Source organism: Mycobacterium sp. 48b (assembly GCF_048282725.1).
Taxonomy (GTDB): Bacteria; Actinomycetota; Actinomycetes; order Mycobacteriales; family Mycobacteriaceae; genus Mycobacterium.
The window spans coordinates 4,700,693-4,929,996 of record NZ_JBLVUL010000001.1 but is presented as its reverse complement, the minus strand read 5'-3'; the positions used below and the strand labels follow the sequence as shown (position 1 = coordinate 4,929,996).

Below are 229,304 nucleotides of genomic sequence, written 5' to 3'. Positions count from 1 at the left end.
CAGTGTGACGAGAGTGGCGTCGGCCCCCGCGCCGATCAGTTCGCGTGCGGCCTCGTTGAGTTTCACGGTTGGTTCTACGGATGCGCGGCCGTTTTCATTCCCGGATCATTCCGCTTCGGTGTCCTCGGCCTTGTTGACGAACGGCGCCAGCGCGGCGGCCAGATCGGTCTCGAACCGTTGCGGGTCGGCACCGAGGCGGTGCAGTGGCCCGTCCTCGTCTTCGGCCTCGGCCAGGGCGAGCAGGATGTGCTCGGTGCCGATGTAGTTGTGGCCCAGCCGAAGTGCTTGGCGGAAGGTCAGTTCCAGCGCTTTCTTGGCGCCCCCGTTGAACGGGATCAGTGCCGGGACCTCACCGGCGGGCGGCGGCAGGGTGATGGCGGCACGGGCGGCATCGGCGGTGATGCCTTGATTCTCAAGGAGTTTGGCGGCGAGTCCGTCGGGTTCGGCGAACAGCGCCAGCAACAGGTGCTCGGGGGTGATCTCGGCGTTGCCGGCCGCGTGCGCGGTGTTCTGGGAGGCCACGACCACGTTGCGCGCCCGCGGGGTGAACCGGCCGAATCCGGCGTTCGGGTCGAGGGCGGCCGGATCGAAATCGGGAACCTTTGGCATGAACCGCTTCTGGGCTGCCTGCTTGGTGACGCCCATGGCCTTGCCGATGTCGGTCCAGGAGGCACCCGAGCGCCGCGCCTGGTCGACGAAATGCCCGATGAGATGGTCGGCGATGTCGCCGAGGGCGTCCGCGGCGATCATCGCGTCGATCAACTGCTCGAGAGGTTCGGTGTGCGCCTTCTTGATCGCGCCGATGAGGTCGTCGAGACGGACGGGGTTGGTGAGGGCGACGGGCTTGGTCATGCGTCAACTCTAGGTTGACGACGATGGATCGTCAACCAAAAGTTGACGGCGGGGTCTGTCTGGTGGCGCGGTGCCTGGACGTCGACCCGCGCGGATCGGGCAAGATAGCGCCGGTGAATCTCGAAGAGCGCGTGCTGAACCTGTTGCGGCCCGTGCTGCGGCCGGTGATGCGGGTGCTGTCGCTGCGCACCATCGTCATCGTCGCTGCGCTGTCGGTGGTGGTCACGGTCATCACGCTGGGGACCTGGGTGTGGATCGGCGTGACCAACGACCAGTACAGCCAGCTGGACCGGCGCCTGGATTCGTTGAGCAGCCTCGGTGACGTGAGCACGCTGCTCACTGCCACCAAGCAGGGCTCGGCCGACAAGGCCATGCCCGACGACGGCGGACTGGTCCGCACCGCGCACATCGGCGGCGTCAGTGTCTCGGTCCCCAGTGACATCGTCCTGCCACGACTGGAGAACGGCTACGCCAACACCACCATCGACGGGGTCGAGTACCGCGTGCGCACGTTCACCGCGGGACCGGCCTCCATCGCTTTGGGTGCGCCGCTGGCCGAGACGCAGCGCCGGATCGACGAGCTGCACCTGCGGGTGCTGTTGATCTGTGGCGGCGTCATCGGCAGCACCATCGTGGTGGGCTGGATGATCTCACTGGTGATGATCACCCCGTTCCGCCTGCTGGCCCAGCAGGCCCGCGCCATCAACGCCCAGTCCAAGCCGGACGAGGTGCAGGTGCGTGGTGTGCGTGAGGCCGTGCAGATAGCCGAGGCGGTCGAGGGCATGCTGGCGCGCATCGGCAACGAGCAGGAGCGCACCAAGGCTGCGCTGGAGTCGGCCCGCGATTTCGCCGCGGTGGCCTCCCATGAGCTGCGCACCCCGCTGACGGCGATGCGGACCAACCTGGAAGTGCTGTCCACCCTGGACATGACCGCCGAGCAGCGTGACGAGGTGATCGGGGACGTGCTGCGCACGCAGAGCCGCATCGAGGGCACCCTGACCGCCCTGGAACGGTTGGCGCAGGGGGAGTTGACGACGGTCGAGGACTTTGTGCCGATGGATGTCACCGAGCTGCTCGATCGCGCGGCGCACGACGCGTTGCGAACGTACCCGGGCCTGCGGGCCACCCTGATGCCCTCGCCGACGGTGTTGATGCTTGGCATGCCCGCGGGTCTACGCCTGGTGATCGACAACGCCATCGCCAACGCCGTCAAACACGGCGGCGCCACCGAAATCCGGCTCAGCGCAGTCAGTTCGGCTGACGACGTGCAGATCGTGGTCGACGACAACGGCTCCGGGGTGCCCGAGGCGGAACGGGCCGACGTGTTCGAGCGGTTCGCCCGCGGCTCCACCGCGTCGCGTTCGGGGTCCGGCCTGGGCCTGGCCCTGGTCGCCCAGCAGGCCGAGTTGCACGGTGGCACAGCAGCTTTGCTGGAGAGTCCGCTCGGCGGTGCGCGGTTGTTGCTACGGCTGCCGCTGACCCGGGCGCGCATGGACGACGCGCCGTTCTAGGTTCAGGGATCGCTCAGCAGTCCTGGGCCGGTGCCCGGGCCAGGATTTCGTCGAGGAAGCCCGCGGCCTCGCGGCCGGCGCGCTCCACATCACCCGCGGCGATGGCCTCGACCAACTCGTCATGGGGAAACATGCCGCCCGGGCGGGCGCTGGTGGTCGCGACGCTGGCGGTGATCGCTTCGAGCAGTCCGCGGTAGATCTCGATGAGAACCGGATTGTGGGATGCCCGCACGACGGCCAGATGGAACTCGGTGTCGGAGTGGGTGAACTGCGCGTGGTCGGTGGTGTCGGTATGTGCCAGCAGGGCGCGCAGCTCGGCGATGTCGTCTTCGGTGCGTGCGGTGGCGGCCAGGCGGGCGCCCTCCACCTCGAGACAGCGCCGGACCTGCAGCACGTCGCGCAGTTCGGATCCGCAGAGCCGGCGCAGTGCGGCCGATACCTCGCTGGTGGCGCGCACGTAGGTGCCGTCGCCCTGGCGTACCTCGAAGATGCCGTTGTGTGCCAATGCCCGGACGGCCTCGCGCACCGTGTTGCGCCCGACGCCCAGCGCCTCGACCAGTTCGGGCTCGGTGGGGATCCGGCTGTCGACCGGCCATTCGCCAGAGGTGACCAGGGTGCGCAGTTGCTCGATGACCTGGTCTACCAGGCCCGTGCGTCGCGTTGTGGCGAGCGGCAACTCTTCCGTCCTCTCATTAGTCCTTTCATCCAATCATGGGATGTATGGCATCATAGCCGGGTGAGTAGGACCCTGCGCAATGAATCCCCGAACGGTTACGAGCACGATCTGGAGCTCGAGCTGGACGGTGCCGTAGAGGTCCGTCCCGGCACGATGGCGGCCGGCGGAGCCCTGCTGGTCGTGGCGGTGATCCTGACCGCGCTGAACCTGCGCCCCGCGATCACCAGCATCGGACCGGTCCTCGGGGAGATGCGTGAATCGCTCGGCGCCTCGGCGGTCTGGGCCGGCGTGCTGACCACGCTGCCGGGACTGTGTTTCGCGGCAGCCGGACTGACCGCACCGTGGCTGGCCCGCCGGATCGGGTTGGGGCGGGCGATCTCGGTCGCCCTGGTGATCCTCAGCATCGGCCTGGTCGTCCGGGTGCTGGACGGCCCCTATGTCGTGATCGGCGGCACCCTGGTGGCCACCGGCGGTATCGCGCTGGTCAACGTGCTCATCCCGGTCGTGATCAAGGGATCGTTCCCGGCCCAGATCGGTCTGATGACCGGTATCTACACCGCGGCCCTGCAGGGCGGCGGGGCGCTGGGATCTGCGGTCACCCCGCCGTTGGAACCCCTGCTCGGCGGCTGGCGGGGGGCGCTGGGCTCTTGGGCCTTCGTGGCTGTCGTCGCGCTGCTGTTCTGGTTGGTGGGCGCCCGCGGCATCAGCGGGGCCCGCACCGAGAAGGCTGCCTCGGGTACGTCCACACGGTCTCTGTTGCGCAGCCCGCTGGCCTGGACCATCACCTTGTTCTTCGGCTGCCAGTCGTTCCTGGCCTACGTCGTGATGGGCTGGTTGCCCGAGGTGTTCATCGACAACGGGGTCAGCAAGACCGATGCCGGGCTGCTGCTGGGACTGGTGTCGATCCTGGCCGTCCCGATCAGCCTGATCGTGCCGCCGCTGGCCGCCAAGCAGAAGAACCAGAGCGGGTGGATCGTCGGCCTCGGTGTGATCGGGATGGTCGGCATGATCGGCCTGCTCGTCGATCCGGGCGCGGCACCGCTGCTGTGGAGCTTCTTCGTCGGCATCGGGATGAGCGTGTTCTCGTTGGCGCTCACGGTGATCGCGCTGCGCGCCCGCAATGCCGAGGACACCGCGCGGCTCTCCGGAATGGCACAGGGCTTCGGCTACCTGCTGGCCGGTGTGGGTCCGTTCACGTTCGGGTTGCTCCACGACATGACCGCGGGCTGGACCGCACCGTTTGTCATGGTGCTGGTGGTCTACCTGGTGCAGATGGTGGCCGGTGCGCTGGCCGGCCGTAACCGCTACGTCTGAGTCACAAGCACTGTTTGTGACCCCACAACAACGCGGTGCCTACCGGCGATCGGCGCATCCCACCACCATGGGTGAGGTGACCACCTACGCAGCCGCCTACACGGCGGACAGGCCGTTCCACACCGCACTGCTGGCCGAATTGGACAGTGCGGGTTCGGCGTTCCGCCACATCACACCGAACTGGTTCGCGTCGGTGATGGGCACCGGAATCGTCGCGACGGCCGCCGCCACGCTGCCCCTGCACGTGCCGGGTCTGCACGAATTCGCCACGGCGGTCTGGATTCTCGCCGGCACCGTGTTGGTGGTGCTGACCACGGCCTTCGCCACACACTGGATCCGGCACCGCGAACAGGCGAAGGCCTACGCCGCGCATCACGTGGTCGGTCAGTTCTACGGTGCACCGGCCATGGCGCTGCTCACCGTCGGTGCGGGGGCGCTGTTGCTGGGCCCGCCGATCATCGGGCCGTCGGCGGCGCTGGCGCTGGACGTGGTGCTGTGGACCGCCGGCACAGTACTGGGATTGGTTGTCGCGCTGTGGCTTCCGTTCGCGATGATCACCCGTGAGGACCACACCGATGTGGAGGCGGTCCCGGCCTGGATGATGCCGGTTGTTTCACCCATGGTGTCGGCTTCCACCGGTGCCCTGCTGCTGTCACACCTCGGGCCGGGGCAGGCCGGGATGACCCTGCTGGTGGCCTGCTACGCCATGTTCGGTCTGAGCCTGCTGGCCGGTCTGATCACCACAACCATGGTGTATTCGCGGCTCATGCACGGCGGCTTCAGCCAGCTCCAGGCGATTCCCACGGTGTGGATCGTGCTCGGGGTCGTCGGCCAGTCGATCACCGCGGCCAACCTGCTGGCCGCCCATGCCGGGTCGGTGCTGACCGATGCCGCCACGGTGTCGGCGCTGCACGCCTTCGGCATCGTGTACGGCCTGGTGATGGGCGGTTTCGGCGCGTTCGTGTTCTGCCTGGCCGCCGCGCTGACGGTGCACGGCGCGCGGCGCGGGCTGTCGTTCAGCCTGACGTGGTGGAGCTTCACCTTCCCGGTGGGCACCTGTGTGACGGGTGCATCCGCGCTGGGCGCAGCCACCGGCGCGGTGGCCATTTCCGGGCTTGCGGTCGTGTTGTACGTGCTGTTGCTCGGCGCTTGGGCCACGGTTGCCACCAACACGGTGCGGGGAGTGCGGTCGGGCCGGCTCCTGCGCGGCTGACGTCAACGCGTCGACGCGATGTGACCGAGCAGCTCGCGCACCGCGCCGGCGGGCGGGGTGCGGCCTCCCGACCAGATGGCGCGCAGCTCGCGACGAAGATCCAGCCCTGCGATGGGTACCTCGTGCAGCCGGCCGAGCGTGAGGTCGTCGTCGACGGCCAACCGGCTCATGACCGCCGGCCCGGCACCGGCCAGCACCGCGGCACGCATCGCCGCGGCCGAGGACAATTCGATCGCGGGATCGGCCTGCCGGCTCGACGTGCCCAGCGCCGAGCGCAGCGCCGAACTGAGAGCTTCCCTTGTGCCCGAACCTGTTTCCCGCGACACCAGCGCGGTGTCGTTGAGTTCGGCGGGGCTGACCGGGGCCGATCGGCGGGCCCATCTGTGATCCGGGGGTACCACGGCGACCAGCTCGTCATGGGCGATCACGCGGCTGTGCAAACCGGCCGGTGTACCAGGGGATTCGATGAAGCCGAGGTCGGCCGAGCCGTCGTGGACCGCGGCGATCACCTGGTCGCTGTTGGCCGCGGTGAGGATGACCTGCGGTGCTGTCGCGTGCCGGCGCGAGGCATCGGCCTGCAGCGACACCAGCCACCGCGGCATGAGTTGCTCGGCAATGGTCAGGCTTGCCGCGACGGTGATCCGGCTGTGGCTCTCACTGCGCATGGCGGCCAACCCGGCGTCCACGCGCCCTGCGACGTCGAGCAACTGGTCGGCCCACTCGGCGACCATCGCACCGGCGGCGGTCAGCCGCGACCCACGGGGACTGCGTTGCACCAACCTGACCCCGGTCTGGGCCTCGATGGAGGCCAGCCGGGCGGACACCGCCTGTTGCGTCAGACCCAGTTCGCGTCCGGCGGCTCCGAGGCTGCCGGTGCGCGCGATCGCCAGCAGCACTTCGAACGCTGCCAGCTCGGGCATCCGGGTGCTCAGCGGCATGCTCAGGATCGTAGGTCGTGGTCACAAATCACGGTTGTGAACAGGCGGTTGTGGCCCCGGCCGGGCCGTGGTGTAGCCTGGCCGACGTGACTAACGGTGTGTGTGCCAGCTATTGGCGCTTTATCAAGGCTCCGGGCGGAGCCGATAAAGCGCAGCACTAAGCACGCATCCACCCGGAGCCCAGGCAGTGACCATCGGTCGCTGCCTTTCGTCGTTACAGGGCGCCGGATCCTATGTTCAGGTGCCCACCACCAGGAAGGCACCTGAAGATGAACTTGGCGCAGATCGCCAACGTCCCCGCCACATCGGACCGACGGGTCCGCAGTTTCAGCGCGATTCCCAGCCCGCACGACGTGCTGACCGAGTTCCCGCTGGGGGAGCGCCGCGCCGAGCGGGTGGCCCGCGACCGCGACGAGATCGCCGACATCCTGGCCGGTCGTGACGACCGGCTGCTGGTGGTCGTCGGTCCGTGTTCGGTGCACGATCCCGCGGCCGCGCTCGAATACGCCAGCCGGTTGGTCAAGATCGCCGACGAGCTCAAGGACCAGCTCAAGATCGTGATGCGGGTGTACTTCGAGAAGCCGCGCACCACCATCGGGTGGAAGGGCCTGATCAACGACCCGGGCATGGACGGCACCTACGACGTCGCGCGTGGCCTCCGGGTGGCCCGTCAGCTGCTGCTCGACATCATCGACATCGGCCTGCCCGTCGGATGCGAGTTCCTGGAACCGACCAGCCCGCAGTACATCGCCGACGCCGTCGCCTGGGGCGCGATCGGCGCCAGGACCACCGAGTCGCAGGTGCACCGCCAGCTGGCATCGGGTCTGTCGATGCCGGTCGGGTTCAAGAACGGCACCGACGGCAACATTCAGGTCGCGGTCGACGGCGTGAAAGCCGCTGCCGCCGAGCATGTCTTCTTCGGTATGGACGATATGGGCCGGGGCGCGGTGGTGAGCACCGCAGGCAATGAGGACTGCCACGTGATCCTGCGCGGCGGGACCGACGGACCGAACTACGGGGCCGACGCGGTGACCGATGCCGCCGCCAAGCTGGCCGGTGCCGGGCTGCCCGCTCGTGTCGTGATCGATTGCAGCCACGCCAATTCCGGCAAGGACCACGTCCGCCAGGCGTCGGTGGCCGCGGAGGTGGCCCAGCTGGTCCGTGACGGGTTGCCGATCAGCGGTGTGATGCTGGAGAGCTTCCTGGTCGCCGGTGCGCAGTCGCCCGAGGCGCGGCCGCTGACCTACGGGCAGTCGGTCACCGACAAGTGCATGGATTGGGATGCAACCGATCTGGTGCTGCGGGAGCTGGCCAAGCGCGAGGGCTAACTGCCGCTCGGTTTGCGGTACCGGCCACCGGGATCACGGTCGAAGCTGGGCGGGTTGGCGGGGTCGAGTTCGATCAGGACGTCGCCGCCGGTGTCGTGCGGCGCACTGAAGACGAGGACGCGTGTCCCCGCCAGCGGAACCCGGGCGTGATCGGCGACCATGTTCGCGGTCACCGTCCGGCGTCCGGCCGGACCCTCGAATGCGACGGTGACCGTGAACTGAGGGTCGTCCGCGGTCCAGCGTTTCAGGAATTCCACATTGCGCAGCTCACCCGGCGAACGAACGCCGTGGCTGCGCAGCGCCGCCAGCCGGCCCTGCCGGCGGCGGGTGTACCGGACACCCTGCCACGCCCGGAGGGCGGCGATCGCGGCCCCGGCTGAGCACACCACGCTGGCCAGCGCGAACACTCCACCGGCGGAATCTCTGAACCAGAAGGCGGTACCGAGCAATCCGACCGCGACGCCGGCCGCTGCCGGTATCAGTGCGATCCAATTGCCGGTCCTGCGTTGCCCGAAGGTGTCGCGGGCCTCGTCGGCAACGATGGTCGCGAGGATGGCGGGAAGGAACGAACCGACGATCGTCGCGAGGCCCAGCCATGGCGACGGGTCGTGGGTCTGCATGCTGTGAAGCCAGAATGCCGCCCCGACGGCGACGAGCGTCCACAGCACGAAGGTGAGCCCGGCGAACAACCGCAGCGTCTCAGATGGCCGGCAGATCGGCACGGTGATGCCGCTGTGCTTCTCCACGGTCGAGAAGTGGGGGAGCGTACTTTCCCAGCTTCCCGGCTGCTGCGCGGTATCGCCGGTCATACGGTGCCCCCCTGTCTCGGAGTCACCAGTATTGCCAGGAGATGGCCGCCGCCGGGTGTCACGGATCGCCGATCGCGCCAATTCTCACGAATTGTTCACGGGCTCAACATAGATCGGTTAGGTGTCGGAGGCGTTCTCGGGCTGTTCGTCGGCCCCGGCCTGCCAGCTGCCCGGCATCATCGGGGTGGTGGTACCGCTGCCGAATGTGTCGTCGGCCAGTGTGGTCAGCCCTGCCGGAGCGGCTACGGCGGATTTCGCCGAGGTACCGGTGAATCCGAGATCTCCGGCGCCGCTGCCGGAGGCGCTGGTGCTCGTGGGTCGCTCGGATGCCGTCGCGGCCGCCTCGCCGTCGGCGGTCATGAACTCGTAGCGGTAACCGCGGTCCTTGGCCGTCCCGGCGCGTCGTTTGCGGGCCTGTGCCCGACGCTTGTTGATCGCGGCCGCTGTTGCGGCGGCAGCGGCAGATGCGCCGACGGAGTCCGAGGCCTGGGCGGTCGCGCCGTACTTCGATGTCGAGCCGAAACCGAATCCCGAACCGCCGCCCGGCACCGCGTAGAGGGCGGTCTCGGCCCCGGCGGGCATCGGAGTGGGAGTGGATGGTGCAGGCGCGGCGGGCGAGGAGCTCGGTGCGCTCGTCGGTGTGGCGCCCGCGGTCACCGATGCCGGTGCGGGCGAGCCGGGCAGCGCGGCGGCGGGTTGTTCGGCGCGCGGCGTGATCTCCTCGGCCGGCGGGTCGATCGGCACGTCGTAGGCCTGAGCCAGACCGAGGAGCCCGAGCATGCCGAGCATCGCAGGGGAGGCCGCTGCGACCGCCGCGGCGTACAGCGGGGTTCCCAGCACGGCGAACACCGCCGTGTACGCACCGAGGAAGAACACGTTGATGTAGGTGGTGAACAACAAGGATGGGTCGGCGATGATCTCACCGAGGATCTGCGGAATCCTCCATGGCTCGAGAATGAATTCCCTGAGCTGGTCGTACATCCCATAGAAATGCTCCGACTGCCCGGCCAACCAGTTCCCGATCGGATCGTTTGCCTTGATCCACTCGACGAACTCCTCGTACGAACTGATCAAGTCGCTCACGCCCAGGGAAGAGCCCGATTCGGCGGCCCGGGCCACGGCCGCGGACTGCGCCATGGTGGCCGATCCCGAAACCGCCTCCCCGACACCCGGTGCCAAGAGCACCGGTGCCGCGGTGGACGGCGGTGTGGTCGCCACCGCGACCTCCGTGGCGGCCTGGTAGACGGTCATCGTGGTCGCGGCCTGGATCCACATGCGGACGTAGTCGGCCTCGTTGACGGCGATCGGGACCGTGTTGATCCCGAAGAAGTTGGTCGCCACCAGCACACCGAGAGTCGCGCGGTTGGCGGCCAGCTCGGCAAGCGTCGGCATGGCCGCCAGGGCGGCGGTGTAGGACGCTGCTGCGGTCTCGATCTGGGCGGCCACCCCGGCGGTGCTGGCGCTCGTCGAGCTCAGCCAGGCGAGGTAGGGAACATGTGCCGCGGTGTACCTCTCGGCACTCGGCCCCTCCCAGGCCCCGGCCTGAACGGTGCCCATCAGGGCAGTCAATTCGCTTGCCGCTGAGGAGTATTCGGTGCTCAAGGAGCTCCATGCGCCGGCGGCCGCCAACAGTGGTCCGGCACCGGGGCCGCTGCTGAGCAGGGCCGAGTGCACTTCGGGCGGTACGGCCATCCAGACCGGGGCGGTCATCGCAGACCGCCCGACACGGGATGGAGCGCGCTATTTGCTGCCGGGGGGATGGGGGTGCAGATGGTCATCGGCGTTGTCCGGGGTGCAGCGCGTGCTGGCGGCCCGGCGTCTCCTTTCGATCGCTTTGCTCCCCCACCAGGCAAGTATGGTTAGCATAAGCTAACTTCAACTGATTTGGGGTATGAACTTCCTATGTTTTGGCGGAATCGTCAATTCTGGGTGCGGGCCGAACTCAGCGCCGGTAGGAGGGCAGCTTCTCGGCCAGTTCGTCGAAGACGCGCTGGTTGAGACCGAACGCCAGCTTCACCTCGTCGACGACGCGGTCGATCTGGTCTCCGTCCAGGCCGAGTCCGTCGAGCCGGTCGCGGTAGGCGTCCTTGTACGGCTTGGGGCGCATCGGGAAGTCGTAGAACGCCAGACCTTGCCGTCGAGGTCGAACGTGCGCCCGAGGATGCGGCCGATCGCCTGGCCGCCGGAAAGGTCGCCGAGGTAGCGGGTGTAGTGGTGCGCCACCAGTGCTCCGCCCCAGGGGGCGTCGGCGAACCGGGCACAGTAGGCGCGTACCGCAGGTGAGTCGACATCGCGATCGGCGCCCGGTGCCCAGTGGTCGAGGTCGGCGTCGATGGCGTCCACCCGCTCGAGTGCCGGGTCGTACACGGCGCCGACGAGGGGGTCGTCGCGGTGGTCCTGCACGGCGGCCTCCAACGCGACGTAGACCGCCCGCAACCGCAGCAGATAGTCGACGTAGCCCTGCTCGTTGACCCGGCCGCTCAGAAGTTCGGTGACGAACGGCGACTGCTCGGCGGCGTCGTGCTGCTCGGTCGAGTCCTGGCGCATCGCCGCGGACAGCGAACGGACGGACTCGGTTGCGACGGCGGCGCTTGGCGGCATACTCGGCTCCACTTGGTAGGGCTCAACTTTGACAGGTTGTCAGCATGATGCTGACAATCTGTCGGAAACCTAACACGGCGCCGACGGGTTCGGGGAGCTACGGGTGTTCGGGGGCAGGGTCGGGTCGCAGCTAGCGCGTGGCGCCGAGTGCGCGCAGGACGAATTGCTCGATGACCTCGACCGGAAGGTGACGCGGCCCGAGGCAGGCGTGGATCAACGACATCGTGGCGGGCTCGTCGTCGACGACGAACTGCCCGGTCGCCACACCTTGGGCCAGGATCTCGCGGAGCACGTCTTCCACCGCGACCACGTGGTCGCGGATGGCCAGCATGGTTTCGGTCGACAGTGCGCCGTAGAGCTGCATGCCCATACCCATGTGGAATTCCTGCCCGGCCTCCAACTGGTGCCGGATGTAGACCCCGAGGCGTCCGACCGGATCGTCTATGTCGGACAGCGCGGCGCGCAACCCGTCGAGGTAGCGGGTCGTCTCGTGCGAGGCGAAGGCGATCACCACGGATTCCTTGTCGGGGAAGTGGTGATAGATGGCGGTCCGGCCGATCCCGGCCTCGGCTGCGAGCTTGGCCATCGTGATCGCGTCGAAGCTGTGCTCGGCCATGAGGGTGGCGAACGCCTCGAAGATGCGCTGTTGAACCAGCTCGCGGTGTTCTTCGACCGATGAGGCGCTGATCCTGGGCACGCTCGACTCTAACGCCCGCTGCGAAATCCGAAGCTGTCAGTCCGGCCTTGGCAATCTGCCGGTGATCATGCGGTCCACTACAGTCTCGATACCCAACTGAATGAAGGGCGGTACTCCGTGCTGCGGTCCCTGCAGGGCTTGTCCATCCCTTCGCGTATTGCGTTTGCGGCGCGCACCCTGCATCCGGCCGGATTGGCGGTGGCGCTGCTGTTCTTCGCCTGGTCGATGAGTCCGTCGCTGTTGCCGCGTGCGTGGTATCTGCAAGGGGTCGCTACGGGTATCAGCGTCGGGATCGGTTACGGGCTGGGGCGCGCCGCCGTCTGGGTAGTGCGGCGGTGCGGAATCTGCCCGCAGTGGTCGTCGCGCACCCGCAGGATCGGGTGGTGGACGCTGGCCGGTGCCGCTCTCGTGGCCGTCCCGACGTTTCTGGTCCTCGGGTCATGGTGGCAGCAGATCCTGCGCGACCTGATCGGGATGCCGCGGACCGAGCGGTCCTTCTACATCCTGGTGTTGTTGATCGCCGTGGTGATCGCCTTGGGTCTCGTCGCCATCGGGCGTGGATTGCGTTGGGCCACCAATCGTTTGACTGATCTCGGTGGGCGGGTCGTCCCCGGCCCGGCGGCCCGGCTGGCCGCGGTGGTCATCGTGGTGAGCCTGGTGGCGATGGGCCTCGACGGCGCGCTGCATCGTGGACTGCTGAGCATGGCCGAACGCTCGGCGAAGGTGGCAGACAAGAGCACCGCCGAGGGGGTGACGCAACCGGGTGCGCCGGAGCGTTCCGGTTCGCCGGCCTCGGCGCAGGCGTGGGACACGCTCGGACGGGAAGGCCGCACATTTGTGGCCGGCGGCCCGAGCGCCCAACAGATCTCGAAGGTGACGGGAGCCCCGGCACTCACCCCCATTCGGGTGTACGCCGGCCGCACCTCCGCCGACAGTGTCGAAGGCATCGCCGAACAGGTGATCGCCGAACTGCGCCGCACCCACGCCTTCGAGCGCAAGGTGCTGGCCGTCGTGACCACCACGGGCCGCGGCTGGGTGAACCCGAACGTCTCGGCGGCCCTCGAATACGTCAACGGTGGGAACACCGCGATCGCGTCGATGCAGTATTCGTTCCTGCCCAGCGCGCTGTCCTTCATCGCCGACCGGGAGACCCCTCCGTTGGCGGGACAGGCGTTGTTCGAAGCGGTACACCGGGTTTGGGCCGCCCTGCCGGAATCCAAGCGGCCGAAACTCGTGGTGTTCGGGGAGAGCCTGGGTTCCTTCGGAGGGCAATCGGCGTTTGCCTCCGGTGCCGACATCGTCGCCCGGACCGACGGTGCGCTGCTGGTCGGTACACCCAACTTCGCGCAGCCGTGGGCGAGGATCACCGCCAATCGGGACCCCGGCTCGCTGGAGCGCCTGCCGATGGTCGACGAGGGGCGCCACATCCGCTTCGCCTCCCGGACCTCCGACGTGAATCTGACCGGCCCGTGGGAGTTTCCGCGCGTGGTGTTCTGGCAGCACGCCAGCGACCCGATCACGTGGTGGTCGTTCGACCTGCTGCTGCATCGCCCGGACTGGTTGCGGGAACCGCTCGGTCCCGACGTGGACCCGGGGATGCGCTGGCTGCCGTTCGTGACGTTCTGGCAGGTGACGCTGGACATGATCTTCTCCGCCGACGTGCCCTACGGGTACGGCCACGCCTTCGGTCCCGATGCCGCTGACCTGTGGGTCGACATCCTGGTACCGCGCGGTTGGGATCACGCGCTGACCCAGCGGGTTCAGGACGCCATCGCGGGCAGCGATCTGTCCCGCTGACCTGATCGCCCGGCAGGTTGTTGACGCAGCTGATAATTTGCTGTCGACACATACGACCAGGGGGTACAGATGGCTCGGCATCGTCGTCACCGCACCAGTCCGTTGGTGCACTGGCTTCGCGTCAGCGCGGTGGCCGCGGGCGTCGGCGCGGCAGTGGGAACCGGCACGGCGATAGCCTCGGCGGCGCCCTCGGAGACCGCTGATGCAGGCACCCACGCCGACGCCGGCCAGGCGGCCAAAACACCGCACGGGCCGGCGACACGTCCGGGACCACGACAGCGTCAACGTGAGGCCCGGGCCGCCATCGCCGACATCGTCTCACGCGTGGGCAACCGAGAGGCCCGGGTGCGCCGTTCCCACGAGGATGCCAAGATCCCACGGAACGTCCGCACGAAGCTCACGGTGGTCCGCGCCACCGTGTTGCCCCGCCGGCCGACTTCGCCGGCCATCACCCGGCCCGTCCCGACTGCTGGCGAGGCGTCCGTGCCCGGCGTCCCTTCCGTGCCCGACGTCCCCGCATTCCCGTCGGTGCGACCCTTGGCTGCAGTGGTGGCCGATCTCCCTGCCCCGCAGACGATGACGCGCAGCGTCATCAGCCCGGTGTGGTCACGACTCGGTTCTGCCGGGGCCGGCACACCGAGCCCCGCGGTTCCGGTCGGCGACATCGTCGCGGCGATCCGGGTGGCGGTGCGGGAGGCCGGCGGTCAGCGAGCCAGCGGCCCCGTTACGAATCGGGTGGTTTCCGCCGCATCGCCGAGCGGTTCCGCGCCTTCCCTCGACGACGTGGCGGGGCGCCCGGGTGTCACGGCCAGCGTCAACGACGACGGCACTGTCCACGTCATCAGCGGGACCTTCACAGACACCAAGGTCGAGGATGCCGACGACGCCGCCCAGGTGCTCAACAACATGTCGGGATTGGTGGGCGCCCCAGCGGGATTCGCTGATCCCGAAAACATCACCGTGCAGCAAGTCGATACCGCCGGGGGCTACTCCCGGACCATCTACCGGGTCCATCACAGCGTCGACGGCGTCGACGTGACCGGCAGCGACGTCGTGCTGGTGACCGATTCCGACGGCAACGTCACCGGGCTGTTCAACGATTACGACGCTCGCGCCGATGTCATGGACACCACCCCGGACCGCCGCGTCGACACCGAGACCGAAGCGGCCGCAACGGCACTCGCCGCCTACGCCGGGACGCCGAACACACCGCTGTACCTGTTTGCCGCGGCTCCGCTGGTGGCCGCCGGGGTGGTCAAGCCCGAGCTGATAATCGACGCCACCGACGACACGGCCGGACCGCAACTGGTGTGGAAGGTCTCCGTCGATCCGCCCGACGTCGATCTCACCGGAGCGCGGACGGTGAATCCCGGCGCGACGTACTACATCTCGGCCAGCGGCGCCGAGGCCGGCGCCGTCACCCGCGCCACGTCGAACGCCCAGCCGCTGGCCATCGGATCGCCGACCAGCACCACCGCCGACGACGTGCTCGGCAACAGCCGCGAGTTCGGGATCACCCGGCTCTCGCTGCTGATCTTCGACCTGGACAGCCTCAACGACGTCGAACGCGACATCTCGACCTATGAGACGGTTTACCTGTTGCTGTTCGTCGGGCCGCCACAGACTCCGGGTATCCCGGTGTTCCGCGGCCTCCTCGGATGGGACGCATCGGCGGTGTCGGCACACGCCAACATGGCCACGGTGTACGACTACTACGCCACCCAGCTCGGCGTCACATCCTTCGACGACGACGGTGCCCCGATCGTGGTCAGCACCGACTACAACCCGCACGAGACTTTTGCCGACTACACCGACGGATACCAGAACGCGTTCTGGGATTCGTCCGGCCAGCAGTTCGCGTTCGGCGACTCCGGTGACTTCGAGGCCGCGATCGACATCGTCGGTCACGAGTACACCCATGCCGTGATGGAGCACCAGGGCGGCACGCTGGACTACGGCGAATCCGGCGCCCTCAACGAGGCCTACGCCGACATCATGGGCGTCCTGATCGAGGGCAAGGCCCGCGACGACGAGGGGCGCTGGCTGATCGGCGAGGATTCCAGCGCAGGCGCGATCCGCAGCCTGGCCGACCCGGAGTCGACGCCCGGGTACCTCTCGGACTACGACGACCTCTACACCGGCGAGGCCGACGAGGGCGGCGAGCACTACAACAGCACCATTTTCAGCCACGCTGCCTACCGGATGATGACCGACGAGCGGACCGCGGAGGTCACCGATGAGCAGTGGGCCGAGCTCTACTACGTCTCGATGACGATGCTCGACGACGGCGCGAAATTCTCCGACGGACGCGACGCGATCGTGGCCACAGCCCATGACCAGGTCTTCAGCGACGACGAGATCGCGGCGATCGAGGACGCCTTCGACGACGTGCACATCGATGCGGGCGGCACGGTCGTGTCGGTGTGACCTTCGAGCGGATGACGGGATTCGAACCCGCGACCCTCACCTTGGCAAGGTGATGCGCTACCAACTGCGCTACATCCGCGCGCCACGAGCGAGATCGTCGCCCGTCGCGAAGGCGAACATTAGCCGACCGATGCGCGCAGACACAAATTCCTCGGTCTGACTTGCATTGTGGGGCAACGAAACCAGTGTGCATCAGCAAACTGGGGGATACCGGCTACCGGCGTCACCGGGCAGTTCGTAGGATTCCTGGATGCCGCTCAACGTCGGTGAGACGTTCGCCGTGTTCCGGATCGTTCGACTGCTGGGCTCAAGCGGGACGGGGGAGGTCTACCTCGCTCAGCATCCGAGGCGTCCCGGTCGTGACGCGCTGACGGTGCTTGCCGCGGATTGGGCCGCCGAACCCGAATACCGGGAGCGGTTTTGCCGTGAGGCGGATCTGGCCGCCATGTTGTGGCATCCCGGCATAGCCAGGGTCCATGATCGCGGCGAACACGACGGTCAACTCTGGGTCTCGGCGGACTTCGTCGACGGCACGGATCTCGCGGGTCTCCTCGACCAGCGGTACCCCAACGGCCTGCCGCGCGAACAGGTTTTCCGCATCATCGGGGCCGTGGCCGGTGCACTCGACTACGCACACAAGCACGGTGTGCTGCACCGCGACGTCAGGCCGGCCAACATCATCCTCACCGACGGCGGCGGTGATGCCGAGCCGCGCGCCGTGCTCACCGACCTCGGTATCGCACGCCACGTCGAGGCCGGGGACCGGCCCGGCTACGCCGCACCCGAACAACTGGTCGGAGAGGACGTCGACGGCCGCGCAGACCAGTACGCCCTGGCCTGCACCGCCTACCACCTGTTGACCGGGACGCAGCTGTTCGCGCACTCCACTCCGGCGGTGATGGTCAGCCGACACGTCAACTCGAAGCCGCCGCTGCTGGCTGACACCCGGCCGGAGTTGGCCGACCTCGACCCGGTGCTGGTCAAAGCCCTCGCCAAGAACCCGGCTGACCGATTCGTCAGCTGCGGCGCGTTCGCCCACGCCCTGGCCGATGAAACGCCGATGCCCACACTGACTTTGGCACCGCCACCGGCCGCACCGGTATCCGGTCAACCGGCGGCCGGACATCGGTTGCCTGCGGCGGCGATGGCCGCCGTTGGCCTGGTCGCCGGTGTCGGTCTGTGGCAGCTGTGGCCGTCCGCTGATGCCGCGGCGAGTGAGCAGCCGAGCCGGCCGCCGAGCGTCGTCACTGCGAGCGCCACGAACGCGGCGGTCACGCCGGCGCCCAGCAACCCGGTCTTCGACGGCCTCTACCGCCTCGACTACGACAACGCCCACGCCACCATCAACGGCAACCCCTGGCCGTCGGCGGGCAACCAGATCGCAAGTTACTGGTGGGCATTCCGATCGGCCTGCAAACCCGCGGGATGTGCTGCGACATCGACGCGTATGGATGGCACCAACCACGCGGTCCCGTACCTCGAAGGCGGCGGCATGACAGCCGTGTTCCGCTTCGTCAACAATGCCTGGCAGGGGGAGCCGGGGAGAGGCTCACTGCCGTGCGAGGCGCCGATCGTCGGGCAGGCCCAGGCGATGGACACGGCGTTGGGGTTGACGCCACAGCCCGACGGCGGCCTGGCCGGAGCGCAAACCACCACCATCCAATCCAATGAGTGCGGTCTGCAAGGTGCGGTGATCACCGTGCCCGTACGCGCCACCCGGCTCGAAGACGTTCCGCCGGGCAGCCCCGTCGCCGATCCTGCCGCGGTCGCCGATCCGTTGCCGCCGGTTCCGCAGGCGCCTCCGCCGGCATCGGCCGGCCCTGCGGTGCCTCCTCCTGCGCCGCCCGCGCCTCCGTTGGCTCCACCGCCGGCGATCGGCGCCATCGTGCTGAACCCGGTCCCGCCCGCCCCTCCTGCCCCGCCGCCCGCGCCGCCACCCCCGCCCGCGTAGGCGCCGGTTCCGGGCGGCAACAGGATTTCGGCAGCCTTGCCGAAAAGCGCCGCCCGGCTGCTACTTATGTGCGTGGAGGTTTTCCGGTTTCGGGGATTCGCCGGGCAGCACCGACCAAGATGCCAACCATGCCATTGAAAAATGATTGGACCATGGGCGATTTGGTCACCGCGTCCGATCAGAATGCTGTTGCAGACGCCGTCAATCAGAACACCACCGACATTGCCGCAGCGGTCTCCGCACTGTCAGGGAAGGCTGACAAAGCCACGACGATCACTGCGGGCACGGGCCTGACCGGTGGTGGCGATCTGTCGGCCAACCGGACGCTGGCGGTGTCGTACGGGGCGACAGCGGGAACAGTGTGCCAGGGCAACGACTCCCGCGTCACCGGCGCCGTTCAATCCGGTGCGGCGGGCAGCGTCATCGTCGGCACGCTGCCGGCCTCTGGGGTTGCCGGCGTCCTCTACGTGGTGCCCTGATGCCCGACCTCAAGGTATGGAACGGATCCGCGTTCGTCGACGGCGCCCCGAAGATCTGGAATGGCTCGGCGTTCGTCAACCCGTCATCTGTCTGGATCTGGGACGGGTCCGCATTCCAGCAGGTCTGGTCCGACACCAACGAGTGCGGATCGGCAGCGCTCTGATCAGCTTCGGCGGCGATGCTTCCGAGCACCCTGCGAAGCGCTTTCTCCTAGTCCCTGATGCGGCCTGAGTACCCATGCGGGGACCCAGTGGGTCACTGCCTTTTCATTCGCGCCGAAGCGGATGTGGTAGGTGACGAGGCCCCACCAGCGGCCTTGTTCGCAGAGCGCCCAGCAGGTCAGCTTGCCTTCGACGACCTTGTTCATCTGGATGCCCATCGGGTGGTAGCGGCCAGTGAGGTGTGGTTCGCGGGGGAACAGGGCGACCAGATCAACCAGGACGGTCGCGGGTGGCCGTACGACGCGGAACACGTCACGGACGGGTTGCCCGCCGTAGCCGATGGCCTGCATGTCGCCCACGGTTCGATCATATGTTCGAACGATCAGATGATCGAACGAGATGCCGTTACTTGCTCACTACGTCCGACAGCGGTATCTATCGCCTACGTGATCGTGTCGGGACAGAGCTCGAGCTGCGCCGCGTCGACCAGGCCGTTTATCTCCATTAGGGCGGTCGTGGCGATCGCCGCGTATCTGACGGGGGCCACCTGTGAATCATTGCTGAAGCCGTCCGGCGTGTTCGCGAATTATGAAGGGCCGCAAAGAAAGTCGAACATGTGCACAGAAACCAGAAAGGCCCGGTGATGACCGGGCCTGACCTTGGATAACACGTGGTGCGCGATACTGGGATTGAACCAGTGACCTCTTCCGTGTCAGGGAAGCGCTCTCCCGCTGAGCTAATCGCGCGGGTTGAAACTCTTTCTTGGAGGTGGAGACGGGAATCGAACCCGTGTGCACGGCTTTGCAGGCCGTTGCCTCACCACTCGGCCACTCCACCACTGGGGTTGATGCCACAAATCGCACCTTCGAGCGGATGACGGGATTCGAACCCGCGACCCTCACCTTGGCAAGGTGATGCGCTACCAACTGCGCTACATCCGCGCGCCACGAGCGAGATCGTCGCCCGTCGCGATGCAGAACATTAGTCCACCGACGTGGGCAGACACAAATCCCCATTACGCGGGGGCAAAGCGTGGCTGAAAACCGTGTTTCAGAACAGGTGATACGCCTCTTGAGACAGGGTGAATCCGTGCTGGGTCTTCGTGTCGCGACATGTGATCCCCGTCGCAGCGCTCTCGCAGCGCAGCGCCCCGGCGGTGATCGAGTCGCGGTCTCCCAGTTGGGCGCCCGCGTTCGGGGCGGTGCCGCCGGCACAGATGAACTCGGCGGCCCGGCCCTGGCTCAGCGTGATGCCGTGGCCGTAGTCGAATGCGCAACTGGCCGGTCTCAGTGGCGGGGCCCAGCTACGTTCGGCGATGTCGCAGCGCGCCGTCGTGGTGTCGAGCTGGCACCGCACGTTGCCCGACGGTGAGGTGAACGCCGTCGGCTCCTTGACCTGCCGGTTCACCACGTCGGAGATGCTGCGGATGCTGGGCGTTACGGCAGGGGCCCGATCTGTCATCGCGACCGGGGTGCTGTGACAGCCGGAAAATAGCGCACTAGCAGCAAAAACCGCGCCGCCGACCCCTGGCCAACGGACCCGCAGGTGAACCATGACGGGTGACCATACGCCCACGTCGGCGTGCATATTTGGCAAATCAAACAAGTCGATCCGGCGGATACCGATTCGGGTCTGGCCGGGTATGCGTGCTAGTGTTCGACGTCGTTCCCACGGTCTCGTAGCTCAGTGGGAGAGCGTCCGCCTCACACGCGGAAGGTCGCTGGTTCGAACCCAGCCGGGACCACCATCACCACCAACGGCTTCGGAGATATCCGGGGCCGTTTTTTCGTGGCAGGACACACACTTCACGGTGCCCGGGCGTTGTCAGTTCGATTCGGTAGGGTCCTCCGACGTGACTCAGAGCGTGACCGTCGGAACCATCAAGTCCGTAACCGCCCGTCTGGCCGAGGAACTCGGCGTGGCCGAGAGGCAGGTGACCGCAACAGTCCAGCTGCTGGACGAGGGCTCGACGGTTCCGTTCATCGCCCGGTACCGCAAGGAGGTCACCGGCAGCCTCGACGACGGACAGCTGCGCACGCTGGAGGAGCGCCTGGGTTACCTGCGTGAGCTCGACCAGCGCCGTGAGGCCGTGCTGGCATCCATCGAGGAGCAGGGCAAGCTCACCGACGAGCTGCGGGCAGCCTTGATGACCGCCGAGACCAAGGCCCGGGTCGAGGACATCTACCTGCCGTACAAGCCCAAGCGGCGCACCAAGGCTCAGATCGCCAAGGAGGCCGGCCTGGAACCGCTCGCGGTCCGGCTGCTGGCCGATCCGACGCTGGTGCCCGACGAGGTCGCCGGTGAATTCCTCAACGACGACGTCGCCGATGCCGCCGCCGCGCTCGAAGGTGCTCGCCACATCATCATCGAGCGGGCCTCCGAGGACGCCGAGCTGGTCGGCGCGACCCGCGAGAAGTTCTGGGCCGACGGTTCGCTGCGTACCGGTCCGTGGTCGGAGGAGGCCGCGAAAAGTCCTGCCGCGCAGAAGTTCCGCGATTACTTCGAGTTCAGCGAGCCGTTGGAGAACATGCCCTCGCACCGGGTGCTCGCGGTGCTGCGCGGCGAGAAGGAACAGGCGCTGTCGCTGAACTTCGACGGCGGCGAGGATGAGCTCTACCAGGCGATGATCGCCCAGTCGCTCGGCATCGACATGGCTGCCAAGACGCCTGCCACCCCCTGGCTGACCACCACCGTGCGGCTGGCCTGGCGCGCCAAGCTGATGATCTCGGCCGCCGTCGACGCGCGAATCCGGCTGCGTCAGCGCGCCGAGGAAGAGGCGGTCGCGGTGTTCGCCCGCAACCTCAAGGACCTGCTGCTGGCCGCCCCGGCCGGCACCCGCGCGACCCTCGGACTGGACCCGGGCTTCCGCACCGGGGTCAAGGTCGCCGTCGTCGACGCCACCGGCAAGGTCGTCGACACCTGCGCGATCTTCCCGCACCAGCCGCAGAAGCAGTGGGACCAGGCCAAGGCCACGCTGGCGGCCCTGGTCGCCCGGCACAACGTCGAGTTGATCGCCGTCGGCAACGGCACCGCCTCACGCGAGACCGACGCGTTGGCCGCCGAACTGATCGCCGATATCCGGACGGCAGGGGCCAATGCGCCGGCCAAGGCCATGGTCAGCGAGGCCGGCGCGTCGGTGTACTCGGCCTCCGAATACGCCGCCCGGGAGATGCCGAACCTCGACGTGACGCTGCGCGGTGCGGTCTCGATCGCCCGCCGGCTGCAGGATCCGCTGGCCGAGCTGGTCAAGATCGATCCCAAGTCGATCGGCGTCGGGCAGTACCAGCACGACGTGACGCCCGGGTCGCTGGCGCGCAGCCTCGACGCGGTGGTCGAAGACGCGGTGAACGCCGTGGGTGTGGATCTCAACACCGCCTCGGTGCCGTTGCTGGCCCGGGTGTCGGGCGTGACCGAATCGCTGGCCGAAGCCATCGTGGCGCACCGCGAGAACGCGGGCGCCTTCCGCAGCCGCAAGGCACTGCTGGATGTTCCGCGCCTGGGCCCCAAGGCCTTCGAACAGTGCGCGGGGTTCCTGCGGATCCGTGACGGGGAGGACCCGCTCGACGCTTCCGGGGTGCACCCCGAGTCCTACCCGGTGGTGCGGCGCATCCTCGACCGCTCCGGAGTGACGCTGGCCGAGCTGATCGGTGACGAGCGCACCCTGCGGGGACTCAAGCCCGCCGACTTCGCCGATGAACGGTTCGGTGTCCCGACCGTGACGGACATCCTGGCCGAGCTGGAGAAGCCGGGACGCGACCCGCGGCCGGCGTTCTCGACCGCCACATTCGCCGCGGGCGTCGAGAAGGTCGCCGACCTCAAGCCCGGCATGGTGCTGGAGGGGGTGGTGACCAATGTGGCCGCGTTCGGCGCTTTCGTCGACGTGGGTGTGCACCAGGACGGCCTCGTGCACGTCTCGGCGATGGCCGACCGCTTCATCTCCGACCCGCACGAGGTGGTGAAGTCCGGGCAGGTCGTCAAGGTCAAGGTCGTCGACGTCGATGTGGAACGGCAGCGGATCGGTCTGAGCCTGCGGCTCAACGACACCCCGCAGCGCGAGCAGGGCAAGCGGCCCGAGCGGGGCGGACAGGGTGGCCAGAACCGTCGGGACGGCGTCGGCAACCAAGGGCGTGGTGGCGGTAACCAGGGTCGTGGCGGAGACCGGCGAAACCAGAACCGCGGCAACAACTCCGGTCGCCGGGATTCCAACCAGCCGATGGGTTCGATGGCCGAGGCCCTGCGAAACGCAGGCTTCGGAAAGTAGCGGTTACGGCGCTTGCTCCGGGGCCTGGTCGGCCCCGGAGTGGTGGCGGCGCCAGGACCGGTAGCCGCGATGGGCGGCGAACGCCCCGATGACCGCGGTGACGCACCACACCCCGATGGCCGTATAGGCCAGCGGGGCCGACAGATCACCGATCGAGGCACCCAGCGCGGTGTAGACGAACGCGCGCGGCACCGAGCCGATGAACGCCCCGACTGCCATCTGCCACCACGGCACACCGAACGCGCCGAAGGCATAGGACGCCAGTGCGTCGGACAGTCCGGGGACGAAACGCTGCCCGACCACCGCCCACAGGCCGCCCCGTTCGATCTGGTGGTCCAACCGGTCGGCCCGTTGTGCCCCGAGCAGGGCCCGGGCGCTCTCGCGGCCGGCGCGCCGGCCGATCAGGCTGGCCACCACCGCCGTGCCCACCGTCGCGCCCAAGGTCACGAAGGTGCCCAACACCGGACCGAACAACACACCACTGCCCGCGGCCAGGATCGGCCCCGGCACGAACAGCGCCCCGAGGCAGGCCGACACCACGACGTACGCCAGCGGCGCGGCCGGCCCGGTCGAGGCGACCAGGCTGCGGATGTCGTCGACATCGACGACGCGGGCGACGGCCACCAGATAGAACAGACCGAACAGAAACGCCGCGAAGGCCACGAGCCGCAGGATGTGCGGTCGCCGGTTGATGGCGGGGAGATCGTCGTCGTCAGTCATCGCGCCCACGATTGTTCCGTACCGCGCGTCACCGCGGCGCGTAGCGTGAGGTCATCCCGGTTGCGACGGCAGAACGAAAGGAATCAGGAGATGGACATCGCGTTGGTGGCCACCACGAGAGGACCGTTCGACGAGGCTGTCGCCCGCACGCGAGACGCGCTGGCCGACCAGGGGTTCGGTGTGCTGACCGAGATCGACATCAGGGCCACGCTCAACGCCAAACTGGGCGATGGTGCCGGCGACGAGGTGGGGGACTACCTGATCCTGGGCGCCTGCAATCCCCAGTTCGCCCAGAAGGCGCTCAGCGCATTCCCACCGATCGGCGTGCTGTTGCCGTGCAACGTGGTGTTGCGCACCGGCCGCGGTGGTGACGACGTGGTCGTCGTCGAGGCGATGAACCCCAAGCTGATGGCCGACGTGACCGACGAGCCGGCGCTGGCCGATATCGCCGCTGAGGTCGGCCGGCGCCTACAGGCCGCAATCGACAGTCTGTAGGAGCTGCGTCAGCCCGATGCCGCGTCGATGACGCCGTCGAGGATCTCTCGTGAGGTCGACAGGTCGCGGATGGCCTGTTCGAGCCGGTCGCGTTCGGCCGAAAGCTCGGTGAGCAGGCGGGGCGTGGCCTGCGGGGCAGGTCCGCCGTCGGTGTCGCGCATACAGGGAAGCAGCGTCGAAATGGTGCGGCTGTGCAAGCCGGCCGCGTAGAGCTCCTGGATGCGGATCACCCGGTCGACGGCCTTCTCCGCATATTCGCGTTGCCCACCGGGCGTACGGTCGGACACCAGCAGGCCCTGCTGCTCGTAGTAGCGCAGCGACCGCTGGCTGACCCCGGTGCGGCGTGCGAGTTCGCCTATACGCATATGCCAGTTATACCCACGCGACTTGACCCTGACATTGGTGTCACCTCGTACCGTTCGTCATGACCACGTCGCAACCGCCTTTCACCTACAGCCCGATCACCGAACGCGCGCCGATCCACTGGCCCGGCGGCGCGCGCGTCGCGGTGTACATCGGGCTCAACGTCGAGCACTTCCTGCCCGATCGTGCATCGACGAGTATCTGGCCGGGTACCGCGGAGCTGACTCCCGATGCGCTCAACTACGGCTGGCGGGATTACGGCGCCCGGGTGGGGATCTGGCGCACGATCGAGGCACTCGACCGGCACGGTATCCGTCCCAGTGTGCTGCTGAATTCGGCTGTCATCGAGCACCATCCGCAGATCGTCGCCGCCGGTGTGGAACGGGACTGGACGTGGTTGGCGCACGGGCAGACCAACTCGATCCTGCACACCGGGTTCGACGTCGACGAGGAGCGCCGGATTCTCGCCAAGATCGCCGACGACATCGCCGATGCGACGGGCCGGCGCCCGCGCGGCTGGATGGGCCCCGGCCTGACCGAAACTGCGCACACCCCGGAACTGTTGGCCGAGCTCGGTTTTCACTATGTCCTCGACTGGACCAACGACGACCAGCCCTACCCGCTGACCGTTCCCGGCATGTTCAGTGTGCCGTACTCGGTGGAACTCAACGACCTGCTGATCTTCGGAAAGGGTTTCACCGGAAGCGAGTTCGTGCAGATGGTGATCGACCAGTACGAGCAGCTGCGTGCGGATTCGGGCGAGAGCGGGCGGGTGATGGCGTTGGCCTTGCACCCGTTCGTGATCGGGCAACCGTTCCGGCACAAGTACCTCGACCAGGTTCTGGAGTATCTTGCCGCGCAACCTGATGCGTGGCTGACGACCAGCGACGAGATCGCGGCGGACCGGCGAACTGATTGCGAACGCCAATAGCTGCAGCACTATTGGGCCCACAATGCTGGACCGCTGCTGCGAGGGGTGTCACACTGCGGGTAGGACGTCGGGGAGGACCACGATGACAGCAATCACCGGCATCGCCCACCGCAACAATGGCGCAGCGCCACCGTCGGTGCCCCTTGCCGACATCGACCTGGGGACGCTCGACTTCTGGGGGCGTGACGACGACGCGCGTGACGGGGCCTTCGCCACACTCCGTCACGACGCTCCCGTCTCATTTTTCGGGGTGGCCGACTTCGCCGGATTCCCCGCCGGCGCCGGGCACTGGGCGCTGACCCGCTACGACGACGTGCACTTCGCCAGCCGGCACCCCGAGCTGTTCAGCTCGAGTCCGACCAGCACATCGCTCAACGAGGTCCCCGCCGATATCGCCGAGTTCTTCGGGTCGATGATCACGCTGGACGACCCTCGCCACACTCGGCTGCGGTGCATCGTCAACCGGGCGTTCACACCCAAGGTGATCGCGCGGATCGAGCAGAGCGTGCGCGACCGTGCGCATCGCCTGGTGGCGGAGATGGTCGACGCACATCCGGATGGCACCGCGGACTTCGTCGACGAGGTGGCTTCGCCACTGCCACTACAGATCATCTGCGACATGATGGGCGTTCCGGAAGAAGATCGGGCCAAGCTCTTCCACTGGACCTCGGTGCTGATGGGAGCCGGCGACGACGAGGTGTCCACTGCCGAGTACGGCGAGTATCTGCAGGTGGCCACTGAACTCGCCGCTTACGGCGTCGCCCTGGCAGAACAGCGCCGCGAGCATCCCGCCAACGACCTGACGACCAGCCTGATCGAGGCCGAAGTCGACGGAGAAAGACTGTCGTCCAATGAGATCGCGTCGTTCTTCATCCTGCTGACGGCAGCGGGCAACGACACGACCCGCAATGCGATCAGCCACGGGATGGTGGCGCTGAGCCGCTATCCCGACGAACGCGCCACGTGGTGGAACGACTTCGACCGGGTGACGCCGACTGCCGTCGAGGAGATCGTGCGGTGGGCGTCACCGATCATCTTCATGCGGCGCACGCTCACCCAGGACGTGGAGCGCGGCGGCGTTCAGATGAAGGCGGGGGACAAGGTCTCGATGTGGTACAACTCGGCCAATCGTGACGAGCAGACCTTCGTCGACCCATGGCGGTTCGACGTGATGCGCGACCCCAATCCGCATGTCGGATACGGCGGCGGCGGAGTGCACTTCTGCCTGGGAGTCAACCTCGCCCGGCGAGAGATCCGGGTGGCCTTCGACGAACTGCGTCGCCAGGTTCCCGACATCGTGGCGATCGGTGAACCGGCAATCCTGCGTTCGGCGTTCGTGCACGGTGTCAAACATCTGCCGGTCGGTTGGTCGACGGCTACGCGCTGACCGTTGTCGACGAAGTCCCCGCCTGGGCCGAGCCGAACTTGCCCCGCCAATGCCGGGCCGGATGCCGCTCAGGAAGGACGGGGCCCTGACCGAAGAGCTTGTCGCGCAGGGTCCCTGGGGCGTATTCGGTCTGGGCCAGGCCGCGGGCCTGCAGTTCGGGCACCACGTGGTCGATGAAATCCTCGAAGGTGCCCGGTGTGGTGATGTAGCGGATGTTCACCCCGTCGACCCCGGCGTCCTGCCAGTCTTGGAGCGCATCGGCGATCTGCTCGGGAGTGCCGACGATCCGGGTGGACTCCTGTTGCTGGCGGACCAGGTCGGCGATGGTCGGATTGGTGCCCGGGGGCGCCGCGGCGATGAGCGCCTCGATGGTGCTGCGGGTGCCCTGAATGGTGGGGGCCAGGTCACCGATGGGGGTGTGGTGGTCCAACCCGCCCAGATCCACGCCGATGCCGCCACTGCGGTGCGCGATCAGCCCGTCGACGCTCAGATACTCGTCGAGTTCGGCGGCCCGGGCCCGCGCCTCGGCCTCGGTGGATCCGACCACGAACGACAGGCCCTGGAAGAACTTGATGTCCTCGCGCCGGCGCCCGGCCGCCACGGCGCGGTCACGGGTGTCGTCGATGACCACGGCGGCGCCCTTGGGTGAGGCCGCGTTGATGAACACGCCCTCGGCGTGGCGCGCGGCGAATGTCCTTCCGGCGGTGGAGGTGCCGGCCTGGAAGATCACCGGCGTGCGTTGCGGCGACGGGAAACTCAGGTGCGGGCCCTCGACCCGGTAGCGCTTGCCGGCGTGATGAATCTTGTGCACCTTGTCGGGGTCGGCGTGGATGCCGCGCTGCCGGTCGCGCACCAGCGCTCCGTCCTCCCACGATCCTTCCCACAGCTTGTAGACGACCTCGGTGTACTCCTCGGCCCACTGGTAGCGCTCGTCGTGTTCCTCGCGTTCGGTCAGCCCGAAATTGCGCGCCGAATTCTGCAGCGCGCTGGTGACGACGTTCCAGCCGATGCGTCCCTTCGATGCGTGATCGAGGGTGGAGATCTTGCGGGCGAACGAGAACGGATGGTCCTGCAGTACCGAACTCGTGATCACCAGGCCGAGGTGTTCGGTGGACAGGGCCAGCGCCGAGACGATCGCGGACGGATCGTGATTGGGGATCTGCAGGCCTTCGCGCAGATAGGTGTCCCACCCACCGCGGTAGTCGTCATAGAGGCCGACGACGTCGGCGAAGAACACCGAGTCGAACTTGCCGCGTTCGAGCAACTTGACCAGATCGACCCAGACGTCGAGCTGGTCGAATTCCAGGCTGCGGGTCTGTGGGTTTCGCCACGACCCGTAGGAGACGTGGGTGGCGGTGTTCATGGTGAACGCGTTGAGGATCAGCCGCGGGCGGGTCATGGTACCGACCCTAGAAACGACCGTCGACGGGAACAACCGTTTACCTCACTCAGCGTGAAACAACACGGTGACGCAGTGTCTTTGAGTTCACCCGGCCAGGTGATCACGCAACATCGATCCGGTGTACTCGCGGCGAAAAATGCCGCGCTGCTGAAGGATCGGCACCACGTGGTCGACGAACGCCGTCAGTCCGTCCGGTAGCCGGTCGATGTTCAGGTTGAATCCGTCGGCGGCGCGTTCACGGAACCACAGTTCGAGGTTGTCTGCGATGGATTCGGGTGAACCCACCAGATAGCGGTGCCCTCCTGGATTGCGGGTCAACAGGTCGCGTACCGTCAGTTGCTCGTTCTGCGATTGTGCGACAAGGGCTTTGGCGAATGCGGGACTGACTGATCTGGCGGCGCGCGGAGCGTCGAGGACCGCGGCAGGAACCAGCTTGTCGAGGACCAGCATCTCGGGGTCTGCGCCGATACGTTGAGCCAGTAGCTCACGTTCGGACACCACGTCGACATGGGCATCGATCTCGGCTTTGCGGGCCAGCGCTTCGGTTTCCGTGCCGGCCGCCACCACATACAAGCCGGGCAGAATCTTCAGGTCATCCGGGGATCGGCCGTTCTTGCGGGCGCGCCGTTTGGCGTCCCGGGTGAACTGGCGTGCCGACCGGATATCTTGCTGGACCGTGAAAATCGCATCAGCCCATCGACCGGCCATGGCGCGTAACTGCTCGGAGTCTCCGGCCTGAACGATGACCGGACGTCCCTGGGGCGTCGGCGGAAGCACGAACGGGCCGGTGACCGAGAAGAATTCTCCGGTGTGGTCGATCGGATGCACCTTGTCGGCATCCAGGTAGATGCCTGCCAGCGGATCGCGACGCAGGGCGCCGGGTTCGAAGCTGTCCCACAAGGCGTGTACCACCCGTACGGCTTCCTGCGCCTTGCGGTAGCGGTCGTGGTGGCCGATCGCGGCCACCTGTGAATAGTTCGCCTGTGCGGCGGGATTCAGGCTTGTGACGATGTTCCAGCCGGCGCGTCCGCCACTGACGTGGTCGAGGCTCGCCACTTGACGCGCGATCGTGAACGGCTCGGTGAACAACGCGTTCACCGTGGCGATCAACCCGATGTGCTCAGTCGCCTGTGACAGCGCGGTGAACAACACGATCGGGTCGAACGCACGCCACGGCCGGCGGTAGGCCTCGCCCTCCAGGGCCAGGCTGTCGGCGAGGAACAGCGAGTCGAACAGGCCGCGCTCGGCGATGCCGGCGATCTCGCGGTAGTGCGAGATGTCGACGGGGTCGATGACGTCGGTCTGCGAACGCCAGGCGTGGTCGTGGCGACCGGTGGCCAGCAGGTTGAGATTGAGATGGAGATGTCCGGGTTCGGTCATCGGGTGAGGTGGTCTGCCACGGGGCCGCACAGCTTCATGAGGCCAGAGCCAACTGGGCGAGACGACGGCCGGGCACCGCGTCGATGAGGGCCTGGGTGTAGGGCGAGGCGGGCGACGAGAAGACGGTCGCGGTATCGCCGCTTTCCACCACCTGGCCGGACTTCAACACGACGACGCGATGCGACAATCGCTGCACCACCGACAGGTCGTGTGAGATGAACAGGTAGGTGAGCCCGAGCCCGTCCTGCAGTTCGAGCAACAGACTCAGGATCTGGTCCTGCGTCACGACATCGAGTGCCGACAGTGGTTCGTCGAGCAGGATGATCTCCGGCTGCACCACCAGCGCTCGCGCGATCGCCACCCGTTGACGTTCGCCACCGGAGAGTTCGGCGGTGCGCCGGTCGAGTTTCTCGCGGGTGAGGTTGACGTTGTCGAGCGCCTCGGCGACCCGCTGCCCGCGGCTGCTGCCGTCGCCCAGACGGTAGGACTGCAAGGGACTTTCGAGGATCTGGCGCACCGACCAGCGCGGGTCCAGTGCGGAATCGGGGTTCTGGTAGACGAATTGGATGTTCTTCCAATGTGCCCGCCGTGCCCGATGATCGAGTCTGGTCACGTCGTGACCGAGCACCTCGATCGATCCGCGGGTGGGCCGGGTCAGGCCGATGATCAACTTGGCGGTCGTAGACTTGCCCGATCCTGATTCGCCGACCAGTGCCACGGTCTCGCCACGCCGGACCACCAGGCTCACGTCGTCGACCGCGGTGTGCCGATTACGGCGGCTGATCCGGAAATCCTTGGATACGTCGGTGACGCGGATGACCTCCTCGGTCTCCGGCCGGGCGGGTGCCACGGGTGGGCGTGACACGGCCGAGATACGGCGCATCAGGGCCGCCGTGTAGTCCGACTCGGGCCGGCTGATGATGTCGTCGACGGGGGCGTCCTCGACGATTGTGCCGTTGCGCATCACCACCACGCGCGACGCGTGGTCGGTGGCGACACCGATGTCGTGGGTGACGAACAGGACAGTGGTGCGGTGTTCGGCCACCAGGCGGTCGAACACCCGCAGGATCTGACTCTGCACCGTCACGTCGAGGGCCGAGGTCGGCTCGTCGGCGACGAGCAGTTCGGGGTTGAGCCCGAACGCGATCGCGATGAGCACCCGTTGGCGCATACCACCCGAGAGTTCTCCTGGGTACTGGTTCAGACGGCGCTCGGGATGGTCGATCTCCACCTGCTCGAGCAGTTCGATGCAGCGCTGCCTGCGCTCGCGTCGGCTGAGTTTCTCGCCCTTGAGGTCGAAGATCTCACCGATCTGGGATCCGATGGTGCGCACCGGGTTCAGTGAGGCACCAGGGTCTTGGGGGACCAACCCCACGGCGGTGCCCCTGATGCGACTCCACTCACGTTCGGTCAGTCCGAGGGTGCTGCTGCCGCGGAGAGCGAGCTTTGCGGCGCTCACCGTCGCTGTGGCGGGCAGCAATCCGATCACGGTGTTGGCCAGTGTTGTCTTGCCTGAGCCCGATTCGCCGACGACGGCGACGAACTCACCCGCGGACAGGCTCAGGTCGACATGGTCGAGGGCGATCTTGGACTCGGCGGCAGCGGTATCGCCCGGATACGTCACGGTGAGGCCGGACAATTCGAGCAGGGGTTCGGACATGTCGGACACTCCTGGTCAGATGTTGTTGGACTTCAGGACGCGTCTGCTGACCACGCCGAGAGCGACGATGACGACGAGGATGACCGCGCCGGGCAGGGAGGTCAGCCACCAGGCGGTGGCCAGATAGCTGCGTCCCTCGGCGACCAGCAGTCCCCACTCCGGTGTGGGCGGCGGGGCGCTGTACCCGAGGTAGCCCAGCGCCGAGATCGCGAGAATCGCGGCACTCAGGTCGATGACGGCCAGAGCCACTACCGCACCGACGGCGTTGGGGACGATGTGGCGCCGGATCACCGACCATCGGCTCTCGCCCGACAGGAACGCCGCTTCCACGTAGTCGAGTGCTCGCACCCGTATCACCTCGGCGCGAAATACCCTGGCAAATATGGCGATCGATCCGATGCCGACACCGATGCCCACCGATAGAGGGCCCGCGCCGTAGGCGGTCACGATCCATACCGACACCAGGAACCCGGGCAGCGCCAACAGCACGTCGCTGAACCGCATTCCGACCGCGTCGGCGAACGGTCCCGCGACACCCGCGATGATGCCGACAAGGCTGCCGACGACCAGACCGACGGCCACCGCCAGGCCCGCGGTGAGGATCGTGTGCGAGGTGCCATAGATGACGCGGGTCAGCACATCCCGGCCGAGATGGTCGGTGCCGAACCAGTGGGCCCAGCTAGGCGGCTGGAACTTCTCCAGGCGGTTGCCGTTGAGCGGGTCCTGGCTGGTGAACAGTCCAGGGACGATGGCCCATGCGGCGACGAGGACGAGTATCGCGCCCGATACCCGCGCCGACCACGGCGCCGCTGTGATCACCGAGATGGACTTGGCCCATATGGCTTTCGGCTGGAGAACCTGTGGGGGAGATGAGACATCGGCGGTCACGTGAACCTACCCAACCGGGTGTTGAAACCCTGTCGCTGCAATTTGGTGACGCGGGGGTCGAGGACCGGGTATATCAGGTCCACCAGGAGGTTGGCCCCGACGATGACGAAGGTGGTGAGCAGCACGAGGCCCTGAATCAGGGAAATGTCCTGGTTGGACACCGCCTGCAGCAGCACCGTGCCCAGACCGGACCGCGAGAACACGGTCTCGGTGACCACCGAACCGCCCAGTAGTGCGCCGATGGTGGTCGCCGTGACCGTCAGTGCGGGACCGGCCGCGTTCTTCAATACGTGTTTGCGGATCACCCAGGTCGGGGTGCCGCCCTTGGCACGCGCGGTGTTGATGTGTGGAAGGGCAAGCGTCGCTTCGGCATTCTTCAGCAAGACCTGTGCGATCGGTGCTGATATCGGCACCGCGAGGACCACCGCTGGAACCAGCAGCGAGGCCAGGGATCCATCCGGGAACAACGAGAACAAGCCGAGCTGAACCGAGAAGATCTGCAGGATGACGAGCCCCAGCCAGAATGTCGGAACGGCACTGAACAGTGGGGGGATGCTGCGGATGAAGGTCCGCAGCCAATCGAACCGGGTGGTCGAGGACAACAGCAGAATCCCCAGCGCGAAACCGAGCGCCAGCACTGTCGCCGTCGCGGCCAGCTTGAGCGTCTCGCCGATCACGCCGCCGATCCGGTCGGTGACCGACTGCCCGCTGGACAGCGAGAACCCGAACTGGCCGTGCAGCAGCTGAGCGAGTTGCGAGAAGTACTGCACGTAGACCGGCCGGTCGTAGCCGTAGAACTCCTTGACCTGCGCGACGATGTCCGGGTTGAAGTAGCCGTCGCCTTTCGCGACGAAGATGGACACCGGGTCGGTGGGCAAGATGCTGACACCCCAGAAGATCACGGTGAAAGCCAGCAGTAGGACCAGGAGCGACTGGCCGATGCGAGCGGCGGCGTATTTGATCACGGCTGGGTATCCCTGTGCGGTCAGTTCTTCCAGGCGCTCTGGAACAGCGGCTCGGTGTAGTTGGTGAACTCGACGTGCACGTTCGGCGCGGCCGCGTGCACCTGCACCTCGTCCCAAAGGATCAATGCCAGCTGGTCGTCGATGATCTTCTTCTGGATCCGCGCGACGGCATCTTTGACCTGGGCCGGATCGGTCGCCCGCAGTTCCTCCTTGGACAGGGAGATCAGTTCGTCGTTCTTGGCGAACGTCAAATTGCCGTTGTCGCGTCCGAACAACAGGCCCAGGCCGTTGTTGTACCCGGTGCGGGTGCCCAGCAGGGGAGTCGATCCGTCGGCGTTGGCGGCGTTGAACAACGTGGTGTCACCGGCCCGGTTTTGCAGTGCGACACCGAGTTTCCGCCAACCCGCTTCGATGAACTCGAACGCAGGCCGGAACACCACACTCTGGTTGGATGCGGCGAGTGTGAGGTTGAGCTTCTTACCGTCCTTTTCGCGGATGCCGTCGTTGCCGACCTTCCAGCCGGCTTCGTCGAGCAGGCTCTCCGCCTTCTCAGGGTCGTAGCCGAGATCGGCGCTTTCGTTCGAGAACAACGGGTCATCGTGTCCGAGAACGGAATCGGCGGCCTGGTAGCTGGGCGACAGCACGGTGTCGACCACGGCTTGGCGGTCGATGCCCAACTGCAGGGCACGTCGCACCCGCTGGTCACTGACCAGATCGTTGTTGATCCTGAAGCCGACGATATTGGCGGTCAGCACCGGTGCTGCGACGGGAATCACCTGGAAGCCGCCCTGATTCAGGGCCGGTTCGTCGGTCGGCTGGATACCGCGGGCCAGGTCGACCTGTTTGGACTGCACAGCTCCGGCCCGCAGACCGGGCTCGCCGATGACCCGTACGACGAGCTTGTCGAGGTAGGCCGCGCCCTGGTTGGGTGAGGAAGTCGGCGGCCAGGCGTAGTCCGGGCGCTTCTTGAGGACCACTTCCTGGTCGGGGATCTGCGACTCGTAGGTGAATGGCCCCGAGCCGACGACATTCTCGATCTTGGCCTGACCGTCGTAGTCGAGACCCAACGTCTTCAATCCGCGGATCGCGGCCCGGCCGTTGGCCGCGACCCGGTAGAAGTTGCTGTTGGGTTCGTTGAGGAAAACCGTGATGGTGTTGCCGTTCACCGCGCTGTGGTCGTAGCCGACGAAATCGCTGAACGGCGGGATCTTCTTGCTCGGATCCCCCTTGCCGAGCTGGTCGAAGTTTGCCTTCACCACTTCTGCGGTCAGCGGTGTGCCGTCACTGAAGGTGACTCCGTCGCGGATTGTGAAGGTGTACTGCGTCGCGTCCTCGTTGCGGGAGAACTCACTCGCCAGCCAACCTTGCACCTCGCCGGTCTTGGGATCGAGATAGACGAGCCGGTCGACCACCTGGAACAGCAGGTTGGCCGTCGTGTAGTTGGTGCTCAGCGCATCTGTGACGAACTGGACGTCGGAGAAGGTGAGCGTTCCGCCGGGAGTGGGGTCACCGGTGGGGCCTGAACTCGCCGCGTGTTGCTGGTTTGGGGAGCAGCCGGCCAGCAGGGCCATCAGCGCGGCACCGGCGATCAGTGTGAATCTTCGGCGCATGGGCATCCTTCGCTGTGTGGACCGCGGTGACGATCGGTTGGATTGCGGCGAAACGGAATTCGCGGAAATGCGGACCGGGTATCGGCTGCTCATCCGGGCACGTTCGTGGTCGTCGCAGTACGTCCACGGTCATAGTTCGACTTCGGGATGGCCCCGTTCACAATGAAGTCCCCGATGATTCTCGGTTTGTAGACGACCGGATTGTGGGAGGCCAGCGTTCGCGCATTCCGCCAATGCCGGTCCAGTCTCGTTCCCTCGCGGATGGTCGATGCTCCGCCGGCGTTGAAGATCCGGGCGCCTGCGTCGAGCACCGCCTCGATGATCGAGACCTGTGCGGCCGACACGTCGATGAAGTTCCGCACATAGTCCTCTTCGGCATCCAGACCGGCGGCGGCAACCTGATTGGCGCGTTCCAGGCTCGCGGAGACCGAAGCCAGTAGCGCATCGGCGGTCTGCGCGTGCCGGTAGAGGTGGCCGAGGACGGCAAGCACCTCGGGGTCGTCGATGGCGCGTTCCGACAGCGCATGCAGGTTGGTGCGGACGCGTGACCTGACCAACGCTGCCGCGTCGTCGACGACATTGCGTGCGATGCCGGCGAGGTTGGCCAGATGCACGAGCTGCACGAACGCCTGAATGGAACGCAGATTCTCCTTGGACCGGCCCAGATCACCGTTGTCCTGAACCGGCACCGCGTCGAAATGCGTCGTTCCACTGCCGGTGAGGCGTTGTCCGATCCCGTCCCAGTCGTCGTCGTGGGTGACGCCGGTGTCGCGAGCCGCCACGATCGCGAAGGTGACCTTGCCGTCGTTGGCGGTGTCGCCGGCGTCGTCCACGGTCGCCGCGACGCGGATGTAGTCGGCGTAGAGGGCTCCGGTCGAGTAGTACTTCACCCCGGAGATCACCGGGCGGCCGCCGACCCGGTGCAGCCGGGTCGTGGGCAGGAAGTCTGGGCTGTCGGCCGCGGGTTCGGATTGCGCATTGCCGAAGATCGCGCCGTTGGCGATGCGGCGTAGCCAGTGGGTGCGGAGTTCGGCTGACGGGGACTGCCGGAGAATCTCGACCGTGGTGAAATGCCCGCGCAGAATCTGCGGGACGTTGGAATCAGCCCGGCCCGCCTCGGCGAGCAGCTCCAACAGCGTCGGTAGGTCGACGCCGAACCCGCCGTGCTCGACCGGTACCCGCAACCGCCCGAAGCCCGCCGCGGCGAGCGCCTGAATCTCTTCGTGGACCGGTTCATGGGTCTGATGGCGCTCGCCGGCCTTGAGCGCCAATTGATCGAAGGTCCGGCGGAACTGGGCCAGGCTGGACTGAAATGCTGCGGACACAAGTCCCTTTCGATGGTCTGCTGGTGGCGGGTTCAGGCGACGACGGACGCGCCTGTGGCGGGCCGGGGATCGCGCAATCCGAGTCGTTCGCGGATAGTCGAGCCGTCGTAGGCGGTGGGAAAGGCGCCCGATGCCTGCAGGAGCGGGATGACGTCGCGGTTGAACTCGGCGATGCCCTCCGGCAGCACCGGGATATGGATGTTGAAGCCGTCGACGGCGCCCTCGCTCCACCACTGGAGAATGGTGGCGGCCACCTCTTCGGGAGTACCGATCGCCAGCCGGTGCCCGCCCTCGACCCGCCGCACCAGTTGTCGTGGGGTGACCTCTTCGGCGGCGGTCAGCTCTGCGAATGACCGCACGAAGCCCACGGGTCGGTCCTGATCTTCGTTGTAGGAGAACAGATTCGGATCCAGCGGTCGGTCCGGATCGAGTCGGTCCGGGATGTCGAACAGCGCCGCGCGTTTGAAGAAGTCCGCGATCAGTCCGTCCTCGCCGTTGAATCCGTGAAGGGCTTCGTGCTTGCGGTAGGCCTCCTCGCGGGTGTCGCCGACGATCACGGTCAGGCCGGGCATCAGGCGGATCTCGTCGGGACCCCGACCATGGAGGGCGGCCCGGGCGCGCAACTGAGCCTGGTAGTCGAACGCCGCTTGTTTGTGCAGCAGCGACGCGTAGACGATGTCGGCGTGCTTGGCGGCGAGGTCGACTCCGGCGTGTGATGCCCCGGCCTGCGAGATCACCGGGTGGCCCTGCGGCCCGATCGGCACATTCAACGGGCCCGTCACGTCGAAGAACTCGCCGTGATGGTCGATGCGGCGGGCCGTCGTCTCATTCCACACCGAATCGGCCGGTGCCGGGTCCTGCGGGGTATCCCAACTGAGCCAGAGCTCTTTGACCACCTCAAGGAATTCGTCGGCCCGGCGGTAGCGCTCGGCCCGTGGCGGCAGTGGGTCTGCCGAGAAGTTCGCCGCGATGTCCGGGTTGAAACTGGACACCACATTCCAGATCACCCGCCCGCCGGAGATGTGGTCCAGGGTCGCGAGGCGGCGTGCGAGGTTGTAGGGGGAGTTGTAGGACGAGGAGGCGGTGAGCAGGAACCCGATGTCGGGCACCGCCGCGGCGATCGCCGAGAACAACACCGTCGGGTCGAAGCTGTGCAGCGGACGCGCGGAATTGTCCCTCTGTAACGCGGGATGGTCGGAGACGAAGACGATGTCGAAGACACCGTCGTGGGCCAACTGGGCCGAGCGCAGATAGTGGTCCCAATCGCTGAACCGATTCCACTTCGTCCCGGGCCAGCTCCAGGACCGGGCGGCGGATCCGGTGCTGTTGACGGCGACGCTCAAGAACAATCGCCGGTGCTCGGACGTGGTCACGATCCGAGTGTCTCGGCCTGCCCGACACCGAACAACGAGGTGGGGCTACGCGAACCGTTGACAACAACTTAAGAGTGGGTGAGGCGCCGGCTTTTCCCGGAATGATTGTCGTGATCGGGTGGTTGACACACGGGGACTCATCAGGACAAGCAAGGAATTGTTGCAATGGCAGATGCTATCGACTTCGACGAGATGAACCGCACCGTGATCCGTGAGTTCCACGAATCGGGCGGTAAGGCAAGCGGCGTGTTCGAGGGCAAGCCTCTCGTGCTGGTCCACCACACCGGCGCCAAGTCCGGAACTGCACGGATCGCGCCTCTCGTGCCGTTGTTGGATGGCGACCGGATCTTCATTTTTGCCAGCAAGGGCGGTGCCGACACGAACCCGGACTGGTATCACAACCTGGTGGCCCATCCCGATACCGTCGTCGAACTCGGCACCGAGAGCTTCCCCGTGACCGCTCGGGTGCTCGCCGGGGCAGAGCGCGACGATGTCTATGCCAAGCAGTCGGCGGTGCAACCCCAGTTCGGTGAGTATCAACGCAAGACGGAACGCCTGATCCCGGTCATCGAGTTGCAGCGCCGGCCCTTCCTATGACGTCATCTGCGCGAGTTGGCTGCGCAGCCTGTGTCCGGGGGCGGCGTCGAGCAGTGCGCGGGTGTACTCCGAACCCGGCTCGGCGAAGATTCTTTCAGTAGGCCCTGTTTCGACGACCCTGCCGCGTCGCATCACCGCGACATGGTCGGAGATCGAGCGCACCAGATCGAGGTCGTGTGAGATGAACAGGTACGTCAGTTCGAGCTCGCGCTGGACCTCGTGCAGCAGGTCGAGAATGCGGCGCTGGGTTACGACATCGAGTGCGGACAGCGCTTCGTCGAGCACCACGATGGGAGATCGAGGTGCCAGTGCCCGGGCGATCGCCACCCGTTGCTGCTGGCCGCCGGACAGCTCGCGGGGTTTGCGGGTGGCGAAGGAGCCGGGCAGCCCCACCTGATCGAGAAGCTCGGTGACCCGACGCCGGCGGTCGGCGCGATCGCCGAGTCCGAACGATCGCAGTGGCTCGTCGACGATCTGTTCGACGGTGAGCCGCGGATCCAGCGCGACCTGTGGGTTCTGTTGTACCAACTGGATTTTCCGCCATACGTCACGTTTGGCCTGCCGCCGCAGTCCGGTGACCTCCGTGCCTTCGATGGCCACCTCACCCGCGTCTGGGCGGGTGAGGCCCAGGATCAGCCGGGCTGTCGTGGATTTTCCCGATCCGGACTCGCCGACCAGCGCGAAGGTGCTGTTGCGGGTGAGGGTGAAGGTGACGTCGTCGACGGCCTTGAAGTGCCCGTTGGGCCCGTGGGTGAAGACCTTGGTCAGGCCCACCACTTCGACAACGGGCTCCGCAGGCGCGGCAGGAGCGCGGGATACCGGTGCACTGCGATCGCCGAGACCGAAGGCACTGCTGATGAGTTGGCGGGTGTAACCGTGTTCCGGCCGCAACACCAGGTCATCGATCGGCCCGTTGTCGAGTACCTCACCGTTGCGCATCACGATCGCTCTGGTGGCGTGATCAGAGGCCACCGCCAGGTTGTGTGTCACGAACAGGACGGCCACTCCCGTCTGCCCGGTGAGCCGGTCGAAGACCTCGAGCACCTGCTTCTGCACGGTGACGTCGAGAGCGGAGGTGGGTTCGTCGGCGATCAGCAGCGTCGGGTGCAGCCCGAATGCGATGGCGATGAGTACCCGTTGCTTCATGCCCCCCGACAGTTCATGGGGGTACTGGCGCAGGCGCTGCTCGGGGTGGTCGATGCCGACCACGTCGAGCAGCTCGACAGCTTTGGCCCGTAATTCAGCCCGCGACAACCGCTTTGCACCGGGATGAAGCCGGAATACCTCCGTGAGCTGGCGGCCGATCGGCTGCACGGGATCCAGCGATGTCGCCGGATCCTGAGGGACCAGCGCCACCACCTTGCCCCGGAGCTTGACCACCTCCCGTTCGCTCAGTCCGGTGAGCTCATGTCCGGCGACCCGGATGGATCCGCTGTCGATCCGCGCACTGTCCGGCAGCAGGCCGATCGCCGCCTTGCTCAAAGTTGATTTGCCCGAACCGGATTCACCGATCACCGCGACGACTTCGCCGGGCCGGATGGTGAGGTTGACGCCGCGCACCGCGGCCTGGGCGCCCCCGCGGTACGAGATTGTCAGGTTCTGGATCTCGAGCACCGGCAGGGTGGCGGAGTGGGCGGTGTCCTCGGCGGCAGTCGGCAGGGTGGTGGTCATCGAATACTCCTCGTCAGATCCTGAAGCGGCGCTGTAGCAGTCGGCCGGCGCGGGACACCGCCAGCACCGCGATCAAGACGACGATCCCGGGCAGGGTCGTCAGCCACCAGGCGTTGGCGAGGTAGTCCCGGCCCTCTGAGAGCAGGGTGCCCCACTCCGGTGTGGGCGGCGGCGCGCCATAACCCAGGAACCCCAGGCCGGCGATGTTGAGAATCGTCGCCCCGAGTTCGGTCGGGATCAGGGCCACGATGGGTCCGGCCGAGTTCGGCAGGACATGGCGGAACAGCACGGCTGCCGGACTTGCCCCGGAAACGCGCGCGGCGTCGATGTATTCGAGTTGGACCACGCGCAGTGCCTCCCCGCGGGCCACCCGCGCGAAAGGGGCCACGGCGGCGATACCGACGCCGATGGCGACGTGGGTGGTCCCGGGGCCGAATGCCGCGACGATGCACAGCGCCAGCAGGAATCCCGGCAGCGCCAGCAGGACGTCGACCAGTCGCATGATGACCGCGTCGACGGCTCCACGGAGCACGCCGGCGGTCACGCCGAGGAGCGTGCCGACGACGAGCCCGATCGAGGTCCCGATCACGGCGCCATACACCGTGTTGCGGGTGCCGTGCACAACGCGGGTGAACGTGTCCCTGCCGGCCCGGTCGGTGCCGAACCAGTGGTCGAGGCTCGGCGGCAGGAACCTCTGGGCGCCCTCGCCGATGAGCGGGTCGTGGCTGGTGAACCACGATGGGAAGATCGTCCAGAGCGCAACGGACACGAGGACCAAGACGGCCAGGGCGGTGGCAACAGCACTGGGACTGAACCGGATCCGATCGCGGGTCGCCTGCTGCGGTACCGGTGGGGTGAGAGTCGTCGTCATGATCGTGCCCCGCCGGTGCTCAGCAGAATCCGCCGGTCCAGCGCGGGGTAGAGCAGGTCGATCAGCAGGTTCACCACGACGTAGACCCCGGCGATGATCAGGATGAAGCCCTGAACCAGCGATACATCCTGTTGGGAGACCGCTGTCTGCAGTACGCGCCCGATTCCGGCCCGGGCGAACACGGTTTCGGTGACCACCGTGCCGCCAACCAGGGTGCCCAGCACTGTGCCCGCCACCGTCAACCCGGGACCCGCGGCGTTACGGACCACATGTCGCCAGAACACCCAGTGCTTGCCTGCGCCCTTGGCGCGCACCACGTCGATGAAGTCGCTTTCCAGCACGGTGTCCACGCTTTTGAGCAACACCTGTGCCATCGCGGCCGACAGCGGCAGCCCCAGCACCAGTGAGGGCACCAGAATCGACCAGAATGTGCCGTCCGGGAATGCCGAGATCCAGCCGAGCCGGAACGACAGGACATTCAGCACCACGATGCCCACCCAGAACACCGGCGCGGCGGCGAACAACGGCGGCAGAACCACGACAGATGAACGCAACCAGCGCCGGTTCGCCAGCGTCGCGGTCGACACGATCGTCCCGGCGATGAGCACGGCGACGACGAACGCGGTGAACGCGAGTCGCAACGTGGGCAGTGCGGCGTCGCCGATCGCTTGTGTCACTGTCTGGCCGGTACTCATCGAGTAACCGAGGCCTCCGCGTACAAATTGGCTCAATTCGATGAAATACCGTTGCAGGACGCCGTGGTCGTACCCGTAGTACAGCTTCATCTGCGCCACGGTCTGCGGGTCGATCACCCCGGTGTCGTCCGCGGCGAACATCTCGATCGGGTTGGACGGCAACAGGGTGATCGCAATGAATGTCAGGGTGTAGGCCAACCACAGCACCACCACGGCCTGCGTGACGCGGCCGGCGAGGTACCGGACGAGCCGGCGCGACCCGGGAGTGCCCCAGCCGACCGGCGTGAATGCCGTCCGAACGTCCGGAATCGCCGTCATCGGGCTTTCCAGGCGTTGTAGAAGTCCGGATATGTCTGTGTCTGGAACGTCACGTGCACCTTGGGTGAGGCCCCGAATGTCTGCGCCTCTTCGAAGTACGCGATGACGTAGGACCCCTTGATCAGGGCCTTCTGTTGTTCGGCCTGAACAGCTTTGAACTCGGCATCGTCGCGAGCCTCGAGCTCACGGGTGTAGAGCGCGGTGAGCTCCGGCGCAGATCCGAGCAATGCGACGTTGCCTTCACCGCCGAAACTCTGTCCGAGCGAGATGATCGATGTTCGGCTGACCATGATCGGGACATTGACGTCGTTGTTCGCCGCGGCGGCGAACGACGGATCGTTGCGCACGTCCAGCACGATGCCGAGTTCCTTGCGCCACTGCTGCGCGATGTACTCCCATGCGGGCCCCAGCGCCACCTGCTGCGCGCTCTGCGGAACCGTCAGATGAAGCTGCTTGCCGCCCTTCTCGCGGATGCCGTCGGAACCCTGCTGCCAGCCCGCCTGCTCCAACAGGCCGCGCGCCTTGTCCGGGTTGTAGGAGAATTCTCCGGCCACATCGATCACGTTGGCGTTGTTGACATTCAGGATCGAGATCGGTGGGGGATAGCTCGGAGTGAGCACATCGCGGGTCAGGCCCTCCCGGTCGACGCCGAGCACCAGCGCCCGGCGCACCAGGGGATCCTTGGTGAACTCGTTGTCCACCCGCAGGCCTGCGTAGTTCGACGTGCCCAGCGGCGGACGGTAGAGCAGCAGCTGATAACCCGCTGCCTGGATCGTCGCCTCGTCGGACGGCTGTATTCCACGGGCGACGTCCACCTGGTCGGAGGTCAAAGCGCCGGTACGCAAACCGCTTTCGGGGAGGACCTTCCAGACGATCTCATCGAGATAGGCCTCGCCCTGATTCGGGGAACTGGCCGGTGCCCACCGATAGCCCGTCCGCCGCGTCAGGACGGCGGACTGGTTGGGCACCTGGGACTTGAACACGAACGGGCCCGCACCAACGTGGTTTTCGGGTCGGCCGGCCTCTTCGAGCTCCAATCCGATGGTCTTCGCGCCGAGAATGGGGGAGTTCAGCCGGGTGGTGTCGATGAGGAATTGCTGGTTGGGTTTGGACAACACCACGGTCACGGTGTCGCCGTCGACTTCGACGTGGTCGTATCCGCGGGAAATCTGCGGGTGCACCGGGATCCGCAGCTTCTCGTTACCGCGGCCGAAGAGCTCGTAATTCTGGGCCACGATCTGCGGGGTCAGGTGGGTGCCGTCGCTGAACGTGATGCCCTTGCGGATCTTGAAACTGAACCGGGTGTTCTCGTCGTTCTTGGTCCACGATTCCGCGACCCACGGCTGCAGCTTCTTCTGGTACGGGTCGAAATAGAGCAGGAACACGTTGGTGTGGAAGGTCAGGTTCCCCGCGCTGTAGGTACCGAGCTTCTGCGCCTGCCAGCTGGTCACCGATTCGGTGTCCGAAAAGGTCAGTGTCCCACCGTGAACCGGGTCGCCGACTGGTCCCGCGGGTCCGGACGCCACCTGATTCGGTCCTGCTCCAGGACTGCACGCGGCAAGCAGGCCGGATCCGAGCATGACGGCGCCGAACCCCAGGAATGCGCGGCGATCGAGGAAGTTGGTCATATTTGGGCTTTCTCGGTGTGACGACGACGACGGACGGCTCCGGTGGTCACCGGAAGCGGGCACCACAACATCGACTCGTCACGCTGGACAGTTTCGCGGCCGGTCGTCGGGTAACCAACGCATTGGGGCTACGGGATTGGTTAAGGAGCGCTGAAGCGTTCCCGTAGCGGTCCGGTGTTGTTCCGCAGCGCATGGGCGGACAGCCTGAATGGGCGAACCGGTCGGCGGAGGGACATGGCGAATGGCGGAACTGGTGCTGAACTCGGTGATTCGGCCGATCGGGTTCACGCAGGGCGGATGGCGTCATCCCGAGGCGACGCCGCAACGGGCGCTGGACCTGAGCTATTACCAGGAGTACGCCCGCACCTCCGAGCGGGGCCTGTTCGACGGTCTGTTCGTGGCGAACACCCCGGCCGCCAGGAGCAATGACTGGACGACGTTGTTCTCGCCGCTCGAACCCGTCGCGCTGTTGTCGGCGCTGGCGCCGACCACGAACCACATCGGTTTGATCGCGACCCTCTCGTCGACGTTCAACCACCCTTACAACGTGGCCCGGCAGATCGCTACCCTGGACCACCTCAGCGGCGGGCGCGCCGGCGTCAACATCGTCACCTCCGGATCATCGGACGCGGCACGCAATTTCGGCTACGACGAGCTTCCCGAACATGGTGAGCGATACGAGCGGGCTCACGAGTTCCTCGACGTGCTTCATCAGCTCTGGGACAGCTGGGATGCCGATGCGTTGATCGTCGACAAGGTCGCAGGTGTGCAGTCGAAACCTGGCAGTGTCCGCCCGATCGGATACCGGGGCAGGCACTTCGCGGTTCACGGCGCGTTGGATGTCCCCCGGGCGCCGCAGGACCGGCCCCTGGTATTCCAGTCCGGTTCCTCGGCGCCGGGGCGGCGCCTGGCAGCGGCCTACGCCGACGCCGTCTATACCGCACAACGAACGATTCCGGAGTCCAAAGCGTTCCGCGACGATCTGCATCGCACCCAGAAGCAGTTGGGCCGCAGCGGACCGCTCGTGAAGGTGCTGCCCGGACTCATCCCCATCGTGGCGGGTACCGATGCCGAGGCACACGCGCTGCACGACGAGATCAGCGCATTGAATCCGCCGGAGCGTTCCGTCGCGATCCTCGAGGAGCGGTTGAAGGTCGATCTGACCGGAGTCGAACTCGACGAGCCGTTCCCGGTGGTGCGGCTTCCACCGGTTCAGAGCCTGGCCGGCGAGCGCAGCTTCCACGAGATCGTGCGCAGCCACGCAGACGCCGGAGCAACCCTGCGGGATATCCTGCGGATCACCGACTCTGGCAACGGCCATCTACGCTTCGTCGGTTCGGCCGAGCGCGTCGCCGACGAGATCGAACAATGGTTCACCGCAGGTGCGGTCGACGGATTCAACATCAACCCCGCGATCACGCCGACCGGTCTCACCGACTTCATCGATCAGGTGATCCCGCTGCTGCAGGCCAGAGGGATCTACAAACGCGAATATGCCGGTGCCGGGTCCCGGGCACCGTTCTCGTGAGGCGTTACGGCTTGAGCCGGGCCCCGGTCCGGAACTTGTATGCGAGGAACACCCCGACGGCGACGGCGGCGACGATGACGGCGAGCAGGGCCGTCGACGCCGGGATGTCGGCCGTACCCAACATGCCGTGACGCATCGCCTGCACCGCGTAGAACACCGGATTGAGGTACGTCAGCGCCCGCCAGGCCGGTGCCAGGTCGTGAACGGAGTAGAACACCCCACCCAGGAAGCACAGCGGCTGCACGATCAGCACCTGGATCGCCGCGACATGTTCCTGGGTCTGGTTGTACATCCCGGCGATCATCCCGGCCTGCGCGGCGAAGATCAGCACGGCGGCGAAGGCGATGATCGCGTAACCGGGCCTGGCGATGTGCGAACCGGTCAACGGCATGGCGATGAGCAGGATGGCCGACGAGATCAGAATCCCGCGCACGATCGACCCGAGCACCAGGGCGAGGTTGACCTCCCACCAGCGCAGTGGACTGGCGAGGACGGCGTTGATGAATCGGTCTTTGCGGGCCTCGAACAGCGACGCGGACCCTTGGATGTAGCCGGCCGTGACCACCGCGAGTACCACGAGCCCGGGAAGGATGAACTGGTCGTAGGGAACCCCACTCACCGGCGAGACCCGGCTGCCCAACGCCAGCCCGAACACGAAGACGAAGAGCAGCGCCGCAAGGACCTGACCGGCGACCGTGTAGTACCAGACTTTCAGGTAGCGGACGATCTCACGCTGCAGCAGCCACGTGAACGCCGGTCGCTGGGGCCGATAAGGACGGTCGTAGGGCGTCAGTGGTGCTGAGGACAGCCAGCTTTCACTCACTGAGCACCTCCGCCAGTGGCGCCGCCATCGCCCGGTTGTACACCTCGGTCAGGTCGGTGGCACCGAATTCGGCGCGCAGACCCGCGGCGGTGTCGCGCGATATCAGGCGGCCCGCCCTGATCAGTGCCACCTCGTCGCACAGCGCCTCGGCCTCCTCCAGGTAGTGGGTGGTGAGCAGGATCGTGTGCCCGATCCGGTGCAGATCGCGCATGTAGCTCCACAGGTCCGAACGCAGTTCGACGTCGACGCCTGCGGTCGGCTCGTCGAGAATCAGCAGTCGCGGGCGGTGGATCAGCGCGCGCGCCACGAGCAGTCGGCGCTGCATGCCCCCGGACAGCAAGAGCGGACGCCCGTGCGCCTTGTCCGCCAGGCCGAGCAGCTCGAGCAGATCGTGTGCGCGCCGGGTGGCTTCGCGCCGGCCGAGACCGTAATAGCCGGCGTGATAGATGAGCACCTCGATGTTGGTCAGGAAGCGATCCAGGTTCACCTCCTGCTCGGCCAGGCCCACCAGTGCGCGTGCGGTACGAGAGTGGTTCGGGTGTCCAAAGATCCGGATCTCACCCGATGTCGGTCGCAGCAGGTTGCAGGTCGCCGAGATGAGAGTGGATTTGCCTGCGCCGTTGGGCCCCAACAATCCGAAGAACGCGCCGTCGGGGATTTCCAGATCCAGGGCATGCAAGGCGGTGAACCCCGAACGGTATGTCTTGCGCAGGTTTCGGACTTCGAGAGCAGGTGGCACACGAGCAAACTACCTCCATCGGCGTGCTGAATAGTTAAGTCAGGACGTCGCATTCCCGTAGCCAAAGCTGCTTGTTCACGGCCTGGACCGGGTCGATAGTCGGCCAATGACGACAGTCGCGACCGCCACGATCACCGCGGGGAAGCTCCACGAATTACTCACCGCCGGAGCTGAATACGCGCTCATCGATGTGCGCGAGGCCGGTGTGACCGCTGCGCAGGGTTCGATCCTGCTGGCGGTCTCGATTCCCCTCAGTGTGCTGGAGCTGCGGGTGCAGACGAGAATTCCGCGGGTTTCCACGCCGGTGGTCGTCTACGACGGAGGTGAGGGGCAGCTCGCCGAGCGAGCGGCCGCGCAGCTGGCGGCGCTGGGGTACACCGACGTTCGCGTCCTCGACGGTGGTCTGCGTGCGTGGGCAGATGCCGGGTACAAGGTGCAGTCCGGCGGTGACCACGTCATCGGACAGGCCTTCGGGGAGTGGATCGAGGAGGTCTACGAAACCCCGCACATCACGGTCGGTGAGTTCCGCGACCGGGTGGCGGCCGGGGAGGACATCGTTCTGCTCGACAGCAGACCGATCGGCGAGTTCGAGAATCACAGCCTGCCGGGCGGAACCTCCATCCCCGGAGCCGAACTCGTTTACCGGGCCGCCGAGGCGGTCAAGTCTCCCGATTCCCTGGTGGTGGTGAACTGCGCGGGGCGCACCCGCAGCATTCTCGGCGCACAGGTGCTGATCAACGCCGGGTTGCCCAACAGGGTGGTCTCGCTCGAAGGCGGCACTCAATCCTGGGTGCTGGAGGGCCACGACCTCGACCACGGCAAGGCCGTCGCGGTTCCCCTGCCCAGCGGCGACGCCCTCGCCTCGGCCAAGGCGGCGTCGGCCCGGTTCGCCGACCGCTTCGCGATCGTCCGCATAGACAAGGCCACCCTGCAGCGGTTCCGCGACGAGACCGATGTCAGGTCGTTGTACGTGCTGGACGTGCGCACACCGCAGGAGTTCGAGGCAGGGCATCTGGCGGGTTCACGCTCGGCTCCCAGCTGGGACGTCGCACCGTGGACATTCCGGCATGTCGGCACCCACAACGCCCGCATCGTGCTCGTCGACAACGACACCGTCCGCGCGACTGTCGCCGCGTCGTGGATCACCCAGATCGGCTGGGGTGAGGTATTCGTGCTGGACGATGCGTTCGATGGCGAGGAACTCGAAACCGGTCCCGCTCCAGTGCCTTTCGATGTCCCCGCCGAGGGGTACCGCGTGATCGGCGCTGACGACCTGAACTCCGCCTTCGATGACGTCGTGGTGCTCGACCTGGCGGCCAGTCCCGCCTACCGCGCCGGCCACATTCCCGGTGCGCAGTTCGTGATCCGGTCCCGCCTGGCTGCCACGGACATCCCCGGCACCGGACCGATCGTGCTGACGTCTGAGGATTCGGCGCTGGCCCGGTTCGCCGCAGCCGAGCTGGCCGGCGCCACGGACCGCCCGGTTCAGGTTCTCGACGGCGGCACGAAGTCCTGGACAGACTCGGGCCACGTGTTGGAAGCCGGGATCGAACACTGGCTGCACGAGCCAGACGACGTGGTGCCGTCGGGCTGGCGCGAATCAGATCCGGAGCGGCGCAAGGCCGGTTTCCGTCGCTACCTGGCATGGGAGTTGGGACTGGTGGCCGAACTGGCGCAAGACGACACCGTGCCGTTCAAGAAGTACGACCAGGGCGGGCGCAGCGAATGACCATCGATACCCGGATTGATTCCGCACCCCTTACTTTCGGCTCGCCGGAACTAGGTGACCTGATCGAGCAGATCGGTGACGGCGTCATCGACCGCGATGACCGTGGCGAGCCGCCCTTCGCCAAGTTCGACCTGATTCGCCGCGCCCGGCTCGGGGCACTGCGCCTTCCCGTCGCCTCCGGGGGTGGCGGTGCCACCCTGCGCGAATTGTTCGAGGTGATCATCGCCCTCGGTGAGGCCGATCCGAATGTCGCACACAGCGTGCGCAACCACCTGGGGACCGTCGAGAATCTCATCCGGCGCCCGCGCGCCGAGGACGCTCGCTGGTTCGACCGCATCCGCAGCGGCGACCTGTTCGGAATATCAGCCACCGAGCTGGGCACTGCCCATGCCGGAAGTCCCGATTACCGGTACGCCACCGCGATCACCGAGACGCCGAACGGGTTGCGTTTGTCAGGGGAGAAGTTCTACAGCACCGGCAACCTGTATGTGGACTGGCTCGTAGTCGTGGCGACTGACCAGCACGGTGACACCGTCCGGCTCATCATCCCGGCCGGCAGGCCCGGCGTCGTCATTGAGGATGACTGGGACGGCATCGGTCAACGGTTCACCGGCAGCGGGACAACACGTTTCGTAGACGTCGCGGTGTCGGATGACGACTTCTTCGCGCCCGGCGGGTTCGGGGGCGACGTGCCCTACAAGGGCACCTTCCCGCAGTTGTATCTCACCGCTGTCATCGCCGGAATCCTCCGCCGCGTCGTTCGTGACGCCGCCGAACTGGTACGGGCCAAGCGGCGGACCTTCTATCACGCGGCGGCCGACAACCCGGTCGACGATCCCATCCTGCAGCAGAGCGTCGGCGTGCTCTCCAGTCAGGCGTTCGCCGCCGAAGCGCTCGTGCTCTCGGCGGCGGAGGCGCTCGGGGCAGCCACCGAGGCACACGGTCGGCCCGACGAGGAAGAGGCGCTGGCGCTGGAGGCGACCCTGCGGGCGGCCAAGGCAAAGGTCGTGATCGACGAACTGGCGAGCCGGGCGGCCTCGGAGTTGTTCGACGTCGGCGGCGGATCCACCGTCCGGCGCAGCGCCCACCTGGATCGCCACTGGCGCAACATTCGGACCCTCGCCGCGCACAATCCCAAGACATACAAGGCGAAAGCCATCGGAGCCCACGAGATCACGGGTGAGCCGCTCCCACGCGGTGGATTCTTCTGATGGCGCCGCGGCGGGAATACCTGAACCTGGTCCTGTTCGACCGGCCGAGCGGCTGGTCGGACAAGCAGCAGGCCCACGGCTCGTCGCCCGGTGCGGCTTTCCGACGGATCGTCGACTTCGCGCAGCAGGCCGAGCGCGCCAAGATCGATGCGTTCTTCAAGGCCGATTTCCTGGGGTTCGACAAGGACAACATCATCAACGATCCGAGCCTGCTCGGCGAACCGCTGGCGGTGACGGCGGCACTGGCCTCGGTGACCGAGCGGATCGGGCTGGTGGTCACGGCCTCGACCTCGTTCTTCGAGCCGTACAACGTGGCCCGCCAGATTGCCACGCTGCACAACGTCAGCGGGGGCCGGGCCGGGTGGAACGCCGTCACCTCGTTCAACGGTGAAGTGAACTTCGGGCCGACGCCTTTGCTTCCCCCTGCCGAACGTTACGCACGGGCAGCCGAGTTCATCGAAGTCGTCGTGAAGCTGTGGGACAGCTGGGATCCCGATGCGCTGTCGTTCACGGATGGTCGTACACCGACCGTGGATGCCGCCAGAATTCGCAACATTGACCACGTGGGACCGTACTACTCGGTCGAGCAGGCGCTCGACGTGTCTCGTCTCGTCGAGGACCTGCCTGTCGTGTTCCAGGCCGGAGCCTCGGAGGAGGGCATCCGATTCGCGGCACGATTCGGTGAAGCGGTGTTCGTCGCCACCCCGGACCTGGCCCACGCCCGGTCCTACTACGACACCATCAAGGGTTTGGTGGAGGCAGGTGGCCGGCATCCCGACGCGCTCCGCGTGCTGCCCGGGATCCGTACCTACATCGCCGACACCGAGAAGGCCGCGCGCGACGAGTACCGGCAGGTGTTCGCCGAGCCCAATTTCTACGCCGACCGGCTCAAGTTCCTCGCACGTGAGGCGCCGTTCTTCGATTTCGCCGATCTGGACCTCGACGATGTCATTCCGGCTGAACGGATTCCGTCCCGGGAGACGTTCGCCACCAGCCAGCGCCGGGTCAGCCGTGGGCTGCTGTTGCGCGATCTGGTCACTGAGGTGGACAACATCACGTTGCGTCAGTTCCTCCAACGGATCCGGGGCAGTGGGCATCTGGATGTCATCGGTACACCCGAACAGGTGGCCGACGTGTTCGCCGAATGGTTCACGGTGCGTGCCAGCGACGGATTCACGCTGCACGGGGGCAACTCGTTCGACCGGTTCACCGACCAGGTCATCCCGCTGCTGCGTGACAAGGGCCTGGTCCGTCAGGAGTACGAGGCCGAGACCTTGCGGGAGAACCTCGGTCTTCCTCCCTACCATGTGACAGCCAGCCGCACGGGCTGAGGCCCGCGGGGTCACCGCCGACCGGTACCCGGCACACGGTTGGGCGGCAGGGCGCCGCCGGCGTAGACGTCGATCTGGTGGTGCGCGATCTCCCACGCCCGCTCCCAGGCGCCGGTTGTGCTCCCGGCGACATGCGGGGTGAGCAATACGCCAGGTGCCGACCACAGTGGATGACCCTGCGGTAGTGGCTCGGGGTCGGTGACATCGAGTGCCGCGCGCAGCCGGCCGGAACTCAGTTCCACCAGTAGGGCATCGGTGTCGACGGCGCTGCCCCGGCCCACGTTGACGACCAACGCTCCGTCGCGCAGGTTGGCCAGGAACGTGGAATCGATGACGTGGCGCGTGGAGTCGTCCGCGGGCAGCATCGCGACCACCACGTCCGCACCGGGCAGCAGCCGGTCGATGTCGTCAAACCCGTGGACGCCTGGCCTGGGACGCCGGCCGACGAGTGTCACCTCGGCCTCGAACGGCGCGAGCCGCGACGCGAGGTTGACCGCCAGGTCGCCGGCTCCCAGCACGACGATCCGCTTGCCGATCAAGGTCTCGGTGTTTCTGGCCAGCCATACACCCCTGGATTGCTGTTCGGTGAACAGGTTGAGGTTCCGGTAGACGACGAGGAGCACAGCCACCACCCATTCCGCCGACGAGCCTCCATGCGCTCCTCGCGCGTTGGACAGGATGACCCCGTCAGGTAGATACGGCAGCCACTGTTCGTATCCGGCGTTGAGGGTCTGCACGAGGCGCAGATCCGGCAATTCGACAAACCGTGAGCCCACGGCCGCCGCGGATTCGTAGCCGACCACCACCACGGTGGCGTCCAGATGCCCGGCCGGCCATGGTTGGCCGGGCTCGTAGCGGACCGCCTCGAGGTTCGTGGAGGTCTCCAACGTCTTGACGCCGAGATCATCTGGGACAAGGACTTTCACCGGATCATCGCGGATTCTTCTCGCCGGCCTCGACGGCGACGGGCAACCTGTTCTCGGCCGGTGCCACCGGGCATGTGGCGTAGTCGGTGAGCGAGCACGGCAGATTCGACGCCCGGTTGAAGTCGAGTGTCACCGTCCCGCCGCCATCGGGCGCGGCGATTGACAAGGACCTGGCGGCGGGATAGGTCGTCACTCCGCTGGTCGCGTCGGTGAACAGCACCTGTAATTCGCCGTCGGGACGGCCGAAGGCGACGAGTTGCAGTGCGGTTCCGTCCAGTTCGAAGTCGATGGTGCCGACGGCGTTGTGGTGGTGCTCCAGCCCCTCCACGACCGCGCCGGTCGTGACCTTCTGTGGCTGCTCGTAGGGGGTGAACGTGCCGGTAACGCGCCAGTGCTCGCTGGCCGGATAGGTCGGAATTCCCTTGTACGCCTGAAGGTGTGGTGACTTTGGGTCATGTACTCGCAGGGCCACGGAGCCGGTACGCCGAATGACCTCGATCCGCCGGTCCCCATCCGCTACGAGGAGTCCCGGCGCGCCCTCCACTGGTTCCAGGCGTTCAGCCGTCCCCGACACTTCGAAGTATGCCGCGTCGGCATCCGCTCGCCAACGCCCTGGTAGGTCGGCTATTGTCTCGAATTCGTCTGTCAGCCAATACAATCCGGTCAGGCTGACCCAGCCCAGTGGGTCCCCGTAATAGCGTTCGCGGCCCTCGTGCCATTCATTCCAGGCTTGGCTGAACGCCGCGGCGTTCTCAATCGTGGTCATGGTGCGACTACTCCTTCCAACAGACTCTGTGCGGCCAGTGGCCGACTCGGAAACTCCTCGCGCAGGACCGGCGCGACGTCGGACTGAAACAGTTCAAGACTGCGTCGTTTCTGGCCCACTGTCACACCGTCGGTGTCGGCGCTCAGATGGATCACCTCGTGGCCGAGTTGCTGGTGGTAACCCCCCACCTTGTCGATCACCTGTTCTGGGCTGCCCACCAGTGCGGAGCTGCGGTCGACGAAGTCCTCGATCGACTCGAACACCACCGGAAGCCCGACCCGCCGGGCAAAAGCGAGGCGGGTGTCGAACGACGACCGGTACTCCTCGATCGCCTGCTGCGACGTCGGTGCGATGTGGAAACCGGCAGTCCCAGCCCCCACCAACGCGTCCTCGGGCCGGTGGCCGTAGTACTCCCACCGCTGCCGATAGTGCCGCACGAGGTCGGCATAGGGTTCGATCGGATACGTCACGTTGGCGGAGAAGATGGGATCTCCGTGGCGCGCGGCGAGGTCGACAGAGTCCTCGTTGGTGGCGCTGCCATGCCAGATCCGGATCCGCTTCTGCAGAGGTCTGGGGAGTGCCTTGGCGTCGAGGAGGGACGGTCGGAACCGCCCGGACCAGGTCACGTGGTCGTGGTCCCACAGCGCGCGGAACAACTCGTAGCCCTCGCGGTTGCGGTCCCACTGGTCGGCGGTGGTGACGTGGAACAGCTCGGCCTGCGCCGCGCCGTTGCCCTTTCCGATGATCAACTCGAGCCGCCCGCCGGACAGGTTGTCCAATGTCGAATAGTCCTCGAACGCGCGCACCGGGTCGAGCAGGCTCAACGTGGTCACCGCGGTGAACAACCCGATTCGCGAGGTGCGCGCCGCGATGTTGCTCAGCACGACGGGCGGGGAGGACGAGATGAACGGGTCCTCGTGACGCTCACCGACCGCGAACCCGTCGAAGCCCAGCTGCTCGGCGAGCTCGGCAGCTTCGACGACCTCACGCAGCCGGTCCGCGGGGCTCTTCTTCTCGCCCGTCGCAGGGTCGGGATGGTGCGCGATGAGGGTCAGCAGCAGGAACTTCACGATGCCTTCAACGCTCGTCGGCAGCGTCTTAGTTCGCACCGGTCAAGCCGGGTGCCGGAAGGATGGTCAAACCCATGGACGTCACCAGCCGGAATGGAGCGCCGGCAGGGTATCGCCTGTTCGAATCGGGCTGATGAAAACCGCTGATGCTGCGGGGGTCACTTGTTCGTCAAACCCCGCTGCCAGCGGGTGACACGCCATTCGATGCCGGTCATCATCGCGTTGACGACGACACCGATCAGGCCGAGTGCGAGTATCCCGGCGTACATCTGCGGGGTCTGGTATCGCAGGGCGGCGTTGTTGATGTAGATGCCGATGCCCTGTGCCCCGCCGACGAGTTCGGCGGCCACCAGTGCGGTGAACGCGTTGGCCGAGGCCAGCCGGATACCCGGGAAGATCGCGGGGATCGCGGCAGGCAGGATCACATGCGCGAAGGTGTACCAACGGCCCGCGCCGAGCGCCCGGGCCGAGTTCAGCAGTTGGCGTTCCACACCGCCGACCGCGCCGACCGCGTTGACGAAGATCGGCCAGAAGCACGCCCAGACGACGATCGCGATCTTGGACTCCTCGCCGATGCCCAAGAACACGACGAACACCGGCAGCAGCGCCAGCAGCGAGAGGTTCCGGAAGAACACCAGGACCGGTTCGGCGAGGGTCTGAAAGATCGTGAAGGATCCCACGACGATTCCGAGCGAGATCCCGGCCACGAGTGCGATCAGGAAGCCGATCAGGGCGCGCTGCACGCTGGGCCAGATCTCCGAGCTCAAGGTGCCGTCCAGCAGTCCGTCGACGAACGCCTTGACCGTGTCCTGTGGCGTGGCCAGGTACATGTCGCTGACGTAGCCGGTCGCCACGACCAGCCACCAGATCACCAGGAACCCGGTCAGACCGAGCGCTCCGCCGAGGAACCTGCCGTACCTGGCGAGCCACGGACTGGGTGTGTCGAGGTCGTCGTCGCGGTCCTCCACAGCCGTGGGGTCATCCAGCGTGATGGCCAATTCGGACCTCCTCCTGAAGGATTCGTGCCACGTGCGCCCGGATGTGGGCGAAGTCCTCCGAGTTCCGGACATCGCTGTCGCGGGGGTGCGGCAGATCGACATCGACGAGTGTCTTGACCGTGCCGGGGGCCTGGGTCATGACCGCGATCCGGTCGGACAGGAAGATGGCCTCATCGATCGAGTGGGTGACGAACAGGATCGTCTTCTTCGTCTCACCGGCCTCCCATATCCGGAGCAGCTCGCCCTGCAGGAATTCACGGGTCTGCGCGTCCAGGGCCGCGAACGGCTCGTCGAACACCAGGACCTCGGGTTCGTAGGCGAGCACACGTGCGATCGCGACCCGTTGCCGCATGCCACCGGAGAGTTGATGGGGTAGCCGGTTCGCGGCAGCCTCGAGCCCCACGGTGCGCAGAACCGCCGCAGCGCGGTCGCGCCGCTGTGCTTTGGGCACCCCGCGGATCTTGAGGCCGGCCTCGACGTTCTTCTGTGCGGTCAGCCACGGGAATAGCCCGTAGCCTTGGAATACGACCCCGACGTTCTTGCTGACGCCGTCGACGGGCTCGCCGTCGATCGAAACGGTGCCCCTGTCGTAGGTGTCCAGGCCCGCAAGGATGTTGAGGAACGTGGATTTGCCACAACCGCTCGGACCGAGCAGCGAGACGAACTCGCCGCCCTTGATCTTGAGATCGAATCCCGACAGCACCGTGGTGGCCCCTTGGGTCGATCGGGACCGAGGTTTGGGGTACCGCTTGGTGATTCGACTCGCTTCGATCTTCCAGGCCGGCTCTGTGAGCACGTTTTGGGTCATGTCAGCCGACTTTCATGCGAACGGATCACTTCTGGTCTTCGAGCCCGGCGATGTCGACCAGATGGGTCTTGAAGATGCCGGTGTTCTGCTCCCGGTCGAGGATCGTGGTGTTGTGATCCTGGGACTCCAGCAGATCGGCGGACTTCGCAAAGGGATTGAAAGCGTTGGTGGCGATGTCTTCGGGCTTGAGGTCATCCGAGCCCGGCAGCGGATTGCCCACGTCCTTCACCAGGTCCCACCATAGCCGCAGACTTGCCTTGTCCAGCAGTGCGTTTGGCGCGTAGTGCCAGTTGGTGGTCTGCTCGACCGGATAGCCGGTGGTCTTGCCCGCGATCTCCGCGGATTCCCTGGGGTGCGCGTTGGCCCAGTTCGCGGTCTTGGCGATGATGCCGACGAACTCCCGTGCGGCCTTCGGGTGCTTCTGGAGCCAGGCATTGCTCGCGACAAACGGTGCCTGCCCGCCGAGTGGGCCCCATTCGTCATAGGAGGTGAAGGCCTGGGTGAACTTGTCGCGCTGACTCAGCAGCACACCTACGAGAGGAGGATGGAACACACCGAGATCGACTTCGCCGCGTTCGATCGCGGGCGCGATGAGCTCGGGCTTGAGCTGCAGGAACTTGACCCGGTCCAGGTCCACGCCGTTCTTCTTCAGATAGCGTTTGATCACGAGGTCGGTGCAACTGTTGAAATCGGAAAGGCCAATTGTCTTGCCCTCGATCGCTTTCAGATTGTCCTTGGTGATATCGGACCCGGCCTTGGTGAAATAGGCCATATGGGGTTCGTTGGGCAGGTCGAGCATGCTCGACGCGATGGCCGTGAACTTGAAGCCTTTGACCTTTCCGTCGATGTCGTTGTTGAACATGCCGGTTGCGATATCGATGGCCCCTTGGTCGAGTAACTGCACCGCCGGCACGGCGGTGGCGGGCCCGACATACTCGGGACGGACTGAAGCGTTCTTCCAGTAACCCAGTTCGTCGGCGATGCGCACCAGCGACAGGGCGGTCGGCGAATTGGCGAAGCGGAACGTGACGACGCCGTCGTCGGCCTTGCCGCTGCACCCGGACAGCAATACCGGCGTGACCAGAGCGGCCAACCCGAGCGCAATCGACGATTTCCGGAAATGCCGCATACGGCTGGATGTCACCCTGTCCACCTTCTCCACGGATCGAGAATTCTGCCGATTCAATTGCGACGCTAAACTTCCCGCGAATTGCCGACCACCGATTAATTCAGCGTGAGCACAGCTGTGCCGGGATGTCCGGTCGTCACAGTGAATTGACGTGACGAGTGGAAAGGGTCCGCATGATCATCAGTGCACAGCGATTCAGCTTCAAACCCGGCGTCGGCGAGGAAGACAAGGACCGGGCGATCGCGGCGGTGGCCGCACTGGCGGGCGCAGAACCGGTGGCGTTCGCGTTCGTCGGTCAGGATCTGGGTGATCCTGCCGACGGTTTCACCCATGGGTTCAGCATCGGGCTGGCCGATCTCGACGCGCTCGAACGCTATTTCGACGATCCACTTCACGCTGCTGCCGACCGGGTCCTGCTGCCGCTGCTTCAGAAGACCGTCGGCAGCGGAGTATCCGACGACGATGATCCTGAGTTGCGGAAGAAGATCGTCGAACTGCATCAGCGCAGAGTTCAACGAGACCCTGAGTATCTTGCGCTCCTGAATGCGATCCCCGAGACCGCACTGCTCGACGAAACGCGATGAGGGCGGCCAACTAGTAGTTGACCGTGCCGAGCAGTCCGCCGCCGGCGGCGACGGCGTCGCCGGTGATGCTGACGCTGCGGGGTGAGGCCAGGAATGCGACCACGTCGGCCACTTCAGCGGCCTCGACGACCCGGCCGATCGCGTTGTTGGCGATCTGCTTCTCGTACTCGGCGACGTCGAGTCCAGCGGCGTTTGCGGCGGCCTGGTATTGGGGTGTCTTGGTCTCGGTGCGGGTCTGGCCGGGGTGCACCACCGTGACATTGATCCCGTGCGGTCCGAGTTCGTCGGCGAGATTCTTCGTCAGCGCGGCCACACTGACGTTGCGGATACTGCGCACGATCGAATGTGTCTGGCGGTACCCGAGGCCACTGATGTTGATGATCCGGCCCCAGCCCTGTGTCGCCAGATGCGGTGCGACGGCGCGTGCGGTGCGCAGGTAGCCGACCACCTTGATGTTGACATCGGCCCAGAAATCTTTGTCACTGGTGCCGGCCAGGCCGGGAAAGCCCGACCCCACAGCCTGATTCGACGCGTTGTTCACCAGGATGTCGACGCCGCCGAGTTCCTCGACGGCGCGGGCCACCAGCGCCTTGACCGATTCGTCATCGCCGGTGTCGGTGACCACCGGGATCGCCCGCCTGCCGCTGCGTTCGGCAACCTCGGCGGCGGCCTTCTCCAGCGTGTCCTGGGTGCGTGCGGCGAGTATCACGTCGACGCCTTCGGAGGCCAGGGCGTGTGCGATCGCCAGCCCGATGCCCTTACTGCCACCGGTGATGATCGCGCGTTTGCCCGTCAGTTGTAGATCCACGTCCATTCTCCTTGTGTTGTCGGGGTTCGGGTGTTTCACCACCGGGGCCGGGGGAGGCCCAGATGGTCGCGCAGCGTGGTGCCCTCGTACTTGCGACGGAGCAGTCCGCGATCCTGCAGTAGCGGAACCACCTCGTCGACGAACAACGGCAGGCTTTCCTCGATGACGTCGAACATCAGGTTGAAACCATCGACCGCCGAAGTGGCGAACCATGTTTCAAATGTGTCGGCCACTGTGCCGGGCGACCCGACGACGGTGAGGTGGCCGGTGCCGTCGCGCAGCAGCTCACGCAACGGCTTGCCGGATTCGGCGAGGCCGATGATCGACCGCAGGAAGCCTTCGGAGTTGACTTCTTTGCGCTCCTCGAGGTCAACCTTGTGCAGAGGAAGTGGTGCGTCGAGATCGAGCTCGTCGGGGGACAGGCCGAGCCGGCCTGCCAGGTACTGGCGTCCCGAGAGTGACCCGTCGATTCCGTCGAGCTCCTCCCGGCGCCGTGCGGCCTCCTCGTCGGTCGAGGCGAGAGTCAAGGCGGCCCCGGGCAGTATGAGTACCGGTGCCCGGCTTGAGGCCCGCACGGATGCGGCGGCGTCGAGCCTGCGCCGAAAGTCGAGCGCCACATCCAATGTCATCGCCGAGGCGAACACCGCGTCGGCGTAGCGGCTGGCCAGGTCGAGCCCGGCGTCCGAACCACCGGCCTGAAAGATCACCGGCAGGCCCTGCTCTGACGGCGGCACCGTGGATCCGCCGTCGACCGAGAAGAACTCTCCTGTATGGGTGATCGGGTTGACCGCATCCGACCGCGCGAAGACCCCGGAGTCCTTGTCGGCCACGATCGCGCCGGGTGACCAGGTGCGCCACAGTGATTCGACGATTCCGGTGAACTCGCGGGCCCGTGCGTAGCGTTCGGCTTTCGGCGGTGGCAAGTCCAGACCGTAGCTCCCCGCAATGCGGCGGCTGTAGCTCGTGACGACGTTCCAGCCGGCCCGCCCGTGTGACACCCGGTCGAGGCTCTGGATCGATCGGGCCAGATTGTAGGGGTGGTGCCAGGTGCTGGACACGGTGGCGACGAGCCCGACGTACTCGGTGTGTGCCGCGGCGGTCGTCAGGGCGATGACCGGATCGAGCCTGGCCGCCGATGCATTGCGGTCCCAGCCACCGTCCAGCGCGGGCTGGTCGGCGAGGAAGAACGCGTCGAACAGCCCGCGCTCGGCGAGTTGCGCCAGGCGGATGTAGAACTCGCCGGTCGCGGTCGACTCGGGGTCGATGCCGTTGCGTCGCCAGGCCGACTTATAGGTGCCGAGCCCGGGAGCGTTGAGCCCGAGATGCAGTTCGCGCGTGTTCAGAAGAACGCTCCGTTCGGAAGTGGCGCCCCGGTCAGTTCGTGCGCGCCGATGGCCCGGGCTTTGTAGGTCCTCGGGTTGTGCGCGGCCAGCGTGCGGATGTTGCGCCAATGCCGGTCCAGGTGCGAACTGCGCCGTGCCGCAGTGCCACCGCCGACATCGAACAGGTCACCCGCGGCGCGCAAGGCGAGTTCGTCGACGACGACCTTGGCCTTGGCGGCGGCCAGCGCCGCCCGCAGTGACAGGTCGGGCTCATCGGAGGTGCCGTGTGCCGCATAGGCATCCGAGAGCGCGTCGGCGGCCGAGCCCACCAACGCTTCCGCCGCGAAAGCCTGGCTGGACAGCAGTCCCACCGTTTGTTGCAGGATCGGATCGTCGACCGGGCGCTCGGTGGAGGCGTGATAGAACGTGCGCTGCTTGCCCTGTACGAGTGCCGCCGCATCCCGGGTCACCCGGCGCAGGATCCCTGCGATCACCGCGGTGAGGTACAGCTGCGGGAACGTCGCCGAGTAGGGCAGCTCGCCGTAGAGGGTTCCGCGGCTCAGGAGGTTCTCGCGTTCGACGGCGACGTTGTCGTAGCTGGTCGTCCCACTCCCGGTGAAGCGCTGGCCGATTCCGTCCCAGTCCCGCGCTACGTGCACCCCCGGGCGGTCAGCCGGCACCACGACCCGGACCGGATCGCCGTCGGTACCGGTCGCGCTCACGACGAGGTAGTCGGCGTACAGGTTGCCGGTGCTGTAGAACTTGGTCCCCGTCAAACGCAGACCGTCGGGACCGTCGGTGATTGTGGTCTCGAACTCCCGGTTACGCCTGCCCGCCTGCTTGTCGCTCAACTCGGTGGTCGAGGTCCCGAACAGCTTGCCCGCCTTGACCTCGTCGAGCCACCGACCGTCAGCGTTGTCTCGCCGGCGCAAGAGGCTTTCGGTGAAGTTGAAATGATTGCGGACGCTGTGCGCGATGTTGGGATCGACCTCACCGAGGGCGATGACCGTTCGGAACAGCTCGGTCAGGGTCGCGCCGCCGCCACCCTCGGTGACCGGAAGCCGCAGTGCGCCGAGGCGGGCGGCCCGGATCACCTCGAACTCCTCGAACGGGTGGCGGTCCGCGTCGTCACGTTCGACGACGCCGGCGTCGATGTAGGCGAGCAGCGCGTCGAGGTCGGCGGGTGCGGTAATCGTCATGTGTGGTCTCCTCGTTCGGTTCGGGTCGGTGTCACGGTTCGAATGGCACCTGCGCCGAGATGAACTTCCCGCGGTAGGTGGTGCTGAGGTACTGCGCTGTCTCCTTGCCTTCCAGTGCGTGTGCGAGTGCGGACACCCGCGCATCGCCCGCCAGCCTGGCCGGCGCCACCAGGACACGGGAGTACGGATTGCCGGGTCCGGGCTCGATGGCCAAAGCGTCTGTGGCGGCGACGAGTCCGATGGACGACGCGGTGGTCGGGTCCAGGACCACCGCGTCGTAGTTGTGATAGATGTCCTCGGCGTATTCGGTGAAGTCGATCCCACGGATGGCCAGATGTCGTTGCGAATCCAGCACATTGGCGTCGGAAACGGACAGATCGGCCACTGACAGCCCGCCGAACGGGCGGTCGAGTTTCACCAGGTCGACGGTCTGCAACAGGTACAGGCTGCGCGCGAACCCGGCCTTGGTCTCCGGTACGGCCACCTCGGCACCGTGCGGCAGACTCGTGCCGGTGATCGTGTCCGCCACCAGGTTCGAGTTGACCCAGTCCTCGGTGGGCTTGAGATCCTTCCACTTCGACGAGTACAGGGCGTATGGGGCTACGTCGACCTTGGACACGATGCTCAGGGTGCTGTGGTCGTCGGCCTGCTGATTGCCGAGGAAAGCGGGTTGCGTCTGATAGAAGGCGAGGTCGGCCTTGCCTTCTGCCACCTGGGCATTGGCGTCGGCGGCCGCATCCACCAATTCCAGTCTCAGGTCACCGGCGAGATGGTTCTTCGTCACGTACTCCAACACATCGCGGTAGCCTTCGCCGCCCACCTGGATTCGCAGAACTTCGCTTGAGGCATTCTCGGGGTACGCGACCGGCACATCGTCCGAGCAGCCTGACATCGCCGCGGCGATCGATACCGCGGCGAACACAGTTGAAACTTTGCGTACCAATGTCATTGAACCTCCTACAGCACCTGGTAGAAGAACGACGCCAGCTTCGGTCCGTTGCCGTTGTCGAATCGGACGGTGACCTTCCATCGTCCCGGCGCGGGCACGATGAGTCCGGCGCTCCGCCACGTCACTGCGTCGCCGGTGGTCCGGTGCTGCGAGAGCTCCACCGGCAGCCGTGCGACATTGGCCTGGGCTGAGGACAATTCGAGACCCACCTGGGCGTCGGGCGAACCGTCGGGGTCGCGGACCGTGACGACCTGGCTGCCGCGCCGGACCGTGTCGATATCGACGTCGAGCACGTCGGGCCCGCCGAAATCCAGTCGAATGGCCACGTTCGTGGTGTAACTGGCGCGAGCCGGCGTCAGTGACGACAGCGACGATGTCACCCCGACGATCAACAGGGCCAGCAGGGTCTCGACGAGCACGGCCCGGCTCGGAATATGCGTGCGCGCAGCGCGGTAGACGATGTACCCGGCGACGGCCGTCGCCGCCACCAGGCTGATCTTGACCAGGAGCGTGACCCCGTATGACGTGGTGGTCAATGCGGCGAGCGGGCGGATCTGCAGCACGGCCAGGACCACGCCCGCGGCGCCCGCCAACCCCACATGCGCGACGGCGACCCGGTGCCAGCGCTGCGGAACAGATCTGCGCACCAGGGCGATCATGGTCATCCCGCCCAACCACACGGCGACCGCGTAGATGTGGACGAAGGTGAACACGGACGACCAGACGGATGAGCCGCCGTGCCCTCCCAAGGTGACCGCGGAGATCGCGACTGCGGCCTGTACGAGCCCGAGGACCGCCGGACGGAACAACGCCGCCAGGCTGAGGACTACCGCGATCAGCAGGACGGTCCCGAACGGCGTGCGAGCGACCGTTGTCGCCGCCTCCCCTGAGATGTCGGCGACGGACCCGGACTGCTCGACGGCCAGTATGAAGAGCCTGCCGAGCAAGCCCAGAATCAGCAGGGCCGCCCCGATCCGGTAGACGGTCCGGAACCGTTGTGTTCCCAGGGTGTCCGGCCACGCCCAGCGGGCAGCCAACAGCACGCCCGCCGATCCGATCGTGCCCAGGTACACCACGGCCTTGACCGGCAGAAGCACTGCCCGGTCCACTGCCGAAGCACTACCGACCTGCGACCACTGCCCCTGTTCGGTGACCGAGCCGACCGTGAATCGTATCGAGAGCGACACGACATGGGTGTCGGCGGAGACCACCCTGGCGGTCGCCAGATAAGCACCGTCGGGCAGCTTCTCGTTCAGCGGCAACACGATCCGTTGTCGTCCGGCCTCCAGGTGTTGACCCGCCAGTGGGTACCGCGTGCCGTCGACGTCGATCAACTGGGCCGACCCGTCGACAAGCGTGACGGGCTCGTCGAGATCGAAGGTCAACACGGCCGGGGAGGTCTCCAGGCGTGTGCCGTCGGCCGGCGCGCTGGATACGACGGTGGCGTGAGCGGCGGCCGGGGCCGCCGTCCACAGCAGGCCTGCGGCTGCGGCGGCGATCATCATGAGCCCCCACAGCGCGGCGCGTGTCCGCGGCACACCCCTAGGACCTGCGCCGCAGCGCGACGGCCAGGGCAGCGGAACTCCCGAGCGCGAGTACGAGAGCGACGACCGAGGTCGCGCGCCACAGCCACGAGTCGCCGTCCGCCGATTCGGCTGCTACCAGCGCGGGTGCGCCGTGGCCGTCATGCGCGTGGCCCGCTTCCGCCGCTCCCAAGGTCACGACCGGTGCCGGATGTTCGGGTTCACTGTCCTTGTCGACGGCGATCTCGTTCCACGACACCACCGAACCGTCGCTGTAGGACTGATCCGAAAGGAGCGAGACGGTTTCCGCGTTCTCGGGCCACGGACCCGCGGAGAACGCGAACTCACCGTACTCCGTGGGTTTGATTCCGCCGGCCTTGTCGATCGCGCGCCAGGTGATCCGGGACACCCGTTGGCCGTCGCCGGTTGGCTCGGTCTCCACATCCGCCGTCCACCCGGGAATCGGCAACGTGCGGGCCGAGGTCAGCTCGATGTTGTCGGGCACGGTCACGGTCACGCCGATCGTGGATGCCCGCTCGGATTCGGTCGGCACGATGAGCCGCACGATTCCGTAGCCGCCCCGCGGAGGTTGCTGTCCTTCGTCCACCCGGACATGGGCGGCCGCTGGTGCCGCCGTGACGATGATGCCCGTCACCGCGGCAGCGGTAACACCAAACATGCGAAGGAATTTCGAGGTCATGGTCATTGCGATCTAGTCCCAGTTCTCGGCGATAAGGCGATAGGACGCGCTGCGGTCCTCAGGGGCGTAGACGATGGTGCTCACCAGAAGCTCGTCGGCGGACACGCTGTCGGTCAGGGCGCGCAGCTTGTCGACCACGAATCCCGGGGAACCGGCGAAACTCAACGCACGGGAGTCGGCGAACTTCTGGCTGTCCGGCTCGATGAACCCGCCGCCGGTGACCGGTTCGGACGGCAGATAGGTTCCACGGGCCCGCAGACTGGCCAGTGTCCGCAGATACGTTTCCTCCAAACGCGCTCCCAACTCATCGGTTTCAGCCGCTATGGCGTGTGCGGATACGCCGACGTAGGGGGAGTCCAGCCGCTTGGACGGCTGGAAATCGTCCCGGTATCGCTGCACCGTGCCGACGATGTCGTTCTTGACGCTGTGCGCATTGACGAAGAGCGGAAGACCGTACTTGGCGGCAATGGTCGCACTCCAGCCTGATTCACCGCCGAACACGGCGAGCCCGAGATCCTCCTGATAGCCGGGGGAGACCCGGTACTCCTCGCCACCGACCACTGCGACCGGGCGCTCAAGGTAGTTGAGGATCTCGCGGATGCGCGACTCGTCGTCAGGCACCGTGAGTGGAGCGTTGGACAGATATCCGAGCAACTCGAACAGGAAGTCACTGCCGTTGGCCGCCACGGCGATATCGCCGTCCTGACTCCCCGGGTGCGCCGTGACCGCCGTCAGGATCTCGCTGATCTCCCGGTAGGGTGCCGACTTGCCGTAGCCCTGCTTGGAACGGCCGAGTCCGAGCACCACCCGGCCCGGTGCCACCGCAGCCAGCGAACCGAACTCCTCGGCAACTTCCAGGCTGGTGTGAAACGGCAGCACTGTCGCTGCCGAACCCAGCTTGATCCGGTTGGTGGCCTGGATGACGAGGGCGATCAGGATCGCCGGCGCCGACGAGGCTCGGCCCTGGTCCAGGTGATGTTCGGCGAACCAGTACGAGGCATACCCGAGATCTTCCACCTCGCGGGCGAGTTGGACGCTGCTGCGGATCGCGGCGCCGCTGCTCGTCCCCCTCGGGACAGGCACCTGATCGAGTACCGATAGTTGTGTCATATGCCGCCCGTCTACTTGTTGGTAAGACCGAGTTGCCAGGCAGTCAAGCGCTTTTCGACCCCGGCGAGCAGGAGGTTGAGGGTGACACCGATGATGCCGAGCACCACGATTCCCGAATACATCGCCGCGATTTGATAACTCTCCTGGCTGGATCGGATGTAGATGCCGATTCCTTCTGTAGCACCGAGGTATTCGGCTGCCACCAAGGCGGTGAAGGCGTAGGACGCCGCGAGCCGCACTCCTGGGAAGATGTTCGGGACGGAGGCCGGTAGTACCACCCGGGTGAAGATGTAGACGCGTCCGGCCCCGAGCGTGCGCGCCGCGTTGAGCAGAATCTTCTCGACTCCCTTGACGGCATTCACGGTGCTGATGAAGACCGGCCAGAACGCCGCCCACGTGACGATTGCCACCTTGGACTGTTCGCCGATGCCGAAGAACAGCAGGAACACCGGGAACAACGCCAGGATCGACAGGCTGCGAAAGAACAGCAGGACCGGGTCGAATGCCTTCTCCAGCACTCGGACCGAGCCCACCAGGATGCCGAGAACCACGCCGAGTCCGGTCCCGATCAGGAAGCCTGACAGACCGCGGCGCAAGCTGGGCCATACCTGTTGGCGCAGATCACCCCCGGCGGCCAGTCCGTCGGCGAGCTTGCTCAGCACGGTGTGCGGCGGTGTCAGGAACTTCGGGTCGAGCACCCCGGTGGCGGTTGCCGACCACCAGGCGAACACCACCAGCGTGATGCCGACAGCCCCGTAGAGATACTTGTCGTACTTGGCCAGCCGTGCACGCCACAGGGGAGTTCGCGGGGACGCGCCGGGGGCAGGCTCGACGGTCGGTCTCGGCTGTCCGGCTGTGGGAGTAGCCGCTTCAGTTGTTACCAACTTCGACCTCCTCCTTGAGGATCTGCGCCACCTGACCACGGACACGGCCGAATTCCGCGCTGGCGCGGGAATCGTCGTCGCGTGGCCTCGGCAGGCTCACGTCGATGAGGTCTTTGACCGAACCCGGCCGTTTCGTCATCACCGCGATCCGGTCCGACAGAAAGATCGCCTCATCGATGGAGTGGGTGACGAACAGGATCGTCTTCTTGCGCGCACCCGACTCCCAGATCCGCAACAGTTCGTTCTGAAGGAACTCTCTGGTCTGGGCGTCCAACGCGGCAAACGGTTCGTCGAGGACGAGAACCTCGGGGTCGTAGGCCAACGATCGCGCGATCGCGACCCGTTGGCGCATACCACCGGAGAGACGATGGGGAAGGTGGTGCGCGAAGTTCTCCAGGCCAACGGTTTTGAGGATCCGCTGCGATGTCTTGTGGCGTTCGTCCGATGGAATGGACCGCACCTTCAGCCCGACTTCGACGTTCTTCTGTACCGACAACCACGGGAACAGGGCGTAGCTCTGAAAGACCACCCCGACGTTCTTGCTCACCCCGCGTACGGGTGAGCCGTCCAGCAGTAGCTCACCGCCGTCGTAGCTCTCCAGGCCCGCCAGGATGTTGAGGAAAGTGGACTTGCCACACCCGCTGGGGCCGAGCAATGCCAGGAATTCACCCTCACGGATGTCGAGGTCGAAGGTTCGCAGTACCTCGGTCACGGTCGGCGCGCCTTTGACGCCTTTGCCGATATGGGGGAACTCCTTGTGCAGGCCTCGGGCGCGGATCTTGACACCGGCGGTATCGGCGGGAGATTCGGCGATGCTTGCCTGGGGCATGTCAGATCTCCCCGTCGGTCAAGATCTCGGTGTTGTCGGCCTGGGAATCGATCAGGGCGGGAGATTTTGCGTACGGGTTGAATTCGTTGGTGGCGATGTCTTCCGGCTTGAGCTTGGATTCTTCGGGTGTGAGGGTTCCGACGCGTTCGGCCAGGCCCCACCAGAAACCGGTCTGTTCCTTGTCGAGGATCAGATTGTTCGCGTAGTAGTACTTGGTGATCTGCTCCTTGGGCAGACCGGTGAGCTTGGCGACGATGTCGCGGTACTCCTCGGGATGGGCGTTGCCCCAGTTGGCTACCTTGGCGAGAATCCCGATGAACTCCCGGGTCTGCTCGGGATATTTCCGGATGAACTTGCCGCTGGCACTGATCGGAGCGAGCCCACCGTCGTTTCCGGAATTGTTGAAGTCGGAGAATGCGACCTTGACGTCGGGATCGGTGCGCAGCACGCCGTTGAGCGGCGGATGGATCACCGCCAGATCCACACCGCCCTGCTGAAGTGACTGCGGCAGAAGGCTTTCGGACTGGGTCAGAAATTTGACCTTGCCGATGTCGACACCGTTCTTGACGAGGTAGTCCTTGAGGATGAACTCGGCGCAGCCCTTGAGCGAGGCCAGCCCGACCGTCTTTCCTTCCAACTGCTTGAGGTTGGTCTCGTCGAGATCGGAGTCCTTGCGTACGAAGTACTCCATGTGCGGCTCGTCCTTGGTCGTGTAGGTGCGCGAGGCGATGACCTTCAGGTCGACCCCGGCCGCCACGGCCGACAACGAGCGGTTGAACATGAACGACGCGAACGTGATGTCACCCGTCCCGAGCAGCGCGGGCAGCTGGCCGGAATCGACCGCACCCACATACTCGGGACGGATGCTGGCTTTGTCCCACAGGCCGAATTCGTCGGCGATCTTCACCAGCGACGGCGCCTTGGGATCTTCGGACCACTTGAAGTGGACCGGGTTGTTCGGGTCGGCGGGAACAACCTTGTCATCTTGCGCCAGGTCGGAGGAACCGCCCGATGAACACCCGGCGAACGTGGTCGCCGCGAAGGCCACCGCGATGAGGGTGACGGCACCGCGGCGGAATCGACTGGGTATCTTGCTCCGCGAATCGAGCATGAGGTACCTTCCCTCGGCTGACGGATTGCGTTGGTTCATGGTCAAGCGGATAGCGCTGCGCGACAAGGAATATCGGCTACCAGAACGGTTAAGCTCAGCTACATCGGGGATGGGACGCGGCGGGGCCGCGCGCAGGCCTGTTCGGTCAGACCGAAGCGGCGGCGGGAGTGCCGGAATCAGCCCCGAGCTTGGCGAGTGCGGCCGCGGCGTCCAGTGAACGCACTGGGCGGCCGACCCTGGCGTGTTCGGCGGTGACGCGTTGGATCAGCTCGTTGACAGGTGCCTGCTGACCGTGAAGGCGGGCCTGCAAGACGATTTCGCCGTTGAACCAGTCCGTTTCGACCTGGCTGTGCCCGCGGGCCACGCTCTGCCAGGTGGAGCTGAAGTAGTCGTCGTGCACCCGGCCCTGAAGCAGATCGCCACGACGTTGCGCGTCCTGTTCGGCGGTCACGAAAGGGATCCGGGCCGCTGTGAGGACCAGTTCGGCTTCGGTACGTGCGCGCGCGACCAGTTCGTCGGCCTGGGGGCCGGGACAGTACACGGCAGCCACACCGTTGCCGAGATTCGCGATCAGCTTGCGGTGCTTCCACGCCATCACATCGTCGCGGACCTGGGAATGGAAGCCGGCGGCACGCAGGGTCGCCGCAACGAGGTCCGCCTGCTGGTCGTGCCCGCTCGGGTAGGCGCCCAGGTCGAGAATTCCCGCAACCGGATAGCTTTGTTGTACAACGACTCCCGATTCCAGATGGGCGGCAGGGAGCATCACGGTGATGCCGTACACGTGAGCGAACCTCCGCAGCGCCGCAGCCTCGTTGGCCACTCCGTTCTGGGCGACGAACACCCGCGTCGCCGCGGGAGCGTGGGCGCTGAGATCATCCAGGGCCCTAGCGGTCTGGTGGCTCTTGACTGCCAGAATCACCACCGGGTCGTCGGACCAGTCGACCTGGCCGGCGTGGGCAGCGACTGACAGGTTCACGGTATCTGCGCCGGCCTGCGTGACCAGCGTGAGACCGCCGGCGCGGATCGCTTCGAGGTGCGCGCCGCGGGCCACTGCGGTCACCTCGAATCCGGCCAGTCGTAGCCGCGCGGCGATCACCCCGCCGATGGCCCCCACGCCGTACACCACCACCGGGCGGGTCAGAGTTGTCGCCATTGGGGAGCCTCGATTCTGGTTTGCTCAGTAGGCCAATGGCGCCGGATTGCGCAACAACGGCAGCAGTTGATCGCCAACCCGGGCGACCTCAGACTGGTAGGGAGTGTCGGACAGGACGAAATGCCGGATACCGAGGTCGGCATAGCGCGCGAGGGCGGCGGCGACCTCGGCGGCCGAACCGACCAGCCAAGTAGTGCCCGCGCCACCACCGCCGTAGCGGCCGGGGGTGGTGTACAGACATGAGTCGAGCACTTCACCACGATTCGTGAGGTCGAGCAGGCGCTGTTGCCCGACCGCGGGGCCCTGCCCGTACCCGTGTAGGTCCGGTTTGCCTGCGATGGACGCGATCTTGGCCTCGGCGGCGCGCCATGCCTCCGCGGAACTGTCCCGGATCAGGGTGGTCACCCGCAGTCCGAATTCCAGCGGGGGATGTGTCCGGCCGAGCTTGTCGGACAACGTTGTGAGCCGGTCGATCCGCTCTGCGATCCCGTCCAGGGGTTCACCCCAGAACAGTTGCACGTCGGCTTCGGCCGCGGCGACCTCCTCGGCCGCCGCAGAAGCTCCGCCGAAGTACAGCCTGGGGTGGCGTCCACGCTCGGCGCCGAATGTTCGCGGAGCCACGGTCGAATGCTCGACATGGAAGTGTTCACCGGAATAGGTGACGTCTTCGTCGCGCCAGAGTCGGCGCACCACCTGCAGGAATTCTCGGGTTCGGTCGTAGCGCCGGGACTTGTCGAACTCGCCGTCCCCGTAGGCCGCAAGATTGTCGGTGCCGCTGACGATGTTGATGAACAGACGACCGCCACTGAGCTGGTCGAGGGTGGCTGCCGCACTGGCGAAGTGGGCGGGGTGCCAATAGCCGGGTCGAACCGCGACCAGTGGGGTGAATGCCGTGGTCCGCGCGGCGACTGCGGTCGCCACGGTGAACGTGTCCGGTCGGCCCCACCCGGTGCCGATGAGTGCACCGCCCCAACCGTGTCGTTCGGCCCGCAGGGCCAGATCTACGGAATAGTCCAGGGTGCCCCAGCCCTCGATGGTGTCGTCTCCGCGGTGGCCGGGGTCGACGGTGTTCGGTATGTACCAGAGGAATTCGCGATCGGTCGCACTGAGTGGTTCCGCGGGGAGTGTCATCGGGGATCCCCGGCGGCGCTAAGGTCGGCCAGCACCAGATCGCGGGTGATCGCCTCGGCTAGGCGTGGAACCCCGATCCGCAGGCTCGGGATGTCGCCGACCGGTCGACCGAAACTGACGTTGGCGCCGATGCTGAACACGTGGATGTCGGCCAACCACGGTGCCGATCCCAGCTCCTTCTCGGCGAGCTGGTAGCCCGGGCCCAGATAGGGTGCCACGCCGAGGATCTCGTTCCCCAGCCCGGGCGGGGCGGGGTATACGTCCTGCCAGCGCGCGATGTAGGGCGCGATGGTGGCCAGTTCGGGACGGGTGGCCGGATCTTGCTGGTAGCCGGTGCCTGCGATGACGAAGTCGAATGTCCGCGCCCCGTCGCCCGCCTCGACCAGGACCCTGCCGTCCCGCTCGGACGCCGACGACCAGGGCGCCGAAACATGCAGGTGGTAGTTGGGAAAAGCGGCGGCGCGGGCAACAGAGTCTTCGGGCACGTTGGCCCCCTGCCGGGCCGCCCTGACCCGTTGCTCCCACCGTTCGGCATCGCTGAGCAGGTGAAACACGTCCTGAACCAGTGGATTGGGACGGTTGGCGAGATTGGCGACCACGACGGCAGGTCGGCGCGTGTACACATGCACCTCGGTCGCGCCGGCCTCCAGGGCGGTGGCGGCCGCATCGTAGGCCGACGCCGCCGCTCCGAGGACGGCAACGGTCTTCCCGCGCAGAGCATCGAAGTCGATCAGGTCCGCGGTGTGCGCCCACAGCCGGTTGGAGAGTCCCCGTAGCTCGGCGGGGATGTGCGGCCCTCCGGTGCCCGAGACGCCACCGGCCAGAACCAGCTTGCGAGTGTGCTCGGCCCAGCGGCGTCCGTCCTGCTCCAGGGTCAGCCGAAGGCCGGTGGTGCCGGGTGCGATGTCGGTGACCCGGATTCCCCGGCGTACCGCTATCCCGGTCTGCTCCCGAAACCAGCTCAGGTAGTCGGCCCAATCGGATGTCGGGATCCGATCGATGTCATCGAAAGCACTTGCGCCGCGGTTGCTTTCGTACCAGGCCCGGAAGCTGAGCGCAGGATTGCCGAGCTCGGGTCCCGAGATCGATTTGGCGGTCCGCAGGGTGCGCATCCTGGCCCGGGACTGCCAGGCCAGATCGGCATCCTGCTGACCGGAATCGATCACCGTCACATTGGCCACTCCCGCCCGCAACAGCGCATGCGCGGTGGTGATACCGCTCTGGCCGGCACCGATGATCGCCACATCGTGGTCCACGTCGTCGCGCGGTGCGATCCAGTTGTTGCCGTCGAGCCCGAGCAGGCGAAGAGACTCCCGGGCGGCGAGATCGGCCGTGGTGATGTCGAGGTCCTGAGTGGTCATCGAAGTGTCGCCTCCGTGAGCAGGTGAGAGTTGGCCGGCCGGGCCAACCCGTAGTGGCCGCGCAGCGTGGATGCGGTGTATTCGGTCCGGAACAGCCCGCGGGCCCGCAGGATCGGCACCACATGGTCGACGAACAGCTCAAGGCTGGACGGCAGTGTCGGCGGCATGATGTTGAAACCGTCGGCGACGCCACCGCGGAACCACGTCTCGATGGTGTCGGCCACCTGCTCAGGGGTGCCGGTGAACGTCCGGTGCCCGCGGCCCCCGCCGAGGCGGCCGATCAACTGGCGCACGGTGAGACGGTCGCGCCGGGCCAGTTCGACGATGAGCGTGTAGCGGCTCTTGGCACCCTCAATGGCGTCTTCGGACAGCAGTTCGTCGGGCAACTCGCGATCCAGATCCAGTTGTTCCAGCGGTATCCGCAGGGTCGAGGCGAGCTGTCGGTGCGCGTACTCCGGGACGATGGCCTCGTCGAGTTCACGGTCTTTGGCGGCGGCCTCGGCTTCGGTGCTGCCGATGACCGGGACGATGCCCGGCAGGATTTTGATCGTGTCCGGGTCGCGGCCGCCGGCGATGGTGCGAGCCTTGAGCTCGGTGTAGAACGCTCGCGCCTCCTCGAAGGTCTGTTGCGCGGTGAACACCGCCTCGGCGTAGCGGGCTGCCAGTGCCTTGCCGTCCTCGGACGAGCCGGCCTGAACCAGCAGGGGATAGCCCTGCGGGGACCGTGGGATGTTCAGCGGGCCCTCCACAGAGAAGTGCTCACCGCGGTGAGCGGGTGGGTGGATCTTTGATCGATCACCCCACACTCCGGCGGCCTTGTCCGCGATCACTGCGTCGTCTTGCCAACTGTCCCAGAGCTTCTGGGCGACCTCGACGAACTCGTCGGCGCGCGCATAGCGTGACGTGTGGTCAGGTAGCTCGTCGAGGCCGAAATTGCGGGCCGCGTCCACGGTGGCGGTGGTGACGATGTTCCAGCCCGCGCGCCCGCCGCTGACGTGATCCAGCGAAGCGAAGCGGCGGGCCAGGTTATAGGGCGAGTTGTACGAAGTTGACGCCGTGGCGATGAGTCCTATCCGTTCGGTGACCGCGACCAGCGCCGTCAACAACGTCAACGGCTCGAGCACCCCGAGCGGACGGCGGCCCACGTCGCCGTTGAGCTGCGGGCTGTCGGCCAGGAACAGTGAGTCGAAGGTGCCGCGTTCGGCGATCCTGGCCAGTTCGGCGTAGTGGTTGACGTCCGTCGCTGCGAACGGATTGCTTTCGGGCAGGCGCCACGACGCCTCATGGTGCCCCGTGCTCATGAGGAACGCGTTCAGGTGCAATTGACGAGCGCTCACCTACCTGGCCTCCTGGGTGTGTGCGAAACCTGTTGATGTATCAGGTCGCAACGTATCCGCACCGCCCGGATTAATCTGCAAACCCCCGCTACGGGAATGCTGAAGCCGAACTGCGACGTCCGGGCGTCACGATGCGACACCGAGCGATTCGGAGGGCTGTCCAGGTAGGGCCTCGTCTGCGATCGCCCGCAATATCCGCAGGATCAGCGCGATGTTCGGATCGCGCTGGCGCCCGGCGCGGACGACGGCGCTGATGGCCCGCCCGCCGAGCTCGATGCCTCCGACGAGCAGACTCTCCAGGTTGGCAGGAACCGACAGCCGGGGCACGATCGCCGACGCGATCTCGGTTGCCGCCAGCTCGCAGATGTTCTGGGCCCCGATCAGCCGGTGCTTGACCTGTGGCGTGAAACCGGCGCTCTCGCAGGCATGTATGGCGGCGATCCCCAGCCCCGAATTCTGCGGACCGGTAACCCAGAACCCATCGGCGAGCGCTGACAGGCCCTGCTTGCGGATTCTCAGATGAGAATGGGTGGGGGCCAACAGCACGAGCGGCTCGAACAACAGCGGCACGGTGGTCAGTCCGCCGGTCGATTCCGCGCCGAGGAAGTCGTACTGGCAGGTGATCGCGACGTCGACCTCGCCCTGGCGAAGTAACCGCAGCGCTGCTGCGCTCGTGTCCTGTTGGACCTGCACACGCAGGTTCGGCTCCTCGGTGCTGAGGCGCTGCATCAGGGGCACGGCCAGGGTCGGAATTCCCATGTTGAATGTGGCGATGGCGACCTGCCCGGACACCCGGTCCCGGGTTTCGGCCACCGCGCTCATGGCCTCGTCGACGGCGACGAGAACGCGGCGGACATGCTCGGCGAGGACCTGGCCGCTGCGGGTCAAACCGAGAGTCCGGCCGTCCCGTCGGAAGAGCACGGCTCCTGCTTCTTCTTCGAGCACACGAAGCTGTTGGGATACAGCAGAACTGGTGATGCTGCGCCGCTCGGCCACGGCGGTCACCGAGCCCAGGTCGGCCAGATCGGACAAGAGCATCATCCGGCGGAGGTCCAGCATCAGACACCCCCGGTACTGCGATGGGCGGCGGTAGGCAGGAGAGACATGGTGGACCTCATCAGCTCGGTACGAATATGCGGCTGACACCCCACGGACGGCAGCGGCGTCGATCGGTGATTGTCGATGGTGGCTGTAGGACAGCGCGACGAGCAGCGGCCCGAAGCTGCTTCAGCGACAACAGATCGCGCTACAGTCGCGCATGAGATCGACGTGTAGCGAAGTGGTGAGGTCCGTCGAATTCACAGAGTCGATGATGGCAGAAGGACCCGGGTGGACGCATCGGCGTTGCGCCCACCACGGGTCCTGACAATGGCCCTGAGCAGGGCTTTACACGGGACTGTCGGCAGGAATCACCGCGGTTGTAATTCCCGCGTCATCAAGGCGACGCTGGGCCTCGGCATACACATCGGCCGGCAGCGGACCACGGCGCGCGGCAACCGCGTTCTGTCGCACATGGTCCGGGTCGGCCGTCCCGGCGATGATTGTCGTAACCCCCGGAGTCGTGATCGCATACCGCAGCAGGAATCCCTGCTGGCTGTCCTGGTCGCGAAGCTCGTCGAGGCCGGTGTCGGCCCAGGTGACCGGACGTCCGTCGACAGTGGTCTTCTCGCGCTTGCCCGCCTGGGCCACACCGCCTCGCACGATGATGCCGAAGCCGCGCTCACCGGCGATCTGGATACGTGTCTCCAGATCGCGTTCGAGGGCCGAGAACGGCACCTGGAACGCCGAGAACTCTTCGATCTGCAGGTGATCGTCGATCTCGGGGAGCGTGGAGGACACTCCGAATGCCAGGATCTTGCCTTCCGCACGCAGCTCGGTCAGGGTCTCGACCGCACCGTCACGCCGTAGCACCTGCAGAGACGGGCTGATGTGCAGTTGCACCAGGTCTAGGCGGTCGGTGCGAAGCCGTCGCAGACTCTGCTCGACGCCGGCGCGGATGTTGGCCGGGGAGTAATCGTGTGGAAGCGGTCCAGGCGGGGCATCAGGGTGGAAGTCCAGCGGGCATCCCGCTTTGGAAGCCAGGAAGTACTCATCGCGCCGGGCACCGATATGCCGGCCGATGCGCTCCTCGCTGAGGGCGTAGTCCACCGAGGTATCGATGAAGTTGATGCCTTCGTCGAGCACGGTGTTGAGCACCTCTGCGGCCACCGACTCGTCCAGCGGCCTCGGATTACGGTGTGGTTCTCCGCGTAGTTCCATGGCTCCGAAACCGAGGACGGTCACCTGCGGTCCGCTGTCACCGAGCCGGCGCCGTTCCAGATCACTCACGTGTGTATGCCTCCCATGCGTTGTAGTCGTAAGCGATGGTGATTGCCCCCAAGGACCTCATCAAGGGCCGCACGCTACGCGATCCGTTAATCAGATCTGTCCGGTCGTGCCAGACATTAAGCGGCTCTGAACGGTTCCGGTAGCCAAAGACTGTTGTTCAAGCCAACCCGGACGCTGACGCTAACCATTGCGAGATCCGGCCCGCCGGCTCGCCAGCCCAACGCCGAGTCAAGACAAGGGAGTCAGCACATGACCGACCTCACCGAAAAAGTAAGGGAAAGTAGCCCTCTCGCCGACACCGGTCTGGACATCGTGCCGGTCGCCGGATACATCGGCGCCGAGGTCCGCGGTGTCGACCTGCGCGGCGAGCTGGAGGCCGGCGTCGTGGACGAGATCCGCAGTGCGCTGCACACCTACAAGGTGATCTTCTTCCGCGATCAGGAGATCGGCCATGCCGAACAGATCGCGTTCGCACGGAACTTCGGGAAGGTGACCCCGGCCCATCCGCACGAGGAGGAGCCGCCGGAGGGGTTCCCCGAGATCCTGCCGATCGACAGCCGTCGCTATGAGCGCCATCTGGGCCGCAAGCGCACCTCGTACGACAACAGCTGGCACACCGATGTCACGGCATTGGTGAACCCGCCCGCGGCGTCGATCCTGCGCGCGCACATTCTGCCGCCGTACGGCGGTGACACGGCGTGGACCAATCTCGTCGCGGCGTATGAGAACCTGCCCAAGGAACTGCGCGACTTCGCCGACAAGCTCGACATCAAGCACCAGTTCAACGCCCGTGCGGTGGCAGGCAGCCAGCGGGACCGCAAGGTGCGGGAGGCGAACCTGGTGACCTATCACCCCGCGGTCCGGGTACATCCGGTCACGGGGGAGCGTGCCCTGTTCGTCAGTCCCGGCTTCACCCGTGGTGCCCGCGAGATCCGGGGTTACTCGCCGACCCAGAGCGAGGCCATCCTCAAGCTGCTGTGGGACGAGGCGACCCGCACCGAGTACACGGTCCGGTTCCGTTGGGCTCCGGGCAGCATCGCGTTCTGGGACAACCGCGCCACCGCGCACCTGGCGATCGCCGACGCCGGCCACCTCGACTACGACCGGGTGCTCTACCGCGTCACCCTCGAGGGAGATGTCCCCGCCGGCGTCGACGGACGAGTCTCCGAGTCCGTTTCCGGTGAACCGTTTTTCGGATCCTGAAGAAAGAAGACAACTTATGACAGAGGCATCGACCGCGATCGAGCATCGCCGGCTGGGCACCGGCGGGCCGGAAGTGTCGGCAATCGGGCTGGGGTTCATGAGCTTTCGGACGTCCGCCGGCGCCGAGGATGAGAAGCAGGCGACCGAGTTGGTCGCCGAGGCGATCGATCTGGGCGTCACGTTGTTCGACACCGCCGACGTATACGGCCCCGAGTTCAGCGAGATCCTGCTCGGTAAGGCGATTCGGGGCCGGCGTGATGCGCTGACCATCGCCACGAAGTTCGGCAATGCGCTGGATCGTGACACCAACCCCGACGCGCGCGCCCTGGACGGTCGGCCCGAATACGTCCGCACCGCGATCGAGGGGTCGTTGCGCCGCCTCGGGGTGGAGCACATCGATCTGTACTACCAGCACCGCGTCGATCCCGAGGTGCCCATCGAAGACACCGTCGGGGCATTGGCGGAACTGGTCGCGGCGGGCAAGGTCCGCCATATCGGCCTTTCCGAACCCGGTCCGCAGACCCTGCGCCGCGCCCACGCGGTCCACCCGATCGCCGCGATCCAGAACGAATGGTCGTTGTTCACCAGGGATATCGAGGCCGATACCGTGCCGGTCGCCCGCGAACTCGGTATCGGCATCGTGCCCTACTCGCCGTTGGGCCGCGGTTGGCTGACCGGGCGGGTGCGCAGCGCCGAGGACGTCAAGGGGGTGCAGAGCCGTCATCCGCGTTTCGGCGCCGACGTGTTCGACCACAACCGCGCGCTGGCGGACACCGTGACCGAGATCGCGGCACAGATCGGTGTCCGGCCCAGCCAGGTCGCGCTGGCCTGGGTGCTCTCGCGGGGCCAGGACGTGGTGCCGATCCCGGGAACGCGCCATCGGGAGTTCCTGCGGGAGAACCTCGGCGCGCTGACGGTGGAGCTCGGCGCGGAACACCTGGGTCGACTGGAATCCATTGCCGATCAGGTCGGGGGCCACCGGTCGATCCGGCCGGAGCACCTGGGTGTCGAAGCTCCAGTGGCGGCGGCTTCGTGACCGTCATCGCCCGTTACGGCGACATCGACGCGGTGCTGGGGGTGCACAGCGAGACGCTGGCACTGCAGCTCGCGCATCGGTCGGTGCGCAAGTTCACCGCGGAACCGGTGACCGATGAGCAACTTTCGGCGCTGGTCGCCGCCGCCCAGTCGGCGGCGACCAGCTCGAATCTGCAGCCGTGGAGCGTGATCGCCATCCGTGATCCGCAGCGCAAGGCCCGGCTGGCGACGCTGGCCAACAACCAGCAGTTCATCAACGAGGCCCCGCTGTTCCTGGTCTGGGTGGCCGATCTGGGACGGGCCCGCCGGCTGGCGCAGCGGTCGGGGGCCGCGCTGGATGGCGCGGACTACCTGGAGACCACGATCATCGGTTTCGTCGACACCGCACTGGCCGCCCAGAACGCGGTGGTGGCCGCCGAATCATTGGAGCTGGGTGCGGTTTTCGTCGGCGCGATCCGCAACCACCCCGAAGAGGTGGCGGCCGAGCTGGGACTGCCGCCACACGCCGTGGCCACGTTCGGCCTCGCGGTCGGTACCCCGGACCCTACGGAGAACGCGGGAATCAAGCCGCGGTTGCCCCAGGACGCGGTGCTGCACCGGGAGCGGTACGACGCCGAGGCAGCGGATTCGCATCTGCCCGCCTACGACGAGCGGCTGGCGGTCTACAACAACCGCTACGGCCTGTCGGGCAGCTGGAGTGAGCGGGTGCTGAGCCGGCTGGCCGGCCCGCATTCGCTGTCCGGGCGGCACCGGCTGCGCGAGCAGCTGGAACGCCTCGGCTTGCCCTCGCGCTGACCGGGCGACACGCAACGAGCCGCTGAGCAGAAATGCTCAGCGGCTCGTTTCGCGTAGGACCGGTGATCAGAAGAAGCCGGTGTCGGGCAGTCCCGCCCCGTTGACCGCGACATCGCCGAGCACCCGTGCCTTGTAGACAGTCGGGTTGTGGGAGAAGAGGGTTCGAAGATTGCGCGAATGCCGGTCCAGGTGCGACGTCGACCGCACCGACGAGGCGCCACCGGCGTCGAAGATGCGCGAGGCGGCCCGTAGTGCGGGCTGTTCGATCGCCACCTTGACCCGGGCGGCGGCCACTGCGCCCTGATCCTCCAGGCGGGCGTCGATCCCGCTGACCCGGGCGGTGTCGAGGGCCGGGGCCAACTCGGTCGCCGCCCGCAGCACCAACGCCTCGGCGGTGTAGGCCACCGCGTCGATCTCGCCGACGATCTCCAGCAGCTGTGGGTCGGCCGAGGGGGTGTCGGTGGTGGCGAACGTGTAGGTGCGGTGGCGATCACGGACCAGCGTCGCGGCCTCGGCGGTCAGGGTCTTCAGGATTCCGGCCGCGATCGCGTGCAGGTACAGCTGCACCAACGCGCCGCGCGCCCGGTCCACTCCGACATTCGTACCGATCGGCAACACCTCGTCGTCGTGCACCGCGACATCCTCGAATACGGTTGTCCCGCTACCGGTGTGGCGTTGGCCGATGCCATCCCAGTCGTCCGCGTGGACGATGCCGGCCCGGTCGGCCGGAATCACCGCGGCGACCGGGGCCCCGTTCTCGTTCTCGGCGGTGGCGCGCACGTAGTCGGAGAACTGGGCGCCTGTGCTGTAGAACTTGCGGCCGGTCAGTCGCAGCCCGTCGGCGGTGCGCACCAGCTTCGTGTCATAGGCCTGGCCACCCACTCGGGCAGTGGTCAGCTCAGAGCTCACCCCTCCGATCAGATGGCCTTCGGCCACCACCGACAGCCAGCGCTCCTTGGCCGCGCTGCCCGGGACACGCTGAAGTTCTTCGACCGTCGCGTAGTGCACCCGCAGGATGTGGGTCAGGTCGGGGTCGGCCTGGGCCAGCCTGATCGCCAGTTCGAAGAACTCGGGCACGGTGAAGTCACCGCCGCCGAGGTCGCCCGCCAGCCGTGCCGCGCCCAGGCGGTGCTCACGCACCAGGCTCAGGCCGTGCCCGGGTGGCTCGTGCCCGCCCTCGTCCAGGCGGCGGCGGTAGTCGGCCGCGATCTCGTCGAGCACCTCCTGAAGTTGTTGTCCCCGTGGAACGGCGCGTGCCGTCAATACTGAATCGGTGGTCATCGGTGTCAATCCTTTCCGGTGATTGCGGCCGGGCTGTCGTCGATCCAGGCGTCGTAGAACCAGGGCACCGAGTTGGCCGCGTTTGCGAATCCCCGCACCCGTGGGGCGACGGCGAATATCTGGGTGTCTTCGAGCAGCGGAATGGAGTACGCGTTGTCGATGACGTAGTTGTTGTATTTCTCAAGTACTTTCAGTCGCTGGCCCGGATCGGTGGCTTCGATCTGGGCATGCAGCATGCGGTCGATCGCCGGGTCCGCGCCGTCGAGGGCGTACAGATCACCGCCCTTGCTGTCGTAGTTCTGCCACAACCGCACCGGGTCGGCGGTGGGCCAGCCGTTGCGCCGCAGGCCCACCGAATCCTCGATGCTGGCGGTGGGGTAGTTGGCGAAGTCGGTCTGACGGATGACCAACCGGATGCCGATGCGCCGCAATTGGCGCTGGATGAGTTCGTACATCGGCTTGGCAGTGTGGTCGTAGACATCCACATAGATCTTCACCGCCAACTCACGGCCGTCCTTGACCCGGTAGCCGTCGGTGTTGACGTGGGTCCAGCCGGAGGCTTCCAGCCGCCGGATCGCCTCGTTCGGGTCGTAGCGGACCGCATCGCTGCGATCGGTGTAACCGGGGAAGTTCTTCGTGACGATGTTCTGGGCGGGTTTCCAGTTGTCGGTGTAGAGGGTGTGCAGGATCTCCGTGCGGTCGATTCCGAAACCGATCGCCTTGCGCACGTTGATGTCCCGCATGAAGGGAGCGGTCTGGCGGACGTCGAGCGTGTTGGCCAGACCGGGAGTGCGCAGCCCGCGCACATCGAAGCCCTCCCGGGTCAGCAGGCGCTCATCCGGGGGCTGGGAGTAGCGGACGGCGTCGGCCTGCCCGGCCCGTAGCGCCCCCACCCGGACACTGTCCTCGGTCACCGGGATGACGGTGACGGTGTCCAGATACGCCTCACCCTGGTGCGGCGCGGTCGCCGGTGCCCAGTTGTAGCCCCGGCGTTTGGACAGCACGATCTGCTTGTCCGGGATCTCCGAGGTCGCGACGAACGGCCCGGACCCGATCAGGTTGGTGACGACGGACTGCTGTTCCTTGGTGGCGTCGATCGTGGCGTCGGCGACCAGGCCTGAGGTGTTCAACGACAGCACCGCGATGAACGGCGCGTACGGTTTGCGCAACGTGACGCGGACCGTACGGCGCGCGGGATCGGCCGTGATCGCGTCGACCTCCGGGAAGTAGGTGTTGCGCGTGATGCCTTTGTCTTTGTCTCCTTTGGCTTCCCATTCCAGGTTGCGGCGCACCGACTCGGCGTCGACCGGTTGGCCGTTGCTGTAGCTGGCTCCGTCGCGGATGGTGAATTCGTAGATGCGCTTGGACGGGTCGACGGTCCACTTCTGTGCGATCCACGGCACGAAGTCGAAGGTCTTGGGGTCCTGGTAGACCAGGCGGTCCAGCATCTGGTCCTTGAGGAGGCTGTTCTGCCAGTAGCTGACCTGGATCTGCAGGGAGGCGGGCGCCTCGGCGTCCAGATACGTCAGGTCCCCGCCCCGGGCGCCGGGTGTCCGGGTGGGGGACGGGGGATCGGAGCAGGCGCTCACCGAGCCTGCGGCGATCAGGATCGCGGCCACCGCACGCCGGATCGTCACGCCGCACGCGCCGGGACGCCGGGGACCGCGTCGAGCAGACGGCGGGTGTAGGCCGCCGAAGGGGCGGTGAAAACATCTGCTGCGGAGCCGGTTTCGACCAGCCTGCCGTGTTCGAGCACGCTCACGTGGTCGGCGATCTGGCGGACCAGGCTGAGATCGTGAGAGATGAACAGGTAGGTCAGTGCCAGTTCCTGTTGCAGATCGATCAGCAGGTCCACCACCTGTGCCTGCACGTGGACGTCCAGCGCCGAGGTCGGTTCGTCGAGCACCAGGACCGCCGGGTGCAGCACCAGGGCTCGGGCCAGACCCACCCGCTGGCGCTGGCCACCGGAGATCTCGCGCGGCTTGCGGTCGGCCAGGTCGGCGGGCAACCCGACGCGGTCCAGTGCCTCGGCGACCTCTAGTCGGCGCTGAGCAGGGGATCCGATGCGGTTGATCCGCAACGGCTCGGCGATCGCCTCGCCGATGGTGAACCGGGGATCGAGGGCGGCGAGGGGATTCTGGTGTACCAACTGCAAAATCCGGGCCTGCGCGCGCTGCTGCGCGGCACGCAGCGGTGTCTGTGCGGCCCGGAGGGATCCGTTCACCCGAACCTCGCCCGAGTCGAAGTCGGTGAGCCCGGCCAGCACCCGGGCCGCGGTGGTCTTGCCCGAGCCGGATTCACCTACCAGGGCATGGATCGACCCGGTCCGGACCTCGAACGATACGGCGTCCAGGGCGCGGGTCTCGCCATAGCGTTTCACCAGCCGGTCCACCCGCAGGATCGGCTCGGCGGTCGCGGCCGCTGTCGGCCGGTGTGCGTACTTGTCCGGCGACAGCGCGGGCGCCGCGGCGATCAACTGCCTGGTGTAGTCGTCCTGTGGCGCGGTGAGCACGTTTGCGGTGGGGCCGGTCTCACGCACATCGCCGTCGCGCAACACCACTACGGTGTCACTGTGCTGCTCGGCCAGCGCGAGGTCGTGGGTGATGAACAGGACGCCGAGACCATGCTCGACGCGCAACTCGTCGAGTAGCTGCAGGATGCGCCGCTGGACGGTGATATCGAGTGCGGAGGTGGGCTCGTCGGCGATCAGCAGCCGGGGTTCGCCGGCGATGGCGATCGCGATCAGCACACGCTGCAGCTGCCCGCCGGAGAGCTGGTGCGGGTAGTCACCGGCCCGGCGGCTCGCGTCGGCGATCCCGACGTGCTCGAGCAGCTCGACGGCCCGCCGGCGGGCACCGGCCCGATCGGCGATCCGGTGCACCCGCAGCACTTCGGCGATCTGGTCGCCGACCGGTTTGAGGGGATCCAGTGAACCCAGCGGGTCCTGTGGAACGAAACCGATGGTGCTGCCGCGAAGTTCGCGCCATCGGCGCTGCGGCAGCTGCGTGACCACGCGATCCTCGACGAGGATGTCTCCGGCGGTGACCCGGCCGTTGGCGGGCAGCAGGCCCTGCACCGCGCGCGCGATGGTCGACTTGCCGGAACCGGACTGGCCGACCAGGGCCACCACCTCACCGGCGCCGACGTCGAACGAGACATTGCGAACCACGTCACCGCGGCCCGCGTATTCGACGGTCAGGCCGAAAAGCGACAGCAGGGCAGGGGAGTTCATCTTCAGCCGACCTTCTCTCGAATGATGTGGGCGAGCCGTGACAGGCTCATCACGGTCAACACGATCGCCAATGCCGGGAAGAACACGAGGCCCGGTGCGGAGTTGATGTAGTTGCGGCCCTCCGAGATGAGCAGTCCCCATTCGGGTTCGGGCGGCTGAGCGCCGTAACCCAGGAAACTCAGCGACGCGATCGCCAGGATCGCCGCGCCGAATTGCAGCGCCGCCAGGGCCAGCACGGAGGAGTAGGAGTTGGGCAGGATGTGCCGGAACAGCAGGGTGAGATGGCCCGCGCCGAGGTGTGCACTGGCCTCCACGAAAGGCAGGTTTCGCACCGCCAGCACCTCCGATCGGGCCAGGCGGGCGAATACGGCGATGGACGAGATGCCCACGGCGATGGCGGCATTCACCGTGCCGAAGCCGAGAGCCACGATGATGGTTATCGACAGCAGCAGCGTCGGGATGGATAGCAGCACATCGATGATCCGGCCGATGATGCTGTCGGTGATACGGCCGAAGTAGGCCGCCAGCAACCCGAGAACCGTCCCCACGAGCAATCCGATCACCACGGCGATGAACGACCCGGCAATGGTGGCACCGGTGCCGGCGATCACCCGGCTGAGCAGATCGCGGCCGATGTAGTCGGTGCCGAACGGGTGCGAGAAACTCGGACCGGCCAGCGGCAGATCCGGATTCTCCTGGAGCGGATCGTGGGGGGCGATCGCCGAAGGCGCGACGATCATCGCGACAACCAGTAGTAGCAACAAAACCGGCGGGACGTCCCACGGATTGATGCTCACCCGGCGGGCCGGCCGGGGAAGGGGCACCGCGGACGGTGCGTCGGTCAGGATCATGCGGGCACCAGCGCGCCTCTCGTCGTGGTCGATCTGTCGATGCGCGGGTCGATCAGCGGGTAGATGACATCCACCACGAGATTGACCAGGACGAACGTGACCGACACCGTGATGACCACCGCCTGGATGATCGGTGTGTCCTGGTTGCGAACCGCCGTTTCGGTGAGATAGCCGATCCCGGTGCGGTTGAAGATTGTTTCGGTGATGACCGATCCGGCCAGCAGCTCACCGACCGTGATGGCCACGATCGTGACAGTGGGAATCGAGCCGTTCTTGACCAGATGGCCGAAGATGATGCGCCCGTCGTCGAGCCCTTTGGCGCGCAGCACTTCCACATACGGCTGGGCGGCGGCGTTACTCAGGCCCTGGATCAGCACCTGGGCGATCGGCGCGGCGACCGGAAGCGCCAGTGGCAGGGCGGCCAGGACCGTCGACCGCATTCCCTCGTCGCGGACGGCCGATACCCACCCGAGGCTGAACGACAGCCATTGCAGCGCGACGAGTCCGGTGACGAACACCGGAATGGACAGGAAAGCGGGCGGCAGAACCCGCGCGAACTCGCGCACCGGTGACCAGGGCGCGAACACCGCGGCCAAGGCGATGGCGAAGCCCAGCAGTGCGGCCAGCACGAACGCCACACCGGCCAGGGCCAACGTCGAGGGCAGTGCGTGCGCCATCAGTCGCGCTACGGATTGGCCGCTGTTGAGCGAGTATCCGAGGTCTCCGGTGAACAAGCGTTCCACCGATACGCCGAACTGCACGATGACCGGCTCACTGAGCCGGTAATAGTCGCGCAGGACCTGCGCATCCTGATCGGAGATCGGGTTCTCAGGATTGGAGATCTGCTGCTCGATGGGGTCTCCCGGCAGCACATTGAGTACGAAAAACACTGCGGTGTAGGCCAATACGATCACGATGATCGACTGACCGACCCGCCGCAGGGTGAAGTTCAACACCGGTCGAACGCTATGGTGGCGCTGTGGGTGCAGCAATCATTCACACCTTTAAGAACTTTAAGCCGACCGTTCAGTTCGGCTTAACTGTTGCCTCCGTGAGTAATTGGAGTATCCGTGATCCCAACCGTTGTGCTGCGCGGGTCGATGGATCACCGTGTTGCTTATGGGGGCATCACTCACAGTTGGGGTTGAGGTGGCCGGCGACGGTCTCGGCCGGCTCGATGTCGGGGTTGCCGGGATCGCCGGACTGGCCGGACAGCTGGAGACGGCCGGGGTGACGTACTGGGTGATCGGTGCCGACCGCGGTGAGGCCAACGACGTCACGGTGGAAGGCCTCGACCCGTCCCTGCTGGCCACGATCGCGGCGCGGCATACCAGCCAACTGGGGCTGGTCGTGGCTGCCGCCGCACACCGGGACCACCCGTACAACCTGGCCCGGAGGCTGGTTTCGGTGGATCACGCCGCACACGGACGGGTCGGCTGGCTGGCGCTGGACTTCGACCACAGCATCGCGCTCAACGCCACCACCGACACCTGGACCGGTGCCGAACTCGACGCGGAACACACCGACGATGCCGTCGTCGCGGTGCGGGCGCTATGGCGAACCTGGCCGCTGGACTCGGTGGTGGGGGACCTCGATACCGGGGTGTTCTCCGATGTGTCGAGAATCCGGCGGGCCGACGTGCACAACGAATATGACATCGCCGGTCCGCTCAATGTGCCCGGATCGGTGCAGGGTGATCTACCGGTGTGGCGGCAGACCGGATCCGCTCGGGACAGCGCGGCAGGTGCCGCCGACCACGTCATCGTCGAGGACGGTGACCCAATCCCGGTGACCGGCAAGGTGGTGGTGCGGCTGAGGTCGGCCGGCTCGATCGACGCCACGCTCGAGCGAATCGCCCGCCACCCCAAGGTATCCGGGGTACTGCTGAGGCTGGACCCGACCGAGTTGGACCATGTGTTGCACGAGGTTGTGCCCGCGGCCCGCAAACGGGGCCTGCTGGGTGACCGGGGGAACGGCACGTTGCGTGAGCAACTCGGTGTGCCCGCACCCGGGGCGCCCGACCTGACCCGCAACCCGGCGGCGTTCGAGACCGTACCCAACCCGGGAGGACGACTGTGACCCAGGCAGGTCAACTGATCCTGAACGTGAACGTGCTCAACCTCGGTATCCACACCGGCGCATGGCGGCGCACCAGCGAGCCGCCCACCGCGTTCACCGACCCGGGTTACTACGTGCGGATGGCGAAGCTCGCCGAGCGGGGAAAACTGGACGCGTTGTTCCTGGCCGACGGACCGGCGTTGCGTGAGCATCCCGCACTGCGTCCGTCGCAGGCACTGGAGCCCAGCGTCATCCTGGCATCGGTGGCCGCCGAGACCGAGCATCTTGGCCTGATCGGGACGCTGTCCTCCACCTTCAACGACCCGGTCGAGCTGGCCCATCGTCTGCTCACCCTCGACCGGCTCTCCGGGGGCCGCCTGGCCTGGAACATCGTCACGACGTACTCGGTTCCGGCCGGTGCGAACTTCGGTCTCGCCGACTATCCGGATCGCCATGTCAGGTACCGGCGGGCCGCCGAGTTCGTCGACGTCGTCCGTGCGCTGTGGCGCGACGCCGCCGACCCCAGCGGCCGCGGAATCGATCACCACGGCGAGTTCTTCACCGTGGTCGGCGGACTTCCGCAGGGGCCGTCGCCACAGGGCTATCCGCTGCTGGTGCAGGCCGGTGGATCACCTCAGGGGCGCGAGCTCGCCGGTCGTGTCGGCGACGCGGTGTTCAGCGCCGAACTCGATCTGGGCGCCGGAATCGACCACTACCGGTATGTGAAGGACGTCGCGGTGGCTTACGGCCGACGACGTCGGGACGTCAAGATCCTGCCCGGCCTGATCACCACGATCGGCAGCACCAAGGCCGAGGCCGAGCGCCGGTTCTCCGACCAGAACGCCCTGCTGCCGCCGGGTCACGACCTGGAGCGGCTGTCGCAGGTACTCGGCGAGGACTTGTCCGACTACCCGTTGGACGAACCGGTTCCGGCGCATCTCCTGGGAGAGGTCGCCGATCCGGCGAAATTCGGTGCATCGCTGGGATTCCGGGAATCGGTCGTGCGATTGATCGAGAGCCGCGACCTGACGCTGCGGCAGGCCGTACGTGAATTCAGCGGGGCAGGCCACCGCGTCGTCGTCGGGTCACCGGTCGATGTCGCCGACACCATCGAGCGGTGGTTCCTGGCCGGCGCGGCCGACGGATTCAACCTGATGCCCGATGTGTTCCCCGACGGTCTGGAGATCTTCGTCGACGAGGTGGTGCCGCTGCTGCAGGAGCGTGGCTTGTTCCGTACCGAGTACGCCGAGTCGACGTTGCGCGAGAGATTCACCGGCCGTGCTCATTCCGGTGGGGTCCCGACCTTGGTGAGGGCCCGGCTCGCCTAAGGTTGATACCCGTGGATACCCCGATCGCTGTTGTCACCGGGGCGAGCCGCGGCGCGGGCCGCGGGATCGCCGCGGCCCTGCTCGCCTCGGGTTGGCGGGTGTATGTCACCGGACGAACGGTGACCGATCCGGCCGACGGCGGCATCGCCGTTCCACTCGACCATTCCGACGACGCGGCCGTGGGTGCGCTGTTCGAGCGCATCGGCGAGCAGGAGGGCCGGCTCGACCTTCTGGTCAACAACGCCGCGGCGGTCCACGATGAGCTGGTCAACCCGAAACCCTTCTGGGAGAAGCCGATCGAGCTGGCCGACGTGCTGGATGTGGGACTGCGCTCGGCCTACGTGGCCTCCTGGTACGCGGCGCCGCTGCTGCTGGCCGGTGACCGTGGACTGATCGCGTTCACCTCTTCGCCCGGGTCGGTCTGCTACATGCACGGCCCGGCCTACGGGGCGCAGAAGGCCGGGGTGGACAAACTGGCCGCAGACATGGCGGTCGACTTTGCCGACACCTCGGTGTCGACGGTGTCGATCTGGATGGGCATCCTGCTGACCGAGAAGCTCAAGGCCGCGTTCGCCGGGCACCCCGACGCACTCGCCAAGACCGCGGAGCACGCCGAAACCCCGGAGTTCACCGGGTATCTGATCGACGCGTTGTACCGGGATCCCGAGCTGGCCCAGCTGTCCGGGCACACCGTGATCGGTGCCGAGCTCGCGACCCGCTACGGCATCACCGACGAAGGCGGACGGGTGCCGCCGTCGCACCGGGACATGCTGGGCTCGCCGCGGGAGCCCAGCTCGGCCATCGTCAGGTAGTCACGACCGGCGAAAACCGGTGTGGCTGCGGATCAGTGGCAGCGTCGCGAGTGTCGCGAACCCGGGTTCGGCGTCACACACCTCCGGTACCGCGTTGAGGACCTGCATCGCCGTGGCGACGTTGGCCGCCCGTACGTGCTCGGCCATCGTGGCCTCGCGGGTGAAGCTGGCCAGGCTGAAGAAGTGGGTCTGCATGGACGGATCGCCCTCGATGGTCAGCGTCCAGCCGTGCTTGGGCCTCGGCCAATGATCGGGGTATTCATTGCCCACCGTCCACAGGGTCTCGATCTCGATGAGCGGTTCGCCGTCACGCACTCCCACCCAGTTCCACCGCTGCCCGGCCGTGGTGCCGGCGGCCAGCAGGTGGTCGAAGATCTGGTGGTCGTGACGGGCGGCGACGGCCTCCACCGTCGAGGTCACCTCGTCGATGCCTGCGCCCAGCGCATCAGCCAGCAGCCACACCTGCTCGGTGAACAGCTCGTTGTTGAACGCCAGGAACTCGGTTGCGTCGACCCGGATCTCGTCCACCGGCCGGCCGAACGACATGTTGTCGAAGGTGATGTGCGAGCTGTCGTAGTCCGACCAGTCGGCGCGCTCCTGCAGGGTGATCTTGTCGATCCGCCGACTCATCCCCGACAGCACCAGGGGCAGGGCGCCCGACAGGTTGCCGGGGTTCAGTCCGCTGCCGTGCACCGTCGTCCCGCCCGCGGCGCAGGCGGCCAGCAGCCTGTCGCGGTCGGCCTCGGGCATCCGCTGCGGATGGAACAAGAACGCCGTCGTCACCACGTTCTTGCCACCGGCAAGCAGTGCGCACACGTCATCCAGATTCGTGATCCGCGGGGTGTAGACGACGCAGTCTGCCTCCAGGTCGAGGATGGCCTGCACATCGGTGGTGGCCCGCACGCCGATCGGCGCCCGGCCCAGCAATTCACCGACGTCGACGCCGTCCTTGGCGTCCGAGTACACCCGCACCCCGACCACGTCGAGGTCGGGACGGTCGTCGAGGGCGGCCGCCAACGTCTCGACGCCGACCGCACCGGTACCCCACTGAATCACCCGATATGCCATAGGGCGCTATTGAAGCGGATCGGCGGCGGTTATGAGGCGAGAAGCAGAATCAGCTGCGACTGAATCTCACCGCAGAGGAATCCGAGCGCGGCACCGAGCACGACGATGATCCACTCGTCGTCCTTGAACGCCGGCCGCAGCAGGTTCTCGTAGGACTTCGAGTCCAGCACCATCATCTTCTCGATCATCACGTTCTCCAGATCGAGGCGTTCGGCGGCGTACTGCTCGATGTAGGAAGACGTTTCCGGCAGCTTGTCGATGATGGAGTTGGCGATCTGCTGCTTCATGTCCTGGTACTGGCGCCCACCGACGGCGTTGATCACGCGGCCGGCGAAACCCATCTGGCTGTCGATGGTCTTGCTGATCTCGGTCTGCACGATGTCGAAGAACTTGTCCGACATCGGGCCGGTCAGCAGGCTCTCCATTATGGCCTTCGGGGTGAAGATCTCGCGGGCCATCAGCGCGGCGTACCCGCGGATCACCTGCTCGCGCTCGGCCTGGAACACGCCCTGCCACTTGATACCGGGGAACACGGTGCGCCGTTCCAGCGGCCGGAAGATCATCTGCAGTGCAACGTAATCGGTGAGACCGCCGGTCAGCAGGCCGAACAGCGGAAGGGCCAGGTGCCATCCGGTGACACCGAACACGAGCATCTGCACCAGGCCGATCAGGAAACCGAAGTACAGCCCGGACTTGATCAGGAACTTGAACGCCGGGCGCCCGATGTCCTGGAAGACGTTGTTGAGCGTGACCTTGTCGCGTACCAGGTTTGTGACGACCATGTGCTTGATGTCGAAGATCTGGTCGACCTGGCCGCGGAACTCGGTGAACATGCCGCGCGCCGCGCTGGGGATGCGTCCCTCGACGTTCTTGACGATGAGGTCCTTGACCTGATCGGGCGTGGCCCGCCAGATCTGGGGCTGAAACGACATCATCATGGTGTCGACGAGTTCCTGGGACGCCGCGCGCAGTGGCTCGCCGAGTTCCTTGACGAGTTCGTCGGGGTCGATCTTGTCGAACAGCTCCTCGGGTTTGAGGATCTCCGAGGTCAGCGAATCCACCGCGACGGCAGCCATTTTCGGTGCGCGCTTGGGAATCTGGCCCTGCCAGCCGAGGTACGGTTTGATCCCTTTGAACTCGACCGGATAGAACATCATCTTCAGGGCCAGGATCTTGGTGACCCAGCCGACGAACGCGGCGCCGAGCGGGATGGTGATGTACACCCACAGCGGGTATGAGAATGCGTGCTCGGCCCAGCTCATTTGGCCGCCTCCCACAGATCCTGCCCGAGTTCGCTGATCCGGACGGTGCGGCGGATGACCCGTGCCGAGCGCATACCGCGCCGGGCCCGGGCCAAGGCCAGGTTGACGGCGGAGTCGGTGAGCAGGATTTCGTACTCGTCGTACATGCTCGTGCCTTCCGGCCCAATCGTCACCAGCCCCGATTGCAGCATCCGGGTGAGGTACAGCGGTGTGTGCTGCGGCAGGGACACCCCGGACGCGCGTCCCACGGTCGAGGCGTTGGTCAGGACCATCGTCGAACCGCCGCCGGCCCCGGGCTCGGCGATGTGGATGACCGGGTACGCCGAACCGTCGGAGAGGGCTGCCAGGATCCGCGCTTCATCGGGCACCAGGTCTTCGAGCAGGTCGAGGTAGAGCGTCGTGCGGCTGTCGTCCGGGCTGGTATACATCGACCGGTCGAGCAGGGCCCGCAGGAGCTCGGTCGGCGTTTCGGGCCGGTGATCGTCGGCCGCCTCCTGGGTCTCGACGACCGGGAGCGGTGGCGGATCGAGATTGATCAGGTGCTGACGGATCGCCCGGACTGCCAGGCGTTCGGCTTCGGCGAGTTGGCCCAGTATCTCGTCGGCGAAGGGGGCCCGTTTAACCGCGGCCCCGGCCACCCGGAACCACAAACCGGCCAATTTCATTGTGTCCATGGAAATTGCGGCTTCAGCAGCTCGCCACGAAGGGGATCCGTGGCTTCACCCTGGAATCGACAGCAACCATTCACCAGACCCTAGTTGTCGAAGTGCGAGTCAACGCACACTTTGCGCAAGCGGGCCCGTCAGGTCACGAACACCACCGCATTGTGCTGTGCCGCACAATGCGGCCCCGAGGCACTCTAGATGCCGGTGAGATACCGCCGCGTCACCACCCGCTGGAGCAGCCCCGTGACCGGCCCGCCCAGCCGGCTCCACCAGGTGGCCGGCCGGGAGAACGCGACCACCTCGGCGTGCACCGCGTCCGTCGCCGGGTCGTAGCGGACCGAGAACAGCTCTTCGCCCGATTCCGGATGCCCGGCCAGCGTGCCGTAGGCGAACCCCCGGCGGTCGGGCTCGTCGACCAGATAGACCACCCGGCACGGCGCCGGAACGGGACCGATCCGGACCAGCAGCTCGGCACCCACCGCCGCGACCTCGGTGGTGGCCTGCACCCGCAGGCCCGCGCCGCGCTGCATGCCCCACCGCAGCACCTCGGCACCGGCCCGCTCGAAGCGGTCACGGCCGGTGCCGATGGCCTCCGAGGCCCGGATGTGGTGGTAACCCGCGGGCAGGTCGCCGGCCGTGGCGCCCACCTCCGGGTAGGTCAACGAGCGCTGCGCCAGGTCGTGCAGTTTCACGTCACCACCATGGCACTAATACGGTGGTTTCGTGGCCCCAGAAATCGACACCGCCGGCACGCACCCCGGCGGCGGGTTCAACCCGCCCGAGCCCACCGATCGCGGCGGCCCCGATTACGGCCGTTTCATCGAAGCGGTGCGCACCCTGCAGGACCACGCACGCAGTGCCGACGCCCCCGATGAGGTGATCACCGAGGCCGCCGACCTGATCGAGAAGGTGTCGGCGCTGCTGGCTCCGTACGAAGCCGACGAGTGGAATTCACCGTCCGGTCGGCGAATGGACCTGCCCAACCGTGGCAACGTCAACAACGTGCCGGTGCATCTGGAACGGACCGCGGACGACCGGATCGCCGGGACCGCCCACTTCCGGCGGTTTCATCTCGGTCGCAACGGTGCGGTACACGGCGGCTCGCTGGCGCTGCTGTTCGATTCGCTGCTCGGCTACACGGCGGCCAAACTGACCGGCAGCATGTATCAGCGCACCGCGTATCTGCACGTGAACTACCGCAAGATCGCCCCGATCGACCGGGATTTGCAGGTGCGGGCGGGCATCGACCGCATCGAGGGACGCAAGATCTTCGTCGAGGGGCGCCTGCTCGACGGTGACGACGTGCTCGCCGACGCCGAGGCGTTGTTCGTCCGGCTCAAGCCGGGGCAGCCATGAGTCTGGCGGCCAACCTTGCCGAGGTGAAGCGGCGCTGGACGAGCTGGCGGGAGCGGTTGCGCTCGCGTCCGGCCGCGGAGTTCACCTACCGCATCGTCGTCGGTGTCGTCGGGACGATCGTGCTGGCGGTCGGCATCGTGGCCATCCCGTACCCCGGTCCCGGCTGGGCGATCGTCTTCCTCGGGTTGGCGATCCTGGCCAGCGAGTTCGCCTTCGCCAAGCGCGCGCTGCGCTACGTCCGGGCCCGCTATGACGCGGTGATGGCCTGGTTCGACCGCCAGCACATCGCGGTCAAAGGGATCAGCGCGGCGTTCACCGGACTGGTGGTGATCGGCACGCTGTGGCTGTTCGGCGTGATCGGGTGGAGCGCCGGACTGGTCGGGCTGGAGCAACAGTGGCTCAAGAGCCCTATCGGGCTGGGGTCCTGATCAGGCCCACCGATAGCATGACAGCGTTCGCATTAGCCCTCGCATGGTAGGAGACTCCCCGATGAGCGCCGCCCCCAGCCCAGCCCCCGCTGCCCCGATCCGGGTCGCGGCCGGGACTACCGCCGGCGCGGCGGTGCGCGAGGCGGATCTGCCCAGTCGCGGAACCCCCGACGCGATCGTCGTGGTGCGCGACGCCGAAGGGCGCCTTCGCGATCTGTCCTGGACCCCGGACACCGATGTCGAGGTGACGCCGGTGGCCGCCAACACCGACGACGGCCGCAGCGTGATCCGGCACTCGTGCGCCCACGTGCTGGCCCAAGCTGTACAGGACATGTTCCCGCAGGCCAAGCTGGGTATCGGGCCGCCGATCACCGACGGCTTCTATTACGACTTCGACGTTGCCGAGCCGTTCACCCCCGAGGACCTGCAGAAGCTCGAGAAGCGGATGCAGAAGATCGTCAAGGACGGTCAGCTGTTCTCTCGGCGCGTCTACGAGTCCAAGGACCAGGCGCGCGAGGAACTGGCCGGTGAGCCGTACAAGCTCGAGCTGGTGGACGACAAGTCCGGCGACCCGGACGTGATGGAGGTCGGTGGCGACGAGCTCACCGCCTACGACAACCTCAACGCCCGCACCAAGGAACGGGTCTGGGGCGACCTGTGCCGCGGCCCGCACATCCCGACCACCAAGTACATCCCGGCGTTCAAGCTGACCCGCAGCAGCGCGGCGTACTGGCGCGGAGACCAGAACAACGCCAGCCTGCAGCGCGTCTACGGCACGGCCTGGGAGTCGCAGGAGGCACTCGACCGCCACCTTGAGCTCATCGAGGAGGCCCAGCGCCGCGACCACCGCAAGCTCGGCGTCGAGCTGGACCTGTTCAGCTTCCCCGACGAGCTCGGCTCGGGCCTGCCGGTGTTCCACCCCAAGGGTGGCGTGATCCGCAAGGAACTCGAGGACTACTCGCGGCGCAAGCACTCCGAGGCCGGCTACGAGTTCGTCAACACCCCGCACATCACCAAGGAACACCTCTACATCACCTCGGGCCACCTGGAGTGGTACGCCGACGGCATGTACCCGCCGATGCACATCGACGCCGAGTACAACGATGACGGCACGGTGCGCAAGCCCGGGCAGGACTACTACCTCAAGCCGATGAACTGCCCCATGCACCACCTGATCTACCGGGCGCGGGGCCGCTCGTACCGCGAACTTCCGTTGCGGCTCTTCGAATTCGGCTCGGTGTACCGCTACGAGAAGTCGGGTGTGGTGCACGGGTTGACCCGCGTGCGCGGCATGACCCAGGACGACGCGCACATCTACACCACTCGTGAGCAGATGCGCGACGAACTGACCTCGCTGCTGCAGTTCGTGCTCGACCTGCTCTCGGACTACGGCCTGGACGACTACTACCTGGAGCTGTCCACCAAGGATCCCGACAAGTACGTGGGCTCGGACGAGATGTGGGACGAGGCCACCGAGACCTTGCGTTCGGTCGCCGAGGCCTCTGGTCTGGACCTGGTGCCGGACCCGGGCGGCGCGGCGTTCTACGGGCCCAAGATCTCCGTCCAGGTCAAGGACGCGCTGGGCCGCAACTGGCAGATGTCGACGATCCAGCTCGACTTCAACATGCCCGACCGGTTCGAGCTGGAGTACACCGCCGCGGACGGCAGCCGGCAGCGTCCGGTGCTGATCCACCGCGCCCTGTTCGGCTCCATCGAGCGGTTCTTCGGGGTGCTCACCGAGCACTACGCCGGCGCGTTCCCGGCCTGGCTGGCGCCGGTGCAGGTGGTCGGCATCCCGGTGGCCGATGCCCACCTGGACTACCTGTACGACGTTGCCGCCCAGCTGAAGTCGCGCGGTGTGCGGGTCGAGGTCGACGGCAGCGACGACCGGATGGCGAAGAAGATCGTCAACCACACCAACCAGAAGGTGCCGTTCATGCTGCTGGCCGGTGACAAGGACCTGGAAGCCGGAGCCGTCTCGTTCCGGTTCGGCGACCGCACCCAGATCAACGGCGTGCCCCTCGACGAGGCCGTGGACGCGATCGTGAAGTGGATCGCCGACCGCAACAACGTGGTGCCGACGGCGGACCTGGTAAAGGTAGGCACCACCGGATGACGGGGGACGAGCGGTCCATCATCGACCATGGCGTGGGTGAACCCGACCATCTGCAGCGGCTGTGGACACCGCACCGGATGAGTTACATCGTCGATGCGGTCAAGGGCGACAACAAGATCGGCTCGGCCGGTTCATCCCAGCCGTTCACCGACATCCCCGAGATGTCCGACGAGGACGGGCTCATGGTGGCCCGCGGCGAACTCGTGTACGCCGTGCTCAACCTCTACCCGTACAACCCGGGCCATCTCATGGTGGTGCCCTACCGCCGGGTGTCCGAGCTGGAGGACCTGACCGAAGCCGAGAGCGCCGAGCTGATGGCGTTCACGCAGAAGGCGATCCGCGTCATCAAGGCCGTCTCGCGTCCGCACGGGTTCAACGTCGGCCTCAACCTCGGCACCTCGGCCGGCGGGTCGCTGGCTGAGCACCTGCACATGCACGTGGTGCCGCGCTGGGGCGGCGACGCGAACTTCATCACGATCATCGGTGGCGCCAAGGTCATTCCGCAGCTGCTGAGCGAGACCCGGGAGCTGCTTGCCACGGAATGGGCCCGTCAGCCGTGAGCAACCTCTTCCTGATGAGCAGGGCGGCCTACGCCAAGCTGTCACGGCCGGTGGCGAAGGCGGCGCTGCGCGCGGGCCTGACCCCCGACATCGTCACCATCGTCGGCACCGCCGGGACGGTCACCGCCGCGTTGACCCTCTTCCCGATCGGTCAGTTGTGGTGGGGCGCGTTCGCCGTGTTCGTCTTCGTACTCGCCGACATGCTCGACGGGGCGATGGCCCGAGAACGCGGCGGCGGCACCCGGTTCGGCGCCGTGCTGGATGCGGCCTGTGACCGCATAGCCGACGGTGCCATCTTCGCCGGCCTGCTGTGGTGGGCGGCGTTCGGCCTGCACAACCCGACGCTCGTGGTCGCGATCCTCATCTGCCTGGTCACCTCACAGGTCATCTCGTACATCAAGGCCCGCGCCGAGGCCAGCGGGCTGCGCGGCGACGGCGGCATCATCGAGCGCCCGGAACGACTGGTGATCGTGCTGGTCGGCGCGGGGCTCTCGGGTGTGCCGTTCTTGCACATCCCATGGTTGCTGCACGTCGCGGCATGGCTGCTGGCGGTGGCCAGCGTCATCACGGTGGCACAGCGGATACACGCGGTGCGCACGTCGCCCGGCGCCATGGACCCGATCCAACCCCCGGGAGCCTCGTGAACATTCCGCTGTCCGGGCAGGTGACCGATCTGGGTTATGCCGCAGGCTGGCAGCTGGTCCGCGCGATGCCGGAGCTGGTGGCGCGCAACCTGTTCGACGCGGGCGCCTTCTACGCCTCCCGCGGTGGTGGGCCTGCGCAGTTGCGCAAGAACCTGGCCCGGGTGACCGGTGTGGCCCCGGCCGAGGTGCCGGACGACCTGATGCGTGCTTCACTGGCCTCGTACGCCCGGTACTGGCGGGAGGCGTTCCGGTTGCCGTCGATGGATCTGACCGCTGTGGCCAAGCGTCTGGACGAGGTGTTCGTCGGCGCGGACAAGCTGCGGGCCGCTCGTGAGGCGGGCCGCGGCGCGGTGCTGGCGCTGCCGCACAGCGGTAACTGGGACATGGCCGGGGTGTGGCTGGCGCAGCAGTTCGGCACCTTCGCGACCGTCGCTGAACGGCTCAAACCCGAATCCCTGTACCGGCGTTTCATCGACTACCGGGAGAGCCTGGGATTCGAAGTGTTCCCGCTGTCCGGTGGCGAGCGTCCGCCGTTCGAAGTGCTCTCGGAACGGTTGCGCGACAACAAGTTCGTCTGCCTGATGGCCGACCGGGACCTCACCCGCAACGGCGTCGAGGTCGAGTTCTTCTGTGAGGCCACCCGGATGCCCGCGGGTCCGGCCAAGCTGGCGATCGAAACCGGCGCCCCCCTGCATCCGACGCACGTCCACTACGACGGGGAGGACTGCGTCGTCGAGATCTTCGACGCACTCGACACCTCGTCGGGGGACGTGTCCGTGGTGATCCAGCAGTTGGCCGACCGGTTCGCCGCGAACATCGCCGCGCATCCGGCGGACTGGCACATGCTGCAGCCGCAGTGGCTGGCCGACCTGTCCGATGAACGCCGTGCCCGACTGGGTACCACCTGATGAGCGCTTGCGCGAAGAGGCGACGGAGCTAGCCATGCGTATCGGGATGGTCTGCCCATATTCGTTCGATGTCCCGGGCGGTGTGCAATCCCATGTGCTGCAACTGGCCGAGGTGATGCGTGCGGGCGGGCACTATGTCAGCGTCCTGGCGCCGTCGTCGCCGCACGTGAAGCTGCCGGAATACGTGGTGTCCGGCGGCAAGGCCGTCCCGATTCCGTACAACGGCTCGGTGGCCCGCCTGCGGTTCGGGCCGGCCACCCACCGCAAGGTCAAGAAGTGGATCGCCGAGGGGGAGTTCGACGTGCTGCACCTGCACGAGCCGAATGCGCCCAGCCTGTCCATGCTGGCACTGCAGGCCGCCGAGGGACCCATCGTGGCGACCTTTCACACCTCGACGACAAAGTCGTTGACGCTCAGCGTGTTTCAGGGAATCTTGCGCCCGTACCACGAGAAGATCGTCGGTCGCATCGCGGTGTCGGACCTGGCCCGGCGCTGGCAGATGGAGGCACTGGGCTCGGATGCGGTCGAGATTCCCAACGGTGTCGACGTGCCGTCGTTCGCGAACGCGCCGCGGCTGGAAGGGTATCCGCGGGCCGGCCGCACCGTGCTGTTCCTGGGCCGGTTCGACGAGCCCCGCAAGGGCATGGCGGTGCTGCTGGGTGCGCTCCCGAAGCTGGCGCGGCGGTTCGGTGACATCGAGATCCTGATCGTGGGCCGCGGGGACGAGGACGCGCTGCGGGAGGAGGCCGGCGAGCTGGCCGGACACCTGCGTTTCCTGGGGCAGGTCGACGACGACGCCAAGGCTGCCGCCATGCGCAGCGCCGACGTCTACTGCGCGCCCAACCTCGGCGGCGAGAGCTTCGGCATCGTGCTGGTCGAGGCGATGGCGGCCCGCACGGCCGTGGTGGCCAGCGAGTTGGATGCCTTCAATCGGGTGCTCGACGGGGGTCAGGCCGGCCGGCTGGTTCCGGTCGGCGATGCCGACGCCCTGGCCGACGCACTGATCGAGGTGCTCGACGACGACGCCGTGCGCGAGCAGTACATCGACCGGGCCACCGAACGGGTCACCCGCTACGACTGGTCGGTGGTGGCCGGGCAGATCATGCGGGTGTACGAGACCGTGGCCAGCACCGGGGTAAAAGTTCAGGTGGGTGACTAGCCGTGCCGACCTGGTTGGTGATCGCGGCGCTGGCCGTCCTGGTGGTCCTGCTGCTCGTCGGAGGATGGGCCTATCAGACCGCCAACCGGCTCGACCGGCTGCACGTGCGCTATGACCTGTCCTGGCAGGCGCTCGACGGCGCGCTGGCCCGTCGGGCGGTCGTGGCGCGTGCCGTCGCGGTCGACGCGTATGCGGGCGCTCCGGCGGGCAAACGGCTCGCGGCGCTGGCGGATGCCGCCGAGCGGGCCCCGCGTCCGGCCCGGGAAGCTGCCGAGAACGACCTGTCGGCGGCTTTGGCGGCCGTCGACCCGGCCGAGCTGCCCGTACCGCTGGTCGCCGAACTCGCCGACGCCGAGGCCCGGGTGCTGCTGGCCCGGCGCTTCCACAACGACGCGGTCCGCGACACCCTGGCCCTGCGGGAACGCCGAGCGGTGCGGGTGCTGCGACTGGGCGGAACGGCAGCACTGCCAACCTATTTCGAGATCGTGGAGCGCCCGGATTCGCAGGCCGAGGTGAACCCGGTGAGCCGTCGGACCTCGGCACGTGTGGTGCTGCTCGACGAGACCGGAGCGGTGTTGCTGCTGCACGGCAGCGACCCCGCGATCGATGAGCCGGGCAAGCCCGCGCCGCGGTGGTGGTTCACCGTCGGTGGCGCGGTCCAGTCCGACGAGGATCTGGCGGCCGCCGCGGCCCGTGAGCTCGCCGAGGAGACCGGGTTGCAGGCGGCCCCGGCCGACCTTGTCGGGCCGGTGTGGCGGCGCGACGCCATCATCGATTTCAACGCATCGGTGATCCGCAGCGAGGAGTTCTTCTTCATCCACCGCACCGCGCGGTTCGAGCCGTCGGCGACGGGGCGCACGACCCTGGAACGGCACTACATTCACGGGCACCGTTGGTGCGATGCGACAATGATCGCCGAGTTGGTTGCCGGCGGGGAGGCCGTGTATCCGCTTCAACTGGGTGAGCTGCTGGCTCAGGCCAACGAACTGGCCGAACAGCCGGCTGCGACGCTGGCGAATACGCGTGGATCTGCGTATCGCGAGCTGCAAGCCATCCGTTGATTGCGGATTTAATGGATTTGGCGGCTCCACTAGACTGAATCAGTAGGACTTTGGAGGAGATTGCAGTGGATACCGTGGCGCAGAACGGCCTCAGCAACCAGACCGGCACCGCGCGCGTGAAGCGCGGGATGGCCGAGATGCTCAAGGGCGGCGTCATCATGGACGTCGTCACCCCCGAGCAGGCGAAGATTGCCGAAGGCGCGGGTGCCGTCGCCGTCATGGCCCTGGAGCGGGTCCCCGCCGACATCCGGGCCCAGGGCGGGGTGTCGCGGATGAGTGACCCCGACATGATCGAGGGCATCATCTCCGCGGTTACCATCCCGGTCATGGCCAAGGCGCGCATCGGCCATTTCGTCGAGGCGCAGATCCTGCAGAGCCTGGGTGTGGATTACATCGACGAGTCCGAGGTGCTCACGCCGGCCGACTACACCAACCACATCGACAAGTGGAAGTTCACCGTGCCGTTCGTGTGCGGTGCCACCAACCTCGGCGAGGCCCTGCGCCGGATCACCGAGGGCGCGGCGATGATCCGCTCCAAGGGTGAGGCCGGCACCGGGGATGTCTCCAACGCCACCACCCACATGCGCAAGATCGGCGGCGAGATCCGCCGGCTCACCTCGATGAGCGAGGACGAGCTGTACGTCGCGGCCAAGGAACTGCAGGCCCCGTACGACCTGGTGGCCGAGGTGGCCCGAGCCGGCAAGCTGCCCGTCACGCTGTTCACCGCGGGCGGCATCGCCACCCCGGCCGATGCGGCGATGATGATGCAGCTCGGTGCCGAGGGCGTGTTCGTGGGCTCGGGCATCTTCAAGTCGGGCAACCCGGCGCAGCGGGCCGCGGCCATCGTGAAGGCCACCACGTTCTACGACGATCCCGACGTGCTGGCCAAGGTGTCGCGGGGTCTGGGTGAGGCCATGGTCGGTATCAATGTCGAGGAGATCGCCCAGCCACATCGGCTCGCTGAGCGCGGCTGGTAAACATCTCGAATGGCGATTGAAGAGATCCTCGATCTGGAGCAGCTCGAGGTCAACATCTATCGCGGTGGGGTGTTCAGCCCGGAGTCGGGTTTCCTGCAGCGGACCTTCGGCGGCCACGTGGCCGGTCAGTCCCTCGTGTCGGCGGTGCGCACGGTCGAACCGGCGTTCCAGGTGCACTCGTTGCACGGCTACTTCCTACGCCCGGGCGATGCCCGGGCACCGTCGGTGTACACCGTCGAGCGCATCCGCGACGGCGGCTCGTTCTGCACCCGCCGGGTGAGTGCGATCCAGCACGGCGAGACGATCTTCACGATGTCGGCCTCCTTCCAGACCGACCAGACCGGCATCGAACATCAGGACGTGATGCCCGAGGCGCCTGGGCCCGACGACCTGCCCGGGTTCCGGTCCGGGGGAGCGTTCGACGACGCCGGGTTCGCCCAGTTCGCCGAATGGGACGTCCGGATCGTGCCGCGGGACCTGGTGGCACGGATTCCCGGCAAGGCCTCGCAGCAGCAGGTGTGGTTCCGGCACCGCGACCCGCTGCCCGACGATCACGTGCTGCACATCTGCGCGCTGGCCTACATGAGCGATCTGACCCTGCTCGGCTCGGCCCAGGTCAACCACCTCGACGTGCGCAAGCAGCTGATGGTGGCCTCGCTGGACCACGCCATGTGGTTCATGCGGCCCTTCCGGGCCGACGAGTGGCTGCTCTACGACCAGTCCTCGCCCTCGGCGTGCGGCGGGCGTTCGCTGACCCAGGGCAAGATCTTCAACCGCTACGGCGAGATGGTGGCCGCGGTGATGCAAGAGGGGTTGACCCGCTTCAAGCGCAGCCCCACACCGGCGGAGGACTCGTGACCCTCTGGACCGGGGTGGGCTCGTGAGCCCCCGCGTCGGGGTGCTCGCGTTGCAGGGTGACACTCGCGAACATCTGGCTGCACTGCGCGAGGCGGGCGCCGAGGCGGGCACGGTGCGGCGGCTCTCCGAACTCGACGCGATCGACGCCCTGGTGATCCCCGGTGGGGAATCCACCGCGATGAGCCACCTGCTGCGCGAGTTCGAACTGCTCGAACCGTTGCGCGCGCGCATCGCCGCGGGACTGCCCTGCTACGGCTCCTGTGCCGGAATGATCCTGCTGGCCAGTGAGATCAAGGACGCCGGTACGGCCGGGCGGGAGGCAGTTCCGCTGTCTGGAATCGACATGACGGTGCGGCGCAACGCCTTTGGTCGCCAGGTCGATTCCTTCGAGGGCGACATCGACTTCGAGGGTCTCGACACCCCGGTGCACGCGGTGTTCATCCGGGCGCCGTGGGTCGAACGGGTCGGCGCCGACGTCAAGGTGCTGGCGCGCGCCGCCGACCATATCGTCGCGGTACGTCAGGGGTCGATGCTGGCTACGTCGTTTCACCCGGAGATGACCGGGGACCGGCGTATTCACAAGCTGTTCGTCGATTCGCTGTAGGTCGATAGGATCCGGCCGTGAACTGGCTGGGCGTCTGGTGGCAACACGACGTGGTGGACGGCTACAAAGGGCCGCTGCTACTGAGTTTCGTGGCCTTCGTGGTGACATTCCTGACCACCCGCACCATCACGCGGCTGATCCGTGACGGCAGGGGGCCGTTCCACAACGTCAGTGCGGGCGGTGTGCACATGCACCACTCGACACCCGGCATCATCCTGCTGATCGGAGGTGCGTTCACCGCCGTGGGTTGCCCGCCGTTGTCGGGTTGGGCCTATCTGGCGGCACTCCTCGTCGGGGTCGGAGCCTCACTGGTGCTCGACGAGTTCGCGATGATCTTCCGGCTGCAGGACGTGTACTGGAGCCAGGAGGGTCAGCTGTCGGTCAACATCGTCACGCTGGCCGGGGCGTGCGTGGGTCTGGCCGCCGCGGGGGTGTCTCCCATCCATACCGATGATCTGCCCGCCGGGGTGGCCGCTTTGCGCTACACGGCCGTGGTGGCCCTGCTGCTGCATTTTCTGGTGGTCGCGGTGGTCGCGCTCAAGGGCAAGTATCCGACCGCGTTGATCAGCCTGTTCGTGTCGCCCGTGGCATGGGTCGCCGCGGTGCGGCTGGCCAGGCCGACTTCGCCGTGGGCGCGCCGTCGGTATGGCCCGAAGCGGCTCGACCGGGCCCGCCTGCGTGCCGCCGAGTTCGACGAGCGCTGGGCGCCGGTGCGGCGGCACTGGGACGACCTGATCGGCGGAACCCCGACGGCGCCCGACCCGAGTCAGTAGTCGTCGAACGCTCGTTATGCAGGAACTACCCGGCTGGCACTCAGCTCGGTCAAATCTGGGCACGCCTTAATTGGGTGGTGACATCGACTCTTGACCAGCCGTCGGCGGCGGAACCGGACCTCGCACCGATCGAGGGCGCTGCGCGGGCGCGATGGGATTCCTCCAGGGCCGAACGCCTCGCGCTGCCGGCGCTGCTGACGGCAACCGCCCTGGCCTACCTGTGGAACATCACCGTCAACGCCATGGGCAATCAGTTCTACGCGGCCTCGGCCTGGGCCGGTTCGCTCAACTGGAAGGCGCTGCTGTTCGGATCGTTGGATCCGGCCAATTTCATCACCGTGGACAAGCCTCCGGTGTCGCAGTGGGTGATGGGCCTGTCAGGTCAGCTGTTCGGGTTCAGCAGCGCCAGCATGCTCGTCCCCGAAGCGCTGATGGCCGTCGGTTCGGTCGCGCTGCTCTACGGGTCGGTCCGCCGCATCAGCGGGCCCCGCACCGCATTGCTGGCGGGCGTCGCGCTGGCCCTCATGCCGGTGGCCGCGCTGATGTTCCGGTTCAACAATCCCGACGCGGTCATGGTCCTGTTGATGACCGCCGCCGCCTACTGCACGGTGCGCGCGCTGGAGCGCAACGGCGCCCGTTGGATGGCGCTGGCCGGCGTCGCGCTCGGGTTCGCCTTCCTGGCCAAGATGCTCGAGGGACTGATGGTGATGCCGGCCATCGGGCTGGTCTACCTGATCGCTGCGCCCGTCCCGGTGCGCCGGCGCCTGCTGCACCTGGCCGGCTCGCTCGGAGCGTTCCTCGTCTCGGCCGGATGGTTCGTGGTGCTCACCCTGGTGTGGCCCGCATCGTCGCGGCCGTACCTCGCCGGGTCCACCGACAACAACTTCATGAACCTGGTGCTGGGCTACAACGGATTCGGTCGGGTGCTCGGCCACAACCACTACGGCACGCACGTCGACGTCGATCCGGTGGCCCCCGCCGTGCAGCACCACGGTGGCTGGGGCGATCAGGTCCAGGGCCTGCCGCGGTTGTTCACCGGCGAGTTCGGTTTCGAGATCGGTTGGCTGGTGCCCGCCGCACTGCTGGCGGTGGTCCTGGTATTGATCTCGCGTGGCCGGGCGCCGCGCACCGACATCGTGCGCGCCGGGACCATCCTGTTCGGCACCTGGCTCGTGATCGACGGTCTGGTGCTGAGTTTCATGAAGACCAACGTGCATCCGTACTACTGCATGTCGCTGGCACCGGCAGTGGCGGCGATGTTCGCCATCGGGCTCCACGAGATGTGGCGTCGCCGCGACGATCGGCTGGGGCAGATCGGTTTGACGACAATGCTTCTGGCTACGGCTGCGTGGAGTTTCTGGATCCTGGCTCGCAATGCGTCATGGCTGCCGCCGTTGCGGTGGTCGATCCTGGCGGTGACGGTCGCGGCCATCGTGGCCCTGCTCTGGGCTCTGCGGGCGGGCACACCCGGGATGGCGTCCGCCGCACTGGTGGTGGCGATCATCGGCGGGCTGGCCGGATCCACCGCCTACACCGTGGCCACCCTGGGACAGTCGCACACCGGAGGCGGTCCGAGTGTGGGACCGGCCGATCCCGACGACGATCATGGCGGGCACGGATGGAACTCCGACAATCCAGAGGTCAACGCGATGCTGCGGGGAACCGACACCGAGTGGTCGGCAGCCATCAACCGGTCAGGGGCCGCGTCCGGACTCGAATTGGCCACCGACACCTCGGTAATGGCGATCGGCGGTTTCACCGGAAGCGATCCGGCGCCGACACTGGAGCAGTTCCGGACCTACGTCGCCGACCGTCGGATCACTTACTACGTCCTTCCCGAGCCCAAGGGCGACCACGGCGGCTTCTTCGGCAACAACTCGCACACCGACATCTCCGACTGGGTGAAGGCGAACTTCGCCTCGACCAAGGTGGGCTCGGACACGGTCTACGACCTGCGCGCCCCGCTCAGGAGATGACGGCAGCGCACAGGGATTGCGACACCTCCCAAAGCCTCTCGGCCCGGTCCGGGTCCGTCGCGTAGGGCTCGGCGTCGGTGCGCACCGCGCAGTCGGAGAGGTACAGCCCACCGCGGCCGTCGAGGTCGCTACTGACCGCCGCCCACACCTGGGTGGCCGCACCCTGCTCGGGTGTCAGCACCTCGATGGCACGCGAGCGGGCCTGACCGCTGACCGCCGCCACATCCTCGCGGGACATGTGCCGGGCCAGGTTGGTGGCCACCATGCCGGGATGCACTGCGAACGCGCGGATGCCCCGGTCGCGCAGCCGCCGGTCGAGCGCGACGGCGTGCAGGATGTTGGCGGTCTTGGCCGCGCCGTATGCGGCGAACTTGTCGTAGTCGCGGTGCTGCCAGTTGGGGTCGTCCAGATCGACGTCGCCGAGACGGTGCCCCTCCGAGGACAGGTTCACGATGCGGGTGCCCTCGGCGAACTGCGGCTGCAGCAGCTCGGTCAGCGCGAAATGGCCCAGATGGTTTGTCCCGAACTGTGTTTCGAAGCCGTCCCGAGTGTGGCCGAACGGGGTGAACATCACCCCGGCGTTGTTCATCAGCACGTCGACGCCCGGGGCCAGGGCGCCGATCTGCGCGGCGGCAGTCCGAACGCTCGCCAGCGAGGCGAGGTCGACGACCACGGTCCACACCTGCGCCCCCGGCTGATCCGCCCGAATCGAGTCGCGGGTCTGCTCCAGCGCGTCGGCGTTGCGCGCCGCCAGCACCACATGAGCTCCGGCTGCCGCCAGGGCGAGAGCGGACTGCCGGCCCAGACCCGAAGTGGCGCCGGTGATCACACACGTCTTGCCGTGCATGTTCATCGATGTCCTCCTTCGACGATCACGCCCGCGGCCTTCTCCATCGGCTTGATCACGGAGGTGAAGTCGGATTCGGGGCCCTCGACCTGCAGCGTCTGTTCCCAGATGTGCTGCACGGTCTCGGCCATCTCGACCGGCAGGCCCAGGGTGGTGGCCTCGTCGAGATAGAGCCGGACGTCCTTGGCCATCAGGCCGGTGGCGAATCCGTAGTCGAACGTGCGGGGGAGTACCGCCCGCGGGAACTTGTCCCGGCTGGCGTGGGTCCCGCCGGATCCGGCATTGAGCACGTCGACCATCACGTCGGCGCTCAGGCCTGCCTTGACCCCCATGACCATCACCTCGGCCGTCGCGGCCAGGGTGGTGGCGGCCATCAGGTTGTTGATCAGCTTCATGGTCTGCGCGGCGCCGGGTTGTTCGGAGACGAAGATGGCCCGGCCCAGTACCTCGAAAATCGATGTCAGCGAATCGAACTCGCCGCGAGGCCCGGACACCATGATGGCCAGGGTCCCGGCCTGCGCGCCGTGCATCCCGCCGCTGACCGGACTGTCCAGCGCGGCGATACCGTGTGCGGCCAGCACGGCGTGATTGCGTTGCGCGGCTTGGCCACCGACTGTCGACAGGTCGACGAAGCGCTGCACCTTCGAACCGGCGGCAAGCTCGGCCACCACGGACTCGGAGATCTGCGGGGTGGGCAGGCTGGCCAGTACGGTCTCGCAGCGGTCGGCCACCTCGCGCACCGAGTCGGTCCGTACGGCGCCCAGCGCGGCCGCCTTGGCCAGGACATCCTCGCGCACATCGAAGGCCACCAACGGAATTCCCGCCGTCAGCAGCCGGTCCATCATGGGCCATCCCATGTTGCCCAGTCCGATGAAGCCGATCTCGGGGTTCACGAACGGTCCTCGTCGAGGTCGGCGAACACGGCGCGGGCCAGCCGGAAGCTGTCGACGGCAGCGGGGATGCCCGCGTAGATGCCCACCTGCAGGAAGATCTCGCAGATCTCCTCGCGGGTGACGCCATTGGTGAGGGCGCCGCGGATGTGTGTGCTCAGTTCGTTCGGCCGGTTCAGCACCGCGATCATCGCCAGGTTCAGCATGCTGCGGGTCTTCAGTTCCAGGCCTTCACGACCCCACACCGCACCCCAGCAGTATTCGGTGACCAGGTCCTGCAGCGGCTTGGAGAAGGCGTCGGCGCTTCCGGCCGCCTTGCGGACGTAGTCCTCACCAAGGACGGCAGTACGGATCGCCATTCCCTTGTCGTATGTCTCCTGATCCATGCGTACCCTTCCGTAGTTCGTGGATTACAGGGCCACCACGACGGTCTTGGTGGCCGTCACGGCATCGAGTGCCTCATAACCCTTTTCGCGGCCATATCCAGACTTCTTGAATCCGCCGAACGGCAGCTCGACGCCGCCCCCGGCACCATAGGTGTTGACGTACACCTGGCCGGCGAGGACGTCGGCGGCCAGTCGGTGCGCCCGGGACAGGTCCCGCGTCCACAGTGCCGCCAGCAACGCGTATTCGGTTCCGTTGGCCAGCGTGACCGCCTCCTGCTCGTCCTGGAAGCTGTTGACGGTCAGTACCGGACCGAAGATCTCCTGCTGGGCGATCGTCGAGGCCGGGTCGACGGCGTCGATCACGGTGGGCCTGAAGTAAGCACCCCCGCCCAGCTCGTCGTCGTCGGGTGGGGTTCCACCGCAAAGGATCTCACCGGTGGTGTTGCCCGACACCAGATCCGTCACCCGTTGCTGCTGCTTGCGGGAGATCAGCGGACCCAGGTCGCGATCGGCGATCCCAGGTCCGATGCTGACCTGGCTGAACCGGTCGAGAACGAGGTCCAGCAGTTCGTCGTGGACGGCCGCGTCGACGAGCAGTCGTGATCCGGCCGAGCAGGTCTGGCCGGCGTTCTGCAGGATCGCCTTGGTAACGAAGTCGGCCGCGCGGGGCAGGTCGGCGTCGGCGAAGACGATCTGCGGGGACTTGCCGCCCAGCTCCAGCACGACCGGAACCACGCGGTCGGCGGCCGCATGGGCGATCTCCGAGCCGATCCGGGTGGATCCCACGAACCCGATGGCGTCCACCCCCGGATGCGCGGCCAGCGCGGCACCGGCCTCGGCGCCGATGCCGGTCACCACGTTGACGACGCCGGCCGGCAAGCCCGCTTCGGTTGCGAGGCGGGCGAACTCCACTGCGGTGCGCGGTGTTTCGTCGGCTGGTTTGACCACTACGGTGTTGCCCGCGGCGATCGCCGGCGCTACCGCCCTGGAGAGCAGCTGCATGGGGTAGTTCCAGGCGATGATGTGCCCTGTGACGCCCAGCGGCTCGCGCCGGGTGTAGACGTGCAGGTCCTCGCTCAGCGGAATGGTCTGGCCGTAGTAGCTGTCGATGGCATGGGCGTAGAACCGGAAATACCGTGCGGCCACGATGATGTCGGTGCGGGCCTGGCTCAACGGCTTGCCGGTGTCCTCACACTCCAGCAGCGCCAGTCTTTCCCGATGACCGTCGATCACGTCGGCGATCGCGCTGAGTGCGTCGGATCGCTGAGCGGGAGCCGTTCTCCGCCATCCCGGGTATGCCCGTCGCGCTGCGGTGACTGCCTGGTCGATCTCGTCGGCGCCACCGCGTGCCACCGCGCCGATGGTCCGGGACGTGGCGGGGTCGATGTTGTCGTACTGCTGGGTCGACTGCACCGACGCGCCGTCGATGAATGATTCGGTCATCGCGGCCGTACCCCGTCGAGGAACAGCCGCACCAAGATCCGCATGCGTTTGTCCAGGTCGTCAGGATCCCAGGTCACGCCCCAGAGAGCGCCGGTGGCGGGCCCGCCGACGACCATGCTCAGGAACGCACCTCCCACCACGGCGGGGTCGTCGATCTCGATGATTCCGGCCTCGGCGTGGCGGGCGAGGACCTCGGCGATGAAGGTCAGAGCCGGCATGGTGCCCTGGTCGTATACGAGCCGGAACAGGCGCGGGAAGCGGTTGCCTTCCGCGTTGAGGATGCGCTGCAACGCGACGCCGGCCGGGCTGGTGATGCCCGCCAATCGGATCCGGCCGATGGCGAGCAGGGTTTCCTCCAGGTCATCGGTCTCGGCGGCACGTAGCGTCTCGATCGGGACCAGCCACCGGTCCACCGCACGTTGCACCGAGGCCTCGAACAGGGCGGCCTTGTCGGGGTAGAGGCCGTAGATGGTGCGCTTGGCCATGCCGGCGGCGGTCGCGATGCCGTCGATGGTGGCGCGCTCGAATCCATTCTCCAGAAACACTTCCAGCGCGCAGTCGAGCAACTCGACGTGGCGCTGTGCGGCCTGCTCCCGGGTGGGGCGGCCCACTTGACGAATTCGGTCCACGGCGTCACAGTAGCAGTAATGAAACGCACTAGGTGCTATTAATCGGGAGTTCTCCCAATTCCGTCAGGAGTCGCCATGACTGCAGTCGACCAACTCCTCGCCCTGCAGACCGCGCCGGATCGCTACGACATCGCACCCGCGGACGTGCGGCAGCTGCAGATCGACGCGGTCAACGAGCGGTTCGCCGTGCAGATCGATCAGATTCCGTTGCTGCGCAACCGATCGCAGTCTGCGGACATCACCAAGGTGGTCGAGATCCAGGACCTGGTGCCGCTGCTGTTCGCCCACGGCGCCTACAAGAGCTACGCCCAGAACTGGCTGACCGACGGTCGATGGGACCGCATGGCCAAATGGGTGGGCACGGTCTCCACATGTGATCCGGCGGGAGTCGACGTCGGCGGCGTCGCCGGTCTCGACGACTTCGTGACCCGGATGGAGTCTGCCGGCTGCTATCTGACCTGCTCCAGCGGCACCACCGGAAAGCCGGCCATGATCGCCTGCTCGGAGTCCGACCTCGACGTCGCCTCACGGGCCAATGTCACCGGATTGACCTGGGCCACCGGCATCCCGGCCGACGGCACCCGCAAGCTGTTCGGCCTGGGACCGCGCACCAGTGTTGAGCGAAACGAACGCACCCGGATCGCGCTCGTCGAGGCGTTCTCGACCGAGGTCGACACCTATCAGCTGCCCGTCGATCCCATCTCGGTCGGTTCCATCATGGGCATGATCGACCTACGCCGCCGCATTGCCGACGGCACGGCAGGCCCTTCGGAGGTCGCCGCGTTCGAAACCACCAGCGCCGGCCGGCAGAGCGCGATGGACGCCGCCACCGCCGGTGCGGTCGATGAGCTGATCGCCAGTCGGGAACGGCAATTGTTGCTGACCGGAATGTTCGCCTCCCTGTACCAGGTGGCTCAGGGGGTCCGGGCAAAAGGTTACTCCGGCAACGACTTCCGTGACGACACCGGGCTTCTGGTGGCCGGCGGTCTCAAAGGTGCCGCGCTGCCGCCGGACTACCGGGAGTTCATCTTCGACACGTTCAACATCGCAGACGAGCGGGTGTACCACTTCTACACGATGCAGGAACTGAACACCCCGTTCCCGAAGTGCCCGGCCGGCCGCTACCACGTGCCGCCATGGGTGCTGCTGCTGCCACTCGACGAGCCCGGCGAGAACCTCGTCGACACCTCATCCGGATTGGTGCAGGCGCGCGGCGCATTCTTCGACCTGTCGCTGGACGGCCGCTGGGGCGGGGTCATCTCCGGGGACCGCATCGACACCGATTTCGGCGTCTGCGAGTGCGGTCATCAAGGTCCGACCGTCGGGCCGGACATCACCCGCTACGCCGATCTGGGCGGGGACAAGATCACCTGCTCGGGCACCATCGACGCCTACGTGCGGGGAGAGGCATGAGCCCGCTGAACGCCCCGTTCATGATTCGCGGTGAGCTGGTCGAGGGTGACGCGGTCCAGCACACCTCCCGCGATCTTGGCATCGACTTCATCACGCCGGCAATCGATCTGGACGGGCTGATCACGCCTCGCACCCAACTGCCGCCACTGCTGGACGTGCCACTGGCCGAGATCGTCGACTTCCTCGTCGAGACCGGCGAGCGACTGGCGCTCGACGACAACCCGCACCTGCAGCGCTGCCTGGATCTGGTGGCCGAGACCAACCCGCTGCCACGCCGGGTGGTGGAGAACCTGTACCGCACCGCTCCGGAGTTGCTGCGCCGCGAAAGTCTGTGGGCGCAGGTCGAATCGAACTTCGCCGACCCGGCGGTGCTCGACGGCTGGGTGAGCCGGACGGATGCGGCCGGCAACACCGGTGCGATCCGGGCCTTCCCGCCCCGCATGGTGCACATGCTGGCCGGCAATGCCCCGGCGGGCTGTATCGCCTCGATCGCCCAGGGTGCTCTGGTCAAGGCCGTCAACCTGTTCAAGATGCCGTCCTCAGACCCGTTCACCACCGTTGCGGTATTACGGACCATGGCCGAGATCGACGCCGACCATCCTGTGGTGCAGTCGATGTCGGCGGTGTACTGGGCCGGCGGTGACGAGGCGATCGAGCGCACCATCTACCGCCCGCAGTACTTCGACAAGATCGTGGCGTGGGGCGGTGGACCGGCCATCAACAACGTCATCCGCTACCTGGGGCCAGGAATTCAGCTGGTGTCGTTCGACCCCAAGAGCTCGATCTCGATGGTCGGCCGTGAGGTGTTCGCCTCCGATGAGGTGCTGGCCGAGGTGGCCGAGCGGGTCGCCGCCGACACCTGCGTGTTCAACCAGGAGGCGTGTCTAGCGAGTCGATTCGTCTTCCTGGAGACCACCGATCCGGCCGAGGCCAGGCGGTTCTGCGCCGCGCTCTGGCCGCGACTGGGCGCCGACCGGTTGTTCGGGTCGGCCGTGGCGCCGTTGCCGCCCACCGACATCCGCGACGAGATCGAGGTGATGGGCGCGATGGATGATGAACTCGAGGTGTTCGGCCGCTTCGACGGGCGCGGCATGGTGCTGCTGTCCGACGCGCCGGTGGACTTCCATCCGTCGAACAAGGTCTCCAACGTGGTCATGGTGGCCTCGCTCGACGACGCGATCCGCCACGTCAACGTCGCGACCCAGACCATCGGCGTCTACCCCTATGGACGCAAGGCCCAGCTGCGCGATGCGCTTGCCGGCGCGGGTGGCCAGCGGGTGTGCCGGGTGGGCACCGCCAACGGCCATGTCGCCGGTGGTCCGCACGATGCGATGTACCCGCTGGCCCGGTTCGTGCACTGGATGGGTGATGACGACATCCTGACCGCCGATGCCAACGCGGCGCTGCCGGTGGCTACCGGGTAACAGCGGCGGACCGGCGTACGCTCCGTGCATGTCCGTGTCGTCGCGAACCTCGGTTCGGCGGCCAGGCGTCGTCGAGTCGGTGATCAGTTGGGCCGTATGGGCCTTCGTCGGCATGATTGCCGTGTTGCTGGCGTTCGCCGCGATCTTTCCGGTGGGCTTCAGCGGCGCGTTTCCCGACCAGGCCGATGACGCGGCGACCATGGCGGGATGGGCGGTGCTCACCGTGGCGCTGGTCGTCCTGGCCCCGATCGGCATGGCGATCGGGCATTGGCGGCACTGGCACATCTGGTACTGGCCGGTGCTGTGCGCCGCCTCGGCGGGGACCACGCTGGTCTTGCTGCAGGCGTTGTAGACGTCGTATCGAGCGCGGTAGGACCGGCCACGTAAACTGGAGGGCCGGAGTTTTAACCGGAAAAGGGGCGTACCTGCATGAGCGGCCATTCCAAGTGGGCCACCACCAAGCACAAGAAGGCCGTCATCGACGCCAAGCGCGGCAAGATGTTCGCCAAGTTGATCAAGAACATCGAGGTCGCGGCACGTGTCGGCGGGGGAGACCCGGCCGGTAACCCCACCCTCTACGACGCCATCCAGAAGGCGAAGAAGAGCTCGGTGCCCAACGACAACATCGAGCGCGCCCGCAAGCGCGGCGGTGGTGAAGAGGCCGGTGGCGCCGACTGGCAGAACATCACCTACGAGGGCTACGGCCCCAACGGGGTGGCGGTGCTCATCGAGTGCCTCACCGACAACCGCAACCGCGCCGCAGGTGAAGTCCGCGTCGCGATGACCCGCAACGGCGGCAACATGGCCGACCCGGGCTCGGTGGCCTACCTGTTCTCCCGCAAGGGTGTGGTGACGCTGGAGAAGAACGGCCTGACCGAGGACGACGTGTTGATGGCCGTCCTGGAGGCCGGTGCCGAGGAGGTCAACGACCTCGGCGACTCCTTCGAGATCATCTCCGAGCCCACCGACCTGGTCGCGGTCCGCACCGCGCTGCAGGACGCGGGCATCGACTACGACTCCGCCGAGGCCAGCTTCCAGCCCTCGGTGAGCGTGCCGGTCGACCTGGAGGGCGCCCGCAAGGTGTTCAAGCTCGTCGACGCGCTGGAGGACAGCGACGACGTGCAAGAGGTCTACACCAACATCGACATCCCCGACGATGTCGCCGCGCAGCTCGACGAGGAGTAGTCACTGCCCGAGCCGCCCCCCTTCAGCCCCACCGTCGGGCTGCTCACCGTCAGCCGAGTCTGGGAGTCCGCGTTCACCGACGCGCTGAAACCGCTCGGGCTGACCACCCGCAAGTACGGGCTGCTGGGGCATGTTCGGGGGAATCCGGGCATCTCGTTCAGTGAACTCGCGCGACGTTCGCGCATCACCGTGCAGAGTGCGCACGCCGCCGTGGCGTCGTTCGTCGATGCGGGCCTGGTCGACGATGCGACGGCGCATGCCGGCGCCGCGTCGACACTGCAGGTCACGGCAAAAGGTGCGGCACTGTTGGACCGGGCCGCCGAGGTGGTGACCACACTCGATGCGCAGTTCGCCGCCGAACACCCCGAACTCACCGAAGCGCTCCGCGCGTATATGACCCGGATCATGTCGGGTTCCGCATAACCTTCAGCTAGGCTGAAGGTTATGGAAGGCGTGGGCGCATGAGTTTTCGGCACTACCTGCGCCGGCCGCCGGCTGTCAGCGCCGCCGAGGCGGTCCGGCTCGTCGACGAGGGCGCACTGGTCGTCGACGTGCGCCGCACGTTCGAGTGGAACCGGGTCCACATCCCAACCGCGGTGCACACGCCGCTCGAGGAATTGCCCGGGCGCTGCCTGGACCTTCCCGACGACCGCCTGATCATCACCTTCTGTACCGGCGGAATCCGGTCGGCTGGTGCGGCGAACCTGTTGGTGGAGAACGGTTTCGAGGCCGTCAACATGAGCGGCGGCCTGATCCACTGGCGCGCGGCGGGTGGGCCGCTGACCGGATGAGCGGATCAGCGTAGCGCTTCCTCGATGGGCGTCGGCCCGGAAATCACTTCGAAGGTCCGTCCGGCGGTCTCCGGCTCGTGCAGTACGGCGAGGAGTACCCGCGCGACGTCCTCGCGGGGGATGCTGCCGCGTCCGGTGGATTCGGCGACCGTGACATTGCCGGTGCCGGCATCGTCGGTGAGCCCGCCCGGCCGCACGATCGTCGCGCGCAGGCCGGTGCGGGCCCGCACGTCGGCATCGGCTTCGGACTTGGCCCGCATGTAGGCGCGGAACACCTCGTCATAGTTCTCGTCGAGCGAGCGATCATCGGCCGACAGCGCCGACACCATCACGTATCGGTCCACGCCCGCAGCCTCGGCGGCGTCGGCCAGCAGGATCGCGGCATCGCGATCCACGGTCTGCTTGCGGGCCGCCCCGCTACCCGGACCTGCGCCGGCCGCGAACACCACGGCGTCCGCGCCGCGCACCGCGTCGGCCACCTCGGCGACCGACGCGCTCTCCAGGTCCAGCACGACAGCGGTCGCGCCGGCCGCCTCCAGGTCAGCCGACTGGGCCGGGTTGCGGATCAGCCCGACCGCCTCGTCGCCTCGGGACGACAGCAACCGTTCGAGGATCAAGGCGATCTTTCCGTGTCCGCCGGCAATGACCACGCGCATATCCGTACCTCCCACGGACACGGTAGCCCCGGGTCACTGGGTCAGGAAGCGGCCGATCTCCTCGGCGGTCCGTTCGGGTTCATCGAGCATGATCAGCACGCGCGCGTCCTCGATCTGGCGCAGGTGTCCGTTGGGCAGCAGGTCGGCCAGTCGTCGTCCGTGTGCGGGCGGCATCACGGTGTTGTCGCTCCACAACACCAGCGCCGGGCCGGTGAAATCGGCGAGGGCGTTGGTGGCCCGGATCAACTCGGTCTTGTCGAATCGGCTGCGGCAGTAGTTGATCAGGTCACGGCGGATCCGCCGATCGGCCAATGCGGATTCGGTCCAACCCTCGAAAATATGTTGGGGGATTGGCTTTTTCGACATCTCGCCCCACAGCATCGGTTGCCGGCGCAACCACGCGATGCGCATCTGGCGCAGCGCGAAGGAGACGGTGCCGGTGGTGCGGCTGGCCAGCCACAGGACCTTGGCGTAGGGCGCCGGCGGGAAGTTGTCGAACGCCTCCGACGGGCAGATGACCAGCCGCGCAATACGTTTGTCGCGACCGGTGTCGGTCAGGAACAGCGGGCCGCCCCAGTCGCTGATGATCAGCGTGACGTCCGCCAGGTCCAGGGCGTCGAGGAAGTCGGCGACGACACCGAGCATCCCGTCCATCCTGAGATCGGCGTCCTCCCGCATCGGGACGCGGTGTCCGCCCATGGGGAGTACCGGCAGCAGATAGCGGAACCCGGCGGGCAGCAGTGGCAGCGTCGTAGACCACTGCGTGTCGTTCATCAAGAGTCCGTGCAGCAGCACCACAGGCGGACCGGCCGGATCGCCCTCTTCGCGATATTCGATGGTGCCCGCGGGCAGTTCGACTGATTTCATGACGGCCTTCCTGGCATTAGAACGATGATTCTAGAATTTATGCTCTAGTGTGTCGGGAGGAGGTTCAGATGGCAAGGTCCACGCGGGAGACGATCCTGACCGCCACCGCCGAACTGATGCGGCACAAGGGCTACGCGGCGGTCGGAATGAAGGACATCGTGGCGGCTTCCGGCGCCCCGATCGGTTCGCTCTACCACCACTTCCGCGGTGGCAAGCTGCAGATCGCCCGCGAGGCGCTGATCGACGCGGGTGTCGCCTACGGGATGCTGATTCCGACCATCGTCGACGACTACGACGACCTGGGGCATGCCGTCGAGGGTGTGTTCAACCAAGCCGCGGAAGACATGGCAGCCAGCGGGTTTGCGAACATGTGCCCCGTCGGCACCGTGGCGGCCGAAACCTCCGACACCGTCGAGGATCTGCGGGTCGTGGCAGCCGGGGTGTTCACCGCATGGTTCGACGGCGGCGCGGCCTATTTCGCCCAGCGCGGCGTGGACCCGGCAATGGCGCGTGAGGTGACGGTGGCACTCGTCGCCGCACTCGAAGGGGCGTTCATCCTGGCTCGCACGCTGCGTGACGTCGAGCCGCTGCTGGCTGCCGGCCGCGCACTGGCCCCGCAGTATCGGGGGATCGAACTGGGGGCGCGAGTGTTGACCGATACGCCGAATTGAGCGCACTGCGCCCCTCGTTCGCACCGTTACGGTGATCTCGGATGTCGTGCTGGGTCGCACGAGGGGAAGCGGGGGCGCATGGAGATCACGAACGAGGCGGTGACCGATCCGCACGGTGTCGGTTGGACGGTGCGGCGCAAGTGGATGTACGCCCCGGATACGTGGGGGGACTCCGACGGTGTGGTCGGTGCGATCTTCGCCGTCATCGTGCTGCTGGTTCTCCTGGCCTGGCCGTTCTGGTTCGTGGCGAAATTTCTGGGCGTGCCCTGGAAGATCGTGATCGAGCGGGCGGGCCGGGAAGTCGGCACCGAACGTGTCAGGGGCTGGCGGGCATCGGGGCGACGAATGGACGAGATCCGCCGGAGCGTCCTGGCGGCCGGTGTGTCGGACTACCGCTGATTGGCGTGTCCCTGCTGCCCCCTGTCGCCGTGGCCCGCTAGGCTATCGAACAGATGTTCTGACGAAGGGGTTCGTGTGCGGGTGATGGGAGTGGATCCCGGGTTGACGCGCTGCGGCCTGTCGGTGGTCGAGAGTGGCAAGGGCCGGCAGGTCACCGCACTCGATGTGGATGTGGTCCGCACCCCGGCTGACGCACCGCTGCAGAAGCGGCTGCTCGAGATCAGCAACGTGGCCGAGTACTGGATGGACACTCATCGGCCCGACGTGATCGCGATCGAGCGCGTCTTCGCCCAGCAGAATGTGTCAACGGTGATGGGTACTGCCCAGGCCGGCGGGGTGATCGCCCTGGCCGCCGCTCGGCGCGACATCGAGGTGCATTTCCACACTCCGTCGGAGGTGAAGGCCGCGGTCACCGGTAACGGGCGTGCCGACAAGGCCCAGGTCACCGAGATGATCACCAGAATTCTTGCGCTGCAGGCCAAGCCGACCCCGGCGGACGCCGCCGACGCGCTGGCCCTGGCCATCTGCCACTGCTGGCGCGCGCCGATGATCGCGCGGATGGCCGCTGCCGAGGCGATGGCCGCCGAGCAACGCCGCAAGTACCAGGCCCGGCTGAAAGCCACCGCGAAGGCAGGCCGGGCATGATCGCCTCGGTGCGCGGCGAGGTCATCGACATCGCCCTCGACCATGCCGTGATCGAGGCCGCCGGCGTCGGTTACAAGGTGATGGCGACACCTTCGACACTGGCCACACTGCGCCGTGGCACCGAGTCGCGGCTGATCACCGCGATGATCGTGCGCGAGGATTCGATGACCCTCTACGGGTTCGCCGACGGGGATGCCCGAGACCTTTTCCTGACGCTGCTGGGAGTGTCCGGCGTCGGGCCGAAGATCGCGTTGGCGACGCTGGCGGTCTACGACCCACAGGCCCTGCGCCAGGCTCTGGCCGACGGGGATGTGACGGCGCTGACCCGGGTCCCGGGAATCGGTAAGCGCGGTGCCGAACGCATGGTGCTGGAGCTGCGGGACAAGATCGGTCCGGTCACCCCCGGGGCGATCGGCGGGGCGATGGGTCACGCGGTCCGTGCCCCGGTGGTGGAAGCCCTTGTCGGGCTTGGTTTTGCGGCCAAACAGGCCGAGGAGGCCACCGACAAGGTCCTGGCCAACGACCCCGAGGCGACGACGGCCTCCGCACTGCGATCAGCGCTCTCCATGTTGGGTAAGAAGTAATGGGCCGTTTCGACGACGCCGACGAACCCGATGACCGGGAGGTCTCACCGGCGCTGACAGTCGGTGAAGGTGACATCGACGCCAGCCTGCGTCCGCGTTCGCTGGGGGAGTTCATCGGTCAGCCCCGCGTGCGCGAGCAGCTGCAGCTGGTCATCGAGGGTGCCAAGAACCGTGGTGGCACACCGGATCACATCCTGCTGTCCGGGCCTCCCGGGTTGGGCAAGACCTCGCTGGCGATGATCATCGCGGCCGAGCTGGGCTCCTCGCTGCGGCTCACCTCCGGCCCCGCGCTGGAGCGGGCCGGTGACCTGGCCGCGATGCTGTCCAACCTCGTCGAACACGATGTGCTGTTCATCGACGAGATCCACCGCATCGCCCGGCCCGCCGAGGAAATGCTGTATCTGGCAATGGAGGACTTCCGCGTCGACGTGGTGGTCGGCAAAGGCCCTGGCGCCACGTCGATCCCGCTCGAGGTCGCGCCTTTCACCCTGGTGGGGGCCACTACCCGGTCCGGAGCGCTGACCGGCCCGCTGCGCGACCGGTTCGGCTTCACCGCGCACATGGACTTCTACGAGCCGGTCGAGCTCGAGCGGGTGCTGGCCCGCTCGGCCGGCATCCTCGGCATCGAGTTGGGCTCCGAGGCCGGCACGGAGATCGCCCGACGTTCCCGTGGCACGCCTCGCATCGCCAACCGACTGCTGCGCCGGGTCCGGGACTACGCCGAGGTCCGCGCCGACGGTGTGATCACCCGCGATATCGCCAAGGCCGCGTTGGAGGTCTACGACGTCGACGAGCTCGGCCTCGACCGGCTCGACCGCGCCGTGCTCTCGGCGCTCACCCGCAGCTTCGGCGGCGGCCCGGTCGGGGTGTCGACCCTGGCGGTGGCGGTGGGCGAAGAAGCGACCACGGTCGAGGAAGTTTGCGAGCCCTTCCTGGTGCGCGCCGGCATGGTTGCCCGCACCCCGCGGGGCCGGGTGGCCACGCCGCTGGCATGGACGCATCTGGGCATGCAACCGCCAGTTACCGGACTGGGACAGCCCGGCCTGTTTGAATAGACGGCATGGTCATCGCCGGTCTGGTGTTCGCCGCGCTCGCCGCGGCCTTGCATGTCTACATCTTCGTGATGGAGTCGCTGACCTGGACTTCGCCGCGTACCCGCGCCACCTTCGGCATCAGCGAGGAAGAGGCGCAGGCCACCAAGGAATTGGCGTTCAACCAGGGCTTCTACAACTTGTTCCTGGCGATCGTCACCGTGGTCGGCATTGTCGCGGTTGGCCTGGGACACAACGGGGTTGGGCTTGCTCTGGTGTTCGCCGGGGTGGGGTCGATGCTGGCCGCCGCCGCGGTGCTGCTGACGAGCTCGCCGGACAAGGCGCGCGCGGCGATCACCCAGGGCATCTTCCCGCTGATCGCGGTCGTGCTCCTGGTCGTGGCGTTGCTGGTCTAGGCCGCGCGCTTGTTGATCACGAGGTGGATTTCTCGGGTCAACACCCGCAGGCCCCCGGCCAACGGTGGCGCGGTCGACCGATAGGTGGCACCGGTAGGGGTGATGAATTCTGTCGTGTGCCGGCCTGATTCGTCGACACCGGCCACCACCTGCCAGCCGGGGCTCTCTTTGACGTAATTGCAGCGCTCACACTGCCCCTGACCGTTGGCCGCGGAGGTCGGCCCGTTCCGGTGATGCGGCGTCACATGGTCGATGTGTCGGATCGGGGCGTTGCAGTAGGGCGTGCGGCAGGTTTGATCTCGGGTGGCGATGAACCGGGCCAGGCCTTTCGGGAACCGCCGGGACCGGGACTCCATCGCGACCAGTGCTCCGGTGTCCGGTGCGGCGTAGAGGCGACGCAGCGTCGCCCAGGAGTTCTCGTCCACGAGGGCGTTGCCGATCATGCGCCGGGCCGCCGCTGCGGGAATGGGCCCATGGCCCTGGAGGTATGCGGCCCGTGATGCGGGCGGTCAGGGTGTCGGCCATGACCTGACCGCGGTTGCGGCCGTCGGTGCAGCGGTCGGCGGCGTCGATGAGTGCGTAGCGTACGGATGCCGCGTCGGTCGCGGGCAGCACGGCCGTGACGATGGCCATGGCGTCCGGCGCCGGCCGGAAGGTGACGTTGCGATCCTCGGGTGCCCTGGTGGCCCGTTCGATGACGGCTATCGGATCGAGTTGGTAGGCAATGGTCTTGGCGTCCGCTGTCAGCCGCGCATCACCCAGGCCGATCAGCGTGGTGTGGTCGGCGCACAGTTGTTCGTCGAGGCGGCGCCGGTCGACGGGGGACAGGCAGGCCGCCTCCCGCACGATCAACCGGGCGCGGGATTCGGTGAGCACCCCGGATTCCAGGGCGGCCAATGTGCACGGCATGTCGCGCACGAGGATGCGGGCATCGGCGAGGTGATGGCTGCCGCGGGTGGGTGAATCCATGCGGGCCAATCCGATTTCCGAACCCAGTCCGCGGCCGCGCCGCGAGGCGGGTATCCCGGCGGCGGCTTCCGCTGTACGGCGGGCGGCCTCCAAGGCGGCGGTGGCGCGGGCCTGCCCGGCTGCGGCGGCAGACTTGAGCCGTTCGAGCTCGGCGATGCGATCCCGCAGTGCCGCCTCACCGGCACTGGGATCGATCCGCGCGAATTCTTCGAACATGTGTTCGACACTACCCCGACGGTCCGACAACCCGCGTCGCACGCCGTCTAAGTGTGGGTTTCCACCCATGCGGCCAGCGCGGCCAATGCCATTCGCGTACCGGTCTCGTTGTCGGCCGCGTTCACCGCGTCGGGAATCCCGTCGTGCTGGATCACGACTTCGGTGCCGCCTCCGGACTCGCGCAACGTCGTCGTCATCGTCATCACGCCGCCCAAGGCGGGATCGTCGCTCTCGAACTCGATGGTTTCGACGACTCGCTTATTCGGCACCAGCTCGACGAAACGGCCGTGATAGGTGTCGGTGTGGGCGCTGGTCTTTCCGATGGCGTCCGGTGAGTCGTAGTGCAGAGAGATGCGAAAGGTACCGCCGGAGCGGGCGTCGAATTCGTGCACCTCGCTGCGCATTCCGGACGGAACCCGCCACACCGCGATCGCGTCGGCGTCGATGAGCGCCCGATACACCGCGTCACGGGGTGCCCTGACGTCTCCGGAGACCCGGGTGCTGCCCATCTCACCACGCTACATACTGATCGGCCGCGGTCCTGGATAAGGACCGCGGCCGCTCAGGGGATTCTTCCCTTGTGGGGAAGTCTTTTTACAGCAATCCGAGCAGTTTCAGATCGCTGATGTACTTCACGATGACCTCGCGGGTGACATGCGGAATGTCCTTGTCCGGGCCGATCTTCGCGTCCTGCACTGCGGCACGGAACACGTCGGTCGGTGCCATCGCGCCGTTTACCGGCAGGCCGGGCTGCTGGTAGTTGTGCAGCAGCGGCAGCAGCGAGGCCTGACGCTGCTTGTCGGGCAACGCCCGCAACGTGGTCTCGAAGCGGGACAACCACTCCTGGTAGTCCTCGACGCGCTGGATCGGGTAGCCGGCCTCGACGAGCCAGTCGACGAACTCGTCCATGCCGAGGCCGTCATCGTGCGGGTTCATCACGTGGTAGGTCTCGAAGCCGTCCTGGACATGGGCGCCCAGGGTGGAGATGGCCTCGGCGATGAACTCGACGGGCAGGCCGTCGTAGTGCGAGCGCTGACGGTTGCCGTCCGCGTCCAGCTGGTTGAAGGACTTCGGCGCGACACCGGTGGCGACGAGGCTGAACATCATGCGGGTGAACATGTCCGGCAGGTTCAACTGCCCGGCATAGGTGGTGTCGGCCAGGATCATGTCGCAGCGGAACACCGTCACCGGCAGGCCGGCCAGATCGTGGGCTTCACGCAGCAGGACCTCGCCGGCCCACTTGCTGTTGCCGTACCCGTTGGCGTAGCCGTCATCGACGCGTCGAACCGGACTAATGGCTCGAATATCCCCGGACTCCACGAACTTTCCTGGCTCGATACCGCCGCCCACGCCGATGGTCGACACGTAAGCGAACGGCTTGATCCGCGTGGTGAGCGCGATACGGATGAGCTCGGCAGTGCCAAGTGCGTTGGGGCCGAACAGTTCGCTGTAGGGCAGCACGTGGTTGACCAACGCGGCCGGGTCGACGATGAAGTCGACGGTGTCGGCCAGGCGCTGCCAGGTCGCCTGGTCGAGGCCCAGGTCGGCTTCGCCCTTGTCGCCGGCGATCACTTCGAGGTGGTCGGCGGCCAGTTTCTGGTAGTGCGCCAACAGCTTCGGGTCGCCGCCGCTGTTAGGTCCAGCACTGTCGAAGGTCTTGTCGAGCCGTGCGCGGGCTTCCTCGTCGGACTTTGCCCGCACGAGGCAGATGACCTTGCCGTCAACCAGATCCATGCGCTCCAGCCATTCCAGGGCCAGATAACGACCCAGGAAACCGGTTGCGCCGGTGAGTAGTACGGTGCGGATCTCGCTGACCGGACCGGGCAGGCCCGGTGCGGCGGCCAACGTCGCGGCGTCGATGAACTTGTCCAGCGTCAGATCGGACGCATGGACCTCGGTCGCGTCGCGACCGTGCACCGAGGTGAAGGTCGGCCGCAGGTTGGTACCGGAGCGCTGAGCCTCGATGTACTCGGCGATGGTCCGAAGATCCGATGCCGGGCTGACGATGGCCGACACGGGCACCTCGACGTCGAAGATCTCCTGCAGCAGGTTTCCGAAGGTCAACGCGGACAGCGAATCCCCGCCCAGATCGGTGAAGTGGGCTTCGGGCGCGAGATCGGATGCCGCGGCACCCAGCAGGGCCCCGGCGGCACGGCTCACGGTGTCGAGGACGGGTGCGTCGGCACCACTGCGCCGCAGTTCACTGAGCTCGTTGGCCTGTCCTTCGGCCAGTTCCGTGTACAGCTGCTCCAACCGCTCGCCGTAATGGCTCTTCAGGTTGGGGCGGGCCAGCTTACGGATGCCGGTCAGCAGCCCATTCTCCAGGCTGAAAGGTGTTGTCTCCACGATGAAATCGCGGGGAATCTCGTAGGACTGCAGGCCCGCGACCCGGGCGGCGTCCTGGAGTGAGTCGTTGATCGCCTGCTTCGGCACGGTCGGGTCCGTCGGCACCACGACCGCCAGCAGATACGAGCGGGCGCTGTTGCCGTAGATGAAGATCTGGCGCACCAGCGGGCTGTCCCCGAAGACCGCCTCGAGCTTGGAGACGGTGACGAACTCGCCCTGCGACAACTTCAGCACGTTGTTGCGCCGGTCGAGGTACTCGACGTGGTCGGGGCCGAGCTCGGCGACGATGTCGCCGGTGCGGTAGTAGCCGTCCTCGTCGAACATCTCCGCGGTGATCTCGGGGCGCTTGTAGTAGCCGGGGAACATCTGCTCGGACTTCACCAGCAGCTCACCGCGCGGGTGGGGCTGGTCGGTGCGGAAGTAGCCCAGATCGGGCACGTCGACGAGCTTGTAGTCGATCACCGGCGGGCGCTGGATCTGGCCGTCGACGAAGACCGATCCTGCCTCGGTCGAGCCGTAGCCCTCAAGCAGGTGCATGTCGAGCAGGCGCTCGACCCAGGCCTTCATCTCCGCCGAGATCGGCGCCGAACCCGTCATCGCGGAGACGAACCGCCCGCCCAGCAGGTTCTCACGGACCTCGGCGAGCACCGCGTCCTCACTTCCGCCGGAGCGGTCGAGACGGCTCTGATACTCCTGGAACAGCATGTCCCAGATCCGCGGCACGAAGCTGAGCTGCGTGGGCCGGACCAGGGCGAGATCGTCCAGGAAGGTGGACAGGTCGCTGCGTGCGGCGAAGTAGGCGGTACCTCCCGAGCTCAGCGTCCCGATCAGGATGCCGCGGCCCATGACGTGGCTCATCGGCATGAAGTTGAGGGTGATCGCGGGCAGCACCGCCTGGTTCTCGTCCCAGGTGGCCTTCGACGCGAGCTGCCACATGTTGGCGACCTTGCTCTCCGGGTACATGGCGCCCTTGGGGGTGCCGGTGCTGCCGGAGGTGTAGATCAGCATGGTCAGCGGGTCGGCCTGACCCGGGGTGTACAGCGGTGCGTCAGCCAACGAGCGACCGCGGTCGAGGACGTCGGCCAACGGTTCGACGACGACGTCGGTGTCGGCCAGCGCAGCCTTGGCGGCCTCGAAGGTCTCACGTTGAACGTCGACCTGCGGGCGGTAGTCGAAGACCACCAGGCGACGGGGCGCGGGTCCGGAACGGACCAATTCGACTGCGTCGTCGAGGAAGTCGATGCTCGCCGCGATCACGGTCGGCTCGGTCTCGGCGACGATGGGCCGCAGTGTGGCGACCGGGGCGCTGGTCTGCAGCGGCACCGAGACGGCGCCGAGTTCGATGAGGGCGGTGTCGACGGTGGTGTAGTCGACGCTGGTGAACCCGAGGATGGCGACGCGGTCGCCGGGCTTCACCGGATGGTTGTGCCAGGCGTTGGTCACGGCCTGGATGCGGTCGCCGAGCTGGCGGTAGGTGATGGTGTCGAAACGGGGGAGCAGCTGGGCCGACGTGCGGCCGTCGGCGTCGGTGACGAGTTCCACGGCGCGCTGTCCGAGCGCGGGGCGGTCGGCGTACCCGGTGAGCACACCTTTGACGACGGCCGGCAGCCGCAGGTCAGGCTGGGCGACGGCGGCGTTGACGGCGTCGCTGGGGCGGGCGTCGGCGAACTGTGAATCGGTTTCGTAGAGCGTTGTGATCCGGCGTTGGAGCCGGTCCTCGCGTGTTTCGGTGGTCATATCGGTCCCCTGAGCAAATCAAAACAAATATCGTCGGCACGTTTTCCGCGCCTACTGATTACTACGTTAGTAAAACTAATTATATTTCGAGATGCCAGCTCCGGCGGTGCGAGATGCGTCACCCCCCGAACGAACGTGCGCTCGCCCCACGCCGGTGTGGGACGAGCGCACGGGGTTCTTACAGGAGGCCCAGCTGCTGCAGGTCGGTGATGTACTTGACGATCACCGCCGGGCTGACGTGGGGGATGTCCTTGTCGGGCCCGATCTTGGCTTCCTGCACGGCGGCCCGGAAGTGGTCGGTCGGCGCCAGCGCACCCAGCATCGGCCGCTCCGGCTGCTGGTAGTTGTGCAGCAGCGGCAGCAGTGAGGCCTGGCGCTGCCTGTCCGGCAGGGCGCGCAGGGTGCTCTCGAAACGCTGGATCCACTGCCCGTAGTCGGCGATGCGCTCGATCGGGTAGCCGGCCTCGATCAGCCAGTCGGTGAACTCGTCCATGCCGAGGCCGTCGTCGTAGGGGTTCATCACGTGGTAGGTCTCGAAGCTCTCCACGGATTGCCCGCCCAGCGTCGAGATCGACTCGGCGATGAACTCCACCGGCAGGCCGTCGTAGTGCGAGCGCTGGCGCTTGCCGTCGGCGTCGAGCTCGTAGAACGAGCCCGGTGCGATACCGCTGGCGACGAGGCTGAACATCATGCGGGTGAACATGTCGGGCAGGTTCAGCTGACCCGAGTACGTCGTGTCGGCCAGGATCATGTCGCAGCGGAACACCGCCACGGGCAGCCCACACAGATCGTTGGCCTCACGCAGCAGGACCTCGCCGGCCCACTTGCTGTTGCCGTAGCCGTTGGCGTAGCCGTCGTTGATCTTGCGGACCGCGCTCATCTCCCGGACGTCGACGTTCTCGACGAACTTCCCTGGCTCGATCTGGTCGCCCACGCCGATGGTCGACACGTAGGTGTACGGCTTGATCTTCGTGGTGAGCGCGATCTTGATCAGCTCGGCGGTACCGAGGGCGTTGGGCCCGAACAACTCGCTGTAGGGCAGCACGTGGTTGACCAGTGCGGCCGGGTCGACGATCAGGTCGACGTCGTCGGCCAGTCGCTGCCAGGTCTGCTGGTCCAGGCCGAGGTTCTCCTCGCCCTTGTCGCCGGCGATGACTTCGAGGTGGTCGGCGGCCAGATCCTGGTAGTGCGCAAGGAGTTTCGCGTCGCCGCTGTCGAAGGTGGCGTCCAACCGGGCGCGGGCCTCGGCGTCGCTCTTCGCGCGAACCAGGGCGATGACCTTGCCGTCGACCAGGTCCATCCGCTCGAGCCATTCCAGGGCCAGGTAGCGGCCGAGGAAGCCGGTGGCGCCGGTGAGCAGCACGGTGCGCACCTCGCTGTTCGCCTTGGGCAGGTTGGGTGCGTCGGCCAGGGTGTCCGCGTCGAGGAACTTGTCCAGCGTCAGGTCGGCGGCACTGACCTCGGCGGCATGCCGTCCGTGCACCGACGCGTAGGTCGGGCGCTTGGAGCCGCTGCGCTGCGTCTCGATGTAGCCGGCGATGGCGGCCAGGTCGTTGGCCGGGCTGACGATCACGCCGACCGGCACGTCCACATCGAAGATCTCCCGCAGCAGATTGCCGAAGGTCAACGCCGACAACGAATCTCCGCCGAGATCGGTGAAGTGGGCATCGGGCCCCAGGTCCGATGCCGCAGCGCCGAGCAGCGCACCGGCGGCCCGGCTCACGGTATCGAGCACCGGAGCGTCGGCACTCAGGGAGCGCAACGCCCGAAGCTCGCCGGCCTGCGTCTCGGCCAGATCGGTGTAGAGCTGTTCCAGCCGCTCGCCGTAGTGCGCCTTCAGCTTCGGCCATGCCAGCTTGCGGATGCCGGTCAGCAGGCTGTTCTCCAGCGTGAAAGGTGTTGTCTCCACGATGAAATCGCGGGGGATCTCGTAGGACTGCAGGTCGGCTTCCCTGGCGACCTCCTGCAGGGATTCGCTGATCGCCTCTTTGGAGACACTGGCGTCGGTGGGCACCACGACGGCCAGCAGGTAAGGCTGCGCGCTGTTGCCGTAGACGTAGATCTGTTGCACCAGTGGGCTGTTGCCGAACACTGCCTCCAGTTTGGCCAACGTGACGAACTCGCCCTGGGCGAGCTTGAGCACATTGTTGCGCCGGTCGACATAGCGGAGCTGGTCCGGGCCGATCTCCGCGACGACGTCGCCGGTCCGGTAGAAGCCGTCCTCGTCGAACACCGAAGCCGTGACCTCGGGACGCTTGTAGTAGCCGGGGAACAGGTTCTCGGTCTTGAGCAACAACTCGCCGCGCGGATACGGCTGATCGGTGCTGAAGTAACCCAGATCCGGGACGTCGACCAGCTTGTAGTCGATCACCGGCGGGCGCTGGGCCACACCGTCGAACAGCGCCATACCGGCCTCGGTCGAGCCGTAACCCTCAAGCAGGTGAATTCCGAGCATGTCTTCGGTCCAGGCCTTGAGCTCGGCCGAGATGGGTGCCGAGCCGGTCATCGCCGCGACGAACCGGCCGCCGAGGACCTTGTCCCGCACCTCGGCGAGCACCTCGGCCTCGACCGCATCCCGGTCCTGTTCGCCGTCGGCCAGGCGGTGATCGACCCGGCTCTGGAACTCGCTGTGGATCATCTCCCACACGCGCGGAACGAAATTCAGTTCGGTGGGCCGCGTCAGGGCGAGGTCCTCCAACAGCGTGGACAGGTCGCTGCGGGCCGCGAAGTAGCAGGTGCCACCGGCCGCGAGTGACGCGTACAGGATGCCGCGGCCCATCACGTGGCTCATCGGCATGAAGCTCAGGTTGATGGCTGAGCTGACCGGCCCGAGCCAGGCCTTGCTGTTGCGCCGCCAGAACTTGGCGACCGAACCCTGCAGGTACATCGCACCCTTGGGGGCGCCGGTGCTGCCGGAGGTGTAGATCAGCAACGCCAGCGGGTCGGTGCCGTCGGTCTCGGGTGCCGGGGGTGTCGGCAGCTCGCCGCCGCGGGCCAGCAGGTCGGCCAGGGTGTGCACCTCGGCGTTGGTCCCTGCGGCGAGACGCTCGGTGGCCGATGCCACCGCGTCGCGGTGGTCATCGATCTCGGCGTGGTGATCGAAGACGAGCACCTGGGCCGGAGCGTGGGCGGTGAGCGCCAGCTCGACGGCATCGGCGAGGTGGTCGACACTCGCCGCGATCACCCGCGGCTCGGTCTCGGTCACGATCGGTGCCAGCGACTCGGCCGAGGAGCTGGTCTGCAGGGGGACAGAGACCGCGCCGATCTGGCCCAGTGCGGTGTCGATCACGGTGTAGTCGGCGCTGGTGAATCCGAGGATGGCGACCCGGTCGCCGGCTGCGACGCCGGAGGCGTGCAATGCCGCGGCGAGGGCGCGGACCCGGTCGGCGAGCTGGCCGTAGCTGATGGTGTCGAAGCGGGGCAGCAGGCGCGCGGTGGTCCGCCCGGTGGCCGGGTCGGCGACGAATTCGAGGGCGCGCTCTCCGAGCGCGGGCCGCTCGGAATAGCCCTGCAGGACGGTCTCGACAATTTCGGGAAGGAGGAGGCCGGGGACGTCGACGGCGGCGGTGACGGTGTCGCTGGGGATCGCGGCGGCGAACTGTGGATCGGTGGCAGTCAGATCGGCGATACGGCTCGCCAGTTGCTCATCACGAGTATCAAACGACATCAAAAACCCTCTTTACAGATAGCTGAAATAATCACCTGCGCGACGTTGCGCTATCGAACTACTACGTTAGTGAAACTAAACTTATTTCCGGAAAACCAGCTTCTCGGCTGTCAATGTGCTGTGAGTCTGACCGATCGGGCGTCCAACCCGGATAAAGCCTGCTAACCGGCGTCAGCGGATTGCCGGAATCACCGATTGCGGGGGAGTTCGCCCGGCGAGGACCTCCACCACCGCCGTGGGATCGGGTACCGCGACGAGCAGGTCGCGTGCGGCGGCCAGGGCGCGATCCGATGGCGCGACGCCGCCCACGGCATCGGCCAGATCGAGCAGATGCACGGTTGCCTCCAGCAACGCGACCTCGGCGACCACGCCGAGCGTGGCGCTGCCGATCACCGGGTAGCTGATCACCGTCTCGCCGGCACGGTCCATCTCCGGCATGCGGCGCAGCCGGTCCGCCGCATCGACGAAGCGTGCCGCGGCCGCCGCAGGTCGCAACGCCGAAGCCTCGTGCACGGCGTGTTCGGCGATCCGGTCCGCCGTGGTGCGGGCGACGCCGCCTGGCTGGTTGAAGATGCGCAGCATCTCGGCGGCGTCCGTCACCGCGGGTGGGCCGTCCGCCCGGGCCTTGGCCAGCTCCTCGAACGTCGTGGCCTCCGGGCACACGTGGGCAACCAGCGATTGCACGTCCCAGGCCCCACATCGGGTGGGGGTCCGCCACTGCGCCTCGGTGAGGCCGGCGCACCGGTGCCCCCATCGTTCCCAGGCGGCGGCCAACTCATCGCGCAGGACATTCCCGACGAGACGCATCCCCTCAGGGTAGGAGCGTTACTGCCACTGAGTTTGGGGTACCCACCGGGGTGTCAAAGGAGGCATCATGACCGAATTCGATACCCGCGGTGGTCGGCTACGCATGCGGCGCAGCCGCGGTGCGGCCAGCGGCCTTTTGCTGGTTCTACTGGGAATCTGGGGTGCGCTGATCCCGTTCATCGGGCCGTACTTCGACTTCGCCTTCACCCCGGACCAAGCCTGGGTGTGGACGTCGGCGCGCGGCTGGTTGGAGGTGCTTCCGGGGGCTGTCACGGCGCTGGGCGGCCTGCTCCTGCTGGTTTCGGGTAACCGGGCCACGGCCCATTTCGGCGCATGGCTGGCAGTTCTGGGCGGAGCGTGGTTCGTGATCGGCCGCGCGCTCGCCGGGCCGTTGGGCCTCGGCGACGCCGGAATGCCGATCGCGGTGACCGACGCCAAGCGGGTGTCGCTGGAGTTGGCGTACTTCTCCGGGCTCGGCGCGCTGATCGTGTTGCTGGGGGCCATGGCAGTCGGCCGACTGTCGGTCAGCAGTGTGCGTGACGTCGAATACGCGCAACGCCCCGTCGCCACGGCGACGTCGGCCGAACGCGTCGCGGTTGCCGACTCCCGTGCGGCAGACGACGTGCCTGCGCGCGAGCGCCGGCACTGGGGCGGGCTGTTCGGCCGTCGCCACACCCACGCGCATTGACGCGTCAGAGGTCGCGCAGGATCAGCTCCAGCACGTCGAGTCCCTCGACGAGCAGTTCGTCGCTGATCGTCAACGGCGGCAGGAAGCGCAGCACATTTCCGTAGGTGCCGCAGGACAGCACGATCACCCCCGCCGCATGGGCGCCGGCGCACAGCGCCTTGGTGAGTTCCGCGTCGGGGGTGGTGGTGCCGGCCTTGACCAGCTCGACGGCGATCATCGCGCCGCGGCCGCGCACGTCGCCGATGCGGTCGTCCTCGGCCTGCAACCGGCCCAGCCGGTCCTTCATCAGCAGTTCGATGTGCTGGGCACGGGCTACCAGACCGTCGGCCTCGATCGTCTCGATCGTGGCCAGGGCCGCCGCACACGCGATCGGATTGCCGCCGTAGGTACCGCCGAGTCCGGACACGTGCGGCGAGTCCATGATCTCGGCGCGTCCGGTCACCGCGGACAGCGGCAGGCCGTCGGCGATGCCCTTGGCGGTGACGATGAGGTCGGGATCGATGCCCTCGTGCTCACAAGCGAACATCGCGCCCGTCCGGGCGAACCCGGTCTGCACTTCGTCGGCGATGAACACCACATTGTTGTCGCGGCACCACCCCAGCAGCGCAGGCAGGAAGCCGTCGGCCGGGACGATGAACCCGCCCTCACCCTGGATGGGTTCGATGATGACCGCAGCCAGGTTGTCCGCGCCGACCTGCTTCTCCATCACGTCGATGGCCCGCCTGGCCGCGAGCGCGCCGTCGGTGGCCAGCTCCTTGCCGAACTCGGCATCGCGGAAGGGGTAGGACAGCGGCGCCCGGTAGATCTCGGGGGCGAACGGGCCGAACCCGTGCTTGTACGGCATGGACTTCGCGGTCAGCGCCATCGTGAGGTTGGTGCGCCCGTGATAGGCGTGGTCGAAGGCGACGACGGCGGACTTGTGGGTGTGGGAACGCGCGATCTTGACCGCGTTCTCCACCGCCTCGGACCCCGAGTTGAACAGCGCCGAACGCTTCTCACCGCGGACCGGCGTCAGCCGGTTGAGGTGCTCGCAGACCGCGACGTACTGCTCGTACGGCGTCACCATGAAACACGTGTGGGTGAACTCGCCGGCCTGCGCGGCCACCGCCTCGACCACCCGCGGCGACGAGTTGCCGATGGTGGTGACAGCAATGCCCGAGCCCAGGTCGATGAGCCGGTTGCCGTCGACGTCTTCGACGATGCCGCCACCGGCACGCGCGGCGTACACGGGCATCGTGTTGCCCACGCCCCGGGCGACCGCAGCCGTTTTTCGGCCGATCAACGCCTCAGATCTGGGGCCGGGGATGGTGGTGGCCAGATGGCGACTCTGCTCGGGATGACTCAACACTGCCTCCTCGACAGGGAAGGGCGGCATCGGAAAGAACGCGTACTGAGCCTAGTCGCGTGGCCCGCCAGTCGGCGGCGAATGGGGTGGTCCGGGTCGGCGGCGGTATCGTGGCCTCGGTCGCCCTGACATCTGACACAACACGAAAGACATAACTGACATGGATCTCGTCATCTTCCTGCCCCTGCTGATCGTCATGGGCGCGTTTATGTTCTTCGCGTCGCGTCGTCAGCGCAAGGCCATGCAGGCCACCATCGACCTGCACAACTCGCTGCAGATCGGCGATCGCGTGCACACCACCTCGGGCCTGCAGGGCACGATCACCGGTATCACCGACGACAACGTCGACCTGGAGATCGCCCCCGGCGTCGTCACCACCTGGATGAAGCTCGCCGTCCGCGACCGCATCGAGGAAGACACCGACGACGAGGCCGGCACCGACGTCCCGGCGGCGGCGACCGAACTGACCGAGAGCACCGGTGTCACCGACACCGACGGCCTCAAGAAAGACTGACCGCAGAGCACCCAGGACAAGCACGTACCCTTTGCGGTGCTGACGAACTGATCTCGAGGAGACCCTAGAAACGTGGCATCGTCTTCGGCGCCGGTGCATCCTGCGCGCTACCTGACACTTTTCCTGGTCCTTCTGATCGGCGTTTATCTGCTGGTGTTCCTCACCGGCGACAAGCAGGCCAAGCCCAAACTCGGCATTGACCTGCAGGGCGGTACCCGGGTGACGCTGACAGCGCGCACCCCGGACGGCTCGACGCCGACCAGAGAGGCTCTCAACCAGGCCCAACAAATCATCAGTGCCCGCGTCGACGGTCTCGGCGTCTCGGGCTCGGAGGTCGTCATCGACGGCGACAACCTGGTGATCACAGTTCCGGGTAACGACGGCAGCGAGGCCCGCAACCTGGGCCAGACCGCGCGTCTGTACATCCGGCCCGTCGTGCACGCGATGCCCGCCAAGCCGCCGGCCCAGCAGGGCCAGCAGCCGGGCGCAGGCGCTCCGGGGGCCCCTGCGGCGCCCGGAGTACCCGTGGCTCCGGGGGCACCGGGCGCTGTGCCCGGGCTTCCCGGCGCGATTCCGGGTCTGACCCCTGGCGCCCCGGGCGAGGCACCCATGGCACCCCCGGCCGGGGAGCAGCCCGCTCCGCCCGCCGGTGAGCCCGTCCCGGCGCCCCAGCCGCGGCCCTACCCGCTGGATCCCGCGCCGACTCCCGGCGAACCGACTCCGGCCCCCGCCCCGGGTCAGCCCGGCCCGGCACCTGCCCCGGCCCCCGCGCCGGCACCGCCCAAGCCCGGTGACGCCAAGGCCGCACTGGCCCAACGCATCTCCGACGAGAAGGAACTACGGCAGAGCACCAACCCGTCGATCCAGATCCTGGCGCTGCAGTACCAGGCCACCCGTTGCGGTGACGAAGATGTGCTGGCCGGCAACGACGACCCGAACCTGCCGCTGATCACCTGCTCGCAGGACGGCCAGACCGTCTACCTGCTGAGCAAGTCGATCATGAGCGGCGAGGAGATCGCCGACGCCACCTCCGGCCTGAACCAGCAGCAGGGCCAGTACGTCGTCGACGTGACCTTCAAGAGCGGGGGAGCCAAGACCTGGGCCGACTTCACCGCGGCGAACGTCGGCACGCAGACGGCGTTCACCCTCGACTCACAGGTGGTCAGCGCCCCCGAGATCCGGGAGGCCATCCCCGGCGGCAACACCCAGATCACCGGCCAGTTCACTTCGGACTCGGCCAAGGAACTGGCCAACGTGCTCAAGTACGGCTCGCTGCCGCTGTCGTTCGAATCGTCGGAGGCCGAGACGGTTTCGGCGACCCTGGGCCTGTCCTCGATGCGCGCCGGCCTGATCGCGGGTGCGGTCGGCCTGGCCGCGGTGCTGCTGTACTCGCTGCTGTATTACCGCGTGCTCGGCCTGCTGGTGGCGCTGTCGCTGGTCGCTGCCGGCGCGATGGTCTTCGCGATCCTGGTGTTGCTCGGCAGATACATCGGCTACACGCTGGACCTGGCCGGTATCGCCGGTCTGATCATCGGTATCGGCACGACGGCGGACTCCTTCGTGGTGTTCTTCGAACGAATAAAGGACGAGATCCGTGAAGGCCGGTCCTTCCGGTCGGCGGTGCCCCGAGGCTGGGCACGCGCCCGCAAGACGATCGTGTCCGGCAACGCCGTGACCTTCCTGGCCGCCGCGGTGCTCTACTTCCTGGCGATCGGCCAGGTCAAGGGCTTCGCGTTCACCCTGGGATTGACCACCATCCTGGACATCGTGGTGGTGTTCCTGGTGACCTGGCCGCTGGTGTACCTGGCCTCGAAGTCCCCGACGATGGCAAAACCTGCCCTCAACGGTCTCGGCGCGGTGCAACAGATCGCGCGGGAACGCCGGGAGGCTTCGCATGCGACCGCGGGACGGGGATAAGCACATGGCAGCAGCAAAGAACACAGCTGACGACACGACCGCCGAGGACGTCAAGGACACCTCGGTGGAGAAGCCGAGCATCGAATCCAGCGCTGCGGCACTGCCGAAGCACGGATTCTTCGTCCGGCTCTACACCGGTACCGGCGCCTTCGAGGTGATCGGACGCCGCAAGCTCTGGTACGCGGTCAGCGGAATCATCGTCGCGATCTGCGTCGCCAGCATGGTGTTGCGCGGGTTCACCTTCGGAATCGACTTCGAGGGCGGCACGAAGGTGTCCATGCCCTCGGCCGGTTCCGAAGGCATCGTCTCGGTCCAGCAGGTCGAGGACGTCTTCAACAAGACCCTGAACCGGGCGCCCGAGTCGGTCGTGCTGGTCGGCAGCGGCGCCTCGGCGACGGTGCAGATCCGTTCGGAGACGTTGTCCAACGACGAGACCGAGAAGCTGCGCACCGCGCTGTTCGACGCGTTCCACCCCAAGGGCAGCGACGGGCAGCCCAGCAAGCAGGTGATCAGCGACTCGGCGGTGTCCGAGACCTGGGGTGGCCAGATCACCCAGAAGGCGTTGATCGCGCTGGTGGTGTTCGTGGTGCTGGCCTCGATCTACATCGCCTGGCGCTATGAGCGCTACATGGCGATGGCGGCGATGGCCACCCTGGTCTTCGACCTCGTCGTGACGGCAGGCGTCTACTCGCTGGTCGGGTTCGAGGTCACCCCGGCCACCGTCATCGGTTTGCTGACGATCCTGGGCTTCTCGCTGTATGACACGGTGATCGTGTTCGACAAGGTCGAGGAGAACACCCACGGGTTCGAGCACACCACTCGCCGAACGTTCGCCGAGCAGGCCAACCTCGCCGTGAACCAGACCTTCATGCGTTCGATCAACACCAGCCTCATCTCGGTGTTGCCGATCGTGGCGCTGATGGTGATCGCGGTGTGGCTGCTGGGCGTCGGGACCCTGATGGACCTGGCACTGGTCCAGCTGGTCGGCGTCATCGTCGGTACCTACTCGTCGATCTATTTCGCGACGCCGCTGCTGGTGACGCTGCGCGAGCGCACAGAACTGGTGCGCAAACACACCAAGCGGGTGCTCAATCGGCGGGAGAAGGGCGGCAAGGCCTCGGCGGCCACCAAGGACACAGCCGACGCCTCTGACGCCGAAGTCACCGAGTCCGCTGCCGAGACGGTGTCGGCAGCGGTTGCCGCCGAGCCCGCACCGGCCAAGCCGGCGCCGGGGGCGCGTCCGCGGACCGGACGTCCGTCGGGCAAGCGGAACACCCGGCGGTAAACCGCATGGTTCAGTGGCGGACCATCGCCCGCGCACGGACAGCGGTGACAGCGGCCACGCTGTCCGTGGTCACCGCGATGGGCCTGGCGGCGTGTGCGGGCAGTTCGGCCGACGAGATCGCCTACGCCGTCGACGGCACGCTGACCACCTACAACACCAATACGGTGGCCGGGGCGGCGTCGGCCGGGCCGCAGGCGTTCGCCCGGGCGCTGACCGGATTCGCCTATCACGGCCCCGAAGGCCAGGTGGTCGCCGACAACGACTTCGGCTCGGTGTCGGTCGTGGGTCGCGCCCCGCTGGTGCTCGACTACGTGATCAGCGACAAGGCGGTCTACTCCGACGGCAAGCCGATCACCTGTGACGACCTGGTGCTGGCGTGGGGCGCACAGTCCGGCCGGTTCCCCGGGTTCGACGCCGCCAGCCGCGCGGGTTACCGCGACATCGGCTCGGTGGACTGCGCACCCGGCCAGAAGCGGGCCCGGGTGTCGTTCGCCCAGGACCGCGGGTTCCTCGACTACGGGCACCTGTTCGCGGCCACCTCGCTGATGCCCGCGCACGTCATCGCCGACGAGCTCGGCCTCGACGACGGCGGGGTGGCGACTGCGCTGCAGAACGGCGACCAGCCGACCATCGACCGCATCGCCAAGGCGTGGAACACCGTCTGGGATCTCAAACCCGACCTCGACCTCAAGAAGTTCCCGTCCTCGGGCCCGTACCGGATCGACTCGGTGTCCAAGGACGGGGTGGTGGTCCTGGTCGCCAACGACAAGTGGTGGGGCACCCCGGCGATCACCAACCGGATCGAGGTGTGGCCCCGCGGGGCCGACATCCAGGAGCGGGTCAACGAGGGGTCCTTCGACGTGGTGGACATCGAGTCCGGATCCTCGGGCCTGCTCAACCTGCCCGACGACTACGTCAGCACGGAGACCCCGTCGGCAGGCATCGAGCAGCTGATCTTCGCGCCGGGCGGTCCGCTGGCCGCCACACCGGCGCGGCGGGCAGTCGCGCTGTGCACCCCGCGGGACGTGATCGCCCGGAACGCCGCGACGCCGATCATCAACTCCCGGCTCAGCCCGGTCGCCGACGACGCCTTCAGTGCGGCCGAAAACGTCGGGGAGGCAGCGCAGTTCGGGGTGGCCAACCCTGACGCGGCCCGTGCCGCCCTCAACAACAAGCCCCTGACCGTGCGCATCGGCTATCAGACGCCGAACGCGCGGCTGGCGGCCACGGTCGGCGCGATCGCGAAATCGTGCGCCGCGGCGGGCATCACCGTCCAGGACGCCGGATCGGCCACGGCCGGGCCGGTGGCATTGCGGAACAACGAGTTCGATGGATTGCTGGCAGGCACGGGCGGGGCCGCGGGCAGCGGCTCCTCGGGTTCGTCGGCCATCGACGCCTACGCATTCCACTCCGGCAACGGCAACAACGTGCCCGGCTACGCCAACGAGCGGGTGGACGGCATCATCGATGCCCAGGCCGTCACGTCCGATCCGAAGGAACTCGCCCGGCTGGCAGGGGAGGGCGCGCCGATCCTGTGGAACGACATGCCGACCCTGCCGCTGTACCGCCAGCAGCGGACCGTCCTGACTTCGACCAAGATGTACGCCGTGAGCAGCAATCCGACCCGATGGGGCGCAGGCTGGAACATGGACCGTTGGAAGCTGTCCACGTGAGCGGCGACGTCGCCGGGATCTCGGAGCTGGTCAGGAAACTGATCCGGGAGGTTCCCGACTTTCCCGAGCCCGGAGTGCAGTTCAAGGACCTGACCCCGTTGCTGGCCGATGCCGAGGGCCTCGGCGCGGTGACCGATGCACTGGCCGCCACCGCGGCTGGTGCCGACCTGGTCGCCGGCCTGGACGCGCGGGGATTCCTGCTGGGCGCCGCGGTCGCGACCCGGCTCGGCACCGGCGTACTGGCGGTACGCAAGGGCGGAAAACTGCCGCCGCCGGTGCACAGCGTCACCTATCAGCTCGAATACGGCAGCGCGACGCTGGAGATCCCGGCCGACGGGATTGATATCGCCGGGCTCAACGTTGTGATCATCGACGATGTCCTGGCCACCGGCGGGACCCTGGCCGCGGCGACACAGCTGCTGGAGGCCGGCGGTGCCAACGTGCTGAGCGCGGCCGTGGTGCTGGAACTGACCGCCCTGGGCGGCCGCGATGTGGTGGCACCGCTGAGGGTCAGCAGCCTGCACACGGTGTGAGGGATATCCTCGAAATCTGGATGAAGAGCGGGAGGTGACGATGGCCAGCGAACCGGTTACGGACGCGGGTACGGGCCAGACGGTGAAGTCGCCCCCGACGCTGCCGGGCGCCACGGGACCCGACGCCACCAAGACCAGCGCCTCGCGCCGCGTCCGGGCCCGGTTGGCCCGCCGGATGACCGCGCAGCGCAGTGCGGTCAACCCGGTGCTGGAGCCGCTGGTCGCGGTACACCGGGAGATCTATCCGAAGGCCGACCTGCAGTTGCTGCAGCGCGCCTACGACGTCGCCGAGCAGCGGCACGCCGACCAGCTCCGCAAGTCCGGCGATCCGTACATCACCCATCCGCTGGCGGTGGCCAACATCCTGGCCGAGCTCGGGATGGACACCACCACGCTGGTGGCCGCGCTGCTGCACGACACCGTCGAGGACACCGGGTACACCCTGGAGGCGTTGACCGCCGAATTCGGGGCCGAGGTGGGTCACCTGGTCGACGGGGTGACCAAGCTGGACAAGGTCGTCCTGGGCTCGGCCGCCGAGGGCGAGACGATCCGCAAGATGATCATCGCCATGGCCCGCGACCCGCGGGTATTGGTCATCAAGGTGGCCGACCGGCTGCACAATATGCGCACCATGCGGTTCCTGCCGCCCGAGAAGCAGGCCCGCAAGGCCCGCGAGACGCTGGAAGTGATTGCGCCGCTGGCGCACCGGCTCGGTATGGCGACGGTCAAGTGGGAGCTGGAAGATCTTTCGTTCGCGATCCTGCACCCGAAGAAGTACGAGGAGATCGTGCGACTGGTCGCCGACCGGGCGCCGTCACGCGACACCTACCTGGCCAAGGTGCGGGCCGAGATCGGCGTGGCGCTGAGTGCGATGAAGATCAACGCGGTCGTCGAGGGTAGACCCAAGCATTACTGGTCGATCTACCAGAAGATGATCGTCAAGGGGCGCGACTTCGACGACATCCACGACCTGGTCGGGGTGCGGATTCTGTGCGACGAGATCCGCGACTGCTACGCGGCCGTCGGCGTCGTGCACTCGCTGTGGCAACCGATGGCGGGCCGGTTCAAGGACTACATCGCCCAGCCGCGCTACGGCGTCTACCAGTCGCTGCACACCACGGTCGTCGGCCCGGAGGGCAAGCCCCTGGAGGTGCAGATCCGCACCCGCGACATGCACCGCACCGCCGAATACGGCATCGCGGCGCACTGGCGCTACAAGGAGGCCAAGGGCCGCAACGGGGTTCCGCAGAGCCACGCCGCCACCGAGATCGACGACATGGCCTGGATGCGCCAGCTGCTGGACTGGCAGCGGGAGGCCGCCGACCCCGGCGAGTTCCTCGAGTCGTTGCGTTATGACCTTGCGGTACAAGAGATTTTCGTGTTCACGCCGAAGGGTGACGTGATCAACCTGCCGACCGGCTCGACCCCGGTCGACTTCGCCTACGCGGTGCACACCGAGGTGGGGCACCGCTGTATCGGCGCCCGGGTCAACGGCAGGCTGGTCGCTCTGGAGCGCAAGCTGGAGAACGGTGAGGTCGTCGAGGTGTTCACCTCGAAGGCTCCCAACGCCGGGCCGTCGCGTGACTGGCAGACCTTCGTGGTGTCGCCGCGGGCCAAGGCCAAGATCCGGCAGTGGTTCGCCAAGGAGCGCCGCGAAGAGGCCCTGGAATCGGGCAAGGACGCGATCGCACGGGAGGTCCGTCGTGGTGGACTTCCGTTGCAGCGCTTGATCAACGCCGATTCGATGGGCGCGCTGGCGCGCGAGTTGCGCTACACCGACGTCTCGGCGCTCTACACCGCGGTCGGTGAGGGCCACGTGTCGGCACGCCATGTCGTGCAGCGTCTGCTCGCCCAGTTCGGCGGCGACGATGCGGCCGAGGACGAACTCGCCGAGCGGTCCACCCCGCTGACCATGCCGGTGCGTCAGCGCAGCACCGACGACACCGGGGTCGCGGTACCGGGAGCGCCCGGAACCCTGACCAAGCTGGCCAAGTGCTGCACCCCGGTGCCCGGCGACACCATCATGGGCTTCGTGACCCGCGGTGGTGGGGTCAGCGTGCACCGCACCGACTGCACGAATGCGGCTTCCCTGCAACAACAGTCGGAACGCATCATCGAGGTGAACTGGGCGCCGTCACCGTCGTCGGTGTTCCTGGTGGCCATCCAGGTCGAGGCACTGGACCGGCATCGGCTGCTCTCGGACGTGACGCGGGTGCTGGCCGATGAGAAGGTCAACATCCTCTCGGCGTCGGTGACGACCTCCAATGACAGGGTGGCCATCAGCCGGTTCACCTTCGAGATGGGCGATCCGAAGCATCTCGGCCATCTGCTGAGCGTGGTGCGCAACGTGGAAGGCGTGTACGACGTCTACCGCGTCACGTCGGCGGCCTGACGCCCAACCGATCCGGCACCGCGACCTGCCACATCGCCTGCCCGATGGCCAGCACACCGCGCGCGGGCAGGGGCACGCCACCGATCACCGGGTTGGTGCCCAGCCGAGCCGGCCGGCCAGATCGACCCCGCCCAGGGTGGCCGACGCCTCCTCGATGAAGTACATCTGCTGGGGCATAAGGGTTCCCACGTGGCCGCTCGGCATGACGCCCGTCATCCGCACCTGGCCCATGCCCAGCCCGGCGGCCAGCATCTCGCGTGCACGCACCAGCGGCCGCGGCCGCCAGGTGCTCAGCGGCAGGCGCCGGCTGACCGCGTTCAGGGCGCGCAGCACCGGGCCCGCCGTGGCGGTCAGTGTCCAGTCCAGCGCGGCGTCGGCCACCGTCACGCGCAGCGACGCGGGCCCGGTCCAGTCGAGGGTGATCTCGTCGAAGCCGGTGTAGGTACACGCCGGTCCGTAATAGCGCGGGCACGCCGTGTCGAGGCGGTCGCCGTGCACGAAGATCGACCAGCGGCCGGCCGGATCACGGTGCCACACCGTGCGATACGGCCCGAAGTCGTTCTCCGGGAACACCCTGAGGGCCAGCACGTGCCCGCTGTCGAAAGGCAGGCCGAAAACACCCCAGCCTTTGACGTATTCATGCCCGGGCCACGGTGCCTGCCCACACCGTTCGGGCAGATTCGACAGGGGAGAAGCGAGATTCAGCATGATCGTCAGTAGCTGAACGTGGTGGCGGGGTCGTCGCCGATCCACTGCCACATCGGGATGGTGCCCTGCAGCTCGGCCCCGGCGACCAGATAGGCGACGGTGACCTTCTCGGGGTCTTCCAGGCCCGTAGACGGGCTGATCACGGCTTTCGACATCACGGATCCTCACTTTGCGTTCTGGTTCTTCTCGTGAGGTGAACGCTAGGAGCCCGCAAGCCCGGTGTCGTCGGGCATTCGCCCTACTTTTCGGCCTCGACCAGTGTGTCGAGCAGGCCGTGCGTGATGGCGTAGAGCGTTGCGGTGCTGCGCGTCGACGACCCGGTCTTGGTGTAGATGCGCTCGATGTGGGTGCCTGCCGTCTTCGGGCTGATCCCGAGCCTGCTCGCGACCTGCCGGGTCGACGCACCACGGGCGATCAGCCCGAGCACTTCGATTTCCCTCGGCGTCAACCCGTCTGGGCCCACGCGTCGTCGATGCCGGGGCCCGCCCGCGGCTTCGAGGACGGCGTCCACAGCCGCCGCGTCCAGCCGTCCTCGCCGGACCTCGGCCCGCAGTTCAGCGACGGCGGCCTTGGCGGACAACGCTTCTCGATATGGCCGCGGCTCAGTCATGGCGCGGTAGCAATCCGCTGCGGCCAGGATGCGTCCGGTCACCGGGATCGACGATCCTGACAGCCCGCGGTGCGCCCCCGAGCCGTCCATGCGTTCATAGGCCAGCGCTGCCACCGCCCCGATGCGCGCCACCGGGGCGGGTCGTGCCAAAACCCGCTCGGTGTAGTACGAACTCAGCCGCAGCCGCTCATGGTCGGCGGCACTGAGCTTCCCGGGCTTGTCCATGACGGAGGCGGGGACGCCGTGCAGGCCGATGTCGTGTAACAAGGCGGCGCGGCGCACCAGGACGGCGTCGCTGCCCGTCAGCCCGGCGACCTTCGCGGCCTGCGCGGCGAGTTCGGCCACGCCTCGAGAATGCCCGGCGCGGTGCGGCGATCGCAGGTCGGTGAAATCGGCGAACGCCTCCAGGGCCGAGTCGAGTTGATCCTCGGTGAGTCGCCGCTGCAGCGCGGGCTCGGCCGCGATCAGTGCGTGACAGTCCGATTCGTCATCGTCGCCGGACAGCAGATCGGGCGCCGCGGCGCAGAACGCGTCGACCACGGCCGGGTCGAACTGGGTGCCGCGACGCGACGTGGCGACATGGACCGCGGCGTCCACCCCGGCGTCGCGGTGCACCACCTCGGCGACGTCGGCGAGGTGAAAGAGCCTCATCGGCAGGGCGATCGCCTCACCGCCGAGGCCTGCGGGCACCCCGTTGCCGTCCCACCGGGCGAAGAACTGACGCAGTGCGTCACCGACTGCGGGGTCGAGACCGAGTCTCTCGGCCATCGTCGAGGTGTTCAGGCAGTGCGACATCAGTCCCTGCTCGATGTCGCGGCCGCCGGTGGCGATGAGCGTCGCGGTCTTGCGTACCCGGTTTCGCAGCGGACCGGCCGAACCGGCATGCGACAGCATGAATGTCGCGCCGCCCAGTCCACGCAGGTCGACGCGGTAGCTGTCGGCCCGAAATGCGATGTCGTCGCCGAACCAGGCCGATACCTCGGGTGCGTCGGCGATGCAGCCCACCCAGGCCAGCACCGCCGTGTAGTACAGGTCGGCCCGCTGCTCGGCGACCAGCCCGACGCGCTCACCCAGGCGGGACGCGAGCCGCCAGGACCGCAATACGTGCTCCATCGGCTGGCCCAGGCCCAGATCCATCGCGAACGAGAACGCGGCCAGCAGCTCGGCCAGAGAGATGCCCGAGTCCCGGTGACCGTCGTCCATGCCGGCGCGCACGGGATCCTGCCTCACACCGGTCTGCCGCGCCGAGCCCGCAGCAGATACACCACGGTGCCGATCACCACGAGCGCCACACCGATGCCCGCGACGATCACCGCCACCCGGATCAGCATGGAAAGCATTGTCACCGGCAGCTTTTCGTCACTGGCAGACACGTAGGTCAGGGCCACCGGCGACGCGCCGCGATTGATCGCGTCGGACAGGGCGCGCGCTGAACTCTCGTCGAAGTCCCCACTGATCTGGGTGCCGCCGTTGGGAATCCGTTCGCGAATCGAGGGCGCGCTCAGCACCCGGGTGTCGACGGTGAACGCCGCCTGAGTGCCGATGTTGGCCTCGGTGAAGTCCGCCCAGGCCAGCGCGGCGTCGTTGTCGAACTGCAGATCGATGACGTGCCGGCCCGCCGAGTCGGTGCCTGGTTCGGCGCTCTCGATCTGATCGCCGCCGAGAATCGACTTCGCGAGCAGATAGACCGTCTGGCCGTCGGCGGAGCAGGTGACCAGCGGCAGCTTGGGATCGTCGTGCCCGGCGAGCACGTCGTCGTCGCCGCAGCGGGTGGCCTGGAACTGGAGCGCCAGGATCTGGATCGAGGGATTGGTGCCCTGCCGCAGCTCCTTCTCGTCGGCGATGCGTTGTGCCGGTTCGACCGCCGGGGTCGGACTCGTGCCTGACGGCGGCGACTTCTTGGCCGGTATCGCGTGGATCACCGGCCGCACATACAAGGTCTTCGCCTCGCCCGGGCCGAACATCACCTTGAGTGCCGCCGCGTCGAGCCCACGACGGGGAAAGGTGGCGACGACGTTGTTGCCGTCGGCCACGATCTCGGCGTCGGCGACCCCGTGATCGTCCAACCGGGAATCGGTGGCGGTGATCGCTTGCTGGACGGTGTCGGCGGACAGCGCCCAGCCGTCCTTGGCCTGGACGCTGAGCGTCAACCGGATGCCGTCCCGGTCCGACCAGACCTGCCTGGTGAGGAACACCGCCAGCGCATAGCCCGCGATCAGCACCGCCAGTGCCAGTATCGCCAGGAATCTGGCCACGGGGGTCAGGCCACCGCGTGGCGGGGAATTGGACGGGAACGCGGGCGGGACTGCGGGCACAGGCTGTGCGAACGACACCGGCATCTCCTCACCGCCGCAGACACTGTGCTGCGATGGGCCAACCCTATGTCGCCAGGACCGGGCTCAGCCCACGCTCGCCGATTTGATCGTCACCGGTGTGGCGGGCTCGCCGTCGTCGCTGCCGTCGGCAACCCCGCCGTCGGCGATCGCGTCGAGGGTGGCCAGCCCGGTCGTGTCGACCGTGCCGAACACGGCGTACGTCGGCGGCAGCAGGGAATCCTCGTACACCAGGAAGAACTGGCTGCCGTTGGTACCGGGACCGGAGTTTGCCATCGCCACGGTGCCGCGCGGGTAGACGACCGGCTGCCGCAGCGCGGGGTCGGAGAGCCGGTACTGGTTGGTCGGGTACTCGTTGGGGAAGCGATACCCGGGCCCGCCGGTGCCGCTGCCCGACGGGTCACCGCACTGCAGTGCCGCGAGGTCTCCGGTGGTCAGCCGGTGGCACCGGGTGCCGTCGAAGAATCCCTGTGCCGCCAGGCTGGCGAAGTTGTTCACCGTGCACGGCGCCTTGCCGTTGGCCAGCTTGAGGCCGATGCTGCCGCGATCGGTGACGAGCCCGGCTTCCACCGTGGCCGGTTCCGTCGGCACGGCGCCGGTGCGCGGTGGTTTGGCCGACCTGGCGGCCGGCTCCGTGGTCGCCGGGTACTGGCAGTTGGCGCCGAGGTTGGCCGGCGGCGCGAACGCGGGCAGTTCCCGCTCCGAACCCGGCGCGGCCGTGTACCGGTCGTGCCGGGGCATGTCCTCCGCGGCCTTGACCACGAGGATGGCGAACACCACGGTCAGCACCACGGCCACGATCGCCAGCGCCGTCATCACGTACCCGATGACCAGGCCCGCGATCGCGATGCCACGGCCCTGCTCACCGCTGCGTTTGATCTGCGACAGCGAGAGGTGTCCGAAGACGATGCCCAGCGGCGCGAACAGGACCGCGCACACCAGCGACGCGACCGCCATGCCGTTGGTCTGGGCGGACGGGGGAGGACCAGCCGGATATCCCTGGTAACCGCCGTAAGGGGGCGGGGCAGTCAAATTGCTCCCGTACCTAGTCCAGGGCCACGGACTTCAGCTGGACGTCCAGTGCCGGCTTGCCGTCCGGTCCGCCGCCGGCGACACCGGCTGCGGCGATCTTGTCCAGGGTGGCCAGGCCGGTGTCGTCGATCTTGCCGAACACGGTGTAGCCGGGGGGCAGCTGCGAGTCCTGGTACACCAGGAAGAACTGGCTGCCATTGGTGTTCGGCCCGGCGTTGGCCATGGCCAGCGTGCCGCGGGGGTAGAGCACCGGCTGCTGCAGTGCCGGGTTGTCCGGCTGGTACTGGTTGGTCGGGTACTCGTTGGCGAACTGGTAGCCGGGGCCGCCGGTGCCCTGACCGGTCGGGTCACCGCACTGCAGGACCGACAGGCCGCCGGTGGTCAGCCGGTGGCACGGGGTGTCGTTGAAGTAGTTCTGCCCTGCCAGGCTGGCGAAGCTGTTGACCGTGCACGGTGCCTTGCCGTTGTCGAGCTGCAGCCCGATGTTGCCCTGGGTGGTGACCATGCTGACGCTGACCGTGGCCGGATCGGTGGGAACCTTGCCGGTGCGCGGGGGCGTGTTCTGCTTGCTGGCCGCGCTGGCGGCCGGGTACTGGCAGTTGGCGCCGAGGTCGGCGGGTGCGACGAAGGCAGGGAGCTGACCGTTGGCGGCAGGCTGGGCCGGCGCTCCGGAGGTTGCGGTGGTGGTCTCCGCCGAGGCGGTGGTGCTTCCCGAGTCCTTGCTGGTGAACACGAACGTGGCCACGACGGCCCCGATGATCACGACGGCCGCGACGGCGGAGCCCGCGATGGTCACGATGCGTCGTTTGCGTTCCTGGGCGGCGCGGCGCTCCAGCTGTTCCTCCAGCTTGCGCTTGGCGGTCTCACGCCGTTCTTGGTTGGTCGGCACCGCAGCAGTCCTCCTTGTGGGCGGTCGGGATCGGTGACGAGTCTGCCAGGCGAACCTGGGCGCCGGGCCTGCGACCCGCGGGAACCGCAGGTGGCGGTGCGGCCGTGGGAAACTGGGGCCGTGTTCATCACCGGATTTCCGGCCGGGATGCTGGCGTGCAACTGCTATGTCCTGGCCGAGGGGCCAGGGGCCGACGCGATCGTCGTCGATCCTGGCCAGCGGGCCATGGACCGGCTGCGCCTGATTCTCGACGAGAACCGCCTGACGCCGGCAGCCGTCCTGCTGACCCACGGTCACGTCGATCACATCTGGTCGGCTCAGAAGGTGGCCGACACCTATGGCTGCCCCGTCTACATCCACCCCGAGGACCGGTTCATGCTGACCGATCCGATCAGGGGATTCGGTCCCCGGCTGGCCCAGCTCGCGTTCGGCGTGCTGTTCTCCGAGCCCAAACAGGTGGTCGAGCTGGACAAAGACGGTCAGACACTCGACTTCGGCGGCGTCTCGGTCACCGTCCGTCACGCTCCGGGACACACCAGGGGATCGGTGGTGTTCCACGCCGACGACCTGGTTTTCACGGGCGATACGCTGTTCCGGTCCTCGGTGGGCCGTACCGACCTGCCCGGTGGCAGCGGACGCGACCTGCTCGAGTCGATCGTGACAAAGCTGTTGGTACTCGACGACGACACCGTGGTATTACCAGGACACGGCCCGCGCACGACCATCGGGCACGAACGCCGCACCAACCCGTTTCTCGAAGGTTTGACTCTGTGACATCTGCATTCCAGGCGCCCAAGGGCGTGCCCGATTACCTACCGCCGGAATCGGCGCAGTTCGTGGCGGTCCGGGACGGACTGCTGGCGTCGGCGCGCCGCGCCGGCTACGGCGATATCGAGCTGCCGATCTTCGAGGACACCGCGCTGTTCGCCCGCGGTGTGGGCGAGTCCACCGATGTGGTGTCCAAGGAGATGTACACGTTCGCCGACCGGGGTGACCGGTCGGTGACCCTGCGTCCGGAGGGCACCGCCGGCGTGATCCGCGCGGTGATCCAGCACCGCCTCGACCGCGGGGCGCTGCCGGTCAAGCTGTGCTATTCGGGGCCGTTCTTCCGGTACGAACGTCCGCAGGCGGGCCGGTACCGGCAGCTGCAGCAGGTCGGGGTGGAGGCGATCGGGGTCGACGACCCGGCGCTGGACGCCGAGGTGATCGCGGTGGCCGACGCCGGATTCCGGTCCCTGGGCCTGGACGGCTTCCGCCTCGAGCTCACCTCGCTGGGCGATGACACCTGCCGGCCCGCGTACCGCGAGCTGCTGCAGGAGTTCCTGTTCAAGCTCGATCTCGACGAGGAGACCCGGCGACGCGCCGAGATCAACCCGCTGCGCGTGCTCGACGACAAGCGGCCCCAGGTGCGGGAGATGACGGCGGACGCGCCCCTGATGCTCGACCACCTCTCGGACAGCGCCAAGGCCCACTTCGAGGTGGTGCAGGCGCACCTCGACGCTCTGGGCGTGCCGTATGTGATCAACCCGCGGATGGTGCGCGGCCTGGACTACTACACCAAGACCACGTTCGAGTTCGTGCACGACGGCCTGGGCGCGCAGTCCGGTATCGGCGGCGGTGGCCGTTACGACGGCCTCATGAGCCGGCTCGGCGGGCAGGACGTGTCCGGGATCGGATTCGGGCTCGGCGTCGACCGGACGCTGCTGGCCCTGCAGGCCGAGGGCAAGACGGTGACCGGTGCAGGCGGTGTCGAGGTGTTCGGCGTGCCGCTGGGTGAGGCCGCCAAGCTGGAACTGGCCAAACTGGCCGCGCGGCTGCGGGCCGGCGGGGTGCGGGTGGATCTGGCCTACGGCGACCGCGGGCTCAAGGGCGCGATGAAGGCGGCCGACCGCTCGGGCGCCAGGTACGCGCTCGTCGCAGGTGACCGTGACATCGAGGCCGGCACAATCGGGCTGAAGGATCTCTCGACCGGAGAGCAGGTCGATGTGGCGGCGGATTCCGTTGTCGCCGAGGTACTTTCCCGCCTGGCCCGGTAGCGGGTAGCAGCTCGTTCAGTGGCCGTGCACCACGACGGTGAGCACTTCGTCGAGGTTACCGATACCGCCGTTGAAAGGATTGCCCCGCTTCAGGATCCGATCGCCGCTCGGCGTGGTGGCGACCAGCTTGGGCGAGCTGGAGCCCAGCTGCATCCGGTTGTGGAACCGCACGTGTGACAGCGGGGCCAGCACCGTGCCGTCGGCGTCGGCGAGCACGCCGCGCGCCCGGTCGAGTACGGCCACCGGCCGGTAGCCGGTCAGCGGTCGCCTGTTGTTCGCCTTGATCCGGCGCACCACGGCGGCGGTCGCGAAGCCGAAAGCCAGACCGACGGCGAGGAACACCGCGCTCACCCCCGGAGGAACACCGGAACCGCCCCCGGCGGCGAGTGCGAGGGTGACCGCACCGAACCCGCCGAACACGACTGCGAACACTCCGAGGACGAAGGCCGTTGTCGCCAGCGGACCTGTGCCCCGGTCGATGACGACCACCAGCGGGCCCTGTTCGGCCACGACCGTTCCGCCGGTTTCGGCAAGGACCCGGTACTGCACGGGTGGGGTCATGGTCGAAGTGTGCACGTACGACACTGCGAGCGTGCGGGAAATGCCGACGTTGGGGTCAGATGGCCATGGCGGCGCGGACGTCGGCCTCCGAGGTCGAGCCTCCTGTGCCGCTTGAGGTGATGCGGCCGGACTCCAGGATGTAGTAGCGCTGAGCGGATTCCAGCGCGAACCCGATGTGCTGTTCGACCAGCAGCACACCCAGATCGCCGCGCGCGGTCAGCGAGGTGATCGCGGCTTCGATCTCGGCCACCACCGACGGCTGGATACCCTCGGTCGGCTCGTCGAGGATCAGGCACTTGGGGCTGGTGATCAATGCCCGGGCGATCGCGAGCTGTTGTCGCTGCCCGCCCGACAGGAGGCCGGCCCGTCGGTTGAGCAACTCCTTGAGGGCCGGGAACAGGTCCAGCTGCTCGTCGATCAGCGCCTTGCCGTTACGCCGGCCGTCGGCGACCACCTGAAGATTCTCCGCGGTGGTCAGCTGGCCGAAGGACTGCTGCCCCTGGGGCACGTACGCCAGGCCGCGGGCCACCCGGGCGCTCGGGCGCAGCCTGGTGATGTCGTCACCGTCGAAAAGTACCTTGCCCGCAGTGCATTTGAGCAGCCCCACAGCCGCCCTCAACAGGGTCGTCTTACCCGCGCCGTTGTGACCCATCACCGCGGCGACACCGTCGGACGGCACCGCGATGCTCGCACCGTGGATCACCTCGGATCGGCCGTAACCGGTTCGGACATCGAGCAGTTCGAGCATCAGGAGATTCCTTCCACGCCGGCCGCGGCGGTGCCGAGGTAGACCTCTTGAACCTTCGGGTTGGCCTGCACCTCGGCCACCGAACCCTCGGCGATCACCTGGCCGCGGGCCAGCACCGTCACCGAGGTGGCGAACGCGCGCATGAAGTCCATGTCGTGCTCGACGACCACCACGGTGCGGGTTCCGCCGATGCGGCGCAACAGGTTTCCGGTCTCCTCACGTTCCTCGTGGCTCATGCCGGCCACCGGTTCGTCGAGCAGCAGGACATCGGCGTTCTGCACCAGCAGCATGCCGATCTCCAGCCACTGCTTCTGCCCGTGAGCCAGCACGCCCGCCGGCTGATCCGCCAGATCCGTCAGCCCGGTGGTTTCCAGGGCTTCCTCGATCGCGGGGAGGATCCCGCGTCGGCGGCGCAGCAGGGTCCAGGGTGAACGGCTCGCGCCCGCGGCGATGTCGAGGTTCTGCAGCACCGTGAGTTGTTCGAACACGCTCGCGGTCTGAAATGTGCGGCCCACGCCCAGCCGGGCGATCTGGTGCACTTTCTTGCCCAGCAGTTCCACACCCGACTTGTTCACCGAACCGGTGGCACCCACCAGCCCGGTGATGGCGTCGATGACGGTCGTCTTGCCGGCACCGTTGGGTCCGATCAGAAATCGCAGATCTCCCTGGAACAGGGTGAGGTCGACGTCACTGACCGCCTTGAACCCGTCGAAATCGACTGTGAGACCGCGGACTTCCAGATACTCGGCACCCATGCCGGCGTTGCCGCCCGCCACCGGCTCGGGCGCCTCGGTGGCCTGCTCGGTTCCGGTCACGATGCGGCACCTACTTTCTCGGTATCGGGATCGGTGTCCGATGCCGTCTCGGGCCGGGACCCCTCGGCATCCGGTTTGGCCGACCGGCTGTGCCGCCATCGCGAGAACAGCACACCGAGCCCGGCCAGGCCTGCGGGGAAGAACCCGACCACGACGATGAACAACAGGCCCTGGGCGTAGATCCACCCTGACGGAAACCGTTCGGAGAACAGGGTTTGGGCCCAGGCCACGCCGACAGCGCCGAGGACCGGGCCGAGCAGCGTGGTGCGCCCGCCGATCGCGACTCCGATCAGGAATGCGATGGAGGGCACGACACCGACCTGGGACGGCGCGATGAATCCGACGATCGGCACGAACAGCGCACCGGCGATGCTGGCGAACAAGGCGGCCAGGGTGTAGGCCACCACCTTGATGTTGGCCGGGTCGTAGCCCAGGAACCGCACGCGTTCCTCACCGTCGCGCACCGCGACCAGCAATTCGCCGTAGCGGCTGTACATCAGTTGACGCACCACGGCGACCACGATCAGCAGGGTGGCTGCCGCGATGAAATACACCATCCGCTTGTTGGTCGGGTCATTGAGGTTGAACCCGAAGAAGGTTCGGAAATTGGTCAACCCGTTGCTGCCGCCGAGGCTGGTCTGGCCGACCAGCAGGATCGCCAGCGCCGCGGCCAGTGCCTGCGACAGGATCGCGAAATAGGCGCCCTTGACCCGGCGCTTGAACACGCCGAAGCCGAGCAGGGCCGCGACTCCTGTTGGCAGCAACAGGATTGCCAGCAACGTGAACGCGGGTGAGGCGAACGGCTCCCAGTAACCGGGCAGGTGCCGTACCCCGGCGATCTGCATGAAGTCGGGCACGTCGTGGCCGCGGATCTCGGCGTCGGCGATCTTGAGGTGCATGCCCATCATGTAGCCGCCCAGGCCGAAGAACACGCCCTGCCCGAGTACCAGCATTCCGCCACGGCCCCAGGCCAATCCGATGCCCACCGCGACGATCGCGAAGCACAGGAACTTACCCAGCAGGCTGAGCCGGAAGTCCGACAGAACCGCTGGTGCCACGCCGAACAGCACCACCGCGGCGGCGCCGAACCCGGCCCACGTCTGCCAGCGGCCCAGGTTGGTCCGTACTCCTTGTGTCAGTGCGCTCATACCAGACTCCTGGTCCGAACTGTGAACAATCCCTGCGGGCGCACCTGCAGGAAGATCACGATGATGGCGAACACGATCACCTTGGCCAGCGACGCGGTGGTGCTGTATTCGATGAACGAGTTCAAGAAGCCCAACGCCAACGCAGCGATCACCGTGCCCTTGATCTGGCCGAGGCCGCCGACCACCACCACCAGGAACGCATCGATCAGGAAGCTCTGGCCGATGGTCGGGCTGGTGGAGCCGATGAGCGTCAGCGCCACACCGGCCACGGCGGCCAGCCCCGAGCCGATGAAGAAGGTGGTGATGTCGGTTCTGCGTGACGAGATACCACTGGTCTCGGCCAGATCGCGGTTCTGGACCACCGCCCGGATCCGCCGCCCCATCGGGCTCGTCTTGAGCACGGTGGCGAGCACCGCAACGCACACGACGGCCAGCACCAGGATGAAGATGCGGGTCTTGGGCACCACGGCGCCGAGAATCTCGACGCCACCCGAGAGCCATTCCGGAGCAACCACATTGACCGCGGGCGCACCGAAGATGTCGCGCGCGACCTGTTGCAGGATCAGGCCGACGCCGAAGGTGACGAGCAGCGTGTCCAGCGGACGGTGGTACATCCGCCGGATCAGCGTCACCTCCAGCAGAGCGCCCATGGCGCCACCGATGAGGAACCCGACCAGCAGCGAGATCAACAGTGAGGCGCCGGCATTGGTGATCACCTGCTGCACCACATAGGCGGTGTAGCAGCCCGCCATGATGAATTCGCCGTGCGCCATGTTGATGACGCCCATCTGGCCGAAGGTCAGGGACAGGCCGAGTGCGGCCAGCAACAGGATCGAGCCGAGGCTCAATCCTGTTGCCAGCTGGCCGATGAGGATGTCCATGCTGTGTTCAGTTCCCCGTCGCTTCGCTCGTCTCTAGCCGGACAGCCCCGCGGCCCAGGGGTAGGACTTCAGGTACGGGTCCGGATCGATCGGCCCCTTGGACTCCCAGATCGTGTAGATCAGCCCGTCGGGCCGGATCTCGCCGATCCGTGCGGTCTTGGTGATGTGGTGGTTCTCGCCGTCGATCGTGACCTTGCCTTCCGGGGCGTCGAAGCTGACGCCGTCGGCGTTCTCCTGAATCGCCGCGACGTCGAACGACTTGGCCTTCTCGACGGTGTTCTTCCACAGGTAGACCGACACATAGGCGGCTTCCATGGGGTCCGAGGTCGGCTTCTTGGGATCCTTGACGAAGTCCTTGTAGGCCTTGACGAAGGCGTTGTTCACCGGTGTGTCGATCGTCTGGTAGTAGTTCCACGCGGTCAGCTGGCCGATGACGTTCTGCACGCCGATCCCGCCGACCTCTTCCTCGGCGATCGAGACCGAGACCACGGGCATCTGCTGCGGGGTCAGGCCGACGTTGCGGTACTCGCGGAAGAACGCCACGTTCGAGTCACCGTTGAGGGTGTTGAACACGGCGTCGGCGTCGGCACTGCGGACCTTGTTGACGATGGTGGAGAAGTCGGTCGAACCCAGCGGCGTGTAGTCCTCGCCCCTGATCTCGATGCCGTTCTCCTTGGCGTAGGCCTTGATGATCCGGTTGGCGGTCTGCGGGAACACATAGTCGCTGCCCACGAGGTAGAGCGACTTGACGCCCTTCTCCTTGAGGTAGTCCAGCGCCGGGACGATCTGCTGGTTGGTGGTCGCGCCGGTGTAGAAGATGTTCTTGCTCGACTCAAGGCCCTCGTACTGCACCGGGTAGTACAGCAGGGCGTTGGCGCTCTCGAACACCGGGAGCATGGCCTTGCGGCTCGACGACGTCCAGCCACCGAACACCGCCGCGACACAGTCGCTGCTGATCAACTTCTCGGCCTTCTCGGCGAACACCGTGGGCTCCGAGGCCCCGTCCTCACCGATCAGCTCGATCTGTTTGCCCAGAACGCCGCCCTTGGTGTTGATCTCCTCGACCGCGAGCTTGATCGCGTCGCGCACCGTCACCTCGGAAATGGCCATAGTGCCCGACAGCGAGTTCAACGATCCGACCTTGATCTTCGGGCCGGATGTGTCCACGCAGGATGCCGCGTTTGCTGTGTCGGTGTCGCTCGCCCGGCTGCCGCAGCCCGCCAACAGCAAGCCGGCGACTGCGATCAAACTCCCTGCGGCTAGCGTCGACCGGCGCAACGGGGCACGTCCTGGATCTCGCATGGGCGACCTTTCCCTTTGAATGCAGCGCTTCTCGGCCGATCACGATCGGCGGCGTGCAAGAGGTTGAACACACTGTGCGCGTGTCGAATCGGGACGTTAGAGCGCCGCTGTTACTGGGAAATGTCTGTGTGTGACAAACAAATTAACCTCAAGCTAGGGCGAGTTGGTCTGCCGTTGGCGCGGTGTCACCAGACCCGTTGGTCGCACCTGTAACAAGGCGGTAGCCTGCTGGGATATGACGGGTATGACGAACATGCGAAAAGCGACAACCACGGTCGGTGCGGCGCTGGTACTGGCGGCCGCGGGTATGGCGGTCTCGAGCGCAACGTCGTATGCGGAACCGGACGCCCAGGGCCACAAGGTCAAGTACACGCTGACCTCCGGCGCACCTTACGAGTTCGACCTCTACTACCTGACCACGCAGCCCGCGAGCAAGGACGCCTACAACGCCGACGCGTACAAGTACCTGCAGAAGGCGACGGTGAACGTCGGTCCTGACGCACCGTGGGTGTTCGAAACCACCCTTGCCGATCCGCAGTGGGCGATCTTCACCGTCGCGAGCACCACGCACGGTGGCCGGGCCGAGCCCAACGCGCACTGCGAGATCGCCATCGACGGTCAGATCGCCGTCCAGAACGACCATCCCTACAGCCCGCGCTGCCAGCTCGGGCAGTGGTAGTCGACCCGACTGCAGCTCAGCGCCGACATTCCCACCAACTGAGATCCGCCTTGACGGCGCACTCGAACTGTTGTTCGATAATCAAGTGCGCGTCGGGCGGTTCCGCTTCCGGCCCGATGTGCGATTGACTGGGCAAGCGCCCACGGCGCGCGCCGATGTCGTACCCGAAACCGCGGCATCGGCGCACCCAGTCCTATCTGTTGCGTTCCTCGTCCGGGCCAGGGCCTCGACACGGCTGGAATTACCTTGACATCGCCATCGAACACATGTTCGATGACTGTGTGCGGTGGGATGGGCAAGCGGTCGGAGTCGACGACGGGGCATTGCCCGGCCTGCAACGGGTCGGTTTCGTCCGAAGCGTCCGCTCCCCGCAGTTCGAGGGCATGACCTTCCACGAGGTGCTGTGCAAATCGGCCCTCAACAAGGTGCCGGCCGCGTCCGCGCTGCCGTTCCACTTCACCGTCAACGGCTATCGCGGCTGTAGCCATGCCTGCCGCTACTGTTTCGCTCGACCCACCCACGAATACCTGGACCTCGATTGCGGCTCGGATTTCGACACGCAGGTGGTGGTCAAGACCAATGTCGCCGAGGTACTCCGCCGCGAACTGCGCCGCCCGTCCTGGAACCGGGAGACGGTTGCGCTGGGCACCAACACCGACCCGTATCAGCGGGCCGAGGGCCGCTACGCGCTGATGCCCGGAATCATCGCGGCGCTGGCGGATTCCGGTACTCCGTTCTCGATCCTGACCAAGGGCACACTGCTGCGCCGGGACCTGGGTTTGATCGCCGAGGCCGCCGACCGGGTGCCGGTCAGCGTGGCGGTGTCGCTCGCGATCGGCGACGACGATCTGCACCGCGATGTCGAGCCGGGGACACCCTCACCGCAGGCGCGCCTCGGCTTGATCTCCGCGATCCGTGAGGCGGGCCTGGAGTGCCATGTCATGGTCGCGCCGGTGTTGCCCCACCTGACCGATTCGGTCGGACATCTGGACGCGCTGCTCGGCCGGATCGCGGCGGCCGGCGCGAGCGGGGTGACCGTTTTCGGTCTGCATCTGCGTGGGTCGACACGGGGTTGGTTCATGGATTGGCTGGGACGCTCACGTCCTGATCTCGTCGGCGAGTATCAGCGGCTGTACCGGCGCGGGGCATATCTGCCCGCGGATTACCGGGACATGCTGAGGGCGCGGGTCGCGCCGCTGGTCGCCCGCCACGGCCTGGCCCGGCCGGCGCGGATGGTGCCGGCACCGCCGATGGTGGGGGAGCCGGTGCCGGCGCAGCCGACACTGTTCTGAACGGTCGGTCGCTACGTTCCGTTGCTGAGCGTGCGAACGAAATCCGCTACGGCTGCACCGATCTCGTCGGGGCTGTCTTCCTGGATGAAATGCGAACCGGCAACTGTCACCTCGGTCTGGTTCGGCCAGCTCCGCACGAATTCACGGATGCGCCCGCGCATGATCGCGCCGGGTTCGGCGTTGACGAAGAGTTTGGGGACGTCGCTGGTCTTGAGCCAGTTGCCGTAGTCCTCGACGATGGCGACGACGTCGGCGGGCTCACCGTCGACCGGGATGTTCCGGGGCCACGACAGCGTGGGCCTGCGGTCTTCACCCGGTTCGCGGAACGGAGCGCGGTAGTGGTCCATCTCCTCGTCGGTCAGGGTGCGTCGGATCGCCCCTGGTAGTACGCCTTCGACAAACATGTTGTGTTCCAAGACCATCGACTCGCCGCCGGGGGAGCGGAAACCCTGGAAGACCTCCCGCACCGGGTCGGGCCAATCCGCCCACGTCATCGGAGACGCGATGGCCTCCATGTAGGCGATCCCGGCCACGCGGTCGCGATGCTGGTTGGCCCAGTCGAAGCCCAGTGCCGATCCCCAGTCGTGCAGGACGAGCACCACCCGGTCTCCCAGATCCAGTGAGTCCCAGAGCTTGAACAGGTAGTCGCGCTGCTCCGCATAGTGGTAACGGTCCGGGCCGGAACCATCGAGCTTGTCCGAGCCGCCCATGCCGATCAGATCGCATGCCACCAGCCGGCCGAGGCCTTCCAGGTGCGGCATCACGTTGCGCCACAGGTACGACGAGGTGGGATTGCCGTGCTGGAACACGATGGCCGAAACGGCCGCGGCTTCACCCTCGTCGATGTAAGCCATCTGCTTGCCGTTGACCTCGGTGTACTGCAGCTTTCCGTACGGTTCAGCGCTGACCATGGCGTGCTCCTCAATGTGATCGGTCGTCGGCAACTGTGGCGGCGGCGGCCCGCGCGCAGTGCAGGATGCGCGCGGAGAACTCGGGATCGGCGACTGCCCTGGCCAGGGTCATGCCCCCGACGCAGAGCGCCATCAGTGCGATGGCCTCGTCGAACCGTTCGGGATCGGTGTCGTCGCCGCAGATCGCAGACAGGGATGTCCGCAGCTCGCGTTCGTACGCGGCACGAAATTCGTCGGATCCGCGGGCTGCCTCGGAGCCCAGGGCGGCGAAGGCGCAGCTGGTCGCGAGGTCGTCGCGGTGCGCCGGGGTGAGGTAGCGCTTTGCCAGGCCGGTCAGGCGGGCCCGCCAGGATTCACCGTGTGCGGGTTTGATCCAGCGTGGGCGACCGGTGCCGATGGCATGGGCGAAGGCCGCACCGGCGAGCTCGTCCTTGGTGTCGAAGTGGGAGTAGAAGGCGCCGTGGGTCAGTCCGGCGTCGCGCATGACCGCGGCGATGCCTGCACCGGTCAGTCCTTCTTGGCGGAGCCTGCGGGCCGCGGCATCGAGGATCCGGTCCTGAGATTCCTGCTTGCCGTCGGCACGCTTCGTCGCTGGATTTCGCATGATGCCCATCATGCTAATCACATGACGGGCATCATGTGAAGGCCTCTTCCGGTGAGGCCGGCCAGGTCAGCTCTTGTTGCGCTTGACCTGATTGAACGGCACGCCGCGGTCGGCCGCGTGTTCGCGTGGGAAGCCGAGAATCCGCTCGCCGATGACATTGCGCGCCATCTCCGAGCTGCCGCCGCCCAACGACCCGGTCTGGCGGGACAGATAACGGATCCCGATGTCGAGGAGGCCGGGAACCTCGTCGATGCCCTCGTCGACCACACCGGCGGTTTCTGCGATGGCCAACGCGGTATCGACCTCGAGTTCGGTGGTCTCGGCGTGGAACAGTCGGATCAAGGTGCCGGCGTTCGGTGGCAGGGAACCGTTGCCGATGGCGTTGCCGACGTGATCGATCAGCTGTTTCTTGACGATGCGCCGCACCAGGGCGCGCCCGGCCAGATCCTGGACCCGGGCGTCGTCACCCTGTCCGGTGAGCTCGGCGAGGCCGATGTGGTCCGGCGGCATCTCGTTCGCGTTCTCGGCCCCGGTCCCGCTCGCGAACTCGGAACCGCCTCCGACCGCCCGACGTTCGTGATGCAGCTGGCGGGAGGCGACGGTCCAGCCGTCGTTGACCTCGCCCACCACGGCGTCCGCGGGAAGCTCCAGGTTGTCGAAGAACTCCTCGCAGAACTCCTCGTTCCCGTTCACCTCCGTGATCCGGCGCATCGTGATGCCGGGCGCATTCAGCGGCACCAGGAACATGGTCAGGCCCTCGTGTTTGGGCACGGTCCAATCAGTGCGGGCCAGCATCAGTCCGTAGTCGGCGGCAAAAGCACTGGTGCTCCAGGTCTTGGCGCCGTTGATGATCCACGTGTCGCCCTTGAGCTCTGCGCGGGTGATCACCCCGGCCAGGTCCGACCCGCCACTGGGTTCGGACAGCAACTGGCAGAGCACCTCGTCGCCCCGGATCGCAGCCGAAATGCGTTCGCGCTTCTGATCTTCGCTGCCCATGTCGAGAATCGTCGCGCCACAGATGGTGAACGACGGCGTGTTGAGGATCAACGGCATCTCGTAGGCGACGCACTCGTCGTTGAACGCTTTCTGATACGCGTAGTCGAGTCCCAGGCCGCCGTACTCGCGGGGGAAGCAGATGCCTGCGAATCCACCTTCGTGGAGTCGCTTCTGCAGTTCCTTTGCCCGATCCCAGGATTCGGCTTCGGCGCGCACCGCGAACGGGGGGTTTTCCGGATCGATGGACGGCATGTTCTCGGCCAGCCAGGTCCGGGCGCGCAGGGCGAACTCTTCGACAGACTCTGTGGTCGCGGGGGTGCTCACGGTGTCGGTCATGCCCCGATCTCCTCGGCTGCGTCGGTCTTGCGGCTCAATGCGTACACCGCGCGATGGTGGTCTTCGGGTGAGCCGTACATGGCCCGGTACAGGGCGACCCTACGCAGGTACAGATGCAGGTCGTGTTCCCACGTCACGCCGATGCCGCCGTGCAACTGCACGCAGTCCTGCAGCATCACGGGAGCACGTTCGGCCACATAGGCTTTCGCGACGCTGACGAGCTTCGGGGCTTCCGGTGAGCGTCCGGACACCGCGGCGACGGCCCCGGCGGTGGTGGCTCGCGCAGCCTCAAACCACATCTTCATATCGGCGGCGCGATGCTTGAGGGCCTGGTACGAGGCCAACGGGCGGCCGAAGCTATGGCGGTCCGTGAGCCACTGATTGGTCATCGTGAGCACCGTGTCGAGAATTCCGACGATCTCGGCGCATTGCAGCAGCAGGGCCACCTGGCGCTGGCGTTCGATGATGGCCGGTGTCTGCTCGGCGGACCCCACCGCAGCGGATTCGCCGACCTCGACTCCGTCGAGTCGTACTCGGGCGTAACGCTTGACCAGGTCCACCGACTTCTGCGCGGTGACGGTGACCCCGGCCGCGTCGGTGGGCACCGCGAACTGCCGGATCTGGCCGTCGCACACCGCCACCACGACAACGGTGCCGCTCTGCTCGCCGGCCTCGACGCGGTCCTTCACGCCGTCGATCCGGTACCCCGATTCGGTGCGGGTGGCCGTGGTGCCGATGCCGGTGGCGGACTGCAGGGCCCCGAACGGCCGGTTGGGCTCGTAGGCCGCCCAGGACGCCACGGTCTCGCCGGAGACCAGAGCTTCGATCAATTCCTCATGACCGCTGGGTGCCTCGACCAGGCCGGCCAGCACGATGCTGACCGGGTGCAACGGGCCAGGCGCCACCGTGCGGCCGGCCTGCTCGGCGAGCAGGGCCAGGTCGGTGACGCCGTCTCCGGACGGGCTGCCGCCGCCCAGCTCCTCGGGCACCAGGAGGCTGGCCCACCCCAATTCCGCTGCACGGCCCCACCATTGGGAATCGAACGCGATGCCGTCGGCATGCAGTTGACGCACCCGGGTCAGCGGCACCTCCTTTTCCAGGAAGGCCTGTGCGGTGGAGGTGAACAGCATCTGTTCGGGATTTGCCACATCGGTCATGGAGTCGGCCCAGCTTCTTGTGTGTGAGGGGGACTAGATCAGTTCAGGACGAGTGCCGGGACATCGGGCCGGTACACCTTCTTGTTCGCGACCTTGAACAGGTCGACAAGGTTGCCGCCCATCACCTTTCGGACACCCTCGTCGTCGAGGCCGTGCGCCTGGAGGTCGTCGACCAGGTTGATCGGATCCGCGAGGCCCTCGGGGTGCGGCCAGTCGGATCCGAAGATGATGCGGTCGATGCCGCACAGGTCGGCCATCTTCTTGAAGTCGTCTTCCCAGAACGGGGCGACGTACACGCACCGCTTGAACGCCTCGACCGGATCCTCCGGGAACTCCTGCGGCATCTTCGAGTAGACGTCCTGGAACTGGTAGAACAGGTACGGCACCCAGGAGGCGCCGTTTTCCACCGACAGGATCCGCAGATCAGGGTTGCGGGTCAGCGCGCCGTGGCAGACCAGCGCGGCCATGGTGTCTTCGATCGGCCGCTTGCCCATCGCGACCATCCGGAACGAGGTCGGCTTGAACGGTGTGAACTCCTCGGCCGGCTCCCAGTCGTTGAGGTACTGGGAATAGCCGCTGTCCGAGGCGTGCATGCAGACCGGGATACTGGCTTTGACGCAGGCGTCCCAGAACGGGTCGAATTCGGGCAGACCCAGCGAACGCGTGCCGCGGTAGCCGGGCACCGGCGCCGGGCGGACCAGCACGGTCTTCGCCCCGCGTTCCAGGCACCACTCAAGTTCTTCGAGGGCGCGGTCGACGACGCCGAGATTGATGACCGGGGTGGAGAAGATGCGGTCGGAGTAGTTGAACTGCCAGGTCTCGTACATCCACTCGTTGAGCGCGTGAATGATGTCGAGGATCAGGTCCGGGTCGTCCTTCAGGCGTTCCTCGACCAGGCTGGCCAACGTCGGGAACATGATCGTGTAATCCAGGCCGAGGCTGTCGAGAACCTCAAGGCGCGCTTCGGGATTGCGGAAGGCGGGGATGGCCTTCATGGGCTTGCCCATCACCTCGCGGTAGCTCTTGCCGCCGCTGCCGTGACGGAAGTACTCCTCCTGGGCGCCGGGGCGGGCGACGACCTCGAACGTGGGGTTCGGGATGTAGTCGCTGATGTGGTTGCGCACCACGATCTTCGTGCGGCCGTGCACATCGATGTAGTCGATGACGCCCTTGCGGTGCTCGGGCAGGAATTTGGTCAGCGCTTCCTTGGGCTCATAGAAGTGGTTGTCGGCGTCGAACACCGGGTAGGGAAGCTCGCGTGAGGGCATGTTCGCCTCCTGGAAGAGTGTGGTTTTCGAAACTGGTAATGACGTTACCACGTGATGAGCAGCGCGGACGAGCTCATTCGGGCGATCGCTCAAAAAGGTCGGAAAGCGCTGGTCAAGCGGGAGATTCGGGTGTCGACAGGCCGCGTACGCAGAACTGGTAGATGTGCTCGCCCTCGATCGGTGTGCCATTGAGCTCCACGCCCAGTGAGCGCAGGCGCATCGCGCCCAGCACCGACTGCATGATCAGGGCCGCGGTGCTCTGGACATCGATGTCGGGCCGGAAGGCGCCCGAGCTCATTCCGCGTCGCAGGATGTCGCCGATGAGCTCGTGTAATGGCGTCAGCACCCGGGCGTACTCACGGGGCAGCGACTCGGCGAGATGATCGTTGTAGAAGGTCAGACCGCGGTTGATGCTGTCCTGGGTGCTCGACGACGCGGGCGTGGTGATGCGCTCGATGAGCGACCGCAGCGCCTCGGGGCCGGGCAGTCCGTCGGTGTCGGAGCGCCAGCGCTGCGTGGATTCGGCCATGATCTTGTCGATGAGGGCCAGCAGCAGCTCGTCCTTGGTGGAAAAGTGCTGGTAGAACGACCTCAGTGAGGTCTTGGAGCGCTCCACCACCTCGAGCACGGTGAAGTCTGTACGTCCCGTCTCGCCCAGGATGGCCAGCGCCGATTTCATGAAGCGGCGGGCCCGGTCGGCCTGCGCCTCGGCGCGTGCGCCGTCGGTCGTTCGTTCGGCCGGCCTAGCCATTGCGCCATCACCTCCGTCATGCTGCACTTGCGAGAATGACGTTACCGTTTCTGTAGAAGCAATAGGCGGCTTGTGATTATGTGTTGCATCGATGAGTGAGTGGTTCCTGTTCCTACCCCAGGTGCGGCTGGACGTCGACGGCATCGTCGAGCGCGCGCAGGTGGCCGAGGCCGCCGGCTTCGACGGCATCGCGTTCATCGACCATCTGGAGGCTCCCGGCGCCACCCACCAAAGCATCTGGGAGGCAATGACTGTCGCCACCTGGGTGGCGGCCAGGACCGAGCGGCTGCGGATCGGCCACCTGGTGCTGTGCGACGCGTTCCGGCATCCGGCAGTGCTGGCCAAGCAGGCCGTCACGTTGTCGGCGGCCAGCGGTGGACGGTTCGAGCTCGGGCTGGGGTCGGGTTCCTGGCCGCAGGAGTTCGAGCGATTCGGCATCGAGACCGGTGACGCCGCGGCGCGGGTACGCAGGCTCGGTGAGAATCTGGCTCTGCTGCAGCAGTATTGGTCCGGCGACGACGAACGAGCGCAGACGCCGCCGCCCGCTCATCCGATTCCGTTGGTACTGGGCGGAACCGGCAAGCACATGATGGAACTGGTGCGCACGCACGCCGACTGGTGGAACATTCCGTCGCATCAGCTGGATCGACTGCCCGCATTGCTGCCGACGGTGGGTTCGGCGCGGGTCTCCCTGCAGCAGATGGTCGGTTTCGTGGGGCAGGGCGCCGATCGTGCGGCGGTGACCGAACGCAGCACCCGGTTGTTCGGGCACCTGGGCGACGGATTGGTGTGCGGCAACGCCGCCGAGATGAAGGACCATTTCGCGGGTCTGTCGGCCCAGGGCGTCGAACGCTTCTACGTGTGGTTCGCCGATTTCGCCGCGCCCCCAACTATTTCGGAATTCGCCGAGACAGTCATCAATTCGTGACCGAGAGGAAGAACATGACAACCGAACCCGCCGAGACCGCGGTGGAGCCGACGCAGTGGACGTTGCAGATGCTGCTCGACCTTTTCGACGCAGAACCCGCGGGGGAGAACCGTTTCACCGTGCAGACCGGCATCGCCGGCGTCGACGAGCGCCAGGTGGTGGAAGGAACCCAGATCGTGGGTGCGGCCATCGTCGCAGCGGCCAAACGGTTTCCGGACAAGTCGGTTCGCTCCGCGCACGCGGTGTTCGCCCGTGCGGTCATGGTCGGACCGCCGGTGGAGCTCGACATCGACGTGATCAGTGAAGGCCGGTCCACCGCCACCGCGGTGGTCGCCGCGTCGCAGAACGGAAAACGTTGCATCACCATCACGGTGTTCACCGACGTGCCCTCCGGTGACGTGATCCGGCATCACCTGCCGCGGCCCGAGGTCGCGGGTCCGGCAGACTCGAACGTCTCGCCCATGCCGATGATCGGCCGCGAGCTGCGGCTTGTCGACGTGGTGGACGTCAACAGCCCCGACGAGGTCGGCCCGCCCGAGCTCTACGCGTGGCTGCACTACGACCCCGTCCCGGCCCGTGACGACCTGGCCAAGGCGCTGATCGCGTACTTCACCGGGCACCTGGGTATTTCGACCACCATGCGGGCCCACGAAGGCATCGGTACCTCCCAGGCCCACCTCACCGTGTCGACCGCGCCGATGACCGTCACCGTGAGTTTCCACGAGCCGGTCCGCTGGGACGGCTGGCTGCTCTACAGCCACGAGAGCACCCAGGTCGGCTCGGGGATGTCCTATGTGCGCGGCGCCGTGCACACCGAAGAGGGCGAACTCATCGCGTCGTTCAGCCAGGACGCGCTGATCCGGCCGCTGCGCACCACCGACACCAGCATCTCGGCCCACTCGCGGCTGTAGGCAGGCGCCGCCGCTCAGATCTTCAGATACCCCTTGTCTGCCGGGATCTGGGCGGCGGTGACCAACGACGACGCGTCGCCGGCCAGCCACACCACGATGTCGGAGATGGTGTCGGGCGGGGCCAGCGAATCGGTCGGCAGGGCACCAGGGGAGAAGCTGTGGATGTAGGTCGGATGGTCGGCGAACATCTGATACATCGACAGGTCGTTGCCCATCGGGGTGTCGGTGCCGTACGGGTGGATCGAGTTCACCCGGATTCCGAACTCGCCCAGTTCGACCGCCAGCGAATTGGTGAGCCCGACGACGCCGAACTTGCTGGCACAGTAGTGACCGCACCCGGGCACGGCCTTGATGCCTGCGGCCGAGCTGACGGTGATGATCGAACCGCCGTTGCCCGCAGCGATCATCGGCGGCACCACCGCCTGCACGGTGTGGAAGAGCCCGGTGAGATTGACATCGATGATGTCCTGCCACTGCTGTGCCGGGATCTCCCACAGCCGGCCCCAATTGAGCACGCCGGCGTTGGCGACGACGATGTCGAGCCGGCCGAACTGCTCGACCGCGTCGGCGACCAGCCTGCGCTGCCCTTCGGCGTCGCGCACGTCGACCTCGCGGGCCAGGATCTTGCGGCCCTCGCCCTCGACCAATGCCACGGTCTCGGCGAGATCCTCCGGTGTGGCAGACGCATATCCGTTGTGCTCGGCGACGGGTGCGCAGGCGTCGAGCGCGACGATGTCGGCTCCCGCGCGGGCCAACCGCACACAATGCGAGCGGCCCTGCCCACGCGCGGCTCCGGTGACGTAGGCGACCCGCCCGGCAAGTGGGGCATCGGGATGGCTCATGCGGGTTGCTCCTCGGGTAGCGCGGGGACACGGACATCGGTGAACTCGTAGTCGGACAGCGGGGAACGGCGCGCGAACTGCCGGGAGCCGGTGATGGTCTGCGGTCGGTAGTACGGGGTTTCGTGCCGGGAGTTGACGAAATAGGTGTTCAGTCCCGACGTCGCGGTGTAGTACAGGTGCGCGACCCGGCCGTCGCGGCGCATCCGCTCGTTCCACAGGTTGAACGCGTCCTGACTGACGGTGGCGACCTGCGCGCCACGGTGGCGGGTCTCGTCGATGATCCGCACGGCGTGTGCGGCCACGGTCTCCACATAGTCCAGCCAGGCGAATCCGACGAAGCCGAGCGGGCCGACGATCTCCCAGCGGTTGGGTAGGCGTGGGTGGGCTGTGCCCGCATAACTGTGCAGGCCGTGTGCCCGGTAGTACCGGGCGAGGTCGAAACCGTTGGGCCCCAGGATGGTGTCCGGACGGTAGGTCTCCGGGTCGATCCACAGTTCGTAGCCGGTGGCCAGCACCAGCAGGTCGGCCGGGTGATCGACACCGTCGGTGGTGCGGATCCCGGTCGCGGTGATCCGCTCGATCGGCGTGGTGATCAGGTTGGTGTTCGGGTTGTTCAGTGCCGGCAGGAACGTGCTGGAGATCACCGGTCGCTTCGCCAGGATGCCATAGCGCGGCACCAACTTTCGCCGGGTCGCCGGGTCGTCGACGACCGCGCGCAACAACAGCCGGTACAGCAGCCGGGACCAACCGTCGTAGAGCGGCAGCAAGCGGCGCAACCATTTGTCCGGCAGCCGGGAGAACACGTGGACGATGGGCGCCACCATGAAGATGTCCATCGCCAGCCGGCCGGCCACGTTGACGACCGGGACGAATCCGGGCAGCCGGAACAGCCGCCGCAACCGCGGTGAGATGTCGAAGTCGACCTTCGGCAGCACCCACGCCGGAGTGCGTTGATAGACATCGAGATTGGCCGCTTCCGCCGACAGCGCGGCGGTGATCTGCACGCCCGACGATCCGGTCCCGATCACCGCGATGCGCTTGCCCACGGTGTCGTAGCTGTCGTCCCAGGCGTTGGGGCGCAGGATGGTTCCGGTGAAATCCTCGACCCCGTCGATGTCGACGGTGTTCTTGGCGTTGACGTACCCGCCGACCGAACTGACCACGAAACGCGCGGTCACGGGCGCGCCGTCGCGGATCTCCAGTCTCCACAAACCGTGTTCGTCGTCCCACTGCTGGCGGATGACCTCGGAGTTCGGCCGAAGGTGTTCGTAGAGTCCGAGATCCGTGGCCGTGTCGCGCAGGTAGCGATGGATCTCCGGCCCGGGAGCGAAGAATCTGCTCCAGTTCGGGTTGGGGGCGAACGACAGCTGGTACCACAGGGTGGGGATGTCGACGGCAAGGCCGGGGTAGTGGTTGTCGCGCCAGGTGCCACCGAAGTCGTTTCCGCGTTCGATGATGACGAAGTCGCGGATGCCCTTCTTGCGCAACAGGTGTGCTGTGGCGATGCCGCCGGGACCGGCGCCGATGATCGCCACCTCGTAGTCTGGCGTGCGCACGCGAGGAGCAATCGAAGATTCTGTCATTGCTGCCTTCCGGTGAGGCCGACGACGATGTGGTCGGACACGAATCGTTTCACCGCGCGTGGACTGTCGAGGTTCACGCCGATCGGGGGAGAAGTTCGAAGCTCAGCAGCAGGCGCACGATCCACTCGCTGGCCCGCGCCGGTGCGACGCCGGAGCCGACCTCGCCGCGTTCCTGGGCTGCCCGCACGATCGGCTTCCACAGCTCGATCGAGCGCCGCATCAGATCGTCACCCGTGTTGCGCAGCAGCAGCACCAGGATGCTCTCGTTGATGCCGCGCGGCGCCACGGAGTCCGACTGCTGCCGGTGCGCGCAGATGACCACGGCCGCCGCGGCGACCTGATCGGCCAGGGTGTCGTGACGGCCCACCTCTGCCGCGACGGTCTCGATGAACGCGTCGGCCAGATGGTCCAGCCCGATCCTGATGGCGTTGTCGCGACTGCCCAGTGCGTTGTGGGCGGTGCCGCGGGATACGCCCGCGTGTTCGGCGACTGCGGTGAGGCTGAATTGCCTTGGGCCCAAAAGCCTGAGCGTCGCCGCGGTGGCGCCGAGCAGCGCGGGTGGCACCGCCCGGTCCGTGTCGCGCATTTGAACACATTAACGAAATGTGTTCAATGCGGTCAGTGTTTTGGCAGATCTGCCGCCGCGGCGTCCAGCACGTCGTTGAACACCCTGGTCAGCATCGGCCGGCCCACCCAGCGGGTCAGCGCCCCGCCGATGAGTGGAAACTTCACCCGGAATGTCGTGGTCCATACGACGTGGGTGCCCCCGTCCACCGCGGCGAAGCCGACGCTGCCGTGCCGGTGTTCCGAGGGCGGGAAACTGCGTTCGACCGCGTAGTCGAACGAGTGCGGCGCGTCGTAGGCGGTGACGCGTTCCCGGAACCAGCCGATGGTCCAGAGCAGGATGCGCACCGCCCCCTGCCCGTAGGGCGCCTGCAGGCCGGGCTCGGCCAGCCGCTGCCGAAGCACCAGCGGCGAGCGCGTGAAATTGGCTGCGTTGCTCATGAATTCGAACACCTGATCCTGCGGTGCCGCGATGGTCCGTTCGACGGTGATGGTCTGCATCAGTCCTCCTGCTGTCTGGTCAGGGTGCGCGTTGCATCGGCGTCGCGCAGTTTGTCGGGGTTGCGCATCGCGTAGAGCGCGGTGATGAGTCCGTCGGTCACCTCGATGAGCAGGACCGAGTCCAGCGCGCCGTCCCGGCGGAACAGGACGGCCGGCATCGAGTTGTACCTGCCGAAGGTGACGTCGAACCCGGCCATATCGCCCTGGGCGAGTCCCGCCATGAACTGCGCGACGCGCTGCGGCCCGACGACCGGGCGACGCGCCGCCGACACCTGGCCGCCGCCGTCGGACAGCGCCACGACCTCGGGCGCCATCACTGCGACGAGTCCCTCGATGTCCCCGGTGTGAGCGGCCCGCAGGAACTTCGTGACGGTGGCGCGCGCCAGTTCCGGATCCGGCGCGAAGCGCCGGCGTCGGGCGCGAACGTGTTCGCGTGCGCGATGGGCGATCTGGCGCACCGTGGTGTCGGACTTGCCCACCACGCGGGCGATCTCGGGATGGCTGTAACCGAATACTTCGTTGAGGACGAACACCACGCGCTCGTCGGGGCTGAGCGTCTCCAGGATCAGCAGCATCGCCATCGAAACGGATTCGGCGAGAACGGCGTCCTCGCTCACGTCCGTCGCGGTCTGGATCGGCTCGGGAAGCCAGTTCCCGACATAGTCCTCGCGTCGGCGCCTGCTCGTGCGTAGCGCGTTGAGGGCCTGCCGCGTGACGATCTGAACCAGATACGCGTGCGGATAGGTGACCTCCCCCGCGGTGATCCACCGCAGATAGCTCTCCTGCACCACATCTTCGGCGTCAGCGGCACTTCCCAGGATCTCGTACGCCAGTGTGAAGAGCAGCGGACGCTGCCCGGCGAATATCTCGGTCGCGTTCAGATGATCCCCCTATGCCCGTGGTTGTCACACTCTCAGACACCGCTCGGCGGCCGAACCGTGACAGCCTTCGGCTGTGAGTTGGGTCACATGGAGGCGACGTCGTGCGCGTGGTGCACGATGTCGTGCAGGTGATAGACCGCGATCGTCGCGACGGTGAACTCGCTGCCGTTGCTGCGCAGGCCGCGCCGCGACCAGGCGTCGGCCGGCACGCGGTCGTAGGTGTCGGCGACGGCGCCTGCGGCCTCGAACAGTTCGGTGGCGACGGTGACCGGGTCCTGCGCTCCGTAGTCGTCGGCGATCGCGGTGGCGTCCTGATCCCAGTTCGGGAACTGCGGATCGTCCTCGGTCAGCATCAACTCCACGCGGTGCTCGAAGATCCGGTGAACGTCACGGATGTGGCAGCCGTACTCGAGGATCGACCACCGGTCCGTTCGGGTCCTGGCGGCCACCCCGGGACGGTGCAGGCGGGGCACCCACTGCGCGGCGTCGTCGCGGATCAGGCCGGCGACCTCGCCCCGGTGCACCACCGTCGGGTCGAACCCGCACTCGGGGCACACGCGGGACAGCACCCAGGTCCAGTCCTTGGTATCGGGCTCCAGCTCTTCCATGTCACCAGTGTCGACCCGCGGTCAGCCGGACGACAACGCCGATCTGAGCACATCGAGGGGCAGCCCACCCAGATCCAGTGCACGGCTGTGGAATTCCCGCAACGACGATCCCTTGCGCAGGCTCTCGTCGCGCAGTTCGTGCCAGATCCGCTGACCGATGGCGTACGAGGGTGCCTGCCCCGGCCAGCCCAGATAGCGATCCAGCTCGAAGCGCAGGTTCTCCTCGGCCATGGCCGAATGTGAGGTCAGGAAGTTCCACGCTCGCTCTGCGTCCCAGACCTCGCCGTCGGGTGCCGTCAGGCCGCAGTGCACGCCGATGTCGATGACCACCCGGGCCGCGCGGAACCGTTGCGCGTCAAGCATTCCCATCCGGTCCCCGGCATCGTCGAGCCAGCCCAGCTCGGCCATCAACCGCTCGGCGTACAGCGCCCAGCCCTCGCCGTGGCCCGACACCCAGCATCCCAGCCGCCGCCACCGGTTGAGCTGATCGGCCAAGGCCACCGCGCGGCCGATCTGCAGGTGATGGCCGGGCACACCTTCGTGGAAGACCGTGGTGGTTTCCTGCCAGGTGTGGAACTGCTCGACCCCGGGCGGTACCGACCACCACATGCGTCCGGGGCGCGACCAGTCCTCCGACGGCCCGGTGTAGTAGATGCCGCCGGTCTGGGTCGGCGCGATCCGGCACTCAAGGGTGCGAAGTGGCCCGTCGATGTCGAAGTGGGTGCCGGCCAGTGATTCCACCGCGCGGTCGGAGAGCTGCTGCATCCAGGCCTGCAGGGCGTCCGTGCCGCTGATGACGTATCGGGGCTCCTCGTCGAGCCGGCGCAGCGTCTCGGCTACCGTGGCACCTGGATAGAGCTGCTGGGCTATCGATTCCTGTTCGGCCACAACGGCATCGAGCAGTCCCAAACCCCACTCGTAGGCCTCGTCGAGATCGACGGCGGTGCCCAAAAACATCCGTGACATGAGGCGGTACGTGTCACGTCCACACGCATCGGATTGCCGGGCGAGCGGCGCGACCTCCTCGCGCAGCACATCGCCCAATTGCCGGTAGGCGTCGGCCGCGGCTTCACCCCGCTGCCGCAACTCGGCATGAAGGCGTGGGTTTCCCGGTGCCGCACCGGTGCACATCTGGGCGAACAGCTGCCCGATCTGACGGGCCTGGGCGACCCCGCGGGTGATCTGGCGCAGGGCGGGGGCGTGCCCGCTGCCGGCGGACTTCCGCAGCGCGTCCGCGTAACCTGCGGCCCGCTCGGGCACTTTCGCCAACCTCGCGGCGATCAGCGCCCAGTCATCCTCAGTGTCGGTGGGCATCAGGTCGAATACGTCGCGCATGGTCTGCAGCGGTGACGCGATGACGTTCAGCTCGCCCAGGTCCAGGCCGGCATCGTTGACGTCGACGATCGCGCCGAGGCGCTCGCGCAGTGCGGCCACGGTCACCACGTCGACGTCGTCGACGGGCTCGATCCCGTCGAGCTCCCGCAAGGTGGAACGGGCCGCCTCGGCCCGCGCCGTCACTCCCTGCGGGGAGTAGTCGGTGACGTCGTCGTCGTGACCTGTGATACCGAGTTCGGTTGCGGCGCACGGGTCGAGGCGCGCGTAGGTGTCCAGGTAGCGCTCGGCTACCTTGTCGACGGCGGTGGCGGCCCTAGCCAAGGTTGTTCGCGGCGAAGGTGTCGCACTTGTTCGGGTCACCGGTCTGGTATCCGATGGTGAACCACTTCTGGCGCTGTTCGGAGGAACCGTGGGTCCAGGCCTCGGGATTGACCCGGCCGGTGGCCTGCTTCTGGATCCGGTCGTCACCCACCGAGGAGGCCGCCGACAGCGCGTCGGCGATGTCCTTGTCGCTCAGCGGTTCCAGGAACGGCACGTCGGTGCCCTCCTGCCGGGTGATCGACGCGTAGTGCGCCCACACCCCGGCGTAGCAGTCGGCCTGTAGCTCGGTGCGCACACCGGCGCCGGTGGCGCCCTCGGGATCGCGCTGGGCCCGGCCCAGGTTGCCGAGCAGGTCCTGCACGTGATGACCGAATTCGTGGGCCACCACGTATTCCTGCGCGAGCGGGCCTCCGCTGGAACCGAACTGGTCGACGAGCACCTGGAAGAAGTCGGTGTCGAAGTAGGCCGTCTTGTCCACCGGGCAGTAGAACGGCCCGACGTCACTGGTGGCCGGACCGCAGCCGGTCTGGACCTGGCCCTTGAACAGTCGCACGTGCGGACGGGTGTAGCCCTTGAGCAGTTGCTGCCACACGCCGTCCACCGAGTTTCCGGTCGCGACCACGCGGCATTCGACCTTGGAGTTGGCATCCGCACCGGTCTTGCACTGGCTCAGGTCGAAACCTTCGGCCTCGACACCGTTGGTGGAGATCTCCTGCTGCTGGGGGAGCACCGTGCCGGGGTCGACACCGAGGAACAACGCGAGCACCACGATCAACAGGCCGCCCATTCCTCCGCCGATCGCGATGCCACGGCCGGGGCCGCGGCCACCGCCGGAACTGGAAGTGGTGCTCGTGTCGATCTGCATACCCTCGTTGAAGGTCATCGCGTGACTCCATCGCATTCGCCGGTAGGTGCGTGCTCAACAGCCCGTTCAGCTTGCCACACTAAGATTCAGGCGTGTCCGTCGTTGCGGAACATTCGACCATCGCCCACACCTCGCTGGGGCGGCTACGCGGCACCCGCGAAGGCGGGGTCAGCGTATGGCGGGGTGTCGAGTACGCCCAGCAGCCCATCGGCGCGCTGCGCTTCCTGGCGCCGCGGCCCGTGGTGCCCTGGACCGGGGTGCGCGACGCCGTCGAGCACGGCCCTTTGCCGCCACAGGGCCGGTCGTTCGTCGGGGGAGGCCGTGACGACCCCAAGGTCCGCGACGAGGCTTGCCTGACCGTCACGGTGTGGTCGCCCGACACGGGTGGATCGCTGCCGGTGATGGTGTGGATCCCCGGCGGAGCCTTCGTCTACGGCGCCGGGCAGTTGCAGCTGTACAACGGCTCGCGGCTGGCCGCGAACGGCAACGTGGTGGTCGTCAACGTCACCTACCGGCTCGGCGTGTTCGGCGGATTCGAACTCGGTGACCTGGGTGAGGGATTCGACGACAACCTGTGCCTGCGCGACCAAATTGCGGCGCTGCAGTGGGTGCGCGACAACATCGCCGCATTCGGCGGCGATCCCGAACAGGTGACGGTGTTCGGTGAATCGGCCGGTGCCACATCGGTGTTGGCCCTTCTGGCCAGCCCGGCCGCCGGCGGGTTGTTTGCCCGGGCCATCGCCCAGAGCCCGGCGCTGCCGCTGATCGCCGACCGCGAGGACCGGGCCCGGCAGTCGCGACGGTTCATGCAACTGCTGGGGGTCGGTGCCGAGCAGCTCAAGGTGCTGCCGCAGCGACAGTTGCGCCGCGCCGCCGGTCAGTTGCAGCTCGAGAGCGCGCAGCAGACACCGACATTGGCCTATGGGCTGACCCACGGTGTCGACCTGCTGCCGCTGCACCCGACCGAAGCCGCACGCGCGGGCGAGGTGTCCGCGGTGCCGCTGATCATCGGCACCAACAGCCACGAGGCGTCGATGTTCGCGTGGGGTAAGCCGCCGATGCTTCCGACCACGCCGGCCGGCGCCGAGGACTATCTGCGCCGTCACACGCCGCACGACCGCGACCGGGTGTTGGCCGCCTATCCGGATTTCCCGCGCCGCCGGGCACTGATCGCGTTCGGCTCCGACGTCATGTTCGGCGCGCCGACCTGGGCGTTCGCCGATGCCTACAGCGCGCACGCGCCCACCCACGTGTACCGGTTCGATCACACCACGTGGACGTTGAAGGTGTTGGGCCTCGGCGCGACGCACGGCAGCGAGATCGTGCACATCCAGCACAGCTACGGGTCATATCTCGGGCGCAAGCTGCACCCGCTGGGCCGGCGGGTACAGCCGTCGGTCGGCCGGCGGATGCAACGAACCTGGCTGGATTTCGCCCGGGCCGAGATCGCCGACTGGCCGGAGTACGACGTCGAGCGGCGGCTGACCCGGGTGATCCGGTCGACGCGCGACGAGACCGTCGCCGACCCCGACGCGGTGCGCCGGGTGGCGTGGGAAGGGCTGGGCTGACGCCCTACTTGCCGTAGCGCTCGTTGCTGTATCGGCGCAGGTTGTACAGGAACCGCTGGAACAGCCACGCCATCACCGGCCGGCCCATGGTCATCCCGAGCCGCCCGGCCAGCCCCCTCGGCTTCATGGCCATCACCCAGGTCAGGTGGCAGCCGTCGGCGGTCTCCACCACGCGGTAATCCTCGGCGAAGGCAGAGATCGCGTTCGAGGTGCTGGTGTTGAAACGGAATGCCATGTGGGAGAACGGTTCCCATGCCAGGAATTCCTCGTCGCCGACGATGTGGCCGCGCATCGTGACCGTGCGCGTGGTGCCGATGCCCCGGGGTTCGGGGCTGGTCCACTCCACGTTGGTGATGACGGTGGCCCAGTGTGGCCAGGAGGTCGCGTCGCTGAGCACCTCGAACAGCTGCTCGGGGGTGATGGCGAGGTCGACGGTGCTGACGAAGCGGAACGGCGCGCGGTCGATGAAGTCCAACTCGACGCGTTCGCACTGGTAGGTCCGGGCCATGGGTAGACACCCTAGGGGAGAGTGTCTAGTGGTGGGTCAGCCCGGGCCGTCGCCGGCGGCCGCCAGCAAGGGGACGACGACGTCACTGATCGGGGTGGGCAGGCCATACGCGGCGGCCTTGCGGATGATGACGCCGTTGCGGGTGTCCCATTCCAGCGGCCGGCCTGCCTGGTGGTCGGTCAGCATCGAGGTGGTCAGATCCTCTGGCGCGGCGGCCAGCATCGTGACGATCTCATCGACCACCGCATCGGCCAGCTCGGCGCCGTCGGCCCGGGCCACCGCCAGGCATTCGGTCAGGTAGCCCCGCGCCAGCGTGGCCACGTCGTCGCGGCGGAACATCCCCGCGCGTCGGTCGGCCAGCACCATGAACCCGACCACGGCGTTGACCAGTAGCTTGCGCCAGGCGGCGCTGCGGAAATCGGGGTCGCGTTCGACGGTGATCGCGGTGCCGTGCAGCACGTCGGCCACGGTCGCGGTCGCCGGGGTGTCGGGCAGCACCAGCCGGGCCTCACTGCGCAGCCGGACCCAGCCGCCGGGCTGCATCTCCGATGAGATCCACACCGCTGCGGGCACGACGTGGGCCTCATCGGTGTACCGGCTGACCGCACTGACCCGCTCGACCTGCTCGACGCCGTTCTGCAGCGCGCACACCACGGTGTTCTCGTCGCACAGCCGGTCCAGCCAGGCCGCGGCGTGGGCGTTCTGGGTGTCCTTGACGGCGAGAAACACCACGTCGAGCGGGCCGTCGACGATGGCAGGATCGGTGCGCACCGGGCCCGGCACCCGGATGGGCTCGCCGTCGTCGGGCCGGACCTCGACACCGTCGCGTGGGGTCCGTCCACACAGCACCACGGACTTGCCGGCCGCATGCAGCAGTGCGGCGACAGTGGAGCCGATGGCGCCCGGACCGATGACCGCGATGGGGGAGTTCACCATCGCCAAGCTACCGCCGCAGATCGACTCTCTAGACTGGTCAGTCGTCACCACCCGTCTGATCTCAACATTCAGGAGTTTTTGTGCTGCGCAGTCATGCCGCCGGTTCATTGCGGGCCGCGGATGCCGGTCAAACGGTCACCTTGGCGGGATGGGTGGCGCGTCGCCGTGATCACGGCGGCGTCATCTTCATCGACCTGCGTGACGCGTCGGGTGTGTCACAGGTGGTGTTCCGCGAAGGCGACGTGCTCGCCGCCGCGCACCGGCTGCGCGCCGAGTTCTGCATCGCCGTCACCGGCACGGTCGAGGTCCGGCCCGAGGGCAACGAGAACCCCGACATCCCCACCGGCAAGATCGAGGTGAACGCCACCTCGCTGACCGTGCTGTCCGAGAGCGCCCCGCTGCCGTTCCAGCTCGACGAGACCGCAGGCGAGGAAGCCCGGCTCAAGTACCGCTACCTGGATCTGCGCCGGGAGGGCCCGGGCCACGCAATCCGGTTGCGTTCCAAGGTGAATGCGGCCGCCCGCAACGTGCTGTCCGAGCACGACTTCGTCGAGATCGAAACCCCGACGTTGACGCGTTCGACCCCGGAAGGCGCCCGCGACTTCCTGGTGCCCGCGCGCCTGCAGCCCGGCTCGTTCTACGCGCTGCCTCAGAGCCCGCAGTTGTTCAAGCAGCTGCTCATGGTCGCCGGCATGGAGCGCTACTACCAGATTGCGCGCTGCTACCGCGACGAGGACTTCCGCGCCGACCGCCAGCCGGAGTTCACCCAGCTCGACATGGAGCTCAGCTTCGTCGACGCCGACGATGTCATCGCGATCTCCGAGCAGATCCTGAAGGCGTTGTGGGCCCTCGTCGGCTACGACCTGCCGCTGCCGCTGCCGCGGATCAGCTACGCCGAGGCGATGCGCCGGTTCGGTTCCGACAAGCCCGACCTGCGGTTCGGCGTCGAACTCATCGAGTGCACCGACTACTTCAAGGACACCCCGTTCCGGGTGTTCCAGGCGCCGTACGTCGGCGCTGTCGTCATGACCGGCGGTGCGTCGCAGCCGCGCCGCACCCTCGACGGCTGGCAGGAATTCGCCAAGCAGCGTGGCCACAAGGGTCTGGCCTACGTGCTCATCGCCGAGGACGGCACGCTGGGTGGCCCGGTGGCCAAGAACCTCACCGACGCCGAGCGCGACGGACTGGCCGCCCACGTCGGTGCCCAGCCCGGTGACTGCGTGTTCTTCGCCGCGGGCCCGGCCAGGACGGCGCGTGCGCTGCTGGGCGCGACCCGCATCGAGATCGCCAAGCGCCTGAACCTGATCGACCCGGCCGCCTGGGCGTTCACCTGGGTGGTGGACTTCCCGATGTTCGAGCCCGCCGACGTGGCGACCGCCTCGGGCGACGTGGCCGTGGGTTCGGGTGCCTGGACGGCCGTTCACCACGCCTTCACCGCGCCCAAGGTCGAGTCGGAGGACACCTTCGACACCGATCCGGGCAGCGCGTTGTCCGACGCCTACGACATCGTCTGCAACGGCAACGAGATCGGCGGCGGCTCGATCCGTATCCATCGGCGCGACATCCAGGAACGGGTGTTCGCCATGATGGGCATCGACCACGATGAGGCCCAGGACAAGTTCGGATTCCTGTTGGACGCCTTCGCCTTCGGGGCGCCGCCGCACGGCGGCATCGCGTTCGGCTGGGACCGCATCACTGCGCTGCTGGCCGGGGTGGACTCGATCCGCGAGGTCATCGCGTTCCCCAAGTCGGGCGGCGGCGTCGACCCGCTGACCGATGCGCCCGCGCCGATCACCCCGCAACAGCGCAAGGAATCGGGAATAGACGCCAAGCCCGAGGAGCTCAAGAAGTCATGAGCGATATCGATCCCGACTTCGACAAGGGCGAGCTGGTCGCCGACGCGGCGGCCCTCGATGACTTCAACCGCAACGTGGTCGAGGAATTCCGGGCCAACGGCGGCAAGGTGGGCGGTCCGTTCGAGGGGGCCGACTTGCTGTTGCTGCACACCACCGGCGCCAAGTCGGGCCGGCCGCGGCTGTCCCCACTGGCCTATCTGACCGTCGACGGCAAGATGTTGATCGTGGGCTCGTACGCGGGCGCGCCGAAGGATCCGGCGTGGGTGCACAACCTGCGGGCCAATCCGAAGGTCCGCATCGAGCTGGGCGGCGGCGCGTATGACGCGACGGCTCGGGAACTGCCCGACGCCGAGCGCGATGCGGCCTACCCGAAGATCACCGAGGCCGCACCCGTGTTCGCCGAGTATCAGTCCAAGACCACCCGGGCCATCCCGCTGTTCGAGTTGGTCCGCGCTTAACCTGTACGTCAACTGTCACGCTGGAGTGGCAGTGGAAGTCGAGTGCCACTCCAGCCTGACAAACCGGTTACAGCCGCTCGATGATGGTCGCGTTGGCCATGCCCCCGCCCTCACACATCGTCTGCAGGCCGTAGCGCCCGCCACGCTGCTGCAGGGCATTGACCAGCGTGGTCATGATGCGTGCCCCGCTGGCGCCCAGCGGGTGCCCGATCGCGATCGCCCCGCCGTTGACGTTCGTCTTGCCCAGATCGGCACCGGTGTCGGCCGCCCAGGCCAGCACCACCGGGGCGAAGGCCTCGTTGACCTCGAACAGGTCGATGTCCGCCAGCGTCAGACCGGAACGCGCGAGCACCTTCTCGGTGGCCGGGATGACGCCGGTCAGCATGTAGAGCGGATCGGAGCCCACGACCGTCGTGGTGTGGATGCGCGCCAGCGGCTTCAGGCCGAGCCTGCGTGCCGTCGCACCGCTGGTGATCATCACCGCGGCGCTGCCGTCGGACAACGGTGACGAGTTTCCGGGGGTGATCTCCCAGTTGATCTGCGGGAATCGGGCGGCATAGGCCTCGTTGTAGAACGCAGGCCTCAGTCCGGACAGGGTGTCGACCGTCGTCCCCGGCCGGATGATCTCGTCGATGCTCAGTCCGGCGACCGGCGCGAGTTCGGCGTCGAACAGCCCGTCTTTGGTGGCCCGGGCGGCCTTCTCGTGGCTGCTCGCCGAGAACTCGTCGAGCTGGGCCCGGGAGAATCCCCACTTCGCCGCGATCAGTTCAGCGCTGATCCCTTGCGGGACAAGCCCTTCGGAGTACCGCTCGGCAAAGGCCAGGCCGAACGGGTCGCTGCCCGGCAGTACCGAGCTGCCCATCGGGACCCGCGACATGGACTCCACGCCCGCCGCGATCACGACGTCGTAGGCACCGGCCAGCACACCTTGGGCGGCGAAGCTGATCGCCTGCTGGCTACTGCCGCACTGGCGGTCGACGGTGGTCCCGGGTACCGATTCGGGGAATCCGGCGCCCAGCAGCGCGTTGCGGGCGATGTTGACGGCTTGATCGCCGACCTGGGTCACGGCGCCGGCGATGACGTCGTCGACGAGTACCGGGTCGACACCCGTCCGGGTGATCAGCTCCCGAAGGCTGTGGGCCAGAAGATCCGCGGGCAGGACGCCGTGCAGTGCGCCGTTGGCCTTGCCTTTGCCGATCGGGGTTCGGACCGCTCCGACGATGACTGCGTCCCGGTCTGCATATCCGGTCATTCCGTGCCTCCTGATGCTCGACGCTGAGTATTGTTATGGCTACCCAGATATAGCACCTGGGTATAGTTAGAACAACTCAGGGATGGGGTTTGATTCCGTGGGAATGCTGCAGGGCAGGCTCGCCGACCGCGACAGTTGGTCGGCGGTGGGCCATTGCCCGATCGAGAGGACCATGGCGTTCGCAGGCACCAAGTCGGCGATGCTGATCATGCGCGAGGCCTTCTACGGCACCACCAGATTCGACGACTTCGCGCGCCGGGTCGGAATCACCAAGGCGGCAACCTCGGCGCGGCTCTCCGACCTGGTGGCCGCCGGTCTGCTGGCAAAGCGGCCCTACCGCGAGCCAGGTCAGCGCGAGCGCGACGAATACGTGCTCACCGAATCGGGGACCGACTTCATGCCGGTGGTGTGGGCCATGTTCGAGTGGGGTCGCAAACATCTCGGCGACACCGGGCTGCGACTCGCGCACGACGGCTGTGGTGCCCTGGCCGGCGTCGAAATCCGTTGTGATGAAGGACACTACGTGCCGCCAGAGGACCTGGTGGTCCGCTACGAGCGTCGCAGTTCGTGATCACCGCTACTCTCGGCCCGTGCTGCACTTACGCGTCATAGCGCCTGCCGATCTGCGTGAACCCATCCTCCGGGTCCTGCACGAGCAGCCCGGCGTCGCCCACATCGTGTTGTTGCCCGATGCCGCCCTCGATCCCGTCGGCGACCAGTTCACCGCTGATGTCGCCCGCGAAGCCGCTGACGACGTCGTCCAGCGCCTGAAATCCCTTGATGTGCAGCATTTCGGCGCCATCACCCTCGAGCCGCTCGACACCGTCCTGTCCAGCGCGGCCTATCACGCCGAGGACGTCGCGGGAGGCGACGGGGCCGATGCGGTGATCTGGGACGAGCTGGTGTCGCGCACCCGCGAGGAGTCCAGCCTCAGCGTGACCTACCTGATGTTCCTGTGCATCGCGTGCCTGCTCGCCGCGATCGGCGTGGTGACCGATTCGGCCATCACCGTGGTCGGGGCAATGGTCGTGGGCCCGGAGTTCGGCCCGCTCGCGGCACTCGCGGTCGCGCTGGTCCAACGCCGGATGTCGCTGGCGCGCCGCGCCGGCGCGGCTCTGTTGGTGGGCTTCCCGCTGGCCATGGTCGTCACCGGGGTCGCGACGCTCGGTTTCGAGGCGCTGGGCTGGGTGCAACTGACCGCCTTCAGTGAACTCACCGAGGTCGATTTCATCTTCCGGGTGGGACCGTTCTCATTCGTCGTCGCACTTCTGGCCGGCGCCGCCGGAATGCTGTCGCTCGTGTCGTCGAAATCCGAGGCGCTGGTGGGAGTCTTCATCTCGGTGACGACCGTGCCCGCCGCCGGTTTCGCCGTGGTGGCCGCTACCGTGGGCGATTGGGGCGTCGCCGCCGACTCCGTATTGCAGTTGCTGGTGAACCTGCTGGGCATCACGTCGGCCGGAGTCCTGACGCTCGCGGTCTACCGTCGCGCGAAGGTCGGTCGCGCCGTCACAAGTGGCTGATGCCCGAGGCGAGGAAGAACACTCCGACCGCGCCGGCGATCACCGCCACCACCAGTCGATGATGGCGCCCCATCCAGGCATACAACCGCTCGACGCCTGACCGGGTGGCCTCCGGCGCGACCCAGAAGCTGACGATCGGGATCAGCGCCGCCAGAAAACCGACCAGGTTGAACACGACCAACGCGGCCATCTGCTCGGCCAACGCTGCACCCGAGGTGAGGGCCGCGGCCATCGCCGCCAGGTAGTAGGGCGTGGGGAAACCGTTGATGAGGCCGAGCAGGGCCGCGGCCCACGGAGCCTCACCGCGCAGCGCGGACTGCATGCCCGCAGGCAGTTTCGACAGAGCAGGCACGGCGTCCACCGTGGGCGGTTCGGTGCCGTCGCCCACCGCAGCCGGTACCGCCCGGCGCGCGCGTACCCGGTTGAACAGGCGTTCGAGCTGTCCGGTGAGCGAAAGGACCGCGATCACCAGTGCCACGGCGCCGATACCGATCTCCAGTCCCGGCGACATCGAGCTGCCTCCGTCGCCGGTGGCGTTCTTGAACACGAACACCACGGCGGCGCCCACCGCGACATTGGCGGTGAAGGCGAACAGGAAGAACGGGAGCAGCAACCGCACCGGCCGTGACCGCGACAGCATGAAGGCAACGACCCCGATTCGCAGGGGATCGATTGCCGCCACGGCGGCCATCACCAGCACGGTGCTCCACATCGCGGGCGGCCACATCCCTTCAGCTCAGTCACTCCACCGCTGAATTCAACCAGCGCCGACCGAATCCGGCCGAATCCGGGCGTGTCGACGGCGGCCGTCTGTTGCCCGCAGTGCGGGGGAGTGCGCCTTGTGGTGGGATTTGCAGATGGGGATCAAAGTGGCGCTGGAGCACCGCACCAGCTACACCTTCGACCGGTTGGTGGAGCTGCATCCACACGTCATCCGGTTGCGCCCGGCGCCGCACTCACGCACCCCCATCGAGGCGTATTCGCTGACCGTCGAGCCGGCCGGCCATTTCATCAACTGGCAGCAGGACGCATTCGGGAACTTCCTGGCCCGCTTGGTGTTTCCGGACCGGGCCCGCACACTGACCATCACCGTGGCGCTCATCGCCGACCTGAAGGTGATCAACCCGTTCGACTTCTTCATCGAGGATTACGCCGAGAGCTTCGGCTTCGAGTACCCCAAGGCGCTGCTGGAGGATCTCAAGCCGTACCTGCGCCCGGTCGACGAGGCGGGTGAGGGGTCGGGACCGGGTGAACTCCTCAAGGCGTGGGTGAGCAATTTCACCGTGCCGCCCGGCACCCGCACGATCGACTATCTGGTGGCGCTCAACCGCGCGGTCAACGCCGATGTCGGCTACTCCGTGCGGATGGAACCCGGTGTGCAGACCCCCGACGTCACGCTGCGCACCGGAATCGGGTCGTGCCGTGACTCGGCTTGGTTGTTGGTGTCCGTCCTGCGTCAGCTGGGGCTGGCGGCGCGGTTCGTCTCGGGCTACCTGGTCCAGCTGACCTCCGATGTGCAGGCGCTGGACGGACCGTCCGGCCCCACTGCGGATTTCACCGACCTGCACGCGTGGGCCGAGGCGTACATCCCGGGCGCGGGCTGGATCGGCCTGGACCCGACGTCGGGACTGTTCGCCGGGGAGGGTCACATCCCGCTCTCGGCGACCCCGCACCCGGAGTCGGCGGCGCCGATCACCGGTGCCACCGGACCGTGTGAATCCACGCTGGAGTTCTCCAACCTGGTCACCCGGATCCACGAGGACCCGAGGGTGACGCTGCCGTACACCGACGCCGCCTGGACCGCGATCACCAAGCTGGGCGCCGAGGTCGATCAGCGCCTGGCCGACGGCGACGTGCGGCTCACGGTCGGGGGCGAGCCGACGTTTGTCTCGATCGACAACCAGGTGGATCCGGAATGGACCACGGACGCCGACGGCGCGCACAAGCGCGAGCGAGCCTCGGTGCTCGCGGCCCGTCTCAAGGCGGTGTGGGCGCCGGCCGGGCTGATCCAGCGCAGCCAGGGCAAGTGGTATCCGGGAGAGCCGTTGCCGCGCTGGCAGATCGGCCTGTTCTGGCGTACCGACGGCGAGCCGCTGTGGAACGATGCGGCGCTGCTGGCCGATCCGTGGGGTGGGGAGGTGCCCGCCCTGGCCGACGACGCCGGTCAGCGCCTGCTCGCGACGGTCGCCGCCGAATTCGGGCTTCCCGCCGGTCAGGTTCGCCCGGCGTATGAGGATGCGCTGAGCCGTTTGGCGGCCGCCGCGCGTCAGCCGGCGGGCGAGCCGGTGGCCGCGGCCGACGATCTGGCCGATGACACCCCGGACGCCCGGGCCGAGCTGCTGGCCCGGCTCGACACCCCGGTCGATCGGCCTGCCGCCTACGTCCTTCCCCTGCACCGCCGCGCCGACGGCTCCGGCTGGGCCAGTGCGGACTGGCAGCTGCGGCGCGGGCGGATCGTGCTCACCGAGGGTGATTCACCGGCCGGGTTGCGGCTGCCGCTGGATGCGATCAGCTGGCGTCCACCGCCCCCGGCCTATGACGCCGACCCGCTGTCACGGCGCACCGACGTGCGCGCCGAACCCGACGAGGCCGCGCTCGAGCCCGCCGACGACGCACCCACCACGGCGCTGGTCGCCGAGATCCGGTCCGGGTTCCTCTACGTCTACCTGCCCCCGACCGAGGCGCTCGACGACTTCGTCGACCTGGTGGCCCGCGTCGAGTCTGCGGCCGCCAAGCTGGACACGCCGGTGGTGATCGAAGGGTACGGACCGCCACCGGACCCCCGCCTCACGTCCATGTCGGTGACCCCGGATCCGGGCGTCATCGAGGTCAACGTCGCCCCGACCGCCGGCTTCGCCGAGCAGAAGGCCCAACTGGAGACCCTCTACGAGCAGGCCCGGCAGGCCCGGCTGTCGACCGAATCGTTCGACGTGGACGGAACGCACGGCGGTACCGGCGGCGGCAACCACATCACCCTCGGTGGCATCACGCCGGCCGACTCGCCACTGCTGCGCCGGCCCGATCTGCTGGTCTCGCTGCTCACCTACTGGCAGCGCCACCCCGCCCTGTCCTACCTGTTCGCCGGCCGGTTCATCGGCACCACCTCCCAGGCGCCGCGGGTCGACGAGGGCCGGTCCGAAGCGCTCTACGAGCTGGAGATCGCCTTCGCCGAGATCGCGCGGCTTTCCGCCGCAGGCGGGTCTTCACAAGCTTGGGTCACCGACAGGGCACTCCGCCACCTGCTCACCGACATCACCGGCAACACCCACCGCGCCGAATTCTGCATCGACAAGCTCTACAGCCCCGACAGTGCACGAGGACGACTGGGGCTGCTGGAGTTGCGTGGCTTCGAGATGCCGCCCCACTTCCAGATGGCGATGGTGCAGTCGCTGTTGGTGCGCGCGCTGGTGGCCCGGTTCTGGGAGGAGCCGCTGCGGGCTCCACTGATCCGCCACGGTGCCAACCTGCACGGCCGATACCTGTTGCCGCACTTCCTGATCCAGGACATCGCCCAGGTCGCGGCCGACCTGCGGGCGCACGGCATCAACTTCGACACCAGCTGGCTGGATCCCTTCACCGAGTTCCGGTTCCCGCGGGTGGGGACCACGGTGTGCGACGGCGTGGAGATCGAGCTGCGCGGCGCGATCGAACCGTGGAACGTGTTGGGGGAGGAGTCGACTGCCGGGGGCACCGCCCGCTACGTGGACTCGTCGGTGGAACGGGTCCAGGTGCGGCTGGTCGGGGCCGACCGGCACCGCTACATCGTGACCGCCAACGGTTACCCGATTCCGTTGCTGGCCACCGACAATCCCGACATCCAGGTGGGCGGTGTGCGGTTCCGCGCCTGGCAGCCACCCAGCGCACTGCACCCGACGATCACCGTGGACTCCCCGCTGCGGTTCGAACTCGTGGACGCCACCACAGGACAGTCCAAGGGCGGCTGCACCTACCACGTCGCTCACCCGGGTGGACGGTCCTACGACACCCCGCCCGTCAACGCCGTCGAGGCCGAATCGCGGCGCGGCCGCCGGTTCGAAGCGACGGGGTTCACCCCGGGCACCATCGACCTGTCGGATCTCAAGGAGAAGCAGGCGCGCCAATCCACTGATGTCGGCGCGCCCGGAATTCTGGATCTCCGCCGGGTGCGTACCGTTCTTCACTGATGGTTCTACGTGCGAATGGCTCACCGGAGCCCGCTCTGGCCACCGGTGTAGCCACGGACACCGGTGTGGATGTCGACGGCGTGCTGGCTGCCTATCGCAGCTCCCGGGCCCAGCAGGCGCTCTTCGACGTGCGCGACGACGGTGGCGGTGCCGGCTACGACGAGCTGGTCGATGCATCCGGCGATGTCCGCCCGGCCTGGCGGGAGCTGGCCGAGGGTGTCGGCGAGCGCGGCCGCGACGGACTGGACCGGTTGCGGGCGGTGGTGCGCGGCCTCGTCGACAACGACGGCATCACCTACATCCAGGTGGACCGCCACGGGGAGGTGGTCACCGACGGCGACGGAACCGCGGTGCCCGGCCCCTGGCGTCTCGATGCCCTGCCGCTGGTCGTCTCGGCAGAGGACTGGGACGGCCTGGAATCGGGCCTGGTGCAGCGCTCCCGGCTGCTGGATGCCGTTCTGGGCGATCTCTACGGGGCCCGGCGCTCGATCACCAGCGGGGTGCTGCCCGCCCAGTTGCTGTTCGCCCACCCCGGGTACGTGCGCGCCGCCCGCGGGATCATGGTGCCCGGACGCCATCAACTGTTTCTGCACGGCTGCGACATCAGCCGCGGCGACGACGGTGCATTCGTCGTCAACGCGGACTGGACGCAGGCACCCTCGGGTGCCGGCTACGCGCTGGCCGACCGCCGCGTCATCGCCCACGCGGCCCCCGACCTCTACGAGCGGATCGGCCCGCGGCCGGCCTCGCCCTGGGCCCAGGCGCTACGCCTGGCGCTTCTGGACGCGGCACCCGAGGCTGCCGAGGAGCCCGTGGTGGTGGTGCTCAGTCCCGGCATCCATTCCGAGACCGCCTTCGACCAGGCCTATCTGGCCGGAGTGCTCGGCTTCCCGCTCGTGGAGAGTGCCGATCTGGTGGTCCGCGACGGCACGCTGTGGATGCGGTCGCTGGGCACCCTCAAACGCGTCGACGTGGTGTTGCGCCGCGTCGACGCCGATTACGTTGACCCGCTCGATCTGCGCCCCGATTCCCGGCTCGGGGTGGTCGGCCTGGTCGAGGTGTTGCGGCGAGGCGCGGTGACGGTGGTGAACACGCTCGGTAGCGGAGTTCTGGAAAGTCCGGGCCTGGCCCGGTTTCTGCCGCAGCTGGCCGAGCTGCTGCTCGACGAGACGCCGCAGCTGACGACCGCTCCGATGTACTGGGGCGGCATAGACATCGAGCGCTCCCACCTTCTCACCAAACTGTCCTCGCTGTTGATCCGGCCGGTGACCGGCGGTGAGACCATCGTCGGGCCGATGCTCTCGACGGCCGCCCGCGAGAACCTGGCGGCCCGAATCGAGGCCGATCCGACCGGGTGGGTGGGGCAGGAACTTCCTCAGTTCTCCACCGCGCCAACCGATTACCGGGCCAAGGGATTGGCGGCCGGAAACGTCGGCATGCGGCTGTTCACGGTCGCGCAACGCGGCGGGTACGCCCCGATGATCGGTGGTCTGGGCTACGTGGTCGCCCCAGGGCATGCCGCCTACCGGATGAACACCCTTGCCGCCAAGGATGTCTGGGTGCGCACACCGCACCGCGTCACCGCCGGGCGCGCCCCGGTGGTGTCGGTGGAGCTGGTCGCCCCCGGTGCGATCCCCAGTCCGACCCGGGCGGTCAGCTCGCCCCGTGTGCTCTCGGACCTGTTCTGGATGGGACGCTACGCCGAGCGCGCCGAGGGTATGGCCCGGTTGCTCACCGTCACCCGGGAGCGCTACCACGAGTTCCGCTATCGCCCGGATCTCGAAGAAAGCCAATGTGTTCCGGTGCTGTTGGCGGCAGTCGGATCGATCACGGGCACCGATACCGGCGACACCGGCGACGACCACGAGATGGTCGCGATCGCCCCGGCCACGCTGTGGTCGGCCACCGCCGACCGGCACCGGCCGGGCTCGCTGGCCCAATCGGTCGAGCGCCTCGCGTTGGCGGCACGGTCGGTGCGTGACCAGATGTCCAACGACACCTGGATGGTGCTGGCCGGGGTGGAACGCGCGGTGATGCGACCGTCGGCCGCTCCGCCCGAATCACCCACCGCCGCAGACCTCTATCTCGCCAACGCGCACAACCAGACGCTGGCCGGGATGCTGGCGCTGTCCGGGGTGGCCGCGGAGTCGATGGTGCAGGACATCGGCTGGACCATGATGGATCTCGGCAAGCGGATCGAGCGGGGCCTGGCGCTGACCGCGCTGCTGCGTTCCACCCTGACGACGGTGCGCAGCGCCGACGCCGAGCGTGCGGTGACCGAGTCGGCCCTGGTGGCCTGTGAATCATCGGTGATCTACCGACGGCGCAACCCCGGCCAGATCAAGATCGCGGCGATCGCCGAACTGGTGTTGTTCGATGCGGAGAACCCCAGATCGTTGATCTACCAGCTGGAGCGAATCCGGACCGGCCTCAAGACCCTGCCCGGATCGTCGGGCTCGTCGCGTTCGGAACGCCTGGTCGACGAACTGGCCACCCGGTTGCGGCGGCTGGACCCGGCCGATCTCGAGGAGGTCACCGACGAGGGCAGACGCGCCGAGTTGGCTGCTCTGCTCGACGGTATGCACACCGGACTGCGGGACCTGTCCGGCGTCATCACCGCGGCCCACCTGTCCCTGCCCGGCGGCATGCAACCGCTGTGGGGGCCTGACGAACGGCGGGTGGTGCCGTGACCGGACCCAGCACGCGCTGCTACGAGATCACCCATCGCACCGTCTACCGGTACTCCGACGATGTCACCAGCTCCTATGGCCGGGGGTTTCTCACGCCGCGCGACCTGGACTGGCAGCGGTGCCTGTCCCACGAACTGGTGATCGAACCGGACGCGGCGGACCGGTCCACCAGCCGCGACGCGTATGGCAACACCAGCTCGTACTTTCACGTCACCGAGCGTCACCGCACGCTGCAGATCACCAGCCACTCGGTGGTGGAGGTGGATCCGCCTGAACCCGAACGCTATTCAGGAGCGTCGGCGCGGGCGCCGTGGGAGCTGGCCCGCCCGGTCGGCGGGGACGGCGCACTGGCCGCCGAGTTCACCTTGGACCTGTCGCCACCCGAGATCACCGATGCGGTGCGCGAATACGCCGCACCGAGTTTTGTGCCGGGGCGGCCGCTGATCGAGGTGCTGCGCGAACTGACGTCGAGGATCTACGCCGACTTCACCTACCGGTCGGGTTCGACGACGGTGTCGACCCAGGTGGCCGAAGTGCTGGCGGCTCGGGAGGGCGTGTGCCAGGACTTCGCCCGGCTGGCGATCGCCTGCCTGCGGGCCAACGGCCTGGCCGCCAGCTACGTGTCGGGTTACCTCGCCACCGATCCGCCGCCCGGAAAGGAGCGGATGATCGGGGTGGACGCGACGCATGCCTGGGCGTCGGTGTGGACGCCGCAGAACGTCTGGCTGGGAATGGATCCCACCAACGACCAGATGGTGGACGAGCGCTACATCGCGGCCGGATTCGGCCGCGACTATGCCGACGTGCCGCCGTTGCGCGGCATCATCTACACAGATTCGGACAGTAGTGTGATCGAGGTGTCGGTGGACGTGGCACCGTACCCGCCGGATCGAGGAGGGTTGCTGCATGCGTGATTTCAATTGCCCGAACTGTGGTCAGCGCCTGGCGTTCGAGAACTCCCTGTGTCTTTCCTGCGGCAGTGCGCTGGGGTTCTCGGTCGACGACATGGCGCTGCTGGTGATCACCGACACCGACCAGAACGGCCACGCAGGCGCGGTGGACGAGGACAAGTTTCAGCTGTGCGCGAATCTGCATCTGGCCGAGTGCAATTGGCTCGTCCGGATCGGTCAGGGCGATCAGCTGTGCGCCTCGTGCGCACTGACCCGCACCCGGCCGGCCGACACCGATACCGCGGCGCTGGCGGCGTTCGCCGAGGCGGAGCAGGCCAAGCGCCGGTTGATCGCCGAACTCCACGAGCTGAAGCTGCCGATCGTCGGGCGGGATCAGGACCCCGAGTTCGGTCTGGCGTTCGACCTGCTCTCCAGCGCGACGGACAAGGTGTTCACCGGCCATCACAACGGGGTCATCACCCTGGATCTCGCCGAGGGCGACGATGTGCACCGTGAGCAGCTGCGGATCGCGATGGACGAGCCGTATCGGACGCTGCTGGGCCACTTCCGCCACGAGATCGGCCATTACTACTTCTATCGGCTGGTCGACCCGTCGGAGGGCTACTCGGCGCGGTTCCGGGAGTTGTTCGGAGATCCGGACGCCGACTATCAGGCCGCGCTGGATCGGCACTACCAGGAAGGTCCGCCCGCGGGCTGGGAAGACGAGTTCGTCTCGTCGTACGCCACCATGCACGCGGCAGAGGACTGGGCCGAGACCTTTGCGCACTACCTGCACATCCGCGACACGTTGGACACTGCGGCGGCCTTCGGGTTCGCCGCTGCCGGGGCGACTTTCGAGCGGAAAATACTGGGGCCCAGCGGTTTCGACACCATCATCGAGATGTGGCTGCCACTGGCGTGGTCGCTGAACATGGTGAACCGGTCGATGGGCCATGTCGATCTGTACCCGTTCGTGTTGCCTCCGGCGGTGCTGGAGAAGATGCGCTTCGTTCACACCGTCATCGACGAGGTCACCGCCTAGGCCACCGGTGGCCTGACGGGATCGAGTATCCCGTGGGCGAGCCGGGACAGCGCCCCCTTGATCTGCTCGACGCTGATTCCCCGTGCACGCTGGTGGGTGAAGCTCTCCGCTGCCAATGGCGCCAGTAGCACATCCACCAGTGGATCCGGTTCGGCCACACCGGCTTCGGCCAACAGGGCGCGCACATGTGCTGCCCAGAAGCCGTATGCCCCGGTGGCGAACCGGGCGCCCCCGGTCTCGGCGCCGAGTGCCAGATCGGCATGCGTATCCAGGAGTTCGATCATCGCGGCGTAAAACGCCGAGAGTCGTTCGGCCGGTGGCGCGCCCGGTCCCAGCGGCGGCGGGCCGGACAACAACTGCTGCTGCAACGTGCGTTCGTGTTCATCGAGCAGCGCCTCGGCGACGGCGGCGGTGCTCGGGTATCGGCGATACAGCGTGCCCCGCCCGACGTGGGCCGCCGTCGCGATGTGGTCCATCGTGACTGTCCGCGGATCGCGACTGGCGAACACCGTGGCGGCCGCCGCAAGGATTTTCGCGCGGTTGCGCGCCGCATCGGCCCGCTCCGCGCCGATCCGTTCGGAGCCGCCGTCGTCGGCCGCAAGGAGGTCTGCGCCGATTTCCATCAGTGCACTCTAACCGATCCGGGAAATAACTGGACGAAGTGTCCGGTTGTTTGGAAGGCTGAACCGGACGTAGCGTCCACTTACTTGGAGGTTGTCATGACCACGCTTCTTCACATCGACGCGAGCGCCCGCAGTCGTTCCGTCAGTCGGCAGATCGGCGCAGAGTTCGCCCGGTCGTGGCGGGCTGCCTGCCCGAGTGGGCGTTACCTCTACCGGGACGTCGCTGCCGATCCCGTGCCCTTCATCGGTGAGGGCTGGACCGAACTCTGTGACGCGGTACTGGCTGCGGGCGGCACCGATCTGGACCGGCTCGAAGGATTGGCGAGGACGCCCGAGCAGGCCACGGCCTGGGCGATCGTGGCGCCGCTTCTGAGTGAACTGCGCGCGGCTGACGTCGTGCTGATCGCGACGCCGATGTACAACTACTCCATCCCCGCCTCGCTCAAGGCCTGGCTGGACCAGGTGACCTTCCCGCGAATGTCCCTGGCGCCGAGACGGTTTGTGGTGGCTACTGCCCGTGGTGGCGCCTACTCGCCCGGCTCACCCAAAGCCGCATTCGACTACCAGGAGCGGTTCTTGCGGGATTTCGTCGCCGGACACTACGCGGTGGCAGACACCGTGTTCATCAACGCCGAAATGGCCAACGCGCTGGTGGATCCCGCGTTGGCGCAGTTCCGGTCCGTGCACGACGACTCGCTCACGCAGGCCCTCGCAGCGGCACGCGACCTTGGGGCGGAGTATGCGAGATGAGCTGGCTGATACTGGGTTTGGCGGGGCTGGTGGAGGTCGCCTGGTCGCAGAGCATCAAGCCGACCGAAGGTTTCACCCGTCCACTGCCCACGGTCGTGTGCGTTGCGGTCGGGGCGCTGTCGGTGTACCTGCTGTCGTTGGCGATGCGCGGGCTGCCGGTCGGCACCGCATACGCGGTCTTCACCGGTATCGGCGCGGTCGGCGCCATCACGTTGGGGATGCTCATCCACCGCGACCCGTTGAGCGTGGGGCGGGCCCTGGCCCTGTCGATGATCGTGGGCGGGATCGCGCTCGCCCGGTTCACGAATCCGGGTTGACCCCGGTGGCCGCCAGATAGGCGCGCCCCCGCGGGGCGAGCCGATAGCCGACGTCGAGGCTGGCGGTCAGGCCCAGTCCCTTGAGTTGGCGCACCCGTCGTTTGAACCGCGGCACTTCGAGGCCGACGCGCGCCGCCAGGTCCGGCGCGCGGACGGCTTCGTTGGCAGCGATCATCGCCAGGTACCGGCGGGTCCATGCACCGTCACCGCCTGCCGCGTCCCAGCGGTTCAGCCGCTCGTCGATCGCCCGGACGTCGGCGTCGGACAGCGCGTCGTCGGCAGCCAGAACGGGCCGCTCGTCGGGACCCAGATACGAGACTCCGATGAGGTAGGTGTGCGCGGCGGGTCTCCGGTCGAGCTGAGACTGCGCCGTTGCGGCATCCGGATATCCGGCGGCGCGGGCTTGCGCGGCATTGATCCGGTAATCGCCCGGGTGTTCGGTGACCGACTCGATTCGAATCGTGCCGGCCTGGGTGCGTTGGGTTCCGCCGGGTTTGGCCCGGGGCTTGTCCCAGCGCCGTAGCACCAGCGAGATGGTCCCGTCGGCAATGCCGTCGGCAGTCAGCCGATCTAACAGCACGATCACGATCGTATGTCGCAACCATGATTTCGCCGCGGGCGTTCCTAGGATCGCCGCGTGACTGATCGCTACGGTTCCGACATCCTGGCCCGAAATCCGCACACCCCGAAGCTGACTCGATCGAAGGAGCAGCCCGCGGACAAGGGCCTGGTCGTCGAGGATGCCCAGAGCGGTTACGTGGGTGCGGTGGTACGGGTCGAGGGCGGCCGAGTCGAACTCGAGGACCGCCGGGGCAAGGTGCGGGCTTTCCCGATGGGGCCGGGTTTCCTGATCGACGGCAAGCCCGTCAGTCTCGTGGTGCCCAAGCGGACCGCGGCACCGTCGCGCACGGCGTCGGGATCGGTCGCGGTGCCGAATGCCAAGGCGCGGGTCGCGCTGGCCAGCCGGATCTATGTGGAGGGCCGCCACGACGCCGAGCTCGTCGAGCAGGTCTGGGGCGCTGATCTGCGTATCGAAGGTGTCGTCGTCGAATACCTCGGTGGCGTCGATGACCTGGCCGACATCGTGTCCGAGTTCGCGCCCGGCCCAGGGCGCCGGCTGGGCGTGCTGGTCGACCACCTGGTCACCGGCTCCAAGGAGGCACGTATCGCCGAGGCGGTTCGCCGCGGCCCCGGCGGCGGGCACACCCTGGTGGTCGGACATCCGTTCGTTGACATCTGGCAGTCCGTCAAACCGGCCCGGCTCGGGATGAAGGCGTGGCCGACGATTCCACGCAACGTGGAGTGGAAACACGGCATCTGCGAGGCGCTGGGCTGGCCGCACCAGGATCAGGCCGACATCGCGCGCGCATGGCAGCGGATCCGCGGCCGGGTCCGCGACTGGAACGACCTGGAGCCCGCGCTGATCGGCCGGGTCGAGGAACTCATCGACTTCGTCACCGCACCGGCGTAGCCCTGTCGCGTCGGCGTGGTAAGCAGAAGGCGTGTCCGACGGTTTGTTCGACGTGCCAGGCGACCCGGGGCCGGGTGACCCCGGGTCGCTCACCGCACCCGGCACCGCTCCACTGGCGGTGCGGATGCGCCCGGCCGGGCTCGACGAAGTCGTCGGCCAGACCCACCTGCTGCAGGCGGGCTCGCCGTTGCGCCGCCTGGTGGAGGGGTCCGGCGCGGCGTCGGTGATCCTCTACGGCCCGCCCGGCACCGGCAAGACCACCCTGGCCTCGCTGATCTCGCAGGCCACCGGCCGCCGGTTCGAGGCGCTGTCGGCGCTGAGCGCGGGCGTCAAGGAAGTCCGCGCGGTGTTGGAAAAGGCGCGTGTTGCTCTCGTGCATCACGGCGAACAGACCGTGCTGTTCATCGACGAGGTGCACCGCTTCTCCAAGACCCAGCAGGACGCGCTGCTGGCGGCCGTGGAGAACCGGGTCGTGCTGCTGGTGGCCGCCACCACCGAGAACCCGTCGTTCTCGGTGGTCGCACCGCTGCTCTCGCGATCATTGATCCTGCAGTTGCAGCCGCTGACCCCGCAGGACATCGAGACCGTGCTGCGCCGCGCGATCACCGACGCGCGGGGCCTCGGTGGTGCGGTCGAGGTCACCGATGAGGCCGTCGACCTCATGGTGCAGCTCTCCGCCGGCGATGCGCGGAGGGCGCTGACCGCGTTGGAGGTGGCGGCCGAACCCGGTGAGCGGGTCACCGTTGAGATCATCGAGCAGTCGCTGGACAAGGCGGCCGTGCGTTACGACCGCGACGGTGACCAGCACTACGACGTCGTCAGCGCCTTCATCAAGTCGGTACGCGGATCCGACGTCGACGCGGCCCTGCACTACCTGGCCAGGATGCTGGTGGCGGGGGAGGACCCACGCTTCGTGGCGCGCCGGTTGATGATCCTGGCGAGCGAGGACATCGGGATGGCCGACCCGACCGCGCTGCAGACCGCGGTCGCCGCAGCCCAGACCGTGCAACTGATCGGGATGCCCGAAGCGCAGCTGACGCTGGCGCATGCCACGGTGCATCTGGCCACCGCGCCCAAGTCCAATGCGGTGACCGCGGCGTTGGGTGCGGCGATGAGCGACATCCGGGCCGGGAAGGCCGGGCTGGTGCCCCCGCATCTGCGCGACGGCCATTACTCGGGAGCGCAGAAACTCGGCAACGCGGTGGGATACAAGTACGCCCACGATCATCCCGACGGTGTTGTGCCACAACAGTATCCGCCAGACGATCTGGTGGGAACGGACTACTACCAGCCGACCGGGCGCGGTTTCGAACGCGAGCTGGTCTCCCGGGTGGACAAGCTGCGGGCCATCATTCGCCGCAGGCGTTGACGCCGCCGAGGTGAAGCGAAAACCACGGCCCCGGTTGAACATTCAACCGGGGCCGTGGTGCGGGGCAGCTGGTCAGCGCAGCAGGCCGGACCGTCGGGTTCCGAGGATGCCGGTCCTTCTGCGTCCCATGAGAGCGGATATCAGGGCCACCCCGAGCGCGGCCACGATGACCTGGACGAGTAGCTCGAGCCAGTCGACGCCGCTGGTCGCCGTGGGGACGCCCATGGCGCGTGCGAGTGCGGTACCGATGAACGCGGAGACGATGCCGACCAGGATCGTCACCAGAATGCCGATGGGTTGTCTGCCGGGAACGATCAGCCGGCCGATCACGCCGACGACAATGCCGATCAGGATCGCGCTGATGATGCCGGTGATGGTCATTTCTCCTCCAGGGCTGTGTTGGGCTGGAGGGAGATACCCCCGGCGATCACCGTCCAAACGGTGCCGTCAATTCTGGACGCGTTCTCGGTCAGGCCATCTCGGGTACCCGCAGGTGGGCCAGGACGAGTTCGAACTCTCCGACGTCGATCTGATCGGCGCTCAGGTCGCGGAGCCGCGCAGTGCGCAATGCCCGTGCCTGATCGCGGTTGCGGTCCATCGCGTCGGCGCTGTCGAAGGTGGCCGAGGAGACGGCTCTGCCGGACCCGCGGTCGATCATCAGGCTGGCGCTGCAGAACCCCTCGAGGTCTTCCATCGCGGGCAGTACCGAGGTGCGATAGAACTCCACGGCCCGGTCGAACAGTTCGGGGCGCGTTCGCAGCCACGTCGCCCTTACCCAGGCGCCGGGTCCGGAGTACTGCTCGCGGTGGACCACCGCGATCTCCCATTCGTCGACGGTGGCGGTGCCTTCGAATGCCTCCACCACCCGATGGCGCATCGGCGCCACCGCGGCGGCACTGGCAAGCATCGCCTCTTCAGACCGCCAGGCTGTCGTCAGGACACACTCGCCCGATTCCCGGTTCACCATCAGGGACAGGCCCACACAACCGTCGATGGTGTCTATGGCGGGCATCACCTCGTCGCGGACATGGGCGATTCCGGCGTTGACGGCCCGGGTGCGCGCCGCGATCGTGGTTGAACGTGCGAACACGATCCACCCCTTCCTGCCAGGGCGGCGCCCGGTGGCGCCACCGGTTCCACCCCCCAACCTTCCTCCGGTGCGTCGCAGGTGGCAATGGTGTGGCGGGAGGCTCGTAGGCTGGTCGGATGGACACCGACGTGATCGACGTGGACACCTCGCGGCGCCGCATCGTCGATCTGACCGACTCGGTACGCACGTTCTGCGGCGCGCACCGCGATGGCCTGTGCAACGTGTTCGTGCCGCACGCCACGGCCGGGGTGGCCATCATCGAGACTGGTGCGGGGTCCGACGACGACCTGCTCGATACCCTGGAACGGCTGTTGCCGCGCGACGACCGCTACCGGCACAGCCACGGATCGTTCGGTCATGGCGCAGATCACGTGCTGCCTGCGCTGGTGTCACCGTCGGTGACGCTGCCGGTCCAGGCGGGCAGCCCACTGCTGGGAACCTGGCAGAGCGTGGTGCTGGTCGATCTGAACCGCGACAACCCACGGCGGTCGGTGCGGCTGAGCTTCCTGGGGGCGTGAGGCTCGTCGCCTTTTCGGCGTGAACGCGCAGAACGGTAATGTAAAGCGGTCGAACTGGTGGTTGCCTGCGCAACCCCAGCCACCCACGAACACGAGGACACGAGCAACGTGCAGACACACGAGATCAGGAAGCGCTTCCTCGATCATTTCGTGAAGGCAGGCCACACGGAGGTGCCCAGTGCCTCGGTGATCCTCGACGACCCCAACCTGCTGTTCGTCAACGCCGGCATGGTGCAGTTCGTGCCCTACTTCCTCGGTGCCCGGACCCCGCCGTGGGACCGCGCCACCAGCGTGCAGAAGTGCATCCGGACCCCTGACATCGACGAGGTGGGCATCACCACCCGGCACAACACGTTCTTCCAGATGGCAGGCAACTTCTCGTTCGGCGACTACTTCAAGAAGGGCGCCATCGAGCTGGCGTGGACCCTGCTGACCAACCCGGTCAGCGAGGGCGGCTACGGGTTCGACCCGGAAAAGCTCTGGGCAACGGTCTATCTGGACGACGACGAGGCCATCGCCCTGTGGCAGGAAGTCGCCGGGCTGCCGCTGGAGCGCATCCAGCGCCGCGGCATGGCCGACAACTACTGGTCGATGGGCATCCCAGGACCGTGCGGACCGTGCTCGGAGATCTACTACGACCGCGGCCCCGAATACGGCATCGAGGGCGGGCCCGAGGCCAACGAGGACCGCTACATCGAGATCTGGAACCTCGTGTTCATGCAGAACGAGCGCGGCGAGGGCACCTCGAAGGATGACTTCGAGATCCTCGGGCCGCTGCCGCGCAAGAACATCGACACCGGTATGGGGGTCGAGCGCATCGCCTGCCTGTTGCAGGGCGTGGACAACGTCTACGAGACGGACCTGGTGCGGCCGGTGATCGATCTGGTCGCCGGGATCGCCCCGCGCGGTTACGGCGCGGGCAGTCACGAGGACGACGTCCGTTACCGCATCATCGGCGATCACAGCCGCACCGCGGCGATCATCATCGGCGACGGTGTCAGCCCCGGCAACGAGGGTCGTGGCTACGTGCTGCGACGGTTGCTGCGCCGCATCATCCGCGCCGCCAAGCTGCTCGGCGTCGAGGAACCGATCATGGGCCGGCTCATGACCACCGTGCGCGACGAGATGGGCCCGTCCTACCCGGAACTGGTCACCGACTTCGAGCGGATCAACCGCATCGCGGTGGCAGAGGAGACGGCGTTCAACCGCACCCTGGCCGCGGGCTCGCGACTGTTCGACGACGCCGCAGCGGCGACGAAGAAGTCGGGGACGACGGTGCTCTCCGGCTCCGACGCATTCACCTTGCACGACACCTACGGCTTCCCGATCGACCTCACCCTCGAGATGGCCGCCGAGGCGGGCCTTTCCGTCGATGAGCAGGGCTTCCGGTCGCTGATGGCCGAGCAGCGTCAGCGGGCCAAGGCCGACGCCGCCGCCCGCAAGCAGGCCCACGCCGATCTCTCCGCGTACCGCGAGCTGGTCGACACCGGGCCGACCGAGTTCACCGGCTTCGACGAATTGTCCACCGAGGCGCGCATTCTCGGCATTTTCGTGGATGGTAAGCGGGTGCCGGTGGTGACGCACGGGGACGTGGACGCCGAGCGCGTCGAACTGATCCTGGACCGCACCCCGTTCTATGCCGAGGCGGGCGGCCAGATCGCCGACGAGGGAACGATTTCCGGCACGGGCGCCTCGGGCGCTGCGAAGGCCGCCGTCACCGACGTGCAGAAGATCGCCAAAACGCTGTGGGCGCACCGGATCAACGTGGAGTCCGGTGAGTTCGTCGAGGGTGACACCGTCACCGCCGCAGTCGATCCGAAGTGGCGTCATGGTGCCACGCAGGGGCACTCCGGTACCCACATGGTGCACGCCGCGCTGCGGCAGGTGCTGGGCCCCACCGCCGTTCAGGCCGGTTCGCTGAACCGTCCGGGCTACCTGCGGTTCGATTTCAACTGGCAGGGTGCGCTCACCGATGATCAGCGCTCGCAGATAGAAGAAGTCACCAACGAGGCGGTTGAGGCCGACTTCCAGGTGAACACCTTCGTCACCGCCCTGGACAAGGCCAAGGCGATGGGCGCCATGGCGATGTTCGGCGAGAACTACCCGGACCAGGTCCGGGTGGTCGAGATCGGCGGCCCTTTCTCACTGGAACTCTGCGGTGGTACGCACGTGCACAACTCGGCCCAGATCGGCCCGGTGACCATCCTCGGGGAGTCCTCGGTCGGATCCGGCATCCGCCGGGTCGAGGCCTACGTCGGCCTCGAATCCTTCCGCCACCTGGCCAAGGAACGTGCCCTGATGGCCGGACTGGCCTCGTCGCTCAAGGTGCCCTCCGAAGAGGTGCCCGCCCGGGTGGCCAATCTGGTCGAGCGTCTCAAGGCCGCCGAGAAGGAACTGGACAAGGCCCGCCTGGCCAACGCCCGGGCCGCGGCGGCCAACGCGGCGGCAGGCGCCGAGACCATCGGCAAGGTCCGGGTCGTCGCCCAGCGGATGGCCGGTGGCATGTCGGGCGGTGATCTGCGCACCCTGGTCGGCGACATCAAGGGCAAGCTCGGCAGCGACCCGGCGGTGATCGCGCTGATCGCCGAGGGCGAGGACGACGCGGTGCCCTTCGTGGTCGCGGTCAACCCGGCCGCTCAGGATCTGGGGCTGCGCGCCAACGAGCTGGTCAAGCCGTTCAGCGCAGCGGTCAACGGCCGCGGCGGCGGCAAAGTGGACATGGCACAAGGTTCCGGTAAGGGGGCGGCGGGTATCGACGCGGCATTGGCCGCGCTGCGCGCCGAGATCGGCCGGGGCTAGCTTCGTGTCCGACACGGTCGACGACCGGCTACCGGACCGCCCAGGGGACGATGACCCCGGACGTGGACGGCGCATCGGCATCGACGTCGGAACCGTGCGGATCGGCGTGGCAAGTTGCGACCCCGACGGGATCCTGGCCACCCCGGTCGAGACCGTTCAGCGGGACAAACGGGACCGGTCGGGCAGACACCTGCGCAGACTGGTGACCCTGATCGGCGAGTACGAGGCCGTCGAGGTCGTTGTCGGGCTACCGCGAACGCTCGCCGACCGGGCCGGCAGCTCAGCCGTCGACGCCGTCGAACTGGCCGATCTGCTGGCTCGCCGAATCGCCCCGATACCGGTGCGCCTGGCCGACGAGCGGCTCACTACTGTTTCGGCTCAGCGGTCGTTGCGTGAAGCGGGAGTCCGGGCAGAGGGACAGAAGGCGATGATCGACCAGGCCGCTGCGGTTGGCATTCTGCAGAGCTGGCTGGATCAGCGGCGTGCGGCCCTGGCTGCGCGCGGAGAGGGCATGGATGGCTGAGAAGTGGGGTGCCGACAAAGCGAAGCCGGAGGTGGTCGGACCACCGCGGCGCGGGCTGAGCAAGGCCGAGCGCGCTCGCAAAGCCCGCAACGACCGGAAGCGGCGTGTCACCAGAGGTTTCTCCCTGGCAGCACTCATCGTGGTGTTGATCGGGGCGGTGTTCCTCGGTTCCAAACTGTGGCACAGCATGTCGGGCTCCTCCAACGACTACGCCGGCGACGGTGTCGCCGATGTCGTCATCCAGGTCCACGACGGCGACTCCACGACGGCCATCGCCAAGACGCTGCAGGACAAGAAAGTGGTCCTGACGGTCAAGGCGTTCGTCGACGCGGCCCACAAGAACGAGGCGATCTCGGCGATCCAACCCGGGTTCTACAAGGTGCGCACCGAGATCCCGGCGGCCAATGCCGTTGAGCGCCTGGCGGATCCGGATAGCCGGGTGGGCAAACTGACGATCCCGGAAGGTCGTCAGCTCGACGACATCGCCGACGTCAAGACCAAGGCTGTCACCGAAGGCATCTTCACGCTGATCTCTCAGGCCTCGTGCGTCGAACTGGACGGCGAGAAGCGTTGCGTACCGGTCGACGAACTCCGCGCCGCAGCGCAGACGGCACCGGCCGCCGCGTTGGCGGTACCCGACTGGGCCGCGGCCCCGGTCGCGGCCATGCCCAACGACCACCGGCGGCTGGAGGGGCTGATCGCCCCCGGCACCTGGAACGTCGACCCCGCGGGAACGGCACAGGACATCCTGTCCACCCTGATCGCAGGCAGTGCCACCGTCTACACCCAGAGCGGTCTGCTCGACACCGCGGCCGCGATGCAGCTGTCGCCGTATCAGATCCTCACCGTCGGATCCTTGGTCCAGCGCGAAGCCAAACCACAGGACTTCGCGAAGGTCGCGCGGGTGATCTACAACCGGCTCGCCGAAAACCGCAAGCTGGAGTTCGACTCGACCGTGAACTATCCGCTGGACCGCCAGGAAGTGGCGACCACCGACGACGACCGGGCCAAGGTCACCCCGTGGAATACCTATATGAGTCAAGGGCTTCCGCAGACTCCGATCTGTTCGCCCGGCACTGATGCGCTGGCCGCGGCCGAGCGTCCGGCCGAGGGGGACTGGTTGTACTTCGTGACCATCGACCTGCAGGGCACCACGCTGTTCACCCGCGACTACGACCAGCACCTGGCCAACATCGAACTGGCGCAGCACAACGGTGTCCTCGACAGTGCCAGATAGGGGAGTCCGGCGCGCGGCCGTTCTGGGCTCGCCGATCACCCATTCGCGCTCGCCGCAGCTGCACCTGGCCGCCTACCGGGCGCTGGGGCTGCCGGCGTGGACCTACGACCGCATCGAGTGCACCGCAGAACAGCTGCCCGGCCTCGTCGGTTCCCTCGGCCCGGAATGGGTCGGACTGTCGGTCACCATGCCGGGCAAGTTCGCCGCACTGGAGTTCGCCGATCAGCGCACCGAACGCGCCGAACTGGTGGGTTCGGCCAACACCCTGCTCAGGATGCCCACCGGTGGCTGGCGCGCCGACAACACCGACATCGACGGGGTGGTCGGGGCGCTCGGCACCGCCGGTGACTCGGCACTGGTGATCGGATCGGGCGGCACCGCCCCGGCCGCCGTCGTGGCCCTGGCCGAGCTCGGTGTACAGCGGATCACCATCGTGGCGCGCGACGAGGGCAAGGCGTCGCGGCTGGTGGAGTTGGCCGGCCGGTGCGGAGCGCAGGGCAGCTGGTGCGACATCGGCAGCACCGCGCTGACCGACGCGGCAGCCACTGCCGATGCGGCCGTCAGCACCATCCCGGCCGCCGCGGCCGCCACCTACGCGGGCACGCTGGCCAGGGTGCCGCGCGTGCTCGACGCCATCTACGACCCGTGGCCGACCCCGCTGGCCGAGGCTGTCGAGGCGGCGGGCGGTGAGGCGATCAACGGGCTGCAGATGCTGCTGAACCAGGCCTTCGCCCAGGTGGAGCAGTTCACCGGCATGCCGGCTCCCAAAGAGGCGATGAGAGACGCGCTGTCGGCGCCTTAGCCTCGATGGATGGGGGTGGGGGTAACCGTCATCGCGGGCGGCTGGCTGCTGGCGCTCAGTGGTTATGACATCGCCGAACGCAGGCTGCCGAACTGGCTGACCCTGCCCGGCGCCCTGCTCGTTCTGGTGGCGGCGGCCGTGGCGGCTCGCGGTCTTGCCGCACTGGCCGGGGCTGCGACGCTGTCTGCGCTGTACCTGGTGGTGCATCTGTGCTCGCCGCGGGCCTTGGGCGGGGGAGACGTCAAGCTCGCGGTCGGGCTGGGCGCGATGACCGGAGCCTTCGGTGCCGACGTGTGGCTGCTGGCGGCGCTGGCCGCACCAATGCTCACCGCATGCCTTGCGCTCGGTGCCGCGGCGCGCGGCATCCGCACTGTGCCGCACGGACCTTCGATGTGTGCGGCGAGCGCCGCGGCGGTTGCCCTGGTGTTGGTGTAGCCGGCGGATTTCGGGAGGCAAACCCCGACGTGGGAGAATGACAGCCGTGTTGCGTTGGACCACAGCTGGTGAATCCCACGGCCGCGCCCTGGTGGCCATGCTCGAGGGGATGGTTGCCGGCGTACCCATCACCTCCGAGGAGATCGGGGCGCAGCTCAAGCGTCGTCGTCTCGGCTACGGCCGGGGTGCCCGGATGAAGTTCGAACAGGACCAGGTCACCATGCTGGCCGGGGTCCGTCACGGCACCACCCTGGGCGGCCCGATCGCCATCGAGATCGGCAACACCGAATGGCCCAAGTGGGAGACCGTGATGTCTCCGGACCCGGTGGACCCGGCCGAACTCGATGTGGCGCGTAACGCCCCGCTGACCCGTCCCCGCCCGGGCCACGCCGACTACGCCGGCATGCTCAAGTACGGCTTCGACGACGCCCGCCCGGTACTGGAACGTGCCAGCGCACGTGAGACCGCCGCTCGGGTGGCCGCAGGCACCGTGGCCCGCGCCTTCCTGCGTGCTGCGCTCGGTGTCGAGGTGGTCTCGCACGTCATCTCCATCGGCGCGTCCAAGCCCTACGACGGTCCGCCACCGCAGTTCTCCGACCTGGCGGCGATCGACGACAGCCCGGTCCGGGCCTTCGACAAGGACGCCGAGGCGGCCATGATCGCCGAGATCGAGGACGCCAAGAAGGACGGCGACACCCTCGGCGGTGTGGTCGAGGTCGTGGTCGAGGGGCTGCCGATCGGGTTGGGCTCGTTCACCAGTGGCGACAACCGCCTCGACAGCCAGCTCGCCGCCGCGGTGATGGGTATCCAGGCCATCAAGGGCGTCGAGATCGGCGACGGCTTCGAGACCGCGCGCCGTCGCGGCAGCGTCGCCCACGACGAGATGTACCCCGGCCCCGACGGGGTCCTGCGTTCCACCAACCGGGCCGGCGGCCTGGAAGGTGGCATGACCAACGGCCAGGCGCTGCGGGTCCGGGCCGCGATGAAGCCGATCTCGACCGTCCCGCGGGCGCTGGCGACCGTCGACATGGCGACCGGCGAAGAAGCCGTCGCCATCCACCAGCGTTCCGATGTGTGCGCGGTGCCGGCCGCCGGCGTGGTGGTGGAGACCATGGTCGCGCTGGTGGTGGCCCGCGCAGTGCTGGAGAAGTTCGGTGGGGACTCGCTGACCGAGACCCGCGCCAACATCGACGCCTACCTGCGGGCCGTGCGCACGCGAGGAGCGGGTCCGGATGATGCCGAGCGCGAGCCGGCGGCGCAGGCCTTGGGCTGATGGCCCCCAAGGCGGTACTGATCGGCCTGCCGGGCTCGGGCAAGTCGACCATCGGCCGCCGGCTGGCCAAGGCGCTCGACCTCACGATGCTCGACACCGACGCCGCGATCGAGGAGACCACCGGCCGCACCATCGCCGACATCTTCGCGACCGACGGCGAGGCGGAGTTCCGACGTATCGAGGAAGAGGTCATCCGCTCGGCGCTGGCCACCCATGACGGTGTGCTGTCCCTGGGCGGCGGCGCCGTCACCACCCCTGGGGTGCGTGCCGCACTGGCCGGTCACACCGTCGTCTATCTGGAGATCAGCGCGGCCGAGGGGGTGCGCCGCACGGGCGGTTCCACGGTCCGGCCACTGCTGGCCGGGCCCGACCGGGCGGAGAAGTTCCGTGCGCTGATGTCCGAACGGGTGCCGCTCTACCGCCGGGTCGCGACCATGCGGATCAACACCAACCGGCGCAATCCGGGGGCGGTGGTACGCACCATCGTCACGCGGCTGGAAAGCCCCCCGACCCAGAAGCCGCCGCAGAAACAGGCACAACAGCAACGGACGGCCAAGCGCCGCCGGCGCCGCCCACCGTGGCGGCGTGGGGCGGCGTCAGGATCCTCTTCGGGCTCCGAGGCCAAGAGTGGCACGCCCCCGGCGACCCCTTCCAGCACTGAACCTGCAGCCATACCCACCCCCGCGGCCCTGGCCGCTCGCAACGCGGAGCGACATGATGACTGACCCGGTAATCGTCGAGGTACTGGTGGACCGGCCCTACCCGGTCATCATCGGGACCGGCCTGCTCGGGGAGCTGGGAAACACGCTCGAAGGGCGTCACAAGGTGGCGATCCTGCATCAGCCGGTGTTGACCCAGACCGCCGAAGCTGTCCGGCAACACTTGGCCGACAAGGGAATTGAAGCCCACCGCATCGAGATCCCGGATGCGGAGGCGGGCAAGGAACTGCCTGTCGTGGGCTTCATCTGGGAAGTGTTGGGGCGCATCGGCATCGGCCGTAAGGACGCGGTGGTCAGCCTGGGCGGGGGAGCGGCGACCGACGTCGCGGGCTTTGCTGCGGCCACCTGGCTGCGCGGTGTCGACATCGTGCACGTGCCGACCACCCTGCTGGGCATGGTCGATGCGGCGGTGGGCGGCAAGACCGGGATCAACACCGACGCCGGCAAGAACCTCGTCGGTGCGTTCCATCAGCCGGCTGCGGTGCTGGTGGACCTCGCCACCTTGGAAACGTTGCCGCGCAACGAGATCGTCGCCGGAATGGCCGAGATCGTGAAAGCCGGTTTCATCGCCGATCCGGTCATCCTCGACCTGATCGAGGCCGATCCCGAGGCCGCGCTCGATCCCACCGGGACTGTCCTGCCCGAGCTCATCCGCCGGGCCATCGCGGTCAAGGCCGAGGTGGTTGCTGCCGACGAGAAGGAATCGGCACTGCGCGAGATCCTGAACTACGGCCACACCCTCGCGCACGCCATCGAGCGCCGCGAACGCTACAAGTGGCGCCACGGCGCCGCGGTGTCGGTGGGACTGGTGTTCGCCGCCGAACTGGGCCGGCTCGCCGGACGCCTCGACGACGAGACCGCCGACCGGCACCGTTCGGTGCTGACCGCGCTGGGCCTTCCGGTCAGCTACGACGGCGACGCGCTGCCCCAGCTGATGGACTACATGGCAGGCGACAAGAAGAACCGTTCGGGTGTCCTGCGGTTCGTCGTGCTCGACGGGCTGGCCAAGCCGGGCCGCCTGGAAGGCCCGGATCCGTCGCTGTTGGCGGCCGCATACGCAGAAGTGGCGCGGACCTGACGGTCCGCGCCACGTGCCCCTGAATCTTCGATCTGCCCTGGCGGGCAGGAGCTCGCTACTGCTTGGGTTGCTCGGGGTAGTCGACCGGCGAGGTCGCATCGGCGTCGGCACGTTCTGACGCGCCGTTGGCGCTCACCGCGGCGAACACGTCGGTGTCGGCGCGATCGTCGGCTGCCAGGCCATGGTGGCGCTGGCGCGGCCTCGGCGGGGCCTTGCGGTCCACCAACCAGCGGCCCACCGTCACGCCCGCCACGCCGAGCAGGAACACCAGCAGCGCGGTGAACGCCGCGAACGTGGTGACCTCGTTCAGCAGTGCATCGGTGTAGAGGCTCTTGTAGAAGAGCCCGATGAACCAGGCCACCGCGCCGCTGACGATCCCGGCGAACAGACCGGCGATCAGCCAGGTCATCGCCATGTCGGCCCGACGATCCGGATCCGGGTTGGCACGGGCGTCGGCCTGACCGTCGAACAGGCCCCAGATCAGCACCCCGATGCCGAACAACGTGACCAGCCCCAGGCTGAACCAGGTGGCGTTACCCGGCGAGGCGTTGATCAGTGCTCCTTGCAGTAAGCGCACGATGACCATCGCTGTTGCGAACACCACTCCGCGCAGTAACCACTTGCTCATGGGGGCACACTGTAGCGAGTAGCGTCACAGACCGTGACTATTTCCCAGCGCAGGGATCGGCTGCGGCGTCGGCTGACCGAGCGGGGCCTGGACGCGATGTTGGTAACTGACCTGGTCAACGTGCGTTATCTGTCCGGATTCACCGGTTCCAACGCCGCCCTGCTGATCCTCGCCGAGGACACCACGCCGGTGCTGGCCACCGACGGGCGCTACCGCACGCAGGCCGCGCACCAGTCGCCGGACGCCGAGGTGGTCATCGAGCGGGCCTGCGGGTCGCACCTCGCCGGGCGCGCCGCCCGCGCCGGAGCCCTGCGGCTGGGTTTCGAGAGCCATGTGGTGACCGTGGACGCCTATGCGGCGCTGAAGAAGGCGGCCGGCGACACGGTCGAGTGGGTACGCGCCGCGGGCACCGTGGAGGCCCTGCGCGAGATCAAGGACGTCGGGGAGATCGCGATGCTGCGATTGGCCTGCGAGGCCGCCGACGCGGCGCTGATGGACCTGCTGGAGCGGGGTGGTCTGCGTCCCGGCCGCACCGAGCGTGAGGTGCGCAACGAGCTGGAAGCCCTGATGCTCGATCACGGTGCCGACGGGCCGTCCTTCGAGACCATCGTGGCGACGGGCACGAACTCTGCCATCCCGCACCACCGGCCCACGGAGGCGGTGCTCGCCGCGGGGGACTTCGTCAAGATCGATTTCGGCGCCCTGGTGGAGGGTTACCACTCCGACATGACGCGCACGTTCGTGCTGGGCCCCGCGGCCGACTGGCAGCGCGACATCTATGGGCTGGTGGCCACCGCGCAGCAGGCGGGGTGCGACGCGTTGGCTCCCGGAGTGTCGCTGAGCGCGGTGGACGCCGCATCGCGCCAGGTCATCGCCGATGCCGGCTACGGCGACAACTTCGGCCACGGCCTCGGACACGGTGTCGGGCTGCAGATCCACGAAGCGCCGGGAATCAATGCCGCTGCCGCCGGTACACTGCTTGCTGGCTCTGCGGTCACCGTTGAGCCAGGTGTCTACTTGCCCGATCGCGGCGGTGTCCGGATCGAGGACACCCTGGTCGTCGGAGAGTCGGCACCCGACCTGCTTACCCGGTTCCCCAAGGAACTGGCCATTTTGTGACAAAAGCTTAGGAGCTACACCCTCATGGCATCGACTGCCGACTTCAAGAACGGGCTCGTCCTGCAGATCGACGGACAGCTGTGGCAGATCGTCGAATTCCAGCATGTCAAGCCGGGCAAGGGCCCGGCCTTCGTGCGGACGAAGCTGAAGAACGTGGTGTCCGGCAAGGTCGTCGACAAGACCTACAACGCCGGCGTGAAGGTGGAGACCGCCACCGTGGACCGCCGCGACGCCACCTACCTGTACCGCGACGGCAGCGACTTCGTCTTCATGGATTCCGAGGACTTCAACCAGCATCCGCTGTCCGAGGCGCTTGTCGGCCGGCTGGCCGACTTCCTGCTGGAGAGCCTGCCGGTGCAGATCGCCTTCCACGAGTCCGCCCCGCTGTACCTGGAACTGCCGGTGTCCGTCGAGCTCGAGGTGTCCCACACCGAGCCCGGCCTTCAGGGCGACCGTTCCAGCGCAGGCACCAAGCCCGCCACCATGGAGACCGGCGCCGAGATCCAGGTTCCGCTGTTCATCAACACCGGCGACAAGCTCAAGGTCGACACCCGCGACGGTAGCTACCTCGGCCGCGTGAATGGCTGACCATGCCTGACCGCCGTGGCGACCGGGGCCGTCACCAGGCCCGCAAGCGCGCCGTGGATCTGCTGTTCGAGGCCGAGGCGCGCGGTCTGACGCCGGAGGCGGTGGCCGATGGCCGTGCCGCGCTGGCCGAGGATCAGCCCGACGTCACCCCGCTCAATCCCTACACGGTGTCGGTGGCGCGCGGTGTCACCGAGCACGCCGCCCACATCGACGACCTCATCTCGGCGCACCTGCAGGGGTGGACGCTGGAGCGGCTGCCCGCCGTGGACCGCGCCATCCTCCGGGTGGCGGTCTGGGAACTGCTGCATGCCGAGGACGTCCCGGAGCCCGTCGCCGTGGACGAGGCCGTCGAGCTCGCCAAAGAGCTGTCGACCGATGACTCGCCCGGATTCGTCAACGGCGTACTGGGCCAGGTGATGCTGGTGACCCCGCAGATCCGCGCCGCCGCCGCAGCCGTTCAGGGCGCGGTCCAGGACCGACCCGAGCAGTAGGAACCAAAGATGTGTCCCGGACATCGGGACCATCGATGCCGTGCAGTGCCACGATGTTGTTACGTGTGTAGTCACACGTAACAACATCGGAGGCCGCTGATGGGACACGAGCCGGGAAGAATCGCGGACGTCGGCGAGGACGGCCTGCACCTGCACGCCTGCCCGCTCTGTGAGGCCATGTGCGGCTTGGAGATTCAGGTCTCCGGCGGCAAGGTTGCGAGCGTTCGGCCGAACAAGTCCGACCAGTGGAGCGCGGGCCACATCTGCCCGAAAGGTGCGTCGCTGGCCGCGCTGCACGACGACCCCGACCGGATCCGCCGGCCGATGATCAAGGTCGACGGCGAGTGGCACGAGGTCGACTGGGACACCGCGTTCCGTCGCTGCACCGAACTGCTCGCCCCGGTCATCGAGAAGTACGGCATCGGCGCGGTCGCGGCGTATACCGGAAATCCTCTGGCGCACTCGTTTTCGCTGTCGCGCTACTCGGCGATCCTGCTCGGCCTGTCCGGCATGCCGATCACCTACTCGCCGGGCACCATCGACCAGTGGCCCAAGAACCTGTCGTCGCACCTGATGTACGGCAGCTGGTGGGCCTTCCCGACGCCGGACATCCAGCGCACCGATCTGCTGGTGGTCATGGGCGCCAACCCGGCGGCGTCGCAGGGCTCGTTGCTGGCCGCCCCCGACGTGATGGGCATCATCGGCGGTATCCGTAAGCGCGGCAAGGTGATCGTCATCGACCCGGTGCGCACCGCGACCGCCGCCAAGGCCGACGAGTGGTTGCCGATCACGCCCGGCACGGACGCGGCACTGCTGCTCGGCGTCGTCCACACCGTGTTCGACGAGGGGCTGGTCAACCTCGGCGAGTTGGAGCGCCACCTCGACGGAGTGCCGACCCTGCAGCAGGCGGTCGCCGATTGGTCGCCCGAAAAAGTTTCTGCGGCAACGGGTATCGACGCGGAGCGTATTCGTGCACTGGCGCGTGAGCTGGCCGGGACACCGCGCGCGGTCGTCTACGGCCGGATCGGCACCTGCAATCAGGAGTTCGGCAGCCTGGCCAGCTGGCTGGTGGACGTGGTCAACATCGTCACCGGTCACTTCGACACCCCCGGCGGCGCGATGTTCGCCACGCCGACGGCGTGGACGGTCACGAGCCAGCCGATCCCGGGCCTTGAGGACGGGGCGCCGAACTTCGGCCGCTACCGCACCCGGGTTCGTGGCGCCAAAGAGGTGCTCGGACAGGTGCCGGTGTCATGCATGCTCGAGGAGATCACCACGCCAGGGGAGGGGCAGCTCAAGGCCCTGATCACCGTCGCGGGCAACCCGGTGCTGTCCACCCCCGGCGGCGACAAACTCGACGAGGCGCTGCCGAAGCTGGACGCGATGATCTCGGTGGACCTGTGGCTCAACGAGACCACCCGGCACGCCGACGTCATCCTGCCCGGGGCCTCGGCGCTCGAACAGCCGCACTCCGCCGACCTGCTGCTGGGTGCGGCGGTCAACAGCTTCGCCCGGTACTCCCCGCCGGTATTCCACCGCGAGGATCGCGACGCCCCGGAGGAATGGGAGATCCTGATCCGCCTGACCGGGCTGTGCACCGGCACGCCGGCCGAGGATGTCGACATCGCCGCGCTCGATGACGGCTGGTTCGACTACCTGTGTTTCACCCAGGGTCTCGACGGCGCCGAGATCCGCAAGCATTACGACCACGGCGGCCCGGAACGGATGCTCGATCTGACGCTGCGGACCGCCGCGTTCGGCGACCGGTACGGCGAGAACCCCGACGGCCTGACGCTGGACAAGCTCAAGGCCCACCCGGACGGAATCAACTACGGCCCCATGGTGCCGCGGGTGCCGGACGTGCTCGGTACCGCCGACCGGAAGATCCGGCTGGCGCCGCAGTATCTGCTCGACGACCTGCCGCGGCTGGCCGAGCGGCTCGATCGGGCCCCCGATGAACTGGTGTTGGTGAGCCGGCGCCACCTGCGGTCCAACAACTCGTGGCTGCACAACGTCGGCGCGTTGATGAAGGGTCGCGACCGGTGCACTCTGCTGATGCACAGCCGGGATGCGGCCGCCAGGAGGATCTCCGATGGTGACGACGCGGAAGTGGCGTCAGCAGGCGGGAAGGTCGTGGTCCCGGTAGAGGTGACCGACGCGATCAAGCCGGGAGTGGTGTCGATGCCGCACGGCTGGGGCCATGGTCAGCCCGGTACGCGGCTCGGTGTCGCCAACGCGTCGCCGGGGGTCAACACCAACATCCTGTCGCTGCCCGATTTCCTCGACGAGCCGTCGGGGAACGGCGCGCTCAACGGCATCCCGGTGACCGTCAGCCGAACGCTCACCGAGGCTTAGAGCGGAACTCGATCACGTTGCACGCCTGCGTGGCTGCGTGGCCGCGTCAAGAACCTCGTTCCGGTGGAACCAAGAGTTCCTCGGGGTGGAAGTGGTGGTTGAGGGTGTCCTGCCCCGTATCCATCAGGGGCGGCGGGTGCCAGTGGATGCGGCCGGTGTCGGGGTCGACGCTGGTGGTCCAGCCCAGCCCGACGAGGCGGTTGTCGGGTCCGCAACTCAGTGCGAGGTCGGGGGCGTCAGTCTGACCGCCGTGTTGCCAGTCGGCTTTGGCGTGGTGGGCCTGGCAGTGGTCGGCGGGTGCGGTGCATCCGGGTCGGGTGCAGCCGCGATCGCGGTTGTAGAGCAGTAGGCGTTGGGCTTTGGTGGCCAGGCGGGTGGTGCGGGCCATGTAGAGCGGTTGCGCGGTGTGGTGTTGGTACACGATGAGGTAGTGGAAGCTGTGTTCTGCCAGCCGGATCAGGTCGTGCATCGGCATGCGGATGCCTGACCCGGTGACGGCGATGCCGGCGCCGGCTTCGAGTTCGGCCAGGGTGGTGGAGACGACGACGGTGACCGGTAGGCCGCCGTGTTGGCCGAGTCGTTTGGACATCAGCACTTCGCGCAGCGCCATTTTGAGTGCGTCGTGGTTGCGCTGGGCTTGGGTCCGGGTATCCCGGGCTGCGGCGGCCTGCTGCTCTAGTTGAGCCTGCTCGGCGGTGTCGGCGTCAGGGTCTGTGGCGCCGGCAGCGGCAGGAGCCTGCGGGTCGGCCAGGCCGGCCCCCGGTAGGTCGGTGTCTGCCGCATTGCCTTCGGCGTCAGGGGCACCGGGCATGTCGAGTGGGTTGGGTGTGGGGTTGTGGACCGGCTGTTGGTCATCGGGGTTGTTGATGCCGGGTTGACCCCACACGCCGGTGACAGCCGTGAGATACGACGCTGCCTCGGGGTCCAGCCAACCCTGGACGTGCACCAGTCCGTCGGCGTCCTGTTTGCCGATCCGCAGACCGCGCAGGTGGGCGGCGATGTCGGGGCTGTCGCCGTCCTGGTTCAGGAGGTACAGCAGTTTGTCGGCGGCAGCTTTGAGTGTTTCTGGGGTGTCGCGGGTCGCAGCGGCCACCAGGTCCGATTCGATCTGGCCGAGTTCGGCGGTGCTGACGTATTTCTCGGCCTTGGCCACGGTGTCGCGGATGATCGTGATGTGTTCGGGGTTGATCGAGCCTGACAACAGCGCATCGGCACACGCGGGCAGCAGTGGCTCCAGCACCTCACCGCCGATGGCATATCGCGGCCCCAACTCGGCGGCTGCGGCCACGCGGCGGGATGCTTCCTTGCCGCTGATCCGCATCCGGGTGGCCAGCACATCCTTCCAGGACTTGCCGCCGATCTCGTGCGGGGTGGCCTGAGCCATCAGAGCGGCCTGGATCCGGTGATCGATCATCGCCTCGGTGCGGGCGTGGTGCTCCCGCTGGGATTGCAGCGCCAACAATTCCGCGGTGGCGAACCTGGTGAAATCGACATCGACCAGCGACGCCGTCGCGGCGTGGTGACCGGCCAGCGCGGTATGCAGCGCGTCCCGGTCCAGTGCCAACCCGAACTTCATGATTCGAACACTAGTTCGATACCCTGACAACAAACCGTGAATTGGTACTGGCGAGGCAAAAGTGGCCAAAGTTTCTCGGGCTGGTGCGGCGATGTTTCGATCATCGCGATTTGTAAATTCTTGTCGGGGCCGAGGTGGCGTAATGCCGGTCGGCCTCGCGGTTTCGCCAGGTACTTCCGGGTCGGTCGGCGGCGCAATCAGTTAACCTGCGTCGACGGCGTATCCGCCGCACTGCGGGTGCCCTGAAAAGCCCCTTACCTTGAGTGCGTGTCGCAGCCCGAAGCCCGTCCCGTATCGCTGCCGAATCGCCGTGCCCGTGCCGATCGGGCCCGGCAGGTGGCCGACGTGCTGCGCCACCAGATCTACGAGGGGACCTATGCCGACGCCCTGCCTGCCGAGGCGGACCTGGCCGCCGAATTCTTCGTCTCCCGCAACACCGTCCGTGAAGCCCTCGCCGTCCTCAAGACCGAGGGTTTGATCGACCGCGGCACCAAGGTGGGCACGCACGTGGCGGGCCGCAAGTACGACCACGGCCTGGACGCGTTGGTGGGGCTCAAGGAGACCTTCAAGGACTACGGCGACGTCCGCAACGAAGTCCGTGCGGTGCAGCGGCTCTCGGCCCCGCCCGCAGTGGCCCGCAAGCTCGCCGTCGAGCCCGGCGCCCAGGTGGTCTTCATCGAGCGGCTGCGCTATCTCGCCGACCTGCCGCTGTCGCTGGATCTGACCTACCTGGCTCCCGAGATCGGCGAGCAGGTGATCGGTCATGCCCTGGAGAGCAACGACATCTTCGCGCTCATCGAACGGGTCAGCGGGCACCGCCTGGGCGGGGCGAGTCTTGCGCTGGAGGCGGTTTCGGCGGACCCGCATACCGCGGCGACGCTACAGGTGCCCGCCGGATCCGCGCTGCTGATGGCCGAACGGCTCACGAGTCTGGACGACGGCACGCCCGTCGACCTGGAGTACATCAGAATGCGTGGTGATCGAATCACCATGCGCGGCAACCTCGTTAGGAGAGATGCATGACGCTGGTCAATCAACGCGCCGATGTCCCGGTGACCATCGACGAGTCCCTGTGTATCGAGGGCTGCACGCTGTGCGTCGACGTGTGTCCGCTGGATTCGCTGGCGATCAATCCCGAGAACGGCAAGGCCTTCATGCACGTCGACGAGTGCTGGTACTGCGGCCCGTGCGCGGCCCGCTGTCCCACCGGCGCCGTCACCGTCAACATGCCCTATCTCATCCGCTAGAGGACCCGATGTGAAAACAGCCCTGATCGCCCTGACCGCCGGTCTGACCCTCGCGACCGCCGGTTGCTCCCTGGACTCTGCGACGAAGTCTTCCGACACCGTCGACGTCGTCGTCGGCTACCAGTCCAAGACCATCAACACCGTCACCGCAGGCACCCTGTTGCGCGCCCAGGGGTACCTGGAACGCCGCCTTGCCGACATCACCACCCGTACCGGCACCAAGTACAACGTGACGTGGCAGGACTACGACACCGGTGCCCCGATCACCGCGCAGATGGTGGCCGAGAAGATCGACATCGGTTCGATGGGCGATTACCCGATGCTCATCAACGGGTCCAAGACGCAGGCCAACGAACGCGCCAAGACCGAGATCGTCTCGGTCACCGGGTACAACCCGAAAGGCGCGCTGAACATGGTTGTGGTGGCGCCGGATTCGCCGGCCAAGTCGTTGACCGACCTGGCCGGGAAGAAGGTCTCGGCCAGTGTCGGCTCGGCCGGCCACGGCATGCTGGTACAAGCCCTCGGCAAGGCCGGGATCGACGCCAAGACCGGTGTCGAGGTGCTCAACCAGCAGCCCCAGGTCGGCGCGTCGTCGCTGGAATCCGGTCAGGTCCAAGCGCTTTCGCAGTTCGTCGCCTGGCCGGGTCTGCTGGTTCACCAGGGCAAGGCCAAGCTGCTGTACGACGGTGCCGAACTGAATTACCCGACCCTGCACGGCGTGGTGGTACGCCGGGCGTATGCGGCAGAACATCCGGAGGTGCTCGACGCCTTCCTGCAGGCGCAACTCGATGCCACCGACTTCCTCAACACCAAGCCGTTGGAGGCGGCGCGCCTGGTGGCCGAGGGCAGTGGGCTGCCGCAGGAGGTCGTCTATCTGTACAACGGGCCGGGCGGCACCTCTTTCGACACCACGCTCAAGCCGTCGCTGGTGGATGCGCTCAAAGGCGATGTGCCCTATCTGAAGTCGATCGACAACTTCGCCGACCTCGATGTGACCGGTTTCGTACAGGACGGACCGCTGCGGGCCGCGTACTCCGCGCGTGGTCAGGATTACGACAAGGCATTGAACTCCAACGTCAACCCGTCGGCGTTGAGCGGCACAGACCCGGTGTGCAACACCGCCGTCGACAACCCCGCCACGGCCGGTGAACTCTGGCTCGACGGGTCGGACACCACCGCCGCGGCCGCGACGCCGGTCTGCCTGCTCAAGGCGATCCGGCAGGCAGAAGCCGAGGGCAAGAAGGTCCGGGCCGCCTACGTCTCCGACGCCGAGCTGGGCACTCGGTGGTTCGCGGACAAGGCCGTGTGGGTGCGCCTGCCGTCGCCCGGTGCCGAGGGGTACCTGCCCTTCGGTACCCAGGCGGGTGCCGAACGCTATGCGGCCGCGCATCCCGGCGCGGCGATCGTCGACTACCGGCAGGCCCTGGCAGGTGCGGTGTGACCACAACCGATATCCCGCCCGTTGCGGTAGGTGACCCCCCGGCCCCGCCGGAGGCGGAGCATTCCCGGCGCGCATCCTCGGTCTGGCCGCGTCGTCTGGTGCGGTTGGCGTCGGTGGTCGGGGCGGTCGTCCTCTGGCAGCTGCTGACCGCCAACGATGTGCGGCTGGGCCTGCGGTTCGACACTTTGCCGACCGTCACCGAAATCACTGCGGCCCTGGTGAACCGGCTGGGCACGCCGGAGTACTGGCTGGACCTCGGGCAGTCGCTGATCCGGATTCTCACCGGGTTCGGGATCGCCGCGGTGGTCGGTGTGATCACCGGAATCCTGCTGGGGCGCACCGCGTTGTTCGCCGACATCTTCGGACCACTCACCGAATTGGCCCGGCCGATACCGGCCATCGCCATGGTGCCGGTGGCGATCCTGCTGTTCCCCAACGATGAGGCGGGAATCGTGTTCATCACGTTCCTGGCCGCCTACTTCCCGATCATGGTGAGTGTCCGGCATGCGGTGCGTGCCCTGCCGACCATCTGGGAGGACTCGGTGCGCACGCTCGGCGGTGGCCGCCTCGACGTGCTGCGCCAGGTGGTGCTGCCGGGCATCCTGCCGGGGCTGTTCGGCGGACTCTCGGTCGGCATGGGGGTGGCCTGGATCTGCGTGGTCTCGGCCGAGATGATCTCGGGCCGCCTCGGTGTCGGCTACCGCACCTGGCAGGCCTACACGGTGCTGAACTATCCCGACGTGTTCGTCGGCATCATCACGATCGGCGTCCTCGGTTTCCTCACCGCCGCGGCGGTCGAACTGATCGGCCGCCGGGTGACCCGCTGGCTGCCCCGTGGTGAGGAGGCGAACAGATGACCGCTGTCACGACTGCCACTGGCATGCGACTCGAGCTTGACCGAATCCGGCTGTCCTACACCGGTACTCCGGTGATCGACGACCTGAGTCTCACCGTCGAGCCCGGTGAGATCTTGGTGCTCACCGGTCCGTCGGGATGCGGCAAGTCCACGGTGTTGCGCGCGTTGACCGGACTGTTGCGGCCAGACGGCGGCCGGGTGCTGGCCGACGGCGATCCGGTCACCACCACCTCACGGGACCGGGGCATGGTGTTCCAGGACAGCGCGCTGCTGCCGTGGCGGACGGTACGGTCCAATATCGAACTGGCCCTGCAACTCCGCGGTGAACCGAAGGCCGGGCGCAAGGAACGGGCCGACCGCTGGATCGCCGAGGTCGGGCTGTCCGGGTTCGCCGACTTCCTGCCGAAGAACCTGTCCGGTGGTATGCGGCAGCGGGTTCAGCTCGCCCGCGGCCTGGCGGGCGCACCGCGGGCGGTGATGATGGACGAGCCGTTCGCGGCACTGGACACCCAGACCCGGGCAGCCATGCAGCGGTTGCTGATCGACACCTGGCAGGCCCATCCCACCACGATCGTGTTCGTCACCCACGACGTCGACGAAGCGCTCACGCTCGGGGACCGCGTCGCGGTGCTCGGTCGCGCCGGGCACCCGTTGCGGGCCCTCATCGAGGTGGGCCTGCCCCGAACCGATCACCCCGAACGATCCGCGCTGCGCGCCGAGATCATTGCCGCCCTGGAGCAACCGTGACCGAACTGACCGAGATCCCCGACTTCACCGACCCCGTCCGCATCGACTGCGACGTGCTGGTGATCGGTGGCGGCACCGCCGGTACGATGGCCGCGCTCACCGCTGCCGAGAACGGTGCCCAGGTGTTGCTGCTGGAGAAGGCCCATGTCCGGCATTCCGGTGCCCTGGCCATGGGCATGGACGGCGTCAACAACGCCGTCATCCCGGGCAAGGCCGAGCCTGAGGACTACGTCGCCGAGATCACCCGCGCCAACGACGGAATCGTCAACCAACGCACCGTCTATCAGACCGCAACCCGTGGATTCGCCATGGTGCAGCGGCTGGAGCGGTACGGAGTCAAATTCGAGAAGGACGAGCACGGTGAGTACGCCGTGCGGCGCGTCCACCGATCCGGCTCCTACGTGCTGCCGATGCCAGAGGGCAAGGACGTCAAGAAGGCGCTCTACCGGGTGCTGCGCCAACGATCGATGCGCGAGAAGATCCGTATCGAGAACCGGCTCATGCCGGTACGGGTGCTGACCGATCAGGGAAGGGCGGTCGGCGCAGCCGCATTCAACACCCGCACGGGAGAATTCGTCACCGTCGCGGCCAAGGCTGTCATCCTGTCCACCGGGGCGTGCGGCCGTCTCGGTCTGCCCGCGTCGGGGTACCTGTACGGCACCTACGAGAACCCCACCAACGCCGGTGACGGATACGCCATGGCCTACCACGCCGGCGCCGAACTGTCGGGGATCGAGTGCTTCCAGGTCAATCCGCTGATCAAGGACTACAACGGCCCGGCATGTGCCTACGTGGCCAACCCGTTCGGCGGTTATCAGGTCAATGCGCTGGGGGAGCGGTTCGTCGACTCCGACTACTGGTCGGGCCAGATGATGGCCGAGGTCAAGGAAGAGATCGAATCGGCCCGCGGGCCGATCTACCTCAAGGTCAGCCACCTGCCCGACGAGACGCTGACCACGCTGGAGAACATCCTGCACACCACGGAGCGACCCACCCGCGGAACGTTCCACGCCAACCGCGGGCACGATTACCGCACTCACGACATCGAGATGCACATCTCCGAGATCGGCTTGTGCTCAGGGCATTCCGCGTCCGGTGTGTGGGTGGACGAGCATGCCCGCACCACGGTGCCCGGCCTGTACGCGGCCGGCGACCTCGCGTGCGTACCACACAACTACATGATCGGTGCCTTCGTCTACGGCGATCTCGCCGGCGAACATGCGGCCTCGACACTGTCGGAAGTGGCTGCGCCCGGCGAGCTTCCGGCCGGCCAGGTGGCGGAGGCCCACGAGCTCATCTACCGTCCGCTGCGGCACCCCGACGGTCCGCCGCAGCCGCAGGTCGAGTTCAAGCTGCGGCGGTTCGTCAACGACTATGTGGCGCCGCCGAAGACCGCCACCAAGTTGTCGATCGCGGTGCAGACCTTCGAGCGCATGGCGGCCGAGGTCGAGGGCATCGGGGCGCGCACGCCGCACGAACTGATGCGCGCCGCGGAGGTGTCGTTCATCCGCGACTGCGCGGAGATGGCAGCCCGTTCCTCGCTCACCCGGACCGAATCACGCTGGGGTCTGTACCACGAGCGGGCCGACCTGCCCGAGCGTGACGACGCACAGTGGCGCTACCACCTCAACCTCTACAAGGACGCCGACGGCGCGATGAAGTTCGTGAAGCGGCCGGTGGCGCCGTACTTCGTCGCGGTGCCCGAGCTGGACCACCTGACGTCGCACGATCCGGTGACCACCGTCGAGCAACCCGACCTGCATCGCGGCAGGGCGCCCGCGGCCGAACACAGCAGGGTCCGCCCGGCCGGGTCCGCGCAGCCGCCGTCGCCACGTATCGCCGCGGTCCTGGCGTTGGAGGAGCCCTCGCTGGAGGACCTGAGCACCTACCTCGCCGATCCGGACGCCGGGGTGCGCCGAACCGCGGTCGCCACCCTCGTCGAGCATCTGCCCGACGGCTACCAGCCCGCGTTGGTCGCCGCACTGGCCGATGACGACGCCGGGGTGCGGCGGGAAACCGCGGATGCGGTACGTGAACTCGTCGAGGTGCTTCCCGACCCGGGCGCGTTCGCCGACCGGCTGGGGTCCGCGGACCCGGTGGTCCGCGCGGTCACGGTGTACCTGTTGAGTTCCCGGCGCGTGGGCAACGCCCAGGCGTACCGGCTCGCATCGACCGACGCCGATCACCGGGTACGGATCGAGGCCGTGCGGGCCCTGGTGTCGGTCGACGACCATTCCGGGGTGGCGGTGGCCGCCACCGACGAGAACCGGGAAGTGCGGATCGCCGCGGTGGGCGGACTCGCGACCCTGCGCGCCGGTGCCGATGCGGTGCGCGTGGCACTGGGTGATCCCGATCCGCTCGTCCGGGCCGCGGCATTGGCTTCGCTCGGCGCGGTCGGCTGCACCGACGACGACGTCGTCAGTGTCGAGAAGGCGTTCACCGAGTCGGCCTGGCAGATCCGTCAGGGCGCGGCCCGGGCATTGGCCGGGGCCTTGCCGGAGGTGGCGGTGCCCACCCTGTCGCGGGCGCTGGACGACCAGCATCTCGATGTCCGCAAGGCGGCGGTGCTGAGCCTGAGCAGGTGGGCGGGCTCGGAATCGACCGCTCGTGAGGCCCTCACCGTCGCGCTCGACGACAGTGACGCCGACGTGCGTGCATATGCCCGCCAGGCGCTCGCGGGTTGAGCGGCCCTTGCCGGAACGGCAAGATCCGTGCCGCAGCGCGCCGCCGCGCTGATACTGGGCATCGTGCACACCAGCCAGCAGCGCAGGAACGACCAACCGCCGCCGCGGACCGCGAACAGCGAAACCGAGGTCTTGCGGGGGTTTCTCGACTACCTCCGCACCTCGATCGCCGCGAAGGTCGACGGCGCGCCTGAGCCGATGGCACGGACGTTCTCCGTGCCATCGGGCACCACGCTGCTCGGCCTGCTCAATCACCTGACCTATGTCGAACGGTGGATCTTCCTCGGTGAGGACGTCACCGATTGGCAGGCGACGTTCGCTGTCGAAACGTCGCACAGCATCGCCGACGTGGCCGCCCGCTACCGGGATGCCGTCGCGCGCGCCAACGAGGTGCTCGACGGCTGCCACGATCTCGCCGCACCGCTTCCCCGATCGCGGCCGGGGAAGCCCGCGGCCAGCGTCCGTTGGGCGCTGACCCACATGATCGAAGAGACCGGCCGCCATGCGGGTCACGCCGATATTCTGCGAGAACTGATCGACGGCACCACCGGTCGCTGACCGCGCCGGGTCCCGACCCGGTTTTCCCGAACGGAATCAAAGTTCGTCGTTAACGCTGCTAACGACCGGACCTCGGCTTAATCTCGATGCGTGCGACTCGCCTGGCCGCTGACGGGGCGGTTGGAGGAGAGCCGGCTGATCGACGCCGCGCTGGCCTCCGCCGAACTGTCCGGGATCGTGATCTATGGAACCGCCGGAGTTGGCAAGAGCCGTATCGCCCGTGAAGCGCTCTCGACAGCGGGCGGCAACGGCCACGAAACCCGCTGGGCGGTAGGCACATCAGCTGCCCGAGCACTGCCGCTGGGGACGTTCGCACGATGGGTGGGAACCTCGGACGCCGACAGCGTGGCACTGGTCGGCCGGGTGATCGACGGTCTGACCGCCGCGTCGGACGGCCACCAGGTGCTGGTGTGTGTCGACGACGCCCATCTGCTGGACGGGTTGTCCGGCTTCGTATTGCAGCAGATCGTGCAGCGCGGCGCCGCCAAGCTCCTGCTCACCGTGCGTACGGGCTCGCCGGTACCTGCAGAGGTTCAGGTGGCGTGCGACCGCGGGAGGTTCGAGCGGCTGGATCTTCAGCCGTTGTCCCGGGACGAGTCGACCCGTTTGCTGACTGCCGCGCTCGGCGGGCCGCTCGATCACGAAGCGGCGCAGCGGTTGTGGCGGCTGACCCGCGGCAACGTGCTCTATCTTCGCAACATCGTCGAACAGGAGGTCACCCAGGGCCGGCTCGCCTGTCAGGACGGATGCTGGCGGTGGACCGGCGATCCGGTGATGCCGCCCGGGCTGGTCGAACTGATCGAGGCGAGGATCGGCGCGCTGCCGCCCGCGGTGAGCGAGGTGGTCGATGTGCTGGCGGTGGCAGAGCCGATCCAGCTGGACCGGCTGACCGCCATCACCGACGCGGATTCCGTGGCCGCTGCCGAGACACGTGGGCTGATCACGATCGACTCCACCGACCGCGAGGTCCGCGTCGCCCACCCGCTCTACGCCGAGGTGCGACGCAACCGGGTGCCGGGTTCTCGCCTGCGCCGGCTGCGGGGGCTGGTGGCCACCGCGCTCGGTGACCGGGAAGACCGCGACGCCATGCGGGTGGTGGTCCGCCGGGCCACACTGATGCTCGATTCGGATCTGCCGCTCGACCCCGTGTTGTTGACCCGGGCGGCGCAGGGTGCGGTGTGGCTGTCCGATCTGTCGCTGGCCGACCGGCTGGCTGACGGGGCGATCGGGGCCGGCGCCGACGCAGAGGCGAAATTCATTCGCGCGCATGCCTTGTCGTGGCTCAGCCGAGGTGAGGAATCGGACGCGGTGCTCGACGCCATCGAGATCGCCGACCTCACCGACGAAGGACGGGCCCGGCTGGCCTTCCTGCGGGCGTCCAACATGTTGTGGTCACTTGCCGACCCGTCGGGAGCCAAGCGGCATGTCGACGACGCGGCGGTGGACATCCCGACCGCCGCCCGCGCCTGTATCGACGCGTTCTACACGGTGTACTGGGCCGCGATGGGTGATCCGGAACGGGCCAGGGCCGCTTTCAGGGGTCTGGATCTGGACGCTCTGCCCGCCATCGTGGGTGCGGTGACCACGTGGGCGGTGGCGGCGTCGTGCGGCGATGCCGGCCGCGCCGACGAGGCCGTCACCGCCGCCCAGGTTGGTTACCGCATCGCCGACGGTTCGTTCGACGCCGCTCATACGCGGTTCGTCATCGCCGACGCACACATCGGTGCGCTGCTGCTGGCCGGGCGGATCCGTGAGGCGCGCGACGAGGCCGAGCAGTTGAGCCGGCACGCCGCGAACCTGCCCGGCGCGGCACAACTGTTCGGTCTCGCGCTCACGGGCCGGGCAGCTGCCGGAGCCGGGCAGCTCGGTCTCGTGGCCGAACTGCTCGATCAGGTGGTCGAGCTGATGCGGGCCGCGGGGGAGCGCAACGGGTTCGGCTACCGATTTCACCTGCCCCGGGTCACCGCACTGGCCATCCGGGGTCTGGCAGACGAAAGCACCCTGACAGAACTCGACGGATACCGTCATGCCAGCTGGCGCTATCTCGCCTACGAACACACCCTGGTGCGGGCCTGGGTGGCCGCGACCCAGGGTGCGGTCTCGGAGGCCGTTGCCATCGCGCTCGATGCGGCCGATGCCGCCGGGGCGAACGGACAACTGGCGGCCGAGGTGTTGTGCCTGCAGACCGCGGCACAGTTCGGCGACCATTCCCGTCTGGATCGGCTCGACACGTTGACCGGACTGGTCGAGGGGCCGCGAGTTGGTGCTGCCACCGCATTGTGCCGCGCGCTCGCCCACGATGACGGCGACGGGTTGGCAAAGGTATCAAGCGAATTCGAGGGCTTCGGCGATATGGTGGCTGCGGCCGACGCGGCCGGACTCGCGGCGGTGGCGTACCGCCGCAGGGACATGCGCGGCTCGGCGATGGCGTCGGCAGCCCGGGCCACGGCCCTGGCCGAGGCGTGCGGCGGTGCGGCCACCCCGGCATTGCTCGCCGCCGTCGAGCGGCTGCCACTGACCGACCGGGAACGCGAGATCGCCATGCTGATCGGTGCGGGGCTGTCCAGCCGGGCGATCGCCGACCGGTTGCGGCTGTCTGTGCGCACCGTCGAGGGGCACATCTACCGTGCGATGGCGAAAACCGGTGTGTCCACCCGGGCCGGACTGATCGCGCTGCTGCCCCGGCGGCACCGCTGATTCGAGTATGGGGTTACTCGCTTCGGTCCGGCGGAACCGTCGCATCCTGGATCGCATGGCCGACGAAGGCGAGACCCGCGAACAGGCGCTACGGCAGCTGCCTCTGCCGTACTCGCTGGCATTGCGGCTGCGCGACGCCGGGGTCGCCCGCGACGTCGTCTGTGAATACCTCAGCATCGAGGACTCGGCACTCGACGGCCTCTACCGGATCGCGGAGGCCAAACTGGCTGCTGCCGAGTGCCTGTGAGTCAGAGCTCCAGCGCCTGATACGTGCGTCGGACGAATTTGGGTTGTGCGGTCTGCAGTTTCGCCAGCGAGGTGTTGCCGCTGATGGCCGCGGCGTCCACGCCCAGATTCGGATGATTCTGGATCAGATAGATCAGGATCAGGTCTGCGGACGGGTCGGCCTGCCACCAGGTGCCGTAGGCGCCCGGCCAGCTGAAGGTGCCCAACCCGCCCGGGCCGAACAGCTGTCGTGACTTCGCCGGGTCTGTCACCACCGACAGGTTCAGGCCGAAGCCCCGGCCGACCCAGAACGGGGCTCCGAGAAACTGGTGCTGCTTCTGTTCGGGGGTGAGCCGGTCGGCACGCATCAGCCGTACCGACTCTTCGGACAGCACACGGACGCCGTCGACCGTGCCGCCGCCCAGCAACATCCGGGCGAACGTCAAATAGTCGTCGGCGGTGGAGAACAGCCCCGCCCCGCCCGTGCAGAACGGGGGATCGGTGATCGGTGCCGGACCCATCACGTCGTGGGTGAGCTTGTTGTCCGGCGTCAGCTGGTACATCGTCGCCGACCGGCGCCGGCCGGCCGCGTCGACCGAGAACCCGGTGTCGGACATGCCCAGCGGCGTGAAGATCCGCTCGGACAGCACCTGCGACAGCGGCTTGCCCTCGATGCGGGACAGCGCGATCCCCAGCACGTCGGTGGAGTGGCTGTAGGTGAGCCGTTCCCCTGGCTGATGGGCCAACGGCAGTTTGGCCACCTCGGCCAGCCAGCGATCCTGGTCCTGACGCAGCGACAGCTTGCCGTAGGCCGATGCCAGCGGACCCAGCACCGAGAACACGTAGGCCAGGCCGCTGCGATGGGTCATCAGGTCGTCGAAGGTGATGGGGCGCCGTGCGGGCTCGGTGCGGTCCAGTGGTCCGCGCGCCTCGCGCAGCACACGCATGTCGGCCAGCTCCGGCAGCCATCTCGTCACGGGCTCGTTCAGCGCGAGCTTGCCCTCCTCGGCCAGCGTCATCGCCGCGGCCACCGTGACAGGCTTTGTCATGGAGGCGATCCGGAAGATGGTGTCCCGCTGCATCGGCAGCCGGGCGTCGACGTCGCGGTGCCCCAGGGCGTTCACCTGGAGCACGTTGCCCGCCTGCCACACCAGCGTGACCGCGCCGGCCAACAGCCCGGCGTCGATCGCCTCCCGGATGGACGTCTGATTGCCGTCGAGGTTCATCCGCGCCAGCCTATCCAGCGGCGCCGCCGTCATCCGCGCTACCTCCGGGCGTCAGCCTCGACGCCAGCGCCGGCGCGCCCTGACCACGCTCGACCAGTCCTGGTACCCCAGCCGGCGGGCGATCTCGTAATGCGGAATCATGCGGTCGCGCAGGAGATTGTCGGCGACGCCCCGGCGTACCTCGTCCAGGACGGCCCGGTAGGTGGTGCCCTCGCGCTCGAGGTGCCTGCGCAGTGTCCGTGATGCGTAGTGCAGGTGCAGCGCCACGTCTTCCAGCGTGAGGTCGAGCGACGACTGGTCGAGAAGGTGTGCGCGCACCTGCGCGGCGACACCGGTGTGGTGCAACCGCTCGGCGCGGATGCGGTCGCAGTGGCCGACCATCAGCTCGGTCGTGTGCGCGTTCGCCATCGGTGGCGCCAGGTCGAGATATCCCACGTCGTAGACGATCTCGTTGCGGGCGCACCCGAATGACACCGGAACCCGGAAGTAGTCCCGATAGACATCGGGGGAGTCCGTCGCCGGAGCCGCCGGGAAGGCGAACCTGATCTCGCGCAGCGGGACCGCGTCGACGTCGGGGAACGTATCGCGCTGAATCTGCATGACCGCGGTCAGGTCACGTTCGATGACGAACCTCCGGATTCCCTCGGGCATGTCGGCGGCATCGAAGGCCAGGACGTAATGGTCATCGTCGATGCGGGCCGTCATGGTCGAGAAGGCGAAGGTCAGCATCGCGTAGTACAGACCTCGGTGGACCGTGTCCCGCACGCTGGCCGATGCGGCCAGGAGGTAGCCCAGATAGCCGTACGCGGTCAGGTGGTAGCGGCTGCCCAGTTCCACCCCCAGACCGGCACGGTCGGCGGAAACGGCGGCCAGGTTGCGGATCACCGCCAGTTCCTGGCTCGCCTCGACGACGGTGTCCGTGTCGCCCAGGGCGGTGACGTCGAGGTGCGAGCCGGCCAGCAGCGATTCGGCGGGGATCCCGCGCTGGTCCGCCCACTCGCACATGATCGCGACCGAAACCGCTGTGCGCGGGTGGTCCCAGGGGTCGGTCATGGCCGCTATGACCCGGTTGGTCGACTGCAGGACGGGCGAGCCGGGCAGGCGGCTCTGATCTGCGGCTTCGGTGAGGCCCGAGGTCATGCTGGCCAGTTTTGCCGACCCGTGAGGCCCGGTCAACGAGGTCGGAACCTCCGGAAGTGGCCGGAAATGTCGAGTTGTGGCCGGGACGGTCCTGTTGAAGGGGGAGCGGCCGCTCTACGGTTCGGGTGAGTGATTCACATCTCAGTTCGCCCGAAACTGTGTCGGATGACACGCGAGGAGAGGTTCTGGTGAAAGTAAAGGCCGCTGTCGTCGAGGAGATCGGCGCACCATGGACGATCTGCGAGGTTGACCTGGGGGACCCGGTTGCCGGGGAAGTCCAGGTGAAATTGACCGCGTCGGGCCTGTGCCATTCGGACGCGCACGTCGTCGCCGGGAGCAGTCCGGTGCCGTTCATGCCGGTGCTCGGCGGGCATGAGGGCGCCGGCGTGATCACCAAGGTCGGCCCAGGGGTCACCGGGCTGGAGGAGGGCGACCACGTCGTCCTCGCCTTCATACCGGCGTGCGGCACGTGTCCGTCGTGCGCCACCGGTCTGCAGAATCTCTGCGACGAGGGCGCCGGGCTGCTGACCGGGCAGGCTGTCTCCGACAAGACCTACCGGGTGACCCGAGGTGGCCAACCGGTCATCCAGATGTGCCTGCTCGGCACCTTCGCGCCCTACGTCACGGTGAGTCAGGCCTCGGTCGTCAAGATCGAGAAGGATGTGCCGCTGGAGGTGGCCGCGCTGCTGGGCTGTGGTGTCTCCACCGGCTGGGGCTCGGCGACCGAGATCGGCGACACCCATCCGGGCGACACCGTCGTGGTGATGGGCGTCGGCGGCGTCGGGATCAACGCCGTACAGGGTGCTCGGTTCGCGGGTGCCCGGTTCGTCGTCGGGATCGACCCGGTCGACTTCAAGCGGAAGAAGGCGCTCGAATTCGGCGCCACCCACACGTTCGCCTCCGTGGCGGAGGCCGCCGCCGAGTTGCCCGATCTCACGTGGGGAAAGATGGCCGAGGTGTCGATCATCACGGTCGGTGAGATCAAGGGCGAACACATCCAGCAGGCGCTGAGCCTGACCGGCAAGGGTGGACAGGTGATCGTCACCGGCATGGGTGATTTCACCCAGTCGACCGTCGACCTGAACCTGTTCGAGCTGACCCTGCTGCAGAAGCGGGTCCAGGGTGCGGTGTTCGGCGGGGTCGGACCCCGCACCCAGATCCCGAGGCTGCTCGACCTCTACCGCTCCGGAAATCTCAAACTCGACGAGCTCGTCACCACCCGTTACCGCCTCGAGGACATCAACCAGGGATACCGGGACATGTTCGACGGCAAGAACCTTCGCGGCCTCGTCGTCTACTCCGACACCGACTACTGAACCGAACAATGGGGGCATTGATGCAGATCCACGACAGCAACTACATCGACGGAAAGTGGGCGGTTTCGAGCGGAACGACCCGCATACCCGTCATCAACCCGGCCAACGACGAGGTGCTCGCCGAGGTGGTGGCAGGCACCGCCGCCGATGTCGACGCCGCCGTCGCGGCGGCCCGCGCCGCGTTCCCGGCGTGGTCGGCGACACCGGTCGGCGAGCGGGCAGATCACCTCACCGCGATCGCCGGCAAGCTGGCCGAGCGGTCCGAGGATGTGGCCCGCACGATCTCCTCCGAGATGGGTTGTCCCATCACGATTTCCCGGGCGGTCCAGCTGGGGCTGCCGCTCAACAGTTTCGCCGAGGCCGCCAACATCGTGCGGGAGTACGAGTTCGAAAGTGAGTACCGGGGATCGACGATCGTGCGGGAGCCGTTCGGCGTGCTGGGTGCCATCACGCCGTGGAACTACCCCCTGCACCAGATCGCCCTGAAGGTCGCCTACGGACTGGCCGCGGGGAACACCGTGGTCGTCAAACCCAGCGAGGTGACACCACTGTGTGCGCTCGCGCTGACCGAAATCATCGACGAGATCGGCTTGCCCCCAGGCGTGTTCAACCTGGTGTTCGGAACCGGGGCGGATGTCGGCGAGGCGATCGCCGGGCACGACGACGTCGATATCGTCAGCTTCACCGGTTCCACGCGGGCGGGGCGACGGGTGCAGGAAGTCGCGGCCCGCACCGTCAAGCGCGTCTCTCTGGAGCTCGGTGGCAAGAGCCCCAACATCATTCTCGACGACGCAGACCTGGAATCGGTTGTGCCCGCATCGGTCACGACGATGATGCTCAACTCCGGGCAGACCTGCTCGGCGCTGACCCGCATGATCGTCCCGCGCGACAGGCTGGCCGAGGTGGAGGCACTCGCGAAGGCGACCGCCGACGCGCTGCCGGTGGGTGATCCGAGCGACGAAGGGACCGCGCTGGGTCCGCTGTCGTCCCGGGCGCAACAGGAGCGGGTGCTCGGCCACATCCGCACGGCGATGACCGAAGGAGCACGCCTGGTCACCGGCGGCGAGACCGCCACCGACGCTCCCGGTGCCTTCGTACGGCCGACGGTGTTCTCCGATGTCACCGAGGACATGGCGATCCACCGGGAAGAGGTCTTCGGGCCGGTACTCGCGATCGAGGCCTACGACTCGGAGGACGACGCGGTACGGATCGCCAACGCGACGGATTACGGCCTGGCCGGGGCGGTCTGGTCTGCCTCACCGGAGCGTGCAGAGAACATCGCGCGCCGGATCCGCGCGGGCCAGGTGCAGATCAATGCCGGCGCCTTCAATGCCAACGCACCCTTCGGTGGATACAAGCAGTCGGGCAACGGGCGTGAGGCCGGCATCTACGGGCTCGAGGAGTTCCTCGAGATCAAGTCGATTCAGCGGTGACCTGATGCCGCTGGAATTGGTGAGCCAGGCCCTGCTGGCGCAACTGGCCGAGACCCGCGACCCACCGATGCACGAGGGCACGCCTGCGATGGCGCGGATGGCGGGACCGATCTTCGCGGGCATGAGCGGACGCGGACCCGAGGTGGCCGCGGTACGCAACCTCAAGCTCGAGGGCGGCGACGGCGGGAAGTTCCGGGTCCGCGTGCTCGTCCCCGACGGCGAATCCCGTTCGGTGATCGTCTATTTCCACGGTGGCGGTTGGGTGATCGGTGACATCGACCTGCAGTACGACCACGTCGCCCGGCACCTGGCGAATCTCACCAACTCCACGGTGGTCCTGGTGAACTACCGCAAGGCGCCCGAGCACCCGTTTCCGACCGCCATCGAAGACAGCTGGATCGGGTTATGTTGGGCGGCAGAACATTCAGCGGAGTTCGCGTCCTCCGACGTCCCACTGATCGTGGCCGGGGACAGTGCCGGAGGCAACATCGCCGCGGTGTTGGCGCGGTGGGCCCGCGACCGGCAGGGGCCCAGGATCGACTACCAGGCCCTGATCTACCCGGTCACCGACTGCGACTTCGATCGGCCGTCGTACGTGGCGCCCGAAAACCAGCTGATGGTCAGCCGGGACACCATGATCTGGTTCTGGGCGCACTACCTGCCGGACCGGGCCGCCCGTGCGCATCCGGACGCCTCGCCGTTGCGGGCGCCCAGCCTCGCCGGTCTTCCACCGGCCCTCGTCTACGTCGCCGAATACGACCCCCTGCACGACGAAGGCGTTGCCTACGCGACCGCGCTGGCCGACGCCGGCGTGCGCGTGACCCTGGAGGAGGCCGCCGGCCAACTGCACGGGTACTTCCAGATGGCGAACATCCTGCCCGGGTACCAGGCCGGAATCGCGTTGGTCGCCAACCATATCGGCACGTTCATCGAGGCGTACCGGTCCGACCGGAAATCGGAGTGAGCGTGGCCGACCACGACGTGATCATCATCGGCGCCGGATTCGCGGGCCTCTACCAGCTATACAAGTTGCGCGAGCTCGGATTCGATGCGCGCATCCTGGAGGCCGGCCCGGAGGTCGGTGGGACCTGGTACTGGAACCGGTATCCGGGGGCCCGCTGCGACATCGAATCGATCGAATACTCCTACTCGTTCGATCCGGAGTTGCAGCAGTCGTGGAACTGGACCGAGCGGTACGCCGCCCAGCCGGAGCTGCTGGCCTATGCCAGACATGTCGCCGACCGCTACGACCTCCGTCGGGACATCAGTTTTGACACCCGGGTTGTCGCAATGGATTTCGACGACACCAGAAACGAGTGGACCGTCACCACCGAAGCAGGCGACCGTGCGATCGCGAACTTCGTGATCGCGGCGACCGGATGCCTGTCCAAACCGTTGGTGCCGTCGTTCGAGGGGCAGGACGATTTCGCTGGCGACATCCTCTGGACATGGGACTGGCCCGCCGGCGGGGCGGACCTGGACGGCAAGCGGGTGGCTGTCGTGGGCACGGGGTCCTCTGGTGTGCAGACGATCACCGCGATCGCGCCGGTGGTCGCATCGTTGACGGTATTCCAGCGCACACCCTCATATGCCGTCCCGGCGCAGAACCGACCGATCGCCGCCGAGCTCGCCGACGTCAAACAGCGTTATCCACAATTCCGCGAGATCAGCAGGCTGTCGCGCGGCGGCGCGCAATGCGGTGACGGCGCCGGTTTGCCGCCGTTCTTCGGAGATCTCGACAGCGACGGCACCCGAGCCGAGCTCGATCGGCGCTGGGATGACGGCGGTCTGTGTTTCCAGCAGTCCTTCTACGATCTGCTGCTCGATCCGACGGCCAATGAGGCTGCCGCAGAATACGTCCGGGATCGCATCCGGCAGAAGGTCACCGACCCGCGGCTTGCCGAGAAGCTGACGCCGCGCAGCTACCCGATCGCGGCGAAGCGGATGTGCGTCAACACCGGCTACTACGAGGTCTACAACCAGGACAACGTCGTGCTGGTCGACCTCAACGAGGAACCGCTGCACCGGATCACCGCACGCGGCATCCTCGCAGGCGACAGCGAGCACGAGTTCGACGTGATCGTGCTGGCCACCGGATTCGACGCCATGACCGGCGCGCTGAACGCGATCGACATCCGCGCCGCCGACGCGAACGGCGCCACGCGCACCCTGCGGGAGAAGTGGGCCGCGGGTCCGCGGACCTATCTCGGGTTGATGTCGGCGGGGTTCCCGAACCTGTTCACCGTCACCGGTCCGCAGAGTCCCTCGGTGCTGTCCAACATGCTCACCTCGATCGAGTATCACGTCGAGTGGATCACTGCGGCGCTCGTACACCTGCGCGCGCACGGACTGAACCGGATGGACGCCGATCTCGCGGCCGAGGACAACTGGGTGAACATCACCAATGACACCGCGGATCTCACGCTGCTGCCGCAAGCCGCATCCTGGTACATGGGTGCCAACGTGCCCGGCAAGCGACGGGTGTTCCTGCCGTTCGTCGGCGGTGTCGGCATCTACAAGCAGATCGGTGACGGCGTGGCCGTGGCGGGTTATCACGGATTCGAGATGGTCTGACCCGACGGGTGGGTGATACTTCTCGGGCGAAAGATCGTGGCGTGAGAAGAGGCAGATGACCCAGCAGGACCAGATCGACGGCGAACCGAGCTCCGTCGCGACTACCGAGGCCCACCCGATGAAGCGGGTGGCGTTCGCCAGCTTCGTCGGCACGGCGATCGAGTTCTACGACTTCTACATCTACGGCACCGCCGCGGCCCTGATCTTCCCCCACGTGTTCTTCCCGAACATGGGCCCGACGATGGCGACGATTTCCTCGCTGGCGACGTTCGCGGTCGCCTTCCTGTCCCGTCCGATCGGGGCAGCGGTGTTCGGGCATTTCGGAGATCGGCTGGGCCGCAAGAAGACTCTGATCGCGACGCTGCTGATCATGGGATTGTCGACGGTGTGCGTGGGTTTGGTGCCTAGCGCTGCGAGCATCGGCATCGCGGCACCGATCATCCTGCTCGTCCTGCGGCTGCTGCAGGGCTTCGCTGTCGGCGGGGAATGGGCCGGGTCGGCGCTGCTGAGCGCGGAGTACGCCCCCGTCGGGAAGCGCGGCATGTACGGGATGTTCACCCAACTCGGTGCCGGCGCCGGCCTGGCCGTGAGCAATCTCGTGGTCTTCATCGTCAGTCTGACCATCGGCGAGAAGAGCGCGGTCTTCCTGGACTGGGGCTGGCGGTTGCCCTTCCTGTTCAGCGCGGTGCTGCTCATCGTGGCGCTGTACGTGCGGCTGAGCATCGACGAGACGCCCGTCTTCGCCCGGGAGCAGGTGACCGGAGGCGTACCCAAGGCGCCGCTGAGCGAACTGTTCCGCACCCAGACCCGACAGGTGGCGCTCGCGGCGGGCTGCATGGTCGGCATCTTCACCATGAGCTTCCTGGGTGGCACCTACCTGATGAGCTACGCCAGCACCCGCATCGGGCACCCGCGCAGCCTGATCCTCGGCGTCGGCGTGCTCGCCGGTGTCGCGCTGATGGCCTTTTCGGCGATTTCGGCGGTGCTGTGCGACCGGTACGGCCGGCGCCGCGTCATTCTCGCCGGTTTCGCTCTGGCCCTGCCGTGGGCGTTCGTGGTGATGCCGCTGATCGACTCCGGCTCACCGGTGGCCTTCGCGGTGGCGATCGCCGGCATCTTCTGCATCTTCGGTCTGTCGTACGGGCCGATCGGGTCCTTCCTGCCTGAGATCTTCGCCACCCGATACCGCTACACCGGCGCGGGTCTCTCGTTCAACCTGGCCGGCATCGTGGGCGGGGCAATTCCACCGTTGGTCGCCGGAGTCCTGGTGGCCACGCTGGGTAGCTGGGCTGTCGGGGCGATGATGGCGGCTTTCGTCGTCGTCAGCATCGTCTCGACCGTCCTGCTGCCCGAGACAAAGGGAACAGAACTGGACGCCGTATCGAGTCACTCCGCGAGGTGACCGTGGCGGGCCGGACGTTTGCGGCCTGCTAAGCTACCCCGCAGTTCGACGTCCTTTAACGATCCGTCCCGAGAGGCGGAGAAGGAGGTCAGGGTCACCTCATGGGCTCTTCAAGTGCCGACCGGGAATTGTTGTCTGCGGCGGACGTCGGCCGCACCATTTCCCGGATCGCCCATCAGATCATCGAAAAGACCGCACTCGACGATCCCGCCGAACGCGAGCGGGTCGTGCTCCTCGGCATCCCCACGCGTGGCGTGACGCTGGCCACGCGCCTGGCCGCCAAGATCAACGAGTTCGCCGGAATCGACGTCGCCCACGGCGCTCTGGATATCACGCTCTACCGCGATGACCTCAATTTCAAGCCACCGCGGCCGCTGGCCGCTACGTCGATCCCGCCCGGCGGCATCGACGATGCGGTGGTGATCCTGGTCGATGACGTCCTGTTCTCGGGGCGGTCGGTGCGCTCGGCGCTGGATGCGCTGCGCGACATCGGCCGGCCGCGGGCGGTGCAACTGGCAGTGCTGGTCGACCGCGGTCATCGCGAACTGCCGGTCCGGGCCGACTACGTCGGCAAGAACGTGCCGACCTCGCGCACCGAGAGTGTCCATGTGCTGCTGTCCGAGGACGACGACCGTGACGGGGTGGTGATTTCAAAGTGACGACACGTCATCTCTTGTCGGCCGGCGACCTCAGCCGTGATGAGGCCACGGCGATCCTCGACGACGCCGACCGGTTCCGCGAGGCGCTGCTGGGCCGCGAGGTCAAGAAGCTGCCCACATTGCGCGGCCGGACCGTCATCACGATGTTCTACGAGAACTCCACCCGGACCCGGGTGTCGTTCGAGGTCGCGGGCAAGTGGATGAGCGCCGACGTGATCAACGTCAGCTCCTCGGGATCCTCGGTGGCCAAAGGGGAGTCGTTGCGCGACACCGCGCTGACACTGCGTGCCGCCGGGGCCGACGCCCTGATCATCCGCCACCCGGCCTCGGGTGCGGCCCAACAGCTCGCCGAGTGGACCGCCGAGGACGGCGGCGGCGGGCCGAGTGTCATCAACGCCGGCGACGGAACCCACGAACACCCCACCCAGGCGCTGCTCGACGCCTTGACCATCCGCCAACGGCTCGGCTCCATCGAGGGCAAGCGGGTGGTGATCGTCGGCGACGTGCTGCACAGCCGGGTGGCCCGGTCGAACGTGTCGCTGCTGGCGACCCTCGGTGCCGAGGTGGTGCTGGTGGCGCCGCCGACACTGCTGCCGGTCGGGGTCTCCGGGTGGCCGGTGACGGTCTCGCACGACCTCGACGCCGAACTGCCCGCCGCCGATGCGGTGTTGATGCTGCGGGTCCAGGCCGAGCGGATGAACGGTGGGTTCTTCCCGTCCGCCCGCGAATACTCGGTGCGTTACGGCTTGTCGGAGAAGCGCCAGGCCATGCTGCCCGGCAACGCCGTGGTGCTGCACCCGGGACCGATGCTGCGCGGCATGGAGATCGCGTTCCCGGTCGCCGACTCCTCGCAATCAGCTGTTCTGCAACAGGTTTCAAATGGTGTCCACGTACGGATGGCGGTGCTGTTCCATCTGCTGGTGGGCGCGGATCGGGAGGCGATCAGCGTATGACGAAACACATCGCAGGCTCGAATCCGCCGGTCCTCATCCGCGGTGTCCGTCTCTACGGCGAGGGTGACGCGCTCGACGTGCTGATCGCCGATGGGCAGATCGCCGAGATCGGTGCGGGCCTCAAGGCTCCCGAGGACGCCGAGGTGATCGACGCCTCAGGCCAGGTGCTGTTGCCGGGCTTCGTCGATCTGCACACCCATCTGCGCGAGCCGGGCCGTGAATACGCCGAGGACATCGAAACAGGTTCAGCGGCAGCCGCTCTGGGTGGATACACCGCGGTGTTCGCGATGGCCAACACCGATCCGGTCGCGGACTCCGCGGTGGTCACCGACCACGTGTGGAACCGCGGCCAGCAGGTGGGCCTGGTCGACGTGCACCCGGTGGGTGCGGTCACCGTCGGCCTCGAAGGCAAGCAGCTCACCGAGATGGGTCTGATGGCCGCCGGTGTCGGCCAGGTCCGGATGTTCTCCGACGACGGTCTGTGCGTGCACGATCCGCTGGTGATGCGTCGGGCGCTGGAATACGCCACCGGCCTCGGGGTGCTCATCGCCCAGCATGCCGAAGAGCCGCGCCTGACCGTCGGCGCGGTCGCCCACGAGGGACCCAACGCGGCCAAACTCGGGCTGGCGGGCTGGCCGCGCTCGGCCGAGGAATCGATCGTCGCCCGCGACGCGATCCTGGCCCGCGATGCCGGTGCCCGGGTGCACATCTGCCACGCCTCCACGGCGGGCACCGTGGAACTGCTGAAATGGGCCAAGGCGCAAGGCATCTCGATCACGGCCGAGGTCACCCCGCACCACCTGCTGCTCGACGACGGCCGGTTGGCCAGCTACGACGGGCGCAACCGGGTCAACCCGCCGCTGCGGGAATCCAGCGATGCCGAGGCGCTGCGTCAGGCTCTGGCCGACGGAGTCATCGACTGCGTGGCCACCGACCATGCCCCGCACGCCGAGCACGAGAAGTGCTGCGAATTCTCGGTTGCCCGCCCGGGCATGCTCGGCCTGCAGACCGCGTTGTCGGTGGTGGCCGAAACCATGGTGCGCCCCGG

General features: G+C 67.4%; 211 protein-coding genes, 5 tRNA genes and 3 pseudogenes (2 of these 219 running past the window's edge). 107 read left to right on the top strand and 112 right to left on the bottom strand.

Annotated features, from left to right (window positions below; all coding sequences use genetic code 11):
- Both ACNQR1_RS24025 and ACNQR1_RS24020 read right to left on the bottom strand, forming a co-directional pair.
- A protein-coding gene (locus ACNQR1_RS24025; protein ID WP_418048184.1) for a PPOX class F420-dependent oxidoreductase crosses the window boundary here: on the bottom strand, positions 1-66 show its beginning. Its footprint begins 360 nt before the window's first position; the window shows 66 of its 426 coding nt (coding positions 1-66); the start codon lies at positions 64-66; the stop codon falls past the left edge of the window.
- Between the two features lie 39 nt (positions 67-105).
- Positions 106-852: a Clp protease N-terminal domain-containing protein gene (locus ACNQR1_RS24020; protein WP_418048183.1), complete on the bottom strand. Its 747-nt coding sequence runs from the start codon at positions 850-852 to the stop codon at positions 106-108.
- Between the two features lie 167 nt (positions 853-1,019).
- Between ACNQR1_RS24020 and ACNQR1_RS24015 the strand changes: the two genes are divergently transcribed.
- Positions 1,020-2,363, top strand: a complete 1,344-nt coding sequence (locus ACNQR1_RS24015) for a sensor histidine kinase (RefSeq protein WP_418050477.1) — start codon at positions 1,020-1,022, stop codon at positions 2,361-2,363.
- A 13-nt stretch (positions 2,364-2,376) separates the two neighbouring features.
- Here the strand turns inward: ACNQR1_RS24015 and ACNQR1_RS24010 are convergent, their stop codons facing one another.
- Positions 2,377-3,039 (bottom strand): FadR/GntR family transcriptional regulator, encoded by a 663-nt coding sequence (locus ACNQR1_RS24010; protein WP_418048182.1) that lies wholly within the window; start codon positions 3,037-3,039, stop codon positions 2,377-2,379.
- Between the two features lie 153 nt (positions 3,040-3,192).
- On the opposite strand from ACNQR1_RS24010, the gene ACNQR1_RS24005 reads away from it, so the two are divergent.
- Together ACNQR1_RS24005 and ACNQR1_RS24000 are read left to right on the top strand one after the other, a co-directional pair.
- A complete protein-coding gene (locus ACNQR1_RS24005; protein ID WP_418050476.1) occupies positions 3,193-4,353 on the top strand; it encodes a CynX/NimT family MFS transporter in 1,161 nt (386 codons plus the stop codon).
- A gap of 16 nt (positions 4,354-4,369) precedes the next feature.
- Positions 4,370-5,566, top strand: a complete 1,197-nt coding sequence (locus ACNQR1_RS24000; protein ID WP_418048181.1) for a TDT family transporter — start codon at positions 4,370-4,372, stop codon at positions 5,564-5,566.
- Between the two features lie 2 nt (positions 5,567-5,568).
- On the opposite strand, the gene ACNQR1_RS23995 is transcribed toward ACNQR1_RS24000, so the two are convergent.
- Complete coding sequence (locus ACNQR1_RS23995; protein ID WP_418048180.1) at positions 5,569-6,504, bottom strand: LysR family transcriptional regulator; 936 nt, start codon at positions 6,502-6,504, stop codon at positions 5,569-5,571.
- A 269-nt stretch (positions 6,505-6,773) separates the two neighbouring features.
- On the opposite strand from ACNQR1_RS23995, the gene ACNQR1_RS23990 reads away from it, so the two are divergent.
- Positions 6,774-7,832 (top strand): 3-deoxy-7-phosphoheptulonate synthase, encoded by a 1,059-nt coding sequence (locus ACNQR1_RS23990; protein WP_418048179.1) that lies wholly within the window; start codon positions 6,774-6,776, stop codon positions 7,830-7,832.
- Here the strand turns inward: ACNQR1_RS23990 and ACNQR1_RS23985 are convergent.
- The 4 genes and pseudogenes from ACNQR1_RS23985 to ACNQR1_RS23970 form a co-directional block, all read right to left on the bottom strand.
- Positions 7,829-8,641: a hypothetical protein gene (locus ACNQR1_RS23985; RefSeq protein WP_418048178.1), complete on the bottom strand. Its 813-nt coding sequence runs from the start codon at positions 8,639-8,641 to the stop codon at positions 7,829-7,831. The two genes, ACNQR1_RS23990 and ACNQR1_RS23985, sit on opposite strands and share 4 nt — an antisense overlap.
- A 117-nt stretch (positions 8,642-8,758) precedes the next feature.
- On the bottom strand, positions 8,759-10,351 hold the full coding sequence (locus ACNQR1_RS23980; RefSeq protein WP_418048177.1) for a PPE family protein: 1,593 nt from the start codon (positions 10,349-10,351) through the stop codon (positions 8,759-8,761).
- Positions 10,352-10,583: 232 nt separating this feature from the next.
- Positions 10,584-11,242, bottom strand: a pseudogene (locus ACNQR1_RS23975) (heme oxygenase (biliverdin-producing)).
- 130 nt (positions 11,243-11,372) lie between these two features.
- Positions 11,373-11,939 (bottom strand): TetR/AcrR family transcriptional regulator, encoded by a 567-nt coding sequence (locus ACNQR1_RS23970; protein ID WP_418048176.1) that lies wholly within the window; start codon positions 11,937-11,939, stop codon positions 11,373-11,375.
- A gap of 117 nt (positions 11,940-12,056) precedes the next feature.
- Between ACNQR1_RS23970 and ACNQR1_RS23965 the strand changes: the two genes are divergently transcribed.
- Positions 12,057-13,736, top strand: coding sequence for an alpha/beta hydrolase (locus ACNQR1_RS23965; RefSeq protein ID WP_418048175.1), 1,680 nt, complete (start codon positions 12,057-12,059; stop codon positions 13,734-13,736).
- 69 nt (positions 13,737-13,805) lie between these two features.
- Positions 13,806-16,163 (top strand): M4 family metallopeptidase, encoded by a 2,358-nt coding sequence (locus ACNQR1_RS23960; protein WP_418048174.1) that lies wholly within the window; start codon positions 13,806-13,808, stop codon positions 16,161-16,163.
- A 6-nt stretch (positions 16,164-16,169) separates the two neighbouring features.
- On the opposite strand, the gene ACNQR1_RS23955 is transcribed toward ACNQR1_RS23960, so the two are convergent.
- A tRNA-Gly gene (locus tag ACNQR1_RS23955) sits at positions 16,170-16,242 on the bottom strand.
- Positions 16,243-16,413: 171 nt separating this feature from the next.
- On the opposite strand from ACNQR1_RS23955, the gene ACNQR1_RS23950 reads away from it, so the two are divergent.
- The 3 genes from ACNQR1_RS23950 to ACNQR1_RS23940 all read left to right on the top strand — a co-directional run bounded on the left by ACNQR1_RS23950 (position 16,414) and on the right by ACNQR1_RS23940 (position 18,757).
- A complete protein-coding gene (locus ACNQR1_RS23950; RefSeq protein ID WP_418048173.1) occupies positions 16,414-18,114 on the top strand; it encodes a serine/threonine-protein kinase in 1,701 nt (566 codons plus the stop codon).
- Between the two features lie 128 nt (positions 18,115-18,242).
- Complete coding sequence (locus ACNQR1_RS23945; RefSeq protein ID WP_418048172.1) at positions 18,243-18,593, top strand: hypothetical protein; 351 nt, start codon at positions 18,243-18,245, stop codon at positions 18,591-18,593.
- Positions 18,593-18,757 (top strand): hypothetical protein, encoded by a 165-nt coding sequence (locus ACNQR1_RS23940; RefSeq protein WP_418048171.1) that lies wholly within the window; start codon positions 18,593-18,595, stop codon positions 18,755-18,757. The genes ACNQR1_RS23945 and ACNQR1_RS23940 overlap by 1 nt, the downstream gene beginning before the upstream one ends.
- Here the strand turns inward: ACNQR1_RS23940 and ACNQR1_RS23935 are convergent, their stop codons facing one another.
- From ACNQR1_RS23935 to ACNQR1_RS23915, 5 genes are all read right to left on the bottom strand, one after another.
- Positions 18,758-19,105, bottom strand: a complete 348-nt coding sequence (locus ACNQR1_RS23935; protein WP_418050475.1) for a hypothetical protein — start codon at positions 19,103-19,105, stop codon at positions 18,758-18,760.
- A gap of 321 nt (positions 19,106-19,426) precedes the next feature.
- Positions 19,427-19,501 (bottom strand) — tRNA-Val (locus tag ACNQR1_RS23930).
- 17 nt (positions 19,502-19,518) lie between these two features.
- Positions 19,519-19,592 (bottom strand) — tRNA-Cys (locus ACNQR1_RS23925).
- Positions 19,593-19,623: 31 nt separating this feature from the next.
- Positions 19,624-19,696: transfer RNA gene (locus tag ACNQR1_RS23920), tRNA-Gly, on the bottom strand.
- Between the two features lie 109 nt (positions 19,697-19,805).
- Positions 19,806-20,216, bottom strand: a complete 411-nt coding sequence (locus ACNQR1_RS23915; protein ID WP_418048170.1) for a hypothetical protein — start codon at positions 20,214-20,216, stop codon at positions 19,806-19,808.
- Between the two features lie 211 nt (positions 20,217-20,427).
- Here ACNQR1_RS23915 and ACNQR1_RS23910 point away from each other — a divergent pair.
- Both ACNQR1_RS23910 and ACNQR1_RS23905 read left to right on the top strand, forming a co-directional pair.
- Positions 20,428-20,502, top strand: a tRNA-Val gene (locus ACNQR1_RS23910).
- 105 nt (positions 20,503-20,607) lie between these two features.
- Positions 20,608-23,016 carry a Tex family protein gene (locus tag ACNQR1_RS23905; protein ID WP_418048169.1) on the top strand — a complete coding sequence of 803 codons (2,409 nt, stop codon included), beginning with the start codon at positions 20,608-20,610 and terminating at the stop codon, positions 23,014-23,016.
- A gap of 3 nt (positions 23,017-23,019) precedes the next feature.
- Here the strand turns inward: ACNQR1_RS23905 and ACNQR1_RS23900 are convergent, their stop codons facing one another.
- A complete protein-coding gene (locus tag ACNQR1_RS23900) occupies positions 23,020-23,736 on the bottom strand; it encodes a TVP38/TMEM64 family protein (RefSeq protein ID WP_418048168.1) in 717 nt (238 codons plus the stop codon).
- A 90-nt stretch (positions 23,737-23,826) separates the two neighbouring features.
- Between ACNQR1_RS23900 and ACNQR1_RS23895 the strand changes: the two genes are divergently transcribed.
- Positions 23,827-24,231 carry a DUF302 domain-containing protein gene (locus tag ACNQR1_RS23895; RefSeq protein ID WP_418048167.1) on the top strand — a complete coding sequence of 135 codons (405 nt, stop codon included), beginning with the start codon at positions 23,827-23,829 and terminating at the stop codon, positions 24,229-24,231.
- An 8-nt stretch (positions 24,232-24,239) separates the two neighbouring features.
- On the opposite strand, the gene ACNQR1_RS23890 is transcribed toward ACNQR1_RS23895, so the two are convergent.
- Entirely contained in the window at positions 24,240-24,596 is a 357-nt protein-coding gene (locus ACNQR1_RS23890) for a MerR family transcriptional regulator (protein ID WP_418048166.1), read from the bottom strand.
- Between the two features lie 59 nt (positions 24,597-24,655).
- On the opposite strand from ACNQR1_RS23890, the gene ACNQR1_RS23885 reads away from it, so the two are divergent.
- Together ACNQR1_RS23885 and ACNQR1_RS23880 are read left to right on the top strand one after the other, a co-directional pair.
- Positions 24,656-25,525, top strand: coding sequence for a polysaccharide deacetylase family protein (locus ACNQR1_RS23885; RefSeq protein WP_418048165.1), 870 nt, complete (start codon positions 24,656-24,658; stop codon positions 25,523-25,525).
- Between the two features lie 82 nt (positions 25,526-25,607).
- Positions 25,608-26,912, top strand: a complete 1,305-nt coding sequence (locus ACNQR1_RS23880; RefSeq protein WP_418048164.1) for a cytochrome P450 — start codon at positions 25,608-25,610, stop codon at positions 26,910-26,912.
- Here the strand turns inward: ACNQR1_RS23880 and ACNQR1_RS23875 are convergent.
- The 8 genes from ACNQR1_RS23875 to ACNQR1_RS23840 all read right to left on the bottom strand — a co-directional run bounded on the left by ACNQR1_RS23875 (position 26,902) and on the right by ACNQR1_RS23840 (position 37,515).
- A complete protein-coding gene (locus tag ACNQR1_RS23875; RefSeq protein ID WP_418048163.1) occupies positions 26,902-28,311 on the bottom strand; it encodes an LLM class flavin-dependent oxidoreductase in 1,410 nt (469 codons plus the stop codon). The genes ACNQR1_RS23880 and ACNQR1_RS23875 overlap by 11 nt on opposite strands.
- A gap of 87 nt (positions 28,312-28,398) precedes the next feature.
- Entirely contained in the window at positions 28,399-29,694 is a 1,296-nt protein-coding gene (locus ACNQR1_RS23870; RefSeq protein ID WP_418048162.1) for an NtaA/DmoA family FMN-dependent monooxygenase, read from the bottom strand.
- A 34-nt stretch (positions 29,695-29,728) separates the two neighbouring features.
- Positions 29,729-31,354 carry a dipeptide ABC transporter ATP-binding protein gene (locus tag ACNQR1_RS23865; RefSeq protein WP_418048161.1) on the bottom strand — a complete coding sequence of 542 codons (1,626 nt, stop codon included), beginning with the start codon at positions 31,352-31,354 and terminating at the stop codon, positions 29,729-29,731.
- A 15-nt stretch (positions 31,355-31,369) separates the two neighbouring features.
- Positions 31,370-32,179, bottom strand: a complete 810-nt coding sequence (locus tag ACNQR1_RS23860) for an ABC transporter permease (RefSeq protein WP_418050474.1) — start codon at positions 32,177-32,179, stop codon at positions 31,370-31,372.
- 59 nt (positions 32,180-32,238) lie between these two features.
- The gene (locus tag ACNQR1_RS23855) at positions 32,239-33,207 is read right to left on the bottom strand and encodes an ABC transporter permease (protein ID WP_418048160.1); all 969 of its coding nucleotides are present in this window, start codon (positions 33,205-33,207) and stop codon (positions 32,239-32,241) included.
- A 20-nt stretch (positions 33,208-33,227) separates the two neighbouring features.
- On the bottom strand, positions 33,228-34,817 hold the full coding sequence (locus ACNQR1_RS23850; RefSeq protein WP_418048159.1) for an ABC transporter substrate-binding protein: 1,590 nt from the start codon (positions 34,815-34,817) through the stop codon (positions 33,228-33,230).
- Between the two features lie 89 nt (positions 34,818-34,906).
- Positions 34,907-36,142: an acyl-CoA dehydrogenase family protein gene (locus ACNQR1_RS23845; RefSeq protein WP_418048158.1), complete on the bottom strand. Its 1,236-nt coding sequence runs from the start codon at positions 36,140-36,142 to the stop codon at positions 34,907-34,909.
- A 32-nt stretch (positions 36,143-36,174) separates the two neighbouring features.
- Positions 36,175-37,515 (bottom strand): NtaA/DmoA family FMN-dependent monooxygenase, encoded by a 1,341-nt coding sequence (locus tag ACNQR1_RS23840; protein WP_418048157.1) that lies wholly within the window; start codon positions 37,513-37,515, stop codon positions 36,175-36,177.
- 165 nt (positions 37,516-37,680) lie between these two features.
- Between ACNQR1_RS23840 and ACNQR1_RS23835 the strand changes: the two genes are divergently transcribed.
- Entirely contained in the window at positions 37,681-38,112 is a 432-nt protein-coding gene (locus ACNQR1_RS23835; RefSeq protein WP_418048156.1) for a nitroreductase/quinone reductase family protein, read from the top strand.
- On the opposite strand, the gene ACNQR1_RS23830 is transcribed toward ACNQR1_RS23835, so the two are convergent.
- Genes ACNQR1_RS23830 through ACNQR1_RS23815 form a run of 4 tightly spaced genes read right to left on the bottom strand, consistent with a single transcriptional unit; the run spans position 38,107 to position 43,295 of the window.
- Entirely contained in the window at positions 38,107-39,783 is a 1,677-nt protein-coding gene (locus ACNQR1_RS23830; protein WP_418048155.1) for a dipeptide ABC transporter ATP-binding protein, read from the bottom strand. The two genes, ACNQR1_RS23835 and ACNQR1_RS23830, sit on opposite strands and share 6 nt — an antisense overlap.
- Before the next feature lie 13 nt (positions 39,784-39,796).
- The gene (locus ACNQR1_RS23825; protein ID WP_418048154.1) at positions 39,797-40,654 is read right to left on the bottom strand and encodes an ABC transporter permease; all 858 of its coding nucleotides are present in this window, start codon (positions 40,652-40,654) and stop codon (positions 39,797-39,799) included.
- On the bottom strand, positions 40,651-41,667 hold the full coding sequence (locus ACNQR1_RS23820; protein WP_418048153.1) for an ABC transporter permease: 1,017 nt from the start codon (positions 41,665-41,667) through the stop codon (positions 40,651-40,653). Before ACNQR1_RS23820 ends, ACNQR1_RS23825 begins: the two co-directional genes overlap by 4 nt.
- On the bottom strand, positions 41,664-43,295 hold the full coding sequence (locus ACNQR1_RS23815) for an ABC transporter substrate-binding protein (protein ID WP_418048152.1): 1,632 nt from the start codon (positions 43,293-43,295) through the stop codon (positions 41,664-41,666). Before ACNQR1_RS23815 ends, ACNQR1_RS23820 begins: the two co-directional genes overlap by 4 nt.
- Before the next feature lie 241 nt (positions 43,296-43,536).
- Between ACNQR1_RS23815 and ACNQR1_RS23810 the strand changes: the two genes are divergently transcribed.
- A complete protein-coding gene (locus ACNQR1_RS23810; RefSeq protein WP_418048151.1) occupies positions 43,537-44,823 on the top strand; it encodes an NtaA/DmoA family FMN-dependent monooxygenase in 1,287 nt (428 codons plus the stop codon).
- Positions 44,824-44,827: 4 nt separating this feature from the next.
- Here ACNQR1_RS23810 and ACNQR1_RS23805 read toward each other — a convergent pair whose 3' ends face one another.
- Positions 44,828-45,646 (bottom strand): ABC transporter permease, encoded by an 819-nt coding sequence (locus ACNQR1_RS23805; RefSeq protein ID WP_409552156.1) that lies wholly within the window; start codon positions 45,644-45,646, stop codon positions 44,828-44,830.
- Positions 45,639-46,385: an ABC transporter ATP-binding protein gene (locus ACNQR1_RS23800; RefSeq protein ID WP_418048150.1), complete on the bottom strand. Its 747-nt coding sequence runs from the start codon at positions 46,383-46,385 to the stop codon at positions 45,639-45,641. The genes ACNQR1_RS23805 and ACNQR1_RS23800 overlap by 8 nt, the downstream gene beginning before the upstream one ends.
- A gap of 106 nt (positions 46,386-46,491) precedes the next feature.
- On the opposite strand from ACNQR1_RS23800, the gene ACNQR1_RS23795 reads away from it, so the two are divergent.
- The 3 genes from ACNQR1_RS23795 to ACNQR1_RS23785 are packed head-to-tail and all read left to right on the top strand — an operon-like array spanning position 46,492 to position 50,656.
- Positions 46,492-48,114, top strand: a complete 1,623-nt coding sequence (locus ACNQR1_RS23795) for a rhodanese-like domain-containing protein (RefSeq protein WP_418048149.1) — start codon at positions 46,492-46,494, stop codon at positions 48,112-48,114.
- Positions 48,111-49,325 (top strand): acyl-CoA dehydrogenase family protein, encoded by a 1,215-nt coding sequence (locus ACNQR1_RS23790; RefSeq protein ID WP_418048148.1) that lies wholly within the window; start codon positions 48,111-48,113, stop codon positions 49,323-49,325. Before ACNQR1_RS23795 ends, ACNQR1_RS23790 begins: the two co-directional genes overlap by 4 nt.
- The gene (locus ACNQR1_RS23785; RefSeq protein ID WP_418048147.1) at positions 49,325-50,656 is read left to right on the top strand and encodes an NtaA/DmoA family FMN-dependent monooxygenase; all 1,332 of its coding nucleotides are present in this window, start codon (positions 49,325-49,327) and stop codon (positions 50,654-50,656) included. Before ACNQR1_RS23790 ends, ACNQR1_RS23785 begins: the two co-directional genes overlap by 1 nt.
- 11 nt (positions 50,657-50,667) lie before the next feature.
- Here ACNQR1_RS23785 and ACNQR1_RS23780 read toward each other — a convergent pair whose 3' ends face one another.
- The 6 genes from ACNQR1_RS23780 to ACNQR1_RS23755 all read right to left on the bottom strand — a co-directional run bounded on the left by ACNQR1_RS23780 (position 50,668) and on the right by ACNQR1_RS23755 (position 56,368).
- A complete protein-coding gene (locus ACNQR1_RS23780; protein WP_418048146.1) occupies positions 50,668-51,582 on the bottom strand; it encodes a 2-hydroxyacid dehydrogenase in 915 nt (304 codons plus the stop codon).
- Between the two features lie 4 nt (positions 51,583-51,586).
- The gene (locus ACNQR1_RS23775) at positions 51,587-52,348 is read right to left on the bottom strand and encodes a DUF1684 domain-containing protein (protein WP_418048145.1); all 762 of its coding nucleotides are present in this window, start codon (positions 52,346-52,348) and stop codon (positions 51,587-51,589) included.
- The gene (locus tag ACNQR1_RS23770; RefSeq protein WP_418050473.1) at positions 52,345-53,418 is read right to left on the bottom strand and encodes an LLM class flavin-dependent oxidoreductase; all 1,074 of its coding nucleotides are present in this window, start codon (positions 53,416-53,418) and stop codon (positions 52,345-52,347) included. Before ACNQR1_RS23770 ends, ACNQR1_RS23775 begins: the two co-directional genes overlap by 4 nt.
- A 158-nt stretch (positions 53,419-53,576) precedes the next feature.
- Positions 53,577-54,416 (bottom strand): ABC transporter permease, encoded by an 840-nt coding sequence (locus tag ACNQR1_RS23765; protein WP_418048144.1) that lies wholly within the window; start codon positions 54,414-54,416, stop codon positions 53,577-53,579.
- A complete protein-coding gene (locus ACNQR1_RS23760) occupies positions 54,397-55,224 on the bottom strand; it encodes an ABC transporter ATP-binding protein (protein ID WP_418048143.1) in 828 nt (275 codons plus the stop codon). Before ACNQR1_RS23760 ends, ACNQR1_RS23765 begins: the two co-directional genes overlap by 20 nt.
- Positions 55,225-55,249: 25 nt before the next feature.
- Positions 55,250-56,368, bottom strand: a complete 1,119-nt coding sequence (locus ACNQR1_RS23755; protein ID WP_418048142.1) for an ABC transporter substrate-binding protein — start codon at positions 56,366-56,368, stop codon at positions 55,250-55,252.
- Positions 56,369-56,526: 158 nt separating this feature from the next.
- On the opposite strand from ACNQR1_RS23755, the gene ACNQR1_RS23750 reads away from it, so the two are divergent.
- Positions 56,527-56,937, top strand: coding sequence for a Dabb family protein (locus tag ACNQR1_RS23750; protein ID WP_418048141.1), 411 nt, complete (start codon positions 56,527-56,529; stop codon positions 56,935-56,937).
- Between the two features lie 10 nt (positions 56,938-56,947).
- Here ACNQR1_RS23750 and ACNQR1_RS23745 read toward each other — a convergent pair whose 3' ends face one another.
- From ACNQR1_RS23745 to ACNQR1_RS23670, 16 genes are all read right to left on the bottom strand, one after another.
- Positions 56,948-57,745 (bottom strand): SDR family NAD(P)-dependent oxidoreductase, encoded by a 798-nt coding sequence (locus ACNQR1_RS23745; RefSeq protein WP_418048140.1) that lies wholly within the window; start codon positions 57,743-57,745, stop codon positions 56,948-56,950.
- A 35-nt stretch (positions 57,746-57,780) separates the two neighbouring features.
- A complete protein-coding gene (locus ACNQR1_RS23740) occupies positions 57,781-59,196 on the bottom strand; it encodes an NtaA/DmoA family FMN-dependent monooxygenase (protein WP_418048139.1) in 1,416 nt (471 codons plus the stop codon).
- Positions 59,085-60,266: an acyl-CoA dehydrogenase family protein gene (locus ACNQR1_RS23735; RefSeq protein WP_418048138.1), complete on the bottom strand. Its 1,182-nt coding sequence runs from the start codon at positions 60,264-60,266 to the stop codon at positions 59,085-59,087. The genes ACNQR1_RS23740 and ACNQR1_RS23735 overlap by 112 nt, the downstream gene beginning before the upstream one ends.
- A 31-nt stretch (positions 60,267-60,297) precedes the next feature.
- Positions 60,298-61,215, bottom strand: coding sequence for a MetQ/NlpA family ABC transporter substrate-binding protein (locus ACNQR1_RS23730; protein WP_418048137.1), 918 nt, complete (start codon positions 61,213-61,215; stop codon positions 60,298-60,300).
- Between the two features lie 8 nt (positions 61,216-61,223).
- A complete protein-coding gene (locus ACNQR1_RS23725; protein ID WP_418048136.1) occupies positions 61,224-62,753 on the bottom strand; it encodes a copper resistance CopC/CopD family protein in 1,530 nt (509 codons plus the stop codon).
- Between the two features lie 4 nt (positions 62,754-62,757).
- Positions 62,758-63,417: a YcnI family protein gene (locus ACNQR1_RS23720; protein ID WP_418048135.1), complete on the bottom strand. Its 660-nt coding sequence runs from the start codon at positions 63,415-63,417 to the stop codon at positions 62,758-62,760.
- 33 nt (positions 63,418-63,450) lie between these two features.
- Positions 63,451-64,548 carry an LLM class flavin-dependent oxidoreductase gene (locus ACNQR1_RS23715; RefSeq protein WP_418048134.1) on the bottom strand — a complete coding sequence of 366 codons (1,098 nt, stop codon included), beginning with the start codon at positions 64,546-64,548 and terminating at the stop codon, positions 63,451-63,453.
- An 11-nt stretch (positions 64,549-64,559) separates the two neighbouring features.
- Complete coding sequence (locus ACNQR1_RS23710; protein WP_418048133.1) at positions 64,560-65,432, bottom strand: ABC transporter permease; 873 nt, start codon at positions 65,430-65,432, stop codon at positions 64,560-64,562.
- Positions 65,419-66,261, bottom strand: a complete 843-nt coding sequence (locus tag ACNQR1_RS23705) for an ABC transporter ATP-binding protein (RefSeq protein ID WP_418048132.1) — start codon at positions 66,259-66,261, stop codon at positions 65,419-65,421. Before ACNQR1_RS23705 ends, ACNQR1_RS23710 begins: the two co-directional genes overlap by 14 nt.
- A 1-nt stretch (position 66,262) precedes the next feature.
- Entirely contained in the window at positions 66,263-67,372 is a 1,110-nt protein-coding gene (locus ACNQR1_RS23700) for an ABC transporter substrate-binding protein (protein ID WP_418031288.1), read from the bottom strand.
- A gap of 145 nt (positions 67,373-67,517) precedes the next feature.
- The gene (locus ACNQR1_RS23695) at positions 67,518-68,525 is read right to left on the bottom strand and encodes a ketopantoate reductase family protein (protein ID WP_418048131.1); all 1,008 of its coding nucleotides are present in this window, start codon (positions 68,523-68,525) and stop codon (positions 67,518-67,520) included.
- Positions 68,526-68,549: 24 nt separating this feature from the next.
- The gene (locus ACNQR1_RS23690; RefSeq protein WP_418048130.1) at positions 68,550-69,656 is read right to left on the bottom strand and encodes an LLM class flavin-dependent oxidoreductase; all 1,107 of its coding nucleotides are present in this window, start codon (positions 69,654-69,656) and stop codon (positions 68,550-68,552) included.
- The gene (locus ACNQR1_RS23685) at positions 69,653-71,017 is read right to left on the bottom strand and encodes an NAD(P)-binding domain-containing protein (RefSeq protein WP_418048129.1); all 1,365 of its coding nucleotides are present in this window, start codon (positions 71,015-71,017) and stop codon (positions 69,653-69,655) included. The genes ACNQR1_RS23690 and ACNQR1_RS23685 overlap by 4 nt, the downstream gene beginning before the upstream one ends.
- Positions 71,014-72,354 (bottom strand): LLM class flavin-dependent oxidoreductase, encoded by a 1,341-nt coding sequence (locus ACNQR1_RS23680; RefSeq protein ID WP_418048128.1) that lies wholly within the window; start codon positions 72,352-72,354, stop codon positions 71,014-71,016. The genes ACNQR1_RS23685 and ACNQR1_RS23680 overlap by 4 nt, the downstream gene beginning before the upstream one ends.
- Before the next feature lie 126 nt (positions 72,355-72,480).
- Entirely contained in the window at positions 72,481-73,413 is a 933-nt protein-coding gene (locus tag ACNQR1_RS23675; RefSeq protein ID WP_409552120.1) for a LysR family transcriptional regulator, read from the bottom strand.
- A gap of 327 nt (positions 73,414-73,740) precedes the next feature.
- Entirely contained in the window at positions 73,741-74,682 is a 942-nt protein-coding gene (locus ACNQR1_RS23670) for an aldo/keto reductase (RefSeq protein ID WP_418048127.1), read from the bottom strand.
- A gap of 249 nt (positions 74,683-74,931) precedes the next feature.
- Here ACNQR1_RS23670 and ACNQR1_RS23665 point away from each other — a divergent pair, with 249 nt between their 5' ends.
- The 3 genes from ACNQR1_RS23665 to ACNQR1_RS23655 are packed head-to-tail and all read left to right on the top strand — an operon-like array spanning position 74,932 to position 77,715.
- Positions 74,932-75,885 carry a TauD/TfdA dioxygenase family protein gene (locus ACNQR1_RS23665; RefSeq protein WP_418048126.1) on the top strand — a complete coding sequence of 318 codons (954 nt, stop codon included), beginning with the start codon at positions 74,932-74,934 and terminating at the stop codon, positions 75,883-75,885.
- A 16-nt stretch (positions 75,886-75,901) separates the two neighbouring features.
- On the top strand, positions 75,902-76,921 hold the full coding sequence (locus ACNQR1_RS23660; protein ID WP_418048125.1) for an aldo/keto reductase: 1,020 nt from the start codon (positions 75,902-75,904) through the stop codon (positions 76,919-76,921).
- Positions 76,918-77,715 carry an NADPH-dependent oxidoreductase gene (locus tag ACNQR1_RS23655; protein WP_418048124.1) on the top strand — a complete coding sequence of 266 codons (798 nt, stop codon included), beginning with the start codon at positions 76,918-76,920 and terminating at the stop codon, positions 77,713-77,715. Before ACNQR1_RS23660 ends, ACNQR1_RS23655 begins: the two co-directional genes overlap by 4 nt.
- Positions 77,716-77,781: 66 nt before the next feature.
- On the opposite strand, the gene ACNQR1_RS23650 is transcribed toward ACNQR1_RS23655, so the two are convergent.
- Genes ACNQR1_RS23650 through ACNQR1_RS23630 form a run of 5 tightly spaced genes read right to left on the bottom strand, consistent with a single transcriptional unit; the run spans position 77,782 to position 84,035 of the window.
- Positions 77,782-78,996, bottom strand: coding sequence for an acyl-CoA dehydrogenase (locus ACNQR1_RS23650; protein ID WP_418048123.1), 1,215 nt, complete (start codon positions 78,994-78,996; stop codon positions 77,782-77,784).
- Between the two features lie 5 nt (positions 78,997-79,001).
- Entirely contained in the window at positions 79,002-80,633 is a 1,632-nt protein-coding gene (locus ACNQR1_RS23645) for an ABC transporter substrate-binding protein (protein WP_418048122.1), read from the bottom strand.
- Positions 80,630-82,228 (bottom strand): dipeptide ABC transporter ATP-binding protein, encoded by a 1,599-nt coding sequence (locus ACNQR1_RS23640; RefSeq protein WP_418048121.1) that lies wholly within the window; start codon positions 82,226-82,228, stop codon positions 80,630-80,632. Before ACNQR1_RS23640 ends, ACNQR1_RS23645 begins: the two co-directional genes overlap by 4 nt.
- A gap of 2 nt (positions 82,229-82,230) precedes the next feature.
- Positions 82,231-83,079, bottom strand: coding sequence for an ABC transporter permease (locus tag ACNQR1_RS23635; RefSeq protein WP_418048120.1), 849 nt, complete (start codon positions 83,077-83,079; stop codon positions 82,231-82,233).
- Complete coding sequence (locus ACNQR1_RS23630) at positions 83,076-84,035, bottom strand: ABC transporter permease (protein ID WP_418048119.1); 960 nt, start codon at positions 84,033-84,035, stop codon at positions 83,076-83,078. Before ACNQR1_RS23630 ends, ACNQR1_RS23635 begins: the two co-directional genes overlap by 4 nt.
- 163 nt (positions 84,036-84,198) lie before the next feature.
- Here ACNQR1_RS23630 and ACNQR1_RS23625 point away from each other — a divergent pair, with 163 nt between their 5' ends.
- Genes ACNQR1_RS23625 through ACNQR1_RS23615 form a run of 3 tightly spaced genes read left to right on the top strand, consistent with a single transcriptional unit; the run spans position 84,199 to position 87,277 of the window.
- Entirely contained in the window at positions 84,199-85,158 is a 960-nt protein-coding gene (locus ACNQR1_RS23625; protein WP_418048118.1) for an LLM class flavin-dependent oxidoreductase, read from the top strand.
- 32 nt (positions 85,159-85,190) lie between these two features.
- On the top strand, positions 85,191-86,465 hold the full coding sequence (locus ACNQR1_RS23620) for an NtaA/DmoA family FMN-dependent monooxygenase (protein WP_418050472.1): 1,275 nt from the start codon (positions 85,191-85,193) through the stop codon (positions 86,463-86,465).
- A gap of 11 nt (positions 86,466-86,476) precedes the next feature.
- Positions 86,477-87,277, top strand: coding sequence for an SDR family NAD(P)-dependent oxidoreductase (locus ACNQR1_RS23615; protein WP_418048117.1), 801 nt, complete (start codon positions 86,477-86,479; stop codon positions 87,275-87,277).
- Here ACNQR1_RS23615 and ACNQR1_RS23610 read toward each other — a convergent pair whose 3' ends face one another.
- The 4 genes from ACNQR1_RS23610 to ACNQR1_RS23595 form a co-directional block, all read right to left on the bottom strand.
- Positions 87,278-88,345, bottom strand: a complete 1,068-nt coding sequence (locus ACNQR1_RS23610) for a dihydrodipicolinate reductase (RefSeq protein ID WP_418048116.1) — start codon at positions 88,343-88,345, stop codon at positions 87,278-87,280.
- A 29-nt stretch (positions 88,346-88,374) separates the two neighbouring features.
- The gene (locus ACNQR1_RS23605; RefSeq protein ID WP_418048115.1) at positions 88,375-89,607 is read right to left on the bottom strand and encodes a DUF445 domain-containing protein; all 1,233 of its coding nucleotides are present in this window, start codon (positions 89,605-89,607) and stop codon (positions 88,375-88,377) included.
- Positions 89,604-90,272 (bottom strand): Abi-alpha family protein, encoded by a 669-nt coding sequence (locus ACNQR1_RS23600; RefSeq protein ID WP_418048114.1) that lies wholly within the window; start codon positions 90,270-90,272, stop codon positions 89,604-89,606. Before ACNQR1_RS23600 ends, ACNQR1_RS23605 begins: the two co-directional genes overlap by 4 nt.
- A gap of 194 nt (positions 90,273-90,466) precedes the next feature.
- The gene (locus tag ACNQR1_RS23595; protein WP_418048113.1) at positions 90,467-90,964 is read right to left on the bottom strand and encodes a DUF1990 domain-containing protein; all 498 of its coding nucleotides are present in this window, start codon (positions 90,962-90,964) and stop codon (positions 90,467-90,469) included.
- Between the two features lie 31 nt (positions 90,965-90,995).
- Between ACNQR1_RS23595 and ACNQR1_RS23590 the strand changes: the two genes are divergently transcribed.
- From ACNQR1_RS23590 to ACNQR1_RS23530, 13 genes are all read left to right on the top strand, one after another.
- Positions 90,996-91,628: a PaaI family thioesterase gene (locus ACNQR1_RS23590; RefSeq protein WP_418048112.1), complete on the top strand. Its 633-nt coding sequence runs from the start codon at positions 90,996-90,998 to the stop codon at positions 91,626-91,628.
- Positions 91,625-92,056: a TIGR02611 family protein gene (locus tag ACNQR1_RS23585; protein WP_418048111.1), complete on the top strand. Its 432-nt coding sequence runs from the start codon at positions 91,625-91,627 to the stop codon at positions 92,054-92,056. The genes ACNQR1_RS23590 and ACNQR1_RS23585 overlap by 4 nt, the downstream gene beginning before the upstream one ends.
- Before the next feature lie 61 nt (positions 92,057-92,117).
- Positions 92,118-94,172 (top strand): threonine--tRNA ligase, encoded by a 2,055-nt coding sequence (gene thrS / locus ACNQR1_RS23580; protein ID WP_418048110.1) that lies wholly within the window; start codon positions 92,118-92,120, stop codon positions 94,170-94,172.
- Entirely contained in the window at positions 94,169-94,732 is a 564-nt protein-coding gene (locus ACNQR1_RS23575) for an HIT family protein (protein ID WP_418048109.1), read from the top strand. The genes thrS and ACNQR1_RS23575 overlap by 4 nt, the downstream gene beginning before the upstream one ends.
- Complete coding sequence (pgsA, locus tag ACNQR1_RS23570; protein WP_418048108.1) at positions 94,729-95,376, top strand: phosphatidylinositol phosphate synthase; 648 nt, start codon at positions 94,729-94,731, stop codon at positions 95,374-95,376. Before ACNQR1_RS23575 ends, pgsA begins: the two co-directional genes overlap by 4 nt.
- The gene (locus ACNQR1_RS23565) at positions 95,373-96,284 is read left to right on the top strand and encodes a phosphatidylinositol mannoside acyltransferase (RefSeq protein WP_418048107.1); all 912 of its coding nucleotides are present in this window, start codon (positions 95,373-95,375) and stop codon (positions 96,282-96,284) included. The genes pgsA and ACNQR1_RS23565 overlap by 4 nt, the downstream gene beginning before the upstream one ends.
- A 34-nt stretch (positions 96,285-96,318) precedes the next feature.
- Positions 96,319-97,443: a glycosyltransferase family 4 protein gene (locus tag ACNQR1_RS23560; RefSeq protein WP_418048106.1), complete on the top strand. Its 1,125-nt coding sequence runs from the start codon at positions 96,319-96,321 to the stop codon at positions 97,441-97,443.
- Between the two features lie 2 nt (positions 97,444-97,445).
- On the top strand, positions 97,446-98,504 hold the full coding sequence (locus ACNQR1_RS23555) for an NUDIX hydrolase (protein WP_418048105.1): 1,059 nt from the start codon (positions 97,446-97,448) through the stop codon (positions 98,502-98,504).
- Between the two features lie 65 nt (positions 98,505-98,569).
- On the top strand, positions 98,570-99,481 hold the full coding sequence (pdxS, locus tag ACNQR1_RS23550) for a pyridoxal 5'-phosphate synthase lyase subunit PdxS (protein WP_418048104.1): 912 nt from the start codon (positions 98,570-98,572) through the stop codon (positions 99,479-99,481).
- A 9-nt stretch (positions 99,482-99,490) separates the two neighbouring features.
- Positions 99,491-100,339: an acyl-CoA thioesterase II gene (gene tesB / locus ACNQR1_RS23545; protein WP_418048103.1), complete on the top strand. Its 849-nt coding sequence runs from the start codon at positions 99,491-99,493 to the stop codon at positions 100,337-100,339.
- A 22-nt stretch (positions 100,340-100,361) separates the two neighbouring features.
- Positions 100,362-100,943, top strand: a complete 582-nt coding sequence (gene pdxT, locus ACNQR1_RS23540) for a pyridoxal 5'-phosphate synthase glutaminase subunit PdxT (RefSeq protein ID WP_418048102.1) — start codon at positions 100,362-100,364, stop codon at positions 100,941-100,943.
- Positions 100,944-100,960: 17 nt separating this feature from the next.
- Positions 100,961-101,716 carry a hypothetical protein gene (locus ACNQR1_RS23535; protein ID WP_418048101.1) on the top strand — a complete coding sequence of 252 codons (756 nt, stop codon included), beginning with the start codon at positions 100,961-100,963 and terminating at the stop codon, positions 101,714-101,716.
- A gap of 74 nt (positions 101,717-101,790) precedes the next feature.
- On the top strand, positions 101,791-103,692 hold the full coding sequence (locus ACNQR1_RS23530; RefSeq protein WP_418048100.1) for an ArnT family glycosyltransferase: 1,902 nt from the start codon (positions 101,791-101,793) through the stop codon (positions 103,690-103,692).
- On the opposite strand, the gene ACNQR1_RS23525 is transcribed toward ACNQR1_RS23530, so the two are convergent.
- Genes ACNQR1_RS23525 through ACNQR1_RS23505 form a run of 5 tightly spaced genes read right to left on the bottom strand, consistent with a single transcriptional unit; the run spans position 103,682 to position 107,887 of the window.
- On the bottom strand, positions 103,682-104,545 hold the full coding sequence (locus ACNQR1_RS23525; protein ID WP_418048099.1) for an SDR family NAD(P)-dependent oxidoreductase: 864 nt from the start codon (positions 104,543-104,545) through the stop codon (positions 103,682-103,684). The genes ACNQR1_RS23530 and ACNQR1_RS23525 overlap by 11 nt on opposite strands.
- Positions 104,542-105,432, bottom strand: coding sequence for an NAD(P)-dependent oxidoreductase (locus ACNQR1_RS23520; protein ID WP_418048098.1), 891 nt, complete (start codon positions 105,430-105,432; stop codon positions 104,542-104,544). Before ACNQR1_RS23520 ends, ACNQR1_RS23525 begins: the two co-directional genes overlap by 4 nt.
- Entirely contained in the window at positions 105,429-105,815 is a 387-nt protein-coding gene (locus ACNQR1_RS23515; RefSeq protein ID WP_418048097.1) for a carboxymuconolactone decarboxylase family protein, read from the bottom strand. Before ACNQR1_RS23515 ends, ACNQR1_RS23520 begins: the two co-directional genes overlap by 4 nt.
- A gap of 24 nt (positions 105,816-105,839) precedes the next feature.
- Positions 105,840-107,258 carry an aldehyde dehydrogenase family protein gene (locus ACNQR1_RS23510; RefSeq protein ID WP_418048096.1) on the bottom strand — a complete coding sequence of 473 codons (1,419 nt, stop codon included), beginning with the start codon at positions 107,256-107,258 and terminating at the stop codon, positions 105,840-105,842.
- Entirely contained in the window at positions 107,255-107,887 is a 633-nt protein-coding gene (locus ACNQR1_RS23505; protein WP_418048095.1) for a TetR/AcrR family transcriptional regulator, read from the bottom strand. The genes ACNQR1_RS23510 and ACNQR1_RS23505 overlap by 4 nt, the downstream gene beginning before the upstream one ends.
- A gap of 75 nt (positions 107,888-107,962) precedes the next feature.
- Here ACNQR1_RS23505 and ACNQR1_RS23500 point away from each other — a divergent pair, with 75 nt between their 5' ends.
- The 6 genes from ACNQR1_RS23500 to ACNQR1_RS23475 all read left to right on the top strand — a co-directional run bounded on the left by ACNQR1_RS23500 (position 107,963) and on the right by ACNQR1_RS23475 (position 112,700).
- Entirely contained in the window at positions 107,963-109,300 is a 1,338-nt protein-coding gene (locus tag ACNQR1_RS23500) for a hypothetical protein (protein WP_418048094.1), read from the top strand.
- Positions 109,297-110,724 carry an acyl-CoA reductase gene (locus ACNQR1_RS23495; RefSeq protein ID WP_418048093.1) on the top strand — a complete coding sequence of 476 codons (1,428 nt, stop codon included), beginning with the start codon at positions 109,297-109,299 and terminating at the stop codon, positions 110,722-110,724. The genes ACNQR1_RS23500 and ACNQR1_RS23495 overlap by 4 nt, the downstream gene beginning before the upstream one ends.
- Positions 110,725-110,752: 28 nt before the next feature.
- Positions 110,753-111,076, top strand: a complete 324-nt coding sequence (locus ACNQR1_RS23490) for a hypothetical protein (RefSeq protein ID WP_418048092.1) — start codon at positions 110,753-110,755, stop codon at positions 111,074-111,076.
- A gap of 77 nt (positions 111,077-111,153) precedes the next feature.
- Positions 111,154-111,909, top strand: a complete 756-nt coding sequence (locus ACNQR1_RS23485; protein WP_418048091.1) for a YebC/PmpR family DNA-binding transcriptional regulator — start codon at positions 111,154-111,156, stop codon at positions 111,907-111,909.
- A 3-nt stretch (positions 111,910-111,912) separates the two neighbouring features.
- Complete coding sequence (locus ACNQR1_RS23480) at positions 111,913-112,332, top strand: MarR family winged helix-turn-helix transcriptional regulator (RefSeq protein WP_418050471.1); 420 nt, start codon at positions 111,913-111,915, stop codon at positions 112,330-112,332.
- Positions 112,333-112,370: 38 nt separating this feature from the next.
- Entirely contained in the window at positions 112,371-112,700 is a 330-nt protein-coding gene (locus ACNQR1_RS23475; protein WP_418048090.1) for a rhodanese-like domain-containing protein, read from the top strand.
- Between the two features lie 5 nt (positions 112,701-112,705).
- On the opposite strand, the gene ACNQR1_RS23470 is transcribed toward ACNQR1_RS23475, so the two are convergent.
- Together ACNQR1_RS23470 and ACNQR1_RS23465 are read right to left on the bottom strand one after the other, a co-directional pair.
- Positions 112,706-113,356, bottom strand: a complete 651-nt coding sequence (locus ACNQR1_RS23470; RefSeq protein WP_418048089.1) for an NAD(P)H-binding protein — start codon at positions 113,354-113,356, stop codon at positions 112,706-112,708.
- A 33-nt stretch (positions 113,357-113,389) separates the two neighbouring features.
- Entirely contained in the window at positions 113,390-114,223 is an 834-nt protein-coding gene (locus ACNQR1_RS23465; RefSeq protein WP_418048088.1) for an alpha/beta fold hydrolase, read from the bottom strand.
- Between the two features lie 68 nt (positions 114,224-114,291).
- Here ACNQR1_RS23465 and ACNQR1_RS23460 point away from each other — a divergent pair, with 68 nt between their 5' ends.
- From ACNQR1_RS23460 to ACNQR1_RS23435, 6 genes are all read left to right on the top strand, one after another.
- Complete coding sequence (locus ACNQR1_RS23460) at positions 114,292-114,894, top strand: TetR/AcrR family transcriptional regulator (RefSeq protein WP_418048087.1); 603 nt, start codon at positions 114,292-114,294, stop codon at positions 114,892-114,894.
- A gap of 78 nt (positions 114,895-114,972) precedes the next feature.
- Positions 114,973-115,293: a hypothetical protein gene (locus ACNQR1_RS23455; protein WP_418048086.1), complete on the top strand. Its 321-nt coding sequence runs from the start codon at positions 114,973-114,975 to the stop codon at positions 115,291-115,293.
- 75 nt (positions 115,294-115,368) lie between these two features.
- On the top strand, positions 115,369-115,938 hold the full coding sequence (ruvC, locus tag ACNQR1_RS23450) for a crossover junction endodeoxyribonuclease RuvC (RefSeq protein WP_418048085.1): 570 nt from the start codon (positions 115,369-115,371) through the stop codon (positions 115,936-115,938).
- Entirely contained in the window at positions 115,935-116,522 is a 588-nt protein-coding gene (gene ruvA, locus ACNQR1_RS23445) for a Holliday junction branch migration protein RuvA (RefSeq protein ID WP_418048084.1), read from the top strand. Before ruvC ends, ruvA begins: the two co-directional genes overlap by 4 nt.
- Positions 116,522-117,577: a Holliday junction branch migration DNA helicase RuvB gene (gene ruvB / locus ACNQR1_RS23440; RefSeq protein WP_418048083.1), complete on the top strand. Its 1,056-nt coding sequence runs from the start codon at positions 116,522-116,524 to the stop codon at positions 117,575-117,577. Before ruvA ends, ruvB begins: the two co-directional genes overlap by 1 nt.
- Before the next feature lie 5 nt (positions 117,578-117,582).
- Complete coding sequence (locus tag ACNQR1_RS23435) at positions 117,583-117,969, top strand: DUF1304 domain-containing protein (RefSeq protein ID WP_418048082.1); 387 nt, start codon at positions 117,583-117,585, stop codon at positions 117,967-117,969.
- Here the strand turns inward: ACNQR1_RS23435 and ACNQR1_RS23430 are convergent.
- The 5 genes and pseudogenes from ACNQR1_RS23430 to ACNQR1_RS23410 form a co-directional block, all read right to left on the bottom strand.
- Positions 117,966-119,154: pseudogene (locus ACNQR1_RS23430) on the bottom strand (HNH endonuclease). The gene ACNQR1_RS23435 and the pseudogene ACNQR1_RS23430 overlap by 4 nt on opposite strands.
- A 47-nt stretch (positions 119,155-119,201) precedes the next feature.
- Positions 119,202-119,663, bottom strand: a complete 462-nt coding sequence (locus ACNQR1_RS23425) for an SRPBCC family protein (RefSeq protein WP_418048081.1) — start codon at positions 119,661-119,663, stop codon at positions 119,202-119,204.
- Between the two features lie 85 nt (positions 119,664-119,748).
- Positions 119,749-123,237, bottom strand: coding sequence for a carboxylic acid reductase (car, locus tag ACNQR1_RS23420; protein ID WP_418048080.1), 3,489 nt, complete (start codon positions 123,235-123,237; stop codon positions 119,749-119,751).
- A 178-nt stretch (positions 123,238-123,415) separates the two neighbouring features.
- A complete protein-coding gene (gene car, locus ACNQR1_RS23415) occupies positions 123,416-126,904 on the bottom strand; it encodes a carboxylic acid reductase (protein ID WP_418048079.1) in 3,489 nt (1,162 codons plus the stop codon).
- Between the two features lie 171 nt (positions 126,905-127,075).
- Entirely contained in the window at positions 127,076-127,711 is a 636-nt protein-coding gene (locus ACNQR1_RS23410; RefSeq protein ID WP_418048078.1) for a maleylpyruvate isomerase N-terminal domain-containing protein, read from the bottom strand.
- Between the two features lie 67 nt (positions 127,712-127,778).
- On the opposite strand from ACNQR1_RS23410, the gene ACNQR1_RS23405 reads away from it, so the two are divergent.
- On the top strand, positions 127,779-128,399 hold the full coding sequence (locus tag ACNQR1_RS23405; RefSeq protein WP_418048077.1) for a hypothetical protein: 621 nt from the start codon (positions 127,779-127,781) through the stop codon (positions 128,397-128,399).
- A 4-nt stretch (positions 128,400-128,403) separates the two neighbouring features.
- Here the strand turns inward: ACNQR1_RS23405 and gabT are convergent, their stop codons facing one another.
- A complete protein-coding gene (gene gabT, locus ACNQR1_RS23400; RefSeq protein ID WP_418048076.1) occupies positions 128,404-129,744 on the bottom strand; it encodes a 4-aminobutyrate--2-oxoglutarate transaminase in 1,341 nt (446 codons plus the stop codon).
- Positions 129,745-129,904: 160 nt separating this feature from the next.
- Here gabT and yajC point away from each other — a divergent pair, with 160 nt between their 5' ends.
- The 6 genes from yajC to ACNQR1_RS23370 all read left to right on the top strand — a co-directional run bounded on the left by yajC (position 129,905) and on the right by ACNQR1_RS23370 (position 138,058).
- A complete protein-coding gene (gene yajC / locus ACNQR1_RS23395) occupies positions 129,905-130,258 on the top strand; it encodes a preprotein translocase subunit YajC (RefSeq protein ID WP_418048075.1) in 354 nt (117 codons plus the stop codon).
- A gap of 72 nt (positions 130,259-130,330) precedes the next feature.
- Complete coding sequence (gene secD / locus ACNQR1_RS23390) at positions 130,331-132,175, top strand: protein translocase subunit SecD (protein ID WP_418048074.1); 1,845 nt, start codon at positions 130,331-130,333, stop codon at positions 132,173-132,175.
- A 4-nt stretch (positions 132,176-132,179) separates the two neighbouring features.
- On the top strand, positions 132,180-133,460 hold the full coding sequence (gene secF / locus ACNQR1_RS23385; protein WP_418048073.1) for a protein translocase subunit SecF: 1,281 nt from the start codon (positions 132,180-132,182) through the stop codon (positions 133,458-133,460).
- Between the two features lie 5 nt (positions 133,461-133,465).
- Positions 133,466-135,133 carry an ABC transporter substrate-binding protein gene (locus ACNQR1_RS23380; protein WP_418048072.1) on the top strand — a complete coding sequence of 556 codons (1,668 nt, stop codon included), beginning with the start codon at positions 133,466-133,468 and terminating at the stop codon, positions 135,131-135,133.
- The gene (locus ACNQR1_RS23375) at positions 135,088-135,666 is read left to right on the top strand and encodes an adenine phosphoribosyltransferase (protein WP_418048071.1); all 579 of its coding nucleotides are present in this window, start codon (positions 135,088-135,090) and stop codon (positions 135,664-135,666) included. Before ACNQR1_RS23380 ends, ACNQR1_RS23375 begins: the two co-directional genes overlap by 46 nt.
- Positions 135,667-135,706: 40 nt before the next feature.
- Positions 135,707-138,058: a RelA/SpoT family protein gene (locus ACNQR1_RS23370; protein WP_418048070.1), complete on the top strand. Its 2,352-nt coding sequence runs from the start codon at positions 135,707-135,709 to the stop codon at positions 138,056-138,058.
- Positions 138,059-138,142: 84 nt separating this feature from the next.
- Here ACNQR1_RS23370 and ACNQR1_RS23365 read toward each other — a convergent pair whose 3' ends face one another.
- The 6 genes from ACNQR1_RS23365 to ACNQR1_RS23340 all read right to left on the bottom strand — a co-directional run bounded on the left by ACNQR1_RS23365 (position 138,143) and on the right by ACNQR1_RS23340 (position 143,630).
- Positions 138,143-138,766, bottom strand: coding sequence for a hypothetical protein (locus tag ACNQR1_RS23365; protein ID WP_418048069.1), 624 nt, complete (start codon positions 138,764-138,766; stop codon positions 138,143-138,145).
- 5 nt (positions 138,767-138,771) lie between these two features.
- Positions 138,772-138,921 carry a hypothetical protein gene (locus ACNQR1_RS23360; protein ID WP_418048068.1) on the bottom strand — a complete coding sequence of 50 codons (150 nt, stop codon included), beginning with the start codon at positions 138,919-138,921 and terminating at the stop codon, positions 138,772-138,774.
- Positions 138,922-139,004: 83 nt separating this feature from the next.
- A complete protein-coding gene (locus tag ACNQR1_RS23355; protein ID WP_418048067.1) occupies positions 139,005-140,606 on the bottom strand; it encodes an HD domain-containing phosphohydrolase in 1,602 nt (533 codons plus the stop codon).
- Complete coding sequence (locus ACNQR1_RS23350; RefSeq protein WP_418048066.1) at positions 140,603-141,709, bottom strand: SecDF P1 head subdomain-containing protein; 1,107 nt, start codon at positions 141,707-141,709, stop codon at positions 140,603-140,605. Before ACNQR1_RS23350 ends, ACNQR1_RS23355 begins: the two co-directional genes overlap by 4 nt.
- Positions 141,710-141,775: 66 nt before the next feature.
- Positions 141,776-142,666: a peptidylprolyl isomerase gene (locus ACNQR1_RS23345; RefSeq protein ID WP_418048065.1), complete on the bottom strand. Its 891-nt coding sequence runs from the start codon at positions 142,664-142,666 to the stop codon at positions 141,776-141,778.
- 88 nt (positions 142,667-142,754) lie between these two features.
- Entirely contained in the window at positions 142,755-143,630 is an 876-nt protein-coding gene (locus ACNQR1_RS23340) for a peptidylprolyl isomerase (RefSeq protein WP_418048064.1), read from the bottom strand.
- A gap of 120 nt (positions 143,631-143,750) precedes the next feature.
- Between ACNQR1_RS23340 and ACNQR1_RS23335 the strand changes: the two genes are divergently transcribed.
- Positions 143,751-144,404 carry an MBL fold metallo-hydrolase gene (locus ACNQR1_RS23335; protein WP_418050470.1) on the top strand — a complete coding sequence of 218 codons (654 nt, stop codon included), beginning with the start codon at positions 143,751-143,753 and terminating at the stop codon, positions 144,402-144,404.
- Entirely contained in the window at positions 144,401-145,666 is a 1,266-nt protein-coding gene (gene hisS, locus ACNQR1_RS23330) for a histidine--tRNA ligase (RefSeq protein WP_418048063.1), read from the top strand. Before ACNQR1_RS23335 ends, hisS begins: the two co-directional genes overlap by 4 nt.
- A gap of 15 nt (positions 145,667-145,681) precedes the next feature.
- On the opposite strand, the gene ACNQR1_RS23325 is transcribed toward hisS, so the two are convergent.
- Genes ACNQR1_RS23325 through urtA form a run of 6 tightly spaced genes read right to left on the bottom strand, consistent with a single transcriptional unit; the run spans position 145,682 to position 151,121 of the window.
- Positions 145,682-146,227, bottom strand: a complete 546-nt coding sequence (locus ACNQR1_RS23325) for a hypothetical protein (RefSeq protein ID WP_418048062.1) — start codon at positions 146,225-146,227, stop codon at positions 145,682-145,684.
- Positions 146,228-146,282: 55 nt separating this feature from the next.
- Entirely contained in the window at positions 146,283-146,975 is a 693-nt protein-coding gene (gene urtE / locus ACNQR1_RS23320; protein ID WP_418048061.1) for an urea ABC transporter ATP-binding subunit UrtE, read from the bottom strand.
- On the bottom strand, positions 146,975-147,730 hold the full coding sequence (urtD, locus tag ACNQR1_RS23315) for an urea ABC transporter ATP-binding protein UrtD (RefSeq protein WP_418050469.1): 756 nt from the start codon (positions 147,728-147,730) through the stop codon (positions 146,975-146,977). Before urtD ends, urtE begins: the two co-directional genes overlap by 1 nt.
- Before the next feature lie 56 nt (positions 147,731-147,786).
- On the bottom strand, positions 147,787-148,938 hold the full coding sequence (gene urtC, locus ACNQR1_RS23310) for an urea ABC transporter permease subunit UrtC (RefSeq protein WP_418048060.1): 1,152 nt from the start codon (positions 148,936-148,938) through the stop codon (positions 147,787-147,789).
- Positions 148,935-149,819 carry an urea ABC transporter permease subunit UrtB gene (urtB, locus tag ACNQR1_RS23305; RefSeq protein ID WP_418048059.1) on the bottom strand — a complete coding sequence of 295 codons (885 nt, stop codon included), beginning with the start codon at positions 149,817-149,819 and terminating at the stop codon, positions 148,935-148,937. Before urtB ends, urtC begins: the two co-directional genes overlap by 4 nt.
- Positions 149,820-149,852: 33 nt before the next feature.
- Positions 149,853-151,121 carry an urea ABC transporter substrate-binding protein gene (gene urtA, locus ACNQR1_RS23300; protein WP_418048058.1) on the bottom strand — a complete coding sequence of 423 codons (1,269 nt, stop codon included), beginning with the start codon at positions 151,119-151,121 and terminating at the stop codon, positions 149,853-149,855.
- A 244-nt stretch (positions 151,122-151,365) separates the two neighbouring features.
- Here urtA and ACNQR1_RS23295 point away from each other — a divergent pair, with 244 nt between their 5' ends.
- Both ACNQR1_RS23295 and ACNQR1_RS23290 read left to right on the top strand, forming a co-directional pair.
- The gene (locus ACNQR1_RS23295) at positions 151,366-151,800 is read left to right on the top strand and encodes a hypothetical protein (RefSeq protein WP_418050468.1); all 435 of its coding nucleotides are present in this window, start codon (positions 151,366-151,368) and stop codon (positions 151,798-151,800) included.
- A gap of 281 nt (positions 151,801-152,081) precedes the next feature.
- Positions 152,082-153,092 (top strand): Rv2578c family radical SAM protein, encoded by a 1,011-nt coding sequence (locus tag ACNQR1_RS23290; RefSeq protein WP_418050467.1) that lies wholly within the window; start codon positions 152,082-152,084, stop codon positions 153,090-153,092.
- An 11-nt stretch (positions 153,093-153,103) separates the two neighbouring features.
- Here ACNQR1_RS23290 and ACNQR1_RS23285 read toward each other — a convergent pair whose 3' ends face one another.
- The 6 genes from ACNQR1_RS23285 to ACNQR1_RS23260 all read right to left on the bottom strand — a co-directional run bounded on the left by ACNQR1_RS23285 (position 153,104) and on the right by ACNQR1_RS23260 (position 159,115).
- Positions 153,104-154,003: a haloalkane dehalogenase gene (locus ACNQR1_RS23285; protein ID WP_418048057.1), complete on the bottom strand. Its 900-nt coding sequence runs from the start codon at positions 154,001-154,003 to the stop codon at positions 153,104-153,106.
- Between the two features lie 10 nt (positions 154,004-154,013).
- Positions 154,014-154,607, bottom strand: coding sequence for a TetR/AcrR family transcriptional regulator (locus ACNQR1_RS23280; RefSeq protein ID WP_418048056.1), 594 nt, complete (start codon positions 154,605-154,607; stop codon positions 154,014-154,016).
- 66 nt (positions 154,608-154,673) lie between these two features.
- On the bottom strand, positions 154,674-155,939 hold the full coding sequence (locus tag ACNQR1_RS23275) for an acyl-CoA dehydrogenase family protein (RefSeq protein ID WP_418048055.1): 1,266 nt from the start codon (positions 155,937-155,939) through the stop codon (positions 154,674-154,676).
- Positions 155,936-157,096 carry an acyl-CoA dehydrogenase family protein gene (locus ACNQR1_RS23270; protein ID WP_418048054.1) on the bottom strand — a complete coding sequence of 387 codons (1,161 nt, stop codon included), beginning with the start codon at positions 157,094-157,096 and terminating at the stop codon, positions 155,936-155,938. Before ACNQR1_RS23270 ends, ACNQR1_RS23275 begins: the two co-directional genes overlap by 4 nt.
- 38 nt (positions 157,097-157,134) lie before the next feature.
- On the bottom strand, positions 157,135-158,364 hold the full coding sequence (locus ACNQR1_RS23265) for an amidohydrolase family protein (RefSeq protein ID WP_418048053.1): 1,230 nt from the start codon (positions 158,362-158,364) through the stop codon (positions 157,135-157,137).
- Positions 158,365-158,476: 112 nt separating this feature from the next.
- A complete protein-coding gene (locus ACNQR1_RS23260) occupies positions 158,477-159,115 on the bottom strand; it encodes a TetR/AcrR family transcriptional regulator (protein ID WP_418048052.1) in 639 nt (212 codons plus the stop codon).
- 91 nt (positions 159,116-159,206) lie between these two features.
- On the opposite strand from ACNQR1_RS23260, the gene ACNQR1_RS23255 reads away from it, so the two are divergent.
- Both ACNQR1_RS23255 and ACNQR1_RS23250 read left to right on the top strand, forming a co-directional pair.
- Positions 159,207-160,043 (top strand): LLM class flavin-dependent oxidoreductase, encoded by an 837-nt coding sequence (locus tag ACNQR1_RS23255; protein WP_418048051.1) that lies wholly within the window; start codon positions 159,207-159,209, stop codon positions 160,041-160,043.
- A gap of 14 nt (positions 160,044-160,057) precedes the next feature.
- Complete coding sequence (locus ACNQR1_RS23250) at positions 160,058-160,954, top strand: acyl-CoA thioesterase (protein ID WP_418048050.1); 897 nt, start codon at positions 160,058-160,060, stop codon at positions 160,952-160,954.
- Between the two features lie 14 nt (positions 160,955-160,968).
- On the opposite strand, the gene ACNQR1_RS23245 is transcribed toward ACNQR1_RS23250, so the two are convergent.
- The 8 genes from ACNQR1_RS23245 to ACNQR1_RS23210 form a co-directional block, all read right to left on the bottom strand.
- A complete protein-coding gene (locus ACNQR1_RS23245) occupies positions 160,969-161,796 on the bottom strand; it encodes a mycofactocin-coupled SDR family oxidoreductase (protein ID WP_418048049.1) in 828 nt (275 codons plus the stop codon).
- A complete protein-coding gene (locus tag ACNQR1_RS23240; RefSeq protein ID WP_418048048.1) occupies positions 161,793-163,352 on the bottom strand; it encodes a flavin-containing monooxygenase in 1,560 nt (519 codons plus the stop codon). The genes ACNQR1_RS23245 and ACNQR1_RS23240 overlap by 4 nt, the downstream gene beginning before the upstream one ends.
- Positions 163,353-163,452: 100 nt before the next feature.
- Positions 163,453-163,965: a TetR/AcrR family transcriptional regulator gene (locus ACNQR1_RS23235; protein ID WP_418048047.1), complete on the bottom strand. Its 513-nt coding sequence runs from the start codon at positions 163,963-163,965 to the stop codon at positions 163,453-163,455.
- Positions 163,966-163,997: 32 nt separating this feature from the next.
- Positions 163,998-164,444, bottom strand: coding sequence for an SRPBCC family protein (locus tag ACNQR1_RS23230; RefSeq protein WP_418048046.1), 447 nt, complete (start codon positions 164,442-164,444; stop codon positions 163,998-164,000).
- A complete protein-coding gene (locus ACNQR1_RS23225) occupies positions 164,444-165,325 on the bottom strand; it encodes an RNA polymerase sigma-70 factor (protein ID WP_418050466.1) in 882 nt (293 codons plus the stop codon). Before ACNQR1_RS23225 ends, ACNQR1_RS23230 begins: the two co-directional genes overlap by 1 nt.
- Before the next feature lie 83 nt (positions 165,326-165,408).
- Positions 165,409-165,933, bottom strand: a complete 525-nt coding sequence (locus ACNQR1_RS23220; RefSeq protein ID WP_418048045.1) for a DinB family protein — start codon at positions 165,931-165,933, stop codon at positions 165,409-165,411.
- Positions 165,934-165,954: 21 nt separating this feature from the next.
- Positions 165,955-167,589, bottom strand: a complete 1,635-nt coding sequence (locus ACNQR1_RS23215) for a DUF885 domain-containing protein (RefSeq protein WP_418048044.1) — start codon at positions 167,587-167,589, stop codon at positions 165,955-165,957.
- On the bottom strand, positions 167,582-168,472 hold the full coding sequence (locus tag ACNQR1_RS23210) for a neutral zinc metallopeptidase (protein WP_418048043.1): 891 nt from the start codon (positions 168,470-168,472) through the stop codon (positions 167,582-167,584). The genes ACNQR1_RS23215 and ACNQR1_RS23210 overlap by 8 nt, the downstream gene beginning before the upstream one ends.
- A 74-nt stretch (positions 168,473-168,546) precedes the next feature.
- Here ACNQR1_RS23210 and ACNQR1_RS23205 point away from each other — a divergent pair, with 74 nt between their 5' ends.
- On the top strand, positions 168,547-170,022 hold the full coding sequence (locus ACNQR1_RS23205; protein WP_418048042.1) for a carboxylesterase/lipase family protein: 1,476 nt from the start codon (positions 168,547-168,549) through the stop codon (positions 170,020-170,022).
- Positions 170,023-170,026: 4 nt separating this feature from the next.
- On the opposite strand, the gene ACNQR1_RS23200 is transcribed toward ACNQR1_RS23205, so the two are convergent.
- Both ACNQR1_RS23200 and ACNQR1_RS23195 read right to left on the bottom strand, forming a co-directional pair.
- On the bottom strand, positions 170,027-170,530 hold the full coding sequence (locus tag ACNQR1_RS23200) for an SRPBCC family protein (protein ID WP_418048041.1): 504 nt from the start codon (positions 170,528-170,530) through the stop codon (positions 170,027-170,029).
- Positions 170,531-170,566: 36 nt separating this feature from the next.
- Positions 170,567-171,466: an oxidoreductase gene (locus tag ACNQR1_RS23195; RefSeq protein ID WP_418048040.1), complete on the bottom strand. Its 900-nt coding sequence runs from the start codon at positions 171,464-171,466 to the stop codon at positions 170,567-170,569.
- A gap of 80 nt (positions 171,467-171,546) precedes the next feature.
- Here ACNQR1_RS23195 and aspS point away from each other — a divergent pair, with 80 nt between their 5' ends.
- Positions 171,547-173,322 carry an aspartate--tRNA ligase gene (gene aspS, locus ACNQR1_RS23190; RefSeq protein WP_418048039.1) on the top strand — a complete coding sequence of 592 codons (1,776 nt, stop codon included), beginning with the start codon at positions 171,547-171,549 and terminating at the stop codon, positions 173,320-173,322.
- Positions 173,319-173,780 carry a nitroreductase family deazaflavin-dependent oxidoreductase gene (locus tag ACNQR1_RS23185; RefSeq protein WP_418048038.1) on the top strand — a complete coding sequence of 154 codons (462 nt, stop codon included), beginning with the start codon at positions 173,319-173,321 and terminating at the stop codon, positions 173,778-173,780. Before aspS ends, ACNQR1_RS23185 begins: the two co-directional genes overlap by 4 nt.
- 67 nt (positions 173,781-173,847) lie before the next feature.
- On the opposite strand, the gene ACNQR1_RS23180 is transcribed toward ACNQR1_RS23185, so the two are convergent.
- Positions 173,848-175,032 (bottom strand): thiolase family protein, encoded by a 1,185-nt coding sequence (locus ACNQR1_RS23180; protein ID WP_418048037.1) that lies wholly within the window; start codon positions 175,030-175,032, stop codon positions 173,848-173,850.
- A gap of 82 nt (positions 175,033-175,114) precedes the next feature.
- On the opposite strand from ACNQR1_RS23180, the gene ACNQR1_RS23175 reads away from it, so the two are divergent.
- The gene (locus ACNQR1_RS23175) at positions 175,115-175,603 is read left to right on the top strand and encodes a winged helix-turn-helix transcriptional regulator (RefSeq protein WP_418048036.1); all 489 of its coding nucleotides are present in this window, start codon (positions 175,115-175,117) and stop codon (positions 175,601-175,603) included.
- Between the two features lie 19 nt (positions 175,604-175,622).
- Positions 175,623-176,552, top strand: a complete 930-nt coding sequence (locus ACNQR1_RS23170) for a DUF389 domain-containing protein (protein WP_418048035.1) — start codon at positions 175,623-175,625, stop codon at positions 176,550-176,552.
- Here ACNQR1_RS23170 and ACNQR1_RS23165 read toward each other — a convergent pair.
- Entirely contained in the window at positions 176,539-177,279 is a 741-nt protein-coding gene (locus tag ACNQR1_RS23165) for a GAP family protein (protein WP_418048034.1), read from the bottom strand. The two genes, ACNQR1_RS23170 and ACNQR1_RS23165, sit on opposite strands and share 14 nt — an antisense overlap.
- A 130-nt stretch (positions 177,280-177,409) precedes the next feature.
- Between ACNQR1_RS23165 and ACNQR1_RS23160 the strand changes: the two genes are divergently transcribed.
- Genes ACNQR1_RS23160 through ACNQR1_RS23145 form a run of 4 tightly spaced genes read left to right on the top strand, consistent with a single transcriptional unit; the run spans position 177,410 to position 185,337 of the window.
- Positions 177,410-180,715, top strand: coding sequence for a DUF2126 domain-containing protein (locus ACNQR1_RS23160; RefSeq protein WP_418048033.1), 3,306 nt, complete (start codon positions 177,410-177,412; stop codon positions 180,713-180,715).
- Positions 180,715-183,405: a circularly permuted type 2 ATP-grasp protein gene (locus ACNQR1_RS23155; RefSeq protein WP_418048032.1), complete on the top strand. Its 2,691-nt coding sequence runs from the start codon at positions 180,715-180,717 to the stop codon at positions 183,403-183,405. The genes ACNQR1_RS23160 and ACNQR1_RS23155 overlap by 1 nt, the downstream gene beginning before the upstream one ends.
- On the top strand, positions 183,402-184,319 hold the full coding sequence (locus ACNQR1_RS23150; protein WP_418048031.1) for a transglutaminase family protein: 918 nt from the start codon (positions 183,402-183,404) through the stop codon (positions 184,317-184,319). Before ACNQR1_RS23155 ends, ACNQR1_RS23150 begins: the two co-directional genes overlap by 4 nt.
- On the top strand, positions 184,312-185,337 hold the full coding sequence (locus ACNQR1_RS23145) for a zinc-binding metallopeptidase family protein (RefSeq protein WP_418048030.1): 1,026 nt from the start codon (positions 184,312-184,314) through the stop codon (positions 185,335-185,337). Before ACNQR1_RS23150 ends, ACNQR1_RS23145 begins: the two co-directional genes overlap by 8 nt.
- Here ACNQR1_RS23145 and ACNQR1_RS23140 read toward each other — a convergent pair.
- Positions 185,334-185,960 carry a TetR/AcrR family transcriptional regulator gene (locus ACNQR1_RS23140; RefSeq protein WP_418048029.1) on the bottom strand — a complete coding sequence of 209 codons (627 nt, stop codon included), beginning with the start codon at positions 185,958-185,960 and terminating at the stop codon, positions 185,334-185,336. The two genes, ACNQR1_RS23145 and ACNQR1_RS23140, sit on opposite strands and share 4 nt — an antisense overlap.
- Before the next feature lie 96 nt (positions 185,961-186,056).
- Here ACNQR1_RS23140 and ACNQR1_RS23135 point away from each other — a divergent pair, with 96 nt between their 5' ends.
- Together ACNQR1_RS23135 and ACNQR1_RS23130 are read left to right on the top strand one after the other, a co-directional pair.
- Positions 186,057-186,710: an FMN-dependent NADH-azoreductase gene (locus ACNQR1_RS23135; RefSeq protein WP_418048028.1), complete on the top strand. Its 654-nt coding sequence runs from the start codon at positions 186,057-186,059 to the stop codon at positions 186,708-186,710.
- Positions 186,707-187,027 (top strand): DMT family transporter, encoded by a 321-nt coding sequence (locus tag ACNQR1_RS23130; RefSeq protein ID WP_418048027.1) that lies wholly within the window; start codon positions 186,707-186,709, stop codon positions 187,025-187,027. The genes ACNQR1_RS23135 and ACNQR1_RS23130 overlap by 4 nt, the downstream gene beginning before the upstream one ends.
- Here ACNQR1_RS23130 and ACNQR1_RS23125 read toward each other — a convergent pair.
- Positions 187,011-187,607: a hypothetical protein gene (locus ACNQR1_RS23125; protein WP_418048026.1), complete on the bottom strand. Its 597-nt coding sequence runs from the start codon at positions 187,605-187,607 to the stop codon at positions 187,011-187,013. The genes ACNQR1_RS23130 and ACNQR1_RS23125 overlap by 17 nt on opposite strands.
- Positions 187,608-187,664: 57 nt before the next feature.
- Between ACNQR1_RS23125 and ACNQR1_RS23120 the strand changes: the two genes are divergently transcribed.
- Both ACNQR1_RS23120 and ACNQR1_RS23115 read left to right on the top strand, forming a co-directional pair.
- Positions 187,665-188,498, top strand: coding sequence for a DUF3097 domain-containing protein (locus tag ACNQR1_RS23120; protein ID WP_418048025.1), 834 nt, complete (start codon positions 187,665-187,667; stop codon positions 188,496-188,498).
- 31 nt (positions 188,499-188,529) lie between these two features.
- Positions 188,530-189,867 carry a replication-associated recombination protein A gene (locus tag ACNQR1_RS23115; protein ID WP_418048024.1) on the top strand — a complete coding sequence of 446 codons (1,338 nt, stop codon included), beginning with the start codon at positions 188,530-188,532 and terminating at the stop codon, positions 189,865-189,867.
- A gap of 72 nt (positions 189,868-189,939) precedes the next feature.
- Here the strand turns inward: ACNQR1_RS23115 and ACNQR1_RS23110 are convergent, their stop codons facing one another.
- The gene (locus ACNQR1_RS23110; protein ID WP_064887059.1) at positions 189,940-190,248 is read right to left on the bottom strand and encodes a GlsB/YeaQ/YmgE family stress response membrane protein; all 309 of its coding nucleotides are present in this window, start codon (positions 190,246-190,248) and stop codon (positions 189,940-189,942) included.
- Between the two features lie 88 nt (positions 190,249-190,336).
- The gene (locus tag ACNQR1_RS23105; RefSeq protein WP_418048023.1) at positions 190,337-190,957 is read right to left on the bottom strand and encodes an antibiotic biosynthesis monooxygenase; all 621 of its coding nucleotides are present in this window, start codon (positions 190,955-190,957) and stop codon (positions 190,337-190,339) included.
- A 128-nt stretch (positions 190,958-191,085) separates the two neighbouring features.
- Here ACNQR1_RS23105 and ACNQR1_RS23100 point away from each other — a divergent pair, with 128 nt between their 5' ends.
- The 9 genes and pseudogenes from ACNQR1_RS23100 to aroB all read left to right on the top strand — a co-directional run bounded on the left by ACNQR1_RS23100 (position 191,086) and on the right by aroB (position 200,341).
- Positions 191,086-191,475, top strand: coding sequence for a secondary thiamine-phosphate synthase enzyme YjbQ (locus ACNQR1_RS23100; protein WP_418050465.1), 390 nt, complete (start codon positions 191,086-191,088; stop codon positions 191,473-191,475).
- A 108-nt stretch (positions 191,476-191,583) separates the two neighbouring features.
- Positions 191,584-194,274 (top strand): alanine--tRNA ligase, encoded by a 2,691-nt coding sequence (alaS, locus tag ACNQR1_RS23095; RefSeq protein WP_418048022.1) that lies wholly within the window; start codon positions 191,584-191,586, stop codon positions 194,272-194,274.
- 4 nt (positions 194,275-194,278) lie between these two features.
- Positions 194,279-194,797 (top strand): Holliday junction resolvase RuvX, encoded by a 519-nt coding sequence (gene ruvX, locus ACNQR1_RS23090; protein ID WP_418048021.1) that lies wholly within the window; start codon positions 194,279-194,281, stop codon positions 194,795-194,797.
- The gene (locus tag ACNQR1_RS23085) at positions 194,790-196,034 is read left to right on the top strand and encodes an endolytic transglycosylase MltG (RefSeq protein WP_418048020.1); all 1,245 of its coding nucleotides are present in this window, start codon (positions 194,790-194,792) and stop codon (positions 196,032-196,034) included. The genes ruvX and ACNQR1_RS23085 overlap by 8 nt, the downstream gene beginning before the upstream one ends.
- Positions 196,024-196,836 carry a shikimate dehydrogenase gene (locus ACNQR1_RS23080; protein WP_418048019.1) on the top strand — a complete coding sequence of 271 codons (813 nt, stop codon included), beginning with the start codon at positions 196,024-196,026 and terminating at the stop codon, positions 196,834-196,836. Before ACNQR1_RS23085 ends, ACNQR1_RS23080 begins: the two co-directional genes overlap by 11 nt.
- Positions 196,837-196,845: 9 nt before the next feature.
- Positions 196,846-197,271 (top strand): A24 family peptidase, encoded by a 426-nt coding sequence (locus ACNQR1_RS23075; RefSeq protein WP_418048018.1) that lies wholly within the window; start codon positions 196,846-196,848, stop codon positions 197,269-197,271.
- A 46-nt stretch (positions 197,272-197,317) separates the two neighbouring features.
- A complete protein-coding gene (gene aroC / locus ACNQR1_RS23070; protein ID WP_418050464.1) occupies positions 197,318-198,544 on the top strand; it encodes a chorismate synthase in 1,227 nt (408 codons plus the stop codon).
- Positions 198,544-199,050: pseudogene (locus ACNQR1_RS23065) on the top strand (shikimate kinase); the annotation flags it as partial. The gene aroC and the pseudogene ACNQR1_RS23065, both read left to right, overlap by 1 nt.
- Before the next feature lie 211 nt (positions 199,051-199,261).
- The gene (gene aroB / locus ACNQR1_RS23060; protein WP_418048017.1) at positions 199,262-200,341 is read left to right on the top strand and encodes a 3-dehydroquinate synthase; all 1,080 of its coding nucleotides are present in this window, start codon (positions 199,262-199,264) and stop codon (positions 200,339-200,341) included.
- A 55-nt stretch (positions 200,342-200,396) separates the two neighbouring features.
- On the opposite strand, the gene ACNQR1_RS23055 is transcribed toward aroB, so the two are convergent.
- Positions 200,397-200,969 (bottom strand): B-4DMT family transporter, encoded by a 573-nt coding sequence (locus ACNQR1_RS23055; protein WP_418048016.1) that lies wholly within the window; start codon positions 200,967-200,969, stop codon positions 200,397-200,399.
- A gap of 33 nt (positions 200,970-201,002) precedes the next feature.
- On the opposite strand from ACNQR1_RS23055, the gene ACNQR1_RS23050 reads away from it, so the two are divergent.
- The 4 genes from ACNQR1_RS23050 to ACNQR1_RS23035 all read left to right on the top strand — a co-directional run bounded on the left by ACNQR1_RS23050 (position 201,003) and on the right by ACNQR1_RS23035 (position 205,522).
- A complete protein-coding gene (locus ACNQR1_RS23050; RefSeq protein WP_418048015.1) occupies positions 201,003-202,088 on the top strand; it encodes an aminopeptidase P family protein in 1,086 nt (361 codons plus the stop codon).
- Between the two features lie 24 nt (positions 202,089-202,112).
- A complete protein-coding gene (gene efp / locus ACNQR1_RS23045) occupies positions 202,113-202,676 on the top strand; it encodes an elongation factor P (RefSeq protein WP_418048014.1) in 564 nt (187 codons plus the stop codon).
- Positions 202,677-202,678: 2 nt separating this feature from the next.
- Positions 202,679-203,167 (top strand): transcription antitermination factor NusB, encoded by a 489-nt coding sequence (nusB, locus tag ACNQR1_RS23040; protein WP_418048013.1) that lies wholly within the window; start codon positions 202,679-202,681, stop codon positions 203,165-203,167.
- A 99-nt stretch (positions 203,168-203,266) separates the two neighbouring features.
- Positions 203,267-205,522 (top strand): molybdopterin-dependent oxidoreductase, encoded by a 2,256-nt coding sequence (locus ACNQR1_RS23035; RefSeq protein WP_418048012.1) that lies wholly within the window; start codon positions 203,267-203,269, stop codon positions 205,520-205,522.
- 46 nt (positions 205,523-205,568) lie between these two features.
- Here the strand turns inward: ACNQR1_RS23035 and ACNQR1_RS23030 are convergent, their stop codons facing one another.
- Positions 205,569-207,098 carry a DUF222 domain-containing protein gene (locus tag ACNQR1_RS23030; RefSeq protein ID WP_418048011.1) on the bottom strand — a complete coding sequence of 510 codons (1,530 nt, stop codon included), beginning with the start codon at positions 207,096-207,098 and terminating at the stop codon, positions 205,569-205,571.
- A 267-nt stretch (positions 207,099-207,365) separates the two neighbouring features.
- Here ACNQR1_RS23030 and ACNQR1_RS23025 point away from each other — a divergent pair, with 267 nt between their 5' ends.
- The 9 genes from ACNQR1_RS23025 (at position 207,366) to ACNQR1_RS22985 (ending at position 217,575) form a co-directional block, all read left to right on the top strand.
- Positions 207,366-208,121: a GntR family transcriptional regulator gene (locus ACNQR1_RS23025; protein ID WP_418048010.1), complete on the top strand. Its 756-nt coding sequence runs from the start codon at positions 207,366-207,368 to the stop codon at positions 208,119-208,121.
- Positions 208,118-208,345, top strand: coding sequence for a 4Fe-4S dicluster domain-containing protein (locus ACNQR1_RS23020; RefSeq protein WP_003880761.1), 228 nt, complete (start codon positions 208,118-208,120; stop codon positions 208,343-208,345). The genes ACNQR1_RS23025 and ACNQR1_RS23020 overlap by 4 nt, the downstream gene beginning before the upstream one ends.
- A gap of 10 nt (positions 208,346-208,355) precedes the next feature.
- Positions 208,356-209,786, top strand: a complete 1,431-nt coding sequence (locus ACNQR1_RS23015; RefSeq protein WP_418048009.1) for an ABC transporter substrate-binding protein — start codon at positions 208,356-208,358, stop codon at positions 209,784-209,786.
- 95 nt (positions 209,787-209,881) lie between these two features.
- Complete coding sequence (locus tag ACNQR1_RS23010; RefSeq protein WP_418050463.1) at positions 209,882-210,643, top strand: ABC transporter permease; 762 nt, start codon at positions 209,882-209,884, stop codon at positions 210,641-210,643.
- Positions 210,640-211,389, top strand: a complete 750-nt coding sequence (locus tag ACNQR1_RS23005; RefSeq protein WP_418048008.1) for an ABC transporter ATP-binding protein — start codon at positions 210,640-210,642, stop codon at positions 211,387-211,389. The genes ACNQR1_RS23010 and ACNQR1_RS23005 overlap by 4 nt, the downstream gene beginning before the upstream one ends.
- 5 nt (positions 211,390-211,394) lie before the next feature.
- Positions 211,395-214,073, top strand: a complete 2,679-nt coding sequence (locus tag ACNQR1_RS23000; protein ID WP_418050462.1) for a fumarate reductase/succinate dehydrogenase flavoprotein subunit — start codon at positions 211,395-211,397, stop codon at positions 214,071-214,073.
- A gap of 27 nt (positions 214,074-214,100) precedes the next feature.
- Positions 214,101-214,631: a DinB family protein gene (locus ACNQR1_RS22995; protein WP_418048007.1), complete on the top strand. Its 531-nt coding sequence runs from the start codon at positions 214,101-214,103 to the stop codon at positions 214,629-214,631.
- Positions 214,632-214,721: 90 nt separating this feature from the next.
- A complete protein-coding gene (locus ACNQR1_RS22990; protein WP_418048006.1) occupies positions 214,722-217,328 on the top strand; it encodes a LuxR C-terminal-related transcriptional regulator in 2,607 nt (868 codons plus the stop codon).
- Positions 217,329-217,383: 55 nt separating this feature from the next.
- On the top strand, positions 217,384-217,575 hold the full coding sequence (locus tag ACNQR1_RS22985) for a hypothetical protein (RefSeq protein WP_418048005.1): 192 nt from the start codon (positions 217,384-217,386) through the stop codon (positions 217,573-217,575).
- Position 217,576: 1 nt separating this feature from the next.
- Here the strand turns inward: ACNQR1_RS22985 and ACNQR1_RS22980 are convergent, their stop codons facing one another.
- Complete coding sequence (locus tag ACNQR1_RS22980; RefSeq protein ID WP_418050461.1) at positions 217,577-218,779, bottom strand: serine hydrolase domain-containing protein; 1,203 nt, start codon at positions 218,777-218,779, stop codon at positions 217,577-217,579.
- A gap of 51 nt (positions 218,780-218,830) precedes the next feature.
- On the bottom strand, positions 218,831-219,919 hold the full coding sequence (locus ACNQR1_RS22975) for an AraC family transcriptional regulator ligand-binding domain-containing protein (RefSeq protein WP_418048004.1): 1,089 nt from the start codon (positions 219,917-219,919) through the stop codon (positions 218,831-218,833).
- Positions 219,920-220,107: 188 nt separating this feature from the next.
- Between ACNQR1_RS22975 and ACNQR1_RS22970 the strand changes: the two genes are divergently transcribed.
- From ACNQR1_RS22970 to ACNQR1_RS22935, 8 genes are all read left to right on the top strand, one after another.
- Positions 220,108-221,235 (top strand): NDMA-dependent alcohol dehydrogenase, encoded by a 1,128-nt coding sequence (locus tag ACNQR1_RS22970; RefSeq protein ID WP_418048003.1) that lies wholly within the window; start codon positions 220,108-220,110, stop codon positions 221,233-221,235.
- Positions 221,236-221,255: 20 nt separating this feature from the next.
- Positions 221,256-222,668, top strand: a complete 1,413-nt coding sequence (locus tag ACNQR1_RS22965) for an aldehyde dehydrogenase family protein (RefSeq protein WP_418048002.1) — start codon at positions 221,256-221,258, stop codon at positions 222,666-222,668.
- A gap of 4 nt (positions 222,669-222,672) precedes the next feature.
- Positions 222,673-223,632 carry an alpha/beta hydrolase gene (locus ACNQR1_RS22960; RefSeq protein ID WP_418048001.1) on the top strand — a complete coding sequence of 320 codons (960 nt, stop codon included), beginning with the start codon at positions 222,673-222,675 and terminating at the stop codon, positions 223,630-223,632.
- Between the two features lie 2 nt (positions 223,633-223,634).
- Positions 223,635-225,242 carry a flavin-containing monooxygenase gene (locus tag ACNQR1_RS22955; RefSeq protein WP_418048000.1) on the top strand — a complete coding sequence of 536 codons (1,608 nt, stop codon included), beginning with the start codon at positions 223,635-223,637 and terminating at the stop codon, positions 225,240-225,242.
- Positions 225,243-225,297: 55 nt separating this feature from the next.
- On the top strand, positions 225,298-226,644 hold the full coding sequence (locus ACNQR1_RS22950; protein WP_418047999.1) for an MFS transporter: 1,347 nt from the start codon (positions 225,298-225,300) through the stop codon (positions 226,642-226,644).
- 101 nt (positions 226,645-226,745) lie between these two features.
- On the top strand, positions 226,746-227,303 hold the full coding sequence (gene pyrR, locus ACNQR1_RS22945) for a bifunctional pyr operon transcriptional regulator/uracil phosphoribosyltransferase PyrR (protein ID WP_418047998.1): 558 nt from the start codon (positions 226,746-226,748) through the stop codon (positions 227,301-227,303).
- On the top strand, positions 227,300-228,256 hold the full coding sequence (locus ACNQR1_RS22940; RefSeq protein WP_418047997.1) for an aspartate carbamoyltransferase catalytic subunit: 957 nt from the start codon (positions 227,300-227,302) through the stop codon (positions 228,254-228,256). The genes pyrR and ACNQR1_RS22940 overlap by 4 nt, the downstream gene beginning before the upstream one ends.
- Positions 228,253-229,304, top strand: the 5' portion of a protein-coding gene (locus ACNQR1_RS22935) for a dihydroorotase (RefSeq protein ID WP_418047996.1). The gene runs 271 nt beyond the window's last position; 1,052 of the gene's 1,323 nt are visible here — the first part of the coding sequence; the start codon lies at positions 228,253-228,255; the stop codon falls past the right edge of the window. The genes ACNQR1_RS22940 and ACNQR1_RS22935 overlap by 4 nt, the downstream gene beginning before the upstream one ends.

What these genes read in the sequence shown, in the direction of transcription:
- ACNQR1_RS24020 (WP_418048183.1), bottom strand. Translation starts at nt 852, where the DNA reads ATGACCAAGCCCGTCGCCCTCACCAACCCCGTCCGTCTCGACGACCTC.
- ACNQR1_RS24015 (WP_418050477.1), top strand. Translation starts at nt 1,020, where the DNA reads ATGCGGGTGCTGTCGCTGCGCACCATCGTCATCGTCGCTGCGCTGTCG.
- ACNQR1_RS24005 (WP_418050476.1), top strand. Translation starts at nt 3,193, where the DNA reads ATGGCGGCCGGCGGAGCCCTGCTGGTCGTGGCGGTGATCCTGACCGCG.
- ACNQR1_RS23995 (WP_418048180.1), bottom strand. Translation starts at nt 6,504, where the DNA reads ATGCCGCTGAGCACCCGGATGCCCGAGCTGGCAGCGTTCGAAGTGCTG.
- ACNQR1_RS23990 (WP_418048179.1), top strand. Translation starts at nt 6,774, where the DNA reads ATGAACTTGGCGCAGATCGCCAACGTCCCCGCCACATCGGACCGACGG.
- ACNQR1_RS23985 (WP_418048178.1), bottom strand. Translation starts at nt 8,641, where the DNA reads ATGACCGGCGATACCGCGCAGCAGCCGGGAAGCTGGGAAAGTACGCTC.
- ACNQR1_RS23980 (WP_418048177.1), bottom strand. Translation starts at nt 10,351, where the DNA reads ATGACCGCCCCGGTCTGGATGGCCGTACCGCCCGAAGTGCACTCGGCC.
- ACNQR1_RS23960 (WP_418048174.1), top strand. Translation starts at nt 13,806, where the DNA reads ATGGCTCGGCATCGTCGTCACCGCACCAGTCCGTTGGTGCACTGGCTT.
- ACNQR1_RS23950 (WP_418048173.1), top strand. Translation starts at nt 16,414, where the DNA reads ATGCCGCTCAACGTCGGTGAGACGTTCGCCGTGTTCCGGATCGTTCGA.
- ACNQR1_RS23945 (WP_418048172.1), top strand. Translation starts at nt 18,243, where the DNA reads ATGCCATTGAAAAATGATTGGACCATGGGCGATTTGGTCACCGCGTCC.
- ACNQR1_RS23940 (WP_418048171.1), top strand. Translation starts at nt 18,593, where the DNA reads ATGCCCGACCTCAAGGTATGGAACGGATCCGCGTTCGTCGACGGCGCC.
- ACNQR1_RS23935 (WP_418050475.1), bottom strand. Translation starts at nt 19,105, where the DNA reads ATGCAGGCCATCGGCTACGGCGGGCAACCCGTCCGTGACGTGTTCCGC.
- ACNQR1_RS23915 (WP_418048170.1), bottom strand. Translation starts at nt 20,216, where the DNA reads ATGACAGATCGGGCCCCTGCCGTAACGCCCAGCATCCGCAGCATCTCC.
- ACNQR1_RS23900 (WP_418048168.1), bottom strand. Translation starts at nt 23,736, where the DNA reads ATGACTGACGACGACGATCTCCCCGCCATCAACCGGCGACCGCACATC.
- ACNQR1_RS23895 (WP_418048167.1), top strand. Translation starts at nt 23,827, where the DNA reads ATGGACATCGCGTTGGTGGCCACCACGAGAGGACCGTTCGACGAGGCT.
- ACNQR1_RS23890 (WP_418048166.1), bottom strand. Translation starts at nt 24,596, where the DNA reads ATGCGTATAGGCGAACTCGCACGCCGCACCGGGGTCAGCCAGCGGTCG.
- ACNQR1_RS23885 (WP_418048165.1), top strand. Translation starts at nt 24,656, where the DNA reads ATGACCACGTCGCAACCGCCTTTCACCTACAGCCCGATCACCGAACGC.
- ACNQR1_RS23880 (WP_418048164.1), top strand. Translation starts at nt 25,608, where the DNA reads ATGACAGCAATCACCGGCATCGCCCACCGCAACAATGGCGCAGCGCCA.
- ACNQR1_RS23875 (WP_418048163.1), bottom strand. Translation starts at nt 28,311, where the DNA reads ATGACCCGCCCGCGGCTGATCCTCAACGCGTTCACCATGAACACCGCC.
- ACNQR1_RS23870 (WP_418048162.1), bottom strand. Translation starts at nt 29,694, where the DNA reads ATGACCGAACCCGGACATCTCCATCTCAATCTCAACCTGCTGGCCACC.
- ACNQR1_RS23865 (WP_418048161.1), bottom strand. Translation starts at nt 31,354, where the DNA reads ATGTCCGAACCCCTGCTCGAATTGTCCGGCCTCACCGTGACGTATCCG.
- ACNQR1_RS23850 (WP_418048159.1), bottom strand. Translation starts at nt 34,817, where the DNA reads ATGCGCCGAAGATTCACACTGATCGCCGGTGCCGCGCTGATGGCCCTG.
- ACNQR1_RS23835 (WP_418048156.1), top strand. Translation starts at nt 37,681, where the DNA reads ATGGCAGATGCTATCGACTTCGACGAGATGAACCGCACCGTGATCCGT.
- ACNQR1_RS23830 (WP_418048155.1), bottom strand. Translation starts at nt 39,783, where the DNA reads ATGACCACCACCCTGCCGACTGCCGCCGAGGACACCGCCCACTCCGCC.
- ACNQR1_RS23825 (WP_418048154.1), bottom strand. Translation starts at nt 40,654, where the DNA reads ATGACGACGACTCTCACCCCACCGGTACCGCAGCAGGCGACCCGCGAT.
- ACNQR1_RS23820 (WP_418048153.1), bottom strand. Translation starts at nt 41,667, where the DNA reads ATGACGGCGATTCCGGACGTTCGGACGGCATTCACGCCGGTCGGCTGG.
- ACNQR1_RS23815 (WP_418048152.1), bottom strand. Translation starts at nt 43,295, where the DNA reads ATGACCAACTTCCTCGATCGCCGCGCATTCCTGGGGTTCGGCGCCGTC.
- ACNQR1_RS23810 (WP_418048151.1), top strand. Translation starts at nt 43,537, where the DNA reads ATGGCGGAACTGGTGCTGAACTCGGTGATTCGGCCGATCGGGTTCACG.
- ACNQR1_RS23795 (WP_418048149.1), top strand. Translation starts at nt 46,492, where the DNA reads ATGACGACAGTCGCGACCGCCACGATCACCGCGGGGAAGCTCCACGAA.
- ACNQR1_RS23790 (WP_418048148.1), top strand. Translation starts at nt 48,111, where the DNA reads ATGACCATCGATACCCGGATTGATTCCGCACCCCTTACTTTCGGCTCG.
- ACNQR1_RS23785 (WP_418048147.1), top strand. Translation starts at nt 49,325, where the DNA reads ATGGCGCCGCGGCGGGAATACCTGAACCTGGTCCTGTTCGACCGGCCG.
- ACNQR1_RS23775 (WP_418048145.1), bottom strand. Translation starts at nt 52,348, where the DNA reads ATGACCACGATTGAGAACGCCGCGGCGTTCAGCCAAGCCTGGAATGAA.
- ACNQR1_RS23760 (WP_418048143.1), bottom strand. Translation starts at nt 55,224, where the DNA reads ATGACCCAAAACGTGCTCACAGAGCCGGCCTGGAAGATCGAAGCGAGT.
- ACNQR1_RS23750 (WP_418048141.1), top strand. Translation starts at nt 56,527, where the DNA reads ATGATCATCAGTGCACAGCGATTCAGCTTCAAACCCGGCGTCGGCGAG.
- ACNQR1_RS23735 (WP_418048138.1), bottom strand. Translation starts at nt 60,266, where the DNA reads ATGACGATTACCGCACCCGCCGACCTCGACGCGCTGCTCGCCTACATC.
- ACNQR1_RS23730 (WP_418048137.1), bottom strand. Translation starts at nt 61,215, where the DNA reads ATGACATTGGTACGCAAAGTTTCAACTGTGTTCGCCGCGGTATCGATC.
- ACNQR1_RS23720 (WP_418048135.1), bottom strand. Translation starts at nt 63,417, where the DNA reads ATGTTTGGTGTTACCGCTGCCGCGGTGACGGGCATCATCGTCACGGCG.
- ACNQR1_RS23715 (WP_418048134.1), bottom strand. Translation starts at nt 64,548, where the DNA reads ATGACACAACTATCGGTACTCGATCAGGTGCCTGTCCCGAGGGGGACG.
- ACNQR1_RS23705 (WP_418048132.1), bottom strand. Translation starts at nt 66,261, where the DNA reads ATGCCCCAGGCAAGCATCGCCGAATCTCCCGCCGATACCGCCGGTGTC.
- ACNQR1_RS23700 (WP_418031288.1), bottom strand. Translation starts at nt 67,372, where the DNA reads ATGCTCGATTCGCGGAGCAAGATACCCAGTCGATTCCGCCGCGGTGCC.
- ACNQR1_RS23695 (WP_418048131.1), bottom strand. Translation starts at nt 68,525, where the DNA reads ATGGCGACAACTCTGACCCGCCCGGTGGTGGTGTACGGCGTGGGGGCC.
- ACNQR1_RS23690 (WP_418048130.1), bottom strand. Translation starts at nt 69,656, where the DNA reads ATGACACTCCCCGCGGAACCACTCAGTGCGACCGATCGCGAATTCCTC.
- ACNQR1_RS23685 (WP_418048129.1), bottom strand. Translation starts at nt 71,017, where the DNA reads ATGACCACTCAGGACCTCGACATCACCACGGCCGATCTCGCCGCCCGG.
- ACNQR1_RS23675 (WP_409552120.1), bottom strand. Translation starts at nt 73,413, where the DNA reads ATGCTGGACCTCCGCCGGATGATGCTCTTGTCCGATCTGGCCGACCTG.
- ACNQR1_RS23665 (WP_418048126.1), top strand. Translation starts at nt 74,932, where the DNA reads ATGACCGACCTCACCGAAAAAGTAAGGGAAAGTAGCCCTCTCGCCGAC.
- ACNQR1_RS23660 (WP_418048125.1), top strand. Translation starts at nt 75,902, where the DNA reads ATGACAGAGGCATCGACCGCGATCGAGCATCGCCGGCTGGGCACCGGC.
- ACNQR1_RS23650 (WP_418048123.1), bottom strand. Translation starts at nt 78,996, where the DNA reads ATGACCACCGATTCAGTATTGACGGCACGCGCCGTTCCACGGGGACAA.
- ACNQR1_RS23640 (WP_418048121.1), bottom strand. Translation starts at nt 82,228, where the DNA reads ATGAACTCCCCTGCCCTGCTGTCGCTTTTCGGCCTGACCGTCGAATAC.
- ACNQR1_RS23635 (WP_418048120.1), bottom strand. Translation starts at nt 83,079, where the DNA reads ATGATCCTGACCGACGCACCGTCCGCGGTGCCCCTTCCCCGGCCGGCC.
- ACNQR1_RS23625 (WP_418048118.1), top strand. Translation starts at nt 84,199, where the DNA reads ATGGGGGCATCACTCACAGTTGGGGTTGAGGTGGCCGGCGACGGTCTC.
- ACNQR1_RS23610 (WP_418048116.1), bottom strand. Translation starts at nt 88,345, where the DNA reads ATGGCATATCGGGTGATTCAGTGGGGTACCGGTGCGGTCGGCGTCGAG.
- ACNQR1_RS23605 (WP_418048115.1), bottom strand. Translation starts at nt 89,607, where the DNA reads ATGAGCTGGGCCGAGCACGCATTCTCATACCCGCTGTGGGTGTACATC.
- ACNQR1_RS23600 (WP_418048114.1), bottom strand. Translation starts at nt 90,272, where the DNA reads ATGAAATTGGCCGGTTTGTGGTTCCGGGTGGCCGGGGCCGCGGTTAAA.
- ACNQR1_RS23585 (WP_418048111.1), top strand. Translation starts at nt 91,625, where the DNA reads ATGAGTCTGGCGGCCAACCTTGCCGAGGTGAAGCGGCGCTGGACGAGC.
- thrS (WP_418048110.1), top strand. Translation starts at nt 92,118, where the DNA reads ATGAGCGCCGCCCCCAGCCCAGCCCCCGCTGCCCCGATCCGGGTCGCG.
- ACNQR1_RS23575 (WP_418048109.1), top strand. Translation starts at nt 94,169, where the DNA reads ATGACGGGGGACGAGCGGTCCATCATCGACCATGGCGTGGGTGAACCC.
- ACNQR1_RS23560 (WP_418048106.1), top strand. Translation starts at nt 96,319, where the DNA reads ATGCGTATCGGGATGGTCTGCCCATATTCGTTCGATGTCCCGGGCGGT.
- tesB (WP_418048103.1), top strand. Translation starts at nt 99,491, where the DNA reads ATGGCGATTGAAGAGATCCTCGATCTGGAGCAGCTCGAGGTCAACATC.
- ACNQR1_RS23525 (WP_418048099.1), bottom strand. Translation starts at nt 104,545, where the DNA reads ATGAACATGCACGGCAAGACGTGTGTGATCACCGGCGCCACTTCGGGT.
- ACNQR1_RS23515 (WP_418048097.1), bottom strand. Translation starts at nt 105,815, where the DNA reads ATGGATCAGGAGACATACGACAAGGGAATGGCGATCCGTACTGCCGTC.
- ACNQR1_RS23510 (WP_418048096.1), bottom strand. Translation starts at nt 107,258, where the DNA reads ATGACCGAATCATTCATCGACGGCGCGTCGGTGCAGTCGACCCAGCAG.
- ACNQR1_RS23500 (WP_418048094.1), top strand. Translation starts at nt 107,963, where the DNA reads ATGACTGCAGTCGACCAACTCCTCGCCCTGCAGACCGCGCCGGATCGC.
- ACNQR1_RS23495 (WP_418048093.1), top strand. Translation starts at nt 109,297, where the DNA reads ATGAGCCCGCTGAACGCCCCGTTCATGATTCGCGGTGAGCTGGTCGAG.
- ACNQR1_RS23490 (WP_418048092.1), top strand. Translation starts at nt 110,753, where the DNA reads ATGTCCGTGTCGTCGCGAACCTCGGTTCGGCGGCCAGGCGTCGTCGAG.
- ACNQR1_RS23485 (WP_418048091.1), top strand. Translation starts at nt 111,154, where the DNA reads ATGAGCGGCCATTCCAAGTGGGCCACCACCAAGCACAAGAAGGCCGTC.
- ACNQR1_RS23475 (WP_418048090.1), top strand. Translation starts at nt 112,371, where the DNA reads ATGAGTTTTCGGCACTACCTGCGCCGGCCGCCGGCTGTCAGCGCCGCC.
- ACNQR1_RS23470 (WP_418048089.1), bottom strand. Translation starts at nt 113,356, where the DNA reads ATGCGCGTGGTCATTGCCGGCGGACACGGAAAGATCGCCTTGATCCTC.
- ACNQR1_RS23465 (WP_418048088.1), bottom strand. Translation starts at nt 114,223, where the DNA reads ATGAAATCAGTCGAACTGCCCGCGGGCACCATCGAATATCGCGAAGAG.
- ACNQR1_RS23460 (WP_418048087.1), top strand. Translation starts at nt 114,292, where the DNA reads ATGGCAAGGTCCACGCGGGAGACGATCCTGACCGCCACCGCCGAACTG.
- ACNQR1_RS23455 (WP_418048086.1), top strand. Translation starts at nt 114,973, where the DNA reads ATGGAGATCACGAACGAGGCGGTGACCGATCCGCACGGTGTCGGTTGG.
- ruvA (WP_418048084.1), top strand. Translation starts at nt 115,935, where the DNA reads ATGATCGCCTCGGTGCGCGGCGAGGTCATCGACATCGCCCTCGACCAT.
- ruvB (WP_418048083.1), top strand. Translation starts at nt 116,522, where the DNA reads ATGGGCCGTTTCGACGACGCCGACGAACCCGATGACCGGGAGGTCTCA.
- ACNQR1_RS23435 (WP_418048082.1), top strand. Translation starts at nt 117,583, where the DNA reads ATGGTCATCGCCGGTCTGGTGTTCGCCGCGCTCGCCGCGGCCTTGCAT.
- ACNQR1_RS23425 (WP_418048081.1), bottom strand. Translation starts at nt 119,663, where the DNA reads ATGGGCAGCACCCGGGTCTCCGGAGACGTCAGGGCACCCCGTGACGCG.
- car (WP_418048080.1), bottom strand. Translation starts at nt 123,237, where the DNA reads ATGACCACCGAAACACGCGAGGACCGGCTCCAACGCCGGATCACAACG.
- car (WP_418048079.1), bottom strand. Translation starts at nt 126,904, where the DNA reads ATGTCGTTTGATACTCGTGATGAGCAACTGGCGAGCCGTATCGCCGAT.
- ACNQR1_RS23410 (WP_418048078.1), bottom strand. Translation starts at nt 127,711, where the DNA reads ATGCGTCTCGTCGGGAATGTCCTGCGCGATGAGTTGGCCGCCGCCTGG.
- ACNQR1_RS23405 (WP_418048077.1), top strand. Translation starts at nt 127,779, where the DNA reads ATGACCGAATTCGATACCCGCGGTGGTCGGCTACGCATGCGGCGCAGC.
- yajC (WP_418048075.1), top strand. Translation starts at nt 129,905, where the DNA reads ATGGATCTCGTCATCTTCCTGCCCCTGCTGATCGTCATGGGCGCGTTT.
- secF (WP_418048073.1), top strand. Translation starts at nt 132,180, where the DNA reads ATGGCAGCAGCAAAGAACACAGCTGACGACACGACCGCCGAGGACGTC.
- ACNQR1_RS23380 (WP_418048072.1), top strand. Translation starts at nt 133,466, where the DNA reads ATGGTTCAGTGGCGGACCATCGCCCGCGCACGGACAGCGGTGACAGCG.
- ACNQR1_RS23375 (WP_418048071.1), top strand. Translation starts at nt 135,088, where the DNA reads ATGGGGCGCAGGCTGGAACATGGACCGTTGGAAGCTGTCCACGTGAGC.
- ACNQR1_RS23370 (WP_418048070.1), top strand. Translation starts at nt 135,707, where the DNA reads ATGGCCAGCGAACCGGTTACGGACGCGGGTACGGGCCAGACGGTGAAG.
- ACNQR1_RS23365 (WP_418048069.1), bottom strand. Translation starts at nt 138,766, where the DNA reads ATGCTGAATCTCGCTTCTCCCCTGTCGAATCTGCCCGAACGGTGTGGG.
- ACNQR1_RS23360 (WP_418048068.1), bottom strand. Translation starts at nt 138,921, where the DNA reads ATGTCGAAAGCCGTGATCAGCCCGTCTACGGGCCTGGAAGACCCCGAG.
- ACNQR1_RS23345 (WP_418048065.1), bottom strand. Translation starts at nt 142,666, where the DNA reads ATGGCGGTCGCGTCGCTGGTGTGCGCGGTCCTGTTCGCGCCGCTGGGC.
- ACNQR1_RS23325 (WP_418048062.1), bottom strand. Translation starts at nt 146,227, where the DNA reads ATGACCCCACCCGTGCAGTACCGGGTCCTTGCCGAAACCGGCGGAACG.
- urtE (WP_418048061.1), bottom strand. Translation starts at nt 146,975, where the DNA reads ATGCTCGAACTGCTCGATGTCCGAACCGGTTACGGCCGATCCGAGGTG.
- urtD (WP_418050469.1), bottom strand. Translation starts at nt 147,730, where the DNA reads ATGGGTGCCGAGTATCTGGAAGTCCGCGGTCTCACAGTCGATTTCGAC.
- urtC (WP_418048060.1), bottom strand. Translation starts at nt 148,938, where the DNA reads ATGAGCGCACTGACACAAGGAGTACGGACCAACCTGGGCCGCTGGCAG.
- urtB (WP_418048059.1), bottom strand. Translation starts at nt 149,819, where the DNA reads ATGGACATCCTCATCGGCCAGCTGGCAACAGGATTGAGCCTCGGCTCG.
- urtA (WP_418048058.1), bottom strand. Translation starts at nt 151,121, where the DNA reads ATGCGAGATCCAGGACGTGCCCCGTTGCGCCGGTCGACGCTAGCCGCA.
- ACNQR1_RS23295 (WP_418050468.1), top strand. Translation starts at nt 151,366, where the DNA reads ATGACGAACATGCGAAAAGCGACAACCACGGTCGGTGCGGCGCTGGTA.
- ACNQR1_RS23285 (WP_418048057.1), bottom strand. Translation starts at nt 154,003, where the DNA reads ATGGTCAGCGCTGAACCGTACGGAAAGCTGCAGTACACCGAGGTCAAC.
- ACNQR1_RS23280 (WP_418048056.1), bottom strand. Translation starts at nt 154,607, where the DNA reads ATGCGAAATCCAGCGACGAAGCGTGCCGACGGCAAGCAGGAATCTCAG.
- ACNQR1_RS23275 (WP_418048055.1), bottom strand. Translation starts at nt 155,939, where the DNA reads ATGACCGACACCGTGAGCACCCCCGCGACCACAGAGTCTGTCGAAGAG.
- ACNQR1_RS23270 (WP_418048054.1), bottom strand. Translation starts at nt 157,096, where the DNA reads ATGACCGATGTGGCAAATCCCGAACAGATGCTGTTCACCTCCACCGCA.
- ACNQR1_RS23265 (WP_418048053.1), bottom strand. Translation starts at nt 158,364, where the DNA reads ATGCCCTCACGCGAGCTTCCCTACCCGGTGTTCGACGCCGACAACCAC.
- ACNQR1_RS23260 (WP_418048052.1), bottom strand. Translation starts at nt 159,115, where the DNA reads ATGGCTAGGCCGGCCGAACGAACGACCGACGGCGCACGCGCCGAGGCG.
- ACNQR1_RS23255 (WP_418048051.1), top strand. Translation starts at nt 159,207, where the DNA reads ATGAGTGAGTGGTTCCTGTTCCTACCCCAGGTGCGGCTGGACGTCGAC.
- ACNQR1_RS23250 (WP_418048050.1), top strand. Translation starts at nt 160,058, where the DNA reads ATGACAACCGAACCCGCCGAGACCGCGGTGGAGCCGACGCAGTGGACG.
- ACNQR1_RS23245 (WP_418048049.1), bottom strand. Translation starts at nt 161,796, where the DNA reads ATGAGCCATCCCGATGCCCCACTTGCCGGGCGGGTCGCCTACGTCACC.
- ACNQR1_RS23235 (WP_418048047.1), bottom strand. Translation starts at nt 163,965, where the DNA reads ATGCGCGACACGGACCGGGCGGTGCCACCCGCGCTGCTCGGCGCCACC.
- ACNQR1_RS23230 (WP_418048046.1), bottom strand. Translation starts at nt 164,444, where the DNA reads ATGCAGACCATCACCGTCGAACGGACCATCGCGGCACCGCAGGATCAG.
- ACNQR1_RS23220 (WP_418048045.1), bottom strand. Translation starts at nt 165,933, where the DNA reads ATGGAAGAGCTGGAGCCCGATACCAAGGACTGGACCTGGGTGCTGTCC.
- ACNQR1_RS23210 (WP_418048043.1), bottom strand. Translation starts at nt 168,472, where the DNA reads ATGACCTTCAACGAGGGTATGCAGATCGACACGAGCACCACTTCCAGT.
- ACNQR1_RS23200 (WP_418048041.1), bottom strand. Translation starts at nt 170,530, where the DNA reads ATGGCCCGGACCTACCAGTGCGAACGCGTCGAGTTGGACTTCATCGAC.
- ACNQR1_RS23195 (WP_418048040.1), bottom strand. Translation starts at nt 171,466, where the DNA reads ATGGTGAACTCCCCCATCGCGGTCATCGGTCCGGGCGCCATCGGCTCC.
- ACNQR1_RS23185 (WP_418048038.1), top strand. Translation starts at nt 173,319, where the DNA reads ATGAGCGATATCGATCCCGACTTCGACAAGGGCGAGCTGGTCGCCGAC.
- ACNQR1_RS23180 (WP_418048037.1), bottom strand. Translation starts at nt 175,032, where the DNA reads ATGACCGGATATGCAGACCGGGACGCAGTCATCGTCGGAGCGGTCCGA.
- ACNQR1_RS23175 (WP_418048036.1), top strand. Translation starts at nt 175,115, where the DNA reads ATGGGGTTTGATTCCGTGGGAATGCTGCAGGGCAGGCTCGCCGACCGC.
- ACNQR1_RS23165 (WP_418048034.1), bottom strand. Translation starts at nt 177,279, where the DNA reads ATGTGGCCGCCCGCGATGTGGAGCACCGTGCTGGTGATGGCCGCCGTG.
- ACNQR1_RS23160 (WP_418048033.1), top strand. Translation starts at nt 177,410, where the DNA reads ATGGGGATCAAAGTGGCGCTGGAGCACCGCACCAGCTACACCTTCGAC.
- ACNQR1_RS23155 (WP_418048032.1), top strand. Translation starts at nt 180,715, where the DNA reads ATGGTTCTACGTGCGAATGGCTCACCGGAGCCCGCTCTGGCCACCGGT.
- ACNQR1_RS23145 (WP_418048030.1), top strand. Translation starts at nt 184,312, where the DNA reads ATGCGTGATTTCAATTGCCCGAACTGTGGTCAGCGCCTGGCGTTCGAG.
- ACNQR1_RS23140 (WP_418048029.1), bottom strand. Translation starts at nt 185,960, where the DNA reads ATGGAAATCGGCGCAGACCTCCTTGCGGCCGACGACGGCGGCTCCGAA.
- ACNQR1_RS23135 (WP_418048028.1), top strand. Translation starts at nt 186,057, where the DNA reads ATGACCACGCTTCTTCACATCGACGCGAGCGCCCGCAGTCGTTCCGTC.
- ACNQR1_RS23130 (WP_418048027.1), top strand. Translation starts at nt 186,707, where the DNA reads ATGAGCTGGCTGATACTGGGTTTGGCGGGGCTGGTGGAGGTCGCCTGG.
- ACNQR1_RS23110 (WP_064887059.1), bottom strand. Translation starts at nt 190,248, where the DNA reads ATGACCATCACCGGCATCATCAGCGCGATCCTGATCGGCATTGTCGTC.
- ACNQR1_RS23085 (WP_418048020.1), top strand. Translation starts at nt 194,790, where the DNA reads ATGGCTGAGAAGTGGGGTGCCGACAAAGCGAAGCCGGAGGTGGTCGGA.
- ACNQR1_RS23075 (WP_418048018.1), top strand. Translation starts at nt 196,846, where the DNA reads ATGGGGGTGGGGGTAACCGTCATCGCGGGCGGCTGGCTGCTGGCGCTC.
- aroB (WP_418048017.1), top strand. Translation starts at nt 199,262, where the DNA reads ATGACTGACCCGGTAATCGTCGAGGTACTGGTGGACCGGCCCTACCCG.
- ACNQR1_RS23055 (WP_418048016.1), bottom strand. Translation starts at nt 200,969, where the DNA reads ATGAGCAAGTGGTTACTGCGCGGAGTGGTGTTCGCAACAGCGATGGTC.
- efp (WP_418048014.1), top strand. Translation starts at nt 202,113, where the DNA reads ATGGCATCGACTGCCGACTTCAAGAACGGGCTCGTCCTGCAGATCGAC.
- nusB (WP_418048013.1), top strand. Translation starts at nt 202,679, where the DNA reads ATGCCTGACCGCCGTGGCGACCGGGGCCGTCACCAGGCCCGCAAGCGC.
- ACNQR1_RS23035 (WP_418048012.1), top strand. Translation starts at nt 203,267, where the DNA reads ATGGGACACGAGCCGGGAAGAATCGCGGACGTCGGCGAGGACGGCCTG.
- ACNQR1_RS23030 (WP_418048011.1), bottom strand. Translation starts at nt 207,098, where the DNA reads ATGAAGTTCGGGTTGGCACTGGACCGGGACGCGCTGCATACCGCGCTG.
- ACNQR1_RS23020 (WP_003880761.1), top strand. Translation starts at nt 208,118, where the DNA reads ATGACGCTGGTCAATCAACGCGCCGATGTCCCGGTGACCATCGACGAG.
- ACNQR1_RS23005 (WP_418048008.1), top strand. Translation starts at nt 210,640, where the DNA reads ATGACCGCTGTCACGACTGCCACTGGCATGCGACTCGAGCTTGACCGA.
- ACNQR1_RS22985 (WP_418048005.1), top strand. Translation starts at nt 217,384, where the DNA reads ATGGCCGACGAAGGCGAGACCCGCGAACAGGCGCTACGGCAGCTGCCT.
- ACNQR1_RS22980 (WP_418050461.1), bottom strand. Translation starts at nt 218,779, where the DNA reads ATGAACCTCGACGGCAATCAGACGTCCATCCGGGAGGCGATCGACGCC.
- ACNQR1_RS22975 (WP_418048004.1), bottom strand. Translation starts at nt 219,919, where the DNA reads ATGACCTCGGGCCTCACCGAAGCCGCAGATCAGAGCCGCCTGCCCGGC.
- ACNQR1_RS22965 (WP_418048002.1), top strand. Translation starts at nt 221,256, where the DNA reads ATGCAGATCCACGACAGCAACTACATCGACGGAAAGTGGGCGGTTTCG.
- ACNQR1_RS22960 (WP_418048001.1), top strand. Translation starts at nt 222,673, where the DNA reads ATGCCGCTGGAATTGGTGAGCCAGGCCCTGCTGGCGCAACTGGCCGAG.
- ACNQR1_RS22950 (WP_418047999.1), top strand. Translation starts at nt 225,298, where the DNA reads ATGACCCAGCAGGACCAGATCGACGGCGAACCGAGCTCCGTCGCGACT.
- pyrR (WP_418047998.1), top strand. Translation starts at nt 226,746, where the DNA reads ATGGGCTCTTCAAGTGCCGACCGGGAATTGTTGTCTGCGGCGGACGTC.